Below are 230,686 nucleotides of genomic sequence, written 5' to 3' on the forward strand. Positions count from 1 at the left end.
AATCGCAACAACGTTTCCGAGCAGCGCCGCCGGCACCATTTGCGCGACCAGTTCGGATTGCTGCCGCTGCAATATTTCTGAATACGCGATGGAAAGGGGCAACACACCTTCAGCGAGGCCGCCGCCGATGATCGGGATTATGATGAAAAAGAACGTGTCCTTCGGGCTGTGACCGAACAGTAATCCGACAGCAATGCCAGCGGAAACCGCCGCAACTGTGCCGACCGAAAGCGGGACGAACATTCGAATAAAGCCCTGAATCAACACGCGATGAGGCATCCCGAGGATCGAGCCTGCGACGAGGCAAGCGATAAAGAAGTACTGAAAATTGGCCGTGCGGAAAGTTGTCGTGATGGCTTTCAAGGCGGCGTCCGGTATCAGGCCGTAATTGACCAGAGCCGACGGGATGAAAAGGCAAAGGATTGCGGTGCCGCCAATCTGCTTCAGGACGGGGATCGTTCGCCCCAGCTTGCCCAGCAAAAACCCGAGCAGCATCAGAACCGAGAGTCCCCCGATCACGTCGTTTGGCAATTTTCCGTTGTAAACTGCCACCCCCGAGACAAATACCGCAGCCAGATAGATCCCGATCGGCAGCGGGCCGATGCTGATCGCGGCAATTCCTTTGAGCGCCGATTGTTCCGCCGTGTCCGCCACGCGATATGTGGTGTCAGCCAAGAATTCCTCCTTTACTTACGATCATTGGTCACCCGCATGAGAGTCCGCGACCTCAGATGCCATCCCGGTCAAACATCCAAGGATTTGCCGCGCGATGCCGAGCTTCGAAGGAGCGGATGTCGTGGGCGAATAGCAGTGTGGAGCCGACGAAGTCGCGGCCCGTCAAAAACGCTTCCTTCTTCGCCTGCTCGATATCGAAGGTGATACTGCGGGCACCCCGATCGAGTTGGATCGATTGTTGCGCGAGATCGATCGAGAGACCGTTGCAAGCGGCCTCGCTGACGATGGAGGCGAGTTCATTCGCAAGTATCTCTTCGACACTGATCGTCAGAAGCCCGTTGTTGTCGCAGTTGTCGTTGAAAATGCCCGCAAAGCTAGTGCCGATCAGGGCGCGAATGCCGAGTTGCTGCAGCCCCCAGACCGCATGCTCCCGACTTGACCCGCAACCGAAGTTCGGGCCAACGACCAGGAAGCGCGCCCCGCGGTAGCCCTCCCGGTTCAGGATAAAATCTGGATTGGGTTTTCCCTCCCTGAAGCGAAGCAGGTTGAAAGCGCCCTCGCCAAGCCCGCTGCGGTCGATGCGCTTGAGAAACATCTTTGGCATGATCACGTCGGTGTCGATGTTTGGCGCCATCATCGGCGCGGCCGCGCCCGTGACGCGATCGAACGGGATCATCGGCGCGGCTCCCCAAGCAGCCGGCGTACATCGGTGATGCGTCCGGTCACCGCCGCGGCGGCGACCATGGCGGGGCTCATCAGGTGGGTTCGCACCCCCGGCCCCTGACGGCCTTCGAAGTTGCGATTGGTGGATGAAGCGCAGCGTTCATCCGGCTTCAGCACATCGTCATTCATCGCGAGGCACATAGAGCAGCCGGACTGCCGCCACTCGACACCGGCGTCGGTGAACACCTTTGCAATCCCTTCCGCCTCGGCCTGTGCCCTGACCTGCGTGGAGCCGGGAACCACGATGGCGCGGACGCCATGCGCGACGTGACGGCCCCTGAAAATCTCGGCGGCATCCCGAAGATCTTCGATCCGCGAATTCGTGCATGATCCGATGAACGCGAAATCGATCGCGACGGACTGTATGGGAGTCCCGGGCGTCAGGCCCATGTAGTGAAGCGCGCGTACTGCCGCCGCCTTGCGGCCAGGTGAGCCCTGGCCCCCGGGATCGGGGACATTGTCGGTTACCGCAATCGCCTGATCCGGGCTGGTGCCCCATGTCACCAATGGCGACACATCGGCGACGTCGAGCGCTACCTCGCGATCGAACCGGGCGTCCGGGTCGGAGCCTAGGTTCAACCAGCACTTTGCGGCGCGCTTCCACATTTCGCCCTTCGGAGAACGCGGGCGGTCCCGCAAATACTCCAGCACCTTCCAGTCAGGGGCGATCACGACGCCCCGCGCCCCCGCTTCCACAATCATAATACACAGCACGATCCGCCCCTCGACGCTCATGTCTGACGCAGCAGGACCACTGAATTCCACCGCATAGCCCGTGGCGCCGTCCGCGCCGATACGGCGGACGATGTCCATCACGATATCCTTTGGGGTTACCCCGAGCGGCGCGTGTCCGGTCAACGCGATCCGCATGGTCTTGAGACGGCGATAGCGGACCGTGGAGGTCGCAAGATAGTGCTCGATATCCGAGGTTCCGATGCCGTAGCCGAGCGCGCCGAATGCGCCGTACGCCGTACTGTGGCTGTCGCCGGCGGCGACTACCATGCCCGGCATCACCAAGCCCTGCTCGGGCGCAACCACATGCTCGATGCCCTGGCGCGGATCGAGAATGTCGAAATACTCAATGCCGAAATCCCTGGCATTGTCCGCGAAGAATTTGACTTGTCGTGCTGCGTCGTGGTCTGCAATGTCACGGGTACGGTGCTCGGCGGTTGGATTGACATGATCCACGACCATCAGCGCCGCAGACGGCTTCCAGACCTTGCGTCCTGCTGCGCGCAATCCGGCAAATGCCTGCGGACTGGTGTATTCGTTGAGCACCGTACGGTCTACGTAAAGCAGCACGAGGCCAGAATCGTCGAGCTTCCGCACCACGTGCGCATCGACCAGCTTGTCGTAGAGCGTACGCGCGGTCATCGCAGCTTTCTCCTTTACCTCTTTTCGGACCGTGCCGCGCGCAATACTGGAAATCCAATGCCGGGATCTGATATCATTATGCATGACGTGCATAAGCGCGCCCGATTGGCCGGGAGTTAGTCCATGGAGATAAATTTGCTGCACGACTTCATCGCGGTCGCCGCCACGCGCAGCTTTTCGCGTGCGGCCGAGCAGAGAAATTCCTCCCAGCCGGCCCTGAGCCGCCGGATCCAAACGCTTGAATTGTGGACTGGAACGCCACTGTTCGACCGAACCACGCACACCGTCAGTCTGACCTCGGCCGGCGAGGTTTTCCTGCAGACCGCCGAGGATATTTTGCGCCGGCTTGCCGCCGGGCGCCTCGAAGCCCAGGAGCGGGCCCGCGGCGCTTCGGACGTCCTGAAGTTTGCGTCAACCAATGCGCTGTCGCTGACGTTTTTTCCGGATTGGCTCCGCCGTGTCGAAACCAAGCTTTCGTTCGTGCCGAATGTGCAGCTTGTCGCCAACCACATGGATGCCTGCGAACGAACGCTCCTCGCGGGCGAGGCCCATTTTCTGCTTTGTCACCATCACCCATCCGCCGCGACCGCATTGATGCCGTCGCATTTCCGCTCGCTTCATGTCGGTAACGACCGCTTGATCCCCGCTTCGGTGCCGCTATCGGGGCGAAGCCGGAAACCCCGCTTCAAGCTTCCGGGGACGGAAAATGCGCCGGTGCAGTTTCTCAGCTTCCGTCCGGAATCAGGTATGGGAAAGATTCTCGAAGCGGTCCTTGCGACCTCGCCTATGAAGGCGCATCTGCGCACCACGTTTACTTCGCATTTGGCCAAGCTACTGGTGACAATGGTGCAGGCCGGCCGAGGCATGGCATGGTTGCCCGAAAGCTTGATCGCCGATCAGCTTGCCTCGGGTGACCTAGTCGCGGCAGGCGGCCAGGAATGGCATATCCCAATCGAGATCCACGTCTTTAGACCTAAGTTTCGCCTGGCGCAGGCCCCCGAGTCATTCTGGCAACATGTCCTGAAGACTTTGGACCATGGCGGAGCCACGCCAGTACGCACTCGCACCTCGGGCACCCGGCGCAATAGCAAGACACCGATTTAGTGCCAGAGGACACGGCCCATTTTTGTGGCGCCTGATTCTCAGACCCATGCCTGACCAGCATCCATCCGGCTAAGCCAGGGAAGTCCATACGGACGTACTCGCAGACCATGGCGATCAGTTTCTCGGAGCTCTGCACTCCGTCATTAAAGCGGCATCGGCACCATCACTTGTGTCGATGTCGCAATGTGCCATCAGCTCTTAATCTCGGCGTTGGCAGCCCGCTTCGCGGTCGCACAACCTTAATGGGCCAAACGAAAATGCCAGGGCTTTAGGCGCCTTACGAGCCCCATAGCATCACTTCATGCTTACGAAAATCTCCGCCCGTGTCCGCCTGGTGCGCGCTTTCGATCACCTCCCCTTGATCTCCGGATCATTCTGATCTAAGTGCGCCATCCCGCGCGCAACCCGAAGTAGTCTTTTCCTTCCTTTCCGTGAGGGAGTTAATAGATCGCATGAACCATAGGAAGACAACGCGAACATTGAGGCCTACCCAAGCGGCTCGAATTGAACTGCATCATCTGCGCTCCGCCATTGCGGCAGCCGACCATGGAAGCTTTCGTGCAGCTGCGGAAAGTACTGCAGTGCGCCATTCCGCGCTAAGTCGATCTGTCAAAAGCTTCGAACATCTCCTTGGCGCCACACTTTTTATACGATCAAGCGCAGGACTTAGGGCCACGTCCACGGGACGAAATGTCCTTCGCATAGCCAAGTTAATCCTGGAGCAAGTGGAAGTACTTGCGACAATGGGGGATCCCAGCGCCGAAGCGGGTGGAGGAAAGCTTTCCATCGGTTTCTATACTTCGATGTCTGCGGGCAATTTGAGGGCAAGTTTGCTCGAATTCAAAAGACGCTTCCCGGAAATCGAACTCGCGACCGCCGAGCGTTCCCGAACACGTCTCATACATGCATTGAGGACTGGGACTCTTGACGCAATCATTATGACGGGAGCGATTCCGTTTCCCGCGGATGAGAAATTATCACTCTGGAGCGAACGTATCTTGGTCTCGGTTCCTGAGGGACATCGGCTCGCTGACCGAGAGGCCGTCTTCTGGACCGACTTGCGCGACGAAACACTTATATTGAGCCACTACGATCCTGGCGCGGAATTTGAGGATTTACTCATCTCAAAGCTTGTGTCGCTGGAGCACCGTCCGAGGATTGAACGGCATGACGTTAGCCGTGGGATTATTAAGAGTCTCGTCAGCATGGGCTTGGGTTTGAGTCTCGTAACGGAATCGGATGTCGGCGCTAAATTTGCAGGCTTGATCTATCGTGAGCTGCGAGATGGATCGGGGCCAAGCCGCATCGGCTTTTCAGCGAGCTGGAGGCGCGACAACGAAAATATCGCGCTCAAACACTTTCTCGCGCTTCTGACCGAACGCTATCCCCCTCCGGCTCCAGACTGAGACGCGCGCCGTAACTTCGTAAATCCTCGATCCGTGGCCATGAACCGTGCCAGCATAGGTGCGACAAGCTTGGCCGGATCATTGATGGGTTGGCCAGATTCCCTCGCGAGGGCATTCGCATAGGCAACCAAATCTCGATGCACTGAAGCTGGCAATTCGAGATTGAGCTTGACAGGCTTGTCGTCGGGAAGCGTTCCAATCTTGAGCTTGGCCATAATTTTCGTCATCCTCCGTATGGCGCAAGAACGAGATCCCGGTTGACGATCACACGGACGGGAAACCCCGGACGGATGGTCAGGGTCGGCTGAATATTGAGGCTGCGCCGAACCACTTGCTGTCCAGTTTGGTTCAGTGAGTCGGAGGCACCATGCCTCAACGCCTGGATGATGGCGCTGTCGTTGCTATTGGTGTCGGACCCAGCACCTAGTTCTGTCCCCCCTGCCAAGAACGTCGACAGCGCGGCCGCCTTGAACAGCTCACCCCAATGATTGTCGACCTGATCTTCGAGCCCCGCGTAGCCTGCGCTGTCAGCACCGGGCTGCCGCTCCAGAACGATCGAGCGGCCGCTCGGCATGATAAGCCGGGTCCAGACCAGCAGCACTCGCGACTGGCCGAACGAAACCTGGCTGTCATAGCTGCCGATCAGCTTCGCTCCTTGGGGCACGAGCAAAAAGCGACCGGTCGGAGTGTCGTATAAATTCTCCGTCACCTGCGCCGTGACTTGGCCCGGAAGGTCTGACCTAATGCCGGTGATCAGCGCTCCTGGAATCACGGTGCCGGCCTGCACAATGTATGGTGAAGCGGGCCTAGTGACGCGGTTAGGGCTCACCGTGCGACGATCCACAGAAGCATTCACAAAGGCAAGTTTTCGGTCCTGCGCGTTTTGCGCAGATCCATCCTCGCTGTTGCTCGTTGCGCTCAGTGGCATGAAGCGCTCACCTCCAGGTGCCGTAGCGGCGGGCGGACGCACTTCTTTCCCGTTGGTCGAAGCGAACAGATGGCTGATACGGGCCGCCTCGCTCTCCTGATCCCGGCGCTGCTGTTCCGCATCTCCGCCGGTCATCGGCGACTGGCCTTGAGCGGCCAGAATCGGTCGACCGAGGTCGCCTGGGAGCGGTGGACCAAGCTGCGGCACACGTGAGACCCCAGTGTAATCCTTCGGCAACGCTTCGATACCATCGGCAAGATTGTGATGATCCGTGCTATAGAGCTCGTCGGTCGCCGGGTTGCGTGGACGGTTGCTTTGCAATGACCACAGTGCAGTTCCGCCGATAACCAGCAGGGCAACCGCGCTCCCTCCCGCCAGTACCTTGCGAGACAATCGCGTGACCCTCGGGGGTTCGGCTCGCAGGCGGAAGCTCCTGGATTGCTCCTCCGGTGTTTGCGGCGGAATACCCCCCTCAGGATTGTTTTCGTTCTGCGTGTTCATGACGACGGCCTCCCGTCAGTCCTGACGATTCTGACTTTTTGCTGGTGCTCACCGCCCAACCGCAATTCTGCGGCTGCAAACAGTCGATCCACGATCAAGATATTGCCGTGGGCGCGATAGTTGACGAGCTCGGTCTTGCCGTCGGGACCGATGACGAACAGCGGTGGCATCTCCCCCTGGACGATCCCTTGCGGGAATTCGATGTAGACCTTTCGGCCGTCGTCATACGCTGCGAGCGGCCGCCAGGGTGGACTGTCGCCCTCGATCGCATAGCGAAACACACGCTGCGCTGGATCTGGAATGACGGGTCTGAGGGCGACTGAGCGCGATTGTTCGCGAACGGTTTCCGGATAGTACCAAGCAACAGACGGCATATAAGGCCGTTCGCGGGAGCGGAGCTCAATCAGGTAGGTGCGCCGGTCGGTATTGACGACAAGATTGGTCTCGATCGAAGCCCGGGTCGGCTTCACCAGAATGTGGACGCGGCGCGTATCCCCGCTCCCGCTCTCGGTATCGCCCACGACCCAGCGCACGGTATCTCCGGCCGCGATCGGTCCAGATCCCGTCAATTGCTCTCCCTCTTCCAGCGCAAGGTCCGTGATCTGTCCGGGAGCGGCGTAGACCTGATAGAGCGCCCCCGGGCTGAAGGCGTAAATCTGCGCAGCGTTGAAGTATCCCCTTTTGCGCGGCTCGACGCGCGCCGCGCTGTTTGCTGTCTCAACCCGGCTCACGGGTTCAGCGTCTTCCTTCGCCCCCGACTTGCCCCCGAGAACGGGTTTCCAGAGCGGCGGAACGTGAAGGGGCCGAGGCCGGTCGTCGAGTGCCGCTGGAGGCGCTGGCAACGGCGGGACCTCCGCGTCATAGCTGATTTCCGGCGGAATGTAGGTCGCGCACCCCGCGAGGGCTGATGTGCCAAGCAGCAGAGCTGGTAAAAGGGCTCGCCTCAAAGCCGGGAGCTTGCAGCTGCTCGAGCTGAACCTGCGGTATTGGATCGGGGCTTTTGAACACATGTCACGCGTCGTCTCGATCACTGACCCAACTCCTTCGACCAGTTGATGGCGCGGACGTAGACGCCAAGGGGATTCTTGCGCAGGCGTTCGGCATCGCGCGGCGTCTCGATTGCCACCGTGAGAATGGCGGTCCAGCGCTCGGTCGCACTCAGCGAGCCATTCTCGTAGATGCGTTGGGTCCACGCGACCCGGAAGCTGTGCGGAGACGCGCGGATGACGCTCGAGACATCGACGGAGATCTGCGCCTTGCCCAGCCTGGCAAACGGATCGTTGTTGCGCGCAAAATCGTTGAGCGCGGCCGCGCCACGATCCGTCGTAAAGTCATACGCCCTAAGCCAGTTCTGGCGCAGAACGATGCCGTCGGCCGGCAACCCTCTGACGTCCTCTATAAAGCGCGCCAGGTGATAGGCGATCTGAGCGTCGGTGGGCTGATAATCGATGTTGGCCGGCGCAACCCGTTGCGCCTGTCCCAGGCGATCGACCTCGACGACCCAGGGCGTGATCGATCCCTGTGCTGATTGCCAAACAAGTCCACCGGCCAGGCCGCCCGAGAGCAAGAGGCAACCAAAGGCCATCAAGCGCCAATTCTTGGCCTGCACGCGCGCCGATCCGATGCGTTCGTCCCAGACCTGCGCTGCCTTTTGGTAGGGTGTGACCGGCTCGGGCATGCGCCCGTAGTGAATGGAAGGTCGTCTGAACATGGATAGTTGCCCCTGAGATCGAGTGATTGGTTTAGAGCGTCGCGGTGTGCCGATTGACGCCGCTGTTGGCCGCGAGCGGCAAATTGGCGGATAGCTGCGCGTCAGCGCTCTCCTTCCGAGAGATCGACAGAAGAGCCGCTGCCGCTATGATCGCCGGAGCGCACCGCGTGGCCGGCCGCCGACGCGCCGTGCCGAATGGTCTGGGCGCGTTTCATGCGCCGCGCCCAATCGGGCTGCCCCTCGGTGGACGTACTTGCGGCCGGCTCACTCGCCTGACCGCTGCCGGCGAATGCGGCCGCGGCTCGACGCAACGGGCTCATGGCAGCCGAGCCACCCGCCTCCGCGACACCGGCAAGGCCGCCGCTTCGATACGCCGCGGATGCGCCACTCACGATGGCAGCTCCACCGCGCCCCGCACCTGCGAGCGCACCACCAGCCAGACCAGCGCCACCGGCGGCAAGGCCGGCACCCGCTGCAACAACGCCGCCGGCAGCAATGCCCGTCCCAATCGCGGCGCCGGCGCCGAGCTGGGGTCCGCCTGAGACCAGGCCATTTGCGATTCCCGGACCGAAGATACCGAGGCCCAGCAAGGACAGGGCCGCGAGCACCAGCGTCATCGCATCTTCAATCGTTGGCTGCGCGCCGCCAAAACCCGACGTGAACTGTGAGAACAAGGTTGAGCCAATGCCCACGATGACGGCCAGGACCAAAACCTTGATCCCGGAGGATATGACGTTGCCGAGCACCCGCTCCGCCGCGAAGGCCGTCTTGCCAAACAAGCCAAAGGGGATGAGTACGAAGCCCGCCAACGTCGTGAGTTTGAACTCAATGAGCGTGACGAAGAGCTGGATCGCCAGAATGAAGAAGGCCAGCAGAACCATGATCCAGGCGAACAGGAGGACGACGATCTGGACAAAGTTCTCGAAGAAGCTGATGTAGCCCATCAGGTTCGAGATCGAATCGAGCATCGGCCGACCCGCATCGAGTCCGACCTGAGCGATCTTTCCCGGCCGCAGGAAGTCGGAGGCCGAAATACTTGATCCAGATGCCTTCAGTCCGAGACCGGCAAAGCTCTCGAAGACGATCCGTGCGAGGTTGTTCCAATTGCCGATCAGATAGACGAAGACCCCAACGAACAGCGTTTTCTTGACGAGACGCGCGATGATGTCCTCGTCCGTGCCCCAACTCCAGAATAACGCGGCAAGCGTGATGTCGATGGCGGCAAGCGTTGTCGCGAGATACCCGACCTCGCCGCCCAAAAGCCCGAAGCCGTTGTCGATATAGCGGGTGAACGTTTCAAGGAACTGGTCGATGATGCCGGTGCCTGTCATGGTTTATTTTCCTCGGGCAGTTCGGCGGCCGGATATCGCTGCGGCATCCGGCTCTGATCTTTTGGCGCGGCTATCACGCCGGTTTCTGCGGCGGCAGCACCGTCCCGCTTGCCAAAGAAGCGACGGCGGTTTTCGGCCCAGACCTTCTGGCAATGCTGATAGTCCGCTGCATCTTCCGAAGAGATGGTGCGGCAGCGGGCGAGGTCGGAACGATCGACGTCTTTGGTCTGCTCTGCCGTTGGTGACGCAGAGGTTTCTTCCCCGCCACGGAGGTGAATTGCGCAGCCTGCGACCACCAGCACCCCGACTGAAATGAGTAGCGACAACGCCTTGAATGGGCCTGTGTCGGTCATCAGTGAAACATCCGCACGTCCTGGGATTGATAGCCCTGCCCCGGCGTCAGAAATCGCCGGAGCTGTTCGCGCCCCTGGTCCTGAGCTGCCGCGCGCTGCGCCGCTTCAAGGCTCTGCGCCCTGCCCTGTGCCGCGACAGTGGCGGTGAGATCGGCGAGCTGCTGCGCCTGAAGCGCGAGGATCTGATTGCCGGCCTGGGTCGCCTGCAGGGCGCCGCTGGCACCCTGGCTCGACGTCACCAGCGCCGATGTCTGGACGCGATTGATATCGAGGTTGCTCACGACGCCGGCCTGGACCCGGAGCGCGTCCTGCAACGCGGCCACCGAGTTTTGCCAGCGCGATTGAGCGTTGCTGATCAGCACCTGATTGGATAGGCTGCCGCTGGCCGGTGCATAGCTGGTCGAGAACGCGCGGTCGATCTGCGGGACGTCGTAAGCAATCCTCTGGGCCTGGGCCAGCAACTGCTGGGTCCGCTTGATCGAGGATTGCAGTTGCTGGAGCGATGAATACGGCAGGCTTGCCAGATTCCTGGCCTGATTGATCAGCATCTGCGCTTCGTTTTGCAACGAGGTGATCTGGTTGCTGATCTGCTGCAGCTCGCGCGCGGCAGTCAGCACGTTCTGCACGTAGTTGTTGGGATCGAAGACGATCCACTGCGCTCGTGCGGGCGCCGCGATGCAAAGGGTCAGGGCGATGCTGCCAGCGGCGGCGAATAGACCAAGGCGCCTCATTGCGACTTCTCCAGATTGACGAGACTCGGAATCAGGTCCGTGGCCCAGGCGGCGCCGCGATGCTGGAGCCAGGCCGGCACGAAGCCATCAGGTCCATGCTCGGCGAGGAGCTGTGCGATGGTCGCCTGCTCCGTCTTGGAGGAGGCTGCGGTGAATGCGAGCGCAACTTCGCCAAGCCCGAGTTCGAACATCCGGTTGCCGCGACGAGACTGGCAGTAATAGTCGCGTTTGGGCGTTGCCCGGCTCAGAAGCTCGATCTGGCGATCATTGAGGCCGAAGCGGCGGTAGATGGCCGTAATCTGAGGTTCGATGGCCCGTTCGTTCGGCAGCAATAAGCGTGTTGGGCAGCTCTCGATGATCGCCGGCGCGATAGCCGAGCCGTCGATGTCCGAAAGCGACTGGGTGGCGAAGATAACGGACGCATTCTTCTTGCGAAGCGTCTTCAGCCATTCCCGGAGCTGGCCGGCAAAATCCTCGTCGTCGAGGGCGAGCCACCCTTCATCGACGATGAGAAGCGTGGGACGGCCGTCGAGCCGATCTCCAATGCGATGGAACAGGTACGCCAGCACGGCCGGGGCCGCGCTCGTTCCGATCAACCCTTCGGTCTCGAACGCCTGCACGGAGGACTCGCCGAGGCGCTCGAATTCAGCATCAAGCAGGCGCCCGGACGAACCGCCAAGGCAATAGGGTTGCAGGGCGCGTTTCAGGGCGTTCGATTGCAAGAGGACTGAGAGGCCCGTAAGCGTACGTTCCCCCCTCGGCGCTGACGCGAGAGACGTCAGTGCCGACCACAGATGGTCCTTGACCTCCGGGGAGATCTCGACCCTTTCGCGTGCCAGGATTGCACCGACCCATTCGGTGGCCCAGCCGCGCTCCGACGGATCGTCGATCCAGGCCAGTGGCTGCAGTGCGACGGGCTGATCGCCTCCGTCGGACAAGGCACCGCCGAGATCATGCCAATCGCCGCCCATGGCGAGCGCGGCGGCGCGGATCGATCCACCGAAATCGAACGCAAACACCTGGGAGTTCGGGTAGCGGCGGAATTGCATTGCCATCAGCGCCAGCAGGACCGACTTGCCCGCACCTGTCGGCCCGACCACCAGGGTGTGGCCGACGTCACCGACGTGCAGCGAAAACCGGAACGGTGTCGATCCCTCGGTCTTGCCGAACAGCAGCGGTGGACCGCCAAAATGCAGATCCCTCGCCTCGCCCGCCCACACGGCCGACATCGGAATCATATGGGCAAGGTTGAGAGTCGAAACCGGCGGCTGCCGCACATTGGCGTAGACATGCCCGGGCAGACTGCCGAGCCAGGCTTCGACAGCGTTCACCGTCTCGATCATGCAGGTGAAATCGCGGCCCTGAATGACCTTCTCGACCAGGCGGAGCTTTTCATCTGCAGCATTGGGATCGCCGTCCCAGACCGTGATGGTCGCGGTGACAAAGGCCTGCCCGATCTGGTCCGAACCCAGTTCCTGCAGGGCCGCGTCGGCATCAAGCGCCTTGTTGTGGGCGTCGGTATCGAGCAGCGTCGACGCCTCGTTGGTCATGACCTCCTTGAGGATGGCCCCGATCGACTTCCGCTTGGCAAACCACTGCCGGCGGATCTTGGTCAAAAGCTTGGTGGCATCGGTCTTGTCGAGCATGATCGCCCGCGTCGACCAGCGGTACGAGAATGGCAGGCGATTGAGGTCATCCAGAATTCCAGGCGTCGTCGCGCCCGGAAATCCGACGATCGTGAGAACACGCAGATTGGCCGAGCCCAACATCGGCTCGAGACCGCCGGTCAGCGGCTGGTCCGCCAGCAGCGCATCGATGTACATGGGAATTTCGGGCACGCGAACGCGATGACGTTTGGTCGAAATCGTCGAGTGCAGATAGGTCAGCGTTGCCTGATCATCGAGCCAGGCGCATTCTGGCATGAACCCTTCGAGAAGCCCGAACACGCGACTGGTTTGATCGACAAAGCCGCGAAGTACCTCGCGTGCGTCTGCTCCAACGGTTCGATCGCGCCCTTCATAGAGCAGTCGCTCTGCCTTGGCTGCGCCCTCCTCCGGAGGCAGATAGAGCAAGGTCAGGAAGTAGCTGGACTCGTAGTGGGCGCCGGCCTCCTCGAACTGAGCCCTGCGCTCGGCGTCAACCAGCGCGGACGCGACATCCGGAAAGGTGCTCGGTGGATAGCTACCAGCAGAATGGCGCTGGGCCTCAACGAAGACGGCCCAGCCGGAGCCGAGACGACGCAACGCATTATTCAGACGCCCTGCGACACCGACAAGCTCAGCCGACACCGCACTGTCGAGGTCGGGTCCACGGAACTTCGCTGTCCGCTGGAAGGAGCCGTCCTTGTTCAGGATGATGCCCTCATCGACCAGGGCAGCCCAAGGCAGGAAATCGGCGAGACGCGCGTTGGAATGGCGATATTCGGCAAGGTTCATCATGACCGAGAACTCAGAGGTTGAGATGACCGGGAATGCGCAGATGTCGCCGCACGACATCGACGAAGGCGGGATCGCGCCTGGCGGCCCAGACGGCGGCCATGTGGCCGATGAACCAAAGGACAAGACCTGCGATCCAGAGCCGCAGTCCGAGGCCGAGGGCGGCCGCCAACGTGCCGTTGACGATCGCGACCGCCCGCGGCGCACCACCCATCAGAATCGGCTCGGTAAGCGCACGGTGAACGGGCACGACAAAACGTAGGACCGCCTCGTCCATCAGATCACCATGCCGCCACCGAAAGAGAAGAACGACAGGAAGAAGCTCGAGGCGGCGAACGCGATCGACAGACCGAACACGATCTGGATCAGCCTGCGGAAGCCACCGGATGAATCGCCGAACGCGAGCGTGAGCCCGGTCACGACGATGATGATGACCGCGATGATCTTCGCGACCGGCCCCTCGACCGACTGCAGGATCTGATTGAGCGGCTGCTCCCACGGCATGTTCGAGCCCGCAGCCCATGCGGGCGCTGTCGTCAGCACAACCGGGCTGGCAATCGCCAGCAAAGCAGCTTCTCGAAGAGTACGGAATCGTGGACGCATGTCAGTCTCCTGCTGGTGAAAGGCTGTAGTCGCCGGCGGCGCCAAGCCCTGTGACAAGGGCGAGTTCAGCGAGGCGACGGTCAGCGCCGCGACCTGCGAGCACGGCGACGAGGTTGATGGTCTCGGCGATCAGGGCCCGCGGAACCGTAATGACCGCTTCCTGGATCAACTGCTCAAGTCGCCGCAGGGCACCGAGCGCACTACCCGAATGAATAGTGCCGATGCCGCCAGGGTGCCCGGTGCCCCAGGCCTTGAGAAGGTCGAGAGCTTCGGCCCCTCGGACCTCGCCAATTGGGATGCGGTCAGGACGCAGTCGAAGCGAGGAGCGGACAAGGTCAGATAAAGTGGCTACGCCATCCTTGGTCCGTAGCGCGACGAGATTGGGCGCTTTGCATTGAAGTTCACGCGTATCTTCGATCAGGACGACGCGATCAACGGTCTTCGCCACCTCGGCCAGAAGAGCATTGGTTAGTGTCGTCTTGCCGGTCGAGGTAGCACCGGTCACCAGGATATTCTTGCGAGTGGCGACCGCACTCCTCAGGGCCTGGGCTTGCCCGGACGTCATGGTGCCGGCAGCGACGTAATCGTCCAGCGTGAAGACGGCGACCGCTGGCTTACGGATAGCGAAGGCAGGAGCAGCAACGACTGGAGGCAACAGGCCTTCGAACCGTTCGCCGGTTCCGGGAAGTTCGGCCGAGACGCGTGGTGAGCTTGCGTGCACCTCCGCGCCTACATGGTGAGCCACCAGACGAACGATGCGCTCGCCGTCCGCGGCAGACAAGGTTTCGCCAGTGTCAACCAAGCCACTCGACAGTCGGTCAATCCAAAGCCGCCCATCGGGATTGAGCATCACCTCGACGATAGCGTCGTCTTCCAGGTAGCCGGCGATCGCCGCGCCAAGTGCGCTCCGCAGCATTCGCGCCCCGCGCGAATTCGCTTCCGATTGAATAGAATGGATTGCCACTACCGTCCCCACCGAATGAGAACGTCTGGAGCGTTCTCAGATGGGTTGATTAGAAAAGCACCAATGGATTTGGCGCAACAAGCGCTTACGCTAAGCGTAGATTGGCGTGGAAAAAGAAAGACCGAAATCTCATACTTCGCACTCGAGCGAGGCGAACCGGAGCGCTGCTGAACGCTGATGGTACGTCGACAAACTTACCGACGACGTGGTTCACCACTCCGCATCGGCATCCGCCGGCATGACCACGAGCAATTGTTCGTACGGCATGAACGTTTCGGCCTTGTCGGAAACGCTAGCAGGCTGGAAGAGCGGAATTGAACCCATCCGTCGCCCGGAGGATCCAAACCATGGTAGAGTGAACCAGACGAACGCGGTGATCTGTACCGCCACGTTGGCACCGAACGCGACCTGATACGCCAGGACAGTTCGGTGGCCATCTACCGTCGGCCATTGCTCCAGAATCAGGCCTGTCCCGAATTGGGCCAAAAATGCCCAGCCAAAGTGCAAGACGTTCAAGGCACCATTGGCACGACCGGCAAGCTCCGGCGGGAAGTAGTCCGCTATCACTGCGAAACTGACCACGGTTGCCGTTCCGACAATTGCGATCAGAGACCAGGGCAAGATGGACGGCAACGGCGCTCGCAGCATCAACGCTAACTCAGCAGCGATAAACACTTCGGAAATGATCGCCAATATCGGCTCCGTCCCGATTCCTCTTCGCTTGGTGTAATGGACCGTCATGCCGAACAACCAGGCACCGCCACAAAGGACGACCGACATTGTGAATAGCTGTGCGACAACACTCGCACGATCAAACCCCCCGACGTCGGTTAGCCACGGCGCCGCCCACAATCCTTGCAGAGACCAGGCCGATCCCACGCAAGTGGCTGACAACGGGGCAATTCGCCAAAAACGCTGATCGCCGAAGACGGAGCTCAGTGTGCCGGGCGTTAATCCTGTTGGCGGGATGACGGCTCGTTCAGGAACCACGATATAGATGAGCGCGGCCGTGGCGCCGGTTGCCGCCGCCAGGATTTCAAAGAGCGGTCGCCAGCCCATCCAGGCGATCAAATGTTCGGCGGGAGCTGTCGCGGTCACCGCTCCGAGCGAACCCAGCATGACCATGTAGCCGTTCATCAAAGCCACGCGTTCGCTCGGAAACCAGAGAACGATGGACTTCAATCCAGCCGTCAATGCCGCGGCCACCCCAAGGCCGATCATTGCGAGGGGTTCGAGACCTGGCCCAAGCTCACCGGCGGCAAAGGAATTCATCTGATGGCGCCACTGGATCAGCCGGTACTACACGACAAGGCGCATCGGGTGGCGCATCAGCTGGTCTCCGCCCTCACCGCGCGCCATCCAGACCGCTACCTCCTGTCTGCGCAGGCAAAGCGTCGCGATCGCATCTTCCTAGATTATCTGCGCAATGGCCGCGGTACCACCGCCATCGGCACTTATTCCCCGCGAGCCCGAGAGGGATTTCCGATCGCTGCGCCCGTGACATGGAAGCGCATCGAAAGCGGGATCGCGCCGGACGCCTTCACCATGGACAGTCCATTCCGCGCGAAGTCGAGGAGGTGAGCCACATGTCGGATGCATTTGATCGATGGGTGGAATGGTGCTCAAAGCCCCTGGGCGACAGGCGCGGCATTCCTGCCGAACTCTACGCCGCGGTGATGTCCCTGCCTGAGGCCGATCATTCCGATCGGCAGAAACAGAGCCAATCGATTGAGCCGTCGCGCCCGACTAGTGCGCCGGTCTCGCAATCACCAATAAGCGCGTAATCTTCGAGAAGAACGGATGTTGGAGCCTTCGCCCGGTCGAAGGATATACGAGCGAGCGTCGCTACCGACCAGGCACGCTGATCCTGGAGACCGTCTTCGCGACGGAGACAGGCCGTGCACGTCTCATTGACTTCATGCCCCCCAAGACGGGCGTGTCGAACGCCGTCAGGATCGTTGAGGGCCTCGAAGGATCGGTCGAGCTGCGGAGCGAGCTGGTCGCACGGTTCGACTATGGGATCAGTGTACCCTGGGTGAGCCGCCTGGAGGATGATGCGGTCAGCTTGGTCGCGGGAGCGTCCATGCTGGTGCTTAGAACGGGGGTGCCGCTGCACGGCAAATCGATGAAGACAGTCGGCGCGTTCTCCGTCGAACCGGGCCAACGCGCTGCCTTTGTTCTCTCCTACCAGACATCGTATGAAGATCCAGCGTCCCCTGACGATCCGTCGCTTCTCCTCGATCGTACAGAAAGTTTCTGGCGCGATTGGTCCAGCCGCTGTGAAGCGGCCGGGCCATATTCGGGCCAGGTTCTGAGATCTCTCATAACTCTCAAGGCCCTGACGTTCGGACCCAGCGGCGGCATTGTGGCGGCGGCCACGACCTCGCTTCCGGAGCAAATTGGTGGCTCTCGCAACTGGGATTATCGCTTCTGCTGGGTCCGGGACGCCACGCTGACCCTGTTGGGCTTATGGGGGCCGGCTACCACGACGAGGCGCGCGCCTGGCGAGACTGGCTCATCCGCGCCGTGGCCGGAAGTCCCAAGCAGTTGCAAATCATGTACGCCGTCACAGGAGAGCGCAGGCTAACCGAGTGGGAGGTGCCCTGGCTGTCGGGATACGAAAACTCAAAACCGGTGCGTATTGGGAATGCGGCCCACACCCAGCTTCTTGATGTCTAAGGCGAGCTGATGGACGCCTTATACCAGGCCCGCCGAGGCGGCATGCGCGAGAACAAGCGAGCTTGGGCGATCCAATGTGCCCTGCTCGATCACCTCAAAGGACTTTGGGCAGAGCCGGATGAAGGTATTTGGGAAGTGCGGGGCGGCGCCAGGCATTTCACCTATTCGAAGATCATGGCGTGGGTCGCTTTCGATCGAGCCATCAAATCGGCCGACGAGTTCGGGATGCACGGTCCCGTAGACGAGTGGAAAGTGCAGCGCGCCGCCATTCAGAAAGATGTCTGCCAACGCGGCTACGATGAACAGCGAAAGACGTTCGTTCAGGTCTAGGGAGAGTCCCAGCTCGACGCATCCCTACTGCTGATCCCGGCGGTAGGTTTCTTGCCGCCCGAAGATCCGCGGGTGATATCGACCATTGAAGCTATCGAACGCGAGTTGCTCAAGGACGGCTTTGTGCAGCGATACGATACGAAGGCGACCAAGGATGGCCTGCCGCCTGGCGAAGGGATGTTTCTGGCCTGCAGCTTCTGGTTGGCCGATGCCTATCACCTGATCGGCCGCGATGCTGACGCCAAGGCATTGTTCGAGCGTCTTCTTGCTCTGCGCAATGACGTCGGTCTGCTGTCGGAAGAGTACGACACCGGCCGAAGTCGGTTGGTGGGCAACTTCCCCCAGGCCTTTTCTCACATCGCCCTGGTGAACACGGCTCACAATCTCACCCACCGCCAAAAGCCATCGGAGCATCGGGGTAGCACGAAAGCGCTCCCCAGCAAGGGGCAGGAAAGTAAGGGCACCACGAGGAGACACGCATGACAGAGAGGCCGATCGATCCTGCTGCCTCGGTCAGTCCGAAGGAGCGACCTCTAGGGCCCGTTCGCCTTCCCGTCGTGCTGGAAGGACAGCCTGCGGTAGTGACGGGGGCAAACTCGGGAATCGGGCGCGCAGTGGCCCTTGGACTCGCGGCTTCTGGCGCTGATGTCGTCGTCAACTACGTCGTTGACCCACAAGCAGCGGACGACGTGGCCCATCAAGTCGAGGCGCTTGGCCGCAAGGCGATCACGATCAAGGCAGACGTCAGCAACGAGGGCGACGTTCAGTCGATGTTTTCCAAGGCTAAAGGTCATTTTGGAACGCTGCACATCGTGGTCAACAATGCCGGATTGCAGCGTGATGCCCTTTCACGACATGACGCTCGAACAGTGGGACAAAGTCATCGGCGTCAATCTCACGGGCCAGTTCCTCTGTGCCAGAGAAGCCGTTCGTGAATTTAAGAAGCGAGGTGTGGTGAAGAACATCTCCGCGGCAGCTGGGAAAGTTGTGTGCATGAGCTCCGTCCATCAGGAGATCCCCTGGGCGGGTCATGCGAACTATGCGGCCTCAAAGGGCGGCGTCATGCAGATGATGCGAAGCTTGGCGCAAGAAGTTGCTCCGCTGGCAATCCGGGTCAATGGCGTCGCGCCTGGAGCCATCCGTACACCGATCAACCGACCGGCGTGGGAAACCAGGGAAGCCTACGACAGCCTGATGACACTGGTCCCCTATCGGCGCATCGGTGAGCCAAACGATGTCGCGCAAGCGGTCGCATGGCTGGTTTCAGATGCGGCCGACTACGTGGTTGGCACTACCTTGTTCATCGACGGCGGCATGATGCTCTTCCCGGGCTTTGCAAGCGGGGGATAGCCACAACCGCACCATTCTCAACGAAAGTGTAAGCGGCCCATCGGAACGGCTAAAGCATGCGGGTGTTGCGGCATGGGGTCGTTCGGCAAGAGGAGGAATGAGCATTGCCAAATGGCGCACGGGCAATGGCCGCAGGCAAGATCGCCCGCGAAGTAGCGAGAGCACTGGCGTCCGCTCTGAAGCGCCATTCCGTCGGTTTTCCGAAGAAGGGCCATAGAAAAGAGGAAAAACCACCCCGGCAAACCTCGCCCTCGCTACGCCCCGAAAAGTAGCATTAGCTCCCATGCCGATCTGGTTCACTGCGGGTCTTTGGGGGCTGCTTGGGGCCTCATCGTTGCTCCTGGGAGCAGCGATCGCATTCGTATTCAGGATGCCTCGCTACGTTACTGCAGGCATCATGTCTTTCGGCTGCGGTGTGCTGATTTCGGCCGTGGCCTATGACCTTCTGGAGGACGGATACCAGGAAGGCGGCATCTGGCCCATCGTTGCGGGTGCGATGGCAGGCTCTGCCGCGTATGCTCTTGCCGATTGGGCGGTCTCCCGAGAAGGCGCGCACTCGCGCAAGCGATCAGGAGACCAACAGGTCAACGCCAGCGAAGGCGGAGGCCTGGCGATTGCCGTCGGCTCACTTCTCGACGGTATTCCGGAAAGCGTTGTCCTGGGTCTGGGGTTGTTGAGCGGAAAGGGTATCAGCATCGCGATGCTCGCCGCTATCTTTCTGTCCAATTTCCCGGAAGGGCTTTCGAGTGCGCTCGGCATGCGAGCCGCTGGTCGTTCTGCGACCTACATCTTTGGCCTTTGGACCGCGATCACCGTCTTTTCGGGACTTGCCGCCTCCTTAGGAGCAGCCTTCTTGGGCGGTGCTGCCCCTCAGGTCGTTGCTACCGTCAGTGCCGTAGCTGCGGGCGCTCTTCTCACGATGGTGGTGAACACCATGGTGCCGGAAGCTGTGGAAGGCGAACAGAAGCTGGCCGGCGTGCTTGTTGTCGTCGGTTTGCTTGCCGCCTTCGCGCTTTCTAACCTCGGCCAAACCTAATAGGGCATTGGACGCCTACTGAATCAATCACGTGTTGTCGGGCCACCTGCCAGAGTAAATAAATGCCAACGCCACCGAAAAAGGCCGCGATGAACGCGACTTTCCTACCCACGGGCAGCCCTCCCTCGCCAAGCAATGAGCCGGCCTATACGTTTGTATTTCTATCATGACATATGTGTCAGGATTGATGAAAGAGGTCGAATGGCGCCTCGCACAGCGGGCGTTGTTGGCGTCAGATGCAAGCCGGGCCTGGATACACCCGGTCCAGTCGGCAAAGCGACTAAGAAGCGCTTCTAATCGCCCGACCGACCTGCTGCAGGGTCTCAAAAGTTCCAAAGCGCCGATCGACCCAGCCAGCCAAAGCGGCTTGGGGTTGATGGATGTCCCCCAAAACCGACATCGCCTGCATCGCCTCGCTGAGGTCGGCATGGTCGCCCGAGGCAACTGATCCAAGCATCGCGGAGCCGAGCAGGACGGCCTCCGGAGAGGCCGATGCAGCGACCGTCAAACCCGTCATATCGGCGAGGACCTGCCGCACGAGGCGGCTCTTTGCGGCACCACCGCTGACCACGATCGTGTCCACCGCAATGCCCTTGTCTTGCTGAGCGCGAACGATCTGCCGGGCTCCGCAGCCGAGGCCGCAAAGTCCGGCCAGATAAAGCGCCAGCAGGCTCTCCAGATCCGAACGCATATCAAGTCCCGCAATCAGTGCGCGCGCGCCGGGATCGGCGAACGGCGCGCGATTGCCGAGAAACTCGGGGACGACATGAAGCTCGCCGACCAACTCCGGGAGCATTTCGGCACCGCCGCGGGATTCGATTTCCGAGGCAAGCCAATCGGCAAGCGTCTGCTGCTTCTGGCCCGCAGCCTGTGTCGCTTGCGTGGATTTCGGATGCATCTGCAACAGGTGCTCGATGGCAGCGCCGGCGGCTGACTGTCCGCCTTCATTGAGCCAAAGCCCAGGCACCATGGCGGAGAAATAGGGTCCCCAAACGCCAGGGACGAAGGACGGGTCTGGTGTGGTCGACATGGTGCAGGCGGACGTTCCGAATACATAGGCCATTCGCGTGAGCACCGTGCCCGCCGCTCCGCGCGCCCCCACTGTACCAACGCCGCCGGCATGTGCATCGATGAGGCCTGCGGCGACCGGCGTACCCATCGCGAGTCCAAGATCGGCCGCCGCCTTCGCGGTCAGGCCCGCTGCCAGCCTGGTCCCGCCGGGCACGATCTCGGTGCCGATCCTACGGAACTGCTCATCCGGCAGCACGCCGAGGCCAATGCTGCGGAAGAATTGATCGTCCCAGCGGTCTTCGTGGCCCAGATAGGTCCACTTGCACGTCACGGTACAAATGGAGCGGGACAAACTCCCTGTCGCACGCCAAGTGAGAAAATCGGTCAAGTCCATGAACTGCCACGCCTGGGAGAACGTCTCGGGCATGTTTTCGGCGAGCCACAACAGTTTGGGCGTCTCCATCTCGGGAGAGATCATTCCGCCGACATAGTCGAGAACTTTCTCGCCCGTCTGGTTGATCCGGCGCGCCTGATGGGCGGCGCGGTGATCCATCCATACGACGACGTTGCGAGCAGGATCGCCGGACGGCCCGACGGGCAGCGGCGCGCCCCCCTCGCCAAGCACCACCAGTGAACAGGTCGCGTCGAAGCCGATGCCGGCGATACTGTCCGGCGCGATACCCGCCTGCACCACCGCGCTACGGACGCTGCGGCATACGGCGCGCCAGATATCCTCGCTCGACTGCTCGACGACGTCGCCAGGCTCCCGCCAGAGTGCAACAGGGGCGCTGTCACTCGCAAGGAGCCTGCCGGAGCGGTCGAAGAGTCCGGCCCGTGCGCTGCCGGTGCCGACATCGATGCCAAAGGAAATGGCGGTTATCGCGTTGCTTCGTCATCTCAGGATCGCCGATCGGAAGATGTTACAGATCGTTGCTCTGCGGCAGAATGACGATGTCGCGGATGGTGACGTTTCTCGGGCGCGTCAACATGAAGAGCACCGCCTGCGCGACCTCCACCGGTTGCATCAAGCCGCCGGCCGCCATTTCCTCCTCGACCTTCGCTTTGGGCCAGTCCTTGATGAGCGCGGTCACGACCGGACCGGGCGCAACGGCGCCGACACGCAAACCATGCTTGGCGACCTGCCGGCGCAGAGTATGCACAAAAGCCTGCACGGCGTGCTTGGAGGCGGTGTAGATCGGTTCCCAGACGACGGGCACGAGACCTGCGATCGAACTGGTCACGATGATGTCGCCGCTCTTGCGCTCGACCATGTGTGGCAGCACCGCATGGATCGACCGGAATAGTGCATTGATGTTCAAATTGAGCATGCGGTCCCACGCATCGGGATCGCCGCCAAGCACCTCGCCGCCGACATAGGCACCAGCATTCGCATGAAAGATGTCCAGTTGGCCGGCCTTCTCCAGTACCTGCGGCATCATCGCCTCCATGCTCAGGGGATCTGTGAGGTCGATACGTAACGGAATCGCCTGATCGCCCAGCGCGACGCAGGCGCTGCTCAGCGCCTCCTCCGCCCGATCGATCAGCACCACCCGCGCGCCGGCGCCGATCAGCGTTCTAGCGCATTCGAGACCGATGCCCGATGCGGCGCCGGTGATCGCCGCGACTTTTCCTGCAAGTTCCTGGGCCAAGGCTTGTCCTTGTCTTGTGAGAGTTATTCAAGCTCGGCCATGGGAGAGGCGTGAGCGCCGTGCCAGCGAATCCACGACGACTGCAATGGCAAGAACCCCGCCCGTAATCATGTACCGCAGCGACGAGGATAGATCGAGCAGCGTGAGGCCGCTCGCGATGGACTGGATGACGATGACGCCAAGGAGTGCGGAATAGGCGCTCCCGCGGCCGCCAAACAGGCTCGTGCCACCGATAACCGCGGCGGCGATCGCGTTGAGGTTCACATCTCCCGTCCCGGCCTGCTGGCTGGAAGATGCCAGCCGCGCTGCGGCCAGAATGCCACCGGCAGCGGCCAGCATAGAGCATAGCATGAATGCAGTCGCATAGACCCAGCGAACGTTGATGCCAGCACGACGGGCCGCCTCGCGATTGCCGCCGACGGCAGACATCGAGCGTCCCCATTTGGTGCGCGTGAATGCGTAGTTCATGATCACGCACAAGCCGACGAAAAGCCCGAACATCCAGGGAATGCCGCGCCCGAGATTGAGATAATAGACAACGAATTCGAGCACGATCGTGACCAGCAGCGCCTTCAGCACCATGCGGCCAAGCGAACTGGCCGACAGCCCCGCTGCCCGCCGGCGCGCGGCCGTTCTGTAGCCGGTCAGGAACATAACCAGACTCGCGACCGCCGCCAGCACATAGGATACGATCGGCGGCATGACCAGCATCTGCCCGAAATTGACCAACGCCGATCCATACGGAAGGTTGATCGAGCCGGAGGAGCCCAGGAGATAGAGCTGCAGGCCGAGCCACGCCAATAGGCCCGCCAGCGTCGAGACGAAGCTCGGCATCCCCAGACGGTTGAACAGAAATGCGTAAAGCGCGCCGATGGTAGCGCCCAATAGCAACGCCGTGACGATCGCCACCACGACCGGCCAATCTTGACCGACCCAGAGCACGCCGACGAGCGCCGAAGAGAACCCGCTCGCCGAACCCACCGAGAGATCGATCTCGCCGACCATCAAGATACAGACGATACCGAGCGAGATCACGCCAACCGTCGAACAATCGAACAGCAGATTGACCAAATTGTTCGGTGCGAGAAAAACGGGATTGAGGCTCTCGAATGCCGCGCAGATGACAATGAGCCCGACGATCACCGGCAACGAGCCGAGATCACCCGCCCGCACACGGTCCACAAAGGCGCCGATCGTGTTTCCAAGCGTGTCCGCGTGCTTGACCCGTTCGTCACTGCGGTCGAGCAACCGCGCCGCCGAAACCTGCGTGTCGTCGGTCATCGCCCAAGCTCCGGCGACTGATCGGCGTGGCGCCGCCTGGCGCGGCGCGAGACTGAGTTTTCGTCCGCCCCGGTAATCGCCGTGACGAGTTCCTGGTTGGACACGTCGGGCTCGAACTCGCCGTTGTTGCGACCGAGGCGCAGGACCACGATCCGATCCGCAACCGCGCGGACGTCCTCCATATTGTGACTGATCATGATGACGCCGAGACCGCGCGCGCGAACGCGCTCGACAAGGTCTAGCACCTCAGCGGTTTGGGCAACGCCGAGCGCGGCAGTCGGCTCGTCGAGCAGAATGAGCTTCGGCTCAGTCAGCAGCGAGCGCGCGATCGCCACGGTCTGGCGCTGTCCACCGGACAGCGACGCCACGGGCTCGCGCACGCTTGGGATCCGTGCCGACAATTCGTTGAGCAAGGTCCAGGCGCGAAGCTCCATGGAGACCTCGTCGAGTCGCAGCGGGTTGAGCTCGCGGCCGAGAAAGATATTTGCGACCACGTCGAGATTCTCGCAGAGCGCTAAATCCTGGAAAACGGTGGCGATGCCGAGGCCGAGCGCGGTGGCCGGATCGGACAGGACGACAGGCTGGCCGCCGAAGGCAATCGTACCTGAGGTGGGTTGATGCACGCCGGCAAGGATCTTCACCAGCGTGGATTTTCCTGCACCATTGTCACCCACAAGCGCCACGACCTCGCCGGCATGCACATCCAGATCAACATCGGTCAGGGCGGACACGGCGCCGAAATGCTTGGAGATTCCGCGAAGATTCAAGACCGGCTTGCGCGTTCCGCCCTGCGCGTGATCGACATCCGAGATCGTCGTCATGTCTAGTGCGCCTCCCCTCTTTCGTCCCGGCCGCTGCGAGCGACCGGGACGAACGCAGTTACTGCGTGATACCGAGCTTCTTGCAGCCGGCGGCATATCGGCCCGTACAGAGCTGGTCCGCCGTCTGGATCTTCTTGTCGATGATCTCGGCCTTCAGGTTCTCCTGAGTGACGACCGCCGGCACGAACAGCTTCGATGGCGCGTTGAACAGCGTGGTTTCCGCCTTGGGAGCCTCGCCAGAGAGGAATTTCACTGCCGCTTGCGCCGCCGCAGCGGCCACGATCTCACTGGGTTTGGAGATCGTGTTGTACTGATCGCCGGCTATGACGAGCTGAAGCGCGGCAATCGTCGCATCGTTGCCGGTCACCGGCGGCACCGGATCGACACCGGCGGCCTTGAAGGCGGCAATTGCGCCACCGCCCGTGCCATCATTGGCGGCCACGACGCCGAGAATCTTCTTGCCGAAGCGGGTGACCTGGCCGCTCGCCCATTGCTGCGCCTTCGGCGGCGCCCAGTCCGGCGTGTCGTATTCGGCGAGAATTGGATAGCCGCTCTTATCAAGGCCCTCGTGGATACCCTTCTTAATGAGTCCCGCAGCGGCATCGGTCGGAGACCCATTGATTTCGAGCACGCCTTCGCCCTCCTTCGCGGTCGCATTTGCGGCCTTGAGATGCTTGACCAGCGATTCGGAGATGGCCTTGCCGATGGCTTGATTGTCGAAGGACACGTAGAAATCGACCTTGGCGTCGGGGACCGGCCGGTCATAGGCAATGACCCTGATGCCTTGCGATTGTGCCATCTTGACCAGGGAGGCCGCGGCGGCCGAATCGACTGGGTCGAGCACGATTACCTTGGCGCCCTGCGAAATCACCGAGTTGAATTGCTGTTGCTGCCGTGCGGCATCCGCGCTTGCGTTCTGGTAGATCACCTTGCAACTGTCGCACAGCTTCTTCATCTCCGCCGCAAAGCCTGGATAGTCGTGTTGTTCGTATCGGGTGGAGGCCTGGTCCGGCATCAGGAAAGCAACGGTCGCGCCCTTCACTTCTGCGGCATGCGACAACATGGCCGTTGTGCCGAACAGCGACAAGGCCAAGGCAAGTGTGCCGGTATGTTTCGGGAAGAATGTTTTCATTCAGAGTTTCCTTTCCAGAACTAGAGTGCTGTGGTTGATCCTTGAAGATGAGCCTTCGGCTTCGTCCCTGGCGGTGACGAGTGCAGGTGCTCCGAAGCCGCGGCAATTCCTGGATAAGCGATTCCTATCGCGACCCGCTGTCGCGTGCCCGCGTCATTCTTCCCGTAGTGATCGTCCTCCTTTTTTCTCCTCGCCGGCTAGGCTGCGTGCGCCGTATTGATGTTTTGCGCCAGCAATCGCCTGAAGCGCGAAGGCGGCATGCCTTTCTCGGCCAAAAACTGCCGGTTGAAATTGGAGAGATTGTTGAAGCCGACCTCGAAGCAGATGTCGGTGATGGAAGCCTGCTCGTCGCTCATCAATATCTGGCAGGCAAGATTGATACGCAGCCGCTTGACGTATTGCACCAGTGACATCCCCGTGTGCCGACGGAACGAGCGCGAAAACGCGCTCTGCGATTGGCCGGCGATTGCCGCGAGCTCCGTTTCACCGAAAGGCTGCGTCAGGTTCTGCCGGATGAAGGCGAGCGCCTTGTTCATGCCCGCAGACATGTAACCAGACGGATCGGGCAGATAATTCGGGCTGGAGAGCGGGCGCGCATTTCGGGCGCGGCAAAGTGCTCCCAAAATCATCAGGAAAAGCTCGATCCGACGAACGCCGCTCGCCGTCACGATCTCCTCCATGAGCGGGGCAATCTTGTCGCTCGTGCTGCGGGCGAAAAGCGCGCCGCGGCGGGAGAATTCCAGCAGAGAGGCAAGGCCAGAAAGCTCAGGCATTACCTTTATCAGGTCGCCTATAAATCCTTCGCTGAACTGGAGGACGCGTCCCCGCAGCGGAATGGTACTTCCCGCCGGCAGATCACTCACCCAATTGTGCGGCAGGTTGGGACCGGTAAGGACGAGATTGCCGGGCTCGAACTCGCCGAGAAAATCGCCGACGAAATAGCGACCGCAGGTGGTTACAACCTGATGGAGCTCATACTCCGGGTGGAAATGCCAGCGAACCGTGTGGAATGGGTAGCCGTGCGACCATGCCTTGAACGACTCGCCTCGCCGTATCTGGACAACTTCCAGGTCCGGTTCCATGTTCGCTCCCTTTGGGACGGAGCGGTTTGTGGTGATCCGCCTCCGCTGCCTTATCGGCTGAATTTCCTTCAGCGCTTTCTCGGCGGAGAGTAGCGACCGGTACCTAGGCACGCCACCACCATTTCAGATGCGAACTGATACTTTTTTGACGTGCAGCACGCCTGTCCCGGCCCCCCGTAACGAGGCCGCACTCTCCGTGAAACGGTTTTTCACAATTGCGGCTCTATAAAGCGGGGTTTCGCGCACGATCGGTCAGCAGATCACGATTGCGCGGAAGAGATCCCGGTTCCTTGTTGTTACCAACTTGCGTTCAACCCACGGAATGGGCCGCAACAACCGGGGGCCTCTTTTTCAAAATGTACGCTCCCAATGATCATGTTTGGATTGCTATCGGCCTTTCGGCGCATACGTAGTGAGTGTCAAGCGGGCTGGCGAACCTATCGGCCTGAAGCATCCCAACGCAAGGCACGATCGGCGCCGCTACGCAATCAGGTTCGGCTGAACAGAACTAGGCACCTAAATCATTCGAACCCAGGCGCCATTCCTTGCAGATGAACTCACCGCAGCGTCGATGAATTTCACGCCGGCGAGGCCATCCTCGATGGTCGGGAAAATCACCGAGGAGTCAGGTGCTTTGCCGGTCTGCGCGGCACGAATGGCGCGCGCTGCCTCAGCATAGATCGTTGCAAAACCCTCAAGATATCCTTCGGGATGCCCCGATGGCACACGGCTGACGCGGCGCGCATCGACTAAGGCCCCGGCACCCTCGCGCGTCAGGAGCTGCTTGGGCTGCCCGTAAGGCGCAAACCAGAGATAATTCGGATTCTCTTGTGCCCATTCGAGCCCGCCCTTGGTCCCATAGACGCGCAGCGTGAGGCCGTTCTCATTGCCGACCGCGACCTGGCTCGCCCAGAGCATCCCTTTGGCACCCCCCTTCCACTTGAGGAGGATCTGGACATTGTCATCAAGACGCCGGCCGCCGACAAAGGTCGAAAGTTGGGCGAGCAGTTCCTCAAGCTCGAGACCAGTGACGAAGCAAGCGAGATTGTACGCGTGGGTGCCGATGTCACCAATGCATCCGCCTGCCCCGGACCGGGTCGGGTCCGTGCGCCACGCGGCCTGCTTGTGGCCGCTCGCTTCCAACGGCTCTGTCAACCAGTCCTGCAGATATTCGGCCTGAACGAGCCGGATCTCGCCGAGATCACCGTTCGCCACCATGGCGCGGGCCTGTCGGACCATCGGATAGCCCGTGTAGTTGTGCGTCACGACGAAGACCTTGCCCGTCTTCCTGACCAGTTCAACCAGTTCCTCCGCCTCGGCGAGGCTCGTCGTGAGTGGTTTGTCGCAGATAACGTGGATGCCGGCTTCAAGAAACGCCCGGGCGACCGGGGCGTGCAGGTGGTTGGGGGTCACGATCGAGACCGCCTCGATGCCGTCAGAGCGCACGGCCTCCGCCTTCGCCATCTCTTCGAAAGAGGTATAGGCGCGGTCGTCGGCGACACCGAGTTCGCGCGCCGAGGCTTTTGCTCGGGCCGGATCCGACGCCAACGCACCGGCCGTCAGCACAAACTGGTCGTCGATACGCGCGGCAATACGATGGACGGCGCCTATAAAGGCCCCTTGACCGCCTCCGACCATGCCCAGCCGGATACGAGCATGAGCGCCGCCCCCGCTGCTTGCCTCAATAGCCATTTGTTGCTCCTCGCTCAGGAGATGCCGAGCATCTTGCGGTTCATCTGGTCGTCTGCGCCGGAGCCCGCGAAATCGTCGAACGGCTTCTCAGTCACCCGAATGATGTGCCTTTTTATGAATTCGGCGCCCTCGCGCGCGCCCTGCTCAGGATGCTTGAGCGCGCATTCCCATTCCAGCACCGCCCAGCTGTCGTAGTCGTACCGCGTGAGCTTCGAGAAGATCGCGCCGAAATCGACCTGTCCATCGCCTGGCGAGCGAAATCTGCCGGCGCGGTCCACCCAGCGCTGGAACCCGCCATAGACGCCTTGGCGACCCGTCGGGTTGAACTCGGCATCCTTGACGTGGAAGGCTTTGATGCGCTCGTGATAGATGTCGACGTAGTCCAGATAGTCGAGCTGCTGCAGCACGAAGTGCGACGGGTCATAGAGCAGGTTCGCGCGCTTGTGACCCTTGACCCGATCGAGAAACATCTCATAGGAGACGCCATCGTGAAGGTCCTCGCCCGGGTGGATCTCATAGGCGAGATCGACACCGTGCTCGTCGGCATAGTCGAGGATCGGCCGCCAGCGCCTGGCGAGCTCATCGAAGGCAGCCTCGATGAGGCCGCCTGGACGCTGCGGCCAGGGATAGACATAAGGCCAGGCCAATGCGCCGGAGAACGTCGCCTGTGCCGTGAGCCCAAGGCGTCCTGAGGCGCGAATTGCGCGCTTGACTTGGTCAATGGCCCACTCGGTGCGTTCCTTGGGAGTGCCGCGCACCTCCGGCACGGCGAAGCCGTCGAATGCTGCGTCATAAGCCGGATGCACGGCAACGAGCTGACCCTGAAGATGGGTCGAGAGTTCGGTGATCGAAAGGCCGTGTTCAGCTGCTACCCCCTTGACCTCATCGGCGTAGTCCTGGGACTCCGAGGCCTTGCTGAGATCGAAGAGCCGCCCGTCCCAGCTCGGGATCTGAATCCCCTCATAGCCGAGCGAGGCAGCCCATTCGCAGATCGTATCGAAGGAGTTGAACGGCGCCACATCGGTTGTGAACTGCGCGAGGAATATCGCGGGTCCCTTCATCATCTTCATCTCTTGCTTCCTTCTCCCTGGATGCTCCAGCAATATGTGTCTGCGGAGCGGGATATCTCCGCAAACGAAATGTCCCCATCAAGACCGCGCGCGGTTCGCTTTATCACCTCTGGTAGCGCGACGTCGGCAGCCAGATTTCGAAAGCTTGTCCTGGACACGACGCTCTATCGATAAAATCCGAGAACGGCCTTGGTCTCGCGACATTCTTCTACGGTGGACCCGCCAATCACGCGTTCGACGCTAGCCCTGGGCGATTGGCAGAGCTAGCTCGGTTTCAAAAACAGTAAATCCAGCCTGGAAGTGGCGCAAACTTATGCGTCGGATAGGCTGGTGGTTCTCGTTCAATTGAGAGGCAACAAGGCAAGATGGGTAGCCTTCCCAACACAAAGTGATCGCTCCGAGTAACGGAAGTCTACCGCAAATAATGGGTCAGAATGGCAGCTGGTGCATCGTCATGCCGACCCGTCCGTTCATCCCATTGCTCTGCAGCTGGCAGCAGCACTCGCTCGCGGCGCACCAAACGGGTGACTGTGACGCGCTGACCGGAGCTGCGTGGAAACGCAAGCCGTCGGCACTTAGCCGGAATGCTCATCAGCTTTTTCTGACGTCCCATAGCCGCCTTAGCCGGGCGGCGTTTTCGTTGTGTCGGCTCGGTTTGACCCGACGGGGGACACTTCCCCATCAAGCCATTCCTGCTCCTCGGCTAAAGCTCGCCACGCCTCTTCCATGCGCCGGCACCCCTTGCAAGCCGGACTATCCTTAGATGATTCCCCTCGGCCAGAGTTGCCCAGTTGTCTGCGTTCTCCTTGTAAATCTCTGATGGCTCCATCATTAGGCTCCTGCGTAATGCTTAGGAGAGGACTCTGAAAAAATGTGCTTTCGCCCGTCCCAGTTCGAAACCCGACGGTGACCAGCTAGAAAGCTTCAGCCGTCGAGGGGATCAGGTTCCCGGCACATCAATCGTCAAGGCATCGTATCGGCGATGATGACAAGGTTCTATTTCGAATGTCAGGACGGGCCGGGCTACGATCGACGAACACGGGGAGAGTGCTGGTCATGCGTCCTTTTCAGCGAGCTTGCGAAACTCGTCGGGCACCGAACGCGAGATGCCCCGCGCGGCGGAGCCATATCCGATGGCATCCCATCCAAGGCATCGAACTAGCCGTCAGTGTCCGCGCGGTCGACGCCCCCGCGATCGCGCCACTCGTCACCGTCGGAAGTAGCGGCGAGTCATTCAGCGAGATCAACTACGGCCTGCCGGAACAGGCGCTTCCGATTGCAGCAGGGACGCGTCCTTGAGATCGCTCCAGAGCGCGGCTGGCACTGTGGTGGTCAGCGCTGCCACGTTCCGCTCGACCTCCTGCGCATTATGCGCCCCGAGGACCACGCTCGCGACCGCGGGATGACCGAGCGCAAAATGTAGAGCGGCCGTCGGCAGCGCCACGTCATGAGCAGCGCAGACGCGCTGGATTTCGGCAACCTTCGAAAGGATCTGCGGCGGTGCGTCCTGATAATTGTACTTGGCGCCCTTGGTGGCGCCCGTCGCCAGAATCCCCGAATTGAACACGCCGCCGAGCAGCACCGCGATCCCCTGCTTCAGCGCCAGCGGCATGAACTCCTTGAGTGCTGGCTGCTCCAACAGCGAATAGCGCCCCGCGAGCAGCATCACCTCGAAGGATCCGGCCTGCGCAAAGCGCACGCCCATCTCGGCCTCGTTGATCCCGATCCCGATGCCCGCGACCACACCTTCGGAACGAAGTTTGTCGAGCGCTACATAGGCCCCGGACATCGCTTCGCGAAACCGGTCCTCGATCGCGTCCTTGCCGTGGGTCCACACATCGACATCATGGATTAGCAGCAGGTCGATCCGGTCGGTGCCAAGCCGCAACAGCGACTGCTCGATCGAGCGCATGGTCCCGTCATAGGAATAGTCGACGACGGCCCGGTGCGGCTGTCCGCCAATAAATCCGGACCGAGTCTCCGGCTGGTGAAACGGATCCATCCAGCGACCGGTCTTGGTGCAAAGCACCACATCCCTGCGCGGCACGCGTCGGAGCGCCGTTCCGCAGCGATGCTCCGACAGGCCGTTGCCATAGTGCGGCGATGTATCGAGCAGATTGATGCCGAGCTCGAAGGCGCGGCTCGCGGCGGCTATCGCAGTGTGGTCGTCGAGCTCGAGAAAGAGATCGCCGAGCGGTGCGGTTCCGAACCCGAGGATGGAGACTTCGAGACCGGTCCGGCCAAGTGTGCGGCGCGGCAAAGCTGATTGCGAAACCATGGGGGATTGCTCTTCCTTCTCCGCGCCTTGATCGCGCGCTTGTCTCATTGCAGCGACGCGCAGCGTATGTATTTGCGGTCGGGTGTCAACGCGCGGATTGCGGGCCTCGTACAAGACTATTCCGCTCATACATTCGGGTTGCTAAGAAAAGCGGAACCGGCACGCGGGCACTTCATGACCTGCGGCAACGAAGGAGGAACGATGCTCCCCTATGTCACGCACGATCCACGCTTTGCCCGCCTGGTCTTTGGTCACGCCAATCTCGAAAAACTCACCAGCGGCTGCCGCTGGGCCGAAGGACCCGCTTACTTTCCGGCCGGCCGCTATTTGATCTGGTCCGACATTCCGAACAACCGCATGATGCGCTTCGACGAGACGGATTCATCGGTGTCGGTGTTCCGCTCGCCGAGCTTCAACTCGAACGGCAACACGACCGATCACGAGGGGCGGCTGGTCACTTGCGAGCACTTCATGCGCCGCATCACCCGGACCGAGCATGACGGCTCCGTCACGGTGCTTGCCGAGCAGTTCGAAGGGCGTCGGCTGAACTCGCCCAACGATGTCGTGGTGAAATCGGACGGCTCGATCTGGTTTTCGGATCCGACCTACGGCATCGACAGCGATTACGAGGGCCGGCAGACCAAATCCGAGATTGGCGCCTCCAACGTGTACCGGATCGATCCAACGGGCGGCGAGATCAGCCTCGCGGTCTCTGACCGCGTGCAGCCGAACGGGTTGGCGTTCTCGCCAGACGAGAAGCTGCTTTATGTCGCCGATACCGGCGCGACCCACGTCGACGGGCTGCCCGCGACGATCTGGTCCTACAAGGTGCAGGGAAACAAGGTCGCTGAGCCCTCGCTGTTTTCCACCTGCCCCGACGGGCTCTATGACGGATTTCGCTGCGACATCCATGGCAACATCTGGACGTCGGCGGGACGGAGCGTGTTCTGCTACGGGACCGACGGGACGCATATCGGCACGATCCCGATCGGTGAGATCGTGGCGAATGTCTGTTTCGGGGGCCCACGGCGCAACCGCCTGTACATTTGCGGACAGACCTCGTTGTATTCGATCTTCCTCAATACGCGCGCGGCCGTGTAAGGGAAAGGGCGGCGCGGGCCTTAGGCGGGCCATCTAGCTCGTGACGCGTTCGCCCCGCCCATAGACGAGCAGCATGAAGATGATAACGAGACCATAGATCACCTGGCGGCCCGCCTCCGGCATCTCCATGATCGACAATACACTGTTCAAGAGCACGATCAGGACGACGCCGATCAGCGTGCCGAGATAGCGGCCGCGGCCGCCGAGGATGTTGGTGCCTCCAATCACGACGGCGGCGATCGAGGGCAGCAGATAGGCGTCTCCCATGCCTTGATAGGCCTTGGTGGAATAGCCGGCGAGCAGCACGCCCGCGAGCGCGGCAGCAAGGCCGCAGAGCACGAAGCAGACCACCGTGACGCGGCGCGTGTTGACGCCGGCGAGATAGGCCGCCGCCTCCTTGTTGCCGATGGCGTAAATGTAGCGGCCGAGCGACATGCGCTGCAGGGTGACGACCACCAGCAGGGACACCGCGGCCCAGACGAACAGCGCGTTGGGAATGCCGAGCGTACGATCGCCCGCCAGCATCCGCATCAGGTCGGTCGCCCCGGTCTGCGGTGCGTAGCCGCCAGTATGCGCGACCATCAGGCCGCGCATCACGGCATTCACGCCCAGCGTAAAGATCATCGAGGGGACCCGCAGATATGCGACCCCGACGCCGTTGACGAGCCCGATCAGAACGCCGACCCCGAGCCCGACCGGAATTGCGAGAGGACCGCCGACCGAGGTCGCCATCATGGCCGCGGCGGCGAGCGTCCAGGGCACCGACAGATCGATCTGCGCGATCAGGATCACGATCATCATGCCGGCCGAGACGATCCCGAGGAACGCACCGATCTGCAATTGCTGCAGCAGATAGGCCGGAGACAACAGGGGAGCGCTGCCGAAACGGGCGAACGTGTAAACCGTACCCGCGACGAGAATGACGACGATGAACAGCGCCGCAATCAGGATCGGGCGATCGTCGCGCGAGAGGCTGAATGAGGCAGCCGTCATCGAAACAGCTCCAACGTGTTCTTGACGCGCAGCATACCCAACGCGCCGATGCTGACGGCAGCAAGGAGGATCACGCCCTCGAACAGCGGCTGGAGAAGAGGGGCAATGTCGAAAATACGGAAGAAGAAGGAAATCACGCGCAAGACCATGGCGCCGAAGATCGACCCGATCGCACTGCCGGTTCCGCCCAGCAGCGAAGTGCCGCCGATCACCACGGAGGCGATCGAGTTGAGCGTATAGGCGCCGGCCTGCGGAATGTCGGCATTTCCAGACGAAGTCTGGATCGCAAGGAAGAGACCGCCGCAGCCGGCGAAGAAGCCCGCGAGCGTGAAGGCGGCGATCTTGGCGCGCTCGATCGGAAGGCCGGACATATAAGCCGCGCCCTCGGCCGAGCCGATCGCATAGACGGCGCGGCCGAGAACGGAGCGGCGGAACGGCACCCATACCAGCAGCGGAATGAGAACGAGAAGCACGAAGGCCACCGGGATCCAGGCGAACGGCGCAAACCAGGCAGCCGCGCCATCGTCGAAGATGTGCACGGTCGAGGCGAAATCGCCGAGCGAGTTGGTCAGCGCCCAGTTCAGGTCAACATCGATCTTGCCGCCCGGCGTCGGACGCAGGAAAAGCGCGATGCCGATGTAGACCGCGCCGGTCGCAAGCGACGCGATGATCGGCTGGATGCGCCCATAGACGACGACGCAACCATTGATAAAGCCGGCAGCCGCGCCGATCGCAAGGCACACGGCGATCCCCAGCAGAATGCCGCTGACGCCGCCCGGAAAGGTGCCGAGGCCGAGATGCACGCCGAACATGTCGAGATGCAGCGGCGCACCACCTGCCGCACCGGTCAGGAGGTAGCTCGCAAAGCAGCCGACCATGGTCATGACTGCTCCGACGGAGAGATCAAGGCCCGACATTAAGACCGGCACTGTCTGCGCCATCGCCAGCATGGCGAGCGCAAAGATTTCGTCGCCATTCTGCACCAGCACGGCGGAGGAGAAACCGCGGGGATGCGCGGCGTTGTAGAAAATATAGAGCGCACAGAACAACAGGATGGCGGTGACCAGACCGATGTTCTGGCGGATCCTGATCGCGAGATCGTCAAGCATGCGCCGCCCCCGCCGCGGTGTCGGTGTCGACATTCAGGGAGCTTGCGACAATGTTGGTCTCGGTGAGGTCGTCGCCCTCGAGCTCGCGCACGATGCGGCCGTCATACATGATGACGACGCGGTCGCAGCAGCCGATCAGCTCGTCATAATCGGTCGAGTAGAACAGGATTGCCGCGCCCTGGTCGGCGAGTTCGCGCATCAGCCGGTAGAGCTCCTGCTTGGTGCCTACGTCGATTCCGCGCGTGGGATCGTTGAGCAGGATGATGCGCGGATCGGTCATCAGCCATTTGGCGAGCACGACCTTCTGCTGGTTTCCGCCAGACAGCGTCGAGACCGCGTCACCCGCTGCGTCCAACTTGATCTGCAGCCTCGCGATGGCTCGCTGGATCGCGGTGCGTTCCTTGCGGGTATCGATGAATGGGCCAGTGGAAAGCGCGTCGAGCGATGCGATCGCAAGATTGTCCGCGATCGACATCGGCAGCATCAGTCCTTCGGTCTTGCGGTCCTCAGGCACGAGCGCGATGCCGACCGATTTTGCCGCCGCCGGGGAGCCGGGACGTACTTCGCGATCTGCCACCGTGAGGCGACCAGTGACGCCGCGCAAAACACCGAACAGAGCAAGCAACAGGGATTTCTGGCCCTGCCCGTCGAGACCGCCGAGCCCGACGATCTCGCCGGCGCCGATGCTCAGTGAAATGCCATCGAGCTGCCTCTCCCAGCACAGGTTCTCGAGCGCCAGCACCGGCTTCGCGGCATTTCGCGCCGGCTTGGGCGGATACTGGGTGGCGATGTCACGCCCGATCATGAGCTGGATGATATCGGCGGTCGAACGCCTCCCCTTGTCGAAGGTCTCGATATGGCGGCCGTTGCGAAACACCGAGGCGCGGTCGGCGAGCGCCTCGACCTCGTGCATGCGGTGCGAGATGTACAGGATTGCGACGCCCTCGGCCTTGAGCCGTGCCAGCATCGCATAAACCTTTTCCACATCGGCGCTCGTCAGCGCCGATGTCGCCTCGTCGAGGATCAGCAACTGTGGCCGCTTGCCGAGCGCCTTCGCGATCTCGACCACCTGGCGCCTGGATAGGGGCAGATCGCGCACGTGCCTCAGGGGGTTGACGTCCTCACAGCCGATCTCGGACAAAAGCTCTTCGGCGCGGCGGCGCTGAGCCTTCGCATCGATCAGGCCGAACCGCCGCGGCGGGGATGCAATGGAGATGTTGTCCGCGACCGAGAGGTCGGGCATCAGCGATAGCTCCTGGAAGATGCAGACGACACCGGCCGCATTCGCCGCCGACGGCGTGGCGAAGCTGACCTCGCACCCCGCGAGGCGCATGCGGCCGCTGTCGGGCTGCACCACACCAGCAATGATCTTGATCAGCGTCGACTTGCCGGCGCCGTTCTCGCCCAGCACGGCGTGGATCTTGCCGCGCTCGCAGGCGAAATCGACCCCTTCCAGCGCCCGAACGCCGGCATAGCGCTTGGAGATGCCAGTAAGCTCCAGGAAGGCGGATTGCGTTGGGTCGGCAACCGGCATGCCCGGGCCTTCACGCGACGGCGGCCCGGCGAATGCCGGGCCGTGACAGGGACATCGCTGGAGCCGTCACTGGGTGTTCTTCTCGCTCTGCGACATGATCTCCGGCGCAGTGAAGTTCACGCCGCACGGCGCGAACTGATTTGGCGCAAAGAAGTTGGCATTGAGCTCAGGCCAGTAATTGGTGCCCGGCTTGAGATCCTTGTACGTCGCCACTGGAATCGGGATCGAGATCAGCTGCGGCATAATGTTGCCCTGCAGCGCCGAGATTGCCGCCTTGGTCGCGATCGCCACCAGCGCCGGCGACTGGCCGTAGGACATGCCCTTCAGTCCGTCCTTGGCGTGATCGGCGATCTGCTTGCGGTACTCGTTCTCGCCCTCGCCCGACATCGGCACAAAGGGATGCTTGGCAGCCATCAGCGCCTGCACGGTGCCGTCGGATCCGCCCTGGGTGAATACTCCATCGAAATGGCCATGCACAGCTAGCGCATCCGCAGTCACCTTCTGCGAGGTGCCGGTGTCCCAATTACCAACCACCTCGGTGATTTTGAAGCTGTTGCCGGGCGATTCCATTACCTCGCGGAAACCGAGATGACGGTCGCGGTCGACGGAATTTCCCGGCAGGCCGCGGACTTCGAGGATGTCGCCGGATTTCTTGCCGCTTTCGTCGATCAGCCATTTGGCCGACATACGGCCCATTTCCTTCTGGTCCTCGTTGACCATCATCACCTTGTCGGTGTCGAGGACGTTGTCGAACGGCACCACCACGACGTTGTTCTTGTCGGCAAGACGGATGATGCGATCAAAACCATCGGGAGCGACCGCAATGGTAACAATTGCGTCGAAGCCTTGGTTGATGAAGTCCTCCATCGCGCCAAGTTGCGCCGCCACATCGGTCCCGGTGGAAACGACCTTGAACTCCTTGATGTTCTCCTTGATGCCCGGCTGATCGGCGAAAGCTTTGGCAGTCTTGACCATCTGGATGCGCCAGGTGTTGCCGACAAAACCGTTGACCAGCGCGATCCTCTAGGGGCCCGCCTTCTTGGGCCACTGAAAGAATTTGGTCTCGGACGACCATGGCTTGAAGCAGGCGGGGTCGGCGCCGGGGCCGGAGACGACCTTGGGACCTGCCAGAGCACTCACCGATGACAACAGCAAGCCGGCGCAAGCCAGCCCCGCCAGACGAAGCATCCACACCATGTCGTGTCTCCCTGAGCGTTTGTGTTCCACCCTAACGCGGCGCGTAGCCATGCCGGGAATTGACCTTCCCGTGCGCGTATCTCGCTAGGATCGCACGCAACTTGCGATGCTGACAAGCCAAGGGCGGACGCTCCGGCGGGAGACACGATCTGAACGCACGGCCAACCCACGACAATTGCGGGAAGCAGAAAACGTAACAATGACAGTCGGATGTTCGTCGGCGGCAAGCGATTGTGCAACAGCGAAGCTGGCCATGGCCGGCCTATCATGGTGGCATCCGCGCGCGTGACGAAAAAAATGACACTCAGGGAAAAGTGTGAATCGCTACGCGAAGCCGAACGAAGCCAGCTTGCTGAAGCTGGGTTTTGAAGCCAGAGGCTGGGACTACTTGCTTTCGTCCGGCGGGGTGGCCTGAAGCTCCTCCGCTGATATTATAGCTGTAGGAACGCCGATCGCTCGCAGCTCCTCACTCAGCAGTTCGAAGGCGAGATCAGGTATCGCACCGCGACGGTGGCTGGCGAACCTGTCACTTGCTTGACACGTTCTGAAGCGCCGGTCTCTAATGTCCTTCAAGGTCCTGCGGTTGGACAGGCAACACTTTCTGCCCCCAAGCAAGAACAGGCTCGACTGCCCCCATCCAGCGACTGTCAGGTCACGGGTGCGGAATCCAAGATCGTTTCCTGGGAGGGAACAATGGACAGACGCCAGACGCTCAAGCTGATCGGTGGTACGGCCGCGTTGGCCGGTGCCGGTTTTCCGGGCTTCGCCTTTGCGCAAGCCCAAAAGGAAATGGTCACGGTCGTGAAGATCGCGGGAATTCCCTGGTTCAACGCACTTGAAAAGGGAATCCAGAAGGGTGCGAAGGATTTCAGCATTAATGCCACTATGGTTGGCCCGGCGAACGTCGATCCGGCACAGCAAGTAAAGCTCCTTGAGGATCTGATTGCCAAGAAGGTCAACGTGATCGGCTTGGTGCCGCTCGATGTAAAAGTCTGCGAGCCCGTGCTGAAGCGCGCCCAGGCCGCCGGAATCAAGGTCATCACGCATGAGGGTCCGGAACAGGAAGGCCGTGACTGGAATGTGGAATTGATCGACTCCGTTCGCTTCGGCGAGGTGCAGATGGAACGTCTCGCCAAGGACATGGGCGGCGAAGGTGATTATGTGGTCTACGTCGGGACTCTTACGACGCCACTTCACAACAAATGGGCCGATGCCGCGATTGCCTACCAGCAGAAGAATTTTCCAAAAATGAAGCTCGTCGCCGACCGCTTCCCTGGCGCCGACGAGATCGACACCAGCCAGCGCACGACGCTCGACGTGATCAAGGCCTATCCCAACCTGCGTGGTATTCTCGGCTTCGGTTCGAATGGACCAATCGGGGCCGGAAATGCTGTACGTCAGCAACGTCTTGGCAAGAAGATCGCCGTTGTCGGGACCGTGCTGCCAAGCCAGGCGAAGTCGCTTATCGCGGATGATACGATCCGCGAAGGTTTCCTGTGGAATCCTACGGATGCGGGTTACGCGATGGTCGCGGTGGCCAAACTCGTGCTCGATGGCAAGCCGATCACGGATGGCGTCGATGTACCCGGCCTTGGCAAGGCGGCCGTCGACGTTGCAGGAAAGCAGATCAAGGTGGACAAGATCATGCGCATCAACAAGGAAACCATCGACGGTCTGATCGCCGGAGGGCTCTAGACCGGCACCGGTTTAGTCGCCTCACCGCGCTGCATTCCCGGCCCTTCGGGTCGGGAATGCGGTACCACTCGAGAGATCGCACGATCGAACGGTCCATTGCAGGCGAACCTTTGGCGACTTTCCTGGAGATGTCCGGCATATCGAAGCGCTTCGGCGGCGTGCACGCGCTCCGCGACGTCGATCTCACTCTGGAAGTTGGCGAGGTGCATTGCCTGGTCGGAGAAAACGGCTCCGGCAAGTCCACCCTGATCAAGATCATTTCGGGCGTCGAGGCAGCGGAGCCTGGCGGCCGTATCGCAATATCCGGCAAGGAATATCCCAAACTAAACCCGGTCTACTCAACGCATTGCGGCATTCAGGTCATCTACCAGGATCTTTCGCTATTCCCCAACCTCACCGTCGCCGAGAATATCGCGATGGCGCACCATCTTGGCGGCCTCCATTCCGTGAACTGGACCTCAATGCGCGCCACCGCGAAGGCCACAATGGCAAAGATCGGCGTTGAGTTCGACCCGGACGCGAAAGTCTCAGAGCTCAGCATTGCCGGACGCCAGCTGGTCGCGATCTGCCGCGCCTTGGCTGCGGATGCCAAACTCCTGATTATGGATGAGCCGACGGCATCGTTGACCCGCCACGAGGTAAACGCCCTGATCGCGCTCGTAAGCGAGCTGAAGCGTGCCGGCATCTGCGTCGTTTTCGTCAGTCACCGTCTCGATGAGGTGCTTGAAATCGCCGAACGCGTAACGGTACTGCGCGATGGCGCCAAAGTCGGTACTTTTGCTGCAGACACAATCGACGGGGGGAAACTCAGCCACCTGATGACGGGCAAGTCCTTCGAGTATCAGATACAGGCGCCTGAGCTTGCCGCTGGCCCGGTTGTGCTGGAAGTTAAGAGCCTGGGCCGCGAGGGCGAGTATGAGGATGTAAGCTTGCAGTTGCGCGCGGGCGAAGTAGTGGGTCTCACCGGTCTGCTCGGCTCAGGGCGAACCGAATTGGCGCTATCCCTGTTCGGCATGAAGCCGCCCGATCGCGGCACTATCGCACTTGACGGGCGGCCCATCGCGCTCCGTACAAATGCAGAGGCGATCGATCGAGGGATCGCCTACGTATCCGAAGATAGGCTTACGCTTGGTCTTATCCTGAATCAGTCCGTCACGGCGAACGTCACACTTACGGTGCTGGATCGTCTGGCTGGCGCGCTCGGCCTGATTGCCGCACGCGCGCGACAGACCCATGTCGCTCGGTGGGTTGCTGAACTCGGAATCAAGGTCTCCAATCCCGCCAACCCGGTGAAGACGCTCTCCGGGGGCAACCAGCAGCGGGTCGTGCTCGCCAAATGGATGGCGACCAATCCGCGGGTGCTTATCCTCGATAGCCCCACGGTGGGCGTCGACATCAGCGCCAAGGACGGCATTTACGAAATCATCCGGCGGCTGGCTCGCGAGGGCGTTGCGGTACTCATGATATCAGACGAAATACCCGAGGTCCTTTATCATAGTCATCGCGTGCTGGTGATGCGGGAAGGACGTTTGACAACCGATGTGGCTGCCGCAGCCACTTCCGAAGATGCGCTTCGGCAGGCCGTCAATGCCTGAATCGCGCATTGCATCATTCGGGAGGTTTCATCGCAGCCATGAGTTCTGGCTGCTAATGGTCATCCTCGGGCTTTGCGCCAGCTTGGGCTTCGCGAATGCCCAATTCCTGACCATGCAGAATCTGTTTGATCTGCTGACCTCCTACGCCTTCGTCGGTATCCTGGCGCTCGGACTGCTGGTCGTGCTGATCGCCGGCGGAATCGACATCTCATTCACCGCGACCGCGTCGGTGGCGCAATATGTCACACTTTCGCTTGCCAATGCTTACGGGGCGAACTGGATCGGCGTCTTCGCTATCGCGATAGGAATTGGCGGTGCGCTCGGTGCCCTCAACGCGATTTTCATCCAGAAACTTCGAATACCATCGATCATCGTTTCGGTCGCGACACTGAACATCTTCTATGGGCTTCTGATCTTCTTCACCGGCGGCAAATACATCTATTCATTGCCCGACTGGTTCGCGACCGGAATATTCTGGTTCGAGTTCGAATGGGGCAAGGATAGCTCGTACGGTGTCAACCTGCAGATCCTCGCGCTCGCGCTGACATTTCTCGTCACCTGGCTCCTGCTTAACCGAACCAATATCGGCCGGCAAATCTATGCCATGGGAGGCAATACCGACGCCGCACAGCGGCTCGGCTTCCACATTTTCGGCCTCAATATATTGGTTTATTGCTACATGGGTGTCATGGCCGGTATCGCCTCCCTGACTCAGGCACAACTCGCGCAGTCCGTTGCCCCGACGGTACTGGTGGGCAAGGAACTCGATGTGGTCGCTGCCGTCGTGCTCGGCGGCGCCAGCCTGATGGGCGGCGTCGGCACGGTCTTCGGGACGTTTCTGGGCTTGACACTGCTCGCGATACTTCAAAATGGAATCATTTTGCTGGGCATTTCGTCCTACTGGTCGCCGTTCTTCGTCGGCTTGGTTATTCTCATTTCGGTCTCTGCGACCGCCTGGTCGCAGCGCGAGCGGCGAAGCCAGAGCGCATCCCGATGAGCAATGTACCCGCCCTCTCACTTCGCCGGCGTATGGTCGGCCTCGCCGGCAGCGGCACGGTCGCCACCCTCATCCTGCTGTTGTTCGCGCTCTGGGTCGTGTTCGCGATCACGATCGGCGACCGGTTCTTCTCGGTCAGCACGCTGCAATCCATGGCTTTCCAGATGCCCGAACTTGGCATCCTCTCGCTCGCGATGATGCTGGCGTTGCTATCTGGTGGACTCAACCTTTCCATCATCGCGACCGCCAATCTGTCTGGACTGACCATCGCGTTCCTGCTGACGCGCTACATCCCGGGGAGCCAGGGCCTTGCCTGGGTCGGCATTCAGGTGTTTGCGATCGCCGCAGGATTTGCAGTGGCCGCATTGGTCGGCCTCCTCAATGGTTTTGTCATCGCCTATCTCGGCGTTTCGCCAATCCTGGCCACACTCGGCACGATGACGCTCTGCAAGGGTCTCGCGATCGGCTTCTCGCGCGGTAACGTCATCTCCGGATTCCCGGATCCGATTGTGTTTATCGGCAACGGAACGGTTTTCGGAGTACCCTTTGCTCTGATCGTACTTGCGTTCTGCGCCTTGCCCGTCGCGCTCATGTTGAACGCGACGCCGTTCGGTGCAAAGGTTTACATGATCGGCTCGAACGAGAAGGCGACCCGCTACTCCGGCATCAATACCCGCGCCGTCCTCCTCAAACTCTATGTATTTTCCAGCTTGCTCGCCGGCGTGGCAGCGGTGGTCATGTTGGCACGTTTCAATTCGGCCAACGCGGCATACGGCGAGAGCTACCTGCTCGTCACCATTCTTGCGGCCGTCCTCGGCGGCATCGATCCCTTTGGTGGCTTCGGCAAGGTTGGCGGGCTATTGCTTGCACTGATCATCCTTCAGGTTATCTCCTCGGCATTCAACCTTCTGAATCTTAGCCAATTCCTCACGTTGGCGATCTGGGGTGGAATCTTGATTGCCGTTGCGGCGGTTCCTCATTTCGCCGGCAAAGCGCCGCGGTAGCCAGCGATGATGAGTTCGATCGTCTCGACCACTATCGCGGTTCTCGACATTGGCAAGACCAGTCTCAAGCTGTTGGTGGCGAGTGACGACGGGTGGCCCCTCGAAACACATGCGATTCCGAACGTGCCGATGACTCAGGGCCTGTACCTCGCCTATGATCTTGCCGGGCTAGAGGAATGGCTTCTCGATACCCTTGCCAACATGTCTCAACGCCATGCCATCGGCGCCGTGATAGTGGCTGCGCATGGATGCGGCGCGGTTCTCGTCGATAGCGATGCGCCAGTGCTGCCGATGATGGACTATGATGCCGTCTGTCCGCCCGAAATCGATGAAGCCTATGCCCGGATCGCGCCGGGTTACGATGAGGTGTTTTGCGAAATTGGCGGTGCGATGCGGCTCGGAAAACAGCTGCTGTGGCAGGAAAGCGCATATCCCGTCGAATTCGCGCGCGCAAGAACCTATCTGACCACTGCGCAGTTCTTCGCCTTGCGGCTTGGCGGACGTGCGGCCAGTGAAATCTCGCAGCTCGCAGCTCAGAGCCATATCTGGGATCTCGTCCACCATCAGCCTTCCTCTCTTATGCGCAAGCGCGGTTGGAGCCATCTGCTGCCCGAACGCGTGGCTGCCGGCGCGGTGCTAGGGACGGTTTCGGAATCCGTAGCCAGGCGCACTGGCCTGGCGCAATCGACCGAGATCCTCTGTGGCGTGCATGATTCCAACGCCAACCTGTTTCGCTACAAGGCTGCCGGCATGGGCGATGCCTCGATCCTATCGACCGGCACCTGGATGATCGGCTTTCAGCGCGGCCTCGCCCTGGACAAACTCGATTGCGCACGCGCGATGGTTCTCAATATCGATGTCGATGGCGAGAATGCACCTTCGACATTGATCGCGACCGGCCGCGAATACGACCTGATCCGCGGGGAACATCGTGCTTCTGATGCAGCCGTCCTTGCCGCATTGCCCACCCTGCTGTCGAGGGGGACCCTGGCGCTCCCCTCATTCGTCGGCGATGATGGATTGTTTCCGGGCGCTGCTCGCCGCGGACGGGTCATCGGGCCGCCCCCCGAAACGCCTGCCGAATGGCAGGCATTGGCGGTGCTCTACGCAGCATTCAGCGCAAACCGCTGTCTTGATGCGCTCGAGTGCTCAAAACGCATAGTCATCGATGGTGGCTTTGCCGCAAACCTGCCCTTCGCCCGTTGCCTTGCGACCTTGCGATCCTCGCAGAGCGTCAGGGTGAGTCAATCACCGCACGGAACGGCGCTTGGCGCTGCGCTGCTGTGGCGGCGATTCTCGCGTAAGCAGCCGGTTTCGAGCGTAATCCTTGAAGCCGTCACATCGCTCAACAATGATGGGTCCGAACCGCGCGACCTTTCCGCCGCCTACCAGTCCTGGATCGCTTTCTCGGAGCCCGCTTCATGACAGACCATAATCATGGCGATCTCCGCCAAGGCATTGTCGATAACTGCAGGGAGATGAATCGAAACGGTCTCAATCAGGGCACATCCGGCAATCTTTCGCACCGAATTCCAAACGGCATGCTGATCACGCCTACCAGCCTGCCCTATGATCGGATGCAACCAGAGGATATTGTCGCGATGGATTTTGCCGCGAATTACCAGGGCAACCATCGGCCTTCATCCGAATGGCGCTTTCATCGCGATATTCTGCGAGCACGCGAAGACGTCAACGTTGTGCTGCATACGCATTCCACCTTCAGCACGATTCTCGCCGTTCACGAGCGTGACATTCCCTGCTTCCATTATATGGTCGCAGTTGCGGGTGGCAACGATGTCCGCTGTACGCCATATGCTTGTTTCGGCACGCAGGCACTATCTGACTACGCCCTCAAGGCCCTCGAAGATCGCAACGCTTGCCTCCTTGGCCATCATGGCTTGATCGTGACGGCCCAGACCTTTGAAAAGGCGCTTTGGCTCGCCGTGGAGGTGGAGACGCTGGCGAAGATGTATGTCCATGCGTTGGCTATCGGCGAGCCGCCGCGCCTCAGCGACGCTGAAATGGCGCAGGTACATGAGCAGATGAAACGCATGGGATACGGCCAGGCGCCTGACCTTGACGACGTCGGCGATGTTCCGCGCGCCCTACCTGAGTCGAAATCGACAGCACGTTGATGGTGGATTTCACGGACAGCTGCCACCGAGTTCGGTCAGCACCGGCCCACGCAGAACGAAGGCCGAGGCCGGATGTGCGGGTTTGACCGTCACAGCCCTTGGGCAGAGGACGTGAGCGAACAATCAGGCTTGCCCCCTTCACCGCTCAACAGATCAACGACTTAGCTTGTCGATCGGCCCCGCGTAATTGCGGCGGGATACGCCGCCGTCACCTTCGGAAACTTCTTCTCATGTCGTGACCCATGCTGCCGTTCCCTTTCTAGCCAGCATGGGGTATACGGCCCGCTGGGTACTGACCTCGCTTGCGGGGGCGAAGGTCGCGACAAGAGCGCTCGTAGCCCACATTTTGGTTAGCATCGTCGTCACACCGGTCCTGACGGCCTGCATGTGCCCTTCGCCGCACCTGGCTTTTCGGCGGTTGGTTTCGATGTGGGTTTCTAGACTTGGCAGGCCGAGCGGCTGATTGGCGATCATGACCGCAACACGCTCTGCCCGGACCTCCCGCAGGGATTGACTCGAACGCCCCGGCGCAATTTTTATCCTGCCCGGAGACAACGTTCTGACCGCGATAGCGCGATTCCGCCTACCCCGCTCTTGCTGCCTAAACTGTTCAGGCCGCCGAAAACTTCAACAGACGTCACGTCACTCCAAGGAGCGGCTGCCCAAAACTTGCTGACCATGGATTTTTCTTGATCTCCCGGTGCACACGCCGTGCACACGACGCCAACTAACAAATTGAAAACACTGAACTCTCGCTCCAGTCCATCATGGGCCAGTTTGAGCGAAATACAGCAACCGAGGGCCAACCAGATCCAATCAGAGACCGTGTGTCACCCACCAAGGGACGCAACAGAAGATCGCGCCTTCCTCCCTGCCCTCGACCGTGGTCCCGTCACAGGTTCAAATCAGGGACTCGCAATGGCCGCCCCCACAGACTTGCACCGCTGATCATTTTCTTAAGTCTGTGAGGGCTTTAGTCGGCTAGCCGTCGAGAGCAGACATTCTCGGCGCCAGCTTAGAGGTCGGCTAAGGGCCGACGAGCAGACCTACGCTTGGGCGACGGCACCGCGGTTAGTCTGTCAGCCCCCGGGGCTGTCCTTCATGATGTAGCCATCAGGTCGTCCACATTGTGCTCCAAATCCCGGATGATGTTCTTGACGACGTCTCCGATCGAGATCACGCCCAAGAGCTTGCCCGCGTCCAGAACTGGCAGATGGCGAAAACCGCGCTGAGCCATCATTGCCATGCAGCCCTCCAACCGATCGTCCGGTTTGACCGTCACGGGGTTGCTCGTCATCACTTGGCCTACCAGCGTCTGCTTCGCATCGAGCCCGGGCAGCAGCACTTTGATGGCGCAGTCACCCTGGGTCACGATACCGACCAGCGCGTCGTCGTCGACGACCAGCACCGACCGGACCCGGTTGTCGCGCATCTGGCGCAAGGCTTCGACAACCATGTCAGCGGAACGAACATGGATCAGGGCGCCACTCTTCTGGGCCAGAGCGTTTCTTACTGTGCTCATCGATCTCCTTTCGTGGGACTTGCCCTGCCCGCCTTGATGGTCCGCATTGAAAGATAATCGAAATATCCTGCTTCGTCAGCGCCGCATCGATGCAGTGCGCCTGCCCGTGGACCGAATGTCCGTTGAGGGTCACAAGCGGTCCTCGACCGGGATCGCGCGGCAGGTCAGATATGGGCCAGAAGCTGACCTGCATATCAGCAGACACCGCGCATTGCAGTGACCCGGATCACATACAGAGAGGGGTAGTCCGATTTAAGAAGGCCGCCGAAAGTGGCTTCATCGAGGGGAGCATGGAGAGGTACGGAGGGGGCGCCATCGAGGTCTGTGATTACGATCCCCACTGGCCAGTTCTGTTCGACCAGGAGTGCAGTCGCTTGCGATTGGTGGTCGGTCCGGCGCTCAAGATCGAACATATGGGCAGTACGTCTGTGCCCGGCCTCTCGGCCAAACCGATTATCGACATTTTGATCGGTGTCCCGAACTTGTTCCGCGCGAAGTCCACGTTCGTGAGGCCATTCGCGCAACTCGGATACAGCTACATCCCCGAGTACGAAGCTTGGTTACCCGGTGAATTATTTTTTCGGAAGGGGATGCCCGGACCTTGGACGCACCATCTTCACGTGATGGAGCAATGCAATCCACGCTGGAACGACTTCCTGCTGTTCCGCGACTACTTGCGCTTACACCCGGAAATCGCTGCCGCGTACGGAAGCCTAAAGAAATCGCTCGCGGCTGAATTTGGCGAGGACATCGAGGGCTTCCGCAAAGCAAAACATCGGTTTGCTAAGGAGATAACCGATCAGACGCTATCAGCATTCGGGAAGCAGTGATTTGCGGCGTTGCCACCTGCGGCAGGATATGCCGTGCAGCGCCGCTAAGATGTCCGCTTCGGGTCACGAGCGCCGCTTGAGAACATCGGCAGGTTGCTTCCGGTCTACCTCGATGAGCCGACAATCGAAGGTGCCGCCCGAAACTTCGCATTCGGGCCACCTGCGGAAGTAGGCAATTATTGCGGTTCGCGCGCCTGGTCGGTACGCTTGGGCTTCGGTTAACAAAGCTCTTGGCCATCGTTAGAAGCCAAGACCCGAGTGGCGTCACCAAGCCAGAGGATCGTCAATGAATCGCTTGAAGGCCATGGCTTTTGCGATTGCCGTCCTGACTTCCTCAATGACAACTGCACCGCTCGTCGCGGGACAAGGCTCCACGAGCGTCCCGCAGGAGGTGATGATCCCGCTCGAACATCTGCCTCTTGATTTGAAAGGGTATCTCAGGCGTCCGGACGGGGATGGCCTCTTTCCGGCTGTGATCCTCCTTCCAGCGTGCGGTGCGTTCCTCAACTCTGTCGATCAAGGCGGGGGAAGCACGGTCGCGTCTTGGGGGTATGTTGTGTTGACGTTGGATGTCTTCACCGCCCGAGGCGTCAAGGGTGGAAAGACCTGCGTTTATCCTGCACCTCCCGAGACCATACAAGACCTCTATCGCGGATTGAGCTTGCTGGTCACGCAGAAGAGCGTCGACCGGAGCCGTATTTTCGTTGTGGGCTTCGGACGAGCCGGCTCGGTTGCACTCTCAGCGGTGGATCGAGACATCCAGTCAAAAGCCAAGCATCGGTTTCGGGGGGGCCGTTGCGTTCTATCCTACGTGGCGATGACAAACAGATCATGCGCGTTGCCACTTTGGTCATCGTCGGTGCGCTCGACAAGAACCTGTTCGAAGCCTGTCGCAATATGGTGCAGGGGGACGACGACATTGGAATCTCGCGACAGCATGGGCAGGGTATTCCCATCCAATTTGACGCTCTACCCGACGCTTATTCCGGGTTCGATGTGCCAGCGTTTCGACAGCCGATCGATGTGCGTGGGTTCCATTTTGAGTTCAATCAATCGGCGACCGAGCACTCGAAGGAGACCTTGCGACATTTCTTTCGTGCCGCTGGACCATGAGAGACTGTTGCATTGTCGGCCCACCAGCAGTCACATCAGGCACAGTAATTTGATCAAAGCTTGCTTTCGTCCGCAGTGGGTCACACGCCGGCGTCGCTGCAATGCCCCTCATTGGTCCGCTGGCACCCAGCAACCGGACAAGCAGGCTTCGACGCAGAGAGGCAGCTACGGGCCAATAGGCGACATGCTGGTAGGGCACGAACTTAAATCCAACTGAAGAGCAACGTCGGCGATGCAGCAAGGAGCGCTCCAACGGTCAGCCCAACGAAGCCTAGCGCAATGGCTCCTATCCATCCATGATGATGCCACCCGTACGCCGCACCTATCGTTGTGCCCAGGACGATCATAGAGATGGCCCAAGTGATTTGAATCGCGATCTTCAGGGTTTTGAGCATCTTGCTTCCAAAAGGCTACGAGCGCAATTTCAGCGTCACGAACGCCAAAAGCAACCCAATTCCGCAATGGGTCAAATTGGTCTTGTCATAGATCGAAATGGACACAAGTACGTCTCCAATCGTCTAGAAGCGGACGCGGGATTGGAAGGGCTCCGGGCTGAAAATGACCAACCTCACTAGCTGAGGAGGTCAACATGACCGATAGCCCAAGCACCATCCCGAAACACGTTCCTTGGAACAAGGGCAAGATCGTCGGCGCAAAGCCGCCGCTCCGTCCGAAGCACGTCTGGTCAATCCGAACCGAGCTCCAGGTCGAAGGTCGAATGCGCGATCTGGCGCTGTTCAACGTCGCCACAGATAGCAAGCTGCGCGGCTGCGACGTCGTAGCCTTGAAGGTCGATGACCTTGCGCCGGGCGGATATGCCGCCGACCGCGCGACCGTCCGACAAAAGAAGACCGGCCGGCCAGTCAAGTTTGAACTAACGGAATCGACCCGGCAGGCAATCGACGACTACCTGCGGCTTACTTGCAAGAAGTCAGGAGAATACTTGTTCACTGGCCGGCGGCGGAGTGGGCATATGACGACCCGCCAGTACGCCCGACTCCTATCTCACTGGATCGCTGATATCGGACTGGACCCACACCTGTTCGGGACGCATTCCCTTCGCCGGACCACGGCAACGTTGATCTATCGCCGAACGGCAACCTGCGAGCCGTACAGCTCCTGCTGGGGCATACCAAGATCGAGAGTACCGTTCGATACCTAGGCATCGAGGTCGACGACGCCCTCGCGATAGCAGAACAGGTTGACGTCTGACTTCGGGGGCAGAGCAGACGTGCTCTGCCCTGCCCTCACAGTCGGCTGCCGGCCAAATGCGGCCATAGAGCCGAGAGATATCAGATAAAGCCTTCGATGTATTCTCGCACCGCGCCTGTGTCACCAGCTGCGGCGGCACAGATGCCGAGTGCATGGATTTCATGAGGCAATGCGCTGCTTGGGCTCTTGACGATATCCGTCATCATCGAAGAAACCGCCTCGCGCATACGGCCGGCGCTCAGAAGCGCGAGCGCGGCTTCCTTGCTCCGTTTGAGATGTTCTTCTCGCGTTAACATTGAAGGCATGTGGCGGCGTTACGATAAACAGCCTGTTCCTTACCAGCTTGGCAGTCAATCCCGTGAGAGTGCCAAAAGCAACGGAGCCCTGCGCTCTATGCTATCGCGAGAGTCCGTGGAGGAGCGGTGAGCGGACCTCCGGCAGATGCGGCGCAACTTCGCAGTTGGGCCAACAGGCGACTGTCACCCATAATCAGCACGATTTGAAGTACGACTTTAAGTGACCTATAAGAGTGCCTCGCCTATAGGTTGTCTGGTTACGCCGCAGATTGCATGCGAAAACCGGGACGGTCATGAGATGGCCTCTGATCGCTGAACAGCGGGGGAAGCACGATGGACCAACTGCTACACTATCTGTCTGCCGCCAGCGAGGACCCGGGAAAGTTCGTGCTCGGCGCTGTGCTTTTGGCGATCTGGTATGGCTTTGCTTACTGGCCATTCACGCTGGTGGCGATTGTCGTGTTTGCGCTTATGATGATCTTGAGAGCTACGGCTAGAGACGGCAGCACAAATTGAGCACGCCTTCAGTCGTCGCGAGCTTCGATTTCGTCCAACCGGGTTGAGGTCCCTGCCCGATATCCAAATGATCGGGCGGTCGAACTAGGCTGGCTGAAGATCCGCTTGAGGTCAACAGCAGATCGGCACGTCACAGCTCCTTAGTGAAATGATAGCGACGAATGCCTCCTCCCACAGTCTTGTTGCTGACTGAATTGACGACTTCCTCACGGACCAGCTGATATCCACAGGCCCTGTAAAGTGACAGCGCTTCGCGCTGCAGCTCCGAAGTGCTCAAGTCGATCCGCGGACGCTTGCGCTTGCGGCACTCGTCTTCCGCAAACCCAACATCTTCCAGGCAACACCCAGGCGTCTCGCGTCTGGATGGACGTACATATGACGACCCGCCAGTATGCCCGACTCCTATCTCACTGGATCGCTGGCGTCGGACTGGACCCGCACCTGTTCGGGACGCATTCCCTTCGTCGGACCAAGGCGACCTTGGTCTATCGCCGAACCGGCAACCTGCGAGCCGTACAGCTCCTTCTGGGGCATAACAAGACTGAGAGTACCGTTCGATATCTCGGCATCGAGGTCGACGACGCCCTCGCGATAGCAGAACAGGTTGAGGTCTGACTTCGGGGGCAGAGCAGACGTGCTCTGCTCTGCCCCTACAGTCGGCTGCGGGCCATTTTCGGACACAGTCCTCATCGTGGTGCCGCTGAAGGCACCGCAATTCAGAGCCACCCTTGATGTTAAGGGCAGCCCACCGGAAGAGGGAAAAACCAGGATGAAGAATGCCTATTTCTTTGCGAACCCCTCTACAAAGCCGACAGCCAAAGCAACGCTGCGATTTCGAAAGCATCATAGTGCGCGGCAGTCACCCTCGCTGCGTGTCTCTCTATTCGATAAGAGAGATCCTCGAACCTCGATAAATATTTACGCAATTTCGGAAGTAGATCTTTGATGCCGTCCGCATAGGGTTGTGCAAACGGGGATTTCTCATTGCGAGACTCAAAGATGACGCGCTTGTGGCTGCGGCCGCTTTTGGTCGGGATTATGGTAAACTTAGACATGACGGGCCTGAAGGCCGCCGAGGCGATCGTGCTGCCTTCCAGCGGAGACTCCTGCAAATCCTTGGCGACCGGATCTGAGTTCAACGCTTGGCGCTGCCCTGGACCCGCCGGCTATAGCCTCGTCTACAACGATAGCGTGATGCATGCCGAGCTTACCCTCGCTGCCGGACTCGGAGGCAAGCCTTCCGATCGCGAGGGCGTGGAATGGGATCCGGCCGCGCTTGGTATTGGAAGTCGCATTGAGTGGCGCATGACAGATGGCAAGCCATTTGCTGCGATCGTTGGACGATGGCGGCGCGCAGAAGAGGATACATCCAACGCGGCGGTGATTGAGGAATTGCTGGTCGTCAAGGTTACCGAAAACGGCGGCTGCGCGGTCGCTACCGTAGGTGCGCTTACGTACGATGCCGCCGACGCAGCGCGCGAGATCGCAGACCTTCGCGCACGCACATTTCGTTGCGGGATTGACCAGCTAGCGTTGGACGTCAACGCCGGGAACAGTACAGTCAACCACTTGGATTTCCGTTTTGGTGAGCATGAAACGCTTGAGCACAACGGGTCGCTCGTCAAACTCAGTCATTCGCCCTCGGGCGAAATCGAAATCCGGTATCTTCAGCCCCGGCGGTCGCTCAGGGTCGAGCCCGGCACCGTGCTTTTCCGTGGTCACGAACGGGCTGGAAAAATCTCCGGCAGCGCGTTTCTGTTCAAGGAGGGATGCGCTCCCGCAGAATATGCGGTCTCCGGCCGGCGAACCGACGGCGTGCTAGTGCTCGAAGGTGTCGCACCACGGCGGGAACCGAGGTCGTGCGCCGCGATGATGTCGGCTCCCTCAAAGTCGAGCCGACTTGTCTTTACCCACGAGCCGCTCAACGAAGCGATGGAGGTCTCACAGGAGCGCCTTGGGATGGCCCAGTGCGGCCAATGTATGTCTGCCACCGTAACCGCGATGCAGGGCGTCGGTACTGAGCACGCCCACGTTACGGCTGCATTCACGAGCGAGGACCGGCGCGACTACTGCGAAAACTGGAATGTCGAGCCCGACCGCATAGCAACGTGCTTGAAAGACAATGCCGGCGACCGCGGCAAAGTGCAGGAGGCGAGTGCCAACTGCAAGGATCTGACTGTCCGGCCAAGCAGTGGCGGCGAATACAGGTTTTCCAGGTTGGGCACCGATTATGGCGGACCCGCTCCCAATTGGACCGACCTTGCGACCGGCAAGGTCGAGTGCGGAGCACGATCCTGCAACAGCGCGACCGCCACCGCACAGTTCACAATGCTCTGTCCTCAAGCAATTCCGGGGTGGACCGGGCGGCGGTTCTGAGAGGCTGCGCCGGCCAGCGGCAACCGATTAATGCGGATCGCTTATTTTGAGCTATGGCCCAAACGCAGTTGCAAGCACCTTCTGGTAAAGCTCTATGATGCAGATGCTCGATGAACGACGGCCGCCCACGCTAACAGTCAAAACCAAAGTCGCTCCAGAGAGAGATTCGCTTGACCGCTAAAGGCCCGCGCCCCCGCCGTCGGCACGCGGATCATGGGCCGCTTCCATCGTCCCATCTCCATGCCAAACTATCGTACCCGCATGTCCCATAATGTCGGAATAGGGTTCGTTCAGTAGTTCTACTTCATGTCCGGCTGCGGAGAGCCGATCGACCATAGCGGGTTCGAATCTTGGCTCCAGCCGGAGGTTTGTGTGTTCTGATCCCCAAGTCCGGCCAAGAAGCCAGCGTGGCCGATCGAGGGCAACGTCGAGTGGCTGCCGAAAAATGACGTGCCTCGTGAAGGTGATGGCCTGTGTTTGAGGCTGACCGTCGCCACCCATAGTGCCGTAGGCAATGATACGACCGTCATTCAAATCCGCAATGGCAGGATTGAGGGTGTGAAACGGCAAACGGCCGGGAGCGAGTCGATTGATCGCCCCTGCATCCAGCGAGAAGCTCGCGCCTCTGTTTTGCATCAAGACGCCGGTTTCTGGTAAAACGCAGCCGGACCCAAACTCCCAAAATATCGATTGAATGTAGGAGACGACGAGACCAGATGAATCTGCCGCGCCCATCCAGATCGTATCGCCCGCGTTCCCCGCCGCCGGCCAAGGCGCCGCCCTTTTTGGATCGATCGCGCGCACCTCATGATCAAGGAATTTTTCCGACAGAAAGAAGTCCGGCTTCCCGGTGGCGCCGCGAGGATCAGTGACAACCCTGTCGCGAACCCGAAAGGCGCGCTTCGTCGCCTCCACCAATCCGTGCACATATTCGTAGTCATCCGCATCGCTCACGTTCAGTCGATCGAACAAGGCAAGTATCATGAGTGAGGCAATGCCTTGCGTTGGAAGCGGCGTATTGAACAGCGTCCCGCACCTGACATTGACGGAAAGCGGGTTCGCCATTGTGGCGCGATAGCTCTCCAGATCCTGGCGTGTGACAGGGCTGCCAATCTGATCAAGGTCGCGAGCAATCTCGCGGCCTACATCACCACGATAAAAGTCCTCGAGCCCCGCGCGCGACAGCCGCTCCAACGTCTCTGCAAGGGCTGCCTGTTTCAGCTTTGTTTCGACATCCGGCGCCAAGCCATCAGCCAGGAACGTCGGCGCAAAGCCCGGCACGTCATTCAACTCGTGGATTTTAGCGCGCGTAAGCGATGCCTGGCTACGCGTAACCCGGTAGCCCTCGCGCGCTTGCCGTGCTGCGGGCGATAGAAGCAAGTCAATCGGCAGCCTGCCACCAAGCGTTTTTGCCAGATCCAGCGCAAGTATCCAGGTCGCAACCGCGCCAGGAACCGTTAGCGCGGCGAGAGGCCCACGGGCTGGGATTTTGTCCTGGCCATGATCATGGTAGAAATCGATAGTCGCGTTTGCACCGGCGGGGCCGGCGCCCATGAGAGCCCGGACCTGGCCTGACGGCTCCCTGATCAGCCAAAAGCCATCACCACCGATGTGGTTCATGTGAGGATAGACAGCGGCGATCGACGCGGCCATTGCGACCATCGCTTCGATCGCATTGCCGCCCTCGCGAAGAACAGCTTGTCCAACGCTAACGGTTTCAAAGTGAGGTGCCGAGACGGCGCCCCGTCGATACCCGGCGCCATGAAGGGCTCGCGGCGGCCTGCCTGCATTCACTATATCGTCACCCAATTTCTTGGCCGCCGAAGGCGTGGCGCAAACGCGATCCGCAAAGCGGGTTCACGCTGCCTCAGCGAATGTCCAGCGATTAGATCCTATTGCCGACTGAGGTCGACAAACCTGCCCTCTGCGCTCAGGAGAGTTCGGGTTATTCCAACGTTTCGCAGCGAATTCATCGTGGCATCCCATTCCTCCTGCGACGGCGAACCGGCCGGCCCCCTGTCGCCGTCTGCCTGCGCCAAATCCCCGAAAAGGTCTAGCTTGGCGGATTCGTATTCCTTGTCGGCCTCCGGTACGACCTTGAAGAAGGAGTCAAGGGCCTCCTCCTTGTGGCTGAAGGCATAACCGATGCTGCGGATCGTGACTGCCATGAAGCGACGAGAAATATCAGGCTTTGCCGCGAGATATTTTGGATTGGAGATGATTCCGAGGCCGAAAAAATCGAAATACTCACGCGCCGCGATAAAGTTCACCCCGCCCGCCTTCAGCTTGACGCGAAGCGCATCAGTATAGGAGAAGTTGACCGCTGCATCGACGGTGTCCGTGAGTACTTCCTTGCTGCCTCCCGAATTCATCGGAATCTCTTCGATCGCGCAGTCCAGTTTTGCCAGACGTATCATCGCGCGATATTGCTCGGCCGCCGTGCTCTTCAGGTTTACCCCGACGCGCTTGCCACACAAATCTTTCATTGAGACAATATTCTTTGAGGGCAGAGAAAATATCGCCGCCGGCGTGTGCCTGAGGAGCATGGCCACATAGACCAGCGGCACCCCCGCTTCCCAACCCCGCGCAACGGATCCCGTATCGGCAATTGCGAATTGCTCCTCGCCACTCCCGACTGTTTTGACCGCAACGGTAGACCCCTGCCCGGGAATCACCTCGAGATCGATTCCTTCAGCTGCATACCAACCCTTCTGCTTTCCTAAATAGAGGAACGCATGCTCCGCACCTGGCAGGAAATTCAATCGAACCGCAACACGCTCCAGCGGCAGGGCATTTTGGGCGGAAGACCGGCCAGCAACAGAGGACGCCAGAACGCCAAGAGCGACCGCCAACACCGATCGAGCGCTCCTAGTCGACAGCACCACCTGCAAACGGCGCACGATATTCATCCTAATGTTCCACAATTTGAGGCACGACCTCGGACGATAAGGCTTCAGGCTCCGCACGCCGCGCATTCCTGGCCATGAACCATCTCCAGGCGGTCAAGCCAACATCAGTCTTCGAAAGCAATTCGGGACCCGGCCGGATGCGCTCCACGACAACTTTGTCCTGGTCTGAAAAGAGCCAATCATGGGCCCAGGATGACCAAAATACCCATTTCAAGGAATTGAGAAGAGCGATGATCGAGCCGCGGCGCCGGAACAGATTGAAATTGTAGAGGATCGTCGTCTCTTCATCGATCGGGGTAACCAGCCTACAGGTAAAAAAGTTGCCGCTCGGTCGACCTATCAGCGCAATGCTTGGCAGCATGTTCATATGCCGAAATTTGAGCCCGAATTTCGCGTTTGCTGCGCTCGTGCTATCCATGTCCTTCCCACGACCGCTTGGCTTCAGCTTGCGATACCAAGCCTCCTGGGGCGGAGGAAACGGCCCGAGCCCCTCATAGTGAGTCACATGGACGCCATGGGTGGCGTGATGCCCTATCCCTGTACCATCCTCGAGCAGTTCAGTTGAGTTGCGTGTCGCGTGCTTGAAGATCGGCTGAAACAGCAACTCCGGTGACTCCCGGTGAAGAAACGGCGCATGTTGATCATGTGCAAGGTTGTCCATGACGAGGCGCCAGTTGCACTTGTACGTCCGCCAATTGCTGATCGAAAACCACTTCGAATCGTCGGCAATGCATTCCGGCAAGTCGGTCGGAAACGGCACGGGATTCATATCTCCCACGAACAGCCAAATAAAACCGGCATGCTCGTGTATCGGATAGGATTTGACGGCAGCGCGCGCGGGTAGCGGACTCTCGCCACCTTCCATCAGCTTCGCCACCAACTTTCCGGTGCCTCCGTCGAAGGTCCAGCCATGATAGGGACAACTCAACGTTCCACTGCCCCGATAGAGGCACTTGCCCATGGAGAGTGGCGCACCTCGATGGGAACAGCGATCAGCCAACGCGTAGACCTTGCCGTCGTCGCGAAACAGAACGATCTTCTCACCTAGGAGGGTTACAGCTTTCGGCCTGCTGCCCAGTCGCCAGCGCGCTATGGCGGGGTACCAGTAATTTCTGAGACCGAGCGCAGGGATATCGACTTGCTGCACCTTTTCCTTGAACGGCTTATTCAAGTCCGCCTCCGCTAGGCCATGGTCTTCGACAATGTCCGGTAGTCAAGTTGGCGATGGAACCAATAGGTGTATCCGCCGACACCCTTCTGCATCGCCAGAGATAAATAGGGCTGTACCAGCGGAATGCGCGGCACATCGTCGTACGCGATGGTGATCATCCTCTTGACGGCGGCTTCATATGCCGTCGCGTCACCGCTCGCGGCTGTGACGCGAGCGGCATCGATCTCCCTGTCCAGCGCCGGGTTCTGGTAGCTCATCGTATTGAAAACGGCGTTCTGACCGTGATAGGTCAAAAAGAAGAAATACTCGGGATAGTCGAGCCAGCCTGAGAAGAAGTTGATCATGAATGGCATGCTCTTTTTGAGCATTTCGCCGCGCCAGTTCGATCCCGGCACCTTGTTGATGCTCGTCTTGATGCCGATCGCAGCGAGGCTCTCCTGCACCAAGACTGCAATCGGCTCACTCGTCGTGCCTTGACCAATATCGAGCGAAATCGTCGTCTCGAAGCCATCCGCCATGCCGGCCTCGACGAGCAGCGCCTTGGCCTTGGTGAGGTCCGTCCTGTAGCTGGTCGCGCTTGGCCACGGTCCGGTGGGGATGTTCGATTCACCGCCAAACAGCGGCCTGGCTTCGCCAAAGAAGACCGCATCCATGATTTTCTGGTAGGGCACAGCATACGCCACAGCTTGCCGAACCTTCACGTTGTCGAACGGCGGCTTGGTAACGTTGAGCTCGATGCAGAACATTCCGTTCGAGATCGGGTTCGCAGCCACCGGGACCTTCATCGCCTTCAGCTCAGCATAATCCTTGGATTGCATGTCAAATGAGACGTCGGCGTCTCCGCGCTCGATCAACGCACGTCGGTTGCCGGCTGACGGCACCATGCGCCAGATCACACGTTTCAGCTGCGGCAGCGGACCGCATTTCCAGCTATCGTTGCGGACATAGACCACCTCGGTGCCCGGCGTCCACTTCTCAACCTTGAAAGCGCCGCCGCCCGCCATATTCGTCTTGGCGAATTCCATAGCCCAGGGATCTTTCTCCGTGGCGTTCTTTTTCATCAGCGCAGAATTGTAAATCACGGGAATGACGACCGCTATGTCGGGGAGCGTCAGCGCATCCGGCTTCATGAAATCGACCCGGAACGTATAGTCGTCGACTGCCGTGAATTGCGCCGGTTTGAGCAGACTGCCCGCCGCCATCTGGCTGGCGGGGAAACCACCGACTGAGACCGCGCGATCAAACGACCATTTGACGTCGCCAGCCGTAACGGGTGCACCATCGTGGAAGGTCGCGTTGTTGCGCAGATGAAAGGTGACGCCTTTGGCGTCGACATCCCAACGTTCCGCCAGTTCAGGCGCGATGGTCCGCTGGTCGTACGAGCGGGAGCCGTCGGGGAGGGTCTTCACCGCATAGGTGATCAGGCGATCATAGCAATTCCAGGCCACCTCATAACCGGGACGGTTGGTGCCCACTCCCTGCACGTCAAGGCTATTGGGGCCGCTTTCCGAGATTAGCACCAGAGTCTCGTGCTTCGATTGCGCCAATGCGTGAGAGATTGGCCACAGCAGTGAGAAGCCGCCCATGATCGTTGCGGCGGAAGAGCTGTACAGAAACTTTCGACGATTCATTGCAGCTGTCCCTAGCGTTTCGAGAATCTTTCCACAACGGCGCGCGAAACCTTCTCCGTGGGATCACGACAAGGGTTGATCACCCGCGAAGCTCTGTTCGTCGTGCGCCGAGTTATCCTTGGCGGCGGGATCGAGACTGGCAATCGTTCCCATCGACAGGCTAACCAGACCAAAGTAGGTGACAAAATCGAAATAGCTGGGCTCCCCCTCATGGGGATCGATCTCTAGAGGTATCCAGGAGAAGAGTTTTCCAAAACAAGATCTAAGAGTCATGTTCGCGCCCCTGCTTGGCTCGGCCTTGCCGCCGGAAAATGAACCTCCGCCGATCGGCAACTCATGAACGTAGTCCGGCTTGCATGTACGCGTGCAGAAGCCAGGCATTGAACTGAACGAGGGTCGTTTCCAACGGGCCGTAAACGCCCTCCGGCGCGAAGCTGGACTTCTTGCCTCGCTGCATGCCCAAGTTCTCAGGTACGTCTTGGGCCCATATTTTTGCGCCGCCCTCGAGCACCTGAGCAGCGCGGTCATTGAAGTCAGGCAGCTCCGTAGAGGATCTCGGAAGCAACCAGCCGCCGGCCGTCTGTCGGTCGCTCGACGCAAACGTCGCCTCGACGCCCGTCGCGGACAGCAGAGTGAATGCGATCGCGTTTGGCGCAAAGACCATGGTCATGCTTGGTGGAATCATGACGAACGTCAGCCGCTGCCGCTGAGCTGCGGAAATGGTCTTGATCGGCGGAAACGCCGGATTTTCACCCCAGCCGTCCCTGTTCATGCCGCCGTCCGGCTTCAGCATCGGGACGGTGCGGATGATTGCGTTGTCACCCGGCTTCATATCCGTAAAGACTACACCACCATCTTCAGTCACGCTTGGCGCAAAGTCGTGCGTGCCCCGATGGACAAACTCCGGATGGTACGCGTCCGTGAAGTTCTCAACGTGAACCTTCCAATTCCAAGGCAGTGGAGTGTCGGCGATCCTGGGAGGAATCCCCACGAGATCCGCATCTTCATATCCGGCCCAGTATGGCTCAACCTTCGCTAGTGAAGGAGCAAGCGGCTCTGCGAGCGGATCAAGATTGACAAAAATGAAGCCGTGCCAAATTTCGAGTTTGATGGGCGTCAGCTTTTCCGACTTTCGCAATTCGAGTGTATTCTCTCGGCCCATATGCGGGGCGCCGATTAAATTGCCTTCGAGATCGTAGGTCCAGAAATGCAGAGGGCATCGCAGGGTCTTTTGACCGGCAGCACACGGAACGACTTGACCTCGATGTCGGCAGATCGCGGCCATCGCCCGGATTTCACCTGACTGGGTCCGCGTCACGAGGATCGGTTCGCCGGCGGGCTGGGCCGACAGGCAGTCACCGGGAGTAGCGACCTGTTCGACGCGGCCGACGCATAGCCACGAACGCGCAAATACCTCCCTGCGTTCAAACTCGAAGAACTCCGCCGACGTGTAGCATTCGGGTGGCAGCATCTTGGCCGCAGCCTCCGTCGGACCCGGCAGCTTCTCGAGAATCTCGCGCACGATTCCCTCTGAGGGTGCCTGATTGTAAGTCGGATTCGGCGACCGGGTCTGCTCCAGCATTGCCACGTGATAACTCCTTGTCGGTGTATCGGTGATAACGATCTGGCTTCATCACCGCGCGGTTTGCGAGCACACGAAAAACTAAATTCGAAGCTCGTCTCTGCGGCGTGCCGGTTTATTGTTCATCCCGAGCTAGTCCTTCATGAGCCGCTCCAGGATTTCGGAACAAAGCTCCATGTAGGCCGGATTGGATCGCAATGCCGGTTGCCGGGGCCGCGGGAACGGGACCTTGACGTCAGCGGCAATGGTGCCGGGGCGATCGGACATCACCAACACGCGATCGCTGAGCAGGACGGCCTCGTAGACATCGTGGGTAATGAAGACGACCGTCTTCTGGGTGCGGGCGCAGATGTCCATGAGCAGAACATGCAACCTTTGCCTGATCAGCGCATCAACCGCCGCAAAGGGTTCGTCCATCAGAAGGATCGGAGGATCGAATGACAAGGCGCGGGCGATCGCTACGCGTTGACGCATCCCGCCTGACAATTGACGGGGATATTTGCCACCCTGCCCCTCGAGCCCAACCATCTTCAGCAGATCTTCGGGGCTGTACCGGGGCGGGATGGACGCCGGCGGCACCACCTCGAGCGGCAATCGCACGTTCTCGATCGCAGTCAGCCACGGCAGCATCACATTGCTCTGGAATACGATCCCGAATGACCGATAGAGCCGCGCTTCCGCCGCTGATGTGCCTGTCACTGCGATCTCACCGGCCGATGGGCGAAGCAGGCCGGCAATCACGCGCAACAAGGTCGACTTGCCGCAGCCGGAGCGACCGACGATCGACACGAACTCCTGTTTGGGAATGTGCAGATCGACGGACGATACTGCCTTAACCGGACCGTCTTCGCCGGGAAAAGTGACATCCACGCCGCGCAACGAAATGGCGGCCTTCATCGGGTCGCTATCATCTGCGTCGGCTGCGGAGACGACTGTCGGAGAACGTTTCACCTTGCCTGCCATCGTCATACCGTAACGAGCTGCTGTTGGACCCCGCCCTTGCCGTACCGTTGCTCGATACGGCGCTCAAAGATCTCGATGGTTGAATAGATGACCATCCCGAATGCCGTCACCACGGCGAGGGAGGCAAACAGCAGATCCGTGTCGAGATTCACGTCCCCAAGAACCATCAAATAGCCAAGACCGTGGTCGGAGCCCACGAACTCCCCGACCATCGCGCCGACCACGCTCAGCAAGGCCGCGACCTTGAGCGCGGGAAAGATGTACGGCAGCGAAGTCGGAAGACGAACACGCCAGAACAATTGGCGGCGATTGGCAGCGATGGAATCCATCAATTCAATGATTTCGCCATCGACCGATCGCAATCCGACAACGGCGTTCACCAGCACGGGAAAGAACGCGATCAGCATCGCGATGATGATCTTCGGCAGGATCCCGTGCCCGAACCAAATGATGAAAAGCGGCGCCAGCGCCACTTTGGGGATAACCTGGGAAACGACTAGAAAGGGTTCCAGAACCGCTTCAACCCGCCGCGAGTGGACCATCGCAATGGCGCAAAGCACCGCGCAAATGCTGGCGAGTCCGAACCCTATCAGGATCTCGGCGATCGAGATCAGGGAGTGGGAATACAGCAAAGCCCCGCTGTTGACGATCTTGTCGACGACCCGGTGAGGAGCCGGCACGATATAGGCGGGTATCTTCAAGAGGAAACAGGCCGCCTCCCACACCGCGCAAAATAGCGCGATGGGGGCGGCCTTTTTCAGGATCTCAATCATCGGAGGTTATTGAACCTGAACGAATTTCCCCGCCGGATCGATTTCGGCCTTGATGATCGCGAGATCGCGCAACACCTTAAGGGAGTTGCTCCATCCTTCCGCGGTGCTCGTGCCAATCGAATCGCCGGCGGACTCGTCCCCGGCAAGAAGCTTCGAGAACATGTCGAACTTGAGCCTCTCGTAAGCAACGTCCGCCTCTGGCGCCAACTTCAGAAAAGACTGTTTCGCCTCTTCGGGGTTGGCCAGCGCGTATTTGATGCCCTTCACGGCCACCTTGACAAAGGACTCGACCAGCACCGGCTTCTTCGTTGCCGTCTCGACGTTGGTGATGATCGATAGGCTGTAGAGCTTGAAGTACTGGCTCGCAGGAATTGTATTCAGTTCCTGGCCCTTGGCCAGAAGCTGCGCTGGATCCTCATAAGAGAAGATCACCGCCGCATCGACCGCACCCGACAGGAGCTCCTTGCTCCCTCCCCCGGAGACCGGCACCTCGGCAATCTCGCAGTTCTTCAGATTGGCGAGACGGACCATGGCGCGATACTGTTCGCTCGTGGTGCTCTTGATGTTAATGCCGACCTTCTTTCCGCAAAGATCGGACATCTTCGTAATGTCCTTTGCTTTCAGTGAATATACGACCGTGGGACTTTCCTTGAGGAGCACCGCGGCCGCGACCAGGGGAACGCCGGCTTCCCATCCACGCGCGACCGTCGCGACATCGGCAATTGCGAAGGGCGTTTCGCCGGCGCCCACCGTTTTCACGGCCACGGTCGATCCTTGACCTGCAATAATGTCAAGATCTATGCCGGCCTCGGCGAACCAACCCTTTTCCTTGGCCAGATAAAGGAACGAGTGCTCGGTACCGGGGACCCAGTTGAGACGAACACTGACCTTCTCAGCCGCAAAGGCTTGGCCGCATGCAAAAGCGGCTAGAACAACTGGAAGGACGCCGCGGGTCGGAAACTTGCCAGACATCAGAGCTCTCCATTGCCATCAAACTGTAGGACAGCAATTCGCGTGCCACGGTTTCCCAGGGGTCCACCAATCCTTTTTCCTATGATCGCGCCATCTCTCGTGCATTGTCTGATGCAAGCTGCGCGCTCGGAGCGGAATAAATAAATTCAGGACCCAGGCTGAGCGGCTGTTTGCTGCGCCGTTAACGCAGCCATCACCCGCTCCGGTGTGATCGGCAGTTGCAGAACCCTCGCCCCAACCGCGTCCTCAACCGCATTGGCGATAGCGGCAGCGATCCCGAGCATGCCGGCTTCGCCAAGGCCCTTCGCACCTCCTGGACCCGGTCCCATGCCTTGCTCCTCAATGAAGCTTTCGAACTGCCCGGGAAGGTCCGTGACGAGCGGCACGCGATATGTCATCGGGTCAGCGTTGGCGGGCGCCGGTCCATCGTAGATCAGTTCTTCGAATAGACTTTGACCGAACGCCTGCAACGCCGCACCTTCGAGTTGGCCGTGACAAGCCGGAAGGTTAAAAGCGCGCCCTGCGTCCGCGCCGACCACGAGTTTGAGAACGGTCACTTTGCCGGTCTCCTCGTCGACGTTCACTTCCGCAGCCGACCAGCACGGCATCCAAAAGTAATTCTGTGAGCCCAATGGTGCCGCAGCGTCATACGCAATCTTCATTCGGCCGCGCCCAATGAACTCCGTTCCCACTGGCCCGTAATAGTCGCGGAGCATCTTCTGCAATGGAAACGACTCGTTGCCGCGCAGTATGTTCCAGTCGGACAACACGAGTTCAGCGTGATCGCAATCGAGACGCTCTGCGGCGAATTCCAAAATCTGATTCCTGACGTCGATCGCCGCTTGTTCGATGGCACGACCCGTGACTGCCGTCGCGAAGCTGACGTGCGTGCCGGTGTCGAGTGGCGTGTGGTCAGTATCGATCTCGCCGTACCTCACGGCGGTCATCGGCCGATCGAGAATTTCTGCGGCGATGGTGCCGAGCACGGTGCCGACGCCCTGGCCGATCTCAACCGCCGCGGCTCGGATCATGATCTCGCCGGCGTCGCTGACCTTGATCTCGGCGAGTGCCTGATTACCCGTGCCGCCGCCATCCTTTAGGCCAACACTCAGCCCGATGCCGCGCCCGCGCTTCTTCGGTGAGGCGCCATAGCCGATCAAATGGGCGACCCTCGACAATCCCGCCTTGAAGTCGCTGTCGAGCGCGCTGTCGCCGGGCGCGTATGGTTCGCCGGGCGCCAACATGTTGTTGCGGCGAAACTCGAGCGGATCCAGACTAAGACGGCGCGCGATCATGTCGATCTGCGATTCCGACGCGAAGCTTGCCTGCGTTCCGCCGAAGCCTCTGAAAGATCCGCCCGGAACGGTGTTCGTCCTCACTGCCGAAGCGATGGTCGATACCGCAACCCATTTGTAGGGACCCGGGATGCGGTATCCAGTCTTGATGGTGGTGCTGACGCTGGCATCGCTATAGGCTCCTCCGTCGAGCTTGATGTCGGCTTCCCGGGCGATCAGCCGCCCGTCCGCCGTTACGGCCGTCTTCAGCGTCAGGATGGCGGCGTGCTTGCTCAGTGTGAGAAACGCCTCGTCCATCGTCAGGCACAACCGGACCGGCCGCCTTACCTGCCTGGCAAGAAAAACGACCAGCGGCTCCATCTTGCAATAGCTCTTCGCACCAAACCCTCCGCCAATCATCGCCGTGTGGATTCTCACATTATGCAGAGGGAAGCCGAACATGCGCGACAAGTCGTTCCGCAGGATGAAAGGGTCCTGGTTACAGGACCATATCTCGATGCTATCGGCATCGGCGCGGGCGACGTTGACGTAGGGCTCAAGATGATAGTGATGAATCCTTGAAAATGTGAAAGTGTCGGTGAAGACATGGTCGGCATATCGCATCGCGCTTTCGAGATCACCGCGGGCGTACCTGAACTCGTAAAGTACGTTTCTGGACGGCTCCTTGAGGCTCTGCGCGCCGGCGCCCACCGGCAGCGCCTCGCCAGGCGACGGCCCTTCGAAGATGTCGGGGGCCCCCTCCGACAGCGCATCGGCAATCGTCATCAACGCCGGCAGCTCGGCATATTCGACCTCAATCAATTCAAGCGCCCGAAAGGCTGTGGCCTCGTCCTCTGCCACAACCGCCGCGACCATATCACCGACATATCTCACCTTGTCGATGGCAAGTACCGGCTGGTCTCGGATTCCAACGCCATAGAAGGGGTCGGGCATGGTCGCTATATCGGCGCCCGTGACGACGGCGAGGACACCGCGAAGCGCCCTCGCACGACTGGCATCAATGGATCTGATTCGCGCATGCGGCACCGGGCTGCGCAGAATCTTGGCATGGGTCATGCCCGGCCAAGAAAAGTCTGTCGTGAAACGAACCTCGCCAAGGACCTTCTGCCGGCCGTCGATCCGCTCCGGCGCAATGCCTGTTGGCTCGCGGATCGATTTCATGCGGGAACGCCGATGCGCTTTGCAGCAAGCCGCGTCGCCTGCAGTATGGGCTGGTAGCCTGTGCATCTGCAGATATTCGACTTCAGCCACTCCTTGATCGCATCGTCGGTCGGTGAAGGATCAACTTTGAGCAAGGCCTTTACCGACATAACGAAGCCTGACGTGCAGAAGCCGCATTGGAATGCGTTTGTCTCCAGAAATGCTTGCTGGATTGCGTGCAGGACATCGTTCTCGGCCAGTCCTTCGATGGTCTCGATGAACGCCCCGTCGGCCTCGAATGCAAAGGTCGAGCAGGCAGCCGCCGGCCGGCCGTCGATCAGGACGGTGCAGGAACCGCAGACCTCGGCGTCGCATGCGACGCGGCACCCCGTCAGATTCAGGTCTTCGCGCAGCAGATCCGCGACAGTCCTGTTCGCGGCGACGTTCAGCCGCTTCTCTTGCCCATTGATGGTGAAAGACAGTTCAAGCTGCATGGGTCGGCTCCGCGAGACGCATCAGCTCGAGTTCCCTGCGAACCAACACCTTAAGCAGGTTCCGCCGATAGTCACAGCTAGCGCGCCAGTCGGTCAGAGGTGGTGGAAGGGAAGCGCACAACGCCTCCGCAAGATCCGACGCCGCCTTCCGCGGAAAGCGGTCAAGAAGGTCACGCCCGAGGTCAACTTGCGAGAACGCGACCGAAGCGAATCCGGCGCCGACAGCCAGCCGCGCGGTCACAACGCCCCGCTCACGCCGGAACGACAGCGCGAACGCTAGGATTGGTTTCCATTCGAGTTGTATGACCAAGCCTAGGCATCCGGAAGCAGGCAGCCTGATCGCCGTAATGAGGTCCGCCGCGCCTAGTTCAGAGCGATGCGAGGCCGCGAACGATGCAAGAGACAGCTGCGACGTCATAGATTCGATTTGAGCGTCGGCTGCGATCGCGACCATCGGAAAGTCGTACGCAACATTGCCCGCCATCAGGTTGCCCGCAATCGTTCCCTTGATGCGAATACGATTGTTGGCGATTCTGGCCAACTCTCCGCGAGCCGTGGATACGCCCGGCGAACCACAGCGCTGCGGGCCAGCGCATCGTAGGTCACCCCTGCCCCGAGGACGATCTCATTACCGCATTGCTCGATACTGGTGCGGTTCGGCAGCGCACCCAGATGAATGACATCGTCGAACCGTCGACCTGCTTTCAAGGCGGCCATCACGTCTATTCCCCCGCCCATATACGCCGCGATGCCCTTGCTTCGCGCGTGGAGCGTTACAGCGTCGGCCGCAGTCGACGGACGATGAAGACGAAAGGAATGAATGCGATGGCGGGATCTCTGTGCGACAAGCATCAGTTCATTTCCGATGCAAGGAAATGTGGTGTATCTTTTTGCGAGCGCTTCCGACGCCTTGTGAAGCCGCCACTCTTTCCATTGTTGCCCCACATGAGAAGCTTCATGCGAGGGATAGACGAATAAGGACGGAAGATAAAACGGGCAGATATCGAAATTGTCAGACTTTCATCGCCTGGTTCAAGAAACAGGCACAAGCGGTCCTTACTCGACATATTGCTCAAGCACGACATCGGTGATGTTCTGGATGTGATCGCTCATCAACGTGGCGGCACGGCCGATATCCCTGCTGATCACGGCCTCCATGATATCTTCGTGGTCGCTCGCCGTTCCCGCCATGTAGGACCCCGACGGCAATGTCAGTCGACGATAGCGGTCAAAGCGATCGTGAAGCTGAGACCAGAAATTCAACAGCGTCGGCGAGCCGCATTCCGCAATCAGCGAGAAGTGGAACTCGCGGTGATAGGCTTCCCAGGCATCGGAGATCGGCGCGTCGTGTCCCGCCTTTTGCGACAGCTGCGAAAAGATATCGTAGACCCGACGGATTTCCCTAACCCAGCGATCGTCGCCCCTAGCTATTGCTAAGCCAAGCGCGGGAATCTCGAGATGCTTTCGCAGTGCCGCGATGTCGAGAAAGTCGGCCCGAGAAGCCGAAGCGACCCGAAATCCCCGCTGGCTTTCGGAAATCACGAGCCCGGCGCCCGAAAGCACCGCGAGCGCCTCTCGAACGGGCGCCACGCTGGTGTTGTAGCGCTCTGTGAGAACCTTGAGATAGAGCTTCGCGTCAGGCTTGAAATAGGCCGAGAGAATATCGCCCCGCAATCTCGCCAGCACATAAGATGAGGTGGACGTCGCAGCAGTTCTGTCCAGCGCGCGATATTTCCATTGAAGTGAATTGGATGCCCAGGGCAGCGCTTCAGCAGCAATCATGCGCGCCCCCGCCAATCTGCACTCCGGACGCGGCACCCGCATCGCACCCAATCGGGCGGACGTCTGGAGCCATGTCGGCAATCGCAAGGAGCAATTCGTGCGAACATGGGATCGTGCTTGGTGTCATAGTTACTCCTGCCCCCGATCGCCTCTTGACCAGTTCTAAGCACGATCCATGCCACCAATACCGGCAGCTGTAAGATCCGTTTCCTCCAGAAGACGCCTAACTTCCAGGCATTCGCACCCGAATCCTGCACAAAACGGAAAGAATTCCGAATTTCGAGCGGTTGTTGGTCACCAGGCAGTCAGCCTCTCTCCGCGCCCATCGGCAATCCGTCGTCGCCTGGCGTGCCTGGCGATCACAGAATTTAGAAAATTTCGACCGTGGACCGGTACCGCCGACTGAGCCTAGCCTGCCGCAGGATCAGCAAGCAGAGGTAACATGGCGGGAATCTTGCTCGAGAACACGGGTTCGGAAAAAGAGCGTCAACATCTGGCACGCAGGATGGCCGAGGAAAAGCGCAAGGTCGCGACCTCCGCGATGGCGCGCGCGCGGGCCTTGAACGGTGAGATCAAGATGCTCGCTGCCACCTCAATTCCCGGAAAGATCGTCAAGGACACTACGGTGCCCGCAGGCGCCAACAACTATGTCTCGGAAATTCCTCCCGGCCGGCGCTTGCGCATCATCGACATCGGCGGCCAGCAGGCGGTCGATTTCCTCGCCTTTGACCTCTCTAATACGGAGATCCGCTACAACAACGCCAACTCGATCAAGTTGAACCGCACCATCTATGTTACCAAGGGCTTCAAGCTCTATTCTGACGTAGCCGAAGTACTCATGACCGTGGTCGAGGACAGCGTAGGCCGGCACGATACAATCGGGGGTGCATGCAGCAGCCAGGTGAACAAGCTCCGATACGGCATCGAAGGCACCTGCGCCTGCCGCGACAATTTCCTGGTGGCGCTGGCGGGTCGCGGAATGTCCGCCAAGGACATTCACGCCAATGTCAATTTCTTCATGAACGTTCCCGTGGAAGCCGACGGGTCCGCTGAAATCGTCGAAGGCCTCTCAACACCGGGTGACTTCGTTGAACTGCGTGCCGACAAACCGACGCTCGTCGTGATGTCAAACTGCCCTCAGTTCTACAATCCCTGCTCGGGCTGGAATCCGACACCGATCAGGGTCGTTGAATGGGATCCGCAGTAAGGCGTTCAGTATTCTTCTAGGTGTCACCGCTGCCGCTTCGGGCAGCCGCAAGGGAGGCGCCTGCGCGCCCTTCCTCTCAGATCGAGCCCGCGGGTGCGAAGCAAGGTGTTGGCGCAAAACGGCAACAACACAAACTCTTGCTGCTGGACCGCCTCTCCGCATCCTGCATACGAATAGTTTACATCCGTTTCGCCGATGGTAATCAGTGGGATCGGTCCGCCATAGAAGATGTCATTGACCTGAGTGTTTGAGCAGGGCATGCGGCCTGAAGCGGACAGCCGAGAAAGAGATCGCGACAATGCACGAAGAAGCCGAGCATTAGGACGGCCGTTCATCGCGCCGGAAACGCGCTACGGGTGCGATGAAATCAAGGGTGCACTCATTGGCAAGTCGAAGATTGTGAACAGCCCGTCCAAGAGGCCCGCGGACGAGAGGGGCCCCGCCTAGAGTGTTCGCATAGCGGCCGAGAGAAGCAAATGCGGGGAAAGCCAGAGATCTAGTTGACTGAAAAGACGCTCTTGATGCATGTCAGCTAACAACCGCAATATTGTGGGGATAGGTCAAATCAGCGAAGCCGCTTTGGGGGCGTTTAGCTTGTCTAGTACTACCGCGGTGCCGCCAACAGAGTTGGAAAAAGGGCAGTTTCTGAGGGAGCCCCCGTAGGACCTGCTCACCGGAGAACGCTTGGAGTCATTCTGGCCGGAGCAGTCATCACTGCGGTGCAGGTCGCGTCGCGTCGCCGGTATTGGCCCTGAACGACGAAGACTGGAATTCCTGCGCGCCCTCGCCGCCTCAGGCAAGATCAACTCCGCCGACGCTGTCGCTCCGATTTTAGCGGCGCTTTCGACGAATACCCTCAGCAAGATCATTGTTGGCTGGATCAGCGGCGGGCGCTCCTTCGCACTGCGGCTAATCCCGGGCCTTATTCTGGTCATCGCGGCCGCGTGGGCTGGCGCATTTTCGATCTTCTGATCGCCTGGGCCGATCTATGCCGACTGCCGCGAGTCTATTGCTGCGGGGCTGAGTTCTTTGTCCCACGCATAAAGGCCTGTATCTCGTCCAGAGTGAGCTTCCCGTCCTTATTGCTGTCCATTGCCTTGAAGATTCGTTCGTGGGCGACCTGAAACTCCGGCAATGAGATGGTCCCGTCGCCATCAGCGTCCATCAGCGCGAAGATCATGCGGAACATGATTGCTGGCACCATTCCGTCCGCGCCCGTCATGCCTTGCCCATTCATGCCGCGCCCCATCATTCCCATCATGTAACCACCACGCATCGTGCTTTTGCGCTCGGCGGATGGGCCTGCGGGCAATTCCGCCTCCGCGGGCGGCGACACTTGGTTTTGTCCAGGGTGATCGACCTCGTGATCAGACGACGACTGAGCAAACGTGGGATAGCTCAGGACAGCAGACAGCAGCGCTACAGCGATGGATGGGACTCGCATGGATGCTTCTCCGACGTCGATTAAGGAAGCAACGTTGCAGATCCCGACTGGGTTGGGCTTGAGCCAAGTCAAGGCCAGTGCGCGGCGAAACTGCTGCAGTTTCCCGTCGTCGCGGGGTCGTTTGCCATCCGGTCAACACTGTTTGGGCGTGGCTGTAGCCTGTCGTTGCGAAAGGTTCTAGCGAGCACAAGGTCATGCGGCACGTCAGCAGTCGTGCAGATGATCGACATCCGAACTTGAGACGCAAACTACAGAGGTTGTCCACAGCATCCTAGAGTGCTGGCGGGTCGGTGTTTGCAACAGCCGTTTGAAACGTCAGCTTCTCAAACGGTTTTGATCGTTGATATGGTGGGCGCACCAGGACTCGAACTTGGGATCCGCTGATTAAGAGTCTCATCTTTTACTAATGAAAAAAGCTACTTACATGTAAAATGATCAATTTAAGCCCCTATATAGATCAATCGCTTACAAGCGAGTTGTAAATCGCGCGCGCGACCTGCGACCCCTGCGTCCCGAACGTAAGTAGCAAGCCAAAAAATCAACAAAAACAATGAAGCTTGCTCGCGATTGACCACCCTTATCGCCATCTGTTCACGCAGTTTCGTGGTCAATCGGTGGTCGGGTTCAGTTACAAGCGCCCTTGGACTCGTTGCCTTTCGCGCAGCACCACGATCGAAGCAAAAGCGAGAGAGTGGGGACTCTTAAGAACTACGATCGGGAGACGTCATTCGGAGCGCCGCGTAGGCGAGACAGTCACAACCTCGATTGGGAGACGCTCGATTAAGGTGCCCAGGGGCGGACTGGACATCTATTCAGCAAAAAACAGCAATATCAATAACTTACCGCATCGACAGGTAATCCGTTTGTACCACTTGAATGCGCTTCTGTCGACCCAACTCGCCCACCATCGGTGGCGGATCTCCGGCCTGTACAGTAACGCTCTGGTCTCGCTTCATGTGAGGCTGGCCACGAGTAGACCTTTCGGCGTCCGCTACGATGCCGCGAAACGTGGAGCGGTCGAGGAATCATAATCACATCTGCCATTAACGCGGATGTCCGACTCTATCGCCTGATGAAGGATGTGAGCAGGCCTTCAGTTCAACTCGATTGTATCGACCCTGAGGCACGGCAGGCACCTGTAAGCATGTACCGCCGGCAGGTTTGTGATCTGTGGCAATGTCCCCAGATAATCCATTGGCCGCCTGCACTTAACGCAGATGAGGATAGGTTGAATGTCCTTTGTTCGGCCGCCGACCATCACTAATGCTCACGCTCGCAAGTGCGGCAACATAGGTTTGGACGATGGCGATCACACCCCCGGTGAACTACTGAGGATTATCGAAATAAGCAAAGCCGCCATCCCGAAGGAGGCCCCCGATTGCCGGTCGTTCCCAACCTCATCAGCCGCTGCCGCTCACACAACGCCGCGGCGCACTTAGAAAATTTCACAGGCTCGGGCGCGGCACCGCACAAACAAAGTTTCTTGCCTGCCAAAGAAAGTGGGCTAATCTCTGTTAATTGCGTATCATGAATTTTTAGCACCTTGGGGATTCCAGGTGACAAACGATACTGCCGTCTTTGACGCGTTGCGCCTAAATGCGAACAGCGGTGAGAAAGACTGGGTCGGTCGAACGGGAACGCGCGAGGCGATTAGGCGTGACGGCCTCGCGATTGATGCAGCGTCTCTCGCCTTCTGCCCGCACGAATGGATCAACGAAGCCGGCTATGTCGACCTTGAGCTTGTCCGCAGATTTCCGCTGATGCTGGCTCTCTGAGTGTAGAGATGGACCAGCCTACTCCGGAAGCGACGGTTCGGCGCCTGCTTGGTAGCTTCGCGAGACGGCGAAGGCCTGCTGGGCGGGCCTCCACAACGGCTCACGCGACTGACACCGACCCGAACCGCGAATTCGAGCGAACCGATCAGACAGCGGTTTGGTTCTTCGTCTTCTTGCCGCTCTTTGTGCTGCTGTACGCGATCGTCGAGAAGATGCATGTTGGGTAGTAAACGACGTTGATCTTCGACGCTTTGTCATCCCGCAGTCTCCTTAGAGTTGCAGTTTACTAAGAGGGGAGCATTCTTGCGTTCATTGAGATTATTGACTTTTGCCGCACTTACCATGGCCCTGCTTGGAGGTCCCGCAATGGCTGAGAAGCGGGTTGCTCTTGTAATTGGCAATTCGGCCTATCAGCACGTTGCCCACCTGCCTAATCCAGTTAATGACGCCACGGCATTGGCATCGACGTTGCAAAAAGCGGGCTTTGACTGGGTTGAGCTTTTGCAAGACCTTACCTTTAATGACATGCGAGGAGCTCTGCGTCGGTTTGCCGATGCTGCACGTGATTCAGATGTGGCGTTCATCTATTTCGCAGGGCACGGTATTGAAGTCGACGGGAACAACTATCTCGTTCCGATTGACGCCACTCTAGAGAGGGATACTGATGTCTACGACGAAGCATTCTCACTAGATCGGATAGCCCTAGCTATAGAACCCGCAAGAAGCTTGCGGTTGATTGTGCTTGATGCGTGTCGAGATAATCCGTTCTCCAGAACAATCAAACGCACCATTGGTTCACGTGAAGTGACTCGAGGTCTCGCTCGAATTGAGCCGGCGAGACCGAACACCTTGATCGCTTATGCAACCAAAGCTGGATCAATTGCGGCCGATGGGAGCGGAAAAAACAGCCCGTTCACGTCGGCTCTCATCAAGTACATTGTTAATCCCGGCCTCGATCTGCGCAAGGCATTTGGTTTTGTCCGTGATGAAGTGTTGGCTCAAACGAACAATCAGCAAGAGCCAACGCTTTTTGGCTCTCTAGGAGGGAAGGACGTTTCGCTTGTTTCGGCTTCTCCAATTCAGCCTCCCAGCCCGCAAGTCGACATAGCGAAAGCGTATGAGCTCGCTCTTCAGCTTGGCACTAAAGACGGCTGGAACGCCTTTCTATCCCGCTATTCAGAAGGCTTCTACGTTGACCTGGCCAAGGGACAGTTAAATAAGCTCGTTGCAAACGAGGTGCCAGCCTTACCGAAGAACAATCCTGCGTCCGGTGCCCCTGCTAACGCCCTTTTATCGGCAGCCGAGAGAATTGCTGAAGCTCAACGACCCACACAAGCAGATATGGTCTCGACTGCCGCGGGTGCGGAGTCGACGATGATTGGAGATGTCCCCATTCCGGCCCACCTTCACATTGTGCCCTCGCCCGGTGCAACTGAGGCTCTTCAGCAATTCTCCGGTGTTTGGGTGGGCGCCTGGGGAGCGCTTCTGCACCACATTCTGATCATCGAGAAGATCGAGCTGAATGGGGATGCCGATGTTGTTTATGCGGTCGGGGATAATCCCTCTGCGAATATAAGGCACGTCTGGCTGCGCCTCCACGCCAGGGTGATGGACGGCGCGCTAACCATTACTGCTCCCTCGCACGTTGGGCCCGACTTCACTGTCACCTACACGATCGCCTCTCCAGTCACTCTTGTTGCAGTGTGGCAAAAAGAGAACTCCAAGAGTGCCACAACGATGACCAAAATCACACCTGATGATTTAAATCCGCAGAGCAAGACCATACCGTGGGTCGTCTCCGTCAAACCGGTCAACAATGGTACCGCCGACCTATTTGACGCTCTGACGAACGTGTTCTCTACCGCCCTCGCAAGCCGGTCTCCCGAAATCAGACAATCACAAGCCAAGCTGTACGCCGATGCTAAGTTTAACAAGGCACAAGCGCTGGCCTTGGGGTCCTCGTCGAATTGGTATGTCTATGCACGTGAAACTGAGACCCAGGCGGAGCTGTCTGCCCTCGAGGGATGTCAAATCCGCTACAATGAGCCCTGTGTTCTTGCAGCGGTAAACGATCGTGTACTTCTATCTTCCGACAGCGCAAGTTGGACCCGCCGAACTATGCCAAGGGTAACTTTTGCATCGAGCTTCTCTCCAGAACAAATCCCGGCAATTTTGCCGAACGGAAATGCGATGAACAGTGCAAAGGCTTATTTAGGGGCCGCATCGCCGAAGGCTATCGCTCTTCATCCCTGGGGCAGAGCGTTTTTTCAAACAAATGCGTCAACGCAACTTCAAGCGGAGACCGATGCTATAAATCAATGTAATAGCGATCCTGTCAGAAGCGGAAAGGACGGGCCCTGCTTTCTCTATGCCATACAAAACCGTGTCGTTCTGCCTTCGCGTTTAACTGGCCCACACACGCCTGCCAATTCAATCGGCCAAGCCGCCGCTCTCGTTTCTGACCCAGCAGCAGCGAGAAGTTACAGTGCATTGAGCTTCAACAAAGCTCTGACCGTTGAGCCAGAAACGGGAGCTTACTATTGGTGGGATGGAGCTTCGTCTAAAGAGACAGCGCAACGTTTTGCGCTCGTTGGCTGCCAACTCGCTTACGCAAAACCTTGCATTTTGCTCGCGCTGAATGACGGCTTGCAGGCAGCCGACCCGTTTTCAGCGGAGCGACACGACGTCTCTGACCTTCACTCCGATGGGCCCTTTTCAGCCGAGAAAACCCCCCTAGTAAGTGCAGCAAATCGAGAAATCATCTTCGGTTACTCTAAGTTGCCTTCTCCCAAGGCACTTGCGATCAGACCTTACCACGCCAAGGCAGGGAGTGCCACCGGTGCAACAGTTGCTGAGGCAGAATCCAAAGCGCTGGCATTGTGTAACGATAATCCAAAGTGGCCTTGCTTCCTCTATGCTGTAAACGACCGAGTAATCGTGTCTCAAAGGCGAGCTGAAGCCTCCCGATGAAACCGCCACTGCAAGAAGTAACAGGTCACAATGGGCTTTGAACCGCCCAGGCCGGAGGCTCCAACTCCTGAGAGGATGGAGCCATGATAAGCAAGACGACGAACAAGTTTTCACCCGAGGTCCGCCCCGTGCGGTTCGGGTGGTGCTGGATCACGCCAGCGAGCACCCGTCGCGCTGGGCGGGGGATAACGTCGATAGCGGCGAAGATCGGCCGTACGCCGCAGACGCTGCATGACTTGGTCGGTCAAGAAGACGAGGTCGATTGCGGCCAGCGGGCCGGCGTTCCGACCGACATGGCCGAGAAGCTGAAGGCCCTTGAGCGAGAGAACCGGGAGCTTCGGCAAGCCAACGAGATCCTGCGTAAGCCGGGAGCCTATTTTGCGATGGCGGAGCTCGACCGCCGGTCCAATCCATGATCGCCTTCATCGACGATCATCGTGGGACGCATGGGGTCGAGCCGATCTGCAAGGTCTTGCCGATCGCCCCCTCGACCTACCACGCCCATGTGGCTAAGCGGCGCGATCCCGCCAAGCTGTCGGCGCGGGGTAGGACGCCGCGCTGAAGATCGAGGTTCGGCTTGCCTTCGTTCGGTATGGCAAAGGCCCATCGGTAGATGAGGCTACGGCTAAAAACGGCGAAGTTTGCGGTTCATCAACAAAGGGCAACGCGGAACGGTTAAATCTCACCGGCATCACCGCCGCCGATGCTGGCGGAGCGGCCCCGGTCTGCCTGCCCAAGCCACCCAACCGTGGCCCGTCTCTTTGCCGAGGGACCGACGAAGAAGTGCGAGATCTATGACGACATCGGCCGGGTCTGCGAGACCCATCCGCTCGGCATGCAAGAGCCTCGCGCCTGCCCATGCCGCGACGCGGGCGCGCCCTACCCGCGATGCAACCTTCCTGCCGACTGCCAACCGCCGCACATGCCGGAGAGCTTGCTGACCGAGGTCGAAAAGGACGGCTGGCGACATCAACTCACGGGACTTGACAGGGAACGATTGGCCTGCAGCCACGATTGGCTCAGCGTCGTTTGGGGAGTTTGCGTATGCGTCCTCGCCCTCGATCGTACCGACCGACGCCTCGACCGCGATATCTACCTGGTGCTTGAGGATTTCGGCGCACGCGCCGGCTGCGCTTGGCGCGAGACCGACGAGACTGAAACCGACCTCCCTAAATGCCCTTCCTTCTGGGTGGACTAGCAACCCACATCAAGCGTGGCCACAACTGAGGCGCGAAAACGCCGCCTGCGAACGGACCTCAGATCCTACATAAGGCATCGAACTACTTCAAAGTGATCGCACCAGATCCGCTGGGATTGAACCTTTTTCACCTGCCGACCACAAATCAAGATCCCTCATCCGCCCATCGGTTTAGCGACCCGGGTGCTTGAACAGCCTATTTTCGGCCCCTTGACCTCGCATTTTGCCGGGAGACTTTGATGACAATCCTGCTCAGAACTGACGGCGACAACTATGCGCACCAGATTTGGGCTCAGGACCAAGCGGCTTCATGCGCTGTGGCCAGTATCTGGATGGCTCGTAATCAAGCGAGACAGCAGAGCGTGAATGAAACGGAATGGGATGTTGCCTGGTCGATCTATAAGGACATTGTGGCCCCATTGTCGATGGCCTCGGCACCGGAACCGGCTCCCAGGAGTTTCAATCCGAGCGGTTACCAGAGCAATCAGCTCACGATGGGCAATATGTTCTCAAACTTCGGTACTTTCATGCCGCAGGTCGCAGCCAAACTCAGGCTCGACGGGCTGAAGGTTAGCGTTTCAGCATCACCGACCGTCGACAAGACGAAGCTGTCGGACACCACGCCGGCTATCGTCCTGCTTGGATGGTATAACGGAGGAAAGCGCAACGGTGGCCATTTCATCGTGGCATCTCGGGTCAATCGAGCTGGACAAGTCGTCTACCTCGATCCATGGGGCGGCAAGCTGGTCGAAATGGGGACAGGCCCCGGCTATCAGTCAACTGGTCGCTTTGAGCAGATCGCCTATGTCTCCACCTAGGCTGGTTTCAGCGCGTCACGTTAACGCGGACATCCAGCCGCCTCCCTCCCAATGAGACCGCGATATTCGTCTTTCCGGTCTTCGCGCTAAAGCACGCGCGGATTCAGAGGCCCCGATTTAGCCGCTCGCCCGCTCGCGGGCAGGGCGATCGCCTTTGAAAAAAGATTGCCCGCTAAATATGGTTGCGGCCTATCCTTCGAGACGCTCGCCTGTGGAAGAAGTCCGTGCAGCGCCGGGTGGCGGCTCCTGCGAGCCTGAGCCGCCTATTGCGATTGCCGCCCCCAGCGCCCCCACGCAAGCTGAAAGAGCAGTCTAGCTCTTGTGGCAAAGTCAACGCCTGCGCGACTTAGCCTTCTTCGTGGTCTTTTTCTTGACCGACTTCTTCGGCGCCGGGCTGCTTTTTCTCGCGGCGGTTTTTTCGCCAACGGCGTGCCCGGCACTCGACTGGAGGACAGCAAAGTCGGCCTCGATCTGGTTCGTAAGACTCTGTAACCCATAGAGGAGGTTGAACATCACCGGATCAGCCTCGGCCGATACGTGACGAGAGGCTTCCTTAAAGTTCTCACGGGCAATCACATAACCGGCGCTCATCTGCTGCTCCCTCCACTGTTGACACTTGGATTCAGATTCCAACTAGCTCTCAGGTCCAGGCGTAGGCAAAATCATCGTTTTTGATCGTCACCTTGGCCTCTTTCAATCCCTCGCCTGCAAGCGAGCGCTTGAGGAATTCGCGGGACATGGCCGGAAGCAACGTGTTGTTGATGACATTGTCGATCATGCGGCCGCCGGAATCCGGATCGTTACACATCGACACTATGTGGTCGACGACGGCTTGATCATACTCGAATGCCGCCGAGTGATTGTCACGGACACGGCGGCCGATCCGGTCCAAAGCAAGGCGGATGATGCCGGCGAGCATCTCCTGAGAGAGCGGATAGTAGGGAATCGAAACCATTCGACCGAGCAAGGCCGGCGGAAACACCTCTAGCAGATCAGCTCGGAGTTCCTTTGCCAATGCCTCGGCATCTTCGCGATATTTTGGATCGTCCGACAACTCCATAATTCGGTCGGTACCCACATTCGTGGTAAGAATAATCAGCGTGTTCTTGAAATCGATCCGACGCCCGTTGCCATCATCCATGAAGCCTTTGTCGAAAACCTGGAAGAACAGTTCGTGGACGTCGGGATGCGCCTTCTCGACCTCGTCGAGCAGAATCACGCAATAAGGCTTGCGCCGCACCGCTTCCGTTAGCCGGCCACCTTCCCCAAATCCGACATAGCCGGGAGGCGCCCCCTTCAGCGACGAGACCGTGTGAGCCTCCTGGAATTCGGACATGTTGATTGTAATCATGTTCTGCTCACCGCCATAGAGTGCTTCGGCGAGCGCCAGCGCAGTCTCAGTTTTGCCAACGCCCGAAGGTCCACACAGCATGAAGACGCCAATCGGCTTGTTGGGATTGTCGAGCTTGGCACGGTTGGTCTCGATTCGTTTGGCGATGATCGCTAGCCCGTGGGATTGTCCGATTACACGTTTGTTGAGAATCTCCGGCAACCTGAGGACGTTTTCGATTTCGTCCTTCACCATGCGCCCGACCGGAATGCCGGTCCAATCGGAAACAACGGAAGCAACGATATGCTCGTCGACATGCGCGTAGACCATGCGGTTTTCAGGATTTCGCCCTTCCAACGTGTCGAATAGCTCGCGCAACTGCTTGCGGACCTCCTCTTTGTCGACCGGCTCCGATAAGGCCGCCGGCTCACCTGCGCGGTTGGCAGGCGGCTTCTTATTGTCTGGTGCAGGTGGCTCGAGTTTCTGACGAAGATCGCGAATGTCCTCCACCAGTTTCTTCTCCGTAGCCCATTCGGCGTCGAGCACCGAAAGCTGCTGCTTCCTTTCCGCGATTTCAATGTCGATAGCATCGATGCGCTGCTCGCCCTTGACGCCAAGATCGCTATCACTGACCAGCGCACCCTTTTCGTTCTCCAGCGAGGTCACCGCGGATGTCATGTCCTCGATACTCGCTGGTATGCCGCTCTGGCTGATCGAAACACGGGCCGAAGCTGTATCGAGCAGGCTCACGGCTTTGTCGGGCAGCTGCCGTGACGGGATATACCGGTTCGACAGATTGACGGCAGCGACGATGGCAGCATCGGAGATGCGAACATTGTGGTGCTTTTCCATTGGCGCAAGAATGCCGCGCAACATGTCGCAGCACTTTTGCACGTCAGGCTCGCCGATCTGGATTGGCTGGAAGCGCCGGGTTAACGCCGGATCCTTTTCAATGTACTGCCGATATTCGGACCACGTCGTCGCCGCAATGGTGCGCAGAGTTCCACGAGCTAAGGCAGGCTTCAACAAGTTGGCGGCGTCACCGGTGCCGGCCGAACCACCGGCGCCGATCAGCGTATGGGCTTCATCGATGAAGAGAATAATCGGGGTCGGCGATTGCTGCACCTCGTCGATCACCGAACGCAGGCGCTGCTCGAACTCCCCTTTCATGGACGCACCTGCCTGCATCAGGCCAATGTCGAGGGCGCAAAGCTTGACATTCCGCATTGACGGCGGCACTTGGCCGTTTGCGATCCTTTGCGCGAAACCTTCGACCACCGCGGTCTTGCCTACGCCGGCTTCACCAGTAAGTATTGGATTGTTCTGTCTGCGACGCATCAAAACGTCGATGATTTGTCGCACCTCCTCGTCGCGCCCGAGGATCGCATCCATCTCGCCGGAGCGTGCCTTAGCCGTAAGATCCAGCGAGAATCGATCGAGTGCCGTCGTGCCCTTCGCGGTAGCGACAGCTTCGGCTCCAGGCGTGCCTGCGCCCAACAGCCCCGACCCATCCATCGGCCGCAACGTTTCTTCTTCCGAACTCGCCCAGATCTTACGGTATTCTCGGGTCAATTCATCGCTGGAGATCTTGCCGAATTCCGGCGAGACATTGGTGAAAGCACGCGCGAGCTCACGCGACTGAAGCGCGCCAACCAGCACATGACCAGTTCGGATCTGGGCTTCGCCGAAGAATAAGGTGGCATAGTGCCAGCCACGATCGAGCAGATCGATCAGGGCGTTCGAGACCGTCGGCATCTCGGTTTCGTTCTTCCGGAAACTGTTTGAGACGCTGTTGACGTCCTTCAGCAACTTGGCCCGGTCTAACCGAAAGTGATCTGCGGTCAGTCCGAGATCGGTGTTCTCGGTCTGCAGTATGTGGGCGAGCCAGTGCGCCACTTCGACGTTCCTGTTACCTGCAGCCTTGGCCTGTCGCATGGCCTTGAAAAAGGCCTCGTAACCAACCCGATTGAGCTTACCTGCTACGGCTTCTAGGCTAATATCGACCATTGCTGCCCCCTCGCCCGCTCTCCTGTTTCGATTTCTGTTCGCGCTTCTGTCTCATTCGATCAGACGGATGGAAACGGGCATCCCGCCGATATTCGTCACTCGATGTCCAGTTCGGCGCCATCCAGCTCGTCCAACCAATCTGCCCGGATTTTCCCAGTCGCATCGGAGCGACGGCGCCGGCGTGAATTGCCAGCTCGGCGTCCCATTCGAGCTGCTCGCCAATGTAGAAAAACACCAGATCGGCCAGCGGCTCGCAGAGATCGCCGGTTGGGAGAAAGCGAGCATATTGATCGAGGCTGTTTGCGAACACTCTGATACGGATTTTGTCCTGGACGCTGAAGATTGCCTTGCCGAGGAGGACATCGTGCCCGAGAACGGCGTGCGTCGATCCGAGCATCGTCTGTCCGGAGCTCTCCAGCTGCAACCAGGTCCCGACGAACTCGTCGATTTCGACGTCGACTCCGAACATTCCGCGGATCGCCGCGGCGAGCCGTGATGCCGACTTCGCCTGCGCACCAAGCAATCCCGCATAGCCCAGCTTGACTGCATCGGGTATGCTATCGAGGTTTCGATAGGGCGCAGACCCGATGCCGATGGAAGAGCCGATATAAGCGATGAAGCGGTCGTGTTCGGGACGGTCGTGTTGGACGATTGGACGCGAATCCGCCCAGGCGCGGAAGAATAGTTGAATAAAGCGGTGGTTGAAGATATCGAGGAAGCGCGGGAAGGCATCGTCCTGCGCGATAACATAATGATGGGCCTCTTCCGTCGTAGCGAGCGGCAGTGCGCCTTGCGGCCCGAGCAAGCCGAGGAACTTAAAGAACAACTTGAGGGATTTGCCCTTGCTTTCTTCGGCGCGGGCAAGGTTGGACGCCGGAAAATCCATGAACGGGTCCTGCCCTAGATGGGCGAACTCCTCCTGTCTGACCGCACTGTCGCCGATGCGTGGCTTGTCCGGATTGTTCCGCTCAAGATGCCTTAGCACTGAGAAGTAATCGAAGCGCCAAGGCTCCTTTTGTATGTTGCTGAGGAAAGTTTCGTCCATTTCAAAGCGGCTTTCGGCTACCCATCCGGGGCGGCCAGCGCATCACTTCGCCACGCTCCACGGATCGGATAACAGTTTGGGTGAAATGATTGAAACCTGAATACTCTGCGAAAAACCGATCGAGCACGGCCCCAAGCAGGAAGATGCCCGCTCCCTCGAAGGCTTTCTCGTCGATGGTGACGGTGATCTCGATTCCACGCGCCGCTCCCATGCCCGCACGCTCGCGAATACGGCGTATGATCGGCTTACTGTCGACATTGCGAATGGCGCGGATTCGCCGCTCCGTGACCGTGTCACTCATTTCCGCAAACATCGCCAGCGTTTCTCGCAACGCCTGAGCATTGCGACCAGCTCCCCGCTCGACCAGGCCGAGGTGGTTGGTGCTGAGCAGATTCACCAGACGCCACGTAATGGTACCTGTATTCACCGTTTCGCTGCGACTCCGCAGGTGCGCAACAATCGGTTCACGCGGCGGCGTCGGTCCAGCCACGCAAACGAGTTCGAGATTGAAGTCGTCGACAAGGCGAAAGTCCGCCCCGCCCGCACCAATTGGAAGATGTTCGGTCAAATGGCGGTTCGAGCACAAGGCGCGTGCGCTCAACTCGGCAACCGCCGAAATGTCGTCGATTCCGCCAAGTTCACTCAGTGAGATAAACATGTCAGTGCCGACATAGTCCGACGACACCCCAACGCGCTTTTCTTCGACGGTCCGTCGTCGCGGCAACCTCCGCGTGGTGAAGGACAGGCGTGCAGCCCGTCGCGGGGCCTCGAGCGATGCGGCATACAACGGCTGAACCGGGACCTTTTCCTGCGCGCCGGGCAAATGAGCATACACATCGAGCAGACGATGGGGCTCAAAGTCGAGATAGTGACTGCGATCAGGAACGACATGGTATTCGTGCTGGTTCGATTTGAGCGCGATACGGTCTATGGTCTTTTCGAACAAATTGATGGCGGGCGCAGCATACATCGCGAACATGTCGGCTCCCACCGCTGCTGCGAGACGGGTATTGACCTCATCAAAGGCGAAGACGATGTCGACCGTCTTGGCCTTCAGCTTTGGCATTACTTGGCCAAGACCTGTGAGATTAAATCCGAGAAACTTGCGCGGGAACACGAAGAACTCGTGCAAGAGATCGAAGCCCTCGAAAATGCGTGAGTCATTCGGAAGCAGCGAATCCGCGCGGTCGAAGCCAACCTGTTCCATGGAATTGACTGGCGCACGATGAACAACGGGATCGCCATATTCGTCGAGCAAGCGGAAGTAGACACCTTTGCAATGGCCAAAAAGCTGTTCGTAAAGCGCAATCGAATCAGCCTCGGATCCCGCGAGATAGAATGGCAGGTTAGTGGTCTTGCAGCCCGCGAACTGCATCTCGGGCTTGGCGTCGGCCTCAGATGGCTCGTTCTCCTTCTGCGTGGAGGCGCGATGCGTCAGGGTGACACGCATCCCTGACAGGACGTCTCCGCCGATGGAAACCCCGAGGGCCTGTAATGGCCCAGGGGATGGGAAATACTCTGCACTGACGAGTTCGAAGGGCCAAACCACGATGTCGCTGCACAAACGATAGCGGCAGGCGATCGGACGACCGAGTTGCCGGAAGCTGGCATCGAGATAGGATCCACGCGGGATTGAGCGGCCCTCACGCAGTGCCTTCTCGCCGAATGCGGGCATGACTTTGGCCAACAAAGCCGATGGAGTCGGCGCTAAGTAGTGCGGGACCAATTGCTCCAGGAGGTTACTAGTGAATTCGGGAAATTCATGTTTCAGCTTGAGCTGAACACGTGCGGCAAGAAACGCCGCTCCTTCGAGCAGGCCACCAATCATGGGATCGATGCGCTCGTCCATGAGACCACCGAGCCGCTCAGCTATGCCGGGGTACTCGCCCGCAAACTCCTTCGCCTGCTCCTTCAGCAATTGAAGTTCCCGATTATACAGATCGAGAAATTCACGGTTCATCAGAGTTCACAAGCGCTTGATAAAGATCTTGCCGGTGTCGATCACGTCGGCAATGAATTCAACTGGAACGTTAACGGGATCACAGGTCAGATCGGCGCGCACAATGAACCGTACCCGGAGTTCGGCCGCATCGACGCTCATGTCGCGCTCGACCTGGACGGTGGCTTTTGCAAGGCGCGGCTCATAAGTCATGATCGCGGCCTTGATCTCATTTGGAATTTCGGAGAGCCCCGACTCGTCGATCGTTCGATGCGCCACATCGGGAATTCCGAAATTCAGGATTGATTTGCGGACGAGAGGAAAGTCCTTCAAGTCGATGGTCGATTCCATCGCGACGGTATTGAGCAAGGCATCGAGATCACGTGACACCTCCTGCCTCAGCACGCTCTCGGTGACCACCTGGCGTGCGCGCAAGCGACGGCTCGCCAGGATGCGTTCCCCTGCTTCATTGCGAATGTCCAGCGCGATTTTGGCGTCCTTCGCCTGATTTGCAGCACGAAAGACATGCATCAGCGGCGGGCTAAGTCGGGTCTTGCTGCTTACATCGGGCATAGTTTACCAATGCTCTCCAAGCAAAGTAAGCTTCAAGAGCTCGCTCTCCCGCACCAGCTCAGATCCCGCAGTCCGAATTCAGTGTCACGTCGCCTTTGACGTCTGGATATTGAAGCCGAAGTCGGTGCTGCCACCTGCGGCGCCGGCGTCCTGCTGCAGCTTGTAGGACTGCTTGAATTCAGAGAATGCGAACGACACCATTTCATGCAGCGCCTGATCCGACCCACTACCACTCCACTGCACGCTGGTTACTACCAGATCGGTGAAATCCACCTTGAAGAATACCACGCGGGAGTCACCATCGAGCTTGAGACATTCCAAATTTCCGCTAGCGATGTGCTTGCCGGTATTGCTGGCCTTGAAAAGATTAACTGAAGCCTTATCCATGTGCTTCGCAATATTGAAGCTGGACACGTCGGCCTGCGTTGCCTGACCGCCCTGAGCGATCGAGAACGAAGCCGGATTGCTTACCCCCCAAGAGAGGCTTTCCACTTCGATCCAATCCTGATGGTCTTGGTCGAGAGACTCGCCATCAATACCGTCGAGCTTAAGATACATATTGGTAGATGCCATCGTCATTACCCCTTTGTGCGCGTGAACTTTTCACGCAAAGATTAGTCTCACTCCTCAGAGAGAGGGTTCACGCTATTTCGCAACTGGCAACCGCGAAACGAGGCGAAGCCCAATGTCCATGCCTTCCAATTGGAAGTGCGGACGCAACTCGAATGTTGCGGAGTAGTAACCCGGGTTCTCTTCGTTGGGCACAATCGTGATCTTCGCGCCAGCGAGCGGCCGCCTGCATTTGGTCGCTTCCGTTGAGTTCTTCGGATCACCGTCGACATATTCGCTGATCCAGTTGGTGAGCCACTTCTCCAGCTGCTCCGTTTCGTAGTAGGAGCCGACCTTGTCGCGGACCATAACCTTCAGATAGTGGGCAAAGCGGCAGCACGCGAACATGTAAGGCAGGCGCGACGCTAAATTGCTCGACGCGGTCGCCTCCACGTTGTTCTGATAAGCCTTGGGTTTGAACAGAGACTGCGCGCCGATAAACGCGGCACGGTCGGTATTCTTGCGGTGAATGAGCGGGATAAGTCCGGATTTGGCCAACTCTGCCTCGCGGCGATCGCTGATCGCGATCTCGGTGGGACATTTGAGATCGACGCCGCCATCGTCAGTCGGGAACGTGTGAGCCGGCAGATTGTCAACCTCGCCGCCGGACTGCACGCCGCGGATGCGAGCACACCAGCCATATTCTTTGAAGGCGCGATTGACGTTGGCGGCCATCGCGTAGGCCGCGTTCATCCAACCGTACTTTTCACCCTTATGGCCGTCGGTGTCTTCCTCGAACGCAAACTCCTCCACCGGCTCCGTCTTGGCACCATATGGCAGACGCGCCAAAACGCGCGGCATGCACAGGCCCATATATTTGGCGTCGTCGGAATCCCGCAGCGATTTCCAGGCCGCATATTCGGGGGTGTCGAACAGCTTGCTGAGATCACGCGGATTCATCAGCTCGTTCCAGGAGTCCATACCCATGAGGGTGGAGTCCGCAGCGGCAAAGAACGGCGCGTGGGCTGCCGCCGCGATTTTGCTGAGATCACGCATCAGCTGCACGTCGGTGGGTAGGTGGCTAAAATAGTAGTCGCCGACGAGACAGCCATAGGGCTGGCCGCCGAGCTGTCCGAACTCCTCTTCATAGATCTTCTTGAAGAGCGGGCTCTGATCCCAGGCCGCGTTCGGATACTGTCTTAGATGGCGGTAGAGCTCGCTCTTACCCACATTCATCACGCGGATCTTGAGCATGGCATCCGTCTCGGACTGGAACACCATGTATTTCAGTCCGCGCCAGGCGCTCTCAATGTGCTGAAACTCCGGGGCATGCATGATCGCGTTCATCTGCGCCGAGAGCTTCTTGTCGAGCTGGGCGATCATTTCCTCGATCGTATCTAGAACATCCGATTTGATCAGGCTGGAGTCGCCGAGCGCTTGCTCCACCAGCGTCTTGACGGCATTCTCGACTTCAGTCGCTGCACGTTCGGTACGCGGCTTGAAGCTTTGCTTCAGCATATTTGAGAACTCGTCGCCCTCGGTCGTTTGTACGAGTGCTTCTTGAGGCGCCTGAGCGGTCTCTGCAGCCATGACAGCTCTCTCCGAATTCGAGTTGAAAGGGAACAGAACGGCTTTTAAGTGCCGCTCTCGTCATTGTTGCTGGATTGGGTTGACCGATTCTTCAGCGCGGCCATCATCTGCGGATCCGACAGCAGTTTTCGCAGAGTAGCTTCCGCGTCAACCTTGCCGTCCATATAGCGCGCAAGGTTTGCAAGCTGCTGCCGTGCTTGGAGGAGCTTCGCGACCGCCGGCACTTGGCGCGCAACGGCGGCAGGCTCGAAGTCGGCCATCTTATTGAAGCGCAGGTTGACGCCCATCTTCTCACCGGACTCGTCGGAGAGCTTGTTCTCGACGCGGAAGCTGACACCGGGCTGAATCGCAGCCATGCGCGAATCCAGGTTGTCCATGTCAAAGTCGAGGAATTTCCGATTGGCGATTTCCTCTTTCTCCACGCCCGGTGTGTTGCCGGAAAGGTCGGCCATCACGCCCATGACGAACGGGATTTCGACCTTCTCTTCCGCATTTGCCGGATTTTCATAGGTAATGTGGACGCGTGGTGGACGATTTCGCTTAATAAACTTTTGACCGCTGTCTCGCGCCATATGTCTTTTCCTTTACGAAGGAACTACCTAATCAAATAATGCGATTAAACGGGGCTTTTCACCGTTCGTCAACTATCGGTCGAATCTCACTAAGGCGGCCTCAAAACTTTGATCAAGCGAACGTCTTACTTTTCGGCCCCGACATTCTTAAGCGCCGCTTTAGGCAAAACGTCGCGGAGCACGGCCATGAAATCTCGTTCCGCCAGCGCTCGCGCACGATCACAGATCATGGGTACCGGGCTGGCTGGCTCGGAGTGGCGGAAGTAGCTTTGGACCTGTTCGATCAAAGCAATCGCCTGCGAGCGCGTCCGGACATCATATCGAGGAGTGGTTGCACCGGCCTCAGGCGCTACAGCAGCCAGCTCGGCGCCGGACGGCCCGCTCACCTGCGGCAGACTGCCCAATTTCCCGACTGGAAGTTCGAAAACTTGGTCGCCACCGATCTGAAAGGCGGCCTTCTCCATATGCCCGGGAACGAGGATGCCGATCACCTCGATAAAAGATTTGCCGATGAGCTGATGTGCCTGGCGTACGAGTGGCAGGATCGGGCTCGAAGGCTCGCGCTGGCTGTAATACTCCGATACGGCCGCCAACGCCTCGCGTGCCGCTTCGAGCGACGTCGGCGCTCCCATTGCGACAGGCCTGCTGACGCCGCTCTCCTGCTGAGCTCCTCCCGCATCGTCCACAGCGCCAGGCTCCGCCTCATTCTGGGCGGGGCTTTCGACCTCGAGTGCAGCGGGATCGACAAATCCCTGTATCTTCTCGATCAGGGCCGGGAGGGTCTCGAAGCCTGCGGAGGTCCCGTGCACCGCAAACGCCTCGCGAATGCGATTAACAGCGACCTTCAGCATGCCGATGTACTTGCGCGTGACCGCGAGTGCGGTCTGATCGGCATCGCCTCTGGCCTCGAGCAGAGCGGCCGGCGCCACTTTGGCCTCACCGCCACGCGGCTTGACCTCGCCTTTCGCGATCATCGAGGTGCGATAGCTCACCGTGTTAATGCGGCGCGCCTCAAACAAAGGCGCATATTGCAGCGGAAATACTACAGTGGCTGCATCGAGATCGCCGATCGCGAACATTCTGGCGGACGCATCATCTCCCTGACAACGTGGGTGAACCTGATCCCAATACGATTCGAGCAGCAATGCCGCGGCCGCAACACTTGTAACAAATCCAGCAAGGTCTTTGTCCAGAATCTGGAGGCGCGCCTGCAAAATAAGCAACCGAATATCCCGGGTGCGCTGCAGCAGGGGCTTGATCAGCTCACGCTGCCCCTTCAAGTCGACCGTCGTGCGGTCAAATGGCTTACCGTCCTCCGCCGAAAAAAAAGAGCTTGGCAGGATGAGCTCTGCCTGAGCGAAGAAATTGAGATAACCGGGATCGCCTTCGGCATCGAGATCCGGACCGCACGGGTCGGCTCCGGCAAGCGGCGCCGTGAGCGCTGCGACCACCGGATCGGAGGCAAGCACATCGAGAATCAATGCGGACGGCGGTAGCGGCGGCGGCTCAACGCCGACTGCGTTCTGATCGACAATGCTTTGGTCAGCATGAAGCACTGCAATGGCCCATGGATGCGAGGCCTGGACTATAGCTCATTTTTGTGAATTCCACGCCAGAATTTATTCTGTCCCATATCGGCTGCCCAATAGATCCTTTCGCCGTCCACGGCTAATGCGCTTTACGTCCGAATTCGCCTTTGCTCTATTCTGGACTATGTCGCTCCAACTGCATGTTAAGTTCAATGTGGAACTCACGACATCAGGGTCGATCATCGGTCGTGCGAGCAGGAGCCAGGCTCATTAGATGGGAGGGTATCGATCGCATGTGTGACGCCACTTCACGCAGATCCCGTCATGCGGTGCAGCGATGACGCTTCGGATCGGGACCAGAGACGACTTCGCTCGTGTCCGTGAATGGCTCGATCGGCTCGATTTCAGCGAAGAACCGATCGTCGATCTTCTGCGCCTCCCCAATATGAGTCGCCTGCCTGATGCGAACTCCTCGAACATCACGGGTGGCACACCGGCTTTGCGAGCGGCAATGGCACTTTTTATCGACGGTAGCACCGTGCCCACGGCTCTGATGGAGTCGGTATGTGACGCGGCGACACTGGCTTCGTTGAGAGCCCTCGATCTCGTCCGCGATTCGCCCGAAGGTGGAGTGACCTGCCCGGTCTGGCTCTATCCGACCGACGGGTTTTGCGTTGCCTCGGATCGCCAGCTTCGGCCAGATGCGGAAGGCTCCGGCGAACTTGTCTTCCCTGCTCACGACTCAGGCACCCTGCACTTGCTGAAGCTGCTGCCAGGCGCGCGCGCTGGTCACGCCCTCGATCTGTGCGCGGGGACCGGTATCGGAGCGCTCCATCTGGTGCGTGCCGGAATGAGCGCCACATCACTCGATATCACCGCTCGATCCGCGCATTTCGCCGACTTCAATGCCAAGCTCAACGGCCTTCGGATCGAGAGCCTGCGCGGCGATCTCTTTGCTCCGGTCGAGGGGCGCGCGTTCGACCTGATCTGCGCCCATCCGCCATGGGTGCCCTCCCTCGGCGACGGAGCCGTGTTTCGGGAAGGCGGCGACATCGGGGAGGAACTCGTGGCCCGTCTGGTCGCCGACCTGCCGCATCATTTAGGGCCCGGCGGCACCGCCATTTTGATGTGCATGGGCCGGGATGGCCGCGACGCGAGCTTCGAACAGCGTCTACGCGGCTGGCTGGGCGAGGCCGGGGCCACCTTCGACATCATGGCTGGTGTGATGCGCACGATGTCGATCGACGAATTTACCGGTTCACTGCAAAGGCTGCACTTTAGGGGCGACCGCGAAAAGGCGGAATCCCTCGCTGAGCGTTTTCGGGCTCTCCAAACCGAGAGATTCGTGTACGGAGCGAGCTTCATTCGGCGGACCGAAACCGCGGTCAGGGAACCGCCGTTGCGGCTGCGAATGACGGGCGCCGCAACGAATGCCGATTTCGAGCACATCTTGGCCTGGCGGACATTTCGTCGCACCGCGGCGTTTGCAGATTGGTTGTCACCCACAAGGCCGCGGCTGCCAGCTGGCCTGACGATGACCATGCAGCACAGCGTGCGCGAGGGTCGCATCGTTCCGGAATATGCCCGATTCGTCAGCAACGGCGCGCTGGCGACCACCATTCAACTTGACGTCTGGACAACGCAATTGCTGTCGGGGTTCGACGGTCAACTGACCGCCATCGACGCATTCAAAACAGCCGAACAGAACGGCGGACTCCCGGCCGAATGTACCTGGCCGATTCTCGCTGATCTCATCGGCCAAATGGCCGAGCGCGGCATCGTCGTGGTTGACGGGCCTGACGGACAGGCGAATCCGGCATCATGACCGGCAGAACGAGGTGCTCGCGGCACGATATGTTTGAGGCAAGTAAGGCCCCCCATCGCCCAACACTCGGTGCGCCGATGTGGTATTTGAATGGTCAATTCTGAGAAAAGGGGGGCTGCATGAGTCTGAAACTTCCTGACAAAATCCCTGTGGCCGCAGAGACGTATGAGGCGCTTCTTAGGCTCGGTAGTCCATGGCCGCTTGATCCGAGATTGCAATCTCTGGTTATTGTCACCAATGATGCGAGTGATCCCTGCATGGTATGGGCTTCGCCAAAGCTCACGACCTATCGCGCGGTTTGGAGTAAAGCTGCCGGGGGCGGATTTGTGGAGCATGCCAGCGAATGGGGGGACAATGTTGATATTGACCACGTATTCCCGCGAAGCTGGGCTAATTTGTCTGGTAGCAATGTAAATTATGTACGGCTTTTTCCAGTATGGGCAGAGATAAACCGCCAGGCTGGTGGTGGCCGAGAAAAGAGTGCCCTCAGAGCCGGAGTGTCGGCGCCACGGACGCGAGGTATCATTTTTGCGCAAGAACTGCAGGTTTTGAAAATCCTCGGGCACGAGGTCGGCACAGCGTCCGATCCCGTCGAGATTTTCGGCAGCAAGCGCAGGAGTTAGATTCTGCGCTGGCGTTTCCGCCCGAAGGCGGTCTCTGTAATTCTTGTTGGAGCTGAAGATCGGGCTCCATTGCAGCACGCGCATTCAGTTCATGCGTTACGTCGTGACAGCAACCGTTCCGTTCCTGGAAATTTATTGAGCGGGTGCTTGGGGAAGAAATCCTTCGGGGTCAGCGTTCGACCGAGCCGCTCTTCAAGGCAGCCGATACATAGGCAGCCATCCTTCGGCTCCATGTCTACGGCTTTCCAGATCTCTGGCGTCACCATGTAGACTTCCGACAGATGGTTTACGTACGGCTTTGGCTCCTCCCAAGGGTGGGCCATAGCCTGTTCCATCTGTTCGCGGTTCAGACAGCCGGGAGCCGTGTTGAACCCACAGTCGACGCACGCCCAGCTTTCCGTCGTTAGGCCTCGCAAATCCGGCTTCATGGGTCTGGAGTTTACCACAGCGGATGCACCGGGGCTAAATTAAGAGCAGCGAATGCCGCATCAGTTCCTGTCCTGCCGATCGCCGTAGGTTTCAAAGGACGGCCCCTGATGACGGCCTTCCCGGGGTTTGGCAACTGGCTTGAACCCTCCGGGGCCGGTGTTCGACTACTGTCAGTCAGCATTCATATTCGAGGGACCTCAGTTTTGGCGTTGCACAAGACGGAGGTGCTGGCAAACTGGGGTGCATCTTGCGCGACGGCCTTCGTCATTCGATTTGTAGGCATCAGGGGCATTCAGCGTGGACGAAAAAACAGGGGCCAAGGTCATTACAGTCGCCCAGAGCCTTGTTGGCAGCCATTATATCCATGGCGCCTACGGCGCGACGCCGGGACTCAATGACGGTTGTCCGTGCCGGCCCGGCAGTGTCGGATTCATTGCAGACGAGAAGCATCTCGACCCCAAGGTCAAGCTGGACAAGACGTTGAGCCTTGCCGTTAATGCAGCAACAACGACGATCCAACACCAGGGGAAGCTGCCAACATACTCGGTTTGCGCCGGCAACTACGATGCTCCGCTGGCCCCCAAATACCCCGGAAACAAGTTCCCATCCGACACCGATCCAGACCTCATTGCCTATCTAGATTCGCTCAAAGGAAAACAGCCTTCGACTTGGCCGACCAAGGCGCAGTACTTCACGCCACGCCGGACGTTCGGACCAGGGCAAAATGGCGGCGATGGCAATGGCCTGCTGGTTTGGGCCGAATCCTGCAAGGACAAGAAGCATTTCGATTGCGTGGGGTTCATCGGCTATTGCTATTGGAAGGCAAGCGGAGCGATCGTCCAGCTCGAAATCAGCGACTGGCGCGACCCCAACAAGGTGGGGCAAGTGTATCTGCTCAAGGATGGCTGGAAAGAGGACAGCAAGGAAAAGGAGGAGAAGTACAAAGCTACAATCGGGCGGAAGCCAGCCGACGTCATGGATGGCGACATCTTGATCAAGGCTGATCACCACATCGCCTTCGTCGGCAAGAACAAGATCATTTACGAAGCCCAGGACTCGCAATATGGCGTCTGCGCTACTCCCGGCTTCGATCTCGCTACCTCAGGGAATAAATGGACACACCTCGTACGCGTGGTGACCAAGGATACTCCCGAACTCGAGTGGCCGATGGGCTGGTGGCGCGTCTGGGACGGCGGCCTCTGGTACTATTATCTGGGTCCCGACAATGTTGCGACTTCGAGCAGAAAGGGTCCGGTCTACGACACGATCAAGCCACCCATGGAGCCGAGAAACAAGGGCACGTGGTTTTACACGGCGCCCAAGACACTCGTGATTACGTGGAAGAAGGTTCCAGGCGCAAAGGAAGAAGCGATCGAAACGTTCTGGAACGCGGAAAAAGATAGCAAGCAGATCAACGCAACGTCGACCCTGTACACGCCACTGGTCGCCAACTGGATGAAGTAAGCATCGGGCGCGCGTGCGTCTCTCCATTCAGCGCGTAACCCTCGCGTCTCACAGTGCTCTCCCTTGCGAACTCCGGAGCAGTCACGCTGCTCTGGATGAGCTACGAAAGGAGCGCTCACTATGGCTTCGGCGACCGGGTAGCCGGCGGGCCAACTCGCAGCCTCCTGTTTATTCGCCCAGGCTCTTCCTATAGCCTGCCGCGACGACTGAACCAAATGCGCGGATTTTTGCACTTATCTCCCAAGGCATATTAGGAAGGAGCCGGTCTCCAATGGCCAAATTAACGCAGGACGGCCGTGTCGGCGAACTTACCACCCCTCTTGGCAGGGACGTCCTTGTCTTGCGACAATTCATGGGAACCGAAGGATTGGGCGAGCTCTTCGAGTTCGAGGTGGACGCGCTCAGCGAGGAGGAGAATCTGGACTTCGATCAGGCGCTTGGGAAATCCTGCACGGTCAAGTTCAACGGCTACAAGGGCAAAGACCGCTTTTTCGACGGCATCCTGACGCGCGCGCAATGGATCGAAAAGGTCGAAGACTTCTTTCACTACAGGCTAACGCTGCGCCCCTGGTTTCATCTTCTGGACTACAAGGCCGACTGCCGGATCTTCCTGGACAAGAACGTCAAGGACATCATCCAGGAGGTCTTCACCAAGGCCGGTTTTACGGATTTCGAGTTCAAGACGACATCCGAATACGACACCATTCCCTATTGCGTGCAATATCGCGAAACCGACTACGCCTTCTGCTCGCGGCTGATGGAGCAGTACGGGATCTACTACTTCTTCAAGCATTCGGCAGGCAAACACACACTGGTGCTGTCGGACTCGCACTCCTCCCACGAGACCAATTCCGACGTGCCGATCCTGCCCTATCTTCCCCTCGTCGATTATGCGTTGCATGAGAGTCAGCTGCTCGGGACCTGGATCATGGAGCGCCGCTTCCGAACTGGAAAGATCCAGTTCAACGACTACGACTATCTGAAGCCAAACAAGAAACTACTGGCGCCCAATGAGGCGGCCGAGAACTACGCCCATTCCAAGCTCGAAGTCTACGACTACCCCGGAAAATATGACGAGGAGGAAAAGGGTAAGAAGTTTTCAAAATTTCGTCTGGAAGCAGAACAGTCGTACGATCATCGCCGCTACGTCGAGGGGGATGCTGCCTCACTCTTTGCCGGCACGCTCTTCACGGCCGAGCGGCATCCCGTAAGCGGGGAAAATCGCGAATTCCTGGTCGTCCGCGCGTCGCACCGGTTCGGCGTGCAATCCTATCGCACGATTAACGCGGGTGGGGGCTCAGAGCCCCAAGCCTATTATGGCTCCTATGAGTTTCTTCCCAGCGACAAGCCCTTCCGGAATTTGCCACACACACCGCGGCCCCGGATCTACGGCATCCAGACTGCGAAGGTCGTGGGCAAGAAGGGCGAGGAAAGCGAAGAGATCTCGACGGACGAGAACGCGCATATCTGGGTGCAATTCTATTGGGATCGCGAGCCGAAAAAATCCTGCCCGGTCCGCGTCGCTCACGTTTGGTCCGGAAAAAAATGGGGCACACAGTTCATCCCGCGCATCGGAATGGAAGTTGTTGTTGATTTCCTCGAGGGAGATCCCGACCGCCCGTTGGTCACGGGTTGCGTCTACAACGGCGACAACAAGGTGCCCTACGACTTACCCGACAACAAGACCCAGTCCGGGACGAAGTCGGAATCGTCAAAGGGCGACCACGGCTACAACGAGTTCATGTTCGAGGACAAGAAGGGCAGCGAGTTCATCCGAATGCATGCCCAGGCCGACCATCTGGTCACGATCAATGCGAACCAGACCGGCTCGGTCGGCGCCCTTGATAATCCGGACGCGCCCCCGATGGGTGGAGACCAAAGCTGGGTTGTGGGCGGAAATCGAAACTGGAAGATTCAGAAGGGCGACGACAATGTTCTGCTCGAGATGGGAAGCCAGTCGATTAAGCTTGAGTTGGGGAAACAAACAGTGGAAACGGCCATGGGAATCACGCTGAGCGTCTGTTTTGGTCTCAGCACCATTGAGATCACGCCTGCGAGCATCTCGATGAACGCGCCGACGATCAACCTTACAGGCCTAGCGGCCATCAATCTTACCGCGCCGGCCGTCACCATCGGAGCGGTACTTACTACGCCATCACTGATCGCCGGTGCTGCTGTAATTGGCGGTATTCCGATCTAGCGGCTGAAAGTCCAGCGGCTTCGAATAACGACCAGAGGGCGCCCCGTGGACACAACGAGGCCCAGATTATGGAATAGTGGCCATCAGGCATTGTGGTCGCCGATTGGGGGTTCTTCGATGTCCTTTGTCCGCTTCGCAACGGCCCGGGCCCTGTTCGAGGCCTTCCCGGACCTGTCACAGACCATCAAAGTCGAGCCGACGGAGCATCCGCCGATCGACTTCGTGAGATCGCTGGTTACTAACGACAAATTTCCCGAGGCAGTGGCGTTTTGCGCGCATCTCCTGCCCCGGCGGGAAGCCGTGTGGTGGGCATGCTTGAGCGCGCGCACACTGACGGAGGAGATTGCGAGGACTCGTCCGCCAGGGTTGCTCGTCGCAGAAGCCTGGGTATTCCAGCCCGACACAGAAAACCGCCAGCGCGCGCTCGATATTGGAGAGCGGAGCGATGAAAACGATCCGACGACCTGGCTTGCGCGTGCTGCCGCGTGGTCGGGTGGGACTCAGACCATCGGCGGCCAAGCCGCGCCGATGCCACCCTATATGACCGCGCGCGCCAGCCGCATCGCTATCCTGTTGAGCGCGAACAGAATCAGAAGCCACGAGCGCACCCCTCGCTTGCGCACTTGTATCTCCGAAGCCATCAAGCTCGCCCAGCAGGGTATTGGGTGAGATGGAGTTCCAGCTGGGGCCGGTCTCGCCGGCGCCCCGCATGCCCGCCTTGCATGCCATAGGGAATGGACCTACCTTGCTCGCAGATCATAGAATTATCGACTTTTTTCCATTGCCTGATTGCGCCCCACGAATACGGTCATGTCGCTGACGCTGAAAGTTGAGAACCTGACGAGCCTGCCGGACGGTGGGCCTCTCAGTGTGACCATCCAGGGCAAGGGCGGCATCGACATCGGCCGCGACGCGTATCTTGATTGGACCTTGCCGGATCCCAGCCGTACCGTTTCGGGACGGCACTGTGAGATTAGGTGGCGCGATAGCAGCTATTGGCTCCATGACACTTCAAGCAACGGCACCTTCCTGATGGGTGCCGAAACGCGCCTACCCGTTCCGTATCGCATTCGCGACGGCGATCGCTTCGTGATTGGCCACTACCTCGTGAGCGCATCCATTAAGGGTGGGGCAGCCGACGCTGCTGCTGCGGTCGGGGAATTGAAGCCGAGCTATGACGACATCTGGCAGGCCGTCGGTGAGGTCGCACAGCCGATCAACCCGAAACACCTCAAGTCGCAGCGCGAGCTGGGACCGGCCAAGGCTGATTTCCTCGAATGGGCGATCGAGGTTCCGGCACAGGCGCCCTCCATGCGCTCGTCGCGCTTCGAGGCGAAGTCTGCCCCTGCGCTCGACGACATGGGTTGGGCGGAAGGTGGCAGGAGGGCGCCGCCGCCCGCCCCTGCCGCACCTGCCATGCCCGACCCGCGGCGGCCGATCTGGGCCGATGAGGCTCCCGCCCCAGAGGCATTCGAGCCGAGCCCTTCGGTGGCCCGGCCGGCGCCTGCCCGTCCCGCCGCCCCGCCGACACCGGAAACGCCTTGGCCGGAAATGCCTGCACCGGTCCCGGCGCCTCGCGTCGGCGCAGCGCCTGAGCCGCCCGTGTGGCGCCCTCCGGCGCCCGTTGCCATAGCAGGCAGTACGTCACGTGAATCCGGATCGAACGATTTCGTCCGCATCTTTGCACGCGCGGCCGGTCTGCCGGAGAACGCGCTCGCCAGCTGCAACGCCGGGCTGCTTGCAGAGGAAATTGGCGCGTTGCTGCGCGTGATCACGGAGCATTGCCAGCAGCTGCTGCAAGATCGCCAGCAGGCCAAACGGATGGCTCGCACATCTGATCACACCACCGTCCAGGCGCTTGCCAATAACCCCCTGAAATTCGCGCCGACCGCTGAAGACGCCTTGCGGCTCATGCTCGGAAAACCGAGCCCGAGCTATCTCGATGCTGGTGGCGCTTTCAAGCAAAGCTTCGAGAACCTGAAGTCGCATCAGGTTCAGACTTACCGGGCTATGCAGCATGCGCTAAAGGATCTACTCGCCGAATTCGATCCAGCCGAGATCGAGAGGAGCACCGATGCCGGCAGCGGCCTGGTGGATTTGTTCGGATCGCGCAAGACGCAGCTCTGGGACGCCTATCTCTTACAGTGGAAGGTGCGCAGCCAGGGAAGGCGAGACGCTATGCTGCGCGCCTTCATGAACTACTTCGCCGAGCACTATGACGGGTAGGCCAAACGACCGGACTCCCGTTCGTCACCTTCGACGCGCACAATTTGCTCGAATGGCCGAGGGTAATGACGGGAGGGCCCTGACAATGCTACACACAGACATTGCGGAGGTAGCAGCTCCCCATCACAAGGGAATTCATTAATGGCGCTTCGCCTGACCATCGAAAACCTTTCGACCTTGCCTGATGGCGGGCCGATTTCCTTTACGATGGAGGGCACCCGACCGGTTGATATCGGACGGGACAAGCATGTCGATTGGACCCTACCGGACCCGACTCGCTACATCTCGGGCAAGCATTGCGAGATTCATTATCGCGACAACGGCTATTGGATCCAGGACGTCTCCACCAATGGCACCTTTCTCAGCGGCTCCGATCACAGGGTTCGCAGCCCACATCAGCTCCGAGATGGGGACCGCCTGATTATCGGTCACTACATGATAGCTGTGGCGATCGAACGGGATTCTATCGCGACAGAAAGTCCGTATGCAGGCCCTGCTGTCGTTCAAACGTCGATCTCCGACGTCTGGGGAATTGAACGCGAGTTTCCAGAACCTAACACCGGCCCACAGCTTGCCGGCCGCCTTCCTCAGCCAGCGGCCCCGCCGGCGCCGACCGTGGATTGGACCGGTGGCGGTTCGGCCGAGGACATCGCGCCCGCGCGTCCGATGCCATCGCGGTCGTCGGGCGATCGCGGCGCGGCCACCCCCCTGGCGTGGGGCGATGATCAATCGCAGGCAGCGCCTTTCCCGCAGCCGGCCAAAGCTGCGCAGCCTCCCGCGCCCGGAGAGGAAGATACGCAGCGAGAGAGCGTGAACCCATTCATAGCGCCCCCCGCCGCCACCGAACCGGCTACAAAGGCAGCTGAAACGTCGACGACACTGCCCAACGCGTCTTCTTCGCCGAACCTTTCAACCATCGCGGAGACCAATATACAGGCGCGCGATGGTGGCCAAGCCTTTGCGCGCCGGATCGCCACAGGTGCATCCCTGCCCGACGATTTCTTCGACGGCCGAAATCCCGAGGAGCTGACCCAGCAGATCGGACAGCTCATCCGTCTTTCGGTGGAAAACGTGATGGCGCTGCTCCAGGCCCGCAATGAAGCCAAGCGCATGACGCGCAGCAAGTCACAGACCACAGTTCAGGCCACGGAGAACAACGCCCTGAAGTTCGCAACGTCCGCCGAAGACGCCATGAAAATCATGTTTGGCCCGAAATCACAAACCTATTTGGATGCGCGAACCGCCTTCGATCAAGGTTTCAGGGACTTGAAATCGCATCAGCAGCAGACCTACGCGGCCATGCAGCATGCAATTGCGGTCCTGTCGACTGAACTCGACCCGGCGAATATCGAAAAGAACGCTCGTGAACATGCGAGTACACTGGATACGCTCAGGTCCCATAAGGGCCGTCTCTGGGACACGCACATCGCCCGATGGAAGGCAGGATTCGGACGAGAGCCCGGCGCGGCGGTCGAACAGTTCATGCAGTATTTCGGCGAATATTATGATGGCAAGCAAGATGGGGATCCCAGATGATCCAGCGGATGCCGATACTTCAGCGGCCGGGCGGCAAAACTTTTCAACAGGCCTCGTAAATGTCTTGGTACAGCAAGGTTTTTTGGGCGGAGGGTTTGTTTCTACGCCCTCATCATTTGCAGCAGAGTGATCGCTATCTTGAGCATCTGATCGACAAACGCGTTCGCCGCATCACACCCTATCCCTGGGGCTTCGATGAGCTCGAGATCGACCAAGACCTGGCTCAACAGAGCAAATTCGCGGTTCGCCGGGCCAGCGGTGTCCTGCCGGATGGCACGCCGTTCGACATTCCAGCGGACAGCCCACTCCCCGAAGCGATCGACGTGCCCGAGGGCACGGCGGGCCAGATCGCCTGGCTGATCATGCCGCTCCCCGCGCCAAATACCCGCGAAGTGGACGAGTCCACTGCCGATAGTGCAAGTCGCTACATCCGCGCCTCAGAGACATTCATCGACTCGACCTCTTCACTGCGCGTCGAGGAAGAGGTCGAGATTGCGGTGCCTCGCCTTTCCTTCGAGCTGCGCAAGACATCCAAGCCCGGCTACATGGGACTAGGGATCGCACGCGTGCTCGAAGTCCGCGACAAGAACGTGCTGTTCGACGAGCGCTTCGTGCCGCCTATGCTCGTCTGCGCGGCCCACCCCGTCATCGATGGCTGGCTTAATCGGATCATCGGCTGGATCGATGCCAAGCTCGAGGAATTGGCGCGCTATGCGGTCGACCCGTCCTCGGGAGGTGGTCTGCAAAGCGTCGACTATCTCGTGCTTCAGCTTCTCAACCGCGAGATTCCGGCTCTGATCCACCTACAGCGCTCGGGCTATATCCATCCGGAGCGGCTCTACGAGCAGCTGTTGCGACTTGCCGGTGAGCTCGCGACATTCGCAACTACCGAACGCCGCGCGCGGGACTATCCGTCCTACGATCATGACGATCTCGAGAACGTCTTTGCACCCCTGATCCGCGACATCCAGGAATTTCTGAGCGCAAGATTGGGACGGCGGGCTATCCGCCTCGAAATCATCGAACGGGCCCAGAACGCTTTCCTATCGCCCATCCGCGACCGTTCGCTGTTCCGCAACGCGACTTTCGTTCTGGAAGTCGCCGCCGGGCGGCCGTTGGTTGAGATCCAGAACGACTTTCCCCACCTCTTCAAGGTCGGGCCCAACACCAGGATGAACGAAATCGTGCACGCGAACCTGCCCGGTTTGCCGCTGGTGCACCTGCCGACACCCCCGCCGCAAATCCGCGCAATCACCGACCACGTGTATTTTTATCTGGACAGGAAGTCGCAGCTCTGGCCTGACTTCAGCAACGCGGCGTCCATCGGAATGCATTTCTCCGGAGATTGGCCGGAGCTAGAACTATACCTCTGGGCAATTCTTGAAGATCGACGATGAACGACAGGGACAAACCTGTTAACCCATTCGGGCGCGCTGAGCGGACGATCATCCGGCCAAATCCTGGCGGTCGATTGCCGCAGGCCCCCCCGCCCGCACCTCCGCCAACCGGAGGGATGCAACCGTCGCGCGCGCCATATTCACCCGTCCCCACTCCGGACAATGCAGCGCCCTATCAGCAGCCGCCAGCGTCCCAGTATCAGCCGATCCCCCCTCCGGTTGCACCGGTTGCGCATCCAGGCGCCTCGTTCGCGCCCGCGCCCTCGACGCCAGTGTCCGAGGAGTGGATCTCTTCGCAAAATCAGCCGGCCCCAAGGGCGGACCTGCCCACCGCGCCGCCCTTGCGCGTAGATGATCTGGTCGCGCCGGCCGCCAACCCGATCATGCGGGCAGCCGGGCCTTTGCTGCAGCTTTTGGGCCGACTGCGCGTCGCGCTGCTCCGGGCGTCCTTTGCCAGCCTGATGGATCAGGTCGCCGACGCCGTGAAGTTCTTCGAGAAGGATATTCGCTCCGCAGGTATTTCCGAACAAACGGCCAACACCGCCAAATACATCCTGTGTGCAACCGCCGACGACATTGTACAGCACATCCCGACAGATGACCGGCATGTGTGGGCGCAATACAGCATGCTGAGCCGCTTCTTCGGCGAGCGCGTCGGTGGTGTCCGCTTCTTCGAAATTCTGGATCGTCTGAAAGCCGACCCGCTCGTGAACTATCCCGTGCTGGAATTGCAGCATGCCTGCCTCGCCCTGGGCTTCCAGGGCATGCACCGGGCCTCGGCCGGCGGTCTGCCGGCGCTACAGCAGATCCAGCGCAACCTATATGAATTGCTGCGCCAAGTACGTCCCCGGATGATGCGCGACCTGTCGCCGCATTGGCAGGGTCAGGCTCTCGCCGGGCGCAGATCGAGGATCACAATCCCGACTTGGCTCGTTGCCTCGGTCGTAACAGCCTTGCTGTTCGCCGGCTTCATCACGCTGAGAACCTGGTTGACGTCACGCACCGAGACCGCCGCCCAGTTGGCGTTCTCGCTACATCCCACCGACAAGATCGAGCTCAAGCGCAAGATCATAGCGCCCCCGCCTCCCCCGCCACCGCCTCCGCCGCCGGTGCCCGACCGGATCACGCAGTTGCAGCGGATTCGCAATGCGCTTGCGGCTGAAAATACCGCTTGCAAGATGACGGCGGATCAGACCGCGAGCTTCATCGTCATCCGCGTCTGCAATCTAATCCTATTTGATTCAGGTAAGGCCACGGTGCTTGACGCTTTCAAGCCGGTGGCGACTCGACTTGCCGCCACGCTCGAAAAGGAACCGGGCAAGATCCGCGTCGTGGGCCACACAGACAATACCCCCATGAGCAGTACGCGCTTCCCGTCGAATTATGCCCTGTCGCTTGAACGAGCCAAGGCCGTTGCGGCCGTGCTGAAGCAAGGCCTGAGCGATCCGAACCGTGTCGATGTCGAGGGCAAGGCTGCGGATGTGCCAATCGATACCAACAATACGCCCGAAGGGCGCGCGAACAACCGACGCGTCGAAGTCTTCATTGCACGAAGTGAATAGCCGTCAGGCGAGAAAGCAAAACTATGCTGGGGAAACGAATTCTTCGCATCGTTCTGACAGGGGTCGGGCTGACCTCGCTCGCGGCTTTGGTCTATCTCGCCGGTCCGATGATTGCGATCGGGAAGTATCATCCGCTCGAAAGCTACATCGTCCGCGAGACTATCATCCTGCTGCTCGTGACCGGCGTCGCCGCCTTCGGCAGTTTCAGCTTTTATAAGCATCGCAAGAATTCACAGAAGATTGCTGAGGGAATCGCAGGCGAAGGCGAGCCGGTCGATGACGAACCGGTCCTGAAGGAGCGCATGAAGGATGCGCTCGCGACGCTCAAGACGGCAGGCGGAGGCAAGTCCGGTTATCTTTATGAGCTGCCATGGTACATCATCATCGGCCCGCCTGGTTCGGGCAAGACCACGGCTCTGGTGAACTCGGGCCTGAAGTTTCCGCTCTCGCAGGGCACGACGCCCTCTGCGGTAGCTGGCCTCGGCGGCACGCGCTATTGTGATTGGTGGTTCACGGAAGAGGCCGTGCTGATCGACACCGCCGGCCGTTACACCACCCAGGATTCCGATGCGAAGTCCGACAAGCAGAGCTGGTTCTCCTTCCTCGATCTCCTCAAGAAGAATAGACCGCGGCAGCCCATCAACGGCGTGCTGATCGCCATCAGCATCGAGGACCTGATTACGTTGCCGCCGGCGGAGATCACCGCGCACGCCAATGCCATTCGCGCACGCCTGCTCGACCTGCATCAGCGATTGAAGGTCGATTTCCCGGTCTATGCGCTCTTCACCAAGGCCGACCTGGTTGCGGGCTTCACCGAGTATTTCAGCTACCTCAACGAGGCGGGACGCAGACAGGTGTGGGGCGCGACCTTCCAGACCGCCAACAAAAAGCAGAATATGGTCGGCGACGTGCCGAAGCAGTTCGATGAATTGCTGGAGTGGCTGAGCGAGGAGACGATCGATCGTCTCCAGGAAGAACCGTCGCCTAACTATCGCGTGTCAGTGTTCGGCTTCGCCGCCCAGATGACGAGACTAAAACCGATCCTGGCGAGTTTTCTCACGCAAATATTCGAACCAACCCGTTATCACGTCAACGCGACGCTGCGCGGCTTCTATTTCACCTCGGGAACCCAGCAGGGCACGCCGATCGATCAATTAGTCGGATCGCTGGCGCGGGCGTTCGGTGCCGAGCAGATTGCCGCCACAAGCTATTCCGGCGTCGGCAAGAGCTTCTTCCTGACCAACCTGATTTCCAAAGTAATCATCGGCGAGGCCGACTGGGTGTCCACCGATCGGGCGGCCATTCGCCGCGCCCTGATCCTGAAAGCGACGGCGCTGACGCTGATCGGGCTGGTTACAGCCGGATTAGCGGTCGCCTGGCTCACGAGCTACAACCGCAATCGCGACCTCATTGCCGCCAACGAGAGCGCCGATCAGGAATATGCAGCGGTCGCCGCCCCACTGGTTAAGCAAACGATCATCGACGATCGCGAGCTTCACAAGGTGCTTCCCCTGCTGCAGCAATTGCGCAATACGCCGGTGGGTTACGGCACCAGGTCCGCGCCGACGCCTACGGCAGCCGAATTCGGCTTGAGCCAGCGCGATCGACTCCAATCCTCGTCACAGACGGCGTATCACACCGCCCTCGAGCGGCTGTTCCGACCGAGACTGCTGTACCGCCTCGAAGAGCAACTCAATGCACGCATTAGCGATGGCGGTTTTGTGTACGAATCGCTCAAGGTTTACATGATGCTGGGGGGTCTGCATCCGCCGGACAAGGCGCTGATCAAATCATGGATGCAACGTGACTGGGCCGACAATCTCTATCCGGGACCGACCAATTCTGAGGGACGCAAGCTACTGGAAGAACACCTGGACGCGATGTTCGATTTGGAAACCGAAGATCCGCCGCTAGTCGAACTGGATGGCCGCCTGGTTCTCGAAGCGCAGAAGACGCTGGCTCGACTTAGCGTCGCCCAGCGCGCCTACGAACTCCTAAAATCGGAAGCACGATCGGCCGCCGCCGACGATTGGGTTGTCGCGCGCAAAGGCGGCATCGACGTGGCCAACGTGTTCGAAGGCACCAAGGGACAACCGCTCGATCAGATCAACGTGCCAGCCTTCTTCACCTATCGAGGCTTCCACGAGCGTTTCATGGCCAAGCTGGGTGATCTTGCCGAGCGAATGAAGCAGGATCGCTGGGTGCTCGGCGAACCCGGGCAAGAGACTGCTTTAAATCAGCAATACGACAATCTCGCCAATAATCTGCTCGATCTCTATGGCAACGGCTTCATCGCGGCTTGGCGCGAAGCCCTGAGCAATATCAAGATGAAGAAGTTGCTCGCCGACAAGCCGAAATACCAAGCATTGCGGGCGGTGTCGGCACCGACATCGCCGCTGCGGTTGCTCCTCGAGTCGATCAAGGAAGAGACGGCTCTGACGCGGGAACGTCCGAAGCCGGCCAGTTCGGACAAGCAGGCTTCGACGGTGGACAAGAAGGCCGCAACGGTTGCACTGCTTTTTAATACGCAGGATGGCCCCCCGGGCGCAAAGATCGAGGAGCAGTTTAAACCATACCACGCCGTGCTCGAGGGTGACAGCACAAGGCGCCCGATCGATTCAGTTGTCGGCAATCTGAACGATATCGCTCAAAGCCTAACATTGATGATCGAGAATTCGATGCTGATCGGGCAGGCTACAGCCGCGCTGCAGACCCAGGTTGCAACGCTGCGCAACAATGCCTCGCGGATGCCGCCGCCATTCTCGGACATGCTACGCGGTGCCGCCGCCGAATTCGAGGGCGACATGGCGGCCGCGACAGCTGGGCAGCTGCTCGTGACGTTGCGCGACCAGGTGATCCCCATCTGTCAGCAAGTCCTGACGAATCGCTATCCCTTCGTTCGAGGCAGTAACCAGGAAGTTCCGCTGGCCGACTTCGCAAAACTCTTCAGCCCGAATGGTGTATTGGACAAGTTCTTCACCCAGTCGCTTGCGCCCTACGCTGACACGTCAAAGCCTGAATGGGTCTGGCGTAAGGACAATGCGGTTGGCGCCACCCTATCGGCGGATACGTTGAAGCAATTTCAACGCGCCGCCTATATTCGAGATGCCTTCTTCCAGACTGGCGGCAATCAGCCCGCCGTGGCGATGTCCATCTTGCCGCCTGTGATCAACGGCCCCGGGGCCAGCGCGAAGATGGAGGTGGGCGGCACCGCGATCGTCAGCCCCAATCCGCAGCCGGCCGCGGGAGGGATGATGACCCCAGCCCCGCCGCCTCAGCCCCTGTCCAACTCGCCCGTGAATGTGCAATGGCCGGCTCCGTCAATGCGAACAGCAATCTCAGTCGTCAGCGACACCACCGGCCAACCGTCCATCCTTGAACGCACTGGACCGTGGTCGCTGTTCAGATTGCTTGAGGCGGGATCAATGTCGGCGCGCGCCGAAACCGCGACCGCCAGCTTTATCGTCGCTGGCCGCGAATTGCGCTATCAAATCACCACGGGTTCGATCAAAAATCCCCTCAACTTGGCTGCGCTGCGCGAGTTTCGCTGTCCGACCGGGATATAAGCATGCGGTGTGGTCTCTTCGGCAAGCTGTCAGCCAAGCGCGACTTCATCGCGTTGGCAACGCCGCGCTCTTTTCTGGAAAAGTGGGAGCCGTGGGTACAATCCTGCATGTCGGCGAGCCAGCATCAGCTCGGCCCGGGTTGGCAAGGCGCCTATCTGACCGCGCCGCTCTGGCGGTTTTGGCTCGGCGCCGACGTGGCGGGCGCCACCGTGCTGGGTGTCTTTATGCCCTCCGTCGACGGAGTTGGACGCTACTATCCGTTGACACTGATGGCGGTGGCGGATCCGAATTTTTCAATTGCGCCGCCCGATTTGAATTCTCAGGGCGACTGGTTTGCTCAGGCTGAGGACTTTTTGCTCACGACGCTGGAGCGGAGCAAGACATTTGACGAGACATCGGCGGCATTAGACGCTTTGCCGCAGCCGGAGGCACAAGCGACGGAAAATGGCGGAAACGAAGTGATCCGGCTCGCTGATGCCACTGTCGGTCTTCCGACCGCCGGCAAGTCGGTTCAGGATGCCCTCACGACATTGCGCGCGAATAACCATAGCACCTCTGCCGCTGCAACGTTCTGGTGGACCGAAGGCGGCGGCGAGTTTCCACCGCTGGCGCTATCGGCCCGAGGTCTCCTCGATCCGTTCTGCTACACGATGATGCTGACGGGGAAACTCCCCGCCGAAGCAGACAATTCCGTGCAAGCTTGAGAAATACAAATGGACCAATCATCGTATGAATTCGATGCAGGTTCTGCGAGCCACCCTGGCAAGGTCAGGTCGCGCAACGAGGACGCCCTGCTGGTGCGCACGGATATCGGCCTTTGGGCCGTGGCAGACGGCATGGGCGGCCACGACATGGGCGATCTCGCTAGCGGGCTGATCGTTCAAGCTCTCGATGGCATCTCGGACCCACGGAGCGCGTTGCAGCTGCTAGAAGAGGCCGAAAAGCGTATTTTTCAGGCCAATCGCCAAATCATCGAGCTCAGCCGGCAGCGCGGTGGCGGCATCATCGGCTCGACGGTCACGATCCTGTTGATCTCAGAGGATCATTTCGCCTGCATATGGGCCGGTGACAGCCGTCTCTATCTGGTAAGCCACCAGGTTATCAAACAGATATCGCGGGACCACACGGAGGTGGAGGAGATGCTGGCCGCGGGCGCGGTCACGGCGGAAGAAGCCAGGCTACTACCGCAAAACGTCATTACAAAAGCGATCGGAGTTCACGACAACCCTGAGCTCGAGGTCGTGACCGGCGCATTCGCGGAATCGGATGTTTTCATTCTCTGCAGTGACGGGCTCACCAAACACGTCTCTGAACAGGAGATCCTCCGTTACACCACGACTGGCGATGCACGGTCCATCTCCACCAATCTCGTTGACCTCGCCGTGGAAAGGGGAGGCCTGGACAACATTACGGTGGTGGTCGTCCGCGCGCTGCGCGATAAGCCTGCCGGCGAATCCGCGCCAGACGTCAAAACGGGCGATTCGCCGGAATCGGACTTCTGGGAGTGACGAGGTGAAACCTCAAGATCCATATCGGCCGGCACACCACGGCGTTCCTCCCGGCATGCGCCTGAACGGCATCTACGAAATCGATCGCATGATCGGGGTAGGTGGAATGGGCGAAGTTTATAAGGGACATGAAATCCAGACCGGGACCGCTGTCGCGATCAAGATGCTGGTGCCTGACATGGCCGAGAACGAGGCTGCGCTCGCGCTGTTCCGGCGCGAGGCTTCGGCGCTGCATTACCTCATGCACGACGCCATCGTTCGCTACTTCGTGTTCACTGTCGAGCCAATCCTGCAGCGTCCCTACCTGGCAATGGAATATGTTGACGGACGGTCGCTGGCCGATCTCCTGGAAGAAGGACCGCTGACGCTGGAAGCCCTGTTGCGCCTAACGAAAAGGGTTGCTTCCGGGCTGAAGGCTGCTCATGAGAGGGGCATCATTCATCGCGACGTATCGCCCGACAACATCATCATTCCGCAGAATGACGTGGCGCGGGCCAAAATCATCGATTTTGGCATCGCGCGTTCGACGCAACTCGGGGACGCTACGATCATTGGCTCCGGATTTGCCGGCAAGCATAACTACGTGTCGCCGGAGCAGATCGGCCTGTTCGGCGGCGAGATTAATGCGCAGTCGGACGTCTACAGCCTCGGGCTTGTGCTGTTCTATGCCGTGACCGGCCAGAAACTCGATATGGGCGGTACGCAATTTCAGCTCGTCGAAAAGCGCAGGAAAGTCCCCGACCTCGGCGCCATCGATGCCCGGATACGGCCGCTGTTTGAACAGATGCTTCAGCCGGATCCAAAAGACCGGCCAACGATGGCTGATGTTGAGAATTGGACCGTCGGCTCGGCGCCGAGCATCATGTCCTCCAAGAGGGCCGCGCGAGAACTGGCACGAGATGGGCAATCGCGTTTCGGGCAAAGCTGGATGCGCTACGGCGCCATCGCGCTCGCGGTGCTGGTTTTGGTGGGAGGCGGGGCGGCCGCTTATCGCTACTACCCGTTCGGGCTGCGCTCCCAGCAGCAGTCCAACAATTCACCGCAACCACCAAAAACCAATTTGGCGCCGATCCGTCCCCCCATCATCACGCCATCGCCGAGTGACGTAGCGAAGGAACCGACGCCCCGACCGCAAATCGACATGCCTGGCCGCCCCGAACTCGCCCGTCGCTATCTCCAGCAATACGATGGCGGAGACTGCTTCTTCATCATGCCCGTAGCGGTCGGCACGAGCGCGGCCGTGGTCGAAGGCTTCGGCGCATCGACCGCGCCATTCGATGTGCTCGATCGTTCCTTCAAGAAGTCGCAAGGTTTTGAGGCCTCGATCGGGATCCGGCTCGTGACCCCGCCGCAATGCCCCGCTATCACCTTCTTGAATAAAGTCCGAGGAGATGCCGCCCGCGCGCCCCGTATCTCTCTAGGGTCTGTCAAAATCCGTCCCAGCGAGACGCTATCTGGTAACATTGAGAACTTCGCGAACCGCGTCGTCGAACTGCTCCTGGTCTCCGAAGATGGGCAAGTCCAGAACATCTCCTATTATCTGAAGCCGGGCACCGACGCGCTCTCCTTCTCCATCGAGATGAAGCGAGCGGAGGACACTCTGGGCTCGAGCGTGCCGCAGCTGATTATGGCCGTAACAACCCCGAAGGTCCTGGACTCGATCAGGCAGCCGCGACCGATGCCGGCGGATCAGTTCTTCCTCCAAGTCCTCAGCGAAGCCCAGCGGAGCGGCATGACCCTGAACGCGTCGGCTCGCTACATCACAATTCAGAAATAGCAGCCGCAACACCGGTGGCGGGCGGCCTGCCCGACAAGGTTATTATCCTTTCATTTTCAGGTACTTAATAGATCTCATAGCCGCCGAAAATGGCGTGGCCCACTTGTCATCGCCGCCTCGTCATCCCTGAACCTGAAGCTCATTAACACACACTCATCAACAACCGTTGCAAGGCAGTTGTGGCTGCCCTATAAACGCGTGATTGGTTTAGTTTTTTTGCGGTTTTCCGCGCTTTGGCAGGGCATGATGGCCAGGCTGCTACGATCGGCGGTCTTAGCGCTTCTGGGGGTGCTCGCCCTGGCGGGCGGCGATGTCTATGCTGCTGCCGAGAAGCGCGTTGCCTTGGTGGTTGGTAATTCCGACTACAAGGATCCCGCTTTGATCCTCCCCAATCCAAAGAATGATGCCGGTGCGATCGCGGACGTCCTGAAATCACTCGATTTCGAGGTCCAGGTCGTCACCAATGTGGGCAAGCGAGACATGGACGGCGTCCTTGAACGCTTCGCTCGCCTGGCGGTAACAGCCGATACAGCGATGTTCTTTTACGCCGGTCACGCAATCCAGTATCAGGGTAAGAACTACCTGATGCCGGTCGACGCAAAGTTGGAAGACGAGATCAGCGTCCGCTACAACCTTGTTTCTGTCGACGACGTGCGATCGACGCTCGATCGCGCGAGTGGCGTAAAGATCCTGGTTCTCGACGCCTGCCGTAACAACCCGATTGCCGACCGGCTGGAACGCATGGCGAATGGCAGTCAGTCGCGCGGCCTTCCGGCAACACGCGGCCTCGCGCGTATCGACAAGACGCAAGGCATGGTGGTGGCTTACGCCACGGCGGCGGACGACGTCGCCCTCGACGGCAACACCTCGCACAGCCCGTTCAGCGCCGCCTTGATCAAGGAAATGCAGGAGCCCGGCCTAGAGATCGGGACGATGTTCCGAAGAGTTGCGCGCGACGTCAACGACGCGACAGGCGGGAGGCAGCGACCGGAAACCTCGATAAGCCTGCTCAGCGAATATTTCCTCAACCAGTCAGACCGAAAGATTTGGGAGGACATGCGCGAAAACGCGGACATTCCCCAAATCCGTGAGTTCCTGCGGCGTTATCCTAATTCTGTCAGCGCGCTTGACGCGCAATACCGGCTTGAGGTGCTGGAACGCGCCAGGCGAGACCGCGAGGATGAGGACGCCCGAATCCGCCGCGAAGCTCTCAAGAAGGAATTGGAAGAGCAGGAGAAAGCGGCGCGCGCCGAGATCGCTCGCCTCCAGGATGAGCGCAAGCAGGCCGACACTGCTGCGGCCCAGAAGGAAGCTCAGCGCAAACAGGACGAGCAGGCGCAACTGGCCGCGATCGAAGATCAGAAGAAGCGCGAAAAGCAGGCCCAGGATGAGCGTATCGCGCAACAGCAACGCGAAGAGCAGGGGCGGCTCGCGAAGCTTGAGCAGGACCGCAAGAACGCCGAAAAGTCGCTGTCCGAAAAGAAGGAAGCCGAACAACGCCGTTTGGCCGCAGAGAAGCTCGCGGCTCTCGAACAGGAGCGTGTCAAGGCTCAGCAGGAAGTCGCTGCCCGCGAGGAGGCTCGCCGCAAGGACGAGGAAGCCCGCAAGAGGGCAGAAGCCACCTGCAAGGCCGAGCAAACCACGGTCGAGACAATCGGGCGCAATGAGACCAAGCTAAACCAGTTCGTCACTGCCTCGACTTGCGCCGATGCCAAGGTGCGGGCGCAAAGCGTGATCGCAGCCCTTATCGGTGAGCGCGAGCAGGCTCAGCGAGTGTGCGACTCCGAGGGCAAGCAGCTCGCGACGCTGGTCAAGGCTCCCGGCACGATCGAGACCCGTAGCAAGCTCGCCGACCTGCAGTCTTCGCTGAGTTGCTCAACCCTCGCGCCGAAAATTGTCGAGGCGATCGGCCGCGTGAACATCGAGATCATGCGTGGTCTGGTACGCAGCTCGCAAGCCGAGCTCCGCAGGCTTGGCTGCTACCGCGGCGCCGAAAATGGCGACTTGAACGACGCCACGAAGGACGCGCTCAGGAAAGTTTATGTCGCTCTCGGCAAGTCTGATGACGTGCAGGACATCGACGATGGCGTCCTCTCCGACCTGAAGAAGGCGGACGCGCCGATCTGCACGCAGCCGAAGCCCGAACAGGAAGACAAGCCGGTTGCCAGCCGTCCCGCGACCACGAACAAGATGAAGGCGGCGGTGCGCCCGAGCCGGGCGGTGCGCGACGACCGTCCGGCCCCCGCTCCTTCGGCCCGCGCGGAATCCCGCGCGTCATCGGGTGGCGGCGGTAGCGGAAGCGTTTCCGTTCACGGCGTCAGCTTCTGATCTCAGGCGCGTAGTCAGCTTAAGGGATTAGGACTAAAAGATCTCGCTCGCGCGGGCGCTGGGCCAGAAGCTCATCACATTGATGAACAACGCTTAAGTACCGGTTCCGCGTTGTCAGATGGCGTCAATTCATCACGCCACGCGGAACGACACTCGGCTCCGCCGATACAGTCGCCAGAATTAGAACTTCCCAACGAACAGCAACTTGATATCGCGGTCCGGTGTGAAGTCGGTTGCTGACACATCGAGAGCCTGCTTTGCCGCTGACGTCGCCAGTTTGCCGGGACAATAGCTGACGAGTCGGCTTCCTCTGTCGATCGACAGGTGAAAGGTCTTGATCGGGCCCGCCCAATTGGCGCCGGTCTTAAGGACGTAGCTGATCCGCCGCTCCTGGACGCCGGCGCCATTGTTGGGCGCCAAGCCCGCCATCTTGTCGAGTTCCTGGAGGAAATCCTCACTCACGCAATAGTCCTTGCGGTAACGCTCGAATTCCTTCGCCATCGCCTTGTCCTGCCGCAGCCGCTTCCTGAGGATGGTATCGGTGCTGGCACCGACGCTGGGCCTGTAGCTGTGTTCCACGATGACCGGCTTGCCCGGCGGGAAGGTCTGCTCTCGATAGACGGCGGTCTTGACGACCCAGCCGGCGGCGTAGAGCGGCCGTCCGCGTTCATCGCTGCCCGCTGGCGTCAGCAATCCCTCCGACGCCATTTTGGTTCGGGTCGTCGCAGGCAAATCCTGCGGCCTGAACTGTTGAGAGCCGAGCGGAAGAATGGGCACCTTGAGCTCGCGCAACTCGGCGCTGACATCCTTGTCCCCGAGAAAGGCTCGCTGATCGGTGCTGAATTTGATCGGGCTGCCGTCCACCTTGGTTTCAAAATCGACGAAGTTCAGCGGGTCGTTGGCCGGGAAGGAAATGCTTTCGCCTTCCGAGAGATCGATGTCGGGAAGCGGGAACGCGACGGTCAGCGTCACCGGGGCTGTGGAAGTATTCACGAACTCGTAACGGACCCTGACGCGATCTAGTGAGATCCTAAGGTCCTCGCTCCTCATCTCCACGTTTGGAGCGCGCGCGAACTGTAAGCCGCCGATAGAGAGTTCAGCCGCAGAGTCGTTCGCGATTGCGGCGGAATAACCGCTGAAAACCAGACCTGTAGCGAGTATGGTTGCACGAAGCCGATACATCCATCGCTCCTGCTGCTTGAAATGAGGAGCAGCCGTGCCGGCAACTCCTGGCAAAAAATATAATCCAACGATTTGCCGGATTGACATTCGATCGACCCGACACCGAAGTAAGCATAAGCTAATTGTCTCGACCGGCCAAATCCTTAATCCGCCTTGGCAAGGCCGTAACTTCGCTTCGTGGGCTCCAATGCGTTTATTTTGTTGCACTGTTTTCCTTCTCTCACTTCTACTTGCTCAGAGCGCCGTGGCCGCGGAGAGCTCGTTATGGTCGACCGGCTGGCTATTTGGCACCGCGTCCCAGGCCGGCGAGACCGGGCAGCTTGCCGAGGCCAAGCAGAAGGCGCCGGCCGCGCCGGCCAAACCTTCCGAGGGAGCGCCGCCGCAACAGGGTGCGGAAACGCCGGCGCCGCAGGCCGAAAAAACAGAGACGACCAATTTCGAAAACTGGATCCTGAACTGCCGGGAGTTCGTGGAAGGACCGAAGAAGCGGAGCTGCGCAATGACGGTCTCCGTCCGCAAGTCGGACACCAATCGCGTGGTGCTGTCCTGGACGGTTCGCCCGAACGACAAGGGACAGCTCATGTCCATCGTGGAAACGCTGCCGGGTATCTCGATCCCCCCGGGCATTCAGCTGAAGTTCGAGAAGAGTTCGGCCACCAAGACCATTCCGATCGAGGTCTGTGAACCTGCCTGGTGCGCGGGTTCGTTGGCGATGGACAAGGCCTTCATCCAGGAGGCGTCCGCCTCCGGAAAGGTGATGATCGTCATCACATCTTCGACCGGCCAGCCCGTTCAGTTCGAATTCCCGATCAAGGGGTTTGAGAAGGCCTACGCGAAGATGTGAGGTCGCGGTGCTGGGCTTTGCCGGATCCTGCCAACGCGCGTCGCCGAATGCCCCGTAGGCATTATAGTTGGGGAAATGCAAAAGAGCGCCGCTGACCCACCGGCGCTCTTTGTCAGCTTTCTGCTCTATCAGGGCCCGAAGGTGTAACGCACGCCACCCAAGATGCCGCCGCCGTGCAGATTATCGCCAAAGCGCCAGTCGCCACGAACGAAACCAAGCAGGCCGTTGGTCTGCGACTGGAACGACAGACCCAAGCTGGTTTGATAGAACGTACCAACTCTGGTCGCCGTGATATTTGCCAAGCCTCCAGTGCTTCCAGTGAATGTACCGCTGGAGTCCCCTGCAAACTCATGCTGCACCAATGCGATGCCGAACGGCGACCAATTGTAGCCACCATACTGGAACCCAGTTCCGACGCGCACGCCCGTCCGACCCAACAGGCTCTTGACCTCATTGAACCCGAGTACGCCGAAATTACTCCCCAGTGGCAGGTTGTCGAAGCTCGATCGCGTGTAGCTCAGATTGGCCGTCGGCTCGATAAAGAAGTTCTTTGGAAGTGCGAACGTGTAAGCGATAGAGCCGTTCACATTGTCAGATTGCCCGTGGAACATTGCGTTGTTCAGCATGGCAGTCGGGTTCGTGATCCTCATGTCGTACCAGGAGTGCCGGTAGGTAAAGTCAGTCGAGAAGGCCCCCTTCGTCACGAGGTAGTAAACGCCCATGAACGGCACATTGAATTTAACCGTGCTCGTTGTCGCCACCAGTTCATCTGCCGTTGCGTCAACTTGGCCGCCGGTGATGCCGAAGTGGGCATTCACTCCGTTACCGCCGAGATTTAGCCAGCCGCTGTCTGCACCAGCCTGAACGCCCGTGAATTGAACACGTTGTTTCGTGAAGACCTGCTCAAAGATCGAGGTCCCTGGGACGCGCTCGGTCCCGGTGGACGAAACCGTGGTCACACCACTCGAGACACGCGCCCAAGGACCGCCGACCACCTGGCAGGTCTTTTCGGATCCCGTCATTGGCGTGAACGACGTGCACGGCTTGTCCGTCTGCGGCGAGGCAACCAGATTTCCGCCCGGCTGGTGGAAGGATGCATCGATTGCACTAAGCGTCGAGAGAATGCTGGTCAGCGGCGCGGCGGCAGGACCAGGCGCAGCGATGACATTATAACCGGCACTCCCCCCCGATGTGGCAACCTGTGCCTGGAAGAATCCGGTCGAGAGCGAGGCGCCACTCGCGGTGACGGAGCCCGCACCGCTGGAGTTCAGGACAGGGATAAAGCCGACAAATCCGCCGCCCGTAGCTGTACCGCTCAGGACGACACTGCCCGAGGTGCTCGCAACACGCACCTGATTGGCCCCGGTGGCGCTGCTTAGGTTGACAACCCCCGCATTAATCGCACCATTGCCCGAGTAGGCGGACGTCGTCGCATTAATATTGCTGGAGCCGCTACCACCGCTCAGGTTGATCGTGCCGTTGTTGACCAAGGCGCCGGTGAGAGTGCTGTTTCCGGTGGCGTTCACGGTACCAGCGTTGGAGAAGCCGCCCGCCGTGGCGTTCATTACGCTTCCACCGTTCAAGTTCACAACGCCTGCAGCATTGTTCGTGAACCCACCCGCAAGCGTATTCCACGTGTTGTTGTTGGTGATTGTGCCGGTATTGCTGGCAACGTCGGCGTTATAGACCGCGTTGTTCGTCACGACGCCGGCGTTGTTGAGCACATCATTGACGGTGCCGTTGTTCGTGATCGTTCCGGTCGACGTATTGTTAATGCCCGGAGTATCCGTAAGAGTCGCACCGGCAGCGACGACGATGCCCCCCGAGTTCGACATCGCGGTCGAGACCGTGAGCAACCCTGAGTTCACGTTAAGCGAACCTGTGATCGTATTGGTGAAGGCGCTCGCTGTCACCAAACCGCCGGTGGCATTGAACGTACCGGAGTTGCTGACGCCGCCGGCAAACGTACCACCTGACGCGTTCGCGGTGGCAGCATTGGTCAGCAAGCCGTTAACCGTGCCGGACGTCTGCGTGAAAGTCCCTGAACTGTTGGTGACTGCGGCAAAAGTGCCCCCACTATTGGTGACCAAGCCGCCGGTGATCGTCGTCGTCCCCGCAACGCTACCGCCCACGTTGTTGGTGAACGTGCCGCCGCTCACGCCAAGGGAGTTCTGGAACGTGCCCGTGTTGGTCACCGCGCCACCCGAAACTGTCGAGGCGCCAGTCACGGTACCGGTGTTGCCGAAGGTGCCGCCGCTGTTGGTCAACGACGCGGTCGTGCCACCGTTCGTGGCGGTCGCGGAGTTGGTCACCGCACCCGCGTTACCGCTATTGTTGTTGAACGTGCCGGTGCCGCTGTTACCGACCGCAGCGAACGTACCGCCGCTGTTGGTGACCGTGCCGCCGGTGATCGTCGCCGTGCCGGCAACAGAGCCCGTTGCCGCGGTATTGGCGAACGTGCCGCCGCTCACGTTGAGCGTGCTGGAGAATGCGCCGGCGTTATTAACGGCGCCGGCAGACACGGTCGCCACACCGGAGACGGTCGCGGTGTTGGCGTTATTGAACGTACCGCCGTTGTTGTTCAGGGTCGTGATCGAACCGCCAGCGTTGTTGTTGAACGTACCGGAGGTATTGATCACGCCGGCCATGGTGTGCGTGTTGGCCACCGTTCCACCGTTGTTGGTGGTGGTGCCCGAGACCGTGCCGGTGGTGTTGTTGAACGTACCGCCCGTGAGACCGAGCGTGCTGGAGAAGGTGCCGGTGTTGGTCACCGTGCCGCCGGAAATGTTCGAGGCACCGCTCACTGTTCCGGTGTTGCTGAATGTGCCAGCGGTGTTGGTCAACGACGCGATCGTACCGCCGTTCGAGCCGGTGCCGGCGTTGCTCACTGCACCCGCCGAGCCGGTGTCGTTGTGGAAGGTTCCTCCCGCACCGTTGGAGACCGCTCCGAACGTTCCGCCGCTGTTGGTCACGGTGCCGCCGGTGATCGTCGTCGTGCCCGTGACGGAGCCCGTTACCGCGGTGTTGGTGAACGTGCCGCCGCTCACGTCGAGCGTGCTGGAGAATGCGCCGGCGTTATTAACGGCGCCGGCAGACACGGTCGCCGCACCGGAGACGGTCGCGGTGTTGGCGTTATTCAACGTACCGCCGTTGTTGTTCAGGGTTGTGATCGAACCGCCAGCGTTGTTGTTGAACGTTCCGGTAGTGTTAGTCACGCCAGCCATAGTGGCGTTGTTGTTCACCGTGGCGCCGTTGTTCGTGGTCGCGCCCTGAACCTGGCCACTCGCGTTGTTGGTGAACGTACCGCCCGTCAGCCCCAGCGTGCTCTGGAAGGTGCCGCTGTTCGTTGTCGAGCCGGCGGACTGAGTAACTGCGCCTGTGACGGTGCCGGTATTGCCGAACGTCCCGGAGTTCGAGACGGTACCCGTCACCGTCCCGCTGTTCGTGAATGTCGCACTGTTGGTGACGGTGGAGGTCAGAGAACCGCTGTTCACCAATGTGCCGGCTGTGACGCTTGTCGTCGTGAACGCGTTCGTTCCGCTCACGGTCAGCGTGCTGGCGCCAGCCTGCGAGATGCCCGCGCCGGTCATGTTGTTGCTGATCGAGATGGCCTGGCCGGCGTTGGCGTTGTTGACTAGGTTCGGCCCGGCGCCGTTGAAGTTCACGGCCTGGCCCGACACCGTATAGTTCTGGGACGTCGCGGTGAACGTCCACGAATCCGGCGTTATCGGGCCGGCGGTCACCGTGACCGTTGCACTGCCCGTGGCACCGAATTGAGCCGACTGACCGGCGTTGATCGGCGGAGCCCCTACGGGTGGGTTGGACCAGTTTGTCCCGAGATTATAATCGGTTGTCGTCGTGGTGCTGCCCGCACCGCCCCAGACCGATTGGGCCTGCGCCGCACCAGGAAGCGCCAGCGCTGCGGCGGCAACGGCAATAATCGCCGTGGTCTCCAGAAGCCTGCCCTTCAGCCTTTCGATGCCTGAGGATTTCGCTTTTGCTTTCGACGGCTTCAGACCAAGCGCGCGGAAACCCCGGATGCGAGACACCAACATAAGCCCACCCTGAAAATGATCACGTAAAGCACGTGGCACGACTTCGGACCCCTCCAAGCCGTGCTCAATAAACAGAATTAGTTATTCACGATTCAGTAACCGACTCCAGCCTGCATCCCTTGCGTAACGGTATTAAAATACCAATGAGGCCAGTTTGCGAACAACCGTTGCACAATTGCAACGTGTAGAAATGATGCTCCCCAAGCACGCAAAAAGCCGCCCGCTAAATCGCGGGGCATGAGAAAGATCAGGAAGACGAATTAGAATGAAAGGCCGGAGACGTATACCGGACGGCCGCACCAAAAGCAGTTAGGCCGGGCGTCCGAAGCCGCGGATACCAGTATGGGTTTGGGCGTCGGGGCCTGGGTAACTGCGGGTCGAGCAATTTTGGCGCGCTTTATAGCGTGAACAGGCCGCCAGCCGGTCGATACTGGTGCCGCGCGGGGCGCCGCGAAAACCGAGTCGAACCACAACCAGCCGGTCTCGGCGCGCGCGGTTCCTGAAAGGCTGAGAAACGTCGCGGCGACGACGATCAACGCGGCGGGCTTCGCGATCTTTCCAAAGGCGGGCATGGGCAAACTCCTATTCCGTCCCCTGCCAGACTAGAGCTGGCGCGATTCCGAGCGAGAGCAATCTAGGCAGTGCCTATAGACGTGGCAATTAACAACAAAGAAGCGCTCGCGTTCCCGGGCATTTTTCTGCGCGGTGCGACAACATCACCACAAACCTAGCGTCCATTGCGCCAAAAGAAAGGCCGCCTCGCGGGGAGGCGGCTCTGGCGGCCGAACATGCGGCCTTCAATCTCTGCTTCGATCAGAAAGTCAGACCGGAGATGTACACGGTGCGGTTGCACCAGAAGCAGTCAGGCTTCTCGGCCTTAGGAGCGGCAACCGCGACATGCTTGGCACGCGGGGTAACCACCGCCGGAGCAGCGCGCATCGGCTTCGCTTCATCGGCGGGCGAGACGTCGGTGGGCGCCATTGCCACGACCATCCGCTTGCCGGACTGGGCCTGCGCGGCAGTCATGCCGCTCATCGAAACAACCGTCAGTGCCAGCGCGGCCGGCATCGCAATTTTCTTGAAGAACGACATCACGCAACTCCTGTTTTTTATCCTGCTGGGCTTCGTTGGCCCGTGCGAATATCCCTTTCTCAAGTTGAGTTCGGAGTCACGCGAATCGCCGGAAAGCAGTAAGCGGCTGCCTAATGAGGGCGAGTCAGATTCAACTTAAATTTAAGGGGCCAATGCATAAAGGCGTTACGCTTCATTGGCGGGAAAGCTCCGCGCGCGGCGCCGGCGCGCGCGATGCTGCGGCGAATGTGCGTGGCACGACGTAAACAGCCTGTGGCCATGCAAGTTGTAAAAGCTTGATCGACTAATTCGCTACAAACTTATGGATCGTCGCGACACTTCGGCGACGCCTGCTTCGTCTGACGCGCTGGGAGCGGTGTCAGACTTTTTCAACCATGTTTCAATCAGTCGTCGACCGGTGTGAAGAGCTGGCCCCAATTATCCTTCCAGACGTCGTCCGGGTCCAACACCACGATCGCAACCTTCATCTCGTTGGCGAGCTTGATCGCTGCGAGGAGCGCATCGATCGCCGGCAATTCGGCGCTGACCCGGTCCTCGCTCAACCGGCCTTCACTCGCCGACGCGGGGAAGGTCACCAACCCCACTTCCCTGTCTCCGGATTTCTCTAGCGACAGGGTAATTGCGTCGGGCTGAACCTCACTGACACGTTCAAATCGATTTTTGGTCATGACCTGTTTCCAAATCTTCGGAGACCGCCGGGCATCTCCCACGATGCTAGAGCACGGGAAGGAACCTGGCCAGCGAGGCGTTGCCGCTGAAGGGCCTGACACGAACCTTTGTCCTCCTTTCGGACGACTAAACTGCTGACTTTCGGGTCCTCCAGATGTATGATTGACCTCAATATTTCATCTATTTGCTTGAGCACGCGATGCAAAAATTGCGGAATCTGTTGCGCTTGGCATGTGGCGCTGGGGCTCTGATCGCCGCGATCGGCGCGGCCTGCGCGGAAGACCTCGTCATCAAGCGATTTGGCGGCGGCAATTCGGCGGATGCGGTGGGCATCGCCGACGCCAGCGAGGACGTCGAACTGACCGGTCCGCAGGCGCTAACGACAGGTTCCGACGGCGACCTCTTCCTACTTGACCAGCTTAACCAGCGTATCGTGCGCTTCAACCCCAAGCGTCCGGCCGAAGATCCTAGCATCCTAGAAATGCCGGCCAGCGTTCAGCCCAACGATCTCGTCGTCCAGAGGGACGAGATCCTGGTCTGGGACGGGCGTATCCACACGCTGAAGGCATCAGCCGATCCCGTCTCCACGCGTGGCGTTGGCGGAAGCATCATGAAACTCGAAGAAGTCAGCACCCGCGCTGTTGACGACATCTTTGCCACTTCGGCTTTTGCCCAGATGGGTTCGCAGCCGGCCGGTAATCCGGTCGACCTGCTTGATCAGGAGACCCGGGCCGTAACCATCAAGAAGGGTCGACAGCCGAGCCGCCAATATGTGGCCTCACGGGGGCGGGGCTCCGTCATTGCTGATATCACGCCCGAGAAAAGCGACAGCAGTGTGCTGGTCGAAATTCGCAGCATGGACGGTAACGACGCCGTCGCTCAGATCCGTTTGCGGGTCAAGGACAAGCTCGGGGCGGTGGAATTCCTCGAGATCGACAACAGCGATCGCCTCTATATTCTCGCTGAGAACGTTCCCGACCAGGCCATGAATGCGGCAACCTTCGTGGCACGTTTCAGCCTCAACGGCGATCTCGACGGCATCTACGAATTGCCTTTGGAAAATACTCCGATTACGCGGCGCTTCGTGACTGTGTCCGGCGACGGCGACGTCTACTTCCTGCGCACTCAGAAGACCAGTGTCGATGTCGTCGGTGTCGGCTTCAAGCCTCTTCGCAATGCCAAGGTGATCGACGTGCGTCCGCGGATTCAGAACGCCGGTAGCGCGCCCTCTAGCAAGTTCACCGCGATCGCAGCCGTTCGGCCGTCCAATAGGCAACAGGTCATCGAAACCGCATTCGCGTTCGAGGGTCTCCAATGGCAGGTTACGGCACAGAACTATGGTCCCGATCCGGACACGGCGTGCACCGGTTTCAGCCGCATCCGCCGTCCATGGTATATGCAGGGGAAGGTCGGCCAGCAGGTGCGTGGAGTGCCGTATTGCTGGGGCTGCTATGGATCCTTGGCGAATTTCCAGGCCCAGGTGCAGCGTGGTGTGAAGGCCGGCAATGTGTGCACCCGTAACGACCCCCGCAATGATGTGGTCGGCGTCGACTGTTCGGCCTTCGTGAGCGCAACCTGGGGCCTCGCAGTGCACTATACCACCGCGGCCATCCCCGCTATCACCACGCCGGTCAGCGATCCCTGGCAGCTGCGGCCCGGCGATGCCCTGAACAAGCCCGGCTCCCACGTCATGCTGTTCCTGCGCTTCACGCCAGACCGCAAGGCGGAGGTCATGGAGTCCTCCACGGGCGGGTGTAATGGCCGTGTATGCCGCAACGTCTACCCCTTGGCTGCGCTACTGGCACGTGGCTATCAGCCGGTACGTTATAAGGCTCTTGCCGACGACAACCTGGTCGTCGCGCAAGGTAGCCTGCCGGGCGACCAGCCGGACAAGCCGAAGACCGAGAAGGATGTGGGGCCTGCCCATTCCGGTCGGCATCGGCGCCATAGGTAATTGCCTCCGATCCATTGCGTTTACCCGCGAGCCGAAGGCCTCGGGAGCTTTGCAGAACTGTGCGTGCACAAAAAAACAGCGCGAAGACCAGGCCTTAAGATTCAGGATTAAAAAAACTGTGTCTTTGTTCCACTTCACCCTTTGTTGTATAAAACCTTTTTGCTGCTTCAAACGACGACTTTTATAGATCGACCATTCTGGGCGTAAAATGATTAGGCACATTTCTTCGAAACAATGTTTCCTGGCAACCTTTCTAGCGGGCCTATTGGCTGCAACCCCAGCGCAAGCAACCGACTGCAAATCACTCCTGGGTATCTTCAATCAAGCCATTGATGAAGCACGTGAATCCGACGGGCAGGCTTTGATCGACCAGATCGCTAGCAGTGCCGAGTGCGGCCAGTATCAGACTGCGGCGCAGTATCGTTTGGGCGCCTTGCGACTTTCGGCCGCCCAGATCCTAATGGCGCGCGGTCGTCCGGTCGCAGAGTACGAACGGCTGCTGACGGCAGCTGAAGCGCCAGAGGTGCTTTGGCAGGCCTCGGCGACGCTAGGCGAGGTCCGGTACGGCGCACGCCGCTTTGCCGAAGCCGCAGAGGCCTATGACCGCGCGATTGCCATCGTCAACAACGAAACGCTGACCCCGACCCGGCCTGAGAAATTCGAGATCGACGGGCTGATCAGCCGCTCCGGGCAGGCCCGGCTGCTCGCGGCGAACGTCAAGATGGCCGATGGCGGCTCGGCGTTCGTCCCGACCGCCAAGAATCAGCGTGACGGCACGCTCGGTGGGATTTATTCCCGTTCCGTGCGCGGGATCGTTCCGCAGGTGGTCCAGGTTCCGATCACTTTTGACTACGCCAAGACAACTTTCACACCGATCGGGGAGCAGGCCGCGCGTGAGCTTGCGCAGGCGCTGAAAGAGCAGTCGCCGTTGCGCATCCAGCTTGTCGGCCATACGGATGTCCGCGGCAGCGAAGAAACCAACATGAAGTTGTCGGCGGCGCGTGCTGAGGCAGTCGCAGAGTTCCTGAAGCAAGCTGGCGTCACGGCCACCATCGAGATCAAGGGGGTGGGCGCGACCGAGCCGCTCAACATCATGGACTCGTCAGGGCTGAACCAGGACGATATTTATGCTTTAAACCGGCGGGTGGAATTCATTCGCCAATAGGGTGCCGATCATGTCAGCCATTCGCGTCGCACTCACAGTCTTCTGCGTGTTCACCTTCTCGATCGCGTCAGCCTCGGCCAATCCGTCACTGCCCTTATTTCTGAAGAATCCCGATGGGGCCGCGATCCGGGCGCTCGTAATTGGCATCGACGCTTATCAGCATGTGCGCCCGCTAAAGGGCTCGGTTGCCGATGCCCGCGACATCGAAGGCGCGCTCCGCTCGATGGGCACGACCGATGTTATCACCTTGATCGATGGGCAGGCCAACCGCACCAGCGTCCTACAAAGCATCAGCGCGCTCGTGCAGCGAACCAATCCGAATGACCAGATTATCCTGTCGATTGCGGGGCACGGCGCTCAGGAGCCCGAGACCATCAAGGGATCGGAGCCGGACGGCATGCAAGACGTGTTCCTGCTCTCCGGCTTCGAGCCAACCCCGGAAGGATCCAAGCAGCGCATTCTCGGCAGTGAATTCAATCACTTCATCCGCCAGTTCGAATTGCGCGGCGCCAAAGTGCTGTTCGTGGCCGATACCTGTCATGGCGGCGGCATGGCCCGCGAGGTTGACCCGCGGGCGGCGCAGATGAGCTTCCGGCAAGTCCCGACCTATACGCTCACCGTCGACAAGCTCGTGCCTGTTCAGAACGAGAATGATCCGGTCACAGATCTCGATTTGGATCGCACCACTTTTCTTGCGGCTGTTGACCGCAACACGAAGGCGCCTGAAGTCAAGATCCCCGCTATTGACGGGCTGCGCGGTGCACTCAGCTACGCCGTGGCGCGCGCACTCGAAGGGAGCGCGGATGCCAATGGCGATGGGAAAATCACTTTGAGCGAGCTCTTCAGCAACGTTCGCCAAGTTGTTTATCAACTGTCCGACCAGCGTCAGAACATTGTTACCAAGAGCTCTCCCGGCAGTTCCTCGAGCAACAATGTGGTTTTTCAGCTGACGCGCGGCTTGACAGTACAGCCACCGGCAAACCTGCCTAACGGTCCGCAGGTGGCGATGGCCGATGCGAACCCGAAGGCGTCTTCCAGAGCCGCTCCGGCGATTTCGGCGGCGCCCGCCGCTCCGGAGCCTCAAAAATCCGATCTAGTGGCCAACAAGATCATGACGCCCATCAGGCTTGCAGCACTCGATGGCAACAGCAAAAACTTCCCGAACTTCTCGTCCCGAGAAACCACAGTCGAGATTGTGCCTCCGCTTGAAAATCCGGATTTGATCTGGGACCCGAAGTCGCGCGACGTGATCTCCTGGGGTGACGTGATTGCTTATCAGATTGATCCGGCCGAGCTCGTCACAGTCATCGACCGCACCGCTGCGATCAGGGAGTTGAAACGAATCGCGACCAAGTCTCCGCAGCCGGTGCGTATTGCTCCCGATGACGCCCAGCATCACAATGACGAACCGGTCCAGATCGAAATGACGGATGTCGCCGGACGCTCGGTCATCCTGTTCGACATCTCCGGTGACGGCACGATCCAGATGCTGTATCCGATCGGTTCCGACGCGGCGCCGACGCAGACGGGAAGCCTGCGCCTTCCTTTGCGGGTTCGCGGGCCCTTTGGCGCCGAACAGGTGGTCGTCATCAGCACGACGCAGCGGCTGGTCGATCTCGAGCAGGCTCTCCTGCAGCTCAACAGGCGGAAGTCACCGGGGCAGATGATCAAGGTCATGGCGAAGTACCTACCGGCGGATGCACGCGTGGGCTCGATCGGATTCTTTACTGCACCCTGAACTGCACTTTGAGGTCGGGCATGTTGCCACGCAGCATCTGCGAAGCGCTTCTCAAAGGTGCGCTCCTGTCTCTCCTGGGGACGCCGGCCAACGCAGCCGTAATGATTCTGGAAGGGGGCAATCCCTCCCCTTCAAATTCGCCGCCCGCGGTCCTGACTCCGCCGCCAGCAGCGTCCGCGCCTTCTCCAGGAAACGCATCCTCCCGACCCACGCTGATGCCCTCGCCAGCGCCTGGCGAAACGCCACGGGCCCCCTCGATAGCGCCTTCACCGTCCGCAGCGGCATCTCCAGCTTCGGCGGAAACCCCAGAGCCGATTGCGCCTGCCGTACCGACTGGCACAACAGCTCCCGCGATGCTCGACCTCGCCGGTGTAACCCCATCCAATCAGGCCGAACTGTCGGTCCAGATGCTACCAGGCCAGACCGTTACGGTGGGCTCATACGTGTCGTTCAAGATCAGCAGCAAAAAATTGGGCTATCTGGTCCTGGTCGACGTGGATGTGAGAGGACATCTGACCCAAATTTATCCCAATACAGCCGCGCTTGCGCGCACCAAGCGAACCAACGGTAACCTGATCAAGCCGGGCAACCCGCTGACGGTCCCTCTTCCCACTGACCCCTACGCCGGCGTGCGCTATCTGGTATCCCCACCTAACGGTCAAGCAATGATCGTCGGCATCCTGAGTGCAGCCCCCGTCCAGATCCTCGATCTGCCCGACGTTCCGGCCGAGATCCTCGGCAAGCCCGATGCGATTGTGGCGTATCTGTACAAGCGCGTGCGCGAATTGCGCGTTCCCGACGAGGACAATCAGCTGCGGGAAACCAAATGGTCTTTCGATGCGCATCCTTATACAATCCAGTGACGTCCAGCTGAGAACTTGAAAGGAGTCGAGCGAGCCATGGATTGGCCTGTGATTGGCGCCGTGACAGCCGTGGCCATTGTCGGTGGGGCGGTGACTTACGAGGCGGTCACCCTGCTGAGATCCGACTTGGCCTCCGCGAAGACACCGCATGTTTTGGCGAGCTACGGTACCTCGGTCGAGCGCACGGCGTATGACATTCCCGGTTTCGGCAACGGCTCTGCCGAGCGCACGCTTAGCTTTCCGCTGATCCGCCTGATTGATCCGGATCGCGCGCCCGACCCAGCGAGCGCAACGCCGGTCCTTCCGCCGTCGAGCAAGGCGCCGGACGGCAACGCACAGCGCAGGCCGCCGGTTCTGCAGGAGACAGCCAAGGCGGCGCTGCCTCTTTCAAGCCAACCCAAACTCGCCAAGTTGACACCGACTGAAACTTCTACTCCGGCGCCGTCTCAGGCCTTGGCGCCAGCGCGCGCCGAGCAATGGCGCGTCGTTGCGACGGCAAATGCAAATTTCCGAAATCTTGGCGGCCACATCGACGCGGCCGGCATAGTTGATGGCATGGCAACTCCATATCTGAGGGATGCACTTCGACAGCACAGCAGATTTGCGCAGCTGCCCCCTGATATCAAAACACAGATATTGACGCAGAACATCGACCTGCCGAGGTTGGCGCCATATCGCGGACTGATCGGCATGGATGACCGCATCCTTGATCAAGAGCAGGGCGTCAAATTCATCAGGATCCGCTAAACAGCGTCATTTATTGGCCCGAGTTGCGCGAGGTCTAACCGGCCTGTGCCGCAAATGGCGGTGGGGCGAGCGGAGGCCGGCCCTTTTGCGACGTCTCTGGTGGCTATTGCAGTTCGCGAACCAATCGGAAGCCGTTGGCGTAATAGCGCACATCGAGATCGTAACGGAAACGTGCTGCCGAGGCGGCGAGGTTCGCCTTGTTGGCGAACGAGCCTCCTCTCAGCACCTTCTGACCGCATTGACCTGTCACCCAGGCGGACCCGTCCTTGGGCGCTTTCGCATAATTGTCATTCCAACAGTCTTCGACCCACTCATAGGCATTGCCGGAGGTGTCGTAGAGACCGAAGCCGTTGGGTCTGAACGAGCCCACCGGGACCGCCTTATGCGAGGCCGTCGCATCGCAATCCTCGCAATTGGCGTTGCCGCGACCAATATCCTTGCCCCACCAGAACGTCGAAGTGGTGCCAGCGCGCGCTGCATATTCCCATTCGGCTTCCGTCGGCAAACGATATTTCCGTCCTGTCTTTTGCGAAATCCAGGCGGCGAACACGCGTGCATCTTCCCAGCTAATCCCGATAACTGGCTGGCTGCCTCGTCCCCAGCCGTGATCATCTCCGCGCGTCTTGCAGGCGCCATCATTTGCGCAAGCATCCCATTCAGCAAATGTGATTTCGCGTCGACCAATTGCGAAGGATGCAGCGATAGAGACGCGATGCGGCGGTGAAGTATAGGGTGTTTCGCGACTTCCCATTTCGAAATCGCCGGCCGGAACGACGACAAGCTCGGGGCAGTCAGGGCAATCGCGGAACACTTCGCCAGGCAAAGGAACCGGTTGCTGTGTGATCGCCACCGGCGTTCCCCGCAGCTCGAATGGAGCCTTGGTGTCCAGAGGCATCGCAGCCAGATGGCCCGCGAAGAACAAGTAGATTAAGATCATTCTTTCCATCGCTTTTTAGCTACTCTGACGCAACGCATTCTGACACCAGAATGCTCGTCACGATGCGATACACGCGCGGTCGACAGATCAACGCAGAGGTCGTTGGCTACCTGCAAGTCTATTGCAACATATAGGTATTCACTATAGAATTTTAGTCTGGTCTTTCGCACCGCCTTGCTCACTTTTTGAAACATCCTGCTCGCGTCATTGTGCTCCAAGTGAACATGCAGGCTCTCGGTTGATATTGATACTTGGGTGCCAGCCCGCAGCCTGACTCATGGGAGGTTTACGTGCTTGATCGTTTCCGGCTCGTCGCTTCGATGTCGTTCGTGATAGCAGCGGTTTCGGGAGCTGCCCACGCGCAGCCAAAGCCGGCCGGAGGACCGACGGCCAGTGCAACCGGCGCCGCCGTCTATTTCGTCGACCTGAAGGATGGCCAGACTGTTCCCACCAAATTCACCGTGCACTTCGGCTTGAAGGGAATGGGCGTTGCGCCCGCTGGCTCGGACAAGGAGAATTCGGGACATCATCATCTCCTGATCGATACCGATCTGCCGCCACTCGATCAGCCGATTCCGAACGACTTCAACCACCTCCATTTCGGCGCCGGTCAGACTGAGGCCGAAGTCACATTGACGCCGGGCGATCATACGCTTCAGCTGCTGCTCGGTGACAAGAACCACATCCCGAATACGCCGCCCCTCCAGTCCGAGCGCATCCACGTCAAGGTCGTCGAAGGAGCAGCGGCGCCGAGCGCGTCCAGTTCCTCGCCGGCCCCGATGGCCCATGACCATACCGGCCGTCATCCCTCGCCTCCCGGCGCAAAGGTCTATTTCGTCTATCCGACCAACGGCGCCTACGTAACGCCGACGCCCATCGTGCGCTTTGGGCTGGTCGGCATGGGCGTGGCGCCGGCCGGCTTCGAAAAGGTAAACACAGGGCACCATCACCTGCTGATCGACGCGCCGTTGCCGCCTCTCGATCAACCCATCCCGAATGACTTCAATCACCTTCATTTTGGCGCAGGTCAGACCGAGGCGAAGGTCACATTGCCCTTGGGGCGCCATACCCTGCAGCTCCTGCTTGCCGATGAAAACCACATCCCACACAATCCGCCGATTTATTCGGAGCAGATCCAGGTCACGGTTACGGCGAGCGGACGACGGCCTGTGGTACGAAAAAGGTATCGTCGTCACTATCAGTAAATGAAGTTGGGAGTAGGCTCACGCCGATCAAAAGGGGAGCTTACGAGGTCGATTTGATGTCATCAAAGGAACGATCTGCAATTTGCAGCCGGATCGACCGTCTGAAATCGATGAATCCCGCTGCTGCTAGTGAGACCTCAGCCCCTAAGCTCGGTTGGCGCCGTGGTCTAGTCCTTTGCATCGTCGGCCTCCTATTGGTGTTTGCCACTGAGGCAAAAGCCGAACGCCGGGTTGCCTTGATCGTCGGCAATTCCCATTACCGAGACTCCAGCCTAGCTCTCACAAATCCAGTAAACGACGCCCACGACGTTGCAAAAGCCATCCGCGAGCTCGGTTTTGATGTCATCGAAACCATCGACGCTGACCGTCAGGCGCTCGACCGCAGCATGGCGAATTTTGCACGGGCGGCGGCGAATGCCGACACAGCGCTGTTCTACTATGCGGGCCACGCGATCCAGTATCAGGGCCGCAACTATCTGATGCCAATCGATGCCGAGATTCAGGACGAGGTAAGCCTGCGCTTCCAGCTTGTTGCCGTCGACGACGTCCGCACTGCGCTCGAACGCACAAATGGAGTCAAGATTCTAATCCTGGATTCCTGCCGCAATAATCCGATCGCCGACATGCTGCAGCGCCGGGCTGGCGAGAAACGTGGAATCCAGTCGCGCGGCCTGGCGCGCATGGACAAGACCCAAGGGATGGTCGTGGCTTATTCGACCTCGCCAGACGATGTCGCCGCTGACGGTACGGGTCGCAACAGCCCTTTCACCGCCTCGCTGCTGAAATGGTTGAAGCAACCGGGCCTTGAAATCGAAAAGCTGTTTCGCCGAATCGCATCCGACGTGAACGCTTCGACTGATGGTCGACAGCGGCCGGAAACCTATGTATCGCTCCTAAGCGATTTCTATCTGAACCAGCTCGACCGCGACGCCTATGAGCAAATCAAGGACGCGTCCGATCCAGCGACTCTCAAGAGCTTTGTGCAGCGATATCCCGACTCGGTCTATGCCACGACGGTGAAGACGCGGCTGCAATCCCTCGAAATGGCCGCTCAAGAACAGAAATTGCGTGAAGCGCGTCTCGAGGATGCTGCTCGCCTGGCTACCGAGAAACAACGAGCCGATGCTGTGCAACGTCTGCTTGATGAGCAGGTGGCCAAAATGATTGCCGAGCGGCAGCGCCTGGATAGTGAGCGACGGCAACGCGAGGAGCAGGTAGTCAAGCAAGCTGCAGTCGAGCCGCAGCGCCGCGATGGGGCGCCGACGTCACAACCCGATATTCAGGCCCCTGCGGCCATCCCGTCGGTTCCGGCCAAGCCGATTGCGCCCCCGGTCAAAACTACTGGGCCGACTACGGATAAAGCAATTGCCTCGCGCGATCCCGCCGCTACGACCCCGCCTGGCCCTGCGAATCCTGGTTACTGCGACAAGGAGCAAGATCGCTTGGCTCGCCTGCGCAGCGATTTGTCCAAGGATGCCATCGACCAGTTTGAGCGCGAAATGACCTGCGAACGGCTGCGCCCGCAATTGGCAAGGCTGCGCGAAAGCCTACCCACAAACTTGGAAAGTGCGAGCAAGAGCCAGGCGCCGTTCAGCGCGGCGGCCGTCGCAAGCACGCCGTCGCCCGCCCTTCCCGTTGAGAACGAGGTCAGGCAAGCCGCGAACGCCCAGCCGACGATTAATCAAGACGAGGCCTGCAAGCGCGATGCAATCCGATTGGCCGAACTCCGAGCGAAACCTGTTGCTTCAGATATCGCCGAATTCGATCGCACGCTCGCCTGCTCCAAGCTGCGGCCACAGCTTTCGCGCCTGAAGGAGAGCGTGGCGTTTGCCGCACCCGACGGCTCGCGCGGCGTTGAAGATTCCGCCCACGCACCCTCCCCGCCGTCACAGGCTGATGCGCCGTTAAGGGTGCCAGCGCTGTCCTGTGATCAGGAGGCGAGCGAGCTTTCGCAGTTGCGCAATCACGGCACGCGCGAACAAGTGCAGAAATTTCAGCAACAGCTTTCCTGCGACAGGCTCAGACCGCAAGTCGCGCGGCTTCTCGAAAGCCTCGGCGGCTGAGGCTTTCTGCCCCTGAACGCACATTCCTTGGTGAGCAGGCACCGTTTCAGAACGACAACGCTTCGCATGTGTGCGTCAAACCGGCTATCAGTGCAGGGAGGGCGATTGCGTATGAGACAGCTCAGAAGCTGCGAAACGATCTGAGCCTCATGATTCCGGCGCGCCGGAGGCGCTCCTCACCAGGATGATTTCGATGTCGCCGAGAAGCTCGTCTTCATCCTAGGGGCTCCCAAAAGCGGCCGTCTCGAAGGATGTGCCGTGATGACATTCCTGATCTCTTCATATGCGATAGCTTTGGATGATATGGTCATATGGTCGGCTGCCTGCCGCATTCTTGATACCAAATCCGCACGTCCTTATAGCTCCTATGCGCCACAGCGCCACGCGTCCTGCTAGTGGCAGACCTCGACATTACCGGTGTTGCCGCCGGGGCCGCCGCCGCCGCGGTAATCGAGGTGGCAGCCGCGACTGACCTGACGGCATAGAGATTGATCACAAACGATCTGACTGCTGCCGCCGCCGGGCTTCGCAGTAGCTTGTTGCCGCGGAAAGTCCGCTGTGGGCTCCGGCCTCTCGAGTGTCGAGCGATCGGCACGTGACGGACGCTCCTCCCTGTTGGGTCTTGCGACCGGCTTCTTACCGCGCCGCTTCTCACATTCATTGTCGTCGTTGAGGAACGAGCCGTCGGCACAGGTTATCCTGCCGCACTGGTCGCCGTCAGCCTTGTAGCCATGATGACAGATCAGGGGACAGACCCGGGACGGCTTGAGCTTGATCGCGTCAAGCGCGTCGAGACTTGCGAGTTTGGTGTCAAATTTGGTTCCCGCGTGCTGGTTGAAGAGGGCCAACGAGAGCTGCGAAGCCGCATTCCATTGGCCATTGACCGCTCCGGTGAAGCAGCCGACGCGGCTCAACTCGCCTTGTACGGACTTGGCAATATCGGCTTTTGCGATATCAGTCTGGCGCGTCTCATCCCTCAGCGCGGCGAGCTTGGCAGCCTTGTCTTCCGGGTCGGGTGCAGCAACTGCGGGATTATCGGTGACTGTATTCTCAACAGCCGGCTTATTCCCGGTCAGCGCAGCGACGATTGTGGATTGGGATGCAGCCCGTCTCCGTTCTGCCTCGGTCGCCTGCTCCTGCGCCACTTGCTTCGTCTTATCGGCGGCGATGCGGCCCTCTTCCCCAGCCTTCAGATCCGCCGCAGCCTTCTGCTGATCGGCACGTTGCGCTGTCGCGGTGACGCGTGCGTCCTCGGCGTCGAGTTGGTAGAGCTGCAGCTTTGCCAAATTTGCATAGTATCCGCTCGGATGCTGCGTCAGGAACGCATTCAGAGCGGGCATGTTGCGTAGCTGCAAGGCTAGTTCGTAATCACGGCGAATCTCCGATTCGGGATCGCCCGCTTTCATCGGCTCCTCTGTTTTGACAGCAGGAACAAGTGCAACGTCCTCGCCGCCGAGCGTGCCGTAGACGTAGGGCTCCTGTCGGTTGCCTGTGGATTGCAAGACAGCGTCGCGGATGAATCCGAAAGCCCTGCGCAAGTCGAGCCCCGGCTTTGCGATATACTTCACGAGAGCCGTCGCATACGGACTATTCCTACTGTTGCCGTCAAGTGCGATGAATCCGGCTTTCGCGGCAAACGCGATCAGCGTGTTGGAGACGGTGGGTTCAACCCTGGCCAGCCCGCGGCTGACTGATCGCGAGGCGACCGTACGTTTCATCTTGTCGGCAAAGGGATTGTTGCGGCACGCATCGACGATCACTACGCGCAGCTGCCTCGCAGGCTCGATCGCCAGCAGGACGCGGTCGAGCGTGAAGGCCTCGTCATAGATGTCTGTGTCGCGTTCAAGTCGGGCGTCTGTCGGGATCAGATAGTTCGTCCCGTCGATCTCAATACCGTGACCAGCATAGTACACCAGGGCGACGTCAGCATCGCGTGCCTGATCGGCGAATTCTCTCAGTGCCCGACGCATGTCGGTCCCGGACAGGTTCAGCCTTGAGTCTACCACATCGAACCCCTGCGCTCTTCAAGGTCACGGTGATGGCCGCAGCGTCGTTGGCCGGGTTTGGGAGGAGGGGGGCATTTTGGTAGATGGAATTGCCGACCACCAAAGCGACGCGCTTTGTCGCCCAAGCTGGTTGAGAGGCCAGGAAAAGCGAAGCAGTGAAAAGAAGAAAAATCCGGAGGTGCCTGTACAATCTCATGGCGAAACATCCAGCTTCTGCCGAAGAAGGATAGCGTCAGAAGTGAAATCGAAGCTAGCAGCTGCCTACCTGCGTACCGTAGCAACCTTGACGCTAATCCATTTCTTATGTTGTCATTTTCAGGAGTGAATGCGTTCAACCTCGAAACCGAAATTGTAGAAGGCTAACTGGTCGGAACCAGGAACCTCCGTTCGACGGCGTGAAGTGGTACTGACACGGCGCGGGGCCGTACGTGGGGTATTGAGGAAGGCTTAGGCTGGGCCGCCCAGTCACCACGGGCTGCCGTGACCTTGTTAACCAGACGCACATCCCTTGAAGGCTAATCGATCCCCGATCGCGGCAATGGAAGCTGCGGGTGGACAGGGGCTGGGAGCGCCAAAGGAAACCTCTAACCTTGTGAAGCCGCGGACGGTAGTTGACTGAGATTGCAATGACTGGTCACGCTGAGTTGCTTCGGTTCTCTCTGGCACGACGGCTGCCAGCCTGAACGAGCAGGTCGTCGCCTTGCGGCTAATATCATCGCCAGATCATGCAGAGTGCGACCACAAGCGTCGATCCATCCCGTCGAAAATCGTAGTTAAGTCGCCCTTCGGCCGCCCTGTTAGCAATTGCAGCATTGATGATGGTTGCTCCGGACAGCCGGCGCGGTATCCTCCTCCCATTACGCAACCTAATTTCAGCACCTTGGGAGCATTGCCGTGACGAATGACACAGCTGTATTCGACGCTGAGCGTCTTGAAGCCGACAGCCTTGATGCCAACAGCGGAGAGACGAACTGCGTTAGCCACATGGGCACGCGCGAAGCGACGACGCGCAACTGCCTCTAGATTGACGCTGCGTGCTCGCCTATTGCCCTCACCAGGGGATCAACAACGAAGGCTATATCGACCTCGCCTTGGTGCGCAAATACCCGCTATTGGTTGCGCTCTGAGAGCAGCATGAACCCGCCCCCTTCCGAAAGGCTGGTTCGCCGCTTGCTACGCCGCGCGGCGAAGCGTCATAGACGAACTCGGCCGCAGTCCTCGATACCGCACGCAACCGACACCGACCCAAATCGCGAACTCGCGCAGACCGAACCGGCCGCAGCTTGGTTCTTCGTCTTTTTGCCCAACTCATGCTGCTCTACGCAATCGTCGAGAGGATGCAGGTGAGATAGAGGAGCCGGTCCAATCGTCGAACGAGCTTCATCACAGGGTGATGACTTGGCCCCCCAGAGCCGTCGGCAGAGCGTCCTCAACCAGAGGCGTGCACATCGTCTCGCTCCGCAGCTGGTCCCACTTCCGAGCGTTGCAGCTCTCGATGAAGCCGTCCTGGTTGGGTTTGCCTGGCGCGACTCACCGGCAAGCAACGCGGCTCAGATCCGCCATGTCCGAATGGGATTGATTGTTGGTCGTTGCCGTTATAGCTGCCTCATTTTCAGCTCGATTATGGACCGCAATCGCACTGAAATAGGAATACGGGCATTCGCAGCAAAGGGCTCGAAACACAACATTAAAATTCATTGCGGCTAACGAAACATCGGTTTTACACTGCGTCAGAGTATCGAAAACGCCGTCTTTGATTGAGGGTTTACTAGAAGCACTTTTCAGAGGTTGTATGATGAACACTGTCGACAGCGCCGGCTATTTCACATGGCTTCAATTTCTACTCGACAAGTCCGAAGAGGATCTCGAGAGGCTCATCGGTTACGCTAAGGGGTCTCTGTCAGAAGGATGGAAATTGCTCTCACCCAAATCGCCGCTGCAGCCCAACAATATTGATTTGCGTGGATCTACTCGGTGGTCTGATGGTAAGCTACCGGATGGTCGGCCGATCGGATCGATCATAGGAGCTCGGACTGATCTGACACAGGCTCAAAAGAAGATCGTCAGCTTTTTCGATCAGGGTCTTGAACGGCGTCCAGCAAAAGTTCTATCAAATAAAACTCCGAAGGATTATCCCCCGGCAACCCCGCACGGCATTCCGCAATTCAAGCTATTCAACCCAGTACCATGGGTAGCCATTGCCACTGTCGCGCCTGGTCGAAGGCTGAAGAAAAGCGACATTCAAATTTAAAGGTAAGCGCTAGTAAAGGTGAGCGCTCTGACGGGCCCGGCCGGCTCCGACAGGGAAGCCGCACGTATACAATGCGCCTACATAACTCACTCGCGTGGCCGCAGGGCGCGGTATGCGGCCGACGCCCTAGCCTCGCCGCCTAGGAACTCGACTAGAGCCCCGGTGTTGCCACCTCGCTTCAGGTCCTCCCGAGCTTGCAGCGTCCCATCATGGCCTCCGCATTGCCCGCGGCGGCCGTTGTTATTGCGAGCCACTTGCTAGCGCCCCATTCCTGCACTATAGTTCAACTTTATCGTTTAATTTCGAAATTTTTCAATTTTTCGGAGCGGCGATGAGCAAATTGATTTATCACGGCACCACTCATCAGATAGAGCTTCGGGACGATAAAGGGGCATCATTAGGCAGTTGGGCCGCCTACAACAATATCGATAGCGCCTTCGCGAAATCTAATTACCACTCAGCAAGACATCTGGATAATGGCTCTTACAAAGTTGCGGACACTACCGAGCCATACCCTCACGCAGCTGACTCGAACGGGCCATACGGATCACACGGGATAATCCGGTTTAACTATCCTGGTCATCCAGGTGTCGGCCTTCATTCAGGTCGCGCCGATGCGACTAACATGCCTGGACCCCAGCACGCAACGCATGGCTGCATTAGAACAACGGATGAAGCCATGGAGACAATCGCTGGGATTATCAAAAATGATCCGCTTACAACGATAGCTGTACAAGGCAACAACAAACACGTTGCGAAGCAAGGCGCACCCAAACACCACGCTATTCGCCATAAGAACAAGGGTCACTTTAACCCTCAAAAGGCTCCGGGAAATGCCGCGAATCGCAAACCGAAAACGTAGACTGCATGCCATCATCTTTTTGACGGCCAGTGCCTATTTTTCTTATTCAAGTACCGGGGTGGCGAGTACGTGCGATCAGAGCAAGGCCCAACGAGCTCTCGCAGAACTATCGCGCGCGAATGATTGGGGACTATTGCACGTGTTCTATTCCGAATATTCGTCATGCGACGACGGCGGACTGGCAGATGATCTGACGGAGCGTGTCGTCCGCCTCTTCAACACTCATTGGAGTGAACTGCACAGCCTTTCAGCTGTTACGCAAAAGGATCAGAAATTCCTGAAATTCGTTTTATCTCACATCGATTCAACTGCGGATACCGCTGACCTAAGCAAGCTATACAAGTCGGCAAAGCAAAATTGCCCAGCTAACACCGCACTGTTGTGTAGACAAATCAGTGATGCAGCTAAGAAAGCGCTGAATTAGAGCGTTATTGAGCAGATTGGCCAAGACCCGCCAAAGATCAAACTCGGACAAGGCTCTCTGTCTCTCCTGGAGAAGAACCAGCTCGCAATCGATTGCAGGATGAAGACCGAAGCCGATCGTCGCAGTCAAAACCGGCTGCAGTTTGGTTCTTCATCCTCTTGCCGATCTTCATGCTACTCTACGCGATCGTCGAGACGATGCCCGTCGAATAGAGGAGCCGGCGCAATCGCCTGGACGCAGCACAGACGAAAAGCAATAACGCGGACCGCTCGGCGGTCACCAAAGCCGCGCGCGCCAAGGTATAGCGTGTCAATTGAGGTAGCCGATGGACCTTCCTGTTCTGACGATCGATTTCAAAACTCACCCCAATATCGCAGATAACATATTTGACGCTCAGATGGATGGCGCACCAAAGGTCCTGACATATGACGGGACCAACCCCATGGTGCGTAGGGCGGCGATGAGCTTCAACGACAGCGGCTATTCTGGAAAAGTGCCGATCCTTAAGCCAAGTCCGGGCTTTTTAGCGGGCGCGAAGACGGATCGCGACGAGTACCCGTTTGCTTGTACGCGTGAAGGCGGGTCCGCCAGCAGGATCGCACATGTCCCTTCAGGCGAAAATCGCTCAGCCGGAGCGTTGATGCTGGCCTTCTTCAAAAAACACGGGATGGCGAAAGGTTCTCATTTCCGGGTTCGTGTTGTCAGTCACCAGCGCGGTGAGGTCATGCGGCCGTGCCGCCTGAAATGCCAGGGATGCGCAGCCTTGTGCCGTTAGAAATTGAGCTCGGTATCGGCTCCGAACCCCGCGGGAAGGTTCGCTGGACGCTTAGCATGACGACGTGTTGGGGAGCTACGCTGCGACCTGCTAAAATGCTTCCGGTATGCTTGTTATGTAAAGCACGGTCCTTGGCCGACAATGGCAGCGCGTGGCTCCTTCGCCCGCGCAATACCGGAAAAGCACCAAGTAGGCGGCGCTTTAGGTTCCTACACCCTCAGGCCAGCCCGCCAACAGAATATCGGGGCCAAACATGTGCGTGCTGACGCGTTCTAGATCCTTGGGCATTTGCGAAGCAACTGGGTTAGTTCTGTAGACCACCTCCCAGTCTATATCCTTCCATTGTTTGTACTTCCGTTTTGCGACCCCGCTATAGGCTGACGGCAGATAGAGGGGCTTTGTGGATTTGCCGTGAGGACCGGGCGAACCAATCACCACGACCAAATGGATTCGGATGAGAGTCTCCGGCTTGTTCGAGGCCAGGAATTCAAGAATGTGTCTCACATTATACCCGCCGCCTGAAAATCCATAGAACGCCGCTACTTTATCATCGTTGAGAAACGCCTTTATCGCTGCCGTCGCTTGCGGACTGGACTGGCTTTGCGGTTGGCCCGGCTTATCGAGAACGACAGGTTCATAGCCTCTCCGGCGCGCATATTCGCACGCGGCTCGGACGTGCAATGCTCCGAACGGCCAAGCAATGTTGGGGTTTCCGCTCTCATCTGGATAGTTACCTGCAGGCGCACTATTTCCCCTCAGGATTAACATCTTTGGATTCGGCATGCACTGCCTCCAGCAAAAGAAGTCTTGTACCCACTGATGATATCGCTTGGAAAAGCAAAGGCGCTCAACGCGCGCATCCGGGCACCGTAGCGGGCGGTAAAGAAAGTGCATTGCTCGCGCCCGCATTCAATAGTCGATCCAAAACGGAAAAAGGTTCAAAAGTACAAATCGGGCCGGCTGGAGCTATCGACAATCTTGTCGAGACGATGATCAGAAATCGTCACCTGTTTCTGACTGAGCGCAAAACAAGCGCCGCCTGAACGCGGCTCATCAGTGGCCGTTTTGACGCACTTGGCAGCAGCTATCGCGCTTCTGCGGGGTCATTCGAACGAAGGATTGCTGGAGACTATTTAGCCCCACTCGTTCTCCGGCAATCAACCGGGCGGCGGCTTCAGTTCTTCGAGGCCGGCTTCAATCACCGCCAGTTCCTCTTGGATGGTTCTGACCGCGGTTTTTGGATTGATGCCCGACGCGGCTTGCAGGTCAGCGAGCACATTGCGGCTTGGTCCTCTGCAGTCCCTGCGTCACAAACTTGGGCCCTCGTGGTCGCCTACATCGGTTAAGCTTGGCTCTATCGGCGTCGAGCCAGCTGCCGCCCCGAGCGCCTAGGTGGTCTGATGTTATGAGCTTCTGCTCCTTGTTCGGAACTAAAACTATTTCACTCGCGAGATGACTTGAATGCATGCCGATATGTACTGCAGATTGCCCAGAACGACGATGGCCGTTTGTGCAGCGAGCCCCACCTGATGGGGGACGTGGCTCAGTGCGCCCGTTGTCGGCGGCTCGATCGGGCGGCTGCTCGTCGCCAGCTAATCACGCGCACGGATCGCACCTCGCGGGCAAGGCTCGCGGTTCAGTCCGAACCGCCGGAGCATTCGACGTAGCCAACTCGCGCCAACAGCAGTAGTATCGCGCTGTGTGCCGCCGAAGAGTGCCACACAAAAGCAGATCGCCGGACCGAAAAGATCAACAGAATCAATGCTAAGCGGGATTGAAGCCATAGTTCAATCCTGTCTGGCAGCACCCCTAATTCAACAATTTAGCAGTTATTGTGCTTGGCGCTTAAAGGCTGCTGGAGGCACCGCGGAAGCACCAGCGTGTCGCTCGAACTGACACCAGGCCCGTTCGATCCCAGACCAAGATCTTGATCCGCTCCGCTCGTTTCGATCGAAACACGAAGGCTGCGCCGCTGAACGGGTCGAAGCGAAGTATCCTCTGCACCTTCCCCGCAGTCCATCGCGACCACAGTTGAAATCGATCGGCCGCGCAGCGGTGTAAATCTTCAGATCAGCACGGGCGGTGATCATCGTCACGATCGCGGAGTCACCCCGGACAGGTGCTCGCAATCGTGATCCACCCTGTCCCAAGGCCTCAAATCGAGCACACGAAATCCTTGTCAGATGATAACTGATAAGGTTTGTGGCCAAACCTTATCAGTCCACCTCCCACAGTCTGAGCATTTTCTTATCCATCGCAAGACCTCACATGCTTTCTCGATAGGCGTGCTCAGTAGGCGCGCGCGAAGTCACCCTCCTGCTTGATATCAGTGAAGACAGGATAGCGCGGTTTCCAGGCCGTGCCCTTGGCCGTGGTCAGCTGGCTGAGCCGTTCGAGCACGTTGAGACCGTCCTTGCGCAGACTTGCAGACACCGCGGCGCGATCCGGAAAGTTCTTTAGAACGGCGTCGAGCCAGATCGTGCGGCCCGCCAGGAAGCCGCTCGCCCCTGCAGCATAAGAGTAGTCGAGCACGCGTTCGAATTTCTCCGGCGCAGCGCCGCCCGACAGCAGCACCCAAGGAATGTTGCGCTCGCGGCAGATATCGCCGATTGCATCGAACTCCTTCTGCGCGGCCTTGGCTGCCCCGCTGCCGTCACTGGCCGGCAGACCGTTGGCCGCGACCGGGCTCTCCAGCTTGAGGAGATCGACGCCATATTCGGGCTTGGCAAACTCGCGCACGCTGTCGATGACGAGGCCGGGCAGCTTGCCCGGCGATTCCACGTAATCGGCGGTGTGGTTGGCGCTGCCGAGGAACGGATAGACCAGGAGCTCGAGAACGTAGGGAATATCGTGGCGGGCGCAGTCCTCGCCGATCTCGCGCACGAATTTCTTCTGATGCTCGTTCACCGCGGCATCGGCGTCCGGCCGGTACCAGGCCAGCACCTTGACGGCGTCGCCGCCCATGGCGCGGATCTTCTCCACGCTCCAGTTGGTGATCGCGCGCGACTTGCGGCCGCCCGCGGTCTCCTCGACGCGGTGCTCTTCCAGCGTCATGATCAGGCCGCAGCGCGGCGGCAGCAGATCGATCGCGGCGGGCACGGCAAAGTTCGGGTCGAACAGCATCGAGCTGCAGTGCGGCGCGAGATTCTCGACCAGAAGACGCTTGGCCGCCGTGACGTCGGAATACTCGACCTGGTCCCGCGTGATGCCCTTTGCTTTCGCGATGGCATCGAACAAGGGCGGCCGCTGGTCCAGCGCGACCATTCGAAAATGGCCGTCCGCGTCAGCAAGCCGCGCCAGGCCGCGGTTCTTTCCAATCGTTCTCATGGCTTCGTCCTCATGAATGCAAGACACTCGTTGATGTCGGGGATTCCGTTGCGGCCGCCAGCGTAGCGGCATTTCATGGCGGCCGTCGCCGCCGAAAAAGCCACGGCGGCGCGCACGTCCAGGCCGGCGCCGATCGCCAGGGCATAGGCGCCGTGAAAAACATCGCCCGCGCCTGTGGTGTCGACGACCTCGACGGCGTAGGCGACCTGCCGCTGCAGCTGGCCGTTCTGGTACCAGCTCACGCCGCCCTCACCACGCGTGACGGCGATGACGCGGCAGCCGAAGCGAGCGAGGGCTGCGAGAGATTTATCATCGGCGGAGCCGGCAAAGGCGGTAAGCGCGGGCTCGGAGAAGATGGCGTGATCGGTTAGGGGCAGCAGCCGCTCGAACACTTCGGCATCGGCCATGTCGCCGTCGAGCACCGTCGGAACGTCGCGCGACCGCGCCTCGCGGAACAGCGTTGCGGCGCCCTCGACCCAGCGCGGGTCGGCCAGCACGGAGGATGCGCGGCCGACTGCTTCGAGCGGAAGCCAATCCGCGGATTCAGGAAAAAGGCCGCGGAAGTTCACGATCTGCCGCTCGCCGCTGCTGTCGACAATAATTCCGGAGACAGAGGAGCGGCCATCGGGAAACAGCCGGAAATTCTCGACGTCGACGCCTTCGGCGGCGAAGGCGGACTTCATCTCGCGGCCGGCGGCATCATTCCCTGCCCGCCCCCAGAACGCGACGGACGCGCCGAGCTTCGCCACCGCTACGCTCGCATTGGCGGCCATGCCGCCGCCCAGCGTGCCGTACGCAGCAGCTTTGATCTTCTCGCTTCCACCGGCGAACGGCCGATCGACGCGCCAAACCTGGTCCAGCGCAGAGAGCCCAAGGCAGATCACGTGCACGGGCCTGGCCTTGGACCCGACGTCCGCAAGCGCCAAGAGATCGCCGATGTTGGCTGACGTACTCACCGGAGGACCTGTCCGTTGGTGGCATCGAACAGATGCGTCTTGCCAGGCTGCGGGCGCAGCGCGAGGAGATCGCCGACTTTCGGTCGCAGCGACGGGTCGATCCGCGCAATCGCGGAGACACCGGCGAGATCAAAATGGATTAGCGTATCGGAGCCGAGCGGCTCGACCAGCTTGACCTCGATGGCAATGCCATCGGCAGCATTGGTGGCGACAGTGAAATGTTCGGGACGAATGCCGAGTACGGCATTGCCGGCCTGGCGCAGACTACTCGCGGTCTCGCCGTCCACCGGCACGGCCGTTCCACCTTGCGAGAGGATTGCGCAGTCGTCGTGCCACTCGACCGCGAAGAAATTCATGGCGGGCGAGCCGATGAAGCCGGCGACGAACTGGTTGGCGGGTCGCTCGTAGACCGTCTCCGGCGTGTCGTATTGCTGGATCGTGCCGCTCTGGAGCACCACGATGCGGTCGGCCATGGTCATGGCCTCGATCTGGTCATGGGTGACAAAGACCATGGTGGTCTTCAATTGCTGCGAGAGTGCCTTGATCTCGGCCCGCACCTGCCCGCGCAGCTTGGCGTCGAGGTTGGACAGCGGCTCGTCGAACAGGAACGCCTTGGGATTGCGCACGATGGCGCGGCCCATGGCGACGCGCTGGCGCTGGCCACCAGACAGCTCCTTCGGCTTGCGGTCGAGATAAGGCTCGATGTGCAAAAGCGCGGCGGCGCGCTTCACCCGGGCGTCGATTTCCGCTTTCGGCGTTCCCCGCAGCTCCAGCGCAAACGACATGTTGTCGTACACTCGCATGTGTGGATAGAGCGCGTAATCCTGGAACACCATCGCGATATCGCGCTGGGCCGCCTGCACGCCATTCACGCGCTTGTCGCCAATGTAAAGGTCTCCACCCGAAATAGGCTCGAGGCCCGCGATGATGCGCAGCAAGGTCGACTTGCCGCAGCCGGATGGGCCGACGAACACCACGAATTCATGGTCCGCGATCTCCAGATTGAGATCGGGGATCACGGTGAAATTACCGTAGCGCTTGGTGAGATTGCGGATCGAGATCGAGGCCATGATCGCTTAGTCCAGCGCCAGCACAGGCTTGATCAGCTCGCCGTTGGCGAACCGCGCGAAGTTTTCAGGGAGATCCGAAAGACCGAACTCGCCGTCAACGAGGACGCGGTATTCGTCCTTGTATTTGCGCAGCAGCTCGACATTCTGCTCGAAATCCGAGACCGGGAAGTAGAAGGTCCGGATCATGTAAAAATCCTTGCGGCGGAATACCTTGCCCTCCTCGATGGTCCATGGCGCGGCGTTCTCGCCGACCAGCACCAGCGCGCCGCGCGGCAAGACGAGCTCGATGCCGAGATTGCGCGCCGCATGGGCGCCCGAGCATTCCATGATGAGCGCGAAGCGCTTCGAGGTGTCGCCGACCGGGTGCCGCTTCGCGCCGAAGGACTGTGCGATCTTCAGCCGCGCCGGATTGGGATCGGCGACATGAATGTCGTTGTAGCCAAGCGCGCGAAGCGCCAGCACGACGCCGAGACCGACAGGCCCCGCCCCCATCACGAGGGCCGGACCGGCCTCGTTCGCCGGCACCACGCGGCTGACGAACCGTACGGCGTGACCGGATGTGCCGATGGTGTCGAGCAACAGCGGCGCGAGGCTGTCCTCGATATCAATGGGTACCGGCAGCAAACAATTTTCCGGCACGGGCACGTATTCGGCATAGCCGCCCGGCCTATTCCAGCCGATCAGGCTGGAGACCTCGAGGCACATCTGGGTATCGCCGCGCTTGCAGGCGGCACAGTGATCGCAGTGCAAGGGAATGTAGACGGCGCAGCGGCGGCCATGCAGACCGTGGCCTGGCTGCTCGACGACGCCAAAGATCTCGTGGCCGGCGGTGAACTCGGCGCCCTTGTGCCAGAGCTTGAAGTCTGAGCCGCACAGCGCCGTTCGCGAGACACGGACCAGCACCTCGCCGGCGCCGATTTCGGGCATCGCCACAGGCTCGATGGTGATTCGGTCGCCGCCGTGGAAGACCGCGGCCTGCATGATCGAATTCGAGCGGGGAGACATATTCATCAAATACCTAGCCTTTCACCGCGCCGAGCGTCAGTCCGGACACCAGCCAGCGCTGAACCAGGGCCGCCAGCACCAGCGGCGGCAATGCGATGAGCGTCGCCGCGGCCATGAGGGCGCCCCATTGCGTCGAGCCTTCGCCGATGAAGTTGAAGGCCGCCGCGATCAGCGTCTTGGTGTCGCCGTTGGAGAGCACCAGCGCAAACAGGAAGTAGTTCCACGAGAAGACGAAGGCGAGGATCGCCGAGACCGCGACGCCCGACGCCACCAGCGGCATCGCGATGCGCCAGAGGATGCGCGTGACGCTGCATCCATCGACTTGCGCAGCCTCGAACACGCTGCGCGGGATGGCATCGAACGACGGCAGCAAGACCCAGATCACGATCGGCAGCGTGATGACGGCGTGGCTGAGGATCAACGCGGTGTAGGAGCCGATCATGCCGATTTGCCGGAACATGACGTACCACGGCAGCAGGAACAGCGTGCCGGGCGCCATGCGCGCCGCCAGCGTCAGGATTGCCGGCCACGTAATCCGGGTCCAGGAGACGGCGAAGGCGGCGGGAATCCCGAACAGCAGCCCGAGCGAGGTCGAACCGACGGTAACGATGAGGCTGTTGAGCGCATAACTCAGGAACGGAGTGGTCCTGGTCAGCTCGGCGTAATTCTCCAGCGTCGGTGTGAAGACCAGCGTCGGCGGATAGGCGGTGACCTCGAAGGACGGCTTGAACGAAGACAGCACCATCCAGACCGTCGGCGCCATGATGATGATGCCGGCGAGCACGAGCTGCACCGTGTTGAGCCAGCGGATCCAGCGGTCGGTGTTGGCGGCATCGTTCATGACATCACCACGCCACTGCGCCCCGCAGGCGGTTGAAGGCGAGCACGGCGCCGAACACGATCGCCGTCAGTGTCAGCATCAGGGCGCTGGCATAGCCGATGTTGAAGAACTCGAAACCGACCCGGAACCCATAAATGTTGAGCGTGTTCGAGGCGTTGCCCGGGCCGCCCTGGGTGGTGATGTAGATGATGTCGAAGAAGCGCAGGAGATCGACGCTGCGCAGGATCGCGGCAGTGACAATGGTCGGCAGCAGCAGCGGCAGCGTGATACGCTGAAATGTCTTGAATGGGGATGCGCCATCGATCTGGGCAGCCTCGTAGACACTCGGCGGCAGGGATTGCAGCCCGCCCAGCACGATCAGAGCGACATAAGGCGTCCACTGCCAGCTGTCGATCAGCGCCACCGTCGGAATGACCAGGGACGGCGAGGCCAGCCAGTCCGACGGGGGCAGGCCGAACGACTGCAGGACATAGTTGGCGGCACCCAGCGAGGGATCGAGGATTACCAGCCACATCATGCCGGCGACCACCGGCGGCATCATGAACGGCGAAATGAACAACGAGCGCACGATGCCCGGTAGCCGCTTGGCGTGGAACAGCACCAACGCCAGCCAGACGCCGAAGACGAGTTGCAGCACTAGCGACAGCACGAAGAGGGCTATGGTGATCCACAGCCCGTGCCAGAATTCGTAATCGGAGATCAGCTTGGAATAATTGGCAAGCCCTGCAAAGGACTGCTTGCCGGTCGAGGAAAACGTCTGGAAGCCTAGCCAGATCGTATAGACGACCGGAAACGCGATCATCGCAACCGTGAAGATCACGGCCGGCGCCGAAAGCGCCGCCATTTCCAGCTTCTGCCGGTCCTGCGTGAGTGTCGCAGCCGAGTCAGACATCCGTCCGCGTCCTCAGGTGGGGGGAAATGCCGGCATGCAGCGAGCCTGCCGGCATGAAGCCGTTACTTCTGGGCGATCAGCGCATCGAGCGCCTTGTCGGCATCCGCGCAGGCCTGGTCGATCGGCTTTTGCTTCAGGATCAGGTCCTGCACCGCCTGGCCGATGAACTCGCGCGATTCCGGATTGGCGACGATGGGATAGCCGACCTCGGAGGAACCCTTGGTGGCGAGCACGTCGAGAGCGGCCTGCCATTCCTTGCGCACCGGCTCCTCATCGATCCATTTACGATACTCCGGATCCTTGGCGACGGATGGACGCGGCGGGGCAATGCCCTGGAGCGCCATCTTCTTCTGCACCTCGGGGCTGGTCGCCCACTGCACGAAATACCAGGCCGCATCCGGCTGCTTGCTGTGCGAGGATACCGCCATGCCCCAGCCGATCGTGGTCGGCACCTGGCCGGCCTCCCCCGCCGGGAACGGCAGAAGACCGGTGTCCTTCAACCGCGCGCCACCGTCCATGACGGTGCGAAGCTCGTTGGACGATTCGAACGCCATTGCGGCGCGGCCGCTGCGATAGAGTGCCGAAATCTGCTGGAAGCTGTAATTGACGACGCCAGGCGGACCGAAGTCGCGCAGCAGCCGGCTATAGGTTTCGAGCGCTTCCTTGCCCTTGGCGGAGCACAGGTTCGACTTTCCGTCGGCGATATAGGTGCCGCCGACATTGTGCAGCATGTTGCTGAAGGTGTAGGCGACCGCGGGCTTGAGGCCGCGCGAGACGAACGGCGTCACCGCGCTGTCGCAGGTCTTGATCTTTTCCGCGGCGGCTTCGACGTCCTTGATGGTCTTCGGCGCCTCGAGACCGCACTTCTTGAAGATGTCGGTGCGGTAATAGAAGATCGGCCCTTCGAGATTCATCGGCATGCTGGTGAGCTTGCCGTTGAAGGTCGCGGCCTTCAGCAGGGCCTGGCTGAGCCCGGCCGGATCGTAGTCCTTGGCCACCTCGTTCTTGGCCATCGTGGTGAGGTCGGCATACCAGCCGGCGGCGGCGAACTGCTCGCCCTCGCGCGAGGGCAGCGTCATGAACACGTCAACCTCATCGCTGTTCGCATTCATGACGGTCACCAGACGCTGGCGCATCTGCTGTTCCTGATAACCGTCGACCTTGAGGGTCATGCCGGTCAGCTTCTCGAAATCGACCTTGTAGGTCAGGAGCGCCTGCGCGACCGGATTGTTGTTGGCGAGAAAGGTGACGGTCTTGCCCTTGAACTTCATCCAGTCGAAATCGGCGGCGTGCGAGGGCGCGCCAACAGCGGCGATCGCGAGAACGGGCAACGCGAGATGCGTCGCGAGCATCCTGGCCTTCATTGGACTCTCCTCCCGGCTGGCCGCCTTAAGCTGGCGGACCATTTTGAACACGTTCCTGCACATCTGAAAACGGTTACAAAATAGACCTCACGCTCGCCGTGTCAAGCGATGGACAAACTGCGTGATCTGCGTCAAATACATGCGATTACCATCACCGCCCGGGTTTGCGGCGCAACATGTACCGTTACATTCATGGGACTGAGCGACGCCAAGTCTGTGAAACAAGGCATCCGCGCCGTAGCCGCCCGCGCCGGCGTCTCAACCGCATCGGTCTCTCGTGCCCTCAACAATCCGGATGCGGTGAGCCCATCTCTGCGCGTGCGCATCGAACAGGCGATTGACGCGCTCGGCTACATCCCGCATGCGCCCGCGCGCATCCTGTCCTCACGTCGCTCGCGCACTCTTGGCGCGATCGTGCCGACCATCGACAACACGATGTTCGCGCGCGGCATCGCTTCGCTGCAGCACTATCTGTCGTCGGTCGGATACATGCTGTTCCTCACGACGAGCGGCTACGATCTTGACGTCGAATTGCAGCAGGCGCGCAATCTGATCAGCCGCGGCGTCGACGGCCTGGTGCTGCGCGGCGACTGCCATCACGACGGCTTGCGCAAGCTGCTCGCGGACAACGCGGTGCCGTTCATCAATGTCGGCATATACCAGCCCGACCGGCCCTACCCTTGCGTCGGCACCGACAACGAAACGGCCGCCCATCGCGCCGCCGCCCATGTCATCGAACTCGGCCATCGCCGCATCGGGATCGTCTCGGCTCTCCAGCGCAACAACGACCGTGCCAGCGCTCGCGTTGCCGGCTTTCGCCGCGCGCTGACCGAGAGCGGCCTCGAACTGCCGTCGCAATGGCATGTCGAGGTGCCCTATACGCTGGACGACGCCCGCGAAGCGGCGCGCTATCTCCTGGGGCTCAAGGATCGTCCCACAGCCGTAGTGTGCGGCAACGACGTCATCGCCTACGGCGTGCTGCTCGAGGCGGAACGCAGCGGCTTTTCGGTACCACGAGATCTGTCGGTCGTTGGGTTCGACGATCTCGACTGGAGCCGCCATCTGCGACCGAGCCTGACCACGATTCACGTTCCGACCGGAGAAACCTGGCAACGCGCCGGCGAATATCTGGTGCGCAGCCTCGCCGGCGAGCAGACCATCATGCACCGCGAGATCGACTTTTCACTGGTGGTCCGCGAGTCGACGGCGCCACCTCCAAAATCCCTGAAGTGAGACAGTCCCGATGAGTTTGAACTTCTCTCTAGCCTCCGGCTTTCATGCCATCGTGATCGGGGGCGCCGGCGACATTGGCGCAGCAATCAGCAACCAGTTTTGCGATCTCGGCGCGACGGTGACCGCAACTGGCGCCAACGATGCCGATCTCGCCCGCACACTCCTCAAGCCGCGCGCGGGCCTCACGCTCGGGACGCTCGACGTCACCGATGATGCGGCCGTCAAATTCTTCGCCAACAAGTACAAGCGGGTCGACGCGCTCGTCAATTGCGCCGGGATTCTCGCCCGCGACAAAGAATTCGAGATCGAGACTTTCGTGAAGGTTCTCGATGTCAATCTCACCGGCACCTTCCGGACCTGCATGGCTTTTCGCGCGCTGCTTGCGGAGGCAAAGGGATCGATCGTCAACATCGCCTCGATGAACGCGGTTTTGGCGCTACCGCGTATCCCCGCCTATTGCGCCAGTAAGGGTGGCGTCGTGATGTTGACCAAGGCACTCGCCTTGAAGTGGGCCGAAGAGGGCATTCGCGTCAACGCAGTTGCGCCCGGCTATATCGAGACCGCGATCAACGCCGCCGGCCGGACTGATCTCGCGCATTACCAGCGCATCGCCGACCGCACCGCGTTCAAGCGGTGGGGACAGCCGGAAGATATTGCCGGCGCCGTCGCGTTCCTGTGCATGCCGGCGTCGCAATATGCGACCGGTACTGTGGTTGCTGTGGATGGCGGGTTTCTCGCAGGTTGACGTCGCGCGAGCACCGGCGGCTGGACATCAACGGATACGTCAAGCGGCGCATCGTCGGCTTCAAACCATCTCTGGAAGCGAGCGCCGGAGTTCCGAGGCGCGCAAGATGACGTCCTATGGCAACGACGAGCGGCAACCCTGCCGCGGTTGACTTGTTATAACATTTAGGCAAATGTCCTTACTAACCGGAGCGCGAAATCCGGATTTTTGGGAGGACCGTATGACGTCATTCAAGCCGACGCGACGAACGCTCATCAAAACCGGAACCGCGGCAGCGGCTCTAGCGACGTTTGGACCTACTCTTCTCCGACAGGCCGCCGCGCAGGATGCCGACCTCGCGCCGTACAAGTCCGCCAAGATCGACTGGCAGCAGGTATCAGGCGAAACAATCACTGTCGCGGTTATCCCGGCGAGCTACTTCGAAAACCTGATCACGCTGGCGCCTCAGTTCAAGGCGCTGACCGGCATTGATGTCCGTTTTGAAAAGATCCCCCCGGCGCAGATCCGGCAGAAGAGCGTCATCGACCTGACCTCGAAGACCGGTACCTACGCGACCCACGCCGCCGACCCCATGTATTACGCGCTCTACGCCGCGAACAAATGGGTCGAGCCGCTCGACACCTATCTGAAGGACAAGTCGCTGACGGATGAGGCCTGGTTCAAGCTCGATGACATCATTCCGGCCTGGCGCAGCGCCAACGGCATCGACGGCAAACTCTACGGCATGCCCTATGACGGCGAAGTGACCATTCAGGTCTATCGCAAGGACCTCTACGATGCGAAAGGCCTTAAGCCGGCCGATACGCTCGAAGCTTATATGTCGAACGCCGCGGCGTTGAACACGCCAAACGACCGCGTTTGGGGCGCGGCTCTGCGCGGCGTCGCCGGCGCAGGCCAGAACATGTACATCTATCCGTCGATTTTCCGCGAGTTCGGTGGCGACTGGATGAAGGGCGGCAAGCTCACCGTCAACGGTCCCGAGGCCGAGGCGGCGCTCGCCTGGTACGTCGACATCATGAAGAAGTACGCGCCGACGGCAGCGGCGAACTGGAACTGGCCGGATATCGCCGATGCCTTCTCGCAAGGCACCGTCGCCAGTTACATCGACGCGCATTCGTCGGCCTCGGTCATCAACAATCCGGAGAAATCCAAGGTGATCGGCAAGGTCGCCTATGCGCGCTGGCCGAAGGGCCCATCGGGCAAGCGCACCACCTCGATCTGGAATTGGGGTTTTCCAATCAATTCCGCGCTGCCAGAAAAGAAGCGAAAGGCTACTTGGCTTTTCATCCAGTGGGCTGCGAGCGCCGAAACCCAAGCGCGCACTGCGCATCGTTTCGGCGGTCCGACCAAGCGCTCGGGCGTCAACCGCACCTCCGTCTGGAAGGATCCCGATTACATCAAGCTGATGAACGGCTTTGGCGAGAACTTCGTCGAGGCCACGATGGGCGCCCTGCAGGACGACACCGACGTCGACTGGCGTCCGCGCGTGCCGCAATGGCCGGCGATCGGCGACACCATGGCAACCGCGATCCAGTCGGCCCTCTCCGGCCAGGCCACGATCAAGGCCGCATTGGACGATGCGCAGCGTCGTATCGAACCGATGATGCGCGGCTGAACGTGACTACGTCAGCGGTGACATCGGCTGACATTGCCCGCGAGACGCCTCGCAGCGATTTCGGCCGCATCCTGGCCCAGCGCGAGCGCCGGTTTGCAGCAGCCCTGCTTGCACCGGCCTTTCTTGCCCTGCTCGCCACGACGACGTTCCCGCTGCTCTTCCTGGTCTATACCAGCGCGTTCCGGATGGATCTGGCGATGCCGTTCACCAACGGCTTCGTCGGCTTCGAGAATTACCAGGTGCTCCTCTCCGACGAGCGCTTCTGGACTTCGCTGCTGGTCAGCCTCGTCTACACCGGCTCGACCGTCGCGCTGCAGGTCATCATCGGGCTGGCGCTCGCCTTGCTGGTGATGGACATGAAGCGCGGCCAAGGCTGGTTTCGTGTCATCGCGATCCTGCCTGTGGTGCTGTCGCCGGCCGTGGTCGGCATGATCTGGCGCACTTTCATGCTGGCACCGGAATTCGGGATCGTGGACTTCCTCGCCATCAACGCCGGTCTCGGCAGCAAGAACTGGCTCGGCGATCCCACGCTTGCGATGGTCTCGGTGATCGCAATCCATACCTGGCAATGGACGCCGTTCGCGTTCATGGTGCTGCTGGCCTCGCTGGCCTCACTGCCCGAGGACATCTATGAGGCCGCGCGGCTCGACCGGGCTTCCGCCTGGCAGCGCTTCCGCCGCATCACCCTGCCCTTGCTGCGGCCCGCGATCGTCATGGTCATCATCATGCGGACGATGGTGGCGCTGACGGCGTTTGCTGCGATCTTCACCGTCACCGGCGGCGGCCCTGGGACCGCGACCGAGATCCTCAACCTCTATGCCTACAGGAAATCCTTCACTGAGTTGTCAATCGGGTACGGTGCGGCGCTGGCGGTGGCGCTGCTGATCGTGACCATCATCATCTCCGGCATCCTGTTTGCCCTGCGGAGGGCGAAGTGACGGCAAAGCGCCTCCGCGCCATCGCCCTGCTCGCGATTTCCATCGTCTTCCTGCTGGCCTGGGCTTTCCCGATCATCTGGAGCGTGCTGAATTCGCTCAAGACTGATTCCGATGTGCTCGCCTATCCGCCCAAGCTGGTTTTCTCGCCGACGCTGGAGGCCTATCGCGACGTGCTGTTCGGCTCCGGATCGATCCTCCCGAACCTCCTTTCGAGTGCCATCATCTCGGTCGGCACTACTATCGTGACCATGTTGATGGCGGTGCCTGCGGCCTATGCGCTGGCGCGGCTGCGCTTTCACGGCAAGAAGTTCGCGGGCTTCTATCTCCTGGCGACACAGATGCTGCCGCCAGTCGGCATCATCATCCCCTATTTCTTGGTGCTTAGAAACATCGGCTGGATCGATACCTATCAGGGCATCATCCTGATCTACCTGTCGTTCTCCCTGCCTTTCGCGATCTGGCTGCTGGTATCCTATTTCGAGGACATTCCCTTCGAGATGGAGGAAGCCGCCTATCTCGACGGCGCCAGCAGGCTCAAGACGCTGTGGCGCATCATCATCCCGCAGGTCCGCGGCGGCATCGCCGTCACCGTCGTGTTCGTATTCCTCAATGCCTGGAACGAATTTCTGTTCGCGGTCGTGCTCAGCGGTAACACGGTGCGTCCGGTCACGGTCGCCATGTTCAACTTCGTCTCCGTCGAGCAGACGCTGTGGGCCAAGCTCGCAGCTGTCTCGGTCCTGGCCATGCTTCCTGTAGTCGTGCTCGGAGTAGTCGCGCAGAAGCACATCGTGAAGGGTCTGACGGTCGGTGCAGTCAAAGGCGGAGGGCGCCGATGAGCGGCCAGGGTCGGGTCAGTTTTCGCAACATCGTCAAGATGCACGGCGAGTTCGCCGCGCTTAAGGGCGTCAATTTCGAAATCAAGCCGGGCGAGTTTTTTGCCCTGCTCGGCCCGTCCGGCTCCGGCAAGAGCACGACGCTGCGCATCCTTGCCGGTCTCGATGCGCCGACTGCCGGCCGAGTGCTGATCGACGACAAGGACGTCACCTCGACTGACGCGCGCGATCGTGACATCGCCATGGTGTTTCAAAGCTACGCGCTCTATCCGCACATGACCGTCGCCGAGAACATCGCCTTCCCACTCGAGATGGCCAGGCTTCCAAAGGCCGAGATTGCTTCCGCCGTGCAAGAAGCAGCCAGAAAAGTGAAGATCGACCACCTTCTGGACCGGAAGCCGGGCCAGCTCTCGGGCGGTCAGCAGCAGCGCTGCGCACTCGCCCGCGCGATCGTGCGCAAGGCGCGCTTGTTCCTGCTCGACGAACCCCTCTCCAACCTTGACGCCAAGCTTCGGCTGGAGACCCGGGCCGAATTAAAGAAGTTGCAGCGCTCCCTGGGCGTCACCGCGGTCTACGTCACCCATGACCAGGAAGAGGCCATGACGCTGGCCGACCGCATGGCGGTGTTCATGTCAGGCGAGATCCAGCAGATCGGCACGCCCGCAGAAGTGTTCGCCCGCCCGAACTCGATTGATATCGCCGGCTTCATCGGCAATCCCCCGATGAACCTCGTCCCCGCCCGCTACGTCGACGGCGACGTGATCATTGCCGGGCATCGTCTCAAGACGACCACCACAACCGCGGGCGAGCGTGATGTGGTGGTCGGGCTTCGCCCCGGCGCCCTGCGCATGACGGAGGGTGGACTCGGCGCGCGCGTCGACCTGATCGAGGACCTCGGAGATACCGCCGTGCTCGACCTCGACTGCGCCGGCATCATGATCCGCATGCGCGTCAGCGACGGCAACATCCCCGGCGAAGGCGAGACCATCTCGATCACCACCCGTCCCCAGGACATTCATTTGTTCGATCCCACGACCCGCATGCGGCTCTGACACCATGGCTGTTCAAACCCACAAGAAGAAGTCCGCTCCGCTCGGCAGCGATGTCGCGGAAGGCTCGACGCCCCTGCACGTCCAGATTCGCGAGTCCATTCGCAGTCAGGTTCGGGACGGCAAGCTGATCGACGCCACCGGCCGCCTGATGACCGAGGCCGAGCTCGGCCGTCATTTCAGCGTCAGCCGCATTACAATCCGCAATGCCATTGCGCCGCTGGTGAACGAAGGCATGTTCGACCGCTCACGCGGCCGCGGCACATTCCTGCGCTCGAACCAGCCCGAGAACTGGGTCGGCCGCCTCATGGGCTTTTCGGAGACCATCCGCGACGCCGGCTACCATGCCGGCGCCAGGATTTTGCAGCAAGGCATGACCAATCGCCACGATGCCGCCGTTCGCGAGCAGCTGCGCGAGCGCGCCGTCTGGCAACTCAAGCGTCTGCGGCTCGCCGACGATACGCCAATCGCGATCGAGCACGCCTTCTATCCGCCGGAGATCGGTCTCGAGCTCGAAAAGCGCGACCTGGTCTCGATTATCATGTATCGCGTCTTCGAGGACGAGCTCGGCCTCACCATCAAGGACGCGCAGCAGACGATCAGCGCAGATCTTGCCGACGCCGGCAGCGCAAAACTGCTTGGCGTGAAGGTCGGCTCGCCTCTGCTCGCCATCGAACGCGTCACCTTCGGCAGGGAAGGACGGGCGCTGGAACTTCTGCGCGCCGTCTACCTGCCAAAATATTTCCGCCTCAGCATCAGCCTGACGCGTCGCCATTCCTGACAACGCCACACGTCAATAACGAGGACATAAAACATGCCGAATGGCGCAAAGACCTCTGATAGGCCCAACATCCTGCTCATCCTCAATGACGACATGGGCTTTTCGGACATCGGCTGTTACGGCGGCGAGATCCAGACACCGAACCTCGATCGTCTTGCGGCGAACGGGCTGCGTTACTCACAATTCTACAACACCGCGCGCTGCAGCCCGTCTCGCGCCTCGCTGCTCACCGGCCTGCATCCGCACCAGACCGGCATCGGCATCCTCACCTATAGCAACGGTCCGGAAGGCTATGCCGGCAATCTGAACAAGAGTTGCGTGACGATCGCCGAAGCGCTCAAGAGCAGGAATTATACGAGCTATCTCAGCGGCAAGTGGCATATCGCCAGCAGCCTCACCGAGCCGACCGACGCCTGGCCGATGCAGCGCGGCTTCGACCATTTCTATGGCACCATCATCGGCGCCGGCAGTTTCTATCACCCGAATACGCTAACCCGCGGCAACGACAATATCGAGCAAGAGGCCGTCAAGGACCCGTCGTTCTTCTATACGGATGCTATCAGCGATCAGGCAGCCGCCTTCATCCGCCAGCACAGGGCGGAAAAGCCCGACGCGCCGTTCTTCCAGTACGTCGCCTACACTGCCCCGCATTGGCCGCTCCACGCCCATGAAGATGACATAGCAAAATACAAGGGTCGCTTCGACGCCGGCTGGGACAAGCTGCGCGAGGACCGCCTCAAGCGCCTCGTCGAGGACGGCATCATCCATCCGAACTGGCGCCTGACCGACCGCGATCCAACCCAGCCCGCCTGGACCGACGCCGAGCAGCGCGAATGGACGCTGCGCTGCATGGAGGTCTACGCGGCCCAGATCGACCGGATGGACCAGGGCATCGGGCGTATCTTGAAGGCGCTGGAAGAAACCGGCCAGATGGACAACACGCTAATCATCTTCCTCTCGGACAACGGCGCCTGCGCTGAGGATATTCCGGAAGGCGTCACTGCGAAGGAGCTGGTCGACCAGCTCATGATCGCGCAGGCAAAGACCCGCGACGGCAGGGCCGTGCGTTTCGGCAACGATCCAAGCCTTATGCCCGGCGGCGAGGACACTTATCAGAGCTACGGCACCGCCTGGGCCAATCTCTCCAACACCCCGTTCCGGCTCTACAAGCACTGGGTTCACGAGGGCGGTATCGCCACGCCGTTCATTGTGCACTGGCCGCGCGGCATCTCCGAAAAGGGCGGCCTGCGGCACAATCCAGGCCAACTCACCGACGTGATGGCGACCATTCTTGACGTTACCGGTGCCACCTACCCCAGTGAATACAACGGCAGCCCTATTTTGCCCTGCGAGGGCGAAAGCCTGGTGCCATCATTCACGGCGGCTTATGGCAATCGGGGCCCGCTGTTCTGGGAGCACGAAGGCAATGCGGCCGTGCGCGTCGGCAAGTGGAAGCTGGTGCGGAAATATCCTGGCCCCTGGGAGCTCTACGACATGGAAGCGGACCGCACCGAGATGAACGATCTGGCCGCACAGTATCCGGATCGCGTCAGCGAGATGACGGCGCAATACCAGCAATGGGCGAATCGTTGCGGCGTGATCCCGCGCGAGAAGATTCTCGAATTGATGAGGGCGGAAGGCGGCACGGCCTTCTGGGAAGAAGAGAAGCAGAAATAGCACATGACCGGGGATCGTTCACATTGCTGCACCCGAGGCGATGCCGGCAAGGAGTCGGCGCCGTCCAGCGAGGCGCAAGGACCTATCCCCCCTAGTCCAACGACGATCCAGCGCCGCTGGAGCTCATTACTCGGTGGCACCTTCCACATGGGCTCGGCCGACAAAAGGTTTGTCGAAGATGGCGAGGGCCCGGTACGGCCGGTCACCTTGTCGCCGTTCGCCATCGCCTGTCATGCCGTGAGCAATCTGCAGTTCGGCGACTTCGTCCGCGCTACGGGCTATACGACCGAGGCCGAACGCTACGGCTGGAGTTTTGTCTTCGAAGGCTTGTTGCCGGAAGAGACGCGCACCGTCCAATTGACACGCGTTCAGGAAACACCATGGTGGCTTCCGGTGCTGCGCGCATATTGGGCGCAGCCAGAGGGACCGGCGAGCAGCATTCTGGACCGACTCGACCATCCCGTCGTCCATATCTCCTGGAATGACGCTCAGGCCTACTGCGAATGGTCGGGCACGCGGCTGCCGACCGAAGCGCAATGGGAGATGGCCGCGCGCGGCGGGTTGGACCAGGCCACCTATCCGTGGGGCAACGAGCTGCAGCCCGACGGCGAGCATCGCTGCAATATCTGGCAGGGCAACTTTCCCGGCCACAATACCATCGACGACGGCTATTTTGGTACGGCGCCCGTTCATGCATTCGCCCCAAACGGATACGGCCTGCACAATGTCGCCGGAAACGTCTGGGAATGGTGCGAGGACTATTTTTCGCCGAGCTATCACCGCCTCACTACATCTAACGATCCCTTGAACCGCGAACCGGCTCCGAACCGTTCGGTGCGCGGCGGATCCTTCCTCTGCCACGAATCCTACTGCAACCGCTACCGCGTCGCGGCGCGAAGCTCCAATACCCCCAACTCCTCGTCGAGCAATATCGGCTTCCGAGTCGTGCGTACCGAGCCGTTGCGGGATCCGGCGTAGTTATGGAGTCGGCACCCCATCCTGCCAAGCCGGCCGGTACTCCCGGCGTCCGCCTGCTGCCGTTGTTCCTGCGCAATTTCGTGCGCAATCGCGAGACCGGCCTGGTGCTGGTCGCCATCGTCGTCGGACTGCTCGGCGGCGTGCTCGTGGCCGCGATCTCGAGCCTCAGCCAGGTCTCTCACGCACTGCTGTTCGACATTCCTGTCGACGCACATCTCAGCGCCACCGGCGTGATTTCGTGGCAGCGAACACTGCTGATCCCGATGCTCGGCGGCCTGGTGCTCGCGCTGATCGGGCTTTACTTCGCCCGACGCGTAAAGGGCCAGCAGCTCGCCGACGCGATCGAGGCGAATGCGCTCTATGGCGGCCGGCTGTCGTTTCGTGGCAGCCTCCTGATTTCGATGCAGACCCTGCTCTCAAACGGTTTCGGTGGATCGGTCGGACTGGAGGCGGGCTACACCCAGATCTGCGCGATGTTCGGCTCTCATGTCGGCCAGCGCCTCGCCGCACGACGTAACGACATGCGGCTCCTGGTCGCCTGCGGCGCAGCAGGTGCGATCAGCGCAGCGTTTTCGGCACCTCTGGCCGGCGCCTTCTATGCCTTCGAGGTCGTGCTGGGCGCGTACACCTCCGCCGCACTCGTTCCCGTCATTGCAAGCGCTGTTACTGCGTGGCTGGTTGCGCGGCAATTGACCCACCAGTCGTTCCTGATGGTGCCCGGCTTCCCCTCGCCTGTATCCTTCGAAATGATCGGGCAGGCCGTGCTGATCGGCGTCATCTGCGCCTTCGTCAGTATTATCGTCATGCTCGCAGTCGCATTCTCGGAAAGGTGTTTTCAGCGCATCACGGTATTCAAGGGATTAGTACGGCCAATCCTCGGAGGCCTGTTGCTCGGCGGTCTCGCCCTGCTGACGCCGACCGTGCTGGGGGCAGGCCATGGCGCGATGCAGATCCTTCTCGTCAGCAATCCGACCTGGCTCCTGCTCACCACGACCATTGGGTTCAAGATTCTTGCCTCAGCCATCTCGCTCGGTTCTGGATTTCGTGGCGGACTTTTCTTCGCTTCGCTGCTGCTCGGCGCACTGATCGGGCAGCTCTATAGCCTCGTGCTGACCGGCCTCATTCCTACGCTCGCCCTGCAACCCGGAACCGCTGCCATTGCCGCGCTGGCTGCACTGGGCACCGGCGTACTGGGCGCGCCGTTCAGCATGGTCTGTCTCGCGCTCGAAATCACCGGCGACTTCTCCGTCACAGTTGGCGCGGTAGTCGCATCATCGGTCTGCGCGCTCATTGTCCGCGAGCTTTTCGGCTACAGCTTTGCGACGTGGCGCTTCCATTTGCGGGGCGAGGTCATCCGTGGCCCGCAGGACATCGGCTGGGCCAGGCAAATGAGCGCGGCGTCTCTGATGCGCACGGACTTCGAGAACGCCCCGACGACGATGCCGATCGGCGAGGCGCAAAGGCTGTTTTCGCCGGCGCTGGTCCGGCAGGTCGTGCTGCTCGACCCCAACGACGCTTATGCCGGCATCGTTCCGGCCGCGACGTTGCATTCGGTCGCCACCCGGGACGACGAGCCGCTCGGATCGCTGGCGCAGCAACAGGATGAATGCCTCCTCCCGACTACGTCGGTTCGTGAGATCCTGAAAGCCTTCGAGCGCAGCGAGGCAGACGTCCTGGCAGTCGTTGACCCTGCCGACAGTCGCACAGCGATCGGAACGCTAAGCGAATCGCACGTGCTGCGCACCTATGGCGAAGAACTCGAGCGTCGGAACCAGGAATTGTTTTCCCGGTAGACAGACAAAGTCCGGGTTTGAGCATGACCTGGCCGGAAAGCCGCATCGCGCTTTTACGGCCGCAGGTCCATGTCGATACGCACGAAATCGCCGCGATAGGTGACCTCGCCGAGATAGATCACTGTACGGTCGCTCGTTGTGAAGACACGACGGACTTCGGCCACGGGCGAGTTCAGCGGCACGCGCAGCAGCCGCGCCGCCTCCAGATCCGCGGCGCCGATCGTCAGCGTCTGACGGGCGCTGGCGATCGCGGGATCCCTGAGATCGTTGAGGATCGGGATCACGGTCTCATTGCGGAAACGCTTTGGCGACCTGCGAAAGATCTTCTCGTCGAGATAGATGGAAATGACGCAGTAAGGCTGCTTCCGGCGTGAGTGCAGGCGGCGCATGAAGACGTATTTCTCGGCCGGCATGCCGTCTTCGGGAAGCAGCGGCGCATTACTGCGGCTCTCCGAGATGTTGATGATCTCCGGCGAGGTGTCGCGGTACATGTCCGCAAGATCGGACAGCGTAGTCTCGACCTTGAGCCACCGATCTTGCCGCAAAGAGCCCGTGACAAACGTGCCGCGTCCCTGCTGGGCCCCGATGACGCCGTCGCGGGCAAGCAGCTCGACCGCCTGACGGATCGTGACGCGCGACACGCCGAACTCGGCCGCAAGCTCCTCGTTGGCTGGCAGGCGAAAGCCACGGGTCCAGGTGCCGCGCGCAATCCGCTGGCGGAAGATGTCGGCAATCTGCGCGTATTTGGGGACGTGACTGTCGGAATTCAATTCCATCTCGCCTCCGGAAGATCAATGAACCGATCAGGCCATGACAAGAGCTGCACCGCGCTCGCCGATCATCAGGCTGGTCGCGTTGGTGTTGGCCGAAGTGATCTGCGGCATCACCGAGGCATCGATCACGCGGAGCCGCTCGACGCCGCGCACGCGCAGCTGCGGATCGAGCACCGCTCGCTCATCACGGCCCATGCGGCAGGTCCCGACACAGTGAAACACGGTGCCACCCGTGTTGCGCGCAAAATCCCACAGCCCGGCATCGTCCGTTGCTGCATCTCCCGGCACCACCTCGATGTCCCACAGCGGACGAAACGCCTTCTGTTGGTAGATCTCGCGCAGGATGTTCAGGCCCGCAACGATGGTCTTGCGATCGATCTCCTCGGCGAAATAGTTGGGCGCGATCCGCGGCTGCTCGAACGGATCGGTCGAACTGATCGCAAGCCGGCCGCGCGACTTTCCGTGGCATTGCCAGACCGAAGCGGTAAATCCGGAATAGGTGTGAAGGGGCTCACCGGGCTTGTCGACCGACAGTGGCATCACGTTAAACTGCACGTCCGGCCTGCCGCCGACGGCGTATTCGGTGCAGGCTGCGCCCCCCACCTGCCCTGCGCCGACCGTCAACGGGCCACGGCCTGCCAGCATCCATTGCAGGCCCATCTTCGCAAGCTCGACCGGATTTCGGACCTGATCGTTCAGCGAGATCCGCTCCTTCAGGCGGACGATCAGCCGGGCTTGATAGTGGTCCTGAAGATTTGCGCCGACTTCCGGAGCATCGGCAACGACGGGGATGCCGAGCTTGCGCAGTAGATCAGCAGGACCGACGCCGGAAAGCTGGAGGATTTGCGGCGACTGCAGCGCCCCCCCCGACAAAATGACCTCGCGATCGGCTGTCGCGCGGTGCACCTGTCCCTTGCTGATCCATTCGACGCCGGTCGCGACGCGTCCGTTGAAAACCACCTTGCTGACATGCGCATGGGTAATGATGGAGAGGTTTCGACGGCCGGCAATCGGTTGCAGAAACGCAGAGGCGGAGCTGGTCCGCCAGTGACGCCCGATGCCGAGCTGGTAGGTGCCGACGCCGAGCGTGGTTGCGCCGTTGAAGTCCAGATTGCGTGGCAGGCCAAACTGCGCGCCTGCCTCGACCCACGCCCTGGATGCCGGATTGTCATTGCGGAGATCGGAGACCTCGAACTCGCCGAGGCCGCCGTGAAACTGGCTCTCGCCGCCGCGGTAGCGTTCGTAGCGCCGGAAATACGGCAGAACGTCACGATAGCTCCAGCCATCGGCGCCAAGGCGTTCCCAGTCGTCGAAATCCTCGTGCTGGCCGCGGATGAAGATCAGCCCGTTAATCGACGAGGATCCGCCGAGCACACGGCCGCGCGGCCAGACGATGGAACGGCCGCCGCTGCCTTCCGACGGTTCGGTCCTGAACAGGCGCGAGAAACGTTCGTTGTAGATGGTCCGATAGTACCCGACCGGAAGCCTTAGCCAAAAATTCCGGTCCGATCCACCGGCTTCCAGCAGCAGCACGCGGCAGGCGGGATCGGCTGACAACCGGTTTGCGACCACGCAGCCGGCGGAGCCCGCGCCGACGATAATGTAATCGTAGCCCTGGAGTGACATCACGCGGTCCGGTACTGTTCGATCGACGCAAGATCAGGCGTGAGCCCAAGACCTGGCGCGTCGCTGAGTTCGATCGCACCCTCCCGGACATCAAGCACGGGGCCACAGAAGCGATCGCGCAGCGGGTTCTCATTGCAATCGACTTCCAGCAGCCCGTCGCCGCCGATGCCGGCCAGAAGATGGGCCGATGCGAGAAGTCCGATGCCGGCACCAAGATAATGCGGACAAAACATCTTGCCTGACTGCAGGATATCGCGGGCGATGCCCGCGCAAGCCGAGAGTCCACCCCATTTCGCGATGTCCGGCTGCACCACGCCGAGAATCCGCTCACCCAGCACCTCGGCAAATCCGGCGTGGCTGGCGATGTTCTCGCCGGCCGCTAGCGGAAACCCGATTTTCTGGCGGAGCTCCTTCCACTCCTGCTGCGGGCGGTCGGCGCGGATCGGCTCCTCGAGCCAGCCAAGGCCGAACGCTTCCAGCTGCGGAGCAAGCTCAAGCGCTTGCGCGATGGTCCAGCCCTGGTTAACGTCAGCGGCGAGCAGGCCTTCGCCAACAAGCCGCCGCAGGACCGCCAGATTGGCACGGTCGGCCACGGGATCAAAACCTATCTTCAGCTTCAAGGCGCGGTAGCCGCGCGCGAGGGCTGCCTCTGCGGCTCGCTCTGAGCCGGCTGGGTTGATGCCGCTGGCGTACACCTTGATCTTGCTCCCGGATCCGCCGAGCAACTTCCAAAGCGCAACGTTCTGGCGGCGCGCGTGGAGATCCCAGATCGCAAGATCGATGCCGGCGATCGCCTGCGCGAACGGACCCGCTTCGCCGGATTGCAGTGCGAGCACCGAGGTTCCCTGCGTCAGGCGCTCGAAAGCAGCTGATGGACCTTGCGCCTTGAATCCGACAAGGGCCGGCGCGAGCACCTCGTTGACCAGCCGAACACGATGCTCCGCTCCCGGCGCTGGAAAATTGCACCAGACCTCGCCCCAACCCACGTAACCGTCCGTATCCTCGACGCGAACGAAAACGGCAGGCCGATCCGCCATCCGCCCGAACGAGGTGATGACATCGGTCGTCAAAGGATAGCGATAGCCAAAAGCCTGGACGCTGCGAATGGTGAAAGACGACGATGTCATGCTCAAAAGGCCTGCTATGCCTATGACCAAAGGCGCTCTTGTATGGTCATCCTATTTATAATATGACTTGGAAAAACATCAACCGCTATCCGGGTGGACGCGTCGAATGAACGGAGCTGGCGTAAGACGCTTTGGTCTGGGATTGATTCCGTGGATCGGTGCAATCCTGCTCTGGTACACGGTGCGCTGGAGCGGCTTCGTCAATGTCTCGCTGATCCCCGCGCCGCACCAGGTCGCCGCCAAGTTCTTCGAGCTCCTCACGAAGGAAGGCCTCCTCGTCGACATCTTCGCCTCGACCAGACGCGTCTTCTTCGGCGTCGCGCTCGGGATTCTTGCAGCGGTCCCCGTTGGCTTCCTGCTCGGCTGGTATCGCCCGGCCCGCACCTTCGCCGACCCGATGATCAACTTTTTTCGCGCGCTGCCACCAATCGCCCTGATCCCGCTGGTGATTGTCTATTTCGGCGTGGACGAGGTCGCAAAACTGGTCATCCTGTTCTACGCCTCATTCTTCTCCGGCGTGATCGTGATGTATGAAGGCGTCTCGCAGATCACGCCCCTCTACATCCGCGTAGCGCAGACGCTCGGCGCCAGTCAGGCAGAAATCTTCCGCAAGGTCATCATTCCCCTCACCGTCCCGCATATCCTCACCGCGCTGCGGGTCGCATTGGGCGTGGCCTGGGCGACTCTCGTTGCATCCGAGCTGATAGCGACCCAGCGCGGACTTGGCGCGATGATCCAGAACGCCTCGACCTATTTCCTGCTCGATGTCATTTATGTCGGCATCATCTGCATCGGCCTGATCGCCCTGATCATGGACATGATCCTGCGCAGGATCACGGCGCGGTTGCTGGTGTGGCAGGATCGGGTCGTCGCATGACGAAGCGTGCGCGATTCGAAAACGTTTCGTTGTCATTCGAAACTCCGAGGGGCCACCTCAACGTCGTCGAAGACGTCACCTACGACATCAACGATGGCGATTTTATCGCGGTGATCGGCCCCTCCGGCTGTGGCAAGACCACGATGATGAGCATGCTCGCGGGCTTCCAGAGGCCGACGACCGGCAATGTGCTGTTCGACGGGCGTCCCGTCGCGGGCCCCGGGCCCGAGCGCGGCGTCATCTTTCAGGAATATGGCGTCTTCCCGTGGCTGACCGTGAAGCAGAACATAGCTTTCGGCCTGAAGCTCAGCGCCAACCGCGTCCCGGCCGGTGAGCGCGATGCCATCTGCGATCACTATCTCGGCCTGATGGGATTGTCCGACTTCGCCAGCTCCTATCCGAAGCATTTATCCGGCGGCATGCGTCAGCGGCTCGCGATCGCGCGTGCCTATGCCGTCAAGCCGCAGTTCCTGCTGATGGATGAGCCGTTCGGCGCGCTCGATGCCCAGACCCGATCCAACATGCAGAACCTGCTGCTAAAAGTGCTCGAGACCGAAGGCAAGACTGTCATGCTAATCACCCACTCCGTGGAAGAGGCGATCTATCTCGCCTCCCGCATCGTGGTGGTGACCGCGCGGCCGGCACGGATCAGGCAAATCATCGACGTGCCGTTCGCCTATCCTCGCGATGAATCAATCCAGGAGCGGGCCGAATTCGGCGAGTTGCGAAGCTACATCAGGCAGCTCGTCATGGACGAGTATCGCGCCCAGCAGGCGCAAATGCGTCCGGCATCATTCTCGGAATAACAAACAAAACGGAGGATACCATGGACCGCAGACAACTTCTGACCACGACGGCGGGCCTCGCGCTCGGCACCTTCACGGCCTCAGCACCGGCGATCGCGCAAGCGAAAACGAAAGTCCGCGTCGGCTATCTGCACACCGTCGCGGTCGACGGCCAGATCTGGACCGGCATGGATCGCGGTTCCTTTGAAAGGCAGGGCCTCGATCTCGAGCTGCGACAGTTCAACACCGGCCTCGAGATCTTCCAGGCGCTGATCGGCGGCAGCCTCGACGTACTGGCCACCGGCGCCGTGCTCTCGAACTTCCCTGCCCGGGGGCAGGGCAAGGTGTTCCTGATCAACGACATTGAGGTCGCGACCGCACAGCTCTGGGTTCGCGGCGACCAGGGCATCAAGTCGTTTGAGGATCTGAAGGGCAAGCGGATCGCGACCGCGACCGGTACCACCGCGCATGTGTTCCTGGATACCGCGCTTCGCGCCAACAAGGTCGATCCGAAGGAGGTCGAACTCGTCAACCAGACCATGCCAGCGGCCGTGACCGCCTTTATCTCCGGCGCGGTACCGGCCGTCGCTCTTTGGGTACCCTTCAACGTCACGGTTCGGGACAAGGTGCCAGGGGCGGTCAAGCTCGCCGATGCGTCAGCCTACTATCCAAAGGCCGCTATCATCGGCGGCTGGGCGGCGGCCAACGATTATTACGAGCCAAACAAGGAAACGCTGGCGAAGCTGATCCGTGGCTGGGCGGATGCGAATGACTACATTGTCGCGAACAGCACCGAAGCGATGGAGAAGCTGCAGAAGGGTCACTATAGCCAAACCCCGCTGGCCGACATCAACGAATCGTTCAAGGCCCAGAAGATGTTCACGTCCAGGGAGTGGAAGCGAATGTACTCAGACGGGACGGTCACCAACTGGCTGCAGCAGTCGACAGATTTCTTCATGGCCAACGCAGGCATCAAGGACTCCACGCCGGCAACCAAATATTTCGATCCCAGTCTGTATCTAAAAACAATCGTGTGATCTGATCGCGGAAGCTGGCGGCTCCCTTGCAAGGAGCCGTAGCACCCGCGCTCTCTTCATGTTGAAGAGGCTTTCGTTTCGAAAGCTGATCAGTCGATGATATGGGTCCCGTTTAGTTGAAGCGTACTGGCGGCGAACCGCCTCCGTTTGCATGACACTGAGCGATCCTGCGGCTTCATTGGCCCTGCTCATCACTGTAAGACCACTGTTGCCCTATTTCGGCTGTCTCGTTCGAGGCCAAGCAACGCTGCGCCCGCTCGATCTGGAAGTACAAGAACTAGTCATTCGACGGCTACATAGTCGCCATCTAGCTTCTGCGGCCGTTCTGCTTAACTCAGGCGAAGTTGATCCGAAACACAGCCGGGGCGCTTCTCACCGAGCATGCGCCACCCGGATCTGAATATCAACTGCCGCTGACTGATAAGGTTTGCCGACAATCCTTATCAGTCTAGAACCGTCTCCACTTCGGATCGTTACAAGCAAGCCTACTGATGCCGCGTCCCTAAATCGTCATCAGATCAGGTGCCAGTTTCCGCCGGTGCGCTCATCTTCAGGAGCGGATGGCGTCAATCGCGTGAGCTATCAGGACCGCAACGCTGGCCGCGATTATGATGACTAACAGCCAACTGATCACGCTCATCTCCACCAATATTATGGATTGAACGCGCTCGATCCCGCACAGTCAAAAAGAACCGGTCGGAAAGCTTAATTTCAGCGAGGGGCTGAGGACTCAAGGCAACTCTTGCGTCCGCAATCGGTCCTATCGGCGTAATGCCAGCAGCCGGGTCTCACCGACCCACCATGACTAAGTCGTGCAGCTCCCCCTCTCGCTTGGCAGCAATAGAGAGCAGAATTGTTCCGCCGCTCGGAACGGAATGCTCGCTAGGTGGATTTCGGTTCTACCGAAATTGTGTTCGCAAAACGAACGAAGGTGCGACAGAATTTTTGATACCGGGGCTGGCTGCATATTTCACTTGGTGTTTTTAACCCGGCTTCATTTGACGACGCGTGGGCCGCAGCGATTTAACCTCCCGCTGCGGCCTTCACCGCACGGCAGGCCAGCGTGCACCGGCGAGCGCCGTGAGAACGGCTCAAGCGCTCTCAAGCCGCAGCTTTCCCGTCTGCTCCGCTGATCAAGCTTCGCAGGAGCGGCTCGCCCTGGGCATTTGGCCATTGGGACAGTTGGCGGCCAGTCGGTGCCGGTTGCACGAAAGGGGCGGAATCCGCATTATCGTTTTGGTGGGCAAAGCGGATCTACCGTGTCTCTGAAGAACCCCGACGCTATTGCGGCAGTCGTGACCGCGCTCCGGCTTACTCACGGCGACGAAATGGCACGAGCCATGCTGGTCGGCGGCATGAGCCTGGCCGCGCTGATAGAGGCGATGTTCTCCGCACCGGTTGAGCGACGCGATGCCGTTCGATACGTCGCGTCTGCCTTGGACGACTTCGCCATCTCGCCGGAACCCGGCCCGGTCTGGCACCTTCGCTACGTTTATGAAAGTCATGGCTCGTTTCGTGTTGTCGATATGGAGATTGCGACCCCAACCGGCACGCTGTCCAGTAAAGACGTCTGGCTACGTTTGCCCGTCTAGCTACCTTGCCACTTCTGCGATGTGGCCGGTGCTGTCGACGATTAGCGAGCGCGCGGTGCCTTCCTTGGCGGCCTTGTAGGTCTTTATTTCCGGCTGGTAGTTCCTGGATGTGCGAATAGCCGGCGGCGCGAACCTTGGCGATGATCTCCTCCGACGTCAGGCTGAGCGCGGACGAGGATCCCCAGACCAGTACGAGGGCAGCCATGACGAAAGATCGCAGCAATTGCCCTCGTTGCGCGCACGCTGCCATCGGATGGCGCCTTTAGCTTAGCCGCCGACCGGCCCCGACAACGTCTCCAGGCCCGCCTCTATTGCCGCGATGTCCTGCTCGATCTGCGCAATCGATAACCTGCAGTCAAAGCCCGCCCAGGCTTTCAGGTCTCCGGCAAGTCGCCGGCGATGGGTCCTCAGCTCTTCAAGCGACTGGCGGTCTTTCACTCTTGCGTAGCCATCCACGATCAACTCAATCGCACTCGACATGACGCTACTCCACAAAAACAATTCGGATCTAATCGAATGAAGCTTAGTGCAAGCCGCGCGGTGGCCGCAACATCTGCGCTAGGTTCTAGAAGCTGGTCCCTCCGCCGGCTTGCGCTTCACAAATGGAGCGGCTGGGAGCGACAAGAGCCAGAGGCGCCTCAAACGGCCAACCAGGCGATCGTTTAAATAGGTCACGATTATTGACGGGTTGGCATTGCGATGGGAAAACCTGCCCTTTCCCGTGATGCCTTCCGGGGACTATTCGCTTTGTATGCGGCGAAGGCTCATCACGACCACAAGCCCGAGGCCGAACATTCGCTTTTGCGGATGTTCGGATCTGCGGACGATATACCGGATACGTTGCTGCAGCAGTGGTCGGACAGAGCTGAGTTGCTCGGCTCCGAAACTGTTGGTCGCGTAATGGATCCACGCGTCCGTCAAATCACGAACGGCAATGCACAATACGACCATGCCAGCGACTTTCTCCACACACTGCTGAGAGACCTCGGGCAGAAGATGCAGTGATCGAACTGGCATGCCATTGGCGCCGCAGTCGTCAGACGCATAAACTTGGGCACCTCGTCTCCTCAGCCAAGCTCCATGAGCCGGCGCACCCGCTGTGCTAGGCATCCCTACCGCCGCTATCGGGCTGATGCAGCCGACCCACGCCTGCTAAACCACTGGACCGTGTCTACTGCCACCTAGGCTACGATTGCGGGGGCCGTGTGAAATAGTTCACAGATTGGGAAAGAAAAGCTCGCTACCATGGAGAAAGCGGCGGAGATGCTCCGGCCTGCTTTTGCTCGGTCGCCTGCCCATCCCGCTTGACGATGAGTTGTTTGTCGTTTCACTCCCGGAAAGCCGACGACGATGATCGACGACGATTTGGTCCGGGCACATCGCAACAATATTCAACGCTACCACCTCTTATTGCAAACCACTCTCACGGACTTCGAACGGCAGTATGTCGAAAGACGTCTGCGCGAGGAGCAATCGAAGCTGGATGAGCTAACGACTCGTGCTCAAGCAAAGCGAGACGGCCAATCGGCTACAGACCATGCAGGTTAGGACACCCGATCGGGCATACGGGTTTCCTGTTAAGGGCTGCGGCAGAAAAGCTTGTGCGAGCAGCTGCGCAGCTTCAGCATTCGGAGCCGAGAGACAACTAGCCGAAGCACGGCAGCACCACCTAAACACTTGCGCTCGCCCTTCGGTTGCGGTTGGATCGTCTTTTTAGGATTTGATCCAATGGCAATTCAATTGCTTGTGGCGAAGGTTCTCAGGGACGAGCTATCTCTAAGAGGCATTCGATCGTTAAGCACTGAAGATTCCGAGGCGATTGCTGCTCGCATCTTCGAGCGGATCACTGAGCTCGAGCTAGAACTTGCCGCCCGGGGCTTCAACATCCCTGCGAGCGGCGATGACAGACCGACGTGACGAGCTGAGCGTCATGTCCGTTTACGATCCGCTATTGCGGGAGCTGGAGCGCACAAAGGCGCAAACTATTCGGCTCACGTTCTCGGAAATCGAGGCAATTCTCGGGAGGCCGTTACCGCCGTCAGCCTACAAGTTCAGTGCTTGGTGGGGAAATGAGAGTTCGCGCAAAGCTGGGCACACGCGGGCTATGGCGTGGCTGCAGGCAGGCTTGACGGCTAGAGTTTCTCTGAAACAGCGGGCGGTGGAATTCAATCGAGCCTGAAGGCTTTCACGTCGCGCCACCTTATGAGCAGCACCGTCTGCTCGTGCCAATCTAGCTCGGACGGGCTGTCGAGCACGTTGCATATCGATTGCGAGGTGCAGCCTTTTACGGGAGACGCGGCAGCGACTGAAACGGTCGCGGGGTTGGCCGAAGTACTTCCAAAATAATCATGGGCGACGCTCAGTCACTTTTTCATGCATAGCCCAATCGTTGCGGACGTTCCGCACTTCGCGCCGTCCGCGGCACCGCCACTCGGGCAGAACACGGACACTAGTGCTTCGCTGCTGTCGCAATTGACTGCGCCGTCGGCCTGAACCGCTCGGATGTTGACCGTCGCCGGATCACCCTTGTCTCCCTTTTCGCCTTTCGGACCCTGCGGCCCTTGAGGCCCCTGCGCGCCGGCGGGGCCTTGTGGTCCAGGCACTACTTGGATGCCTTGGGCTCCCTGGGGGCCGGCTGGACCTTGCGCCCCTGGATCTCCTTTAGGCCGTGGGTCTCTCCCACACGCTGCAAGTGCGAACGCAGCGCACATTGCGGCTACAGCATCATTTTGTGCATTGCCAACCTCCAACGATTAAGATGACTGAACTTCTCGGCTGACAGCGGCGCAAGAAGCGTCAGTGGCCCTTGCCGATCGCATCTTGGAACAATGCCCTTCCACCACGATTGCCGCTCCATGAGGTGGCTCGTTGGCATCGTGGCGGCGTTCCTGATCTGCCTCCTTACTTATGCCGGGTCAGCCTTCGTTTCTGTCTTGGAGCTGGTTTCAGCGGTGCGAAGGGGAGACGCCGCTCAGGTGGTGGCCCGAACGAACCTTCCGCGCCTCCGCCATTCGGTGGTCGATCAGGTTGTGTCCGCCTATCTCGACCGAATTGGCCAAAAGCGGCCGGTGCGGCCGTTCGAACGAATGGCAGTTAACGCAGTCGGTGCGACAATCGCCGTCAGGCTCATGACACCGGAAAACTGTCCGTCCTGTTGAGGAGCGGCACCGTCCGCAACGCGGCAGAAAACATTACATTTGGGACGATGTCGTCGTTTGCCGAACTCGACGGTTCGAACATCTTTGTTCTCGCCGGACGGATAACGCCAGTGCAGCCGGTCGAGTTTGCGGTGAGGCTCGGAGCAAATCAGGACGCCGGGAGTGTTACACTGCATTATGAAGGGGCGAGCTGGAAGCTATCCGGCATCACGTTGCCGCCAAAGGTCTTGTCCAGCATAGTGGACCGGCTACCGACGCGCTGAGCCGACGCTTTTGGTGACCTTGGGGAACGACCCCGCTCGTCCCGGGGCTGGCGCCGGACGCGCCGGGGTCGCCCGACGCACTACCGAAGCAGCGCGCCGTTGCTATCTTGCGTCCCGCGGTAACTAGCTGGAGTATCATTTGATTGAAGCCGGCGCTAAATCCCCGCTGCCCTTCTTCCGAATGAATCCTGGGGAGATGCCGGTACGGTACCAATCCCGCCTGAAGCAAAAATGGGATATCTTGCCGCGACTCAGGGAGGCCCGGATGGCTAAAAAATCAATAGTAGAACGAATTTCAGACACTGTGAAAGAGATCGTGGACACCGCCTCGACTGCAGCCGCGGAGGCTATGAAGCCCGATCCAGAAGCGGTTGCCGGAGTGACTAACGAGCAAGTCTACATTCCTGAAGCGACCGATGCTGCCGCTGTTCCGCCGCCGATCATCACTCGGAAGAAGAAGCGCGTTCCTCCCCCTTTGAGAGCTAACAAACGGGTCGCAGCTGCTCGTACAAAGAAGACACCATCCGCGGCGAACAAGTCTGCCAAGAGGGCGGCTAAAACACCACCCAAGAAGGCTGCAAAGAAAGCCACACCAAAGAAGGCGGCCAAGAAATCTGCGCCTAAGAAGGCCGCGAAGAAGAGCAAGAGTAAATCGCAGCGCTAGCGCTCCTTCGTGGAGCGGCGCGTTGCAACGCCAGAAACGCCTCCAGTTGGCTTCTTCGACGCTCGAGACCTCCCTCCCCGTTCGTCGGTCGTAGCCCGGCCGTCCTGACAGTCGAAATAGAACCTTGTCATCACCACTAATGCGGCGCCTTGACTATTGATGTGCCCGGAACCTGATTGCCTCGACGGCTGAAGCTTTCTAGCTGGTTACTTTCACGACTCGAACTGGACGGGCGAAAGCACATTTTTTTCAGACGCCTCTGCTAAGCAGTACGCTGGAGCCCGATGATGAAGCCATCACAGATTTACAAAGAGAACGCAGACAACTGCGCCATGCTCGCTGAAGGAGAAGCATCTAAGGATAGTCCGGCTTACAAGCGGTACCGACGCATGGAAGAAGCGTGGCGAGCTTTAGCCGAGGAGCAGGAATGGCTGGACGGGGAAGTGCCACCCGTCGGGACAAACCGCGCCAACACAACCAAAAAGCCGCCTGGTTAGGGTGGCACCTACCAGCCCTCGATATTTTCAAGGTACTCACGATGCCGCTTTGATGGCGGAGAGTCTCGCCCTATCCCACAGAACACCCCCAATGAACGCCGCCGGCCAGCCGGGAAAAGTCACCTTCGGCGAGATGGATGGGATGGATCTACGTGGCGTCCTGGCCTACTGATCGAGTCGCGCTTCCTTTGCGCCGGAGGCGGCAACCGGGGGCTGACGTCAGGCCGGATTTCAGCAGTGGCAAGCCTCCGCAGTTTGCGACCGCGACATGGCAAGCTTATTGTCGAATGCGATGGTTCGGACCTTGGGTGAGGTGCCGTGCCTACAACGCAGTGAGTCAAGGCTTGCCCAGAACGGGACGAGATCCACGATTGCTGGCTAAATGTTGAACCACCGCCGGCGCGGCAAACGGCCCGCTTATCGGTAGGCCGTTCGCGCACGAGGATCGCTCGATCAAAACAGACCGGGGAGCAGCATTGCGACCCGCTCGCGATACTTGCGGTACTCGTCACCAAAGAAGGCGACCAAATCCCTTTCTTCCAGCCAAATTCCCACAAAGATGTAGCCTGTCGTGATCGACGCGAAGAGCAGATGGCCGACGGTCATCAACGGGGTGCACCAAAAGGCGATGATGAAACCGAGGTAGATCGGATGCCGAACCAGTCGGTAGAGTCCAGGCGTCTTGAACTTGATAGGCTGGGCAACCCGCCCCATGAACTGCGTGATCACCTGCGTCAATCCGAACAGCTCGAAGTGACTGATCAGGAATGTGCTGTACAGCACGATGATCCAGCCGATGGCGCCACCAGCGGCGACGGCGCCGGCGAAGACCGGGCCATCGATGCCCCACACGACGGTGGGTAATGGTTGCCACTGCCAGAACAGCAAGATCAAGCTAAGACTCGCGAGCAAGACGAAGGTGCTGCGCTCGACGGCCGGGGAAAAGAGACGCGCGAAGAACGACTTGAAAGTGCGCCGTGCCATCCCGCTATGCTGCACAGCGAAGACCGACATCAACGCGAGGTCGATCATTAAGGCCGTGCTCCACGCCCCAGTCGTGCCGTCGTCGATCGTCTTCGGCACCAAGACGCCCGTAACGAAGCCGATCGCGTAGAGAAATGCACCCAGAAAAACGGCATACGAGAGGAGGCCGTACACGAGGCCGAGAGATCGTGTCGCGCGAGATGGCGTAGCCGGAAAAGCGGAATTTTGATCGGGATGCAAAATCATAGTCATGTGAATCTCCATCACTTCTAAAAATTATCTCGGGATGCGTGCGCTTCAGAGTCGTCGGCCGCTGCCTAGCCGTGCTGCCGCCCAACCGATCAGCTGGTCGAGCGGACTGTAGCGAGTTAATCTCTGGACGAGGTGCGAACTCTCGGCTCGCCACTGCTGCCGCGTCACCGCATGCTTGGCCTGTTCGGCTATTGCCGCCGCGATCGCCTCGTTTGTTGCCCGCCTTAGCCGAGCGGCCACGACCAGAACGCGCCGTGATAGCGAAGGCTCCGGCTCGAAACGAAGGACAAGCAACGACGATCCGGGTCGGGTTGGTCGCTTCACGGGGCAGAATTTGCCGGAAGCACGGGTGGAGTTTTGAGGTGAGCCGGTCATATGGCTTCTCCTGTTGAACGCTATTTCATCGGTCTGTAGATTGTTGTTGTCCGAACTGCTTGGCGGACTCCTTGAGGAAACTCTTATTTTTCGTTTGCTCGAGGATCGTTGACCGCCCGGCGGCCTGAGGGGCAATGGTAATGAAATACCGGTTCGCGGAATTCGAGATCGATCTCGGGCAGCACGAATTGCGCCGGCGCGGCTCGCCCGTTCATGCCGAGCCGCAGGTTTTCGACCTCATCGTTCATCTCGTGCGCAACCACGACCGGGTCGTCAGCAAGGATGAGGTGATCGAGAACATCTGGAACGGCCGGATCATCTCGGAAGCCGCGTTTTCCAGCCGCATCAATGGCGCCAGACGCGTGCTCGGCGACAGCGGCACCGAACAACAATTCATCAAGACCTTGCATCGCCGCGGCTTCCGCTTCGTGGGAGATGTCGAAGAAGTGCCGAGCTCGGACGCGGATGCTGTCAAGCTCGTACCTGGCGAGGCGGGCGGCCCGGAACGTGGTCCGCCGAGTACTTCCGTTCACACTGAGATTTCGCAGCTGGACGACGTCGTTTCGGAGGCCGTCAAAGCCGAGGCGATCACCCGACCATCCATCGCCGTGCTCCCGTTCCAAAACATATCGAACGATCCCGAAAACGAATACTTCAGCTATGGGCTCACTGAAGACATCATCCGGCTGCTCGCCCGAAACCGATGGCTTTCCGTGATCTCCCGCCATTCCACGATCGGCTTCCTGGGCGGCACCGTCGACGCTCGAGAAGTGGGCGCGCAACTTGGTGCGACCTACGTCATGTCGGGAAGCGTGCGAAAGAGCGACGGCTCGGTACGTATCGCCGCGGAGCTCGCGAGAGCCGCGGACGGACAGCAGCTCTGGTCCGAAAAGTACGAATTTCAGCTGCTGAACATCTTCGACATCCAAGACGAGATGGCGCGACAAATCGCCGCCACTATCGAGCCCGAGCTGTCGAAATTGGAACAGCAGCTGGCGGCCCGCAAGCCACCGGAGAGCCTGGACGCTTGGGACTGCTATCAGCGCGGACTGTGGAATCTATGGCGTTTCACGACGCCTGGTTTCGACAGCGCGGAAGAATACTTTCAGCGGTCGATCGCCGCCGATCCGACTTTCGCGAGAGGACACGGCGCGCTCAGCTACGTCAACATTCAACGCTCACTCTACGATGCGCCCGAAGCCCGGGGGGCTCGGCTAAAAACCGCTTTGCATCAAGCCCAAACCGCCGTATCTCTCGACGAGCTCGATTGCTTCTGCCATTGCGCGCTCGGACGCGCGCTATGCCTCACGCGACAGAACGAAGAGGCGTCCGCGGCAATCGGCCTGTCATTGGAACTCAATCCCAGCTTCGCACAAGGCTATTTCGCGCAAGGCTTCAATCTCCTGTGGTGCGGGCGCGAGATCGAAGCGGAAACGCTGCTGGACCAGGCCACGATATTAAGTCCACGCGACAGCCACCTGTGGAGCTTCCACCACACGCGTTCGTGGGCACACTTCTCGCTTGGAGAGTACGACATCGCTGCGGAGTTCGCCCGCAGAGCGGCGCGCCAATCGAACGCCACGTATCGAGCCTACGCAACCTTGGCCGCTTCGCTCGGACGCCTCGGTGACCACGCGCAGGCAAGCGCCGCTGTGGCAGAATTGATGAAGCGCAAGAGCGGTTACACAACAGGAACCGCGGGACGAGAGCTCTTCTTCTGTAGGGACCCCCGGTTCTTGAGCGAATACACCGAAGGATTGCGTTCGGCCGGCGTTCGCGACGACTGATCGTTGCGCATTGCGTTGCGGCCTGGGGACGCGCCCGATGTCCTCAACTTCCCGAGGTCGAACGCCATGCTATTCGCCCTCCGCACGATCGATCAAGTTGACGGATGCCCGGCAGATCACGCCTTACAAGTGGGTGCATCCGACCGAGGAGAGCTAAAGGTGCGACCGAGGGCGAAGTGTGCCATTGAATAGCCAATGAAGCGGCTCAATGGCGGCGCTTCTTCACGTCTACGTCCGAAATGACGTGGCTGGCATCCGGCTCCTCGATTCCTGCGTCTACGTCCGGCGACCTGTTCCAGGCGCACGGGCACCGGCACCACACTGGCAGCCGAAACCCCTAATCTTGCCGCGCGCCTGCAAGGCGTGGCCGAGCCGAACACCGTTGTCATTGCTGAGAGCACGCGAAGCCGCCGCACGTTCATTTCGAGGTTCACGGCCGGTTCGAACGGCTCATCACCCAGATGTATTTTCCCGACGAGCCGCTCAACGCGTGCGATCGGCTGCTCAACGCTGCGCTGCGTCCGGACTTGCTGATCGCAACGCCGGTTCCATCGCTAGGTGGGCCCGTCCGCGTGCTGATTTTCGATATTTGTTCTTGCGCGGGGATAGGTCGGCTAGACAGAAGCATGTCGGTAGCCAATGTTGCGATTACCCGCTTCGCGCCAGAGATGGCCGTTCCGAGGAATCAGCTTTTGACCGGAGCGCAGTTAGAGCGACCGAGGCCGATTCAGCGGGAACGACGGCTCGGTGAATCAGAACTCGCAGTCGGCTGAACCCAAAGCCTTAAGCAAGCCACCAAACGCGCCTAGCCGGCAAGGTTCGGCGTTCCCGGCAGCCTTTCGCCGTTCGGTAGTTGTGGTCCGCTTGAGCTCGGCTTTCTTTGGATTCGACTTCGGAGAAGGGACGGCGGTGACTTTCTTCGGCTTGGGATCGTGCCGATGGGGGTTCATCGTCCTCGGCGGCTCCGATGCACCGACACTGGTGCCTTCCGGCGAGGAATTGCGTTCGTCGACGAGAGCAGGTCGCGCTGGTCTCTCGATGCTCGCTGCGGCCACTTCGAATCGATCAGCTTTGGCCAACACACCGCGTGGCTGGGAGACGCCTGCGGCTATCTCGGCAACGGGCGGGACAGGCACTGCTGCACTCCGCGCTGGAGTTTTGAGTTCCATTGCTGCAAGCACTCCCACACCCAGTGGGATGAGGAAGCCCAACAACATCATTCTCAGCATGATGCCTCCGGCTTGAAATGGCGCCGGTTAGAATTCTCCGATCTAATGAGGCAACTTGGCGGCAGCCCACCTGACAACGCGGCCCACGTGCAGAGCGTTTGCCGATAGGGTTAACAGCCGCTCCAGGTAATCCGCATTGCAAGACCGCGGCACAGACCTCGCTCAGGCTTGGTCGCGGCATCGCGATCGTCTTGAAGTCTTCTCGAGCTTGCTGTCGTACCCCCGTCCTTGCACTTGGCATCATGGAGTTCAAAGCAGCCGCTGCCCTCGGTTTTCCTTTCCATCTTGCCGTCCGTGCAGCCAAGGACTTCCAGGGCAACTTGATTTCTCAGCCTCCCGCGGTGCCACGGGTGTGTCAGCAACTGCGAAAGTGCTGTTTGCAAGTGCAGTAACGACGCCCGGTGCTCCTACGGACGAATTAAGGCCGCACCTTGCTGAAATCAGCCTTCGGGCGAATGCCCGCTTCCCGCCAGAAGGGGCCGTTCACAAGCGTGACTCCCTGCCCGCCGTGCGAACTGATAAGCTTTTGGCAATTAGCTTATCAGTCGGCCAACTGACTCCATTTTTTTTGAGGCCTGCTAAGTTCTGTCAGCCCGGCTTCGGTCATACCATACTCGACACCTTCGCCCGTTGAGCGTTGCTCCATCCATCCGTTTCGCAAAAGAGCGAGCGTTGTTCCGGGTTGATCGGGAAGCTTCGAAAACACATTCCAATCGCGGTCACGAAGAGGATCGAGCATTTGCCGGTGATACTGATTAAAGATCGGCCTGCGCTTTTCCTGCTGACCGATGTCTTGACGTGTCGTTTCAGGCGGGCGTTCTGTCTGCTCCGCAGGGTCTACATCGCCAGATAGCGCCTTCGAATATCATCATTTCCTGAAAGGCCTGTCGTGCTTTCACGATGTACGACTTTGCCCTTATCGATGACGAGCGCCTCCTGTGCAATCCGCAGGCAGAAATGCATGTTCTGTTCAGCCAGCAAAATCGTGGCGCCGCCCGCGCCCAATTCTCGCAAGACCCTGCTGATGTCGGCCACAATGATCGGCGCCAGCCCTTCGCTAGGCTCGTCAAGCAGCAGGACCAGCGGGTTTCCCATCAACGCACGGGCGATCACCAGCAGCTGTTGCTCGCCACCGGAAAGGCGGCCTGCCTGGCGGGATCGAAGCCTTGTAAGAAGCGGGAACGTTTCCCAGATCCGCGGCAGCGTCCAGTCACGCCGGCCGCCAGGGCCGCTCTTGGCCGCGATCTGGAGGTTGTCCTCCACACTGTGCTCGGGGAATACTTGCCGGTCTTCCGGCACATAAGCCATTCCCAGCTGCGCGCGCGCGTGAGGCGGTGCGTGCGTGATGTCGCGGCCAGCGAAGAAGATGCGGCCGCTGCGCACCGGGACAATGCCAGCGAGCGCCTTCATTGTCGTGCTCTTGCCCGCGCCATTTCGGCCGAGCAGCGCTAGTGTACACTTTTCCTGGAGCGCAGCATCGACGCCGAATAGGATCTGGCTCGCGTCGTAGAACACGCTTACTCCCTCCGCACGCAAGAGCTCGGTCAAGTCGCGTTCTCCTCTGCCCCAAGATAGGCGTCAATGACAGCCTGGTTGTTGCGGATCTGGTCTGGGGTGCCCTCGGCCAGCACCTTGCCGTAGCAGAGCACGCGAATGCTGCTGGCAACCTTGAAGACGATATCCATGTCGTGCTCGATGAAAATAAGTGTCAGCTTTCGGCGTTCCCAAAGAGCGCGAACGCGCTCAATCATGCGCCAGCGTTCGTCCGGGCCCATGCCAGCCGTAGGTTCATCGAGCAACAGCACTTTGGGCTCCAACGCGAGCGCAATAGCGATATCGAGCAGCTTCTGATCGCCATGCGAGAGGATGTTCGCCTCGACCTCGGCAACATCGGTCAACCCGACGAACTCCATCACCTCGTCGGCACGCTCGAACATGCCGGGGGACGGAAAGCGATGAGACAGGCTGGCCCAGCGGCCGGCGTGGGCCGTGACCGCAGCCATCAAGTTCGCGCGCACAGTCATGGTCGGAAAACAACTCGCGACTTGGAAGGCACGCCCAATGCCCCGCCGCATGCGTTCCGTTTTGGAGAGCTGGAGAATGTCCTCACGGTCAAGCAGCACCTCGCCAGAATCGGCGATGAACGCTCCACTGATCAGGTTGAAGAAGGTGGTCTTGCCGGCCCCGTTCGGTCCGATGATTGCTGATAAGCTGCCGGAGGGAAAGGCAAGCGACACGTCGTCGATCGCGCGTACGCCGCCGAATGACTTGGTAAGATGATTGATCTCAACCTTCATCGCGCGCGCTTGCTCCAGACGAGGTGGATGAAATCGAGTACGCCTCGGCGCAGGCCAAGCGCGAATGCGAGGATCACGACGCCCAGGACAAGTCCGTGATACTCCGTGAAACGCTGCACCAGATCGTTCATTGCGAGCAGGATCGTCGCGCCCAGCACGGGCCCGAGAAAGCTGTTGATGCCTCCCAGCATGACCGCAAAAATGGCCTGGCCCGAGTTGGGCCAATCGGCCAGTTCGGGATAGGCGCCTGATACGAACAGGGCTGCCAGCACGCCTCCCATCCCGGCGAAGCCGCCCGCGATCGTGAACGCTAGCAGCCGGGCGCGCCACAGGATGATGCCGACAAAGCCGGCGCGTTCCGCATTGTCGCGGATCATGCGCAACGTATTCCCAAACGGACTCATCGAGACATGGCGGAGCGCCAACAATCCGAGCACGGCTACGATGGCGCAGAACTGGTATAGATGAAGCTGCGAGCCCAGGTCGAAACCAAAGATGTGGCGGCGAGGAATACCACCGCGCAACCCCTGATCACCTCCGGTCAGGCTCTGCCATGAGACAATAACGCTGAAGAAGAGCATCTGCACCGCGAGAGTGATGAAAGCGAAATAGTCCGTGCTTAGTCGGACGCAGATTGCGCCAACCACGAGAGCGGCGATGGTCGTCAGAGCCACCGCGAATAGCGCCGCGACGGGCAGAGACAATTCCGTCAACTGCATCGTGAGGCCAAATGCATAGGCGCCGAAGCCATAGAACATCCCGTGGCCGAATGAGACCATTCCTGTGGTGCCGACCAGCAGATTGAGCGACGTCGCGAACAGCGCCATCGCGCTGAGACGGATAATGAAGTCCTCGAAGGCCGGGCTACGGTGCAAGATTGGGATCGCGAGCAGCAAGATAAGCACGATCACGGCGAACAGGGCTTCGCGCGAGGCAGGATTGCGCTTCATAGCGGGCGGCCGAACAGTCCCTGCGGTCGCAGGACCAAGATACCAATCATGACGATGTAGATAAGCCCATCTGTGAAGCCGGGGAAGCCGATCGTGCCGAAACCTCGAACGAGCCCGATGACGAGCGCCGCTACCATCGCGCCTGCGATCGAGCCCATACCGCCGATCACAGTGACGATGAATCCCTCGATCAGGATCGAGAAGCCCATGCCGGGCGAAAGCGAGCGAACGGGACCCGCGAGCGCGCCTGCGAGGCCAGCGAGCCCGCCGCCGATCGCAAAGACGATCGCGAATAGCACCGTCGTATTGACCCCGAGCGCCGAGACCATCTGCGGATTGACCGCCGCGGCCCGAACTGTCTTGCCGAGGCGCGTTCTGGACAGCCCGAGGCTGAGCACGATGGCGATCAGCGCAGCTATTCCGATCAGCACGGCGTAAAACGGGGGCACGACGCCGCCTGCGATGAACAGAGGCGGGACCTGAAAGGCAGCCGGCATTCCCATGGCGCGGAACTCGGGACCCCAGACAATCTTGACGATGTCGTCGAAGATCAGCACCACCGCGTAGCACACCAGAAGCTGCATAAGCACGTTGCTGCCGTAGACCCTGCTCATCAGCACGCGTTCGAAGAGCACGCCGAACAAGGCCATCGCCACCGCACCCGCCAACACGGCGAGCGCGTAACTATCCGTCTCGGCATATGCGCTGTAAGCTACATAGCCGCCCAGCATGTAGAAGGTGCCGTGGGCGAAGTTGACGATCTTGAGAACGCCGAAGATCAGCGTCAAGCCGGCAGCCACCAGGAACAACAGCATGCCCACGATTAGGCCGCTGGTGGCCTGCGTCACCACACAGGCGGGGGTCGTAAAACATGCGCCGAGCGCGTTAAAGTCCATCGATCGTCAGCTGTAATTCTGCTGCTTCTTCCACTCCGTCTCAAGTTCGATGATCTTGCCCCAATCGGCGGGTTTGATGTCGGTGATGAACGGATCCTTCGGAATGGTCTGCCCCCACCCGATGGCATAGCCGATTGTCGTGTGATCATCCCGCATGGTAATGGTGCCGTCGGCGCCAAAAGGCGAATTGATCTTCAGTCCCGTCAGGGCAGCCGCTATCGCCTTGCCGTCCAGAGAATTGGCCTTCTTGATGGCCGCCTCATAGAAGTGCATGGCGACCGAATTCTGCCAGGACCAATTAGTCGGCCGTTCGTTCCACCTTTTGAAGTACGCCTGACCCCATTCCTTGTTTGCCGGCGTATCCGGGAATGTCTCAAGATAACGCGTGGCCGACTGGATGCCCGCGGGCAGATTCTTGATCGCGGCCAGCACTGGATAGTCGACGTTCGGAGTTGCGACGGTCATCTGCCCGAACAGAGCATAGACATTCCCCTGGTTCACGAAGGCCGAGAGATCGCCGGCATAAAGCAGCGTGAACAGCGCCTGCGGCTTGGCCTGGATAAGTTTGGTAATCACTTCGGTGAAGTCCGGCTGGCCGAGCTTGGGCCAGGCCTCGGTTACGACCTCGACATCCGGTTTGAACTTCTTGAAGAACTGCAGATACTGCGCCGTCGTGTCGCGCCCATAGGCGTAGTCCGGTGAGCAAGTCGCCCATTTGTTGATTTTCTTGGCATTAGCGAAGTCTGCGAGGTAGAGGCTGCCGGCGACAGCATCGTGCACGCCCTGACGCGCCACGCGAAATGCGGTGGGCACCCTGATCTTCGGATCTGCGGTCAGCGATGACGTCTCGCTGTTGGTGTGAATGCAAGCCACGTTGAGGTCCCGCATAACCTCCTGCACCGCGAATGAGGCGGACGACGCTTCCGCATCGACCAGCAGTTCGCAGCCTGCAGTGTTCACCAGTTCACGTGCGACGCGCGCGGCTTCCTGCGGCTGGCCTTTGGAATCCCGGAAAACGAACTCGATTTGCCGGCCCAGGAAGCCGCCAGCGGCATTGATGCGATCTTGCTCGATTAGGAGCGAGTTGCGCGAAGAGGTGCCGAGCAGCGCGATGGGTCCCGATAGGATGCTTTGCATGCCTATGCGGAGAGTATTTGCCTGTGCCCTGGCTACCCATGGGGCGGCCACCAAAGTAGCCGTGCCACCGGCCAAAAGCGCGCGACGCGTGACGGGTCCGCTCATCGAACTGCACCTCCCTGTGATCCGGCTGTTGAATACCAGTCGTGTTGTGCCCCGACTGTAGATCAGCGAGGCCATGCTGATCAAGCGACATAAAGGTGGAGCGAGGCCGGAGCCTCGGTAATGGGCATTGTACCTTCCAGTAAAGTTGGGCGCCGCCTTGCGCTCACTACGTCACGGGATCGTACCGCGATGCGCTGGTGCCGCGCTATCCACCTTGCCCATTCCGCTCATTGCTTGGACTTTCGGGAAGCGGATCCGCTTCGGGAATGAACGACGACATAGCGGTTGCAGGATGAGCGCACGGCGCCTGTCGCTCGAGGTGTTTAACGCGAAGGAAGGACGTCTACTCGCGGTCCCTCACGTCGAGCTCATCCAGCGCCGGCCATTTCCCTTCCAACCTTAACTGCGGACAGATGGCGACCCGGGAGAACTCAGACGCAAATGATATGTGACGCAGCTCCGCTCACCAGGAGCGATCTACGGCAGTACGCGGGTCATTTCGAGCCGACGAGCGAGATATACGGACGGCTCGCTCGCACAAGGCGAACGCCCCTTGCCAGCCTTCGGAAACGAGCGCATCCTGCTATGTTACTTCATAATAACAAAAGGAGGAAACATGACATACGACCTTTCGCGGCGCTCCTTGCTCGCCCTCGGCGCAGGATTAGGCGCATCGACCGTGCTGGGCAGTAACGCTTTTGCGCGAGCACCCAAGCTTGGGACGCAGCCAGCTTATTTCTATCGCTTCGGTCTTGGAGACGCCGAAGTGACGGTCGTTTCTGACGGTCCGCTGCCACTCGGTCCTCCGAAAGGGACCTTCATCGGCGTGCCTGATGAAGAAGTGAAGAAGATGCTGAGCGACAATTTCCTCTCACCTGAAAATGTGGTGCTGGAGCAGAATTCGCCGATCGTGAACATGGGTGACAGGCTAGTTCTATTCGACACTGGCATGGGAACGTCTAAGGCCTTCGGACCGACCACCGGCCGTCAGCAGAAGAGTATGGCAGAGGCTGGCATTAAACCAGCCGACATCGACGCCGTGGTCTTATCACACGCGCACATCGATCATATCGGCGGCATTGTGGACGCGGACGGTAAGCCATTATTCCCCAACGCACAGTACTACATAGCTCAGAGCGATTTCGATTTCTGGACCGATGAAGGCAAGCTTGGCAGTCCATTGAAGGACTTTGTCGTTCATGCACGCAAGAACTTACTGCCGGTACGAGATCGCCTTGTGTTCTTCAAGGACGGTCAGGAATTCCTTCCCGGCGTGCAGGCCATGGCAGCTCCTGGCCACACCGTAGGTCACACAATCTTCATGGTCTCGTCGGCAGGGAAATCGTTCGCCTTCCTCGGTGATCTTACTCACCATCCGATACTGCTGCTTGAAAAACCGCGGATGCAGTTCTCCTACGACACCGATCCGCAGCAGGCAGCTGAAAGCCGGGTCAAACTGCTAGATATGATTGCTGCAAATAAGATTCCTGTGATGTCCTATCATTTTGCCTGGCCAGGTTACGGCCATATCGCCAAGACATCGGAGGGCTTCCACTATTACCCGGAAGCGATGAGCTTGATTCTCTGAACTCCGAGCGCAGACAAAAGAGACGACCTCCAAAGCAAACTCTAGCCCCGGACTTGACGGGGCATTTTTGCGCCTTCTCTGACGAGAACGGTGTCGGACTGCGATGTGGCCTTCGAGTCAGACTCGGACGTGCTAGTCAAGATCACGACGCACGATAATGGTCCTCGCAGATATGCTGGAGCTCAACCTGCGCAGGCTTGTGCTCCGCACATCTCGACTTAGGAGAACACCGGCTTGGGCGAAAATCTTGTAGGATTTTCCACCTGCAGCTGGCGGCTTTCTGGGGCGCGCTTCGGCCGTGAGGGGCGGTGGCCTCGGAAGGATAGGTGCTTGCAGCTCCGCTAGGCACGATTCAGGTTAACGACCGGACCATCGCCGAGGAAGACGAGCCGAACTCATTGCAAACGACTATGACAGAGCGAAACCTTCGTAGCCGCGGGTGACGACCTTCTGACAGATCTCGCGATAACGGACCAAGCCGCCCGCATATGGCATAAACACCTGCGGCTTGCCTGGAATATTCGCCCCCAGGTACCAGGAATGCTTTGCCTGCGGCAGTAGTGTTCGGGCAGCCGCCTCGTTGACTTCGCTTACCCATTGCTCGACGGCGTCGGCCCGTGCCTCGATCCGCTCCAGCCCGTTAGTCCGCATATGAGCGATGCAATCGGTGATCCAATCGACATGTTGCTCTATGGCTACGGGCATGTTGCACAGAACCGATGGACTGCCGGGCCCCGTGATGGTGAAGAGGTTTGGAAAACCAGCGACCTGCAAACCTAGATAATTGCGTGGTCCTGCCTCCCAGACATCCTTGAGTGCGATCCCGTCCCGCCCGCGGATATCCATCTTGAGCAGCGGTCCCGTCAACGCATCGAACCCTGTCGCAAAAACTATGATGTCTAGGGGGTACTCGGCCTGATCCGTGCGAATTCCAATCTCGGAGATCTGCCGGATTGGCGCAGCTTTGACGTCCACCAGCGTGACATTCGGCCGATTGTAGGTCTCAAAATAGTCGGTATCGATCGGCGGGCGCTTGGCCGCATACGGATGATCAATGTCAGCGAGGACCGCCGCGGTCTTGGGATCCTTCACAATCGAGCGGATCTTCCTTTTTATGAAATCGGCAGCGGTGTCGTTTGCTTCCTTAGAAACGAGCATGTCCTCAAAGGATGCGCGGAACTGCAGCCCGCCACGCTCCCAGGCCTCGTCATAAATTCTCTCGCGCTCCTCTGGCGGCGTGTCGACCGCTTTGCGTTCCGCAACCTTAAAGCCCATGCCATTGTAGGTTTGATGCGTAGTCGCGCGTATTTCGCTGGCGCTGTTTTTGACATATTGCTTGAAGTCCGCCGTCAATGGGACGTTGCGTGCTGGTACTGAATAGTTCGCGGTACGCTGAAATACGGTCAGATGCTTGGCTTGATCGGCGATTACCGGCGCCGCCTGGATGGCGGTCGATCCGGTGCCGATCATCCCCACTCGCTTTCCCGCAAACTCGACGCCTTCGTGCGGCCACTGCCCTGTATGGTACCACTCACCCTTGAAGGTCTTCAGTCCCAGAATGTCGGGCACGTTGGCGGTGGAGAGGCAGCCGACCGCGGTAATGAGAAACTTCGCGATGAAGGTCTCGCCCGTTTCTGCACGGATGTGCCAGCGATTCGTCGCTTCGTCGTAATGCGCCGACGCAACCCGGGTACCAAATTGAATGTCGCGTTTCAGGTCGAGCTTGTCGGCAACGAAATTCAGATAACGCAGAATTTCTGCTTGGCCCGGATAGCGTTCGGACCACTCCCATTGTCGCATCAAATCCAGGGAAAACGTATACCAGTAGACATGGCTTTCAGAGTCGCACCGAGCTCCAGGGTAGCGATTCCAGAACCACGTGCCTCCAACACCCTGAGCCGCTTCTACGGCCTTGACTTTCAAGCCAAGGTTATCCCGAAGCCGAAACAGCTGGTAGAGACCCGCAAAGCCCGCACCAACAACCAGCGCGTCTAGCTCAACCGGTTCATTCGACATTCCGCACTCGCTCATTGCGCCGCCCCACAAACATAAGGGTAGGTATACCGTCAGCGCCGTAAAGTGCGCTGCGTCAAAGTGAATTGGATTAATATAACCGTCCCGGTTAGTGCGCTCAAGCTCGCCTTCTCTGCTCAATGCAGCTCACTGCCGGGCGTCGCCTTCAAATCTGGAATGCACTCCTTCAAAGACCGAGCCGGTCCAGAAGCAATCAACGTCGATTTGGGGAGACCCCATTTCTCGGACTTGCCGTTTCGACGTACCATGAGAGGAATTGCAGCGGCCGCTAGATTCAGTTTTTCGGTCTATATCGAATTGGAGCGTCCGCGACCTTGGCCGCAGACATGCGCAATAGCCATTCGCGCTTGAGGTCCTCCATGTCGGCGAAGCCATCCGGATAGCTCACCAGAATCTTGAGACCGTCACCTGGAAGTTCACACCCCCTCCCGGCGCTTGAGCGCAACGGGCTGCAGGAAGAGACGAAGCCGCTCAAACGACGCCGGCGCAAGACCGGCCAGCAGGCGGTTTCGAAGCGAACCGTACGCTCGCGGTTGGCACGGCTCAGCGCACTGTCCAGCGCTATCCCATGGAGCTGTTCCTCGAGACGTGTCCCGACCGATCCTTGTTCAGCCGGCATCAGGGCTTGTTCCCGGCCAATCTACTCCCTCTTCGATCGGGAGTCAGCGGCACCCAGCAATCGGGCGAAGACCGGAGAGGGCGTCTCCAACTCCTCGAACGAATGAACTCTAACGGCAGCCCAATCTGTTCGCTCGGGCGCCATGGCCTGTTGATTTCGGTCATCGAGACCAACACCGACGTTGCTTATGCGCCCTTAGCGAGCGCAGGACCGGCTACAGCCGATGTCAGCTTCTCGGCCCGAAGCTGGCCTCAGATGGTGTCCCGCTCAAGGTCCGGTTTGGACCCAAAGAGAGACGTGCCCATGCCTGATAGAACGGGGAATTCCAAGTCGCGCCAAATGTGGTAATCCTCATCGCGCGGCGCCCCTCAAGGGTGCCACACAAAATCAAATCGCCGCACGCAGCGTATCGAGCTGGGCTGGCGCCAGTCCTTTCAGGTGCTCCGCAATAGCGTCAAGTCCGATGCGGGCGCACAGGGCGTAGCCGTTGGCCATCTGCCACAAAGCCTCGACCGGCCTATTCGGGTTCGCGGCCAGGGTTTCACCAACGTCGGCCAGTCCGCCGAGTTGGCGCGTTGCTGTCTGTCCGTAACTGTCACCAACTGGAGCAAAGTAGTTCCTGTAGATCGTCGCCGCTCCGGCAGCGATCGCGCAGGCCGGCCCTTGGGTCGGGTCGCCTTGATAGCGGGTGACCCCGTCCTCAGGAGTCACGGCGGGACCGGTCATCTCCAGCAGGTTGAATTGGGAGGCAACCTGAAACAAGGCACCCGCGTTCGCGGGCTGTCGATGCATCTGTCGGACATCGCCGCGAACCACTTCCAGTCTCAGGCGCCCTTCCGGCCGACTGAGGGAAGCTGCCCGCTCACGCAACGACTGCAACGACACCAGCTCGAGTTCGCCGATGCCATAGCTCTTTCCGTTGACGAGGGACCGGAGCTCACGGTCCTCGCCTTCATCCTGGCACGCGTGTCGGCGTAGCTGCTCTCGCGAAAACCCGTCAGTCGCTCGCCAGTCCATTTCGCATTCTCGCTCAAGATATCGTTGGTCAACTGGAAGTCCTCGGGCTTGCCCTGGCGATGGTCCTGGCGCCTTCCTTTTTCAGCTCCAGCCGCTTTTTCTTGATACGGTCTTCCTTCTCGTCCTGGCCGAAATCGTAGATCAGGAGATAAACGTGGGGATGAATCGACAGCTCGATCTTCCCCTCGGCAACCTGTTTGACGAGATCATCGACCCGCCTGCCCCGACTTTGACCGCTGATCTCCATCAGATTCCTGCAGGTGCTGACGTAGCCCCCAATCAGGCTTTCCTGGGTTTCCTTGGCCTGGATGAACTGCTCATACTTTCTGATTTGAGCGATCACAGCCGTGGAGCGCTCCGGAAGTGGAAGGCTCTTTGCTCCCTTGGGAAGCTTTTCCAGGTCCCACAGCTCGCGATTATCCGCGCATTTTGCTTCGCAGAAGGCCAACTCGGCTTTGCCCGGTTTCCCCGGGACCAGCACTGCGATATCCATCCGCGGCGCGGATAGATTGCCGTTCTCTCCAGCCTTCGTGAAGGCAGTTTCGAGATCAACGACCTTCGGTTCTTTCCTGGCAATCTTGTGCACCCCGCTTTTTTCGGGCCCGGCAAATCGCGCAGCCGTCTTCAGTTGCGATCTCGGATTTTCCTTAGCGAACGCATCTTAATCCCGCGAGAAATCATTCTTGCGATCGCTGTGTACAAATGCATTGAAATTGTTGTCCGCGGACATGAAGTCTGGCTGGGAAGTTCTGGGATGGACCCCTACCTGTTTGATTGTCTCTCGCGCTGCGAAGAGTTTGGATTGGGTCCCTCCCCGCCCCCTCTCCCATACGGCACAAGCGCGCCCCCAAAGCGCACTAGTGGCAGAGCCGCTGTTCTGGCCTGACGACCCTGACAACCTGACAAGCGTCCCTCAGCTGTTCGGTCCTTAGCCGACCGGCGCGCCGCCCACCGACTGTCCGCTTCTGATGCTGTGGACGGCTCCTCGACGGGCGCGAGAGTACCAAGGAGTGGGGTCAAAAGAGGAGGAAAGCCGCTGGCTTTGATGCTCCTAGAATGGAATAATCTGTCCATACAGGCGATGATTTGAGCCAGCCCACATTGGTTGGCGCACGGATTGAGTGAATGACCGCGCCTCCTCCGGACGCCGTGGCCGACCTCCACAAGCTGATTGCTGATCTAGAGCAACGGCTTGCTTGCAGTTCTGCAGCGCATGATGCGGCGACTGCACGGGCTGCGGCGGCGGATGCCGAAAATGCCCGTTTGCGCGACGAACTCGCCAATTTGCAGGAGAGGCAGAATGCCAATGCCGACATCCTCCGCACCATTGCCAGCGCCTCCGGTGATGCCGAAAGCGGACTTCAGCAGATCGCCGAAGCTACCGCGCGCCTCTTCCATGGTGCGAGCGTTGCTATCCGTATCGCCGCGGGCAACGAATGGGGTCTTTCAGTCAGTTTCGGCGCCGGCATGGAGCGCATCACCGCATTAGTACCGGAGGAGCAGCGCCGGCCAGGAGGCCGAAACCTGCCCGCGGTAGTTTTCCGGGAGAATCGACAAATCCATATTCCCGACATCGATACTATTGATGCTGATATGGCAGACTGGCCCGTGACATTGGCCCGCTCGGTGGGCATCCGAACCGTGGCCGGTACGCCACTACGGCGCGACGGCGAAGCGATCGGAGCACTCGTCGTCCAACGCGATCGGCTCGAGCCCTTTACTGCGGACGAACTGGTGCTGCAACAAAGCTTCGCCGACCAGGCCGTAATCGCCATAGAGAACGCACGGATGTTCAACGAAACAAAGGAGGCGCTTGAGCGGCAAACCGCTACAGCCGAAGTTCTTGAGGTCATCTCGTCCTCGCCCGGCGATCTTAAACCGGTGTTTGAGCAGATGCTGGCCAAGGCCATGCGCCTGTGCGAGGCGGACTGCGGCTTCATCTACCAGATGGAGCAAGGCGCAATGCGGGCAGTTGCCGAAGCGGGTGTTCCGGCTGCGTTTGCTGAATACCGACGGCAAAACTTGCATACCGGAGGCGCGGCAACTCCGGCCGACGAGATTCGCACCACCAGGAAGCCGGCTCACGTCCATAATGCTCAGGAAAGCGAAGCTTACCGCAGCGGTAATCCTAATGCGGTCGCCGGTGTCGATTTGGGCGGCGCACGCACCGTGTTGTATGTGCCCATAATTAGGAATGAGGACATTGTCGGCGTAATTAACGTCTATCGACGGGAGGTTAGGCCATTCACCGAGGAGCAAATCTCGCTGCTTGAGAACTTCGCCAGCCAGGCCGTCGTTGCGATCGAAAATGCACGACTTTTCAACGAGACCAGGCAAGCGCTGGAGCAGCAGACTGCGACATCGGAGGTGCTCAGCATAATCAGCCGCTCAGCTGGGGATCTGGTGCCGGTCTTTGATGCCATACTTCGCAAGGCGATGCAGCTTTGCGACGCGAATTTCGGCGTGCTCAACACCTATGATCGGCACCGTTTCCATACCGCGGCCACATTCGGCTTGCCTCCAGCTTACGATGAGTACCGCCGGAAGCAGCCACTTGACTACGGTCCTGACACTGCTCCAGCGCGTCTGTTGAAAGGCGAACGCTCGGTAGTCATCGCTGACCTCGCCAAATCCAAAGCTTACCTCGACGGTGAACGTAATCGCCGCGCCTTGGTTGAGCTGGGTGGCGCGCAGTCTGTATTAGCAGTTCCCTTGCTGAAAGACGGCAGCGTAATCGGGAATGTCATGATCTTCCGGCAGGAGAATAGCCCTTTTACTGAGAAACAAACAGCCTTACTGGAGCAGTTCGCCGCGCAGGCGGTCATCGCCATCGAGAATACAAGACTTCTCAGCGAATTGCGTCAGCGCACCGCCGATCTGTCGAGATCATTGGATGAGCTGCGAACCGCGCAAGACCGCCTGGTGCAAACAGAAAAACTTGCTTCTCTCGGTCAACTTACTGCCGGAATCGCCCACGAGATCAAGAATCCCCTCAACTTCGTCAATAATTTTGCTGCGCTCTCGGCGGAATTGACTGCCGAACTCAAGGAGGCCCTGGCTCCGGCTCCTCTCGACCATAAGATGCGCAGCGAGGTTGACGAACTTACGTTGATGCTGAAGTCAAACCTCGAAAAGGTGGTACAGCACGGCAAGCGCGCCGATTCGATCGTCAAAAACATGCTGCTGCACTCGCGAGAAGGCTCAGGAGAGCATCGGCCTGCCGATATCAATGCACTGGTCGAGGAAAGTCTCAACCTCGCTTATCACGGCGCTCGTGCCGAGAAACCGCAGTTCAATGTGACCTTGCAGCGCGACTTCGATCCGCGCGCCGGAATGGTCGAGGTGTTTCCCCAGGAGATCACCCGCGTTCTGCTCAACTTGATCTCGAACGGGCTCCATGCGGTGGCCCGTCGTGTGGCGAGCAACAGCAGCGGCGACTTCGAACCACTGGTCACTGCCTGCACACGCGCAAACGAGGACCAAGTCGAAATACGCATTCGCGACAATGGCACCGGTATCCCACCGGAGGTGAAGGAAAAGATTTTCAATCCATTCTTCACGACCAAACCGGCCGGCGAAGGTACAGGCCTTGGCCTCTCGATCGCCCATGACATCATCGTTAAACAGCATGGTGGCCGAATTGAAGTCACAAGCGAACCGCAGCAGTTTACAGAGTTCGTGGTCATCTTGCCGCGTCACGGGAGCAATAACCGATCTGGAGGCGCGTCGTGAGCACCTACATCGTTGTCGTGGACGACGAGCCAGATGTCGAGAGCATGTTCCGGCAGCAATTCCGTCGCGACCTACGGGCGGGGCGCTTTCACATGGAATTTGCTCTGTCTGCTCCTGCGGCTCTTGAGCGGGTGAAGGCGATACCGGAGCCGTCACTAACCCTCATACTGTCGGACATCAACATGCCAGGCATGAGCGGACTTGAAATGCTTCCAAAGGTACGAGAAGCACGTCCTGACGTGCCCGTCATCATGATTACCGCTTATGGAGACGATGCGGCCGTGAAGCGCGCAAGCGATCTTGGCGCCGCTGGATTGCTATCGAAGCCGATAGATTTTGGAGTATGCGTCAGGAAATTGATCAACGGCTGGAAGGAACTGCCTCGCGGCTAATGGGCCCTTAGCAGACCCAAGACAGGTCGCGTGTAGAGCGTCCGCTTTCGGATCATAGACTGACACATCCTCCAGTCGACTACTCCGGCTCAATTTTGCGGGTCCTTCCCGGGGCCCCTGCCCTACGGTACAAGCGCGCCCCCAAATTTCGCCAGCTAGTGTCGGCCATTCTTGGGTTGATACGGTTGACAGGTTGACACGCAAGCGCCGCGCAGAACCACTCATTCGAAGTAGCTTGCCGAAGTGGGATTCTCTCGCTGGAGGGAGAGAATCTAGAAAGAAACTTGCTCGATTGCTGCGTCTCAGATCCCCTCGCTAGAGCGAAACGGCTCCGTAGCAACATGCGTCGCCTCTAAAAGAGCCGGAACAGGCTCCGCTATGCTCTCAGCACCCTGGGGCGACGATCCCTCCCTGCTCAACGCCTCCGTAGGCTCTTTTGGGGAAGGCGAGAACGACATCTCGCAACCTAAGTGCGAATAATGCCTTGAAAAGTATCGTATTTTGCCGAGTGATTGCGTCGGAGCCAATCCTGGTCGATAGTATTTTAGGGAGAACAAAACGTTGTCGACCCAAGAGTTTCAATTTCTATTTGCACTTTAGCGCGCGCACCTTTCGGTGCATTCTAGGCAATCTACCGAAGACTTTGAGGGCCTTCCAAACCTGGCGTTACCTTCCACCACGGGAGCAACCATGCCAATCGATGGAAACCTGTCTGATAGTTCGGAGAGTAGATGGCTGAAAGCCATCGAGTCATATTACGAACAAACCAATTTCGACTATAAGAGAGTTTGGCACAGCGGGAACAGCCTCGCATTTCATTTTGGCTATTATGCCTGCGACATCGACGAGCACCGGCGTGCTCTGGTGAATGCCAACCACGTGCTCTCCGAAATTGCGCACGTCACCCCGGGGGATCGAGTTCTCGATGCTGGATGTGGATTAGGTGGCAGTGGCTTTTGGCTCGCAGAAAACAAATCCGCTGTAGTAGTTGGAATCACTCCTGTAAAAACCCATGTTCTTGCCGCCAGAAAGATAGCACAAGAACGGTTGCTGGCCGACAAGGTCAGCTTCTACCAGGCTGATTATGCCTGCACATCTTTTCCAAGTGCCTCTTTTGATGTCGTCTGGGCGCTTGAGAGCCTCTGCCACGCAGTAAGGAAGGCTGCATTCTATTCCGAGGCGGCGCGTCTACTCAGGCCGGGTGGACGACTAGTAGTCGCCGAATACATCCGGACGTCCCGCGATTTCGGAGCAGAAACGGCTCTGATGGCACGTGAGTGGCTCGACGGTTGGTCTATTCCTGATATCGACACCGCCGACGAGCACATTTTTGCAGCGGAGACTGCTGGCTTCGCTCAAGTGCAACTTGCCGACTGCACGGTGATGACGCATCGCTCACTCCGTCGGCTATATAAACTCGCATGCATTGCTCGCCCAATAGACGCTCTTCTATTCGGCCTTGGTTTGCGCTCCGCTGCGCAGCACGGAAATGTTATTGCCTCGCTGAGGCAGTACCAACTCTTGAGAAGAGGAGCGTGGTTTTACGGAATTCTCTCTGGCACAAAAAAATGACCGTTTCCTCCCCCAAGACGTTCGGAGAACAGGCGCCTTTGGTGCCAGGATATGCTTTGTCCGAAAGATGCTGGGAGGATGCCATCAGCATCACCTTCAGAGGAAGGCGTCTGACGGACAACCATCCTGCATTCGTCAGAGTGGCGAAGATGCGCCGTGTCGCAACCCCGCTAAGGCGCGATTTTGACGTATGCAGCAGGAGCAACGTCAAGTCGATTCTGAAACCGCTAGACTTTTTCAGGATCGAGGGGATCGAATGTTTGATATTGCCGGATCACGGAGCTCGACCACTTACCGAGCACCTGCTCCATCGGAGGCTCCCTTTTGCGAACTCACTTTTGCTTATATGGGAAATTGTTCAGGCAATTCGTGAAGTCCACCAGGATTCAATCGTCCACGGGAATCTCGGCCCACATAGCATTTGGGCGAACAACGATCTACGCGAAATCAGAATTGCTGACTTATCTCGCGCTGTTTTCAGGAGCGACGTCTCGCCGGAGCGCCAAGTTCACGCCGACTTCCATTACATCGCTCCCGAGCAAACTGGTCGGATAGACCGCATCATCGACGCTCGATCCGATCTCTATTCAGCCGGCGCCCTCGCTTACTTCTTAGTATGTGGCCGGCCCCCCTTTGAGGCGGTAACCCCACTCGAGCTAATTCAAGCGCACCTCGATCGATTGCCGAAACCTCCGCACAATATAGAGCCAGGGATACCGTTACCGATATCCCGCATCATCATGAAATTGTTAGCGAAGGAGCCAGAGGAACGCTACCAAACGGTCGCGGGACTTGGTTCAGACCTTCAATTTTGTCTATCGGAATGGCAAGCCCGAAGTACAATTCCAAGCTTCCCTATCGGGCAAGGAGACGTACCGGCCGTATTCCAAATTACGAATAAATTGTATGGACGCAATGCTGAGCTAACGACGTTACAAGATTCGTTGCGCAGGACGAGCGGGGGAGCAACCGAATTTACCGTAGTTTGCGGCCCACCTGGCGTTGGCAAGTCGCTACTAATCCAATCCATTCAATCAACTACATCCTTCACCGGCGCCTTTATCAGCGGGAAGTTCGATCAATTTAAGAGCAACGAACCCTATTCGGTTATTGCTCAGGCCTTCCGTGTCCTGATCGAACAATTGCTTTGCTGCAGTCAACTAAAGTTACAGGAATGGCGAAAGCGGATAATCGACGCGCTTGGAGCAAACCTTTATCTGATCGTTGGCGTTATCCCGGAACTTGAAGAGCTCATTGATCAACCTCTTTCTTTCGAAATTCCCGCCACTGAAAAACGGCATCGATTCAATCACGCCTTCCGTCAATTTGTGCGCGTTTTTGCTAACGTAGAGCATCCGCTGTGCCTTTTTTTGGATGACCTTCAATGGGCTGATCCGGCATCGTTGACGCTGATCCACACACTATTGACCGACAGTGAAGTCACTCATTTCTCAGTGATTGGCACCTTGCGCCTCGGGGATGACGCGGATGGCGCGGTGACCGCAATTATCGAACAGATTTCTGAATCGAACATTCCCACGACCCGCATTCTCCTTTCGGCGCTTGAAGAGGGCGACATCGGCGAGCTTCTGCGTGATGCACTCCGTTGCTCTCCGACTGAGGCAGCCCCCTTCGCGGAACTGATCAAAACGAAGACCGACGGCAATCCGTTCTTCATAACCCAATTTCTTTCTTTTCTGAACCATCAGAAGCTCATAGTTTTCGACTTCGCTCAAAGCCGTTGGGCTTGGGATCTACGGAAGATCGCCGCCGAAGGCGTCACGGATAACGTGCTAGAGCTAATGAATCGACGAGTCCGCAGCTTGCCGAGCGAGGCGCAAGAGGCAGCCAAAATTGCGGCCTGTATTGGAAGCCGTTTCACTGCCCAGGCACTATCGATGATTCTTGATACCCCCCTGCCCTGCGCCCTGAGGGCCCTCCGTATCTTGGAACGTGAGGGGCTTGTACTAGCCCTGATCGAAGACGACCAAGCATTCGAGTTCAAATTTCTCCACGATCGCGTTCAGCAAGCTGCGTATTCCCTTATACCGGAGCTCGAACAACCAGCCATGCGACTGAAGATCGGACGCAGTCTTCTCGCCGGAGTACCTCAGACTGGCCGAGATGCAGGCGACTTTGCAATTCTCGACAACTTGAACGCGGCTTCCCACCTTATCGAAGATAGGAACGAGCGAAACTACATTGCGAGACTGAACGCGACTGCCGGCAAGAGAGCCCGCGAGATCGCTGCGTTTGATGCAGCCCACGGTTACTATAAAAGTGGCATGGACCTGTTGCCTCGCAACGCTTGGGATAAGCATTATGATCTCGCTCTAGAACTCCATTTGGGCCGCTTCGAGTGCGCCTACTTTGTCGGTCGTGTCGAAGAAGCCAACGACTTGTTCGCGCACATCACCGGCCATTCATTGCGAGACACTGATACCGCTAGGGCCTACTACCTGAAGATCCTTCTCGACACCGGCATCGATCGCAGCGACGAAGCGGTATCAGTCGGCCTCAAAGCGCTTTCATTGTTTGGAGAAGCACTGCCGCCAAGGCCCAACAAACTTCAACTGTTTCGGGCGCTTGCAGCCGTTATTATCCGCCTACACGGAAGGCGCGCTAAGTATCTTCTCGAACTTCCGACGATGTCCGATCCTGCCAAGAAGGACATTGTGACGCTTCTGATGAGCATCTGCCCCGCGGCTTACTTTAGAAATCCCGATTTGATGGTCTTCGCCGCGCTCCGAATAGTTGAGATTTCCCTCCGATACGGAAATGCCCCGGCGTCCTCATTCGGATACGCATTATACGGCCTCGCTCGAGGAGCCCTGTTCGGCGATTATAAGACCGGGCATGAGTTCGGCTGTTTAGCAGTCGACTTGTCAAAACTTACCGCCGATCCAACCCATCAGTGCAAAATACTAACTATTTTTGCAGGGTGGCTGAATTTCTGGCGAAGGCCAATCGACGATACCGTTGATCTTCTTACTTCATCTCTGAAGCTGGCACTGGAGGCTGGTGACGTCCAGTACGCACACTATTCCGCGCTTCAGATTATATTTATGAGGTTCGCACGCGGAGCCAACCTTGATGTGTTGATGCGCGAAATGAACAACTATCGGCCAGTGATTGAACAAGCTGCCGATTGGTTCACGCAAACAACTTATTCCGTGAAGAAGCAACAGATACTAGCCCTTCAAGGCCTTACGGCCAGCTGGGGCTCGCTCGAAGACACAAATTTTCGAGAAACGCCGCGTGTCTCAGAGATGCGCACAGCTGGCAATCTCACTGCGTTGACCTACTATCTAGTCGCGAAGGAGCAGCTTACGTATCTTTTCGGGAGTTTCGCGGAGGCCCGCCAATACTCAGATGAAGCTGAGACGCAAATAAAGACAGTAGTCAACCAAATTGCCGTCTCGGAGCACTACTTTTATCGTGGCCTAATATACGCAGCTCTAATTCGTCGAGACATCCGTGACGCCAATGTTCTTTGGCGCAATCTGAAAGAGTGTGGCGCGAAGCTTAGATGCTTTGCAGAACATTGCCCACAGAACTTTGCCACTCACGCCTTCATCCTGCAGGCGGAAACTGCACTTTTGAACGGAAATCGGGAGACCGCAGGCGATCTCTTTGATGCAGCAGTAAAGTCCGCCCACGAGCAATCCTTCCACCAGATTGAGGCTATTGCGAACGAGCTTGCGGGCGAAGGTTGGCTAGCTCGAAATCGACCGGTCGTTGCCAAGGCCTATCTTACAGCGGCGCGATCGTCTTATAAGCGATGGGGCGCTTCGGGAAAAGTCGAGCAACTGTCTAGCAAGCATGCTTACCTTTTCGAAGAACAAGATGTAGCACCGATAGCGTCGGGTGAACGCTCGGCCCAACAGAGCGCAGCCGAAAAGCTCGACCTGGACGGAGTTATGCGAGCGACGATCGATGTCGCCGCGGATGTGGAAGCCGACCGCCTTTTGAACAAGCTTATGCGACTGATCCTTGAATGCACGAACGGCCAGCGCGTCTTCATCATTTCGGAAACAAAAGGCGATCTTCACGTCGAATTAGCGGCTTCTAATGATGGCGCGCAAGTGCTCTTACATCCAGCATCTAACGATCACTCTCAGTTTTCCGAGAGTGCAATCAACTATGTACTGCATACGGGTCGACAGCTCGTACTTAACGACGCGCGAACAGACCCACGCTTTAAAAATTGCTCCTATATTGCCATGAAGCGCCCACGTTCAATCGCTTGCGTCCCGCTATTTAAGATGGGCTCGGTGCTTGGGGTTGCGTACGTTGAAAATGGCTCAATTCCTGACGCTTTTTCGGCTGACAAAGTGCGCGCTATGGCGCTTCTGTCGCGACAGGTCGTGTCCGCGCTCGAAGCCATGCACCTAGAAAGGCAACTAAATCAAAGCAGTAACGATCTTAAGGCTGCGTTGCAGAACGTCGAGCTGCTAAGCGGCATTCGGGATCATCTTGCTAAGTTCGTTCCATACTCTCTGCAGAAATTGATAGAGGAAAACCCTGAAAACCCTGATCTGGTCGGTCGAGAGGAGGACGTCTCAATCCTCTTTCTGGACATCGCCGGCTCTACAAGCATGAGCGAACAACTTGGCTCCGAAGAACTGAAGCAGATCATCGAGACCTATTTTTCCAGCTTCATCGGGGATATTCGGAAAAACGGCGGAGATATCAACGAGGTCGCAGGCGATGGCCTGATGATCATCTTTCAAGATCCAGACGTCCTCAATCACGCGAGGATGGCCACTCGAACCGCGCTCTCAATCCGGGAAAAGACCGAACAACTAAATGTCAGCTCGCATGGACGGTGGCCACCGATCGTTATCAATATCGGCATCCACTCTGGACTGTCTCTCATTGGTGCTAACAAGATCGAGAGCTCGGCGAACACTCGCTGGGTTTACACCGCCACAGGCTATGTTGCGAACGTTGCGGCTCGGATCGGATCCGCCGCCTCAAATGGCGCCATACTCGTGAGCGAAGCTACGGCAGCTCGTTTAGGATCTGAATTCGAGCTGATTGAAAGGGGGGCGCCACGTTTCAAGGGTGTCAGCCATCCTATCAACATCTTCAGTGTTAGCGGGAGACGAATGGACTGAGGTGCATTGCCAACGGGAGGAACACAATGTCGGCAGAGAAGGTCGTCATATTGGGTGGGGGCGTCGCTGGCCTTACAGCTGCCCACGAATTAATCGAGCGCGGCTTTGACGTAGAGGTTTACGAGAGCACCCCTAGCTTGGGTGGGAAGGCCAAGAGCAATACAAAGAATTATGCAGGCGGCGGTTCGGGGCTTCCCTTGCCAGGCGAGCACGGTTTTCGCTTTTTCCCGGGCTTTTATCAACACATCCCTCACACAATGAGCCGGATCCCTTTTTCCAGCGACTGCGTGCTGAAGAACCTGGTAGTCGCGAAACAGTCCGCAGTCGCTCAAGAAAATAGACCTCTCTTTATGTTTCTAACTCATGTCCCGCACTCGCTGCAGGATTGGATATTCGTGTTTGACGATTGGTTTGGACGCAGCGAACTGGGACTGAAACCGGGCGAAGGTGAGTTCTTCGCGTCTTGCCTGCTTGACTTCATGTCGACTTGCGACAAGCGGCGCCTCGCGGCGCTCGAAGGCAAAAGGTGGTGGGATTACGTTGAGGCTGATACCCACTCGCTTCAATACAAAAAGCTGTGCGCTCGGGGACTGACACGATCACTCGTTGCGATGAGCGCGGAAGTTGCCAGCACTCGCACGGTTGGGTCGATCCTTGTCCAAATGATGATGAGTATGACGTCTCAGTCCGCAACGATGGATCGCGTCTTGAATGCGCCGACTAACGATGCCTGGATAACACCGTGGACCGATTATCTAGTGTCTAAAGGTGTTAAAATGTTTTTGGAGCATCAGGTTCAAAGCTTCGGCTTCAATGGGACTCAAGTCACAGACGTAACTGTCAAGACACCAACGAGCAGTAAGATAATTACCGGCGACTACTATCTGGCTGCATTGCCAGTAGAAGTTGCTCGAGCTCTATTCACGCCTCAGATGCTGACTTCTGCTCCTTCGCTCCGCGGTCTTCCACGCCTCCAACTAGAATGGATGAGCGGCATCCAGTTTTATCTCGGGCGTGACGTTAAGCTTTGTCCCGGTCACATTATTTGTGCAGATTCGCCTTGGGCAATAACCTGCATCTCGCAGCCGCAGTTTTGGAACGGCGTTGACATGAGCACGTTTGGCGACGGTTCGATCAAAGGACTTATCTCAGTCGATATTTCCGACTGGAATGCTCAGGGGTCCAAGACTACCACTAATACTGCTCGTCAGTGCTCAAGTGGAGCTGAAATTGCCTCGGAGTCGTGGGCACAACTTATGGCTCACCTAGTGGCGACGAACGATCCGCTAATGACAGGAGACCAGAAGGATTTCTTCCTAGACCCTTCCATCACCTTCCTTCCGACGGAGAACTCTCAGCCCTTATTGATTAACACGATCGGTTCGTGGAAGGACCGCCCTAACGCCACCACTGAGATAACGAACTTGTTTCTCGCCGCGGATTATGTCCAAACGAATACAGACCTCGCCACAATGGAGGGCGCCAACGAAGCAGCACGGCGGGCTGTAAACGGGATTCTTGCTCAAGCGGGCTCCACTAGCTCGTTGTGTGACATCTGGAAGTTCAACGAGCCCGCGGCGTTCGCACCATTGAAGGCCTTCGATGAAACCCTGTTCGATCTTGGCTTGCCACATCCGGGCTTCCGCGCGCTTCGTTTGATGGCACGCGTGGCTAATGCATTAAGTTCGTCGGCCACGCCGTCATAGAGGAGTGCTCCGATTTGACGGTTTGATCGGGATGCATTTTGCATCGAGTCGTCGCGGATGCGTGGTTATGGAACGATGGGCTGATCGGGATCACGAGCCTGTCTGTTTTGAATCGAACTAGCAATGTTGTGAACTAAATCACTGCATAATCTTGCCTCGTACTGTTAGGGTTCATTTATTGATTTGCTAGGATGCTCAACGCAAAAGATTGAGCGCGACCGCTTCGTATGTCGGCGCGAAAGCAAATTTGATTGTGCCGGCTTGTGCGCCATTGCGACGATTCAGAAATCGGATCAAAGTCGCTTTGTAAGAATGTTCATTTGGAGGAAGCCAATGAACGAAACCTTCTTACCCAAGCGTTTGGCCTATTGCGGCCATTCAGTGCGGTTGAAAACATTCGTTGCGACCTTATTGGTTGCTGCGCCCGTCGCGCTTGCGTCCGCGCAGACCGTTGCTCCCGCGGAAGGCGCATCTAGCGGCCAGAATAGCGCTATGCGCATCAATCGGGACGGCGAGGGTGACCCCATTTCGCTCGAAGCCGTTCAGGACGGGGTCAGAAGCTTCGAATTGCGCCAGGCGGGCGTTGGGCGACCTAGTGCCACGAGGACGGATGACACCAAACGTCGTGACTTCGGACCGAGCAAGTCTGATGTGGCGGATCGGTTGGTTTTCCCTAGCGATCGCAAGCCGCCGCGCGATGCACTTCCGCATCGGGGCGCCGAGGCGATAACAGTCCAAACGGAGGCGGCCAACAGGCCGCTGTCTGCGCCAAAAGATCACCCAAAGCCTCCGGCCGATTATCCTTCGCGCGGCGCGTCGGATGTCCGATCATTTGAGGCCTATCAGCTTGGGTTCTCGGGAGGGATGATGACACCGGCCTCCGGGATCGACCCGCGCATACGATCGGATTTAGCGGCAGGGGAGCGGACTGAGACCTATGCCTTTCTGCTGATGGATTTCCTGCCGGACGCGGCCACGGAGCGCACGCTGATGAGCGAGTTCGGGGTCGCATCGCTCGGGCTGCATGGGACAGCACTCAAGGTCCGCGTCCCCCTGCAAACACAGGCGTTGGAGGGCATTGCCAAATTCCCCGGGTTTAGATCATTGTCTTACCCCTCACCCGACCAAAAATTAGCGCCGGAGCTGAAATCTGCCATCGAGCGTCTCGGCTCCGAGGTGGTCCGATTTCCAATTATTATCAGCCTGTTCGAAACTGATCCCAAAACTTCGTTCGCCGAACGGGTCCAAGCTACGGGTGCGGAGGTCGGTCGCTACGACCCGGTGTTGCGGAGCTATGAGGCTCTCGCAACACCCGAACAGATCCGCATTCTTTCCGGTTTGGATTTCATCCTGTTCATCGAAATCGAGCGCCGGAGCGGCGGTGGACACGATCAGAGCATGGCTACGAATGGAGTCGATTACATCCGTGCGTCCGGCTTCCTGGGTGCGGGAACTGTATTGGGCTTACTCGACACCGGCGCCATGTTGGGAAGTGCGGCCGCAACCATGCACCAAGACCTCAACAAGAACGGTTGCGGGATTAACTTCACGAGCGACGCCGCGGGCGTTTGGAATGATCAGAATGGCCACGGCACTCACGTCCTCGCAACCATCTCTGGAACTGGCACTGCGAAGGCGCGGTTCCGCGGCGTCGCGACTGCGGTCGGTTCGCGTGAGCGCATCCGGGTTGGAAAGATCTGGAAATCGACCAACACCGGACAAAACTCCTGGCTGCGGGACGCGATCGACTACATGGCGGACGCAACCAGCTGCGACGCGCCACGCCCCTCTGTCATCAATCTGAGCGGTGGGGCGAGCGGATCGGGGCAGACTGGAACCGATTCCGAATCGCGCAAGCTCGACGCCCGGGTCTGGGAAACACGCCAGGTCTACATCGTGTGCTCCGGCAATAACGGTCCGGGCGCGCAATCGATCTGGTCCCCCGGTGTGGCCAAGAATGCGCTCACCGTCGAAAACGTGCAGGACGCGGGATCAAGCCTAGTTGGCGAATTGTCCGGCAGCAGCAGCCGCGGCCCGACCGGCGATAGTCGGATGAAGCCAGACCTCGTTGCAACGGGGGCTGTCGTGACCTCTGCGCAGGCGGGAACGACGGATGGTTATACGGATAAGAGCGGATGCAGCATGGCAACGCCACATGTCAGTGGCATCGCGGCGACGTTGCTGGAGCACTATCCTGATTTCAGAGATCGACCGCACTTGCTGCGTGCCCATCTCATGGCTTCCGCTACGTTGCATTCGGACGAAGTCAGTCCGGCAAACAACACCGGTGGCGGACGCAGTGATTTTGGGCTCGGACGCGTCTCCGATTATCAATCGCATTGGGCGCGCCTCGACCCCAACGGCTGGAGCGGCCATTGGGCATGGATGACAATCACCGACAAGTCTTGGGGCTTCTTCGACATCGACGTGCCTCGGGGTACCAAGCGGGTCGTCGCTGTGCTTACTTGGGACGAGCCCGAAGCGAGCGCAGGAGCGTCACAGGCGGTGACATACGATGTTGACCTGTGGGCCGATCCCGGCGCCAGTTGCACGCCGGACGCAGTTGGACAATGTGGTGGCTGGGCCTCGCAGTCTAATATCGACAACGTCGAATACCTCATCATCGATAATCCGCCTCCTGGCGTTCTCCGGCTCAAAGCAATCAACTGGAGAGCTCCCTCATTTGGCTTACCGGTGGCAATCGCAGCTAAAATTATTCGCGGCGATCCAACGCCTGCGATTTCGATGACGGCTACGCCGAGCACAACGTCTCCCGCGATCGGCTCGACCTTCACAATCAAGACAACCATTTTCAACCCGAGTTACGAGGCATATGGAGTTCAGGTGTCAGCGGCGGCGGCGTCTAGCGGTCTAAGCCTGCTCGGGGTCTCGACCACCCGCGAGGATGGGGTGGCGATGGATTTTCCAAATGCGGCCAGCCTCACACTTGGCACTGTAACGGAGGCCGATACGCGCTCCGCCATCTGGAAATTCAGTGCCACCTCGCGAGGCCCGCAGACCGTCCGCTTCAGCGGCCGGTCCAACAATGGCGGCACCGTCTTCAAGAGCGTGACTGTTTCACCTTGAGCACGCAGGACTGAGTTTGACCAAGTAGTTGTTGACTCCAGGGGAGAGCACGCGAGGGTTCGAGACGATAGCCCGAATAGCGAACGTCTCCGAGATCAGCAGCTCCGGACCAGAGGCCGACCTTCCGCAGAGATTGTCGGATCCGTCAGTTAACGGATTAGCAAGGGCTTCTTGCCAGCCTGTAATCATTGCAGATCGTCGCAACTGCGGCTTCAGACGCATATCGTCTCTCTCAGTTCATACCTGCTCGGTTGGCAGTCTCATCAAGGGACAAGTCCGCTATGTGCAAGGGAATTCTGATTTCGCTTAGTGCGCTGTTCTTTTTGCTGGTTTGCGATCAGTTCTGGTCGAACGGCCGCTATACGGATGTTGCTATCGTGATGGCGAAACACATCAGTCGCTCTTTCGGTGTCTGATGCAGCCAGTTTCCACGAGCTCGAAATGACTGACGCAGATGCTCTTGACGCATTGAACCAGAGAGAATGCCCGGATTGCTGGTCAAAAACGATGTTATCTGGATTGCGGGTTGACATTGCGGAGCACCTGGAATGCCTCGCCTGTGAGGCACGCTTTTACGTTGCTCCGCGACCTCCACATGCCATCGTCTTCATCCGACATAGGCCCATGCGAGAATCAACAAGCGCTTGCCATGGGTCAACAGCGCCTGCCGTCATTGCCGACCACCTACTTGCAGCCGCGGCAGATCGTAAGCTTGCGCTTCAATGCCTCATCTTCTTCCTCAACCAGGTGCTGTGCCGCGATGTTGTTTGCTCCCGAATTGGGCTAGGAAGGTCTTGCTGCGCGGGACTTCATGGTCGCGCCGCATAACCTGACGTTTTACTATCGTCAACCGTGCCGACGTTAAAGCCATGGTAGTCCCCGGCTGGGCTGAGGACCGACGCAGGCGCGCCGATCAACTGTGTAAACAAAACCTTGTCCGAGGCTGCCGGCCGGAGAGCGTCGGTCCGCGATGACAGCTCGCCATTGCTCTCCGCCGAAGACCTTGATTCTTGGCCGGCGCCGGTGGCGACGATACTTTGGCCGCCGCCGTTGTCGTCCAGGCATTCTTAGGGGTGATCCGAGGTGCCGGCTCCCGTTCGCTCGACGGCGGAGCGAGCGGAAGCGGCGGAGCGACTAAAGTCTGACCTTTGGCGCCGTCCTGCAACCAAACACCAGCAGACACGAAGCCAAAGAACAACAGCGTCGCGCGTTTAATCCGCGTCGTTCAAACGGCTTTGGTTGACCATTGACGCATGATCCTCCTAGGCAAGTTAACAAGCATCCAGCTCATATGGCGATCAACGTTGACGGAAATGCGAGGGAGGGGCGCCTGCCCGGGTCCTGAGCTTATTTCATAACGTAGCGCGCACGGCCCGCCCTCGAGTCAACGCACCGCTCTCATGGACATGATGGACAAGACCAGACATTGTCTATTCGATCAAAGTGTCGCATTGCCGACTGATACAGGCCAATAGAGCTGACTTTTTTTATCCGGCCCGGTTCGACTAAAACCAGTTGGACACAAAGGGACCGCGTGGCGAGTCGAATGGCCGACTATCCAGTATTGCCGGCATGGAGCGAGGTATCATACTGATATGCAAGGGTCATCCCCAGTCAACGAAGGCCTCCTGAATCAGCGTCTCATAGAGCTCGGGTCGATAGCGAGCTGGGCGCCTCAGACCCTTTCGGATCTCGAAGGTTTTATTCGCACCTCTGGCGACTATGATCTCTTTCGCGTCAATCCCATCCAATACGCGACTGCCAACCGCCTAAGTGACGCTGAAGGAATCGAGCTGTTCGTCCACGCCGCTAAGGTTGGCCTATTCGAGATGCAGTGGCTGCTCATCTGCGCCTATTGCCCCCAGGTCGCCGGCACTTTTCGTGAGCTAGACCAGGTTCATCCACGTTTCCAGTGCGAATTCTGCAACGCCCTCAATGAGGCGGCGCTTGACGACTACATCCAGGTCACCTTTACCGTCTCGAGTTCGGTTCGCGACATCCTATATCGTCATCCGGGCATGCTGTCCGTCCAGGACTACTATCTCCGTTACAACTTCTCCAAGGACTTCAAGCCCCCGCACGGAATGACACACGAGCAACTCGTTGCGGCAATCTCGCGGGGATTTGCCGATCTCGAGGCAGGTCAGCGGTTGGACTGTGAATTCGACGTAACAGCCGGCCGCTTCGAGGTGCTCGATCTTAGCCACAAGCTTCTTCTGGTTTTCTTCGCGAACGGTGAACCGGCGGAACGCCAAGAAACGCTGGTCCAGCTCGAATCGGGCCGGTTCGTAGTTGCTGATCGGCCCACTGGGCCGAGAAATATGGTCCTTGGCGACGGACGCTTTGCGTTTCGACAGACGGCCGATCTTAGCCCAGGCAAACACATCATCCACATTGAGAACCGCACCAAGGATCGAGCCCGCTTCTGGTTTCTCCAGTATCCTTCCCAGTTTGAGCCCCATCTGGTCGAGTATGAACCTTTTCTTTCCGGCAAGCGATTGTTGCTCACCCCCTGCTTCGGCGAGCTCTATAAGACCCAGCTAGTGGACGAGCGCGATAGTCTAGCCGTTTCCGACATCACTTATCTGTTCACTGATCTAAAAGATTCGACTCCGCTGTACGAAAGCATTGGCGATGTGAATGCCTACTTTCTCGTCCGTCAGCACTTCGACATCTTGAATAAGATCATTAGGAATCGATCTGGCACGATCGTGAAAACAATCGGTGATGCAGTCATGGCTGGCTTCGAGCGTCCACAGGATGCCGTTCTTGCATCCGTCGAGATGATCGAAGAGCTGTCGCGATTCAACAAAACCGCTTCGCGGCCGCTCGGCCTCAAAATCGGCGTGCACAGAGGCAGGGCCATAGCCGTAAGGCTCAACGATCGGATCGACTACTTCGGACAGGACGTGAATATTGCCGCCCGTGTGCAAGGTCTAGCCGGTGTCAACGAAATATGCCTGACAGAGATGGTGATGGAGGCTCCCGGAGTCAGTGACATCGTCAAAGGATGCCCGGCGTCGCGCGACTACCAAAACTTGAAGGGCATCGGCCAGAAAATGGAAATACATCGAATCAAAATTTCTCCCACGCAGAGATGAACGATCGCGCGTCCTGCGCAGCGACCGACCACCAAGGCGCGCCAAGAACACTGGGGAGCCAAAGGCACCGCGTCCCACGGATGCCACCTTACCGGGGGCTGGCGCCTCTCAAATTGAAGCCGCCGCCAGGAGCTAAGCCGACTACCGCCTAAAGCGGCTAAGAATCTTGACAACAATTGCGAGGGACGACTCCAACGAGACTTTCCGATCACGGCCATGGTCAACGCATGTCCTCAGCGACTCGAGCCAAAATAGCCGATTATGATGTTGTGGATTTCTGGGAAGTGATGAGCAGCGTCCTTGTACAATTTTTCCATGTCGTCGCGCAACTTCTGGGCGTCGCCACTCTGATGTACTCACCTGTCGAACTCGCAGGGCTGGGTTTGTTATCCGAAACTTTGCAGGCGATCACGGACCTATCTTCTCCGGAATTGATCGCGATCTGTCGGGCGGGACGGGTTGAGTTTTGCGCACGATCTGTCAAGACTCATCTTTGATCGTCGTTCTGGGTGCGCAGGCACTTGAGTTCGAAGCACGCGCGGCCAGGACGATGGTCTTCGCACCCGCAGCAACGATCGTCGTTGCTTAAAATCGGCCTGCCGATAATCTCTCCGTATTGACGCCAGATCATTTAAGCACCTGCGGTGATTGCTTTGATGAACGACACAGCCGTTTACGTCGCCGTTCGCGTCCATCCAACTAACGGCAAAAAGGAGTGGGCGGGCCGCCTGGGCACGCGACGCGCCATCGCGAGAAATGGGCTTAACATCGATCCTGCATCCCTCGCCTATTGCTGGCACGAATGGCTGAACGGAAGCGGTTACGTCAATTCGAGCGGGTATGAGAATTCCCGTCTATGTTCACGCTCTGAAGATCAAGATGAACCGGCAGCCTTCTCCCGAAGCGACGGTCCGGCGCCTGCTAGGCCGCCTCGCAAGACGACGGCGGCCCGCTCGACCTCCTTTGACAACGCCTCACGCGACCGACAGCAACCCAAACCGCGAATTCGCGAAAACCGACCAGTCATCGGTTTGGTTCTTCGTGTTCTTACCCATCTTCGTGCTGCTTTACGCAATAGTCGAGAAGATGCACGTTAGATAACGCTCTGGGGCCGGGTCGATCTCGAGGCGCAACGTCGTTAGTCGTATCGCTGGAAGGTGCCCTGCTCTAGATCTGAATCCCGCTCACAGTCGACAGCCGATCCCTGAGTGCATTCCACTGGCAGCTGGTACCAGGGCGACCGTTGAAGCGATGGGGCCCCTTTTTCTCGTGTCGCGCTAACGTGCGAAAGTGTCCTAACTCGGTCTGCCCGCGCGTAAAGCTTCTTTGACCGCTTTCTGATAGCACGAGGAAGCCAATAGCTGAAACAGCGCTCGTGCCGCCCTGTATCTCGCCTCGGCCCGACTGCGCTCCCGGCCTTCTACTAAGCATTCGCCCGAGCTTGTCCGAATGAACCAGCCCCACCGCCGCCCCCTGCGCTGAACATCAATGTCAAAGGTTGGGAGATCACTGGTTCTATTCCGACAGAAGTGGCGTTCGTAGCTGTTCATGAATACGGGCTCGCGCACAGCGAACCTCGTGAACAGCGGACCGGCCCGCATTGCCCAAGAGGGCGGTCGCTACGAGCCCCTGTAGGACCGTAGCCAACTTCCATGATAGTCATTTTGCTCTCGCCTTGCCGAACTGGGTCTCGCGGGGCTACCCCAACCCCTTGATAAGGCGAATGTCCTGAGGCAGCATGGCCCAATTGGGCTACGCCTCTAAAGGTGCTGGCACATTCGACGACGTCGGAATGGTGAATGGAACCCTTTGATCTGCAGCGACTTAGCCGCGTGTTGGCCGCCGCCGCGATCGATCCCTCTCTCTGGACAGAGGCATTGCAGACGGCGGCGGAATGCACCGGGTCGTATGGCGCGGTCCTGTTACCAGTTGTCGGAGCATTGCCTATCGTTGCTGCTACTCCTTCCATGGATCGCAGCGCAAATGTTTACGTCAGTGACGGATGGCAGGGCCGCGACGAGCGCTACCGCGGGAAGGCCGCCTTCTTGGCCAACGGAGTGGCGACAGACGACGACTGCATGCCATTAGACGCACGCATGCGTTCGCCTTTTTATCAAGAGTTCCTTCGGAACTGTAATCTTAGCGGTTGGGCAGGCGTCCGGATCGGCCGGGGAGATCTAGTTTGGAATTTGAGCCTACAGAGGACGCCAGAACAAGGTTCTTATTCCGCGAGAGAATTGCAAGCTCTTTCCGAGTTGTCCAACAGTTTGGATTCGGTCGTTCAGACTTGCGCAGCGCTCGGCCTGGCAAAAGGGGAATCAGCACTAAGTGCCTTCGATTTTTCCGAGCGCGCGGCACTTCTGCTTGACCGGTCAGGCCAGGTGGTTCGCGTCAATCCGGCAGCGGAGCGATTAATCGGAGTGGATCTGCAGATTTCAGCAGGACGCATTCGCTGCCAAGATCCGAAATCAAACGAGCTCCTGCAGAACGCGATCAGAGCTCTGTTCTGGAGCCTCGAAGCCTCAACTATCGCGCCCATAGTTCTGCAAAAACTTTCAGGTGGCCGACTGGTCATGTACCCGATGCGGCTTACTGGTCTAACTGACTCTCCCCTTTCCCTCTTCCACGCAATACTAGTTATCTCCGACACCGACCTGATGCAGTCAGCGGGCATGATGACTCTGCGGGAGGCCTTCGAACTGACGGCCGCAGAATCCAGGCTCGCAGTGGCTCTTGCGAGCGGCAAGAATTTGGAAGATTTTGCGGCAGAGCGAGGACTTTCCAAGCAAACCCTACGCAATCAACTGAAGTCCGTTTTTATGAAAACGGGGACAAACCGCCAGGCTCAATTGGTAATGATGCTGTCGAACCTCGTTCCGAAGAGGTGATGACTCCAGCTTGGCGACGCCATCTGTCTAAACCGGTAAGAAGGATTGGCGCGAATCTTCGAGGACCATTGCGCGCGCGGGCCGGCCACGCTCATTTCCGTCAATTACGAAATTCTGCCTTCATCCGAGATGATGCTATGTGCGGCCAGCGCACTGTAGTACCGCGCGACGATGGCAAAACCAGCCTGAAACGGTATGGGCAAAAAGACAAATTGACCGCCTGCGACCTGGAGTCACAAGGCACCATCGAACATCCCCTTTTCAACCGTCTAGCGCACATCGCCCATGGCAACTATGCTACAATAAGTGTCCGCCTTTCATCTTCAGTCTTCAGCGAAGCATTCCTTCTCTCATTTCTTGATGAAGTACCTCCGCGAAAGTAAAAATGGCCTCCACTATTAACAAGATCGCGCTCTTCATCGATGGGGCCAATCTCTACGCGACGGCGAAAACTCTGGGCTTCGACATCGATTACAAGCGCCTGCTAAAGGAGTTTCAGAGCCGCGGGACGCTGCTTAGGGCGTTCTACTACACCGCCATTATAGAGGATCAGGAATACTCCTCGATCCGGCCGCTGATCGATTGGCTGGACTACAACGGCTACACCGTCGTCACCAAGGCGACCAAGGAATTCATCGACGCCTCCGGCCGCCGCAAGGTCAAAGGCAACATGGACATCGAGCTCGCCGTGAACGCCATGGAGCTCGCCGAGCACATCGACCAGATGGTGCTATTCTCGGGTGACGGCGACTTCCGCTCCCTGGTCGAGGCCGTTCAGCGCCGCGGCGTGCGGGTCACCGTGATTTCCACGATCGCCAGCCAGCCGCCGATGATCGCCGACGAGTTGCGCCGCCAGGCGGACGTCTTCACTGACCTCATCGAGCTGCAGTCCAAGCTCGGGCGCGACCCGTCCGAACGCCCCGCCCGTGATACCCGAGCCCACCCACCTAAGTTCTTGCAGCAGCCGAAAGGCAATGACCCATTGGTGTAGCGACTTTCATGCTAGGACTTCTGCCGACGTGTTCGAAAACTGATAAGCTTTGCGACCAAAGCTTATCAGTCCCGAGAAAATTACCCCCGGTAGCAACCCTGACGTTGTCGGTAAAGCGGTGGACGCCTCGGCCGGTTCGGGACTAGGGGTGTCTGGTCAACCTGGTTGATTCAATTTGATTTTTCTTACGCATCGGGAGATTAGCTACGGTGCGTGCAACGGTCGCCGAAGCGGTGCCTGAACCGTAGTATTCGGCCGCCGGCATCGGTCTGGGTCCCGGCATACTCCCTTAGCGGCAGACGTCGCGTTGCCTCTCACGTCCCCGCCACCTAAGACGAGATGGGTGAAGCTGGAGGGGCAAAATGAACTTCAAAAGCTCAGCAGATCAAAGCTTGCTTACCATGTGGGGTGGTATCCAGCGGCGAGTCGCGGCTGACGAAGCCGGCGGCGGCCGGCACCGCTTCGTCGGCTCGACGGTGCGCACTTAGGTGATCCATTGAGGACCTTTCGGTAAGATCGCTCACTATTGTGGCTCAAGCTCGCGCGAACAGGTCTCCTGCCGGCGGCGGACCGACAGCCGCTAGCCAAATTTTTCGATCTTGGCATGTCTTAGGTATCCTGTGGTCTTCAGGCGTGCCAAGCTGCACTGACCGCGGATTGGAGTGCACTATCACTTGGCAGCGCATGCATGCTGGAGCTTGTCGGATCAAACCCAGTGTTGTTGGCCGAATATGTCGACATCGCCTGGACCAGCTGCGAGATCTGGCTGTCGATTTTGAGACCTCCGGCGGTGATCTCCTGCAACGCACCAGCGCTTCCCGAAAACCAGTTGCTGATCGTCGTGTTGGTAGTGGTGCCCAGGAGATCGATCTTCAGATCGTTGCCGGATTGTTCAAACCAGAGATTCTGATCGGTGATACCGCTCAGAAAATCGACTTCGTTCGTCGAGCCGGCCGCTGACGACAGGTTTATCTGAGCTTGTCCTGTACTTGTCGTGATCTGGTACACATTGCTCCTGGCTCCGCCATAAACCATTTCGGCGCCAGTGCCGATCTGAAAGATGTTCAAGCCATACTCGTTGCCCGCGAGCGTCGCATTCGTCGCACTACCAACCCAGGTGAAGGTTGACGTGGCATCGGCGATGTTGGAGCTGTTCCAGCTGCTTCCATCGGCAAACAGCAGCTTCTCGATGCCCCAATTGGCGGTCTGCGAGTAGAAGTGATCGTCGACCGTAATCGTTGCGCCGGTTGAATTCACCCTAACGAGCAGAGCATTGTTGGAGCGGCTGAGGGTGATGTCGCTCGCATTCAGATCAGCGAACTTCAGGGTGTCAATATCGGTCACGGAGTCGGACCTGTCAGCGATCTCGTCGTTACCGTCTCCGGATCTGTAGAGGTACGTATCAGAGCCGTCGTTGCCCTGCAGGTAGTCATTTCCTATGCCACCAAAGAGCGTGTCAGCCGACGAAGCTCCATTTAGCGAGTCGTTGCCAGATGTCCCACGAAACCAGGCGTTCGCATTGATCGTCGGAAGATCCCAACTGTCGCCGTTGGCGAACAGCAGCTTCTCCACGCCGTAATAGGCGCTTGAGGAGTAAAACTGATTGTCGATCTGAATGGTGGCACCGGTCGCGGTGACCGTTGCAAACAAGGTGTTGCCCGAGCGGCTCAGGACGATATCGCTCGCGTTCAGGTCGGTGAACTTGATCGTATCGACGTCGGTCATCGAGGCCGATTGATCATCGATCTCGTCATTCCCATCCCCCGACCTGTAGACGTAGGTATCGGAGCCATCCCGGCCCTGCAGACGGTCGTTTCCAAGGTCACCGAGGATTGTGTCGTTCGACGACGCAGCGGAGATCGAGTCGTTGCCGACCGTCCCGCGGAACCAAGCATTTCCATTTATCGTCGGAAGATCCCAACTGTCGCCGTTGGCGAACAGAAGCCGCTCCACGCCGTAATAGGCGCTTGAGGAGTAAAACTGATTGTCGATCTGAATGGTGGCACCGGTCGCGGTGACCGTTGCAAACAAGGTGTTGCCCGAGCGGCTCAGGACGATATCGCTCGCATTCAGGTCGGTGAACTTGATCGTATCGACGTCGGTCATCGAGGCCGATTGATCATCGATCTCGTCATTCCCGTCCCCCGACCTGTAGACGTAGGTATCGGAACCATCCCGGCCCTGCAGACGGTCGTTTCCAAGGTCGCCGAGAATTGTGTCGTTCGACGACAACCCGGAGAGCGTTTCTCCGTTAACCGTCCCGCGGATCCAGGCATTGTCAGCAATCGTCGCACGACCCCAGTTCGTGCCATCAGCAAACTGAATGTTCGTCAGGCCCTGGATCTGGCTTCCATCGCCCCAGAACTGGAAGCTCACCACAAAGGTGTCGCCCGTCGACAGCACCTTGAGCGTCATGGCATCGCCATTCCGGCTGAGCTGGACATCCGCCGGATTCAGGTCTTTCAGAACAAGCGTATCGTCGCGATTATAGCCCGAACCCGGGTTAGTGAGGGTGTCGTGCCCATAGCCGCTGCCGAAAATGATGCGGTCCGACCCGTTGCCAGAAACGCTTATCACGTCATCGCCAGCGCCCGCATCGACCGTAACCCCCGTGGCCGGAAGCCCGATAGAATCGTTTCCTGACGTCCCACGAAGCCACGCCTTCGCAGTGATCGCCGTGCGGTCCCAGACGGTGCCGTCCGCGAATCTGATGCTGCCGAGTCCATAGCTGTCACCATTGAACTGCGCGAGGGCGGTGAAGCTGTCTCCGGTTGACGGCACACCGAGAATGAGCTGGTTGCCTGATCTCGTGAGCAGGACCTCTGATGGAAGGATGTCCGTGAGATCGAGAATGTCGGCGCGTAGGTATCCTCCGCCGGGATTGTCGAGCGTGTCGTGGCCGGCGCCTTTATAGAAGACAATCCGATCGGCGCCGTTACCACTGACACTGAGAGTATCATCACCTGCCCCGGCATCAACGGTCGCACCGTCGGCTGGCAATGTGATGGAATCGTTGCTGCCCGTTCCCGCCAACTGGGATGCGTTGACGATCTGTGCACGATCCCACCGCGTCCCATCAGCGAACAGAACTTGCTCGATGCCGCTCGTCCCGTTGAACTGACCCTGAACCCTCAGCACTTCGGCCGACGATTTGATCTGGATGAACAGGTCATTGCCGCCCTGGCCAAAGCTTACGTCAGAAGCGTTGAGCCCCACGAGCTTCACCACGTCCGTACCGGAGTCCGCACTGCTCTCTTGGATGATGTCGTTACCGGAGCCGACGTGATAGATGTAGGTATCGCCACTGTCACCGCCGATCATCGTGTCCGCGCCAGCTCCGCCGTCCAGCGTATCGGCCGTCGCAAAGCCGTTCAGCGTCTCCGCCGCGCCGGTGCCGCGAATCCATGCTGCGGTGGCAATTGCGTCGCGATCCCAGACGGAGCCGTCTGAGAACTGAATTCGCTCCAGCCCCCAGTATTCGCTGGCGGAGGTGAATTGCCCTTGGACGGTGATCGTGTCTCCAGCACCTGGAATCGCGATCGTCAGATCGGCCCCTTGCCTAGAGAACACCAGGTCGCCGGACCGCAAATCCACGAACTTCAGGACATCAACCTGTGACGCGGCATTGTAGCCATCGTTGATGGTGTCACTGCCATCACCCAGGGCATAGATGATTGAGTCGCTGCCGGCGCCTCCCTGGATCAAGTCGTTTCCGGCTCCGGGCTGGAGCGTATCATCCTCCGAAGTCCCGACGATCGTATAGTTGCCCGCTGCATTCGGCAGTACGGAATGAGAAGCGATCTGGGTCTTGTCCCAGACGGTCCCGTCAGCAAACGCGACCTGCTCGACGCCGGTCGGAGCGAAGCTGAACTGATTGGTGATCGTCGTGGTATGGCCGTTCGCCTTGTTCTTGACGACGAGGTCGGCTCCGCGCTGAATGAACGTCATGTCGGCGGCATTGAGGCCGACAAGCTCGATCCGATCCGTGCCGTCCTCGGCATCTTCCGAAATGATCACGCTGTCGGCGCTGGCACCTACCCGGTAGGTATCGCTGCCGCCGTACCCGGTCAGGGTTTCGGCGGCACTTCCGGCAACAAAGACGTCGGCCGCGCCCGAGCCCACCAAAGCCCGGGTATCGGAACCACCGATGAACAGGTGGCTGTCCAACCGACCGAGCAGGTCGGATCGGCTCCAGATCGCACCACTGGCGAAGACGATCTGTTCGACGCCTGCTCCGGCGGACGCCGAAAGTTGGTCCTGGAGCACGACGGTCTCGCCGTTCGCAAGCTGCAGCACGATATCGGAATTATCGAGCGACGACCGTCCGACCTTGATCGTGGCGGGATCGATTCCGCTCCCGAGCACGAGGCGATCGATGTCGGCGCTGCCAGCACTGTCGACGATGCGATCGCTGCCGTCCCCGAGATTGTAACGGTATTCGTCTGAACCGTTGCCGCCACTGACGCGATCAGCACCGGCGCTGCCGATCAGGATATCGGAACCCGCTCCGCCGGCCAGAACGTCGTTGCCCGAGGTCCCCGCAACTGTCTCGACCTGGTCGGTGATGCCGATCACGATTGTCGACGTGGCGGACATGCCGTCATCGTCGAGGACCTTCACGGTCAACGTGTGCTGCGACTGCGACTCGAAATCGAGGATGGCGCCGTCCTTGACACGGATCTGGTTGCCCACGACCTCGAACAGATCATCCATGCCTACGATGCTGAAGCTGTGCGCGCCGCCATCACCGGCATCGACTGCCCCCAGCGTCGCCACCACCGTTCCGCCAGCGGCATTCTCCTGCACGGTGCCACCGGTGAGCGTAATTCCCGTAGGAGCCTCGTTGCCAAGCCGGCGGAACTCGAAATTGTCCACAGTCAACGCAGCAAGATCGACATTCTGCAAAGTGAGGCTGTCGCCATTCCCCAAGGAGATGACGACATCGCTGCCAACCTGCGACGCAGCCGCGACGACCGAAGCGAAATCGGCAAACATGGTGCGGTCGAACCGCACCATGTCGTGGTCCGTCCCGCTTCCCGCTATGAAATCCGTGACCGTGTCCGACCCGTCCCCGACGCCGACCACAAATATGTCGCCGCCTGTGCCACCCGTCAGGACGTCATTGCCGGCGCCGCCGATCAGAATGTCGCTGTCGAGCCCGCCATTCAGGATGTCGGCACCGATGCCGCCGTCGAGCTTGTCCTTGCCCATGCCGCCGGTCAGCGTGTCGTCACCGCTGTCGCCGGAGACGACATCGTCGCCGGAACGCGCGTCGATCACGTCGTTGCCTGCGCCGCCTGTAATCAAATTGTTGCCGGCATCGCCCGCGATCTGATCGGAGAACGCCGTGCCCGTGATGTTTTCGACCTGCTCGACCTGAGCCATGTCGCGCCAAGTCCCGCTGGCGAGATCGCTTTGGTCGGTCGTGCGCACTTCGGCGCCGTTGGTGACGAGATCGACCCACACCGACGAGCCGAAACCGCTGAGATCGAGCGTATCGGTCCCCACCCCACCGTTGATGGTGGCGATATCGCCGGTGGCGCTGACGCTGAGCACGAGGGTATCGTTACCGACCCCGCCATAGAGGAGATCGTTGCCGCCCTGCCCGTCGATCCGGTCGTCGCCGGCCTCGCCATAGAAATTCTGGCTGGCGCTCGAGCCGGTCAGGGCATCGTTGCCACCCGTGCCGGCGAAGAACGGAGCGTTGCTGGTCGCAACGCCGTATATGGTGGAGCGGCCCCACTGGTCGCCGTTGGCAAAGCGGATATATTCGATACCGGAATCCGGCATATCCGAGCTATCTCCGAACTGGCCGACGATGGTGATCGTCTCGTTGGTCGACAGGATGTGCACCAACAGATCGCCACCGGAGCGGGTCAGGTTCACCTCCGAGCTCTGGAGGTCCTTCAGGAACAGAACGTCGCTCTCAGTCGAGGAGAAAGAGCGCCAGGTATTTTCGTAGATGGTGTCGTTGCCGTCGCCCTTCGAGTAAATGAAGGTGTCGTTGCCGCTGTAGCTCTGCAAGCCCGTGTAGATGATGTCGTCGCCCTTGCCGGCTTCGATCGTGTCATCCCAGCGGCTAATGCGGGCGTCGATGATGTCACGTCCCTCGGTACCTCGGAACCAGGCATTCTGCTGGATCTGGGCGCGATTCCATTGCTCGCCATCTGCGAACTGGATCGATTCAAGGCCGATCCCCGGCGCATCCAGAGCCTCGGAAAACTGTTCGACGATTGTGATCGTCTCGTTCGTCGAAATGATCTTGACCAGCAGGTCGCTGCCCGAGCGGGAAAGCTCGACGTTGGAGCTGTTGATGTCGGTGAACTTTAGGACGTCGGTCTCGGATGGGCCAAAACGGTTCCAAGTCTGCTCGCTGATGGTGTCGTTGCCGTCCCCTCTTGCATAGACGAACGTGTCGCTTCCACTGGCGGACTGATAGCCCGAGTAGATGAGGTCGTCGCCCTTTCCGCCATAGAAGGTGTCATTGACCTGACTGTTCGTTGTACCATCCAAGACATCGCGGCCATCCGTGCCGCGGATCCACGATGCCTGCTGAATTTGGCTTCGATCCCACTGCGCATCGGCGAACCGGATGTACTCCAGCCCCTGACCGGCAGCGTTGTTGTCCGAGCCACGGTTGGTGAAATGGCCAATGACTGTGATGACTTCATTGGTGTCCTTGATCTTGATAAAGAGATCATCACCCGAGCGCGACAACTCGACACCACTGGAATTGATGTCGGTGAGCGACAGGACATCGACATCAGTGCCGGCCCAATCCAGCGCCTCGGAAACCACGTCGTTGCCGTCGCCCCGCGCGTAGATGTAGAGATCGCTTCCGCTTCCGCCCGTGACCGAGGGAGAGCGGCTGTCCAGGAAGTCGTCGCCCTTGCCGCCAATGAAAGTGTCGTTTCCGGTGCCGGCGGAAATGTAGTCCTTGCCATCGCCGCCAGAGAGGTAGTTGTTGCCGTAGCCGCCGTCGATGGAATCGGAGCCGCCGCCGCCATAGATCGTGTCGTCACCGTTGCCGCCGGAGATCACATCATTGCCGTCGTCTGACGACGGATTGATGTTGTCGCCATAGAGGACGTCATTGCCGTCACCGCCGTAGAGCACGTCCGCATCGGCACCGCCGGCCAGGACGTCGTTGCCCCTGTTGCCGTTCAGCGTGTTCTTGCCGCCGCCATGGAAAGGATTCGGTTGCAATGCGTCCGGAGTGCCAAGCACCCCGCCGAGGCCACCATAGATCGAGGCGTTCCAGATATCGTTGGTTCCCGGGGACGCACCACCGACGATGTTGCCTTCATGGCCGAATTCGTCCCAGTAGGTCTGCCACTCGATCAATCCTTGGACCACGTTGGTGACCACGACCGGATTCCAGCCAAGATAGTCGCGACCCGCATTGTAAGTAATCTGCTGCCGGTCGACGACCGAGCCATCCTGAAACTTGATCTGGTCGATACCCACCCAGTAGCCCGCGTTTCCGTCCAGTAGGCTAGTTACGCCGTAGAAGAAGTTATTGACTCTGATGATCTCCCCGGTCGGGTTGATCGTGACGAGGAGCGTACTGCCCTGGTAAGAGTAGCTGACATCTCCTGCAGAAACATCCCGCAACCAGAGCGTATCGACGTCCGGATTGTTGGGATTGCCGACCCTGTTGGAAGCATCGGAGATCTGGTCGTTGCCGTCGCCCTTCTTCCAGACGAAAGTGTCGCTCCCCGTCCCTCCCTCCAGAAAATCGTCGCCCTTGCCGCCCTCGATCGTCTCATTGAGTTCCGAGCCCGTGATGCCGTCAAAACGGTCCGTGCCGCGATACCAGGCATTCTGCTGGATCTGCGCACGGTCCCAAATCGTGCCATCCGCAAACCTGATTGCGTCGATGCTGCGACCGCTGGTGGCCCAGTCGCCGGTATTGGTCGGGAAGAACCAGTCAAAATCGACGTATTCGCCGGTCGATTTAACCGTGAGCAGCAGCTGCGCGCCGACGCGAGTCAACTCGATGTCATCAGGATTGAGATCGGTCAGGACGAATGTATCTTGCTCGCTCCGAACACCCGATGCGTCATGAACGATATCGTAGCCGTCCCCTTTGCTGTAGAGGATAGTATCGTTGCCTCCACCGATCTGGATGTAGTCGTCACCCTTGCCGCCGCGGAGGATGTCGTCCGACCCCGAATCCGCAATGTAGTTGTTGTGACCATCGCCCCGATAGACGCTCACGTTCTTGAGCTGGGTGCGGTCCCATTCCGTGCCGTCGGCAAATCGCAAGACGTCAATGCTCTGACCGGCAAAGAAGCTCTCGAGAGCGACCGTCTTGCCCGTTGCCGCAATCCGCATCAGCAGATCGTCGCCGATACGGTCGAACGTGACATCGGTTGAATTCAGATCGGTAAGAACCAGGCGGTCGGTATCGGTCGTAGCACCTTCATCCTTGATCCAGAGATCGCCATCCTGCTTGTTGTAGACGTAGATGTCGCTGCCACTGCTGCCACTGAGCAGGTCACCCCCACCGCCACCGTTGAATACGTCTTGCGCGGAGGTACCGTTGATGCCTTCTGCCGCGGCAGTTCCAACAAAGGCGGTTCCGTCAACAATGTGAGCTGCTATTTGATGCAGGACCGTATCCGAGACACCGCCCAGATGCGGAAGGATGGCATTCGCGTAGGCCTGCCGGTCGCCGGCAAAGGCGATACCCACCATCCCATCCAGACCTAACAGAGCCCGTTCAAGATAAGTTACCGCGGCTCCAGCGTGCTCGGGCATCGTCATCGCGATCAAATCGACAACCATACCGACATTGCCTGGCGTATCTGGCTGCAGATCGCCAGCCGCGGGCGGCACAAGCTCAAGCAACGTATAGAAGAAATAGGGACTGCTTACAGCAGCGCCGATATCTCCACCGCGCACAACCACGCTCCTCGTCACCTGCGAAAGGAATGCGATCTCGAGGACTGCCAGGATACCTTCAAAGCTGGACTCAATGCTCGCGCCTGCCGCAGAAGATCCGGGATAGGTGCGTAATTCGGTTCCGGACCGAACCTCGCGATAAGGTTGGCCAAAGAAGGCCTCGACAAAGGCAAGATGACGGGCATCGACAAATTGCCCGCGGCTCTCCGGATCGATGTTATCGACCCCGGCCCACGTGAGCAAAAGGGAGCCCAATCCTGCGCGCAGATCAGTCGGGGTCATCGACGACGCCTGATCTGTCAGCGACGTCCAGGCAGCGCGAAACGCGGCATCAGTGGTGGCTTTGTAAGCAATTGAATAGATCGTGCCCGAACCCGGAAGCTGAGGCAGCAGATCAACGCCCTCAGCTACTGTAAAGCCTGGAGTCGTGTCTGTTCGTGTATCCCTGTTGTCTGTCTGAAAATAAACAGTCTGCGCGACACCTGTGGTACCGTCTTCGCGTGTGAACACGGCTTGATATCCGATGGTGTTCCCCGCATCAGTCCCGGAACCGGCCAGACGGACGAGCGAGATCGATTTGATCCCCGCTTCTGCGAGGGTCTGCAACTCCCCATCATCTGAAACGCCGTTCTGATTTAGATCGCGCCACACACGCAACTTGGCGAAGACTGGATCATTTGCATCGATTACCCCGTCCCCGTTGGCGTCGAAAGTTTCCAGCACTGCGAACCCATCTTGCGTGGGTGAACCGAAAAGCTCGACAGCGCCGTCAATTCGACCGTTCCCATTCGCATCAAGCGCAAGTATCCCATCACTAGACGAGACCCAACCAGTGCGCTCGGAAAAACCGTCGCTATTGTAGTCGAAATAGACGGTCGAGCCCGTGAGGCTGGTGGTGTGAATGCCGTCGCCATTCAGGTCCAAGATCAAAGGATCGCCGAGAAGCCTAAGCAGCGGCGAGAGGAGATGGGCCAGTGCCGAGCCGATGTTGTTTCCAAGCTCCTGAATGAGACGCATGTACAGTTCACCGAGCTGGGCTCCAATATAGGCGCCCACCAATGCAGCGCCCAAGATCGCCAGCTCAGCAAGAGCCCCTGGCGGGAACAGAACCGCCGCGAGACCCAAGGCAGCTCCCATGCCGAGTTCAGCACCATAGAAGCCGCCGAGCACTCGCCCAAGCATCCCGGCTTCTGTTGCAATGGCTCCGTTTCTATCGTTAGCCCCTAGCTGCGCGATCGCCTTCTTCGTGCTCTCGACAAAATCAAAAGCGGCCAAGCCGAGCCCGAGCAATCCGAGCGCACCGCCGAGCGAACGGATAGCCCCCGCCCCATTTATATCGGGCAGACTGACAGAGCCGGATTCATCTCCAGAAAGCTTCTTGGCGTACTCGATCAATTGATCGCCGAAATCGGAAACCCTGTTCGCGAGCTTCTTAAGCGCATCAAAAACCGTATTGTCGCCAATCCCCAACTCTTCCTGAAGTCCCCGGAGAGAATCTACACTCGTTTCACGCCCTGCTACCGCGTTCTTGTCGAAATAGTCTCTAAACGAGTCTTTGATATCTTGATAAGATTGAGCTTGCTTGTCGTTGATGAAGTCGCTGAGCTGCGACGTCCCATTGGTTACTTTCGAGTAGAAGCCTTCATCCATAAGGACCTTCGGGCTCTCATAGGCTTTGGCCGCTTCCCATATCGATAAGTCACCGGCATTAGCAGCGTTGGAGATTGCGCCATCGGACATGAGCCTGTTCGTAATGGGCGTCGGATCAATAGTGTAGTTGCCCCTATTGTTTAGCCAGTCGCTTATGGGCTGGCTAACGTCGCCGGTGAGCTCGCCCAAGACCGGCTGGGTGATGTGTATCTCGTATCTCTCGGTTATCTTCGCGAGAATGGCACCTCCAAGATCGCCAAGATTTGAAAGGCTGATAAGATAGCCCGCATCAATGAAAATGATCGGCTTAGACATGGCGCTGCCCCTGGGATGATTCTTGGATCACCAAAATGAGCTAGGTTGCGCCCTTGGCGGGGTCGATTGCGGCCCGTACGGCGTTTCCAACATCGATGATCAGACGGTTCTCGGCTTCAAATTTGTCATCAGCCTGCGCGACGAACGACACTTTGGGTAAAACGACAATGAGCGCTCGTGAGATTGCCGCTTTTGTCACCCTTTCCTCCTCGTTTCGTGGATCCGCAACCAAGGCCATCTTCTTCATTTGCTCGAAAATTCCAGGAGAGTAGCCTTCCAGCGCCGAGATTGCTTCCTGAAGCTGCTCGTCGGTGTAGAACTTACCCATCGCAATTGCCCTTCATTGAGCGTTGAATTTTGCGGCTATCCGACTGGCCGCTGCCTTCATTGACCCGTTCGTCGCGATGAGAGCGAGCCGAACATAATCCGCAGGTCATTCATCTCTATTCCATCCAAATCAAAGATTCGACGCTCGACAAGGTGGAATTGCACGAGGATGAGTCCCACCGACGATCACTATCTTTCATGCAGACTCTCCCGCTTGTACCTCAACAACGGCGACATCACGTACTCGATGATCCTTCGCTGCCCCGTCTTGACCTCCACCGTCACGGCCATGCCGGGCGCGAGGTTGACCATCTTGTCCTCTATCCGCATTTGCGCGCCATCGAGTGACACGCGTGCCGCGTAGAGCAGTTCCTGGCCGGCGGGCTCGCTCGATTCAGAGAGCGCGCCGCCCTGCTTCGCAGCGCCATTCCTGTCCGGCGGCTTGTCCTTGACGATGGCATCGCGGGAGACGCTGATGACCTTGCCGTGCAGGAGGCCGTAGCGGGTGAAGTTGAAGGTGTCGATCTTGATCTCGGCGTCCTGGCCGTGCTCGACGAAGCCGATGTCGCGGTTGGAGATCATCGCCTCGACCTCAATGCTGGAGCCGCGCGGCACGATCATCATCAGCTGCTGCGCCGGAGAGACGACGCCGCCGACGGTATGGATCGCGAGCTGCTGCACCGTGCCGTCGATCGGCGCACGCAGCAGCTGCTCGTCGGTCTTCTGCTGCGCCTTGATGGAATCTTGACGGTACTCGTCGGCCTTCTTCTGGGCGTCGGCGAGGTCGCTCAGCACTTGCCGCTCGAACCCGGATTTGGTCTGCGCGAACTGCTGCTCCAGCGCACGGCGGGCGGCCTCGATCTCGACCAGCTTGCGTTCCTGCACGATACGCTCGTTCTGCTGGTCGATCAGGCGCGTCTGGGCGTCGATCCATGCAATGCGGTTGCCGTACTGGATGTCCATCGCCTTCTTGCGAATGGTCAGGGTTTCCTCGAGCAGCGGCAAGGTCGCGTCGATCTTGGCGATCGCGGCCGTGACTGACTGCAGCTCGGCGCGCTTCTGGTCGATCTGCTGGACGACGGAGGCGAGCTTGGCCTGCTGCTCGGCCGCCTGCGCGAGCATGGCGGATCGTGCCCGCGCGATCTCGACCTCGGACGCGCCGGCGGGATCCTCGATATCATGGGGCACGGCAAGGTCGTTGAAGCTGCGGCGCAGCGCCGACAGGCGCGCGACGTCGAGCAGGCTTGCGATCAGATCCTGCCCGACCCGCTTGCGCTCGGCCTGCGTCACGGTGCGGTCGAGCTCGACCAGGATATCGCCGGCCGACACCTTGTCGCCGTCGCGGACATGGATCGCGGAGACGATGCCGGTCTCCAGCGGCTGGATCGTCTTGGTGCGGCCGGTCGGCACCACTTTGCCGGTCGCGGTCGCGATGATGTCGACGTGGCCGAAGGTCGCCCAGCCGATCGCAATCGCGAAGAACAGGATGAGGGTGAGGCCGACGGCCCGCCCGACTGGCGATGCCGGCGTCTCCAAGATCTCCAGCGCCGCGGGCAGGAACTCGCGCGCGTCGCGCTGACGGCGCCAGAAGGCGCGGTTCTTGCGCTCGATGACGTCAGCCGACGACATGGAGCCCCGCCTGGATCTGGTGCAGCATGGCGTAGCGCCCTGCCTTCTTAATCAGTTCGTCATGGCTGCCGTCCTCGACCAGCCGCCCGGCCTCGATGGTGAGGATGCGGTCGGCGTGACGCACCGCGGAGAGCCGGTGCGCGATGATGAAGACGGTCCGGCCGGCGCAGATCTTGCGCATATTGCGCTGGATGATGTTTTCGCTCTCGTAGTCGAGCGCGCTCGTGGCCTCGTCGAAAATCAGGACGCGGGGATTGGTGACCAGCGCACGCGCGATCGCGATGCGCTGGCGCTGGCCGCCAGACAGGCTGGCGCCGCGCTCGCCGACCACTGTATTGTAGCCGTCAGGCAGTGCTAGGATGAACTCATGTGCGCCGGCGAGTTCGGCGGCGGCAATCACCCGCTCCATTGCCATGCCGGGATCGGCGAGCGCAATGTTCTCGCGGATGGTGCGGTTGAACAGCACGTTCTCCTGCAGCACCGTGCCGATCTGGCGCCGCAGCCAGGCGACATCGGCGACCGTGAGGTCGATGCCGTCAATGAGGATGCGGCCGGCCTCCGGCACGTAGAGCCGCTGGATCAGCTTTGTGAGCGTCGACTTGCCGGAACCGGAGGGGCCGACGATGCCGATCACCTGTCCTGGTACGACCTTCAGCGAGATATCCTGGAGAGCCAACGACATATCCGGCCGGTAGCGGAAGTTGACGTGGTCGAAGGTCACCTCGCCCTTGATCGGCGGCAGCGTCGCCCGCGACGGGTCGAACATCGGCTCGGGCACAGCGTTGAGGATATCACCGAGCCGGGCGATCGAGACCCGCGCCTGGTGGAAATCCTGCCAGAGCTGGGCCAGACGCAGCACCGGCTGCGCGACGCGCCCCGCCAGCATGTTGAAGGCGATGAGTTCGCCGACCGAGAGATTGCCCTCGATGACGAGATGCGCGCCGAAGTAAAGCGTCAGCGCCGTGACGAGCTTGCTGATGAACTGCACAGACTGGCTCGCCCAATTGCCGAGCGAGAGCACGTCGAAGCTGGCGCTGACATAGCCCGCGAGCTGCTCCTCCCAGCGCCGCTGCATCTGCGGCTCGATCGCCATCGCCTTCAGGGTCTGGATCGCGCTAACGCTCTCGACCAGGAACGCCTGGTTCTCCGCGCCGCGGTCGAACTTCTTGTCGAGACGTTCGCGGAAGATCGGGGTCACGCCAGCCGAGATTGCGATATAGAACGGGAAGGAACCCACCACGATCCAGGTGAGGAACGGCGAGTAATAGAACATCACCGCGAGGAAGACGAAGGTGAAGCCGAGGTCGATCACCAGCGTCAGCGCCGAACTGGTGAGGAAGTTCCGGATATTCTCGAGCTCGCGCACACGGGCGACGGAGTCCCCCGCCCGCCGCGCCTCGAAATAGGCGATCGGCAGCGCGATCAGGTGGCGGAATAGCCGCGCGCCGAGCTCGACGTCGATCCGGTTGGTGGTGTGGGAGAAGACGTAGGTACGAAGAGCCCCGAGAACGGTCTCGAAGATCGAGACGACGATGAGACCGAACACCAGGACGTCGAGCGTGGTGTAGCCGCGATGCGCCAACACCTTGTCGGTCACGACCTGGAAGAACAGCGGCGTGACAAGAGCGAACAGTTGCAGGAAGAACGAAGCAACCAGCACCTCGCCGAGTACCCGGCGATATTTGTGCATGGCCTGGAGGAACCAGGTGACGTCGAACTTGCGCGCGAGGTCGGAGAGGGAGGCACGCCGCGTCATCAGCACGATGCGGCCGGTCCAGCTCTCCTCAAACTCGGCGCGCTTGACCACCTGCGGACGACTAACGGCAGGGTCGTGAATAAGGACGTCATCGACTCCCGCCTTGCCGAGGATGGCGAAAGTGCCATCATGCCGTTCGACAATCGCGGGCAAAGAAAGCTTGGGAAGGCCAGACCAAGTCTCGCGAACTGCTCGAGCTTTCAACTTGAGTTGCTTGGCGCACCTCAGCATTTCCTGAATGCCGAGCGCCGAGCCCGCAAATTGATGCGCGATCTGCGCTGGATCGACCGCGATCTGATGGAACCGCAACAACAGTGCAAGGCACTGCAGCCCTGTATCTTGCCGTACCGCTTCCACCGCCGCCCCGCCACTACTTCCGGTCGTCTTACTTTTTATTGCACGTTTATTTCCGGGAAGCAAAATGAAATCTCGCGTGAGTTGTGGACGGGGAACTTTCATAAAATTGTCGTCGACTATTGATCTGCAGTCGTGGAATTCGCGCACTATTCAGCCGGACGGCAGCAATGATTTGCTGGCGTGCGGCACCGGAGTTGGTGGTTAGCCATGAGTGTTGTAGCCGGCGGCTTACCGCGGGACTGGTCCGAACGTTGCGACGATTCCGATCCCATTTCGATAGACAAGCTCGGCGCCTTTCCAGCCGGTAACGGCGAGCGGACCAATAGCGGCAACGAGCGCCAATGCGACCACCAGATGCGCTTTCTTGCCTTGAGCTGCCCTTCCGGCGTCCAACACTGCGATGAACCCCATGTCAGTCTCCTGCTGGTGAAAGGCTGTAGTCGCCTGCGGCCCCAAGCCCCGTCACGAGAGCGAGTTCTACAAGGCGACGATCGGCACCGCGGCCCGTAAGCACGGCAACGAGGTTGATGGTCTCGGCGATCAGGGCGCGCGGAACCGTGATGACGGCTTCCTGAATGAGCTGCTCTAGCCGCCGTAGCGCACCGAGCGCACTGCCCGAATGAATGGTGCCAATGCCGCCGGGGTGACCGGTGCCCCACGCCTTGAGAAGGTCGAGCGCTTCGGCGCCGCGGACCTCGCCGATCGGGATGCGGTCAGGACGCAGTCGCAGTGAGGACCGGACGAGGTCAGACAAGGTGGCTACGCCGTCCTTGGTCCTTAGCGCTACGAGATTAGGCGCCTTGCATTGAAGTTCGCGCGTATCTTCGATCAGGACAACACGATCGGAGGTCTTGGCAACTTCGGCCAGAAGCGCGTTGGTCAAGGTGGTTTTGCCGGTCGAGGTGCCACCGGCCACCAGGATATTCTTGCGGCTGGCGACCGCATTCCTCAGGGCGTCGGCTTGCCCGGACGTCATGGTTCCGGTGGCAACGTAGTCGTCGAGCGTGAAGACAGCGACCGCGGGCTTGCGGATGGCGAAAGCAGGGCCAACAACGACCGGAGGCAACAGGCCTTCGAACCGTTCGCCGGTTCCGGGAAGTTCGGCCGAGACGCGTGGCGAGCTTGCGTGCACCTCCGCGCCTACATGATGCGCCACCAGACGAACGATGCGCTCGCCGTCCGCCGCAGACAAGGTTTCGCCGGTGTCAACCAAGCCACTCGAGAGTCGGTCAATCCAAAGCCGCCCATCGGGATTGAGCATGACCTCGACGATCGCGTCGTCCTCCAGGTAGCCTGCGATTGCCGCGCCAAGTGCGCTTCGCAGCATTCGCGCGCCGCGCGAACTCGCTTCCGATTGGATGGAATGGATTGCCACCGACGTCCCCACCGAATGAGGACCTCCACAGCGGGCCCTCAGGTGGGGACGATTAGAAAAGGCACCAATGGGCTTGGCGCAACGAGCGCTTTCGGTGATCGTAGACTGGCGTAGAAAAAGAAAGACCGAGAACCGGTGTTTGAGGCTTACTCAATCGCATCGGGTCGCTTGCGAGTTGCTGCTCACCACTCGGCCTCATCATACGCGCTCATAGTAATGACCGGGCCGGCGCTATTCATTCAATCACCGCAACGTCCGCGTGCGGTGTGATCGGGTCAAAGCGCTACACGCGATTACGTATACTGGTATTTTATACGCGATACCGTATATTTCTCTGTATACGCATCCACGTATATTGACCTTTTATACGCGTCCGCGTATCAAACTCCAATGGATACAATCGCTCGCACCCCGCAGCAGCTTGGCGCCGCCATTAAGCGGCACCGCCGGCAAAAAAAACTCACCCAGGGCGGCCTAGGCGACAAGATGCACGCGCGCCAAGCGACTGTCTCGAAGCTGGAGGCCGGCGAACCAGCGACGCAACTGCGCATCCTCATGGATGCGCTGGCCGCGCTCGACCTGGAACTGGTCCTACGACCACGCACGAAGGTGTCGGCCAAAGCCATCGAGGATCTGTTCTGATGGGACGCCGTCCTATCCGAGCGCCTCTCAACGTCTACCTGAACGCTCGTCTGGTCGGGCGGCTGCGGCGGGAGAGCAGCGGCGCCATCGATTTCCAATACGACGCAGCCTGGCTGGGATGGGAGAACGCCATCCCGGTCTCGGTATCGATGCCTCTACGCGAAGACCGCTATATCGGTGACCCCGTCATTGCAGTCTTCGATAACCTGCTTCCCGATAACGACGACATCCGCCGGCGTGTCGCCGAACGCGCGCATGCCGGAGGAGCCGATGCTTACAGCCTGCTTTCCGCGATCGGCCGCGACTGTGTCGGCGCCCTGCAATTCCTTCCGGATGGAACGGCACCCGGAGCGGCGGGCGCGATTGACGCTCGCGTCGCGAGCGACCAGGACATCGCGGCGATCCTTGCCAATCTCGCCAACAATCCGCTCGGCATCGGTCCCGATCAGGAATTTCGTATCTCTCTGGCTGGAGCCCAGGAAAAAACCGCCCTTCTCTACTGGAAGGACAAGTGGCATGTGCCGCACGGCACGACCGCCACCACGCACATCATCAAACCGCAGATCGGCAGGTTACCGAACGGCGTCGACCTGACCCACAGCGTTGAAAACGAGCATCTCTGCCTGAAGCTCGTCGCCGCGCTCGACTTGCCCGTCGCCAAGTCGCGCATCGTTGATTTCGCGGGCCGGCGCGTGCTCGCCATTGAGCGCTTCGACCGCACATGGGCGCACGACGGACGGCTTCTGCGCCTGCCACAGGAAGATTGCTGTCAGGCGCTTTCCGTCCCGCCCGGGCGCAAATACGAATCGGACGGCGGCCCGGGCATCCGAAATATCTCTGATCTCCTCAAAGGCAGCGATACACCGGCGACCGACCAGGCGACCTTCTTCAAGGCACAAATCGTTTTCTGGCTTCTGGCGGCTACTGACGGCCACGCCAAGAATTTCAGCATCCACCTCTCGCCCGGCGGACGATTCGTCCTCGCCCCGCTGTACGACATCATCTCAACGCAACCGAGCCTCGATGCCAAGCAGATCACGCAAAACCAGATGAAGCTCGCCATGGCGATCGGCAATAGTCGCCACTACGTGGTACACACGATTCTTGGCCGACATTTCGTGCAAACCGCAAGGACTTGCGGCCTGCCCGACAGCGTGGTTCGCGGTATCATCGAAGAGCTCGCGGATACGGCTGGCGCGAAGATCGACGCAACGATTGCGAAGCTGCCGAAGGATTTCCCGCAGGCGATGGCAGAATCCATCGCGACCGGCGCCAAGCGACGCCTCGACAGCCTCGTCACGACGGAGAGTGGCGCTTAGGTCGCGCGGGTCACCACTCCACCTCGCGGTCCGATTGCTCGCAGAAAATGCTTGCTTCGACCACGTCGAAAGCACTGACCGGCATGGCGGAAGGGACTGAATTCATCCAGCAAGCAAAGGATTGGATCCAAGGTAGCCCGAACCAAACCAACGCCGCGATCTGCAGCGCTGCGTTGAGACTGAACGCGACTTGATAAGCCAAGATCGACCTATGGCCGTCGTTCGTGGACCATTGCTGTAGGATCAGTCCGGTCGCATATTGTGCCAGAAATGCCCAACCAAAGTGCAAGACGTTCAAGGCGCCATTGGCACGGCCGGCAAGCTCCGACGGAAAGTAATCAGCTATCACGGCAAAGCTGACCACAGTTGCCGTTCCGATGATTGCGACAACCGACCAGGGCAAGATGGACGGCAGAGGTACTCGCAGGATCAAGGCTAGCTCGGCTGCGATAAATAGCACGGCCACCATCGCGAATATCGTCTCAGCCGTGAGGCCTGTTCGTTTGACGTGATGGATCGTCATACCGAACAACCAGGCACCGCCGCTGAGTACGATCGACATGATGAACAGCTGTCTGACGAGGCCTGCGCGATCGAGGCCCTCCACGTCTGCAAGCCACGGTGATGCCCACAATCCCTGCAGCGACCAAGCTGAACCAACGCAAGTCGCCGACAACGGGGCTATCCGCCAGAAGCGCCTGTCGCTGAAAACGGATCCCAGGGTGGCGGAGACTGGTGCTTTCGATGGGATAACGCGCTGCTCAGGAACTACGACATAGATGAGGATCGCTGTGGCACCGGTCGCAGCCGCCAGGACCTCAAAGAGCTGCCGCCAGCCCATCCAAGCGAGCAGGTGTTCGACGGGAACTGTGGCGGTCACCGCTCCTAGTGATCCCAGCATGATCATGTAGCCGTTGAGCAAGGCGACTCGCTCCCTGGGGAACCAAAGGATGATGGACTTAAGTCCTGCCGTCAGCGCCCCCGCGACGCCAAGCCCGATCATCGCACGCGCGATCAAAAACGACAGGAAGCCGGTCGATACGGCGAACAGTCCGGCGCCCAGTGCTGCGAACCAGAACAGCGCGCTCTGGACCCGACGCGGACCAAAGCGGTCCAACAATATACCGACCGGGATCTGAGCCGCCGCGAAGACCAGGAAATAGACTGACGTAAGCAGTCCGAGGTTGGCTGACCCAAGCCCGGCATCCGAGCTGAGATCACTCACGATCAAAGCGTTGATCATCCGAAACAGATACGAAAGATAGTAGCCAGCAGCAAACGGTAGAAATACGCGCACGGTGAGACGCCACGTCCTTGTAACTTGCATGCCGGCCTTCTTGCTCATCAACTCATTCGAGCCGATAGCGCGATCGGCTTTTTATAGGATCGGCTAAATTGCTGCGGTCGTAGGCTGGCGTAGAAAAAGAAGGGTTCGCGCGATGGCGCATAGAGAGCGATCAGTCAGGTCCGCCGGCGGGCTCCTGACGGACGATATCTTCCGGTATCTCACGCAGAAAGCTCTGCCCCTTTTGCAAACGACGCCCGAGCGCCTCGACAAATCCTTCAAACCGCTCCCGGCCTTTTGCCTGCGCAGCCGCCTGCGCGTCGTTCGGTAGCGGTGGCGTAACCGTCAGCCAGAAACGGACGAAGAGAGCCAGCGTCTCGGCCGTTAAACCGACGTCTCGCTCCAGTCTCTGCAGCTGACGCGACAGTCGATCCAGGCGACGGGTAAACGCCGCCTCCCGCCTGTCCGATCCATCCGGCGACAGAAACGAAGCAACGGCCGCCTCCACGATCGCAGACCGGGAGAGCTTCTGGCGATCGGCCAGATCCGAGATCTGCTTCAGAAGCTCTGGCGGGAAATACACGTTCATCCGGTCGCGCATATTGCCTCAGAGCTCCATGCCGTCATTCGGGTCCATGGCGGCTTGACGGGCGACGCCGCGCATTTGCTGACGGAGAAGCCGGGACTGGCGGACCGCGTCCTCGTCGTCGTCAAGAACGACGGCAAATTCCTCGGCTGGCGTCGGTTCCTCCGTCTCCTTGGCGATCGCGACGTGATCGGGGAGTTCGGGCTCGCGACGAAGGCCGCTATTCGCCGAATCTTCCTCCGCTCGCCCCCTTTCGGTTGGAAGCGACGCCGGCTTGGGCGCTCCCAATGCAGACCATCCGTCCGTTCGCGGTGACCGGCCGGATGCGGCTGGATTGGGCGGCGGCAAGACCCGCTCGGTAAACCGCCGATCTTCATAGTAGCGAGCCTTCCGAGCTCGAATGGGCGCCGTCCCCGCCACCATGACGATCTCGTCCATTGGCGAAAGCTGCATGACCTCGCCTGGTGTCAGCAGCGGCCTTGCCGTCTCCTGCCGTGAGACCATGAGATGCCCCAGCCATGGGTTCAATCGGTGCCCGGCATAGTTCTTCATCGCCCGCATTTCGGTCGCCGTACCAAGCGCATCGGACACACGCTTCGCGGTCCGCTCGTCATTGGTCGCAAAGCTGACCCGGACGTGGCAGTTATCGAGGATCGCATTGTTAGGCCCATAGGCCTTCTCGATCTGATTGAGCGACTGCGCGATCAAGAAACTCTTGATGCCGTACCCCGCCATGAAGGCGAGCGCGGACTCGAAGAAATCAAGTCGCCCTAGCGCCGGGAACTCGTCGAGCATCATCAGGACGCGATGGCGGCGGTCGCGGGCGTGCAGGTCCTCGGTCAGGCGTCGGCCGATCTGATTCAGCACCAGGCGGATCAGTGGCTTGGTTCGTGAGATATCCGAGGGGGGCACGACCACGTACAGCGTGGTGGGGCGGCTATCTGCGATCAGATCGGCGATCCGCCAGTCGCAGCGGCAGGTCACCTGGGCCACGACGGGATCGCGGTACAGCCCGAGGAACGACATTGCAGTGGACAGGACGCCTGAACGTTCATTCTCGGATTTGTTGAGAAGTTCGCGGGCGGTCGAGGCGACCACGGGATGCGCACCCTGCTCGCCAAGATGCGCGGTGGTCATCATCGCCTTCAGCGTCGCCTCGATCGGTCGCTTCGGGTCGGACAGAAAGGCGGCAACGCCGGCCAGGGTCTTATCCGCCTCGGCATAGAGGACATGGAGAATGGCGCCGACAAGGAGCGAATGACTGGTCTTCTCCCAATGGTTTCGCTTATCGAGCGAGCCTTCGGGGTCGACCAGAACGTCCGCCACGTTCTGAACGTCTCGAACCTCCCACTCCCCGCGCCGCACCTCGAGCAGTGGATTGTAGGCCGAGGATTTCGGGTTGGTCGGGTCGAACAACAGGACGCGGCCATGCCGCGCGCGAAAGCCCGCGGTCAGTTGCCAGTTCTCGCCCTTGATGTCGTGAACGATGGCCGACCCCGGCCAGGCCAGGAGGGAGGGAACGACAAGGCCGACACCTTTGCCCGACCGGGTGGGCGCAAAGCACAATACGTGCTCCGGTCCGTCATGGCGGAGGTAGTCGCGGTCAAGCTTACCGAGCACCACGCCATCTGGACCGAGGAGCCCCGCCGCTCGAGCCTCTTCCGCATCAGCCCAGCGCGCCGAACCATAGGTCTCGACGTTCCTGGCCTCGCGCGCCCGCCAGACGGACATGCCGATCGCCGCCGCGATCGAAATGAATGTCCCCGACGCCGCGATGAAGGCGCCCTCAACAAAGACCTGAGGCGCATAGGCGTCGTAGACGAACCACCACCAGAAGAAGACCGGCGGATAATAGATCTTGAAGCCCGCCAGCTCGAACCAGGGCCGCCCAAGTTCCGGTTGGAAGGCGAGCCGCCAAGCTGTCCATTCGGTTGCTCCCCAGATGGCCAGCAAAACGATCAGGCCGACAACGATCACCTGTCCCCAGAGGATCTTGGTTCCGGACATCGACCAACCTTCCATACTGGTGAGATAGCTAGAGGCCGAGGTCGCGCTTGCGACCAAAGCCCAATTCGATACCGCCGCCGTCCTTCACCACGCCGGTGACGTGTTGGCCGAGCCTCTTCTCGAGCTCGTGCGACCAAGGCACGAGTTGGAAACCCAGCCCGTTATCGATCATGGCGAAGCGCCCCGAGGAGAGCGTCAGGCGCTGGCGGTACGTACCTGCCACATGCTCCCCGGAGGCCGCCTTCACGTAAGGCAGGCCGGTGTCGGCCGAGACTCTTGCGGCCACCTCGTCCAGTTCACATCGGCGCAACGTGTCCAGAAGGCCGCGCTGCAAGATGATGCGTTGGCCCTGCCGCCGCGCCAGACCTTCCTGAACCAGATGCTCGGCACGGGCTTCCATGGCGTTGCGGGTCTCGCGGCCGAATCCGCCCGTGGCGAGCGGCATGGGATCGCGTTCGACCAGCCTGTGGTCGAGCCAGGTCGCTCCTTTAGCCGTGACCTGCCCACCGAGATCGAGATCGGAACGGGTTGCCAGCACAATGGTCGGCCGCGGATCGCCGGCCTGACCGAAGCGTCGCACTTCGACGATGCCGCCGACCGGCGGAGCATGTTCGAAAGCTTCGATGCCACGGAAGCGCACGTGGTGCGCGCGTCCGTCTGTTCCGTCGATCAGGGCATAGGCCTCGCCCGTCAGTTCGTCATGCAATCCACGGTCGACCAGCCGTCCGATGACTTGGGACGTCGGCTGTCCGCCCTCGATGACAAAGTCGGCAACGCCGCGCGCTTCCCCACGCTCGGTAAAGGCGCGATGCATCGTCTTGATGATGTCGCCGCGCATCCCGAGGTCACGCAGGCTACGCTCGGCCTCGAGCCCGACCATCCATTCCCCCGGTGCGCTGGATGCGGCAAGGCCCATCTTCTCCAGATGTTGAAGGCGGCCGACCATCAGGCGCCGAATCTCGGGATCGGACTTGCCGGGATTCTTGGGGCGAAGATCGATAGTGCCAGTCTCATCCGCCGCCAGCCGGATCTCGCGATCGAGCCGCGTCCATCGTTCCACTGTTACTTCGCGTTCCAGGGAATTGCGGATCTCGTGATCGGGCTTTGGACCGAGTTCGATCGCAATCAGTTCCTCGGCGCGTGAGCGCAGGCCTTGGCCGATGTAGTCGC

The 230,686-nt window shown here is 59.5% G+C and carries 169 protein-coding genes, 9 pseudogenes and 1 other annotated feature (2 of these 179 cut by a window edge); of the genes and pseudogenes, 84 read left to right on the forward strand and 94 right to left on the reverse strand.

Annotated features, from left to right (window positions below):
- The 3 genes in view from BRA1417_RS41070 to leuC are tightly spaced (at most 52 nt apart) and all read right to left on the reverse strand, a layout consistent with a single transcriptional unit that may run on beyond the window.
- Nucleotides 1-675, reverse strand: partial view of a 2-hydroxycarboxylate transporter family protein gene (locus BRA1417_RS41070; RefSeq protein WP_035968908.1) — the 5' portion only. 648 nt of this gene lie to the left of the window's left edge; the window shows 675 of its 1,323 coding nt (coding positions 1-675); its start codon is at nt 673-675; its stop codon lies off the left edge, out of view.
- A gap of 52 nt (nt 676-727) precedes the next feature.
- Nucleotides 728-1,351 carry a 3-isopropylmalate dehydratase small subunit gene (gene leuD, locus BRA1417_RS0130770; protein ID WP_027519076.1) on the reverse strand — a complete coding sequence of 208 codons (624 nt, stop codon included), beginning with the start codon at nt 1,349-1,351 and terminating at the stop codon, nt 728-730.
- Nucleotides 1,348-2,772: a 3-isopropylmalate dehydratase large subunit gene (gene leuC, locus BRA1417_RS0130775; RefSeq protein WP_027519077.1), complete on the reverse strand. Its 1,425-nt coding sequence runs from the start codon at nt 2,770-2,772 to the stop codon at nt 1,348-1,350. The genes leuD and leuC overlap by 4 nt, the downstream gene beginning before the upstream one ends.
- A gap of 123 nt (nt 2,773-2,895) precedes the next feature.
- Here leuC and BRA1417_RS41075 point away from each other — a divergent pair, with 123 nt between their 5' ends.
- Both BRA1417_RS41075 and BRA1417_RS0130785 read left to right on the forward strand, forming a co-directional pair.
- A complete protein-coding gene (locus tag BRA1417_RS41075; protein WP_063628395.1) occupies nt 2,896-3,876 on the forward strand; it encodes a LysR family transcriptional regulator in 981 nt (326 codons plus the stop codon).
- A 452-nt stretch (nt 3,877-4,328) separates the two neighbouring features.
- Nucleotides 4,329-5,282 (forward strand): LysR family transcriptional regulator, encoded by a 954-nt coding sequence (locus BRA1417_RS0130785; RefSeq protein ID WP_051448401.1) that lies wholly within the window; start codon nt 4,329-4,331, stop codon nt 5,280-5,282.
- Here the strand turns inward: BRA1417_RS0130785 and BRA1417_RS43110 are convergent.
- From BRA1417_RS43110 to BRA1417_RS41080, 12 genes are all read right to left on the reverse strand, one after another.
- On the reverse strand, nt 5,258-5,497 hold the full coding sequence (locus tag BRA1417_RS43110) for a DUF2274 domain-containing protein (RefSeq protein WP_084462517.1): 240 nt from the start codon (nt 5,495-5,497) through the stop codon (nt 5,258-5,260). The two genes, BRA1417_RS0130785 and BRA1417_RS43110, sit on opposite strands and share 25 nt — an antisense overlap.
- An 8-nt stretch (nt 5,498-5,505) precedes the next feature.
- The gene (locus BRA1417_RS0130790; RefSeq protein ID WP_027519079.1) at nt 5,506-6,711 is read right to left on the reverse strand and encodes a TrbI/VirB10 family protein; all 1,206 of its coding nucleotides are present in this window, start codon (nt 6,709-6,711) and stop codon (nt 5,506-5,508) included.
- Nucleotides 6,708-7,742 carry a P-type conjugative transfer protein TrbG gene (trbG, locus tag BRA1417_RS0130795; protein ID WP_027519080.1) on the reverse strand — a complete coding sequence of 345 codons (1,035 nt, stop codon included), beginning with the start codon at nt 7,740-7,742 and terminating at the stop codon, nt 6,708-6,710. The genes BRA1417_RS0130790 and trbG overlap by 4 nt, the downstream gene beginning before the upstream one ends.
- Complete coding sequence (gene trbF / locus BRA1417_RS0130800; protein WP_027519081.1) at nt 7,739-8,422, reverse strand: conjugal transfer protein TrbF; 684 nt, start codon at nt 8,420-8,422, stop codon at nt 7,739-7,741. Before trbF ends, trbG begins: the two co-directional genes overlap by 4 nt.
- A 101-nt stretch (nt 8,423-8,523) precedes the next feature.
- A complete protein-coding gene (gene trbL, locus BRA1417_RS0130805) occupies nt 8,524-9,753 on the reverse strand; it encodes a P-type conjugative transfer protein TrbL (RefSeq protein ID WP_027519082.1) in 1,230 nt (409 codons plus the stop codon).
- Nucleotides 9,750-10,106 (reverse strand): putative entry exclusion protein TrbK-alt, encoded by a 357-nt coding sequence (trbK-alt, locus tag BRA1417_RS0130810; protein ID WP_027519083.1) that lies wholly within the window; start codon nt 10,104-10,106, stop codon nt 9,750-9,752. The genes trbL and trbK-alt overlap by 4 nt, the downstream gene beginning before the upstream one ends.
- Nucleotides 10,106-10,837: a P-type conjugative transfer protein TrbJ gene (gene trbJ, locus BRA1417_RS0130815; protein ID WP_027519084.1), complete on the reverse strand. Its 732-nt coding sequence runs from the start codon at nt 10,835-10,837 to the stop codon at nt 10,106-10,108. Before trbJ ends, trbK-alt begins: the two co-directional genes overlap by 1 nt.
- Nucleotides 10,834-13,275, reverse strand: a complete 2,442-nt coding sequence (gene trbE, locus BRA1417_RS0130820) for a conjugal transfer protein TrbE (RefSeq protein WP_027519085.1) — start codon at nt 13,273-13,275, stop codon at nt 10,834-10,836. Before trbE ends, trbJ begins: the two co-directional genes overlap by 4 nt.
- A 10-nt stretch (nt 13,276-13,285) precedes the next feature.
- Nucleotides 13,286-13,549, reverse strand: coding sequence for a VirB3 family type IV secretion system protein (locus BRA1417_RS0130825; RefSeq protein WP_027519086.1), 264 nt, complete (start codon nt 13,547-13,549; stop codon nt 13,286-13,288).
- Nucleotides 13,549-13,875 carry a TrbC/VirB2 family protein gene (locus BRA1417_RS0130830; RefSeq protein WP_027519087.1) on the reverse strand — a complete coding sequence of 109 codons (327 nt, stop codon included), beginning with the start codon at nt 13,873-13,875 and terminating at the stop codon, nt 13,549-13,551. The genes BRA1417_RS0130825 and BRA1417_RS0130830 overlap by 1 nt, the downstream gene beginning before the upstream one ends.
- A 1-nt stretch (nt 13,876) precedes the next feature.
- Nucleotides 13,877-14,791 (reverse strand): P-type conjugative transfer ATPase TrbB, encoded by a 915-nt coding sequence (gene trbB, locus BRA1417_RS0130835; protein ID WP_027519088.1) that lies wholly within the window; start codon nt 14,789-14,791, stop codon nt 13,877-13,879.
- Between the two features lie 258 nt (nt 14,792-15,049).
- Nucleotides 15,050-16,111 carry an MFS transporter gene (locus BRA1417_RS41080; protein ID WP_084462311.1) on the reverse strand — a complete coding sequence of 354 codons (1,062 nt, stop codon included), beginning with the start codon at nt 16,109-16,111 and terminating at the stop codon, nt 15,050-15,052.
- On the opposite strand from BRA1417_RS41080, the pseudogene BRA1417_RS0130845 reads away from it, so the two are divergent.
- The 5 genes and pseudogenes from BRA1417_RS0130845 to BRA1417_RS0130870 all read left to right on the forward strand — a co-directional run.
- Nucleotides 16,064-16,420: pseudogene (locus BRA1417_RS0130845) on the forward strand (DNA ligase D); the annotation flags it as partial. The gene BRA1417_RS41080 and the pseudogene BRA1417_RS0130845 sit on opposite strands and share 48 nt — an antisense overlap.
- A gap of 544 nt (nt 16,421-16,964) precedes the next feature.
- A pseudogene (locus BRA1417_RS44375) lies at nt 16,965-18,331 on the forward strand (glycoside hydrolase family 15 protein).
- Nucleotides 18,328-18,783 (forward strand): SDR family NAD(P)-dependent oxidoreductase, encoded by a 456-nt coding sequence (locus BRA1417_RS46360; protein ID WP_371260008.1) that lies wholly within the window; start codon nt 18,328-18,330, stop codon nt 18,781-18,783. Before BRA1417_RS44375 ends, BRA1417_RS46360 begins: the two are co-directional and overlap by 4 nt.
- Complete coding sequence (locus BRA1417_RS46365; RefSeq protein ID WP_371260009.1) at nt 18,689-19,198, forward strand: SDR family oxidoreductase; 510 nt, start codon at nt 18,689-18,691, stop codon at nt 19,196-19,198. The genes BRA1417_RS46360 and BRA1417_RS46365 overlap by 95 nt, the downstream gene beginning before the upstream one ends.
- Nucleotides 19,199-19,481: 283 nt before the next feature.
- Nucleotides 19,482-20,234: a ZIP family metal transporter gene (locus BRA1417_RS0130870; protein ID WP_027519093.1), complete on the forward strand. Its 753-nt coding sequence runs from the start codon at nt 19,482-19,484 to the stop codon at nt 20,232-20,234.
- Nucleotides 20,235-20,514: 280 nt separating this feature from the next.
- Here BRA1417_RS0130870 and BRA1417_RS0130875 read toward each other — a convergent pair whose 3' ends face one another.
- The 9 genes from BRA1417_RS0130875 to BRA1417_RS0130915 form a co-directional block, all read right to left on the reverse strand.
- Nucleotides 20,515-22,125: an FGGY-family carbohydrate kinase gene (locus BRA1417_RS0130875; protein WP_027519094.1), complete on the reverse strand. Its 1,611-nt coding sequence runs from the start codon at nt 22,123-22,125 to the stop codon at nt 20,515-20,517.
- A gap of 40 nt (nt 22,126-22,165) precedes the next feature.
- Nucleotides 22,166-22,894: an SDR family oxidoreductase gene (locus tag BRA1417_RS0130880; protein ID WP_027519095.1), complete on the reverse strand. Its 729-nt coding sequence runs from the start codon at nt 22,892-22,894 to the stop codon at nt 22,166-22,168.
- Nucleotides 22,895-22,921: 27 nt separating this feature from the next.
- On the reverse strand, nt 22,922-24,175 hold the full coding sequence (locus tag BRA1417_RS0130885; protein WP_027519096.1) for a sugar ABC transporter permease: 1,254 nt from the start codon (nt 24,173-24,175) through the stop codon (nt 22,922-22,924).
- A complete protein-coding gene (locus BRA1417_RS0130890) occupies nt 24,172-24,996 on the reverse strand; it encodes an ATP-binding cassette domain-containing protein (protein WP_156948995.1) in 825 nt (274 codons plus the stop codon). Before BRA1417_RS0130890 ends, BRA1417_RS0130885 begins: the two co-directional genes overlap by 4 nt.
- Before the next feature lie 58 nt (nt 24,997-25,054).
- Nucleotides 25,055-26,128 (reverse strand): sugar ABC transporter substrate-binding protein, encoded by a 1,074-nt coding sequence (locus BRA1417_RS0130895; protein WP_027519098.1) that lies wholly within the window; start codon nt 26,126-26,128, stop codon nt 25,055-25,057.
- A gap of 197 nt (nt 26,129-26,325) precedes the next feature.
- Complete coding sequence (locus BRA1417_RS0130900; protein ID WP_027519099.1) at nt 26,326-27,210, reverse strand: AraC family transcriptional regulator; 885 nt, start codon at nt 27,208-27,210, stop codon at nt 26,326-26,328.
- A gap of 516 nt (nt 27,211-27,726) precedes the next feature.
- Nucleotides 27,727-28,902, reverse strand: a complete 1,176-nt coding sequence (locus BRA1417_RS0130905; protein ID WP_027519100.1) for a Gfo/Idh/MocA family protein — start codon at nt 28,900-28,902, stop codon at nt 27,727-27,729.
- Nucleotides 28,903-28,916: 14 nt separating this feature from the next.
- Nucleotides 28,917-29,972 (reverse strand): sugar phosphate isomerase/epimerase, encoded by a 1,056-nt coding sequence (locus BRA1417_RS0130910; RefSeq protein ID WP_027519101.1) that lies wholly within the window; start codon nt 29,970-29,972, stop codon nt 28,917-28,919.
- A 1,243-nt stretch (nt 29,973-31,215) separates the two neighbouring features.
- A complete protein-coding gene (locus BRA1417_RS0130915) occupies nt 31,216-32,250 on the reverse strand; it encodes an aldo/keto reductase (protein ID WP_027519102.1) in 1,035 nt (344 codons plus the stop codon).
- Between the two features lie 201 nt (nt 32,251-32,451).
- Here BRA1417_RS0130915 and BRA1417_RS0130920 point away from each other — a divergent pair, with 201 nt between their 5' ends.
- On the forward strand, nt 32,452-33,351 hold the full coding sequence (locus BRA1417_RS0130920) for an SMP-30/gluconolactonase/LRE family protein (protein ID WP_027519103.1): 900 nt from the start codon (nt 32,452-32,454) through the stop codon (nt 33,349-33,351).
- Between the two features lie 33 nt (nt 33,352-33,384).
- Here BRA1417_RS0130920 and BRA1417_RS0130925 read toward each other — a convergent pair whose 3' ends face one another.
- The 4 genes and pseudogenes from BRA1417_RS0130925 to BRA1417_RS41095 form a co-directional block, all read right to left on the reverse strand.
- Nucleotides 33,385-34,344: an ABC transporter permease gene (locus BRA1417_RS0130925; RefSeq protein WP_027519104.1), complete on the reverse strand. Its 960-nt coding sequence runs from the start codon at nt 34,342-34,344 to the stop codon at nt 33,385-33,387.
- Entirely contained in the window at nt 34,341-35,453 is a 1,113-nt protein-coding gene (locus tag BRA1417_RS0130930; RefSeq protein WP_027519105.1) for an ABC transporter permease, read from the reverse strand. Before BRA1417_RS0130930 ends, BRA1417_RS0130925 begins: the two co-directional genes overlap by 4 nt.
- Complete coding sequence (locus BRA1417_RS0130935; RefSeq protein ID WP_027519106.1) at nt 35,446-36,987, reverse strand: sugar ABC transporter ATP-binding protein; 1,542 nt, start codon at nt 36,985-36,987, stop codon at nt 35,446-35,448. The genes BRA1417_RS0130930 and BRA1417_RS0130935 overlap by 8 nt, the downstream gene beginning before the upstream one ends.
- A gap of 66 nt (nt 36,988-37,053) precedes the next feature.
- Nucleotides 37,054-38,184 (reverse strand): annotated as a pseudogene (locus BRA1417_RS41095) (sugar ABC transporter substrate-binding protein).
- 693 nt (nt 38,185-38,877) lie between these two features.
- Between BRA1417_RS41095 and BRA1417_RS0130945 the strand changes: the two are divergent.
- From BRA1417_RS0130945 to BRA1417_RS0130970, 6 genes are all read left to right on the forward strand, one after another.
- Complete coding sequence (locus tag BRA1417_RS0130945; RefSeq protein ID WP_007608730.1) at nt 38,878-39,879, forward strand: autoinducer 2 ABC transporter substrate-binding protein; 1,002 nt, start codon at nt 38,878-38,880, stop codon at nt 39,877-39,879.
- Between the two features lie 110 nt (nt 39,880-39,989).
- Nucleotides 39,990-41,474: a sugar ABC transporter ATP-binding protein gene (locus tag BRA1417_RS0130950; protein WP_027519107.1), complete on the forward strand. Its 1,485-nt coding sequence runs from the start codon at nt 39,990-39,992 to the stop codon at nt 41,472-41,474.
- Complete coding sequence (locus tag BRA1417_RS0130955) at nt 41,467-42,471, forward strand: ABC transporter permease (protein ID WP_027519108.1); 1,005 nt, start codon at nt 41,467-41,469, stop codon at nt 42,469-42,471. Before BRA1417_RS0130950 ends, BRA1417_RS0130955 begins: the two co-directional genes overlap by 8 nt.
- Nucleotides 42,468-43,475, forward strand: a complete 1,008-nt coding sequence (locus BRA1417_RS0130960) for an ABC transporter permease (protein ID WP_027519109.1) — start codon at nt 42,468-42,470, stop codon at nt 43,473-43,475. Before BRA1417_RS0130955 ends, BRA1417_RS0130960 begins: the two co-directional genes overlap by 4 nt.
- A 6-nt stretch (nt 43,476-43,481) precedes the next feature.
- Nucleotides 43,482-44,900: an FGGY-family carbohydrate kinase gene (locus BRA1417_RS0130965; protein WP_027519110.1), complete on the forward strand. Its 1,419-nt coding sequence runs from the start codon at nt 43,482-43,484 to the stop codon at nt 44,898-44,900.
- Nucleotides 44,897-45,610, forward strand: coding sequence for a class II aldolase/adducin family protein (locus tag BRA1417_RS0130970; RefSeq protein ID WP_027519111.1), 714 nt, complete (start codon nt 44,897-44,899; stop codon nt 45,608-45,610). The genes BRA1417_RS0130965 and BRA1417_RS0130970 overlap by 4 nt, the downstream gene beginning before the upstream one ends.
- Nucleotides 45,611-46,709: 1,099 nt before the next feature.
- On the opposite strand, the gene BRA1417_RS0130980 is transcribed toward BRA1417_RS0130970, so the two are convergent.
- On the reverse strand, nt 46,710-47,132 hold the full coding sequence (locus BRA1417_RS0130980) for a CBS domain-containing protein (RefSeq protein ID WP_027519113.1): 423 nt from the start codon (nt 47,130-47,132) through the stop codon (nt 46,710-46,712).
- Between the two features lie 170 nt (nt 47,133-47,302).
- Between BRA1417_RS0130980 and BRA1417_RS0130985 the strand changes: the two genes are divergently transcribed.
- The 3 genes and pseudogenes from BRA1417_RS0130985 (at nt 47,303) to BRA1417_RS43130 (ending at nt 50,287) form a co-directional block, all read left to right on the forward strand.
- Nucleotides 47,303-47,962, forward strand: a complete 660-nt coding sequence (locus BRA1417_RS0130985) for a GrpB family protein (protein WP_245286289.1) — start codon at nt 47,303-47,305, stop codon at nt 47,960-47,962.
- 831 nt (nt 47,963-48,793) lie between these two features.
- Nucleotides 48,794-49,075, forward strand: a complete 282-nt coding sequence (locus tag BRA1417_RS41880; RefSeq protein ID WP_027519115.1) for a hypothetical protein — start codon at nt 48,794-48,796, stop codon at nt 49,073-49,075.
- A gap of 589 nt (nt 49,076-49,664) precedes the next feature.
- Nucleotides 49,665-50,287: pseudogene (locus BRA1417_RS43130) on the forward strand (tyrosine-type recombinase/integrase).
- Between the two features lie 80 nt (nt 50,288-50,367).
- Here the strand turns inward: BRA1417_RS43130 and BRA1417_RS0131005 are convergent.
- Nucleotides 50,368-50,583 (reverse strand): hypothetical protein, encoded by a 216-nt coding sequence (locus tag BRA1417_RS0131005; RefSeq protein WP_027519117.1) that lies wholly within the window; start codon nt 50,581-50,583, stop codon nt 50,368-50,370.
- 333 nt (nt 50,584-50,916) lie between these two features.
- On the opposite strand from BRA1417_RS0131005, the gene BRA1417_RS0131010 reads away from it, so the two are divergent.
- From BRA1417_RS0131010 to BRA1417_RS41885, 3 genes and pseudogenes are all read left to right on the forward strand, one after another.
- Nucleotides 50,917-51,099: a hypothetical protein gene (locus BRA1417_RS0131010; protein ID WP_027519118.1), complete on the forward strand. Its 183-nt coding sequence runs from the start codon at nt 50,917-50,919 to the stop codon at nt 51,097-51,099.
- A gap of 372 nt (nt 51,100-51,471) precedes the next feature.
- A pseudogene (locus tag BRA1417_RS41105) lies at nt 51,472-51,714 on the forward strand (tyrosine-type recombinase/integrase); the annotation flags it as partial.
- A gap of 384 nt (nt 51,715-52,098) precedes the next feature.
- On the forward strand, nt 52,099-53,475 hold the full coding sequence (locus BRA1417_RS41885) for a hypothetical protein (protein WP_027519119.1): 1,377 nt from the start codon (nt 52,099-52,101) through the stop codon (nt 53,473-53,475).
- 177 nt (nt 53,476-53,652) lie between these two features.
- On the opposite strand, the gene BRA1417_RS0131025 is transcribed toward BRA1417_RS41885, so the two are convergent.
- The 13 genes and pseudogenes from BRA1417_RS0131025 to BRA1417_RS41130 form a co-directional block, all read right to left on the reverse strand.
- A complete protein-coding gene (locus BRA1417_RS0131025; RefSeq protein ID WP_035969636.1) occupies nt 53,653-55,269 on the reverse strand; it encodes a gamma-glutamyltransferase family protein in 1,617 nt (538 codons plus the stop codon).
- Nucleotides 55,270-55,367: 98 nt separating this feature from the next.
- Nucleotides 55,368-56,384, reverse strand: a complete 1,017-nt coding sequence (locus tag BRA1417_RS41890; protein WP_027519121.1) for an ABC transporter substrate-binding protein — start codon at nt 56,382-56,384, stop codon at nt 55,368-55,370.
- 1 nt (nt 56,385) lies between these two features.
- Complete coding sequence (locus tag BRA1417_RS0131035; RefSeq protein WP_027519122.1) at nt 56,386-57,555, reverse strand: aromatic ring-hydroxylating dioxygenase subunit alpha; 1,170 nt, start codon at nt 57,553-57,555, stop codon at nt 56,386-56,388.
- 11 nt (nt 57,556-57,566) lie between these two features.
- Entirely contained in the window at nt 57,567-59,186 is a 1,620-nt protein-coding gene (locus BRA1417_RS0131040; protein WP_027519123.1) for an ABC transporter substrate-binding protein, read from the reverse strand.
- A gap of 63 nt (nt 59,187-59,249) precedes the next feature.
- On the reverse strand, nt 59,250-59,459 hold the full coding sequence (locus BRA1417_RS0131045) for a hypothetical protein (protein ID WP_156948996.1): 210 nt from the start codon (nt 59,457-59,459) through the stop codon (nt 59,250-59,252).
- A 61-nt stretch (nt 59,460-59,520) separates the two neighbouring features.
- Nucleotides 59,521-60,768, reverse strand: a complete 1,248-nt coding sequence (locus tag BRA1417_RS0131050) for a Rieske 2Fe-2S domain-containing protein (protein ID WP_027519125.1) — start codon at nt 60,766-60,768, stop codon at nt 59,521-59,523.
- A gap of 132 nt (nt 60,769-60,900) precedes the next feature.
- Nucleotides 60,901-61,731, reverse strand: coding sequence for an ABC transporter ATP-binding protein (locus BRA1417_RS0131055; RefSeq protein WP_051448402.1), 831 nt, complete (start codon nt 61,729-61,731; stop codon nt 60,901-60,903).
- Nucleotides 61,732-61,733: 2 nt separating this feature from the next.
- Nucleotides 61,734-62,504, reverse strand: a complete 771-nt coding sequence (locus BRA1417_RS41120) for an ABC transporter permease (RefSeq protein WP_051448403.1) — start codon at nt 62,502-62,504, stop codon at nt 61,734-61,736.
- A gap of 6 nt (nt 62,505-62,510) precedes the next feature.
- Nucleotides 62,511-63,476: an ABC transporter substrate-binding protein gene (locus BRA1417_RS0131065; RefSeq protein WP_027519127.1), complete on the reverse strand. Its 966-nt coding sequence runs from the start codon at nt 63,474-63,476 to the stop codon at nt 62,511-62,513.
- Between the two features lie 146 nt (nt 63,477-63,622).
- Nucleotides 63,623-65,932, reverse strand: coding sequence for a xanthine dehydrogenase family protein molybdopterin-binding subunit (locus BRA1417_RS41125; RefSeq protein ID WP_035968913.1), 2,310 nt, complete (start codon nt 65,930-65,932; stop codon nt 63,623-63,625).
- Nucleotides 65,929-66,405, reverse strand: a complete 477-nt coding sequence (locus BRA1417_RS0131075) for a (2Fe-2S)-binding protein (RefSeq protein WP_027519128.1) — start codon at nt 66,403-66,405, stop codon at nt 65,929-65,931. The genes BRA1417_RS41125 and BRA1417_RS0131075 overlap by 4 nt, the downstream gene beginning before the upstream one ends.
- Nucleotides 66,395-67,257, reverse strand: a pseudogene (locus BRA1417_RS46370) (xanthine dehydrogenase family protein subunit M). Before BRA1417_RS46370 ends, BRA1417_RS0131075 begins: the two are co-directional and overlap by 11 nt.
- A gap of 204 nt (nt 67,258-67,461) precedes the next feature.
- On the reverse strand, nt 67,462-68,187 hold the full coding sequence (locus tag BRA1417_RS41130; RefSeq protein ID WP_198034873.1) for a GntR family transcriptional regulator: 726 nt from the start codon (nt 68,185-68,187) through the stop codon (nt 67,462-67,464).
- A gap of 577 nt (nt 68,188-68,764) precedes the next feature.
- Between BRA1417_RS41130 and BRA1417_RS0131090 the strand changes: the two genes are divergently transcribed.
- On the forward strand, nt 68,765-69,394 hold the full coding sequence (locus BRA1417_RS0131090; RefSeq protein WP_027519130.1) for a DUF1989 domain-containing protein: 630 nt from the start codon (nt 68,765-68,767) through the stop codon (nt 69,392-69,394).
- A 684-nt stretch (nt 69,395-70,078) separates the two neighbouring features.
- A complete protein-coding gene (locus BRA1417_RS43140) occupies nt 70,079-70,366 on the forward strand; it encodes a hypothetical protein (protein ID WP_245286292.1) in 288 nt (95 codons plus the stop codon).
- Nucleotides 70,367-70,400: 34 nt separating this feature from the next.
- Here the strand turns inward: BRA1417_RS43140 and BRA1417_RS0131095 are convergent, their stop codons facing one another.
- Nucleotides 70,401-70,838: an EF-hand domain-containing protein gene (locus BRA1417_RS0131095; protein WP_027519131.1), complete on the reverse strand. Its 438-nt coding sequence runs from the start codon at nt 70,836-70,838 to the stop codon at nt 70,401-70,403.
- 2,141 nt (nt 70,839-72,979) lie between these two features.
- Here BRA1417_RS0131095 and BRA1417_RS46375 point away from each other — a divergent pair.
- The 4 genes and pseudogenes from BRA1417_RS46375 to BRA1417_RS0131125 all read left to right on the forward strand — a co-directional run bounded on the left by BRA1417_RS46375 (nt 72,980) and on the right by BRA1417_RS0131125 (nt 77,599).
- Nucleotides 72,980-75,583, forward strand: coding sequence for a caspase domain-containing protein (locus BRA1417_RS46375; RefSeq protein ID WP_371260010.1), 2,604 nt, complete (start codon nt 72,980-72,982; stop codon nt 75,581-75,583).
- 86 nt (nt 75,584-75,669) lie between these two features.
- A pseudogene (locus BRA1417_RS41135) lies at nt 75,670-76,133 on the forward strand (IS3 family transposase); the annotation flags it as partial.
- Nucleotides 75,954-76,070, forward strand: a sequence feature (AL1L pseudoknot). It overlaps the preceding pseudogene by 117 nt.
- A gap of 198 nt (nt 76,134-76,331) precedes the next feature.
- The gene (locus BRA1417_RS45045; protein WP_198034941.1) at nt 76,332-76,781 is read left to right on the forward strand and encodes a hypothetical protein; all 450 of its coding nucleotides are present in this window, start codon (nt 76,332-76,334) and stop codon (nt 76,779-76,781) included.
- Nucleotides 76,782-77,020: 239 nt separating this feature from the next.
- On the forward strand, nt 77,021-77,599 hold the full coding sequence (locus BRA1417_RS0131125; protein WP_027519135.1) for a hypothetical protein: 579 nt from the start codon (nt 77,021-77,023) through the stop codon (nt 77,597-77,599).
- A gap of 330 nt (nt 77,600-77,929) precedes the next feature.
- Here the strand turns inward: BRA1417_RS0131125 and BRA1417_RS0131130 are convergent, their stop codons facing one another.
- The 9 genes from BRA1417_RS0131130 to BRA1417_RS0131170 all read right to left on the reverse strand — a co-directional run bounded on the left by BRA1417_RS0131130 (nt 77,930) and on the right by BRA1417_RS0131170 (nt 88,760).
- Nucleotides 77,930-78,190, reverse strand: a complete 261-nt coding sequence (locus tag BRA1417_RS0131130; RefSeq protein WP_027519136.1) for a hypothetical protein — start codon at nt 78,188-78,190, stop codon at nt 77,930-77,932.
- 49 nt (nt 78,191-78,239) lie between these two features.
- Complete coding sequence (tssH, locus tag BRA1417_RS0131135) at nt 78,240-80,936, reverse strand: type VI secretion system ATPase TssH (protein ID WP_027519137.1); 2,697 nt, start codon at nt 80,934-80,936, stop codon at nt 78,240-78,242.
- Nucleotides 80,923-81,981 carry a type VI secretion system baseplate subunit TssG gene (tssG, locus tag BRA1417_RS0131140; protein ID WP_027519138.1) on the reverse strand — a complete coding sequence of 353 codons (1,059 nt, stop codon included), beginning with the start codon at nt 81,979-81,981 and terminating at the stop codon, nt 80,923-80,925. The genes tssH and tssG overlap by 14 nt, the downstream gene beginning before the upstream one ends.
- A gap of 1 nt (nt 81,982) precedes the next feature.
- Nucleotides 81,983-83,941 carry a type VI secretion system baseplate subunit TssF gene (gene tssF, locus BRA1417_RS0131145; protein ID WP_027519139.1) on the reverse strand — a complete coding sequence of 653 codons (1,959 nt, stop codon included), beginning with the start codon at nt 83,939-83,941 and terminating at the stop codon, nt 81,983-81,985.
- Nucleotides 83,942-83,947: 6 nt separating this feature from the next.
- Nucleotides 83,948-84,493 (reverse strand): type VI secretion system baseplate subunit TssE, encoded by a 546-nt coding sequence (gene tssE / locus BRA1417_RS0131150; protein WP_027519140.1) that lies wholly within the window; start codon nt 84,491-84,493, stop codon nt 83,948-83,950.
- An 84-nt stretch (nt 84,494-84,577) separates the two neighbouring features.
- Nucleotides 84,578-85,072: a type VI secretion system tube protein Hcp gene (locus tag BRA1417_RS0131155; protein WP_027519141.1), complete on the reverse strand. Its 495-nt coding sequence runs from the start codon at nt 85,070-85,072 to the stop codon at nt 84,578-84,580.
- 66 nt (nt 85,073-85,138) lie between these two features.
- Nucleotides 85,139-86,632 (reverse strand): type VI secretion system contractile sheath large subunit, encoded by a 1,494-nt coding sequence (gene tssC, locus BRA1417_RS0131160; RefSeq protein ID WP_027519142.1) that lies wholly within the window; start codon nt 86,630-86,632, stop codon nt 85,139-85,141.
- A 44-nt stretch (nt 86,633-86,676) separates the two neighbouring features.
- Nucleotides 86,677-87,204, reverse strand: coding sequence for a type VI secretion system contractile sheath small subunit (tssB, locus tag BRA1417_RS0131165; protein WP_027519143.1), 528 nt, complete (start codon nt 87,202-87,204; stop codon nt 86,677-86,679).
- Between the two features lie 125 nt (nt 87,205-87,329).
- Nucleotides 87,330-88,760 carry an ImpA family type VI secretion system protein gene (locus BRA1417_RS0131170; RefSeq protein ID WP_027519144.1) on the reverse strand — a complete coding sequence of 477 codons (1,431 nt, stop codon included), beginning with the start codon at nt 88,758-88,760 and terminating at the stop codon, nt 87,330-87,332.
- A gap of 310 nt (nt 88,761-89,070) precedes the next feature.
- Between BRA1417_RS0131170 and BRA1417_RS0131175 the strand changes: the two genes are divergently transcribed.
- The 14 genes from BRA1417_RS0131175 (at nt 89,071) to BRA1417_RS41900 (ending at nt 111,174) form a co-directional block, all read left to right on the forward strand.
- Nucleotides 89,071-90,558, forward strand: a complete 1,488-nt coding sequence (locus tag BRA1417_RS0131175) for a methyltransferase (protein ID WP_027519145.1) — start codon at nt 89,071-89,073, stop codon at nt 90,556-90,558.
- A 119-nt stretch (nt 90,559-90,677) separates the two neighbouring features.
- Nucleotides 90,678-91,181: a hypothetical protein gene (locus BRA1417_RS44385; RefSeq protein WP_156949001.1), complete on the forward strand. Its 504-nt coding sequence runs from the start codon at nt 90,678-90,680 to the stop codon at nt 91,179-91,181.
- Nucleotides 91,182-91,907: 726 nt separating this feature from the next.
- The gene (locus tag BRA1417_RS0131185) at nt 91,908-93,074 is read left to right on the forward strand and encodes a hypothetical protein (protein ID WP_027519146.1); all 1,167 of its coding nucleotides are present in this window, start codon (nt 91,908-91,910) and stop codon (nt 93,072-93,074) included.
- Between the two features lie 271 nt (nt 93,075-93,345).
- Nucleotides 93,346-95,274, forward strand: coding sequence for a type VI secretion system Vgr family protein (locus tag BRA1417_RS41155; protein ID WP_051448404.1), 1,929 nt, complete (start codon nt 93,346-93,348; stop codon nt 95,272-95,274).
- Between the two features lie 117 nt (nt 95,275-95,391).
- The gene (locus BRA1417_RS0131195) at nt 95,392-95,943 is read left to right on the forward strand and encodes a hypothetical protein (protein WP_027519147.1); all 552 of its coding nucleotides are present in this window, start codon (nt 95,392-95,394) and stop codon (nt 95,941-95,943) included.
- Nucleotides 95,944-96,084: 141 nt separating this feature from the next.
- Nucleotides 96,085-97,500 (forward strand): type VI secretion system-associated FHA domain protein TagH, encoded by a 1,416-nt coding sequence (gene tagH / locus BRA1417_RS0131200; RefSeq protein ID WP_027519148.1) that lies wholly within the window; start codon nt 96,085-96,087, stop codon nt 97,498-97,500.
- Between the two features lie 141 nt (nt 97,501-97,641).
- Nucleotides 97,642-99,036, forward strand: coding sequence for a type VI secretion system-associated FHA domain protein TagH (gene tagH / locus BRA1417_RS0131205; RefSeq protein ID WP_027519149.1), 1,395 nt, complete (start codon nt 97,642-97,644; stop codon nt 99,034-99,036).
- 59 nt (nt 99,037-99,095) lie between these two features.
- A complete protein-coding gene (gene tssK, locus BRA1417_RS0131210; RefSeq protein WP_027519150.1) occupies nt 99,096-100,433 on the forward strand; it encodes a type VI secretion system baseplate subunit TssK in 1,338 nt (445 codons plus the stop codon).
- A 341-nt stretch (nt 100,434-100,774) separates the two neighbouring features.
- On the forward strand, nt 100,775-101,995 hold the full coding sequence (tssL, locus tag BRA1417_RS0131215; RefSeq protein ID WP_245286293.1) for a type VI secretion system protein TssL, long form: 1,221 nt from the start codon (nt 100,775-100,777) through the stop codon (nt 101,993-101,995).
- A 23-nt stretch (nt 101,996-102,018) separates the two neighbouring features.
- On the forward strand, nt 102,019-105,561 hold the full coding sequence (gene tssM / locus BRA1417_RS0131220) for a type VI secretion system membrane subunit TssM (protein ID WP_027519152.1): 3,543 nt from the start codon (nt 102,019-102,021) through the stop codon (nt 105,559-105,561).
- 2 nt (nt 105,562-105,563) lie between these two features.
- On the forward strand, nt 105,564-106,265 hold the full coding sequence (gene tagF / locus BRA1417_RS0131225; RefSeq protein WP_245286294.1) for a type VI secretion system-associated protein TagF: 702 nt from the start codon (nt 105,564-105,566) through the stop codon (nt 106,263-106,265).
- 9 nt (nt 106,266-106,274) lie between these two features.
- Nucleotides 106,275-107,069, forward strand: a complete 795-nt coding sequence (locus BRA1417_RS41160) for a PP2C family serine/threonine-protein phosphatase (protein ID WP_035968923.1) — start codon at nt 106,275-106,277, stop codon at nt 107,067-107,069.
- Between the two features lie 4 nt (nt 107,070-107,073).
- Complete coding sequence (locus BRA1417_RS0131235; protein ID WP_027519154.1) at nt 107,074-108,846, forward strand: serine/threonine-protein kinase; 1,773 nt, start codon at nt 107,074-107,076, stop codon at nt 108,844-108,846.
- A 177-nt stretch (nt 108,847-109,023) separates the two neighbouring features.
- Nucleotides 109,024-111,174, forward strand: a complete 2,151-nt coding sequence (locus tag BRA1417_RS41900) for a caspase family protein (protein WP_156949002.1) — start codon at nt 109,024-109,026, stop codon at nt 111,172-111,174.
- 180 nt (nt 111,175-111,354) lie between these two features.
- Here BRA1417_RS41900 and BRA1417_RS0131245 read toward each other — a convergent pair whose 3' ends face one another.
- The gene (locus BRA1417_RS0131245; RefSeq protein WP_051448406.1) at nt 111,355-112,356 is read right to left on the reverse strand and encodes a DUF4424 domain-containing protein; all 1,002 of its coding nucleotides are present in this window, start codon (nt 112,354-112,356) and stop codon (nt 111,355-111,357) included.
- Nucleotides 112,357-112,600: 244 nt separating this feature from the next.
- Here BRA1417_RS0131245 and BRA1417_RS0131250 point away from each other — a divergent pair, with 244 nt between their 5' ends.
- Nucleotides 112,601-113,200, forward strand: coding sequence for an invasion associated locus B family protein (locus tag BRA1417_RS0131250; RefSeq protein WP_027519156.1), 600 nt, complete (start codon nt 112,601-112,603; stop codon nt 113,198-113,200).
- Between the two features lie 128 nt (nt 113,201-113,328).
- On the opposite strand, the gene BRA1417_RS41905 is transcribed toward BRA1417_RS0131250, so the two are convergent.
- The 4 genes from BRA1417_RS41905 to BRA1417_RS0131265 form a co-directional block, all read right to left on the reverse strand.
- A complete protein-coding gene (locus tag BRA1417_RS41905) occupies nt 113,329-117,312 on the reverse strand; it encodes a hypothetical protein (protein ID WP_156949003.1) in 3,984 nt (1,327 codons plus the stop codon).
- Nucleotides 117,313-117,515: 203 nt separating this feature from the next.
- The gene (locus tag BRA1417_RS44390) at nt 117,516-117,827 is read right to left on the reverse strand and encodes a hypothetical protein (RefSeq protein ID WP_156949004.1); all 312 of its coding nucleotides are present in this window, start codon (nt 117,825-117,827) and stop codon (nt 117,516-117,518) included.
- A 241-nt stretch (nt 117,828-118,068) separates the two neighbouring features.
- The gene (locus BRA1417_RS0131260; protein ID WP_027519158.1) at nt 118,069-118,347 is read right to left on the reverse strand and encodes a hypothetical protein; all 279 of its coding nucleotides are present in this window, start codon (nt 118,345-118,347) and stop codon (nt 118,069-118,071) included.
- Between the two features lie 383 nt (nt 118,348-118,730).
- The gene (locus BRA1417_RS0131265) at nt 118,731-119,015 is read right to left on the reverse strand and encodes a hypothetical protein (RefSeq protein ID WP_027519159.1); all 285 of its coding nucleotides are present in this window, start codon (nt 119,013-119,015) and stop codon (nt 118,731-118,733) included.
- Nucleotides 119,016-119,215: 200 nt separating this feature from the next.
- On the opposite strand from BRA1417_RS0131265, the gene BRA1417_RS41175 reads away from it, so the two are divergent.
- The 5 genes from BRA1417_RS41175 to BRA1417_RS0131290 all read left to right on the forward strand — a co-directional run bounded on the left by BRA1417_RS41175 (nt 119,216) and on the right by BRA1417_RS0131290 (nt 125,483).
- Nucleotides 119,216-120,970, forward strand: a complete 1,755-nt coding sequence (locus BRA1417_RS41175) for a hypothetical protein (RefSeq protein ID WP_051448407.1) — start codon at nt 119,216-119,218, stop codon at nt 120,968-120,970.
- 265 nt (nt 120,971-121,235) lie between these two features.
- Nucleotides 121,236-122,135: an OmpA family protein gene (locus BRA1417_RS41180; RefSeq protein WP_198034874.1), complete on the forward strand. Its 900-nt coding sequence runs from the start codon at nt 121,236-121,238 to the stop codon at nt 122,133-122,135.
- Nucleotides 122,136-122,145: 10 nt separating this feature from the next.
- The gene (locus tag BRA1417_RS0131280; protein ID WP_035969661.1) at nt 122,146-123,873 is read left to right on the forward strand and encodes a caspase family protein; all 1,728 of its coding nucleotides are present in this window, start codon (nt 122,146-122,148) and stop codon (nt 123,871-123,873) included.
- Nucleotides 123,874-124,226: 353 nt separating this feature from the next.
- The gene (locus tag BRA1417_RS45050) at nt 124,227-124,736 is read left to right on the forward strand and encodes a DUF4384 domain-containing protein (protein WP_051448410.1); all 510 of its coding nucleotides are present in this window, start codon (nt 124,227-124,229) and stop codon (nt 124,734-124,736) included.
- A gap of 36 nt (nt 124,737-124,772) precedes the next feature.
- A complete protein-coding gene (locus BRA1417_RS0131290) occupies nt 124,773-125,483 on the forward strand; it encodes a hypothetical protein (RefSeq protein ID WP_027519162.1) in 711 nt (236 codons plus the stop codon).
- A gap of 103 nt (nt 125,484-125,586) precedes the next feature.
- Here BRA1417_RS0131290 and BRA1417_RS43150 read toward each other — a convergent pair whose 3' ends face one another.
- Complete coding sequence (locus BRA1417_RS43150; protein WP_245286295.1) at nt 125,587-126,420, reverse strand: formylglycine-generating enzyme family protein; 834 nt, start codon at nt 126,418-126,420, stop codon at nt 125,587-125,589.
- 290 nt (nt 126,421-126,710) lie between these two features.
- On the opposite strand from BRA1417_RS43150, the gene BRA1417_RS0131300 reads away from it, so the two are divergent.
- Nucleotides 126,711-127,625 (forward strand): DUF4399 domain-containing protein, encoded by a 915-nt coding sequence (locus tag BRA1417_RS0131300; protein WP_027519163.1) that lies wholly within the window; start codon nt 126,711-126,713, stop codon nt 127,623-127,625.
- A gap of 56 nt (nt 127,626-127,681) precedes the next feature.
- Nucleotides 127,682-129,688 (forward strand): caspase family protein, encoded by a 2,007-nt coding sequence (locus BRA1417_RS41920; protein WP_084462329.1) that lies wholly within the window; start codon nt 127,682-127,684, stop codon nt 129,686-129,688.
- A 392-nt stretch (nt 129,689-130,080) separates the two neighbouring features.
- On the opposite strand, the pseudogene BRA1417_RS41195 reads toward BRA1417_RS41920, so the two are convergent.
- Nucleotides 130,081-131,890: pseudogene (locus tag BRA1417_RS41195) on the reverse strand (caspase family protein).
- A 1,596-nt stretch (nt 131,891-133,486) separates the two neighbouring features.
- On the opposite strand from BRA1417_RS41195, the gene BRA1417_RS44395 reads away from it, so the two are divergent.
- From BRA1417_RS44395 to BRA1417_RS0131320, 4 genes are all read left to right on the forward strand, one after another.
- Nucleotides 133,487-133,945: a hypothetical protein gene (locus BRA1417_RS44395; RefSeq protein ID WP_156949005.1), complete on the forward strand. Its 459-nt coding sequence runs from the start codon at nt 133,487-133,489 to the stop codon at nt 133,943-133,945.
- Nucleotides 133,946-134,276: 331 nt separating this feature from the next.
- Nucleotides 134,277-134,807, forward strand: a complete 531-nt coding sequence (locus BRA1417_RS43165) for a L,D-transpeptidase (RefSeq protein WP_084462330.1) — start codon at nt 134,277-134,279, stop codon at nt 134,805-134,807.
- A 139-nt stretch (nt 134,808-134,946) separates the two neighbouring features.
- The gene (locus BRA1417_RS44400) at nt 134,947-135,231 is read left to right on the forward strand and encodes a hypothetical protein (protein WP_156949006.1); all 285 of its coding nucleotides are present in this window, start codon (nt 134,947-134,949) and stop codon (nt 135,229-135,231) included.
- Nucleotides 135,232-135,556: 325 nt separating this feature from the next.
- The gene (locus BRA1417_RS0131320; RefSeq protein WP_027519164.1) at nt 135,557-136,006 is read left to right on the forward strand and encodes a NucA/NucB deoxyribonuclease domain-containing protein; all 450 of its coding nucleotides are present in this window, start codon (nt 135,557-135,559) and stop codon (nt 136,004-136,006) included.
- A gap of 201 nt (nt 136,007-136,207) precedes the next feature.
- Here the strand turns inward: BRA1417_RS0131320 and BRA1417_RS0131325 are convergent, their stop codons facing one another.
- The 9 genes from BRA1417_RS0131325 to BRA1417_RS0131365 form a co-directional block, all read right to left on the reverse strand.
- A complete protein-coding gene (locus BRA1417_RS0131325) occupies nt 136,208-136,789 on the reverse strand; it encodes a hypothetical protein (protein WP_156949007.1) in 582 nt (193 codons plus the stop codon).
- Between the two features lie 1,062 nt (nt 136,790-137,851).
- Nucleotides 137,852-138,010 carry an IS66 family insertion sequence element accessory protein TnpB gene (tnpB, locus tag BRA1417_RS46380; RefSeq protein ID WP_198034875.1) on the reverse strand — a complete coding sequence of 53 codons (159 nt, stop codon included), beginning with the start codon at nt 138,008-138,010 and terminating at the stop codon, nt 137,852-137,854.
- A gap of 285 nt (nt 138,011-138,295) precedes the next feature.
- Nucleotides 138,296-139,333: a tagatose 1,6-diphosphate aldolase gene (locus BRA1417_RS0131335; RefSeq protein WP_027519166.1), complete on the reverse strand. Its 1,038-nt coding sequence runs from the start codon at nt 139,331-139,333 to the stop codon at nt 138,296-138,298.
- A complete protein-coding gene (locus BRA1417_RS0131340) occupies nt 139,330-140,289 on the reverse strand; it encodes a sugar kinase (protein ID WP_027519167.1) in 960 nt (319 codons plus the stop codon). Before BRA1417_RS0131340 ends, BRA1417_RS0131335 begins: the two co-directional genes overlap by 4 nt.
- Nucleotides 140,286-141,359: an ABC transporter ATP-binding protein gene (locus BRA1417_RS0131345; RefSeq protein ID WP_027519168.1), complete on the reverse strand. Its 1,074-nt coding sequence runs from the start codon at nt 141,357-141,359 to the stop codon at nt 140,286-140,288. Before BRA1417_RS0131345 ends, BRA1417_RS0131340 begins: the two co-directional genes overlap by 4 nt.
- 6 nt (nt 141,360-141,365) lie before the next feature.
- Nucleotides 141,366-142,370: a zinc-binding dehydrogenase gene (locus tag BRA1417_RS0131350; protein ID WP_027519169.1), complete on the reverse strand. Its 1,005-nt coding sequence runs from the start codon at nt 142,368-142,370 to the stop codon at nt 141,366-141,368.
- 7 nt (nt 142,371-142,377) lie between these two features.
- Nucleotides 142,378-143,205, reverse strand: coding sequence for a carbohydrate ABC transporter permease (locus BRA1417_RS0131355; protein WP_027519170.1), 828 nt, complete (start codon nt 143,203-143,205; stop codon nt 142,378-142,380).
- A 4-nt stretch (nt 143,206-143,209) separates the two neighbouring features.
- The gene (locus tag BRA1417_RS0131360; protein ID WP_035968926.1) at nt 143,210-144,097 is read right to left on the reverse strand and encodes a carbohydrate ABC transporter permease; all 888 of its coding nucleotides are present in this window, start codon (nt 144,095-144,097) and stop codon (nt 143,210-143,212) included.
- Nucleotides 144,098-144,159: 62 nt separating this feature from the next.
- The gene (locus tag BRA1417_RS0131365) at nt 144,160-145,461 is read right to left on the reverse strand and encodes an ABC transporter substrate-binding protein (RefSeq protein ID WP_027519172.1); all 1,302 of its coding nucleotides are present in this window, start codon (nt 145,459-145,461) and stop codon (nt 144,160-144,162) included.
- A gap of 192 nt (nt 145,462-145,653) precedes the next feature.
- Here BRA1417_RS0131365 and BRA1417_RS0131370 point away from each other — a divergent pair, with 192 nt between their 5' ends.
- The 10 genes from BRA1417_RS0131370 (at nt 145,654) to BRA1417_RS0131415 (ending at nt 157,103) form a co-directional block, all read left to right on the forward strand.
- On the forward strand, nt 145,654-146,694 hold the full coding sequence (locus BRA1417_RS0131370) for a LacI family DNA-binding transcriptional regulator (RefSeq protein WP_027519173.1): 1,041 nt from the start codon (nt 145,654-145,656) through the stop codon (nt 146,692-146,694).
- 10 nt (nt 146,695-146,704) lie between these two features.
- On the forward strand, nt 146,705-147,439 hold the full coding sequence (locus BRA1417_RS0131375) for an SDR family NAD(P)-dependent oxidoreductase (protein WP_027519174.1): 735 nt from the start codon (nt 146,705-146,707) through the stop codon (nt 147,437-147,439).
- Between the two features lie 220 nt (nt 147,440-147,659).
- Nucleotides 147,660-149,054, forward strand: a complete 1,395-nt coding sequence (locus tag BRA1417_RS0131380) for a sugar ABC transporter substrate-binding protein (protein ID WP_027519175.1) — start codon at nt 147,660-147,662, stop codon at nt 149,052-149,054.
- A gap of 2 nt (nt 149,055-149,056) precedes the next feature.
- On the forward strand, nt 149,057-149,992 hold the full coding sequence (locus BRA1417_RS0131385; RefSeq protein WP_198034876.1) for a carbohydrate ABC transporter permease: 936 nt from the start codon (nt 149,057-149,059) through the stop codon (nt 149,990-149,992).
- Nucleotides 149,989-150,828 (forward strand): carbohydrate ABC transporter permease, encoded by an 840-nt coding sequence (locus BRA1417_RS41200; RefSeq protein WP_051448414.1) that lies wholly within the window; start codon nt 149,989-149,991, stop codon nt 150,826-150,828. Before BRA1417_RS0131385 ends, BRA1417_RS41200 begins: the two co-directional genes overlap by 4 nt.
- The gene (locus BRA1417_RS0131395; protein ID WP_027519177.1) at nt 150,825-151,877 is read left to right on the forward strand and encodes an ABC transporter ATP-binding protein; all 1,053 of its coding nucleotides are present in this window, start codon (nt 150,825-150,827) and stop codon (nt 151,875-151,877) included. Before BRA1417_RS41200 ends, BRA1417_RS0131395 begins: the two co-directional genes overlap by 4 nt.
- A 4-nt stretch (nt 151,878-151,881) precedes the next feature.
- Entirely contained in the window at nt 151,882-152,655 is a 774-nt protein-coding gene (locus BRA1417_RS0131400; protein WP_027519178.1) for a GntR family transcriptional regulator, read from the forward strand.
- A 33-nt stretch (nt 152,656-152,688) separates the two neighbouring features.
- The gene (locus BRA1417_RS41205) at nt 152,689-154,332 is read left to right on the forward strand and encodes an arylsulfatase (protein ID WP_051448415.1); all 1,644 of its coding nucleotides are present in this window, start codon (nt 152,689-152,691) and stop codon (nt 154,330-154,332) included.
- 3 nt (nt 154,333-154,335) lie between these two features.
- Entirely contained in the window at nt 154,336-155,310 is a 975-nt protein-coding gene (locus BRA1417_RS0131410; protein WP_027519179.1) for a formylglycine-generating enzyme family protein, read from the forward strand.
- Nucleotides 155,311-155,312: 2 nt separating this feature from the next.
- Entirely contained in the window at nt 155,313-157,103 is a 1,791-nt protein-coding gene (locus BRA1417_RS0131415) for a chloride channel protein (protein ID WP_027519180.1), read from the forward strand.
- Between the two features lie 53 nt (nt 157,104-157,156).
- Here the strand turns inward: BRA1417_RS0131415 and BRA1417_RS0131420 are convergent, their stop codons facing one another.
- From BRA1417_RS0131420 to BRA1417_RS0131430, 3 genes are read right to left on the reverse strand one after another with little or no spacing between them, the layout of a single operon-like run.
- A complete protein-coding gene (locus BRA1417_RS0131420; RefSeq protein ID WP_027519181.1) occupies nt 157,157-157,879 on the reverse strand; it encodes a GntR family transcriptional regulator in 723 nt (240 codons plus the stop codon).
- Between the two features lie 27 nt (nt 157,880-157,906).
- Nucleotides 157,907-159,502 (reverse strand): GMC family oxidoreductase, encoded by a 1,596-nt coding sequence (locus BRA1417_RS0131425; RefSeq protein ID WP_027519182.1) that lies wholly within the window; start codon nt 159,500-159,502, stop codon nt 157,907-157,909.
- Entirely contained in the window at nt 159,502-160,629 is a 1,128-nt protein-coding gene (locus BRA1417_RS0131430) for a mandelate racemase/muconate lactonizing enzyme family protein (RefSeq protein WP_027519183.1), read from the reverse strand. Before BRA1417_RS0131430 ends, BRA1417_RS0131425 begins: the two co-directional genes overlap by 1 nt.
- 106 nt (nt 160,630-160,735) lie before the next feature.
- On the opposite strand from BRA1417_RS0131430, the gene BRA1417_RS0131435 reads away from it, so the two are divergent.
- The 4 genes from BRA1417_RS0131435 (at nt 160,736) to BRA1417_RS0131455 (ending at nt 164,920) form a co-directional block, all read left to right on the forward strand.
- Entirely contained in the window at nt 160,736-161,506 is a 771-nt protein-coding gene (locus BRA1417_RS0131435; RefSeq protein ID WP_027519184.1) for an ABC transporter permease, read from the forward strand.
- Nucleotides 161,503-162,312 carry an ABC transporter ATP-binding protein gene (locus BRA1417_RS0131440; protein WP_027519185.1) on the forward strand — a complete coding sequence of 270 codons (810 nt, stop codon included), beginning with the start codon at nt 161,503-161,505 and terminating at the stop codon, nt 162,310-162,312. Before BRA1417_RS0131435 ends, BRA1417_RS0131440 begins: the two co-directional genes overlap by 4 nt.
- Before the next feature lie 20 nt (nt 162,313-162,332).
- Entirely contained in the window at nt 162,333-163,328 is a 996-nt protein-coding gene (locus BRA1417_RS0131445) for an ABC transporter substrate-binding protein (RefSeq protein ID WP_027519186.1), read from the forward strand.
- A gap of 1,259 nt (nt 163,329-164,587) precedes the next feature.
- Nucleotides 164,588-164,920: a hypothetical protein gene (locus BRA1417_RS0131455; RefSeq protein WP_027519187.1), complete on the forward strand. Its 333-nt coding sequence runs from the start codon at nt 164,588-164,590 to the stop codon at nt 164,918-164,920.
- A 267-nt stretch (nt 164,921-165,187) separates the two neighbouring features.
- On the opposite strand, the gene BRA1417_RS0131460 is transcribed toward BRA1417_RS0131455, so the two are convergent.
- A complete protein-coding gene (locus BRA1417_RS0131460) occupies nt 165,188-165,400 on the reverse strand; it encodes a hypothetical protein (RefSeq protein ID WP_027519188.1) in 213 nt (70 codons plus the stop codon).
- 219 nt (nt 165,401-165,619) lie between these two features.
- On the opposite strand from BRA1417_RS0131460, the gene BRA1417_RS0131465 reads away from it, so the two are divergent.
- The 5 genes from BRA1417_RS0131465 to BRA1417_RS43190 all read left to right on the forward strand — a co-directional run bounded on the left by BRA1417_RS0131465 (nt 165,620) and on the right by BRA1417_RS43190 (nt 169,005).
- On the forward strand, nt 165,620-165,925 hold the full coding sequence (locus BRA1417_RS0131465; RefSeq protein ID WP_027519189.1) for a hypothetical protein: 306 nt from the start codon (nt 165,620-165,622) through the stop codon (nt 165,923-165,925).
- A gap of 345 nt (nt 165,926-166,270) precedes the next feature.
- Nucleotides 166,271-166,468, forward strand: a complete 198-nt coding sequence (locus BRA1417_RS41210) for a hypothetical protein (RefSeq protein WP_035968929.1) — start codon at nt 166,271-166,273, stop codon at nt 166,466-166,468.
- 180 nt (nt 166,469-166,648) lie between these two features.
- Nucleotides 166,649-166,837 carry a hypothetical protein gene (locus BRA1417_RS0131475; protein ID WP_027519190.1) on the forward strand — a complete coding sequence of 63 codons (189 nt, stop codon included), beginning with the start codon at nt 166,649-166,651 and terminating at the stop codon, nt 166,835-166,837.
- Between the two features lie 938 nt (nt 166,838-167,775).
- A complete protein-coding gene (locus BRA1417_RS46385) occupies nt 167,776-168,078 on the forward strand; it encodes a DUF2939 domain-containing protein (RefSeq protein ID WP_051448417.1) in 303 nt (100 codons plus the stop codon).
- Between the two features lie 528 nt (nt 168,079-168,606).
- The gene (locus tag BRA1417_RS43190) at nt 168,607-169,005 is read left to right on the forward strand and encodes a hypothetical protein (RefSeq protein WP_156949009.1); all 399 of its coding nucleotides are present in this window, start codon (nt 168,607-168,609) and stop codon (nt 169,003-169,005) included.
- Nucleotides 169,006-169,955: 950 nt separating this feature from the next.
- Here BRA1417_RS43190 and mddA read toward each other — a convergent pair.
- The gene (gene mddA / locus BRA1417_RS0131500; protein ID WP_027519192.1) at nt 169,956-170,738 is read right to left on the reverse strand and encodes a methanethiol S-methyltransferase; all 783 of its coding nucleotides are present in this window, start codon (nt 170,736-170,738) and stop codon (nt 169,956-169,958) included.
- 515 nt (nt 170,739-171,253) lie between these two features.
- On the opposite strand from mddA, the gene BRA1417_RS0131505 reads away from it, so the two are divergent.
- On the forward strand, nt 171,254-172,900 hold the full coding sequence (locus tag BRA1417_RS0131505; RefSeq protein WP_027519193.1) for a winged helix-turn-helix domain-containing tetratricopeptide repeat protein: 1,647 nt from the start codon (nt 171,254-171,256) through the stop codon (nt 172,898-172,900).
- A gap of 752 nt (nt 172,901-173,652) precedes the next feature.
- On the opposite strand, the gene BRA1417_RS43200 is transcribed toward BRA1417_RS0131505, so the two are convergent.
- The 6 genes from BRA1417_RS43200 to BRA1417_RS0131530 all read right to left on the reverse strand — a co-directional run bounded on the left by BRA1417_RS43200 (nt 173,653) and on the right by BRA1417_RS0131530 (nt 179,514).
- Nucleotides 173,653-174,129: a hypothetical protein gene (locus tag BRA1417_RS43200; protein WP_084462336.1), complete on the reverse strand. Its 477-nt coding sequence runs from the start codon at nt 174,127-174,129 to the stop codon at nt 173,653-173,655.
- An 837-nt stretch (nt 174,130-174,966) separates the two neighbouring features.
- Entirely contained in the window at nt 174,967-175,677 is a 711-nt protein-coding gene (locus BRA1417_RS0131510; protein ID WP_027519194.1) for an ABC transporter ATP-binding protein, read from the reverse strand.
- Complete coding sequence (locus tag BRA1417_RS0131515; protein WP_027519195.1) at nt 175,674-176,426, reverse strand: ABC transporter ATP-binding protein; 753 nt, start codon at nt 176,424-176,426, stop codon at nt 175,674-175,676. Before BRA1417_RS0131515 ends, BRA1417_RS0131510 begins: the two co-directional genes overlap by 4 nt.
- On the reverse strand, nt 176,423-177,331 hold the full coding sequence (locus BRA1417_RS0131520; RefSeq protein ID WP_371260027.1) for a branched-chain amino acid ABC transporter permease: 909 nt from the start codon (nt 177,329-177,331) through the stop codon (nt 176,423-176,425). The genes BRA1417_RS0131515 and BRA1417_RS0131520 overlap by 4 nt, the downstream gene beginning before the upstream one ends.
- A 41-nt stretch (nt 177,332-177,372) precedes the next feature.
- Nucleotides 177,373-178,272: a branched-chain amino acid ABC transporter permease gene (locus BRA1417_RS0131525; RefSeq protein ID WP_027519197.1), complete on the reverse strand. Its 900-nt coding sequence runs from the start codon at nt 178,270-178,272 to the stop codon at nt 177,373-177,375.
- 6 nt (nt 178,273-178,278) lie between these two features.
- Nucleotides 178,279-179,514 (reverse strand): ABC transporter substrate-binding protein, encoded by a 1,236-nt coding sequence (locus tag BRA1417_RS0131530; protein ID WP_027519198.1) that lies wholly within the window; start codon nt 179,512-179,514, stop codon nt 178,279-178,281.
- Between the two features lie 616 nt (nt 179,515-180,130).
- Here BRA1417_RS0131530 and BRA1417_RS0131535 point away from each other — a divergent pair.
- A complete protein-coding gene (locus BRA1417_RS0131535) occupies nt 180,131-181,102 on the forward strand; it encodes an MBL fold metallo-hydrolase (protein ID WP_027519199.1) in 972 nt (323 codons plus the stop codon).
- Nucleotides 181,103-181,510: 408 nt separating this feature from the next.
- Here BRA1417_RS0131535 and BRA1417_RS0131540 read toward each other — a convergent pair whose 3' ends face one another.
- The 4 genes from BRA1417_RS0131540 to BRA1417_RS0131555 form a co-directional block, all read right to left on the reverse strand.
- Nucleotides 181,511-183,118, reverse strand: a complete 1,608-nt coding sequence (locus tag BRA1417_RS0131540; protein WP_027519200.1) for an NAD(P)/FAD-dependent oxidoreductase — start codon at nt 183,116-183,118, stop codon at nt 181,511-181,513.
- A 292-nt stretch (nt 183,119-183,410) separates the two neighbouring features.
- On the reverse strand, nt 183,411-183,755 hold the full coding sequence (locus BRA1417_RS45060) for a hypothetical protein (RefSeq protein ID WP_027519201.1): 345 nt from the start codon (nt 183,753-183,755) through the stop codon (nt 183,411-183,413).
- 387 nt (nt 183,756-184,142) lie between these two features.
- Nucleotides 184,143-184,772, reverse strand: a complete 630-nt coding sequence (locus BRA1417_RS41230) for a hypothetical protein (RefSeq protein WP_051448420.1) — start codon at nt 184,770-184,772, stop codon at nt 184,143-184,145.
- Nucleotides 184,773-184,800: 28 nt separating this feature from the next.
- The gene (locus tag BRA1417_RS0131555) at nt 184,801-185,358 is read right to left on the reverse strand and encodes a hypothetical protein (protein ID WP_027519202.1); all 558 of its coding nucleotides are present in this window, start codon (nt 185,356-185,358) and stop codon (nt 184,801-184,803) included.
- Nucleotides 185,359-185,897: 539 nt separating this feature from the next.
- On the opposite strand from BRA1417_RS0131555, the gene BRA1417_RS0131560 reads away from it, so the two are divergent.
- From BRA1417_RS0131560 to BRA1417_RS0131615, 9 genes and pseudogenes are all read left to right on the forward strand, one after another.
- Nucleotides 185,898-188,504, forward strand: a complete 2,607-nt coding sequence (locus BRA1417_RS0131560; RefSeq protein ID WP_027519203.1) for a GAF domain-containing protein — start codon at nt 185,898-185,900, stop codon at nt 188,502-188,504.
- Nucleotides 188,501-188,907, forward strand: a pseudogene (locus BRA1417_RS41235) (response regulator). The gene BRA1417_RS0131560 and the pseudogene BRA1417_RS41235 overlap by 4 nt, the downstream one beginning before the upstream one ends.
- Before the next feature lie 679 nt (nt 188,908-189,586).
- On the forward strand, nt 189,587-190,468 hold the full coding sequence (locus BRA1417_RS41940) for a cyclopropane-fatty-acyl-phospholipid synthase family protein (RefSeq protein WP_051448421.1): 882 nt from the start codon (nt 189,587-189,589) through the stop codon (nt 190,466-190,468).
- Entirely contained in the window at nt 190,432-195,588 is a 5,157-nt protein-coding gene (locus BRA1417_RS0131575) for an AAA family ATPase (RefSeq protein ID WP_198034877.1), read from the forward strand. The genes BRA1417_RS41940 and BRA1417_RS0131575 overlap by 37 nt, the downstream gene beginning before the upstream one ends.
- 26 nt (nt 195,589-195,614) lie before the next feature.
- Nucleotides 195,615-197,294 (forward strand): FAD-dependent oxidoreductase, encoded by a 1,680-nt coding sequence (locus tag BRA1417_RS41245; protein ID WP_035968932.1) that lies wholly within the window; start codon nt 195,615-195,617, stop codon nt 197,292-197,294.
- Nucleotides 197,295-197,627: 333 nt separating this feature from the next.
- On the forward strand, nt 197,628-200,381 hold the full coding sequence (locus BRA1417_RS0131590) for a S8 family serine peptidase (RefSeq protein WP_027519205.1): 2,754 nt from the start codon (nt 197,628-197,630) through the stop codon (nt 200,379-200,381).
- 1,595 nt (nt 200,382-201,976) lie between these two features.
- Nucleotides 201,977-203,482, forward strand: a complete 1,506-nt coding sequence (locus tag BRA1417_RS0131595; RefSeq protein ID WP_027519206.1) for an adenylate/guanylate cyclase domain-containing protein — start codon at nt 201,977-201,979, stop codon at nt 203,480-203,482.
- A 1,799-nt stretch (nt 203,483-205,281) separates the two neighbouring features.
- Complete coding sequence (locus BRA1417_RS0131610; RefSeq protein WP_027519208.1) at nt 205,282-206,370, forward strand: DNA-binding protein; 1,089 nt, start codon at nt 205,282-205,284, stop codon at nt 206,368-206,370.
- Between the two features lie 385 nt (nt 206,371-206,755).
- Nucleotides 206,756-207,361, forward strand: a complete 606-nt coding sequence (locus BRA1417_RS0131615; RefSeq protein WP_027519209.1) for an NYN domain-containing protein — start codon at nt 206,756-206,758, stop codon at nt 207,359-207,361.
- Between the two features lie 627 nt (nt 207,362-207,988).
- Here the strand turns inward: BRA1417_RS0131615 and BRA1417_RS0131620 are convergent.
- From BRA1417_RS0131620 to trbB (BRA1417_RS0131650), 6 genes are all read right to left on the reverse strand, one after another.
- Nucleotides 207,989-218,233 carry a calcium-binding protein gene (locus tag BRA1417_RS0131620; RefSeq protein ID WP_084462338.1) on the reverse strand — a complete coding sequence of 3,415 codons (10,245 nt, stop codon included), beginning with the start codon at nt 218,231-218,233 and terminating at the stop codon, nt 207,989-207,991.
- 40 nt (nt 218,234-218,273) lie between these two features.
- Entirely contained in the window at nt 218,274-218,561 is a 288-nt protein-coding gene (locus BRA1417_RS0131630; protein ID WP_027519212.1) for a hypothetical protein, read from the reverse strand.
- 188 nt (nt 218,562-218,749) lie between these two features.
- Nucleotides 218,750-220,189, reverse strand: a complete 1,440-nt coding sequence (locus BRA1417_RS0131635; protein WP_027519213.1) for an HlyD family type I secretion periplasmic adaptor subunit — start codon at nt 220,187-220,189, stop codon at nt 218,750-218,752.
- Nucleotides 220,176-222,302, reverse strand: a complete 2,127-nt coding sequence (locus BRA1417_RS0131640) for a type I secretion system permease/ATPase (protein ID WP_027519214.1) — start codon at nt 222,300-222,302, stop codon at nt 220,176-220,178. Before BRA1417_RS0131640 ends, BRA1417_RS0131635 begins: the two co-directional genes overlap by 14 nt.
- A gap of 228 nt (nt 222,303-222,530) precedes the next feature.
- Nucleotides 222,531-222,713, reverse strand: a complete 183-nt coding sequence (locus BRA1417_RS0131645; RefSeq protein WP_027519215.1) for a hypothetical protein — start codon at nt 222,711-222,713, stop codon at nt 222,531-222,533.
- A gap of 1 nt (nt 222,714) precedes the next feature.
- Nucleotides 222,715-223,629, reverse strand: a complete 915-nt coding sequence (gene trbB, locus BRA1417_RS0131650) for a P-type conjugative transfer ATPase TrbB (protein ID WP_027519216.1) — start codon at nt 223,627-223,629, stop codon at nt 222,715-222,717.
- A 438-nt stretch (nt 223,630-224,067) separates the two neighbouring features.
- Here trbB (BRA1417_RS0131650) and BRA1417_RS0131655 point away from each other — a divergent pair, with 438 nt between their 5' ends.
- Entirely contained in the window at nt 224,068-224,319 is a 252-nt protein-coding gene (locus BRA1417_RS0131655) for a helix-turn-helix domain-containing protein (protein ID WP_027519217.1), read from the forward strand.
- Nucleotides 224,319-225,638, forward strand: coding sequence for a type II toxin-antitoxin system HipA family toxin (locus tag BRA1417_RS0131660; RefSeq protein WP_027519218.1), 1,320 nt, complete (start codon nt 224,319-224,321; stop codon nt 225,636-225,638). The genes BRA1417_RS0131655 and BRA1417_RS0131660 overlap by 1 nt, the downstream gene beginning before the upstream one ends.
- Before the next feature lie 10 nt (nt 225,639-225,648).
- Here BRA1417_RS0131660 and BRA1417_RS0131665 read toward each other — a convergent pair whose 3' ends face one another.
- From BRA1417_RS0131665 to BRA1417_RS0131680, 4 genes are all read right to left on the reverse strand, one after another.
- Nucleotides 225,649-226,983 carry a nitrate/nitrite transporter gene (locus BRA1417_RS0131665; protein ID WP_027519219.1) on the reverse strand — a complete coding sequence of 445 codons (1,335 nt, stop codon included), beginning with the start codon at nt 226,981-226,983 and terminating at the stop codon, nt 225,649-225,651.
- A gap of 112 nt (nt 226,984-227,095) precedes the next feature.
- A complete protein-coding gene (locus BRA1417_RS0131670) occupies nt 227,096-227,524 on the reverse strand; it encodes a ribbon-helix-helix protein, CopG family (RefSeq protein WP_027519220.1) in 429 nt (142 codons plus the stop codon).
- Between the two features lie 6 nt (nt 227,525-227,530).
- Nucleotides 227,531-229,516 (reverse strand): conjugal transfer protein TraG, encoded by a 1,986-nt coding sequence (locus BRA1417_RS0131675; RefSeq protein ID WP_027519221.1) that lies wholly within the window; start codon nt 229,514-229,516, stop codon nt 227,531-227,533.
- A gap of 28 nt (nt 229,517-229,544) precedes the next feature.
- Nucleotides 229,545-230,686, reverse strand: partial view of a DUF3363 domain-containing protein gene (locus tag BRA1417_RS0131680; RefSeq protein WP_027519222.1) — the 3' portion only. 622 nt of this gene lie beyond the right edge of the window; 1,142 of the gene's 1,764 nt are visible here — the last part of the coding sequence; its start codon lies off the right edge, out of view; it ends in the stop codon at nt 229,545-229,547.

Source organism: Bradyrhizobium sp. WSM1417, assembly GCF_000515415.1.
Classification (GTDB): Bacteria; Pseudomonadota; Alphaproteobacteria; order Rhizobiales; family Xanthobacteraceae; genus Bradyrhizobium.

What these genes read in the sequence shown, in the direction of transcription:
- BRA1417_RS0131540 (WP_027519200.1), bottom strand. Translation starts at nt 183,118, where the DNA reads ATGTCGAATGAACCGGTTGAGCTAGACGCGCTGGTTGTTGGTGCGGGC.
- BRA1417_RS0131435 (WP_027519184.1), top strand. Translation starts at nt 160,736, where the DNA reads ATGAACGGAGCTGGCGTAAGACGCTTTGGTCTGGGATTGATTCCGTGG.
- BRA1417_RS41210 (WP_035968929.1), top strand. Translation starts at nt 166,271, where the DNA reads ATGATCGACGACGATTTGGTCCGGGCACATCGCAACAATATTCAACGC.
- BRA1417_RS0131635 (WP_027519213.1), bottom strand. Translation starts at nt 220,189, where the DNA reads ATGTCGTCGGCTGACGTCATCGAGCGCAAGAACCGCGCCTTCTGGCGC.
- BRA1417_RS0131410 (WP_027519179.1), top strand. Translation starts at nt 154,336, where the DNA reads ATGACCGGGGATCGTTCACATTGCTGCACCCGAGGCGATGCCGGCAAG.
- tssK (WP_027519150.1), top strand. Translation starts at nt 99,096, where the DNA reads ATGTCTTGGTACAGCAAGGTTTTTTGGGCGGAGGGTTTGTTTCTACGC.
- tssF (WP_027519139.1), bottom strand. Translation starts at nt 83,941, where the DNA reads ATGAACCGTGAATTTCTCGATCTGTATAATCGGGAACTTCAATTGCTG.
- tagF (WP_245286294.1), top strand. Translation starts at nt 105,564, where the DNA reads ATGCGGTGTGGTCTCTTCGGCAAGCTGTCAGCCAAGCGCGACTTCATC.
- BRA1417_RS41175 (WP_051448407.1), top strand. Translation starts at nt 119,216, where the DNA reads ATGCAAAAATTGCGGAATCTGTTGCGCTTGGCATGTGGCGCTGGGGCT.
- BRA1417_RS0131040 (WP_027519123.1), bottom strand. Translation starts at nt 59,186, where the DNA reads ATGAATCGTCGAAAGTTTCTGTACAGCTCTTCCGCCGCAACGATCATG.
- tagH (WP_027519149.1), top strand. Translation starts at nt 97,642, where the DNA reads ATGGCGCTTCGCCTGACCATCGAAAACCTTTCGACCTTGCCTGATGGC.
- BRA1417_RS0130945 (WP_007608730.1), top strand. Translation starts at nt 38,878, where the DNA reads ATGGACAGACGCCAGACGCTCAAGCTGATCGGTGGTACGGCCGCGTTG.
- BRA1417_RS0131155 (WP_027519141.1), bottom strand. Translation starts at nt 85,072, where the DNA reads ATGACGATGGCATCTACCAATATGTATCTTAAGCTCGACGGTATTGAT.
- BRA1417_RS41885 (WP_027519119.1), top strand. Translation starts at nt 52,099, where the DNA reads ATGACGCGCTTGTGGCTGCGGCCGCTTTTGGTCGGGATTATGGTAAAC.
- BRA1417_RS0131350 (WP_027519169.1), bottom strand. Translation starts at nt 142,370, where the DNA reads ATGAATATGTCTCCCCGCTCGAATTCGATCATGCAGGCCGCGGTCTTC.
- BRA1417_RS44390 (WP_156949004.1), bottom strand. Translation starts at nt 117,827, where the DNA reads ATGCCCGCCTTTGGAAAGATCGCGAAGCCCGCCGCGTTGATCGTCGTC.
- BRA1417_RS43150 (WP_245286295.1), bottom strand. Translation starts at nt 126,420, where the DNA reads ATGATCTTAATCTACTTGTTCTTCGCGGGCCATCTGGCTGCGATGCCT.
- BRA1417_RS0131320 (WP_027519164.1), top strand. Translation starts at nt 135,557, where the DNA reads ATGGACCTTCCTGTTCTGACGATCGATTTCAAAACTCACCCCAATATC.
- BRA1417_RS0131670 (WP_027519220.1), bottom strand. Translation starts at nt 227,524, where the DNA reads ATGCGCGACCGGATGAACGTGTATTTCCCGCCAGAGCTTCTGAAGCAG.
- BRA1417_RS46385 (WP_051448417.1), top strand. Translation starts at nt 167,776, where the DNA reads ATGAGGTGGCTCGTTGGCATCGTGGCGGCGTTCCTGATCTGCCTCCTT.
- BRA1417_RS0130935 (WP_027519106.1), bottom strand. Translation starts at nt 36,987, where the DNA reads ATGCCGGTTGCCGACCCAACGCAATCCGCCTTCCTGGAGCTTACTGGC.
- BRA1417_RS46365 (WP_371260009.1), top strand. Translation starts at nt 18,689, where the DNA reads ATGCCCTTTCACGACATGACGCTCGAACAGTGGGACAAAGTCATCGGC.
- BRA1417_RS0131515 (WP_027519195.1), bottom strand. Translation starts at nt 176,426, where the DNA reads ATGAAGGTTGAGATCAATCATCTTACCAAGTCATTCGGCGGCGTACGC.
- BRA1417_RS0131075 (WP_027519128.1), bottom strand. Translation starts at nt 66,405, where the DNA reads ATGCAGCTTGAACTGTCTTTCACCATCAATGGGCAAGAGAAGCGGCTG.
- trbB (WP_027519088.1), bottom strand. Translation starts at nt 14,791, where the DNA reads ATGCTGCGGAGCGCACTTGGCGCGGCGATCGCCGGCTACCTGGAAGAC.
- BRA1417_RS0130960 (WP_027519109.1), top strand. Translation starts at nt 42,468, where the DNA reads ATGAGCAATGTACCCGCCCTCTCACTTCGCCGGCGTATGGTCGGCCTC.
- BRA1417_RS0130830 (WP_027519087.1), bottom strand. Translation starts at nt 13,875, where the DNA reads ATGCGTCCACGATTCCGTACTCTTCGAGAAGCTGCTTTGCTGGCGATT.
- BRA1417_RS0131280 (WP_035969661.1), top strand. Translation starts at nt 122,146, where the DNA reads ATGTCAGCCATTCGCGTCGCACTCACAGTCTTCTGCGTGTTCACCTTC.
- BRA1417_RS0131355 (WP_027519170.1), bottom strand. Translation starts at nt 143,205, where the DNA reads ATGAACGATGCCGCCAACACCGACCGCTGGATCCGCTGGCTCAACACG.
- trbK-alt (WP_027519083.1), bottom strand. Translation starts at nt 10,106, where the DNA reads ATGACCGACACAGGCCCATTCAAGGCGTTGTCGCTACTCATTTCAGTC.
- BRA1417_RS43165 (WP_084462330.1), top strand. Translation starts at nt 134,277, where the DNA reads ATGAGCAAATTGATTTATCACGGCACCACTCATCAGATAGAGCTTCGG.
- BRA1417_RS41205 (WP_051448415.1), top strand. Translation starts at nt 152,689, where the DNA reads ATGCCGAATGGCGCAAAGACCTCTGATAGGCCCAACATCCTGCTCATC.
- BRA1417_RS0131430 (WP_027519183.1), bottom strand. Translation starts at nt 160,629, where the DNA reads ATGACATCGTCGTCTTTCACCATTCGCAGCGTCCAGGCTTTTGGCTAT.
- BRA1417_RS0131050 (WP_027519125.1), bottom strand. Translation starts at nt 60,768, where the DNA reads ATGCTGGAGCAGACCCGGTCGCCGAATCCGACTTACAATCAGGCACCC.
- BRA1417_RS0131595 (WP_027519206.1), top strand. Translation starts at nt 201,977, where the DNA reads ATGCAAGGGTCATCCCCAGTCAACGAAGGCCTCCTGAATCAGCGTCTC.
- BRA1417_RS0131440 (WP_027519185.1), top strand. Translation starts at nt 161,503, where the DNA reads ATGACGAAGCGTGCGCGATTCGAAAACGTTTCGTTGTCATTCGAAACT.
- BRA1417_RS0131095 (WP_027519131.1), bottom strand. Translation starts at nt 70,838, where the DNA reads ATGCGAGTCCCATCCATCGCTGTAGCGCTGCTGTCTGCTGTCCTGAGC.
- mddA (WP_027519192.1), bottom strand. Translation starts at nt 170,738, where the DNA reads ATGACTATGATTTTGCATCCCGATCAAAATTCCGCTTTTCCGGCTACG.
- BRA1417_RS0131005 (WP_027519117.1), bottom strand. Translation starts at nt 50,583, where the DNA reads ATGTTAACGCGAGAAGAACATCTCAAACGGAGCAAGGAAGCCGCGCTC.
- trbL (WP_027519082.1), bottom strand. Translation starts at nt 9,753, where the DNA reads ATGACAGGCACCGGCATCATCGACCAGTTCCTTGAAACGTTCACCCGC.
- tssC (WP_027519142.1), bottom strand. Translation starts at nt 86,632, where the DNA reads ATGGCTGCAGAGACCGCTCAGGCGCCTCAAGAAGCACTCGTACAAACG.
- BRA1417_RS43190 (WP_156949009.1), top strand. Translation starts at nt 168,607, where the DNA reads ATGGCTAAAAAATCAATAGTAGAACGAATTTCAGACACTGTGAAAGAG.
- BRA1417_RS0131195 (WP_027519147.1), top strand. Translation starts at nt 95,392, where the DNA reads ATGTCCTTTGTCCGCTTCGCAACGGCCCGGGCCCTGTTCGAGGCCTTC.
- BRA1417_RS0131400 (WP_027519178.1), top strand. Translation starts at nt 151,882, where the DNA reads ATGGCTGTTCAAACCCACAAGAAGAAGTCCGCTCCGCTCGGCAGCGAT.
- BRA1417_RS0131505 (WP_027519193.1), top strand. Translation starts at nt 171,254, where the DNA reads ATGAAATACCGGTTCGCGGAATTCGAGATCGATCTCGGGCAGCACGAA.
- BRA1417_RS0131620 (WP_084462338.1), bottom strand. Translation starts at nt 218,233, where the DNA reads ATGTCTAAGCCGATCATTTTCATTGATGCGGGCTATCTTATCAGCCTT.
- BRA1417_RS0130985 (WP_245286289.1), top strand. Translation starts at nt 47,303, where the DNA reads ATGGGCCAGAAGCTGACCTGCATATCAGCAGACACCGCGCATTGCAGT.
- BRA1417_RS41245 (WP_035968932.1), top strand. Translation starts at nt 195,615, where the DNA reads ATGTCGGCAGAGAAGGTCGTCATATTGGGTGGGGGCGTCGCTGGCCTT.
- tagH (WP_027519148.1), top strand. Translation starts at nt 96,085, where the DNA reads ATGTCGCTGACGCTGAAAGTTGAGAACCTGACGAGCCTGCCGGACGGT.
- BRA1417_RS0130920 (WP_027519103.1), top strand. Translation starts at nt 32,452, where the DNA reads ATGCTCCCCTATGTCACGCACGATCCACGCTTTGCCCGCCTGGTCTTT.
- BRA1417_RS0131345 (WP_027519168.1), bottom strand. Translation starts at nt 141,359, where the DNA reads ATGGCCTCGATCTCGATCCGCAATCTCACCAAGCGCTACGGTAATTTC.
- BRA1417_RS0131420 (WP_027519181.1), bottom strand. Translation starts at nt 157,879, where the DNA reads ATGGAATTGAATTCCGACAGTCACGTCCCCAAATACGCGCAGATTGCC.
- BRA1417_RS0131360 (WP_035968926.1), bottom strand. Translation starts at nt 144,097, where the DNA reads ATGTCTGACTCGGCTGCGACACTCACGCAGGACCGGCAGAAGCTGGAA.
- BRA1417_RS41155 (WP_051448404.1), top strand. Translation starts at nt 93,346, where the DNA reads ATGGCCAAATTAACGCAGGACGGCCGTGTCGGCGAACTTACCACCCCT.
- BRA1417_RS0130925 (WP_027519104.1), bottom strand. Translation starts at nt 34,344, where the DNA reads ATGACGGCTGCCTCATTCAGCCTCTCGCGCGACGATCGCCCGATCCTG.
- BRA1417_RS0131335 (WP_027519166.1), bottom strand. Translation starts at nt 139,333, where the DNA reads ATGAGAACGATTGGAAAGAACCGCGGCCTGGCGCGGCTTGCTGACGCG.
- BRA1417_RS41880 (WP_027519115.1), top strand. Translation starts at nt 48,794, where the DNA reads ATGCGCGTTGCCACTTTGGTCATCGTCGGTGCGCTCGACAAGAACCTG.
- BRA1417_RS0131130 (WP_027519136.1), bottom strand. Translation starts at nt 78,190, where the DNA reads ATGAGCGCCGGTTATGTGATTGCCCGTGAGAACTTTAAGGAAGCCTCT.
- BRA1417_RS45050 (WP_051448410.1), top strand. Translation starts at nt 124,227, where the DNA reads ATGCTCGACCTCGCCGGTGTAACCCCATCCAATCAGGCCGAACTGTCG.
- BRA1417_RS0131660 (WP_027519218.1), top strand. Translation starts at nt 224,319, where the DNA reads ATGGGACGCCGTCCTATCCGAGCGCCTCTCAACGTCTACCTGAACGCT.
- BRA1417_RS0131615 (WP_027519209.1), top strand. Translation starts at nt 206,756, where the DNA reads ATGGCCTCCACTATTAACAAGATCGCGCTCTTCATCGATGGGGCCAAT.
- BRA1417_RS0131665 (WP_027519219.1), bottom strand. Translation starts at nt 226,983, where the DNA reads ATGAGCAAGAAGGCCGGCATGCAAGTTACAAGGACGTGGCGTCTCACC.
- trbF (WP_027519081.1), bottom strand. Translation starts at nt 8,422, where the DNA reads ATGTTCAGACGACCTTCCATTCACTACGGGCGCATGCCCGAGCCGGTC.
- BRA1417_RS0131655 (WP_027519217.1), top strand. Translation starts at nt 224,068, where the DNA reads ATGGATACAATCGCTCGCACCCCGCAGCAGCTTGGCGCCGCCATTAAG.
- BRA1417_RS0131380 (WP_027519175.1), top strand. Translation starts at nt 147,660, where the DNA reads ATGACGTCATTCAAGCCGACGCGACGAACGCTCATCAAAACCGGAACC.
- BRA1417_RS0130885 (WP_027519096.1), bottom strand. Translation starts at nt 24,175, where the DNA reads ATGACCGACGACACGCAGGTTTCGGCGGCGCGGTTGCTCGACCGCAGT.
- BRA1417_RS0130910 (WP_027519101.1), bottom strand. Translation starts at nt 29,972, where the DNA reads ATGAAGATGATGAAGGGACCCGCGATATTCCTCGCGCAGTTCACAACC.
- BRA1417_RS0130955 (WP_027519108.1), top strand. Translation starts at nt 41,467, where the DNA reads ATGCCTGAATCGCGCATTGCATCATTCGGGAGGTTTCATCGCAGCCAT.
- trbB (WP_027519216.1), bottom strand. Translation starts at nt 223,629, where the DNA reads ATGCTGCGAAGCGCACTTGGCGCGGCAATCGCAGGCTACCTGGAGGAC.
- BRA1417_RS0131525 (WP_027519197.1), bottom strand. Translation starts at nt 178,272, where the DNA reads ATGGACTTTAACGCGCTCGGCGCATGTTTTACGACCCCCGCCTGTGTG.
- BRA1417_RS0131090 (WP_027519130.1), top strand. Translation starts at nt 68,765, where the DNA reads ATGCTCGCTGCCACCTCAATTCCCGGAAAGATCGTCAAGGACACTACG.
- BRA1417_RS0131530 (WP_027519198.1), bottom strand. Translation starts at nt 179,514, where the DNA reads ATGAGCGGACCCGTCACGCGTCGCGCGCTTTTGGCCGGTGGCACGGCT.
- BRA1417_RS0130785 (WP_051448401.1), top strand. Translation starts at nt 4,329, where the DNA reads ATGAACCATAGGAAGACAACGCGAACATTGAGGCCTACCCAAGCGGCT.
- BRA1417_RS0130895 (WP_027519098.1), bottom strand. Translation starts at nt 26,128, where the DNA reads ATGAAAACATTCTTCCCGAAACATACCGGCACACTTGCCTTGGCCTTG.
- BRA1417_RS0131370 (WP_027519173.1), top strand. Translation starts at nt 145,654, where the DNA reads ATGGGACTGAGCGACGCCAAGTCTGTGAAACAAGGCATCCGCGCCGTA.
- tssE (WP_027519140.1), bottom strand. Translation starts at nt 84,493, where the DNA reads ATGCCCGATGTAAGCAGCAAGACCCGACTTAGCCCGCCGCTGATGCAT.
- BRA1417_RS0131260 (WP_027519158.1), bottom strand. Translation starts at nt 118,347, where the DNA reads ATGTCGTTCTTCAAGAAAATTGCGATGCCGGCCGCGCTGGCACTGACG.
- BRA1417_RS0131245 (WP_051448406.1), bottom strand. Translation starts at nt 112,356, where the DNA reads ATGTATCGGCTTCGTGCAACCATACTCGCTACAGGTCTGGTTTTCAGC.
- leuD (WP_027519076.1), bottom strand. Translation starts at nt 1,351, where the DNA reads ATGATCCCGTTCGATCGCGTCACGGGCGCGGCCGCGCCGATGATGGCG.
- BRA1417_RS41080 (WP_084462311.1), bottom strand. Translation starts at nt 16,111, where the DNA reads ATGAATTCCTTTGCCGCCGGTGAGCTTGGGCCAGGTCTCGAACCCCTC.
- trbE (WP_027519085.1), bottom strand. Translation starts at nt 13,275, where the DNA reads ATGATGAACCTTGCCGAATATCGCCATTCCAACGCGCGTCTCGCCGAT.
- BRA1417_RS0131325 (WP_156949007.1), bottom strand. Translation starts at nt 136,789, where the DNA reads ATGCCGAATCCAAAGATGTTAATCCTGAGGGGAAATAGTGCGCCTGCA.
- BRA1417_RS46360 (WP_371260008.1), top strand. Translation starts at nt 18,328, where the DNA reads ATGACAGAGAGGCCGATCGATCCTGCTGCCTCGGTCAGTCCGAAGGAG.
- BRA1417_RS41075 (WP_063628395.1), top strand. Translation starts at nt 2,896, where the DNA reads ATGGAGATAAATTTGCTGCACGACTTCATCGCGGTCGCCGCCACGCGC.
- BRA1417_RS44395 (WP_156949005.1), top strand. Translation starts at nt 133,487, where the DNA reads ATGATGAACACTGTCGACAGCGCCGGCTATTTCACATGGCTTCAATTT.
- trbJ (WP_027519084.1), bottom strand. Translation starts at nt 10,837, where the DNA reads ATGAGGCGCCTTGGTCTATTCGCCGCCGCTGGCAGCATCGCCCTGACC.
- BRA1417_RS0131415 (WP_027519180.1), top strand. Translation starts at nt 155,313, where the DNA reads ATGGAGTCGGCACCCCATCCTGCCAAGCCGGCCGGTACTCCCGGCGTC.
- BRA1417_RS0131265 (WP_027519159.1), bottom strand. Translation starts at nt 119,015, where the DNA reads ATGACCAAAAATCGATTTGAACGTGTCAGTGAGGTTCAGCCCGACGCA.
- BRA1417_RS0131465 (WP_027519189.1), top strand. Translation starts at nt 165,620, where the DNA reads ATGGGAAAACCTGCCCTTTCCCGTGATGCCTTCCGGGGACTATTCGCT.
- BRA1417_RS0131535 (WP_027519199.1), top strand. Translation starts at nt 180,131, where the DNA reads ATGACATACGACCTTTCGCGGCGCTCCTTGCTCGCCCTCGGCGCAGGA.
- BRA1417_RS0131610 (WP_027519208.1), top strand. Translation starts at nt 205,282, where the DNA reads ATGGAACCCTTTGATCTGCAGCGACTTAGCCGCGTGTTGGCCGCCGCC.
- BRA1417_RS41230 (WP_051448420.1), bottom strand. Translation starts at nt 184,772, where the DNA reads ATGGACTGGCGAGCGACTGACGGGTTTTCGCGAGAGCAGCTACGCCGA.
- BRA1417_RS41125 (WP_035968913.1), bottom strand. Translation starts at nt 65,932, where the DNA reads ATGAAATCGATCCGCGAGCCAACAGGCATTGCGCCGGAGCGGATCGAC.
- BRA1417_RS41160 (WP_035968923.1), top strand. Translation starts at nt 106,275, where the DNA reads ATGGACCAATCATCGTATGAATTCGATGCAGGTTCTGCGAGCCACCCT.
- BRA1417_RS41890 (WP_027519121.1), bottom strand. Translation starts at nt 56,384, where the DNA reads ATGAATATCGTGCGCCGTTTGCAGGTGGTGCTGTCGACTAGGAGCGCT.
- BRA1417_RS0131175 (WP_027519145.1), top strand. Translation starts at nt 89,071, where the DNA reads ATGACGCTTCGGATCGGGACCAGAGACGACTTCGCTCGTGTCCGTGAA.
- BRA1417_RS0131125 (WP_027519135.1), top strand. Translation starts at nt 77,021, where the DNA reads ATGACAATCCTGCTCAGAACTGACGGCGACAACTATGCGCACCAGATT.
- tssH (WP_027519137.1), bottom strand. Translation starts at nt 80,936, where the DNA reads ATGGTCGATATTAGCCTAGAAGCCGTAGCAGGTAAGCTCAATCGGGTT.
- BRA1417_RS45060 (WP_027519201.1), bottom strand. Translation starts at nt 183,755, where the DNA reads ATGCCGGCTGAACAAGGATCGGTCGGGACACGTCTCGAGGAACAGCTC.
- tssB (WP_027519143.1), bottom strand. Translation starts at nt 87,204, where the DNA reads ATGGCGCGAGACAGCGGTCAAAAGTTTATTAAGCGAAATCGTCCACCA.
- tssG (WP_027519138.1), bottom strand. Translation starts at nt 81,981, where the DNA reads ATGGACGAAACTTTCCTCAGCAACATACAAAAGGAGCCTTGGCGCTTC.
- BRA1417_RS0131630 (WP_027519212.1), bottom strand. Translation starts at nt 218,561, where the DNA reads ATGGGTAAGTTCTACACCGACGAGCAGCTTCAGGAAGCAATCTCGGCG.
- BRA1417_RS0131055 (WP_051448402.1), bottom strand. Translation starts at nt 61,731, where the DNA reads ATGGCAGGCAAGGTGAAACGTTCTCCGACAGTCGTCTCCGCAGCCGAC.
- BRA1417_RS0131375 (WP_027519174.1), top strand. Translation starts at nt 146,705, where the DNA reads ATGAGTTTGAACTTCTCTCTAGCCTCCGGCTTTCATGCCATCGTGATC.
- BRA1417_RS0131010 (WP_027519118.1), top strand. Translation starts at nt 50,917, where the DNA reads ATGGACCAACTGCTACACTATCTGTCTGCCGCCAGCGAGGACCCGGGA.
- BRA1417_RS44385 (WP_156949001.1), top strand. Translation starts at nt 90,678, where the DNA reads ATGAGTCTGAAACTTCCTGACAAAATCCCTGTGGCCGCAGAGACGTAT.
- BRA1417_RS0131560 (WP_027519203.1), top strand. Translation starts at nt 185,898, where the DNA reads ATGACCGCGCCTCCTCCGGACGCCGTGGCCGACCTCCACAAGCTGATT.
- BRA1417_RS41120 (WP_051448403.1), bottom strand. Translation starts at nt 62,504, where the DNA reads ATGATTGAGATCCTGAAAAAGGCCGCCCCCATCGCGCTATTTTGCGCG.
- BRA1417_RS41920 (WP_084462329.1), top strand. Translation starts at nt 127,682, where the DNA reads ATGTCATCAAAGGAACGATCTGCAATTTGCAGCCGGATCGACCGTCTG.
- BRA1417_RS0130915 (WP_027519102.1), bottom strand. Translation starts at nt 32,250, where the DNA reads ATGGTTTCGCAATCAGCTTTGCCGCGCCGCACACTTGGCCGGACCGGT.
- BRA1417_RS0131475 (WP_027519190.1), top strand. Translation starts at nt 166,649, where the DNA reads ATGGCAATTCAATTGCTTGTGGCGAAGGTTCTCAGGGACGAGCTATCT.
- BRA1417_RS0130825 (WP_027519086.1), bottom strand. Translation starts at nt 13,549, where the DNA reads ATGGACGAGGCGGTCCTACGTTTTGTCGTGCCCGTTCACCGTGCGCTT.
- BRA1417_RS41130 (WP_198034873.1), bottom strand. Translation starts at nt 68,187, where the DNA reads ATGATTGCTGCTGAAGCGCTGCCCTGGGCATCCAATTCACTTCAATGG.
- BRA1417_RS0131590 (WP_027519205.1), top strand. Translation starts at nt 197,628, where the DNA reads ATGAACGAAACCTTCTTACCCAAGCGTTTGGCCTATTGCGGCCATTCA.
- BRA1417_RS0130870 (WP_027519093.1), top strand. Translation starts at nt 19,482, where the DNA reads ATGCCGATCTGGTTCACTGCGGGTCTTTGGGGGCTGCTTGGGGCCTCA.
- BRA1417_RS46375 (WP_371260010.1), top strand. Translation starts at nt 72,980, where the DNA reads ATGGCTGAGAAGCGGGTTGCTCTTGTAATTGGCAATTCGGCCTATCAG.
- BRA1417_RS0130890 (WP_156948995.1), bottom strand. Translation starts at nt 24,996, where the DNA reads ATGACGACGATCTCGGATGTCGATCACGCGCAGGGCGGAACGCGCAAG.
- BRA1417_RS0131365 (WP_027519172.1), bottom strand. Translation starts at nt 145,461, where the DNA reads ATGAAGGCCAGGATGCTCGCGACGCATCTCGCGTTGCCCGTTCTCGCG.
- BRA1417_RS0130980 (WP_027519113.1), bottom strand. Translation starts at nt 47,132, where the DNA reads ATGAGCACAGTAAGAAACGCTCTGGCCCAGAAGAGTGGCGCCCTGATC.
- BRA1417_RS0131045 (WP_156948996.1), bottom strand. Translation starts at nt 59,459, where the DNA reads ATGACTCTTAGATCTTGTTTTGGAAAACTCTTCTCCTGGATACCTCTA.
- BRA1417_RS0130790 (WP_027519079.1), bottom strand. Translation starts at nt 6,711, where the DNA reads ATGAACACGCAGAACGAAAACAATCCTGAGGGGGGTATTCCGCCGCAA.
- BRA1417_RS43110 (WP_084462517.1), bottom strand. Translation starts at nt 5,497, where the DNA reads ATGGCCAAGCTCAAGATTGGAACGCTTCCCGACGACAAGCCTGTCAAG.
- BRA1417_RS0131460 (WP_027519188.1), bottom strand. Translation starts at nt 165,400, where the DNA reads ATGTCGAGTGCGATTGAGTTGATCGTGGATGGCTACGCAAGAGTGAAA.
- BRA1417_RS0131290 (WP_027519162.1), top strand. Translation starts at nt 124,773, where the DNA reads ATGGATTGGCCTGTGATTGGCGCCGTGACAGCCGTGGCCATTGTCGGT.
- tssM (WP_027519152.1), top strand. Translation starts at nt 102,019, where the DNA reads ATGCTGGGGAAACGAATTCTTCGCATCGTTCTGACAGGGGTCGGGCTG.
- BRA1417_RS0131675 (WP_027519221.1), bottom strand. Translation starts at nt 229,516, where the DNA reads ATGTCCGGAACCAAGATCCTCTGGGGACAGGTGATCGTTGTCGGCCTG.
- BRA1417_RS0131445 (WP_027519186.1), top strand. Translation starts at nt 162,333, where the DNA reads ATGGACCGCAGACAACTTCTGACCACGACGGCGGGCCTCGCGCTCGGC.
- BRA1417_RS41940 (WP_051448421.1), top strand. Translation starts at nt 189,587, where the DNA reads ATGCCAATCGATGGAAACCTGTCTGATAGTTCGGAGAGTAGATGGCTG.
- BRA1417_RS0130900 (WP_027519099.1), bottom strand. Translation starts at nt 27,210, where the DNA reads ATGGAACCGGACCTGGAAGTTGTCCAGATACGGCGAGGCGAGTCGTTC.
- BRA1417_RS0131645 (WP_027519215.1), bottom strand. Translation starts at nt 222,713, where the DNA reads ATGGGGTTCATCGCAGTGTTGGACGCCGGAAGGGCAGCTCAAGGCAAG.
- BRA1417_RS0131425 (WP_027519182.1), bottom strand. Translation starts at nt 159,502, where the DNA reads ATGTCACTCCAGGGCTACGATTACATTATCGTCGGCGCGGGCTCCGCC.
- BRA1417_RS0131065 (WP_027519127.1), bottom strand. Translation starts at nt 63,476, where the DNA reads ATGTCTGGCAAGTTTCCGACCCGCGGCGTCCTTCCAGTTGTTCTAGCC.
- BRA1417_RS0130965 (WP_027519110.1), top strand. Translation starts at nt 43,482, where the DNA reads ATGATGAGTTCGATCGTCTCGACCACTATCGCGGTTCTCGACATTGGC.
- BRA1417_RS43200 (WP_084462336.1), bottom strand. Translation starts at nt 174,129, where the DNA reads ATGCTGAGAATGATGTTGTTGGGCTTCCTCATCCCACTGGGTGTGGGA.
- BRA1417_RS0130905 (WP_027519100.1), bottom strand. Translation starts at nt 28,902, where the DNA reads ATGGCTATTGAGGCAAGCAGCGGGGGCGGCGCTCATGCTCGTATCCGG.
- BRA1417_RS0131395 (WP_027519177.1), top strand. Translation starts at nt 150,825, where the DNA reads ATGAGCGGCCAGGGTCGGGTCAGTTTTCGCAACATCGTCAAGATGCAC.
- BRA1417_RS0130930 (WP_027519105.1), bottom strand. Translation starts at nt 35,453, where the DNA reads ATGCTTGACGATCTCGCGATCAGGATCCGCCAGAACATCGGTCTGGTC.
- leuC (WP_027519077.1), bottom strand. Translation starts at nt 2,772, where the DNA reads ATGACCGCGCGTACGCTCTACGACAAGCTGGTCGATGCGCACGTGGTG.
- BRA1417_RS0130970 (WP_027519111.1), top strand. Translation starts at nt 44,897, where the DNA reads ATGACAGACCATAATCATGGCGATCTCCGCCAAGGCATTGTCGATAAC.